The sequence below is a fragment of the Arthrobacter sp. MDT1-49-2 genome (genome assembly GCF_059090185.1).
In genome coordinates this window covers 1-228,953 of sequence record NZ_JBNHFK010000001.1, presented here as the reverse complement: position 1 = coordinate 228,953, position 228,953 = coordinate 1, and the positions used below count along the sequence as shown (strand labels likewise).

213 protein-coding genes, 1 tRNA gene and 2 pseudogenes (1 of these 216 running past the window's edge) are annotated in these 228,953 nt (G+C 66.3%); 92 read left to right on the top strand and 124 right to left on the bottom strand.

What is annotated here, in order from left to right; genetic code table 11:
* The 3 genes in view from AC5RTS_RS01080 to dhaK are tightly spaced (at most 60 nt apart) and all read left to right on the top strand, a layout consistent with a single transcriptional unit that may run on beyond the window.
* Positions 1-401 carry the 3' portion of an HAD-IA family hydrolase gene (locus AC5RTS_RS01080; protein ID WP_493990220.1) on the top strand. It extends 397 nt beyond the left edge of the window, so 401 of the gene's 798 nt are visible here — the last part of the coding sequence; the start codon falls outside the window, past its left edge; the stop codon is at positions 399-401.
* Positions 398-1,030, top strand: coding sequence for a dihydroxyacetone kinase subunit DhaL (gene dhaL / locus AC5RTS_RS01075; protein WP_493990219.1), 633 nt, complete (start codon positions 398-400; stop codon positions 1,028-1,030). The genes AC5RTS_RS01080 and dhaL overlap by 4 nt, the downstream gene beginning before the upstream one ends.
* Before the next feature lie 60 nt (positions 1,031-1,090).
* Complete coding sequence (dhaK, locus tag AC5RTS_RS01070; protein ID WP_493990218.1) at positions 1,091-2,086, top strand: dihydroxyacetone kinase subunit DhaK; 996 nt, start codon at positions 1,091-1,093, stop codon at positions 2,084-2,086.
* A 45-nt stretch (positions 2,087-2,131) separates the two neighbouring features.
* On the opposite strand, the gene AC5RTS_RS01065 is transcribed toward dhaK, so the two are convergent.
* Genes AC5RTS_RS01065 through AC5RTS_RS01055 form a run of 3 tightly spaced genes read right to left on the bottom strand, consistent with a single transcriptional unit; the run spans position 2,132 to position 3,678 of the window.
* On the bottom strand, positions 2,132-3,004 hold the full coding sequence (locus AC5RTS_RS01065) for an SURF1 family cytochrome oxidase biogenesis protein (protein ID WP_493990217.1): 873 nt from the start codon (positions 3,002-3,004) through the stop codon (positions 2,132-2,134).
* Positions 3,005-3,283 carry a hypothetical protein gene (locus AC5RTS_RS01060; protein ID WP_493990216.1) on the bottom strand — a complete coding sequence of 93 codons (279 nt, stop codon included), beginning with the start codon at positions 3,281-3,283 and terminating at the stop codon, positions 3,005-3,007. It lies immediately after the preceding gene.
* On the bottom strand, positions 3,280-3,678 hold the full coding sequence (locus AC5RTS_RS01055) for a DUF3099 domain-containing protein (protein ID WP_493990215.1): 399 nt from the start codon (positions 3,676-3,678) through the stop codon (positions 3,280-3,282). The genes AC5RTS_RS01060 and AC5RTS_RS01055 overlap by 4 nt, the downstream gene beginning before the upstream one ends.
* A 113-nt stretch (positions 3,679-3,791) precedes the next feature.
* Here AC5RTS_RS01055 and AC5RTS_RS01050 point away from each other — a divergent pair, with 113 nt between their 5' ends.
* The gene (locus AC5RTS_RS01050; protein ID WP_493990214.1) at positions 3,792-4,520 is read left to right on the top strand and encodes a beta-ketoacyl-ACP reductase; all 729 of its coding nucleotides are present in this window, start codon (positions 3,792-3,794) and stop codon (positions 4,518-4,520) included.
* Positions 4,521-4,641: 121 nt separating this feature from the next.
* A complete protein-coding gene (locus AC5RTS_RS01045; RefSeq protein ID WP_493990213.1) occupies positions 4,642-5,397 on the top strand; it encodes an SDR family oxidoreductase in 756 nt (251 codons plus the stop codon).
* On the opposite strand, the gene serB is transcribed toward AC5RTS_RS01045, so the two are convergent.
* A complete protein-coding gene (serB, locus tag AC5RTS_RS01040) occupies positions 5,394-6,299 on the bottom strand; it encodes a phosphoserine phosphatase SerB (protein WP_493990489.1) in 906 nt (301 codons plus the stop codon). The two genes, AC5RTS_RS01045 and serB, sit on opposite strands and share 4 nt — an antisense overlap.
* A 125-nt stretch (positions 6,300-6,424) precedes the next feature.
* Here serB and AC5RTS_RS01035 point away from each other — a divergent pair, with 125 nt between their 5' ends.
* The 6 genes from AC5RTS_RS01035 to AC5RTS_RS01010 all read left to right on the top strand — a co-directional run bounded on the left by AC5RTS_RS01035 (position 6,425) and on the right by AC5RTS_RS01010 (position 11,016).
* Entirely contained in the window at positions 6,425-7,213 is a 789-nt protein-coding gene (locus AC5RTS_RS01035) for an ABC transporter ATP-binding protein (RefSeq protein ID WP_493990212.1), read from the top strand.
* 13 nt (positions 7,214-7,226) lie between these two features.
* Positions 7,227-8,030, top strand: a complete 804-nt coding sequence (locus AC5RTS_RS01030) for a TrmH family RNA methyltransferase (RefSeq protein WP_493990211.1) — start codon at positions 7,227-7,229, stop codon at positions 8,028-8,030.
* A 90-nt stretch (positions 8,031-8,120) separates the two neighbouring features.
* Positions 8,121-9,017 (top strand): hypothetical protein, encoded by an 897-nt coding sequence (locus tag AC5RTS_RS01025; protein ID WP_493990210.1) that lies wholly within the window; start codon positions 8,121-8,123, stop codon positions 9,015-9,017.
* 132 nt (positions 9,018-9,149) lie between these two features.
* A complete protein-coding gene (locus AC5RTS_RS01020) occupies positions 9,150-9,407 on the top strand; it encodes a type B 50S ribosomal protein L31 (RefSeq protein WP_146361982.1) in 258 nt (85 codons plus the stop codon).
* 116 nt (positions 9,408-9,523) lie between these two features.
* Positions 9,524-10,603 (top strand): lipoate-protein ligase LplAB, encoded by a 1,080-nt coding sequence (lplAB, locus tag AC5RTS_RS01015; RefSeq protein ID WP_493990209.1) that lies wholly within the window; start codon positions 9,524-9,526, stop codon positions 10,601-10,603.
* Between the two features lie 74 nt (positions 10,604-10,677).
* A complete protein-coding gene (locus AC5RTS_RS01010; RefSeq protein ID WP_493990208.1) occupies positions 10,678-11,016 on the top strand; it encodes a cupin domain-containing protein in 339 nt (112 codons plus the stop codon).
* A gap of 66 nt (positions 11,017-11,082) precedes the next feature.
* Here the strand turns inward: AC5RTS_RS01010 and pepN are convergent, their stop codons facing one another.
* From pepN to AC5RTS_RS00995, 3 genes are all read right to left on the bottom strand, one after another.
* On the bottom strand, positions 11,083-13,692 hold the full coding sequence (gene pepN, locus AC5RTS_RS01005) for an aminopeptidase N (RefSeq protein WP_493990207.1): 2,610 nt from the start codon (positions 13,690-13,692) through the stop codon (positions 11,083-11,085).
* A gap of 8 nt (positions 13,693-13,700) precedes the next feature.
* Positions 13,701-15,368, bottom strand: coding sequence for a hypothetical protein (locus AC5RTS_RS01000; protein WP_493990206.1), 1,668 nt, complete (start codon positions 15,366-15,368; stop codon positions 13,701-13,703).
* Positions 15,369-15,772: 404 nt separating this feature from the next.
* On the bottom strand, positions 15,773-16,858 hold the full coding sequence (locus AC5RTS_RS00995; protein ID WP_493990205.1) for a YeiH family protein: 1,086 nt from the start codon (positions 16,856-16,858) through the stop codon (positions 15,773-15,775).
* Between the two features lie 137 nt (positions 16,859-16,995).
* Between AC5RTS_RS00995 and AC5RTS_RS00990 the strand changes: the two genes are divergently transcribed.
* The gene (locus AC5RTS_RS00990) at positions 16,996-19,791 is read left to right on the top strand and encodes a cation-translocating P-type ATPase (protein WP_493990204.1); all 2,796 of its coding nucleotides are present in this window, start codon (positions 16,996-16,998) and stop codon (positions 19,789-19,791) included.
* Here AC5RTS_RS00990 and AC5RTS_RS00985 read toward each other — a convergent pair.
* Positions 19,780-21,231 (bottom strand): SDR family NAD(P)-dependent oxidoreductase, encoded by a 1,452-nt coding sequence (locus AC5RTS_RS00985; protein WP_493990488.1) that lies wholly within the window; start codon positions 21,229-21,231, stop codon positions 19,780-19,782. The genes AC5RTS_RS00990 and AC5RTS_RS00985 overlap by 12 nt on opposite strands.
* A gap of 169 nt (positions 21,232-21,400) precedes the next feature.
* A complete protein-coding gene (gene glgC, locus AC5RTS_RS00980; RefSeq protein WP_493990203.1) occupies positions 21,401-22,663 on the bottom strand; it encodes a glucose-1-phosphate adenylyltransferase in 1,263 nt (420 codons plus the stop codon).
* Positions 22,664-22,742: 79 nt separating this feature from the next.
* Between glgC and glgA the strand changes: the two genes are divergently transcribed.
* Positions 22,743-23,939, top strand: a complete 1,197-nt coding sequence (glgA, locus tag AC5RTS_RS00975) for a glycogen synthase (RefSeq protein WP_493990202.1) — start codon at positions 22,743-22,745, stop codon at positions 23,937-23,939.
* 100 nt (positions 23,940-24,039) lie between these two features.
* Here the strand turns inward: glgA and AC5RTS_RS00970 are convergent, their stop codons facing one another.
* Together AC5RTS_RS00970 and AC5RTS_RS00965 are read right to left on the bottom strand one after the other, a co-directional pair.
* Positions 24,040-26,142: an acyl-CoA dehydrogenase family protein gene (locus tag AC5RTS_RS00970; protein ID WP_493990201.1), complete on the bottom strand. Its 2,103-nt coding sequence runs from the start codon at positions 26,140-26,142 to the stop codon at positions 24,040-24,042.
* Between the two features lie 30 nt (positions 26,143-26,172).
* Positions 26,173-26,874, bottom strand: a complete 702-nt coding sequence (locus AC5RTS_RS00965) for a TetR/AcrR family transcriptional regulator (RefSeq protein WP_493990200.1) — start codon at positions 26,872-26,874, stop codon at positions 26,173-26,175.
* Positions 26,875-26,967: 93 nt separating this feature from the next.
* Between AC5RTS_RS00965 and AC5RTS_RS00960 the strand changes: the two genes are divergently transcribed.
* The 4 genes from AC5RTS_RS00960 (at position 26,968) to AC5RTS_RS00945 (ending at position 31,947) form a co-directional block, all read left to right on the top strand.
* Positions 26,968-28,299, top strand: coding sequence for an acetyl-CoA C-acetyltransferase (locus tag AC5RTS_RS00960; protein ID WP_493990487.1), 1,332 nt, complete (start codon positions 26,968-26,970; stop codon positions 28,297-28,299).
* Between the two features lie 2 nt (positions 28,300-28,301).
* Positions 28,302-29,642 carry a 3-oxoacyl-ACP reductase gene (locus AC5RTS_RS00955; protein WP_493990199.1) on the top strand — a complete coding sequence of 447 codons (1,341 nt, stop codon included), beginning with the start codon at positions 28,302-28,304 and terminating at the stop codon, positions 29,640-29,642.
* Positions 29,639-30,583 carry a MaoC family dehydratase gene (locus AC5RTS_RS00950; protein ID WP_493990198.1) on the top strand — a complete coding sequence of 315 codons (945 nt, stop codon included), beginning with the start codon at positions 29,639-29,641 and terminating at the stop codon, positions 30,581-30,583. Before AC5RTS_RS00955 ends, AC5RTS_RS00950 begins: the two co-directional genes overlap by 4 nt.
* Positions 30,584-30,729: 146 nt before the next feature.
* Complete coding sequence (locus tag AC5RTS_RS00945) at positions 30,730-31,947, top strand: kynureninase (RefSeq protein WP_493990197.1); 1,218 nt, start codon at positions 30,730-30,732, stop codon at positions 31,945-31,947.
* On the opposite strand, the gene AC5RTS_RS00940 is transcribed toward AC5RTS_RS00945, so the two are convergent.
* The 4 genes from AC5RTS_RS00940 to AC5RTS_RS00925 all read right to left on the bottom strand — a co-directional run bounded on the left by AC5RTS_RS00940 (position 31,944) and on the right by AC5RTS_RS00925 (position 35,476).
* Positions 31,944-32,342: a universal stress protein gene (locus AC5RTS_RS00940; RefSeq protein WP_493990196.1), complete on the bottom strand. Its 399-nt coding sequence runs from the start codon at positions 32,340-32,342 to the stop codon at positions 31,944-31,946. The two genes, AC5RTS_RS00945 and AC5RTS_RS00940, sit on opposite strands and share 4 nt — an antisense overlap.
* Positions 32,343-32,387: 45 nt before the next feature.
* Positions 32,388-33,791, bottom strand: a complete 1,404-nt coding sequence (locus tag AC5RTS_RS00935) for an APC family permease (protein WP_493990195.1) — start codon at positions 33,789-33,791, stop codon at positions 32,388-32,390.
* 62 nt (positions 33,792-33,853) lie between these two features.
* Positions 33,854-35,197, bottom strand: a complete 1,344-nt coding sequence (locus AC5RTS_RS00930; protein WP_493990194.1) for a hemolysin family protein — start codon at positions 35,195-35,197, stop codon at positions 33,854-33,856.
* A 196-nt stretch (positions 35,198-35,393) separates the two neighbouring features.
* A tRNA-Leu gene (locus AC5RTS_RS00925) sits at positions 35,394-35,476 on the bottom strand.
* Between the two features lie 203 nt (positions 35,477-35,679).
* On the opposite strand from AC5RTS_RS00925, the gene AC5RTS_RS00920 reads away from it, so the two are divergent.
* On the top strand, positions 35,680-37,014 hold the full coding sequence (locus AC5RTS_RS00920; RefSeq protein WP_493990193.1) for a M20/M25/M40 family metallo-hydrolase: 1,335 nt from the start codon (positions 35,680-35,682) through the stop codon (positions 37,012-37,014).
* Positions 37,015-37,052: 38 nt separating this feature from the next.
* On the top strand, positions 37,053-38,207 hold the full coding sequence (locus AC5RTS_RS00915; protein WP_493990192.1) for an acyl-CoA dehydrogenase family protein: 1,155 nt from the start codon (positions 37,053-37,055) through the stop codon (positions 38,205-38,207).
* A gap of 7 nt (positions 38,208-38,214) precedes the next feature.
* Here AC5RTS_RS00915 and AC5RTS_RS00910 read toward each other — a convergent pair whose 3' ends face one another.
* Positions 38,215-38,448 (bottom strand): DUF5703 family protein, encoded by a 234-nt coding sequence (locus AC5RTS_RS00910; protein ID WP_493990191.1) that lies wholly within the window; start codon positions 38,446-38,448, stop codon positions 38,215-38,217.
* 41 nt (positions 38,449-38,489) lie between these two features.
* Here AC5RTS_RS00910 and AC5RTS_RS00905 point away from each other — a divergent pair.
* The 3 genes and pseudogenes from AC5RTS_RS00905 to mshC form a co-directional block, all read left to right on the top strand.
* Positions 38,490-38,720 (top strand): annotated as a pseudogene (locus tag AC5RTS_RS00905) (hypothetical protein); the annotation flags it as partial.
* A 226-nt stretch (positions 38,721-38,946) separates the two neighbouring features.
* The gene (locus AC5RTS_RS00900; protein WP_493990190.1) at positions 38,947-39,771 is read left to right on the top strand and encodes an undecaprenyl-diphosphate phosphatase; all 825 of its coding nucleotides are present in this window, start codon (positions 38,947-38,949) and stop codon (positions 39,769-39,771) included.
* A 23-nt stretch (positions 39,772-39,794) separates the two neighbouring features.
* Positions 39,795-41,075 carry a cysteine--1-D-myo-inosityl 2-amino-2-deoxy-alpha-D-glucopyranoside ligase gene (gene mshC / locus AC5RTS_RS00895; RefSeq protein WP_493990189.1) on the top strand — a complete coding sequence of 427 codons (1,281 nt, stop codon included), beginning with the start codon at positions 39,795-39,797 and terminating at the stop codon, positions 41,073-41,075.
* 112 nt (positions 41,076-41,187) lie between these two features.
* On the opposite strand, the gene AC5RTS_RS00890 is transcribed toward mshC, so the two are convergent.
* On the bottom strand, positions 41,188-41,991 hold the full coding sequence (locus AC5RTS_RS00890; protein WP_493990486.1) for a PAC2 family protein: 804 nt from the start codon (positions 41,989-41,991) through the stop codon (positions 41,188-41,190).
* 184 nt (positions 41,992-42,175) lie between these two features.
* Here AC5RTS_RS00890 and AC5RTS_RS00885 point away from each other — a divergent pair, with 184 nt between their 5' ends.
* The 18 genes from AC5RTS_RS00885 (at position 42,176) to AC5RTS_RS00800 (ending at position 62,904) form a co-directional block, all read left to right on the top strand.
* Positions 42,176-42,904: an HAD family hydrolase gene (locus AC5RTS_RS00885; RefSeq protein ID WP_493990188.1), complete on the top strand. Its 729-nt coding sequence runs from the start codon at positions 42,176-42,178 to the stop codon at positions 42,902-42,904.
* Positions 42,901-44,046, top strand: a complete 1,146-nt coding sequence (locus AC5RTS_RS00880) for a site-2 protease family protein (protein WP_493990187.1) — start codon at positions 42,901-42,903, stop codon at positions 44,044-44,046. The genes AC5RTS_RS00885 and AC5RTS_RS00880 overlap by 4 nt, the downstream gene beginning before the upstream one ends.
* Before the next feature lie 105 nt (positions 44,047-44,151).
* Positions 44,152-45,207, top strand: coding sequence for a tRNA (adenine-N1)-methyltransferase (locus AC5RTS_RS00875; RefSeq protein WP_493990186.1), 1,056 nt, complete (start codon positions 44,152-44,154; stop codon positions 45,205-45,207).
* 103 nt (positions 45,208-45,310) lie between these two features.
* Positions 45,311-47,068 carry a proteasome ATPase gene (gene arc, locus AC5RTS_RS00870; RefSeq protein ID WP_493990485.1) on the top strand — a complete coding sequence of 586 codons (1,758 nt, stop codon included), beginning with the start codon at positions 45,311-45,313 and terminating at the stop codon, positions 47,066-47,068.
* Positions 47,069-47,082: 14 nt separating this feature from the next.
* The gene (gene dop, locus AC5RTS_RS00865) at positions 47,083-48,678 is read left to right on the top strand and encodes a depupylase/deamidase Dop (protein WP_493990484.1); all 1,596 of its coding nucleotides are present in this window, start codon (positions 47,083-47,085) and stop codon (positions 48,676-48,678) included.
* Positions 48,679-48,718: 40 nt separating this feature from the next.
* On the top strand, positions 48,719-48,928 hold the full coding sequence (locus AC5RTS_RS00860; RefSeq protein ID WP_493990185.1) for a ubiquitin-like protein Pup: 210 nt from the start codon (positions 48,719-48,721) through the stop codon (positions 48,926-48,928).
* 3 nt (positions 48,929-48,931) lie between these two features.
* A complete protein-coding gene (prcB, locus tag AC5RTS_RS00855) occupies positions 48,932-49,756 on the top strand; it encodes a proteasome subunit beta (RefSeq protein ID WP_493990184.1) in 825 nt (274 codons plus the stop codon).
* Between the two features lie 2 nt (positions 49,757-49,758).
* Positions 49,759-50,499, top strand: coding sequence for a proteasome subunit alpha (gene prcA, locus AC5RTS_RS00850; RefSeq protein WP_493990183.1), 741 nt, complete (start codon positions 49,759-49,761; stop codon positions 50,497-50,499).
* Positions 50,499-51,860, top strand: a complete 1,362-nt coding sequence (gene pafA / locus AC5RTS_RS00845; RefSeq protein ID WP_493990182.1) for a Pup--protein ligase — start codon at positions 50,499-50,501, stop codon at positions 51,858-51,860. The genes prcA and pafA overlap by 1 nt, the downstream gene beginning before the upstream one ends.
* Positions 51,861-52,024: 164 nt before the next feature.
* Positions 52,025-52,978 carry an FKBP-type peptidyl-prolyl cis-trans isomerase gene (locus AC5RTS_RS00840; RefSeq protein ID WP_493990181.1) on the top strand — a complete coding sequence of 318 codons (954 nt, stop codon included), beginning with the start codon at positions 52,025-52,027 and terminating at the stop codon, positions 52,976-52,978.
* 51 nt (positions 52,979-53,029) lie between these two features.
* Positions 53,030-53,425: an FKBP-type peptidyl-prolyl cis-trans isomerase gene (locus AC5RTS_RS00835; protein WP_493990180.1), complete on the top strand. Its 396-nt coding sequence runs from the start codon at positions 53,030-53,032 to the stop codon at positions 53,423-53,425.
* A gap of 97 nt (positions 53,426-53,522) precedes the next feature.
* Entirely contained in the window at positions 53,523-55,493 is a 1,971-nt protein-coding gene (locus AC5RTS_RS00830; protein WP_493990179.1) for a helix-turn-helix transcriptional regulator, read from the top strand.
* 44 nt (positions 55,494-55,537) lie between these two features.
* On the top strand, positions 55,538-55,873 hold the full coding sequence (locus AC5RTS_RS00825; RefSeq protein WP_493990178.1) for a hypothetical protein: 336 nt from the start codon (positions 55,538-55,540) through the stop codon (positions 55,871-55,873).
* Between the two features lie 33 nt (positions 55,874-55,906).
* A complete protein-coding gene (gene tatA / locus AC5RTS_RS00820; protein WP_493990177.1) occupies positions 55,907-56,203 on the top strand; it encodes a Sec-independent protein translocase subunit TatA in 297 nt (98 codons plus the stop codon).
* A 47-nt stretch (positions 56,204-56,250) separates the two neighbouring features.
* Positions 56,251-57,036, top strand: a complete 786-nt coding sequence (gene tatC, locus AC5RTS_RS00815; RefSeq protein WP_493990176.1) for a twin-arginine translocase subunit TatC — start codon at positions 56,251-56,253, stop codon at positions 57,034-57,036.
* Positions 57,037-57,106: 70 nt separating this feature from the next.
* Entirely contained in the window at positions 57,107-59,959 is a 2,853-nt protein-coding gene (locus tag AC5RTS_RS00810; RefSeq protein WP_493990175.1) for a DEAD/DEAH box helicase, read from the top strand.
* Positions 59,960-60,010: 51 nt separating this feature from the next.
* Positions 60,011-61,660 (top strand): amidohydrolase, encoded by a 1,650-nt coding sequence (locus tag AC5RTS_RS00805; RefSeq protein WP_493990174.1) that lies wholly within the window; start codon positions 60,011-60,013, stop codon positions 61,658-61,660.
* Positions 61,661-62,175: 515 nt separating this feature from the next.
* A complete protein-coding gene (locus AC5RTS_RS00800; RefSeq protein ID WP_493990173.1) occupies positions 62,176-62,904 on the top strand; it encodes a polyprenol monophosphomannose synthase in 729 nt (242 codons plus the stop codon).
* Between the two features lie 95 nt (positions 62,905-62,999).
* Here the strand turns inward: AC5RTS_RS00800 and AC5RTS_RS00795 are convergent, their stop codons facing one another.
* From AC5RTS_RS00795 to AC5RTS_RS00780, 4 genes are all read right to left on the bottom strand, one after another.
* Positions 63,000-63,347 carry an RNA polymerase-binding protein RbpA gene (locus AC5RTS_RS00795; protein WP_493990172.1) on the bottom strand — a complete coding sequence of 116 codons (348 nt, stop codon included), beginning with the start codon at positions 63,345-63,347 and terminating at the stop codon, positions 63,000-63,002.
* 249 nt (positions 63,348-63,596) lie between these two features.
* Positions 63,597-64,571, bottom strand: coding sequence for an SPFH domain-containing protein (locus AC5RTS_RS00790; RefSeq protein ID WP_493990171.1), 975 nt, complete (start codon positions 64,569-64,571; stop codon positions 63,597-63,599).
* Positions 64,572-64,652: 81 nt separating this feature from the next.
* Entirely contained in the window at positions 64,653-65,162 is a 510-nt protein-coding gene (locus AC5RTS_RS00785; protein WP_493990170.1) for an NfeD family protein, read from the bottom strand.
* Between the two features lie 157 nt (positions 65,163-65,319).
* Positions 65,320-66,156, bottom strand: a complete 837-nt coding sequence (locus AC5RTS_RS00780; protein ID WP_493990169.1) for a methyltransferase domain-containing protein — start codon at positions 66,154-66,156, stop codon at positions 65,320-65,322.
* Between the two features lie 57 nt (positions 66,157-66,213).
* On the opposite strand from AC5RTS_RS00780, the gene AC5RTS_RS00775 reads away from it, so the two are divergent.
* Positions 66,214-68,289: a S9 family peptidase gene (locus tag AC5RTS_RS00775; protein WP_493990168.1), complete on the top strand. Its 2,076-nt coding sequence runs from the start codon at positions 66,214-66,216 to the stop codon at positions 68,287-68,289.
* Between the two features lie 3 nt (positions 68,290-68,292).
* On the opposite strand, the gene AC5RTS_RS00770 is transcribed toward AC5RTS_RS00775, so the two are convergent.
* On the bottom strand, positions 68,293-68,877 hold the full coding sequence (locus AC5RTS_RS00770) for a peptide deformylase (RefSeq protein WP_493990483.1): 585 nt from the start codon (positions 68,875-68,877) through the stop codon (positions 68,293-68,295).
* 85 nt (positions 68,878-68,962) lie between these two features.
* Here AC5RTS_RS00770 and AC5RTS_RS00765 point away from each other — a divergent pair, with 85 nt between their 5' ends.
* Positions 68,963-69,553, top strand: coding sequence for an SOUL family heme-binding protein (locus AC5RTS_RS00765; protein WP_493990167.1), 591 nt, complete (start codon positions 68,963-68,965; stop codon positions 69,551-69,553).
* Here the strand turns inward: AC5RTS_RS00765 and AC5RTS_RS00760 are convergent.
* From AC5RTS_RS00760 to AC5RTS_RS00750, 3 genes are all read right to left on the bottom strand, one after another.
* Positions 69,522-70,145, bottom strand: a complete 624-nt coding sequence (locus AC5RTS_RS00760; RefSeq protein ID WP_493990166.1) for a GNAT family N-acetyltransferase — start codon at positions 70,143-70,145, stop codon at positions 69,522-69,524. The two genes, AC5RTS_RS00765 and AC5RTS_RS00760, sit on opposite strands and share 32 nt — an antisense overlap.
* Positions 70,146-70,149: 4 nt before the next feature.
* Complete coding sequence (locus AC5RTS_RS00755) at positions 70,150-70,584, bottom strand: cytidine/deoxycytidylate deaminase family protein (protein ID WP_493990165.1); 435 nt, start codon at positions 70,582-70,584, stop codon at positions 70,150-70,152.
* Between the two features lie 115 nt (positions 70,585-70,699).
* Positions 70,700-71,005: a DUF4193 domain-containing protein gene (locus tag AC5RTS_RS00750; protein WP_493990164.1), complete on the bottom strand. Its 306-nt coding sequence runs from the start codon at positions 71,003-71,005 to the stop codon at positions 70,700-70,702.
* Between the two features lie 672 nt (positions 71,006-71,677).
* Between AC5RTS_RS00750 and AC5RTS_RS00745 the strand changes: the two genes are divergently transcribed.
* Both AC5RTS_RS00745 and AC5RTS_RS00740 read left to right on the top strand, forming a co-directional pair.
* A complete protein-coding gene (locus AC5RTS_RS00745; protein WP_493990163.1) occupies positions 71,678-72,007 on the top strand; it encodes a hypothetical protein in 330 nt (109 codons plus the stop codon).
* 200 nt (positions 72,008-72,207) lie between these two features.
* Entirely contained in the window at positions 72,208-72,771 is a 564-nt protein-coding gene (locus AC5RTS_RS00740) for a GNAT family N-acetyltransferase (RefSeq protein ID WP_493990162.1), read from the top strand.
* Between the two features lie 30 nt (positions 72,772-72,801).
* On the opposite strand, the gene AC5RTS_RS00735 is transcribed toward AC5RTS_RS00740, so the two are convergent.
* On the bottom strand, positions 72,802-73,638 hold the full coding sequence (locus tag AC5RTS_RS00735; protein ID WP_493990161.1) for a class I SAM-dependent methyltransferase: 837 nt from the start codon (positions 73,636-73,638) through the stop codon (positions 72,802-72,804).
* Positions 73,639-73,771: 133 nt separating this feature from the next.
* On the opposite strand from AC5RTS_RS00735, the pseudogene AC5RTS_RS00730 reads away from it, so the two are divergent.
* From AC5RTS_RS00730 to AC5RTS_RS00685, 10 genes and pseudogenes are all read left to right on the top strand, one after another.
* A pseudogene (locus tag AC5RTS_RS00730) lies at positions 73,772-74,207 on the top strand (YciI family protein).
* Complete coding sequence (locus tag AC5RTS_RS00725; RefSeq protein WP_493990160.1) at positions 74,165-74,404, top strand: hypothetical protein; 240 nt, start codon at positions 74,165-74,167, stop codon at positions 74,402-74,404. The pseudogene AC5RTS_RS00730 and the gene AC5RTS_RS00725 overlap by 43 nt, the downstream one beginning before the upstream one ends.
* A gap of 70 nt (positions 74,405-74,474) precedes the next feature.
* The gene (locus AC5RTS_RS00720) at positions 74,475-76,148 is read left to right on the top strand and encodes a glycoside hydrolase family 13 protein (protein WP_493990159.1); all 1,674 of its coding nucleotides are present in this window, start codon (positions 74,475-74,477) and stop codon (positions 76,146-76,148) included.
* 113 nt (positions 76,149-76,261) lie between these two features.
* Complete coding sequence (locus AC5RTS_RS00715; protein WP_493990158.1) at positions 76,262-76,609, top strand: UBP-type zinc finger domain-containing protein; 348 nt, start codon at positions 76,262-76,264, stop codon at positions 76,607-76,609.
* Between the two features lie 96 nt (positions 76,610-76,705).
* Positions 76,706-77,491: an SDR family oxidoreductase gene (locus AC5RTS_RS00710; protein WP_493990157.1), complete on the top strand. Its 786-nt coding sequence runs from the start codon at positions 76,706-76,708 to the stop codon at positions 77,489-77,491.
* A gap of 176 nt (positions 77,492-77,667) precedes the next feature.
* Complete coding sequence (locus tag AC5RTS_RS00705; RefSeq protein WP_493990156.1) at positions 77,668-78,813, top strand: ABC transporter permease; 1,146 nt, start codon at positions 77,668-77,670, stop codon at positions 78,811-78,813.
* Positions 78,810-79,511: an ABC transporter ATP-binding protein gene (locus AC5RTS_RS00700; protein ID WP_493990155.1), complete on the top strand. Its 702-nt coding sequence runs from the start codon at positions 78,810-78,812 to the stop codon at positions 79,509-79,511. Before AC5RTS_RS00705 ends, AC5RTS_RS00700 begins: the two co-directional genes overlap by 4 nt.
* 57 nt (positions 79,512-79,568) lie before the next feature.
* Positions 79,569-80,162 carry a TetR/AcrR family transcriptional regulator gene (locus AC5RTS_RS00695; RefSeq protein ID WP_493990154.1) on the top strand — a complete coding sequence of 198 codons (594 nt, stop codon included), beginning with the start codon at positions 79,569-79,571 and terminating at the stop codon, positions 80,160-80,162.
* On the top strand, positions 80,159-80,620 hold the full coding sequence (locus AC5RTS_RS00690) for a DUF3054 domain-containing protein (RefSeq protein ID WP_493990153.1): 462 nt from the start codon (positions 80,159-80,161) through the stop codon (positions 80,618-80,620). The genes AC5RTS_RS00695 and AC5RTS_RS00690 overlap by 4 nt, the downstream gene beginning before the upstream one ends.
* Positions 80,621-80,672: 52 nt before the next feature.
* A complete protein-coding gene (locus tag AC5RTS_RS00685) occupies positions 80,673-80,954 on the top strand; it encodes an Lrp/AsnC family transcriptional regulator (RefSeq protein ID WP_493990152.1) in 282 nt (93 codons plus the stop codon).
* Between the two features lie 80 nt (positions 80,955-81,034).
* Here the strand turns inward: AC5RTS_RS00685 and trpD are convergent, their stop codons facing one another.
* Positions 81,035-82,081 carry an anthranilate phosphoribosyltransferase gene (trpD, locus tag AC5RTS_RS00680; RefSeq protein ID WP_493990151.1) on the bottom strand — a complete coding sequence of 349 codons (1,047 nt, stop codon included), beginning with the start codon at positions 82,079-82,081 and terminating at the stop codon, positions 81,035-81,037.
* Positions 82,082-82,241: 160 nt separating this feature from the next.
* Between trpD and ctaE the strand changes: the two genes are divergently transcribed.
* The 4 genes from ctaE (at position 82,242) to qcrB (ending at position 86,565) form a co-directional block, all read left to right on the top strand.
* Positions 82,242-82,880 (top strand): aa3-type cytochrome oxidase subunit III, encoded by a 639-nt coding sequence (gene ctaE / locus AC5RTS_RS00675; RefSeq protein WP_227901822.1) that lies wholly within the window; start codon positions 82,242-82,244, stop codon positions 82,878-82,880.
* Positions 82,881-82,959: 79 nt separating this feature from the next.
* Positions 82,960-83,760 carry a cytochrome bc1 complex diheme cytochrome c subunit gene (gene qcrC, locus AC5RTS_RS00670; RefSeq protein WP_227927781.1) on the top strand — a complete coding sequence of 267 codons (801 nt, stop codon included), beginning with the start codon at positions 82,960-82,962 and terminating at the stop codon, positions 83,758-83,760.
* Positions 83,761-83,845: 85 nt separating this feature from the next.
* A complete protein-coding gene (gene qcrA / locus AC5RTS_RS00665; protein WP_493990150.1) occupies positions 83,846-84,877 on the top strand; it encodes a cytochrome bc1 complex Rieske iron-sulfur subunit in 1,032 nt (343 codons plus the stop codon).
* 2 nt (positions 84,878-84,879) lie between these two features.
* A complete protein-coding gene (gene qcrB, locus AC5RTS_RS00660; protein ID WP_493990149.1) occupies positions 84,880-86,565 on the top strand; it encodes a cytochrome bc1 complex cytochrome b subunit in 1,686 nt (561 codons plus the stop codon).
* 101 nt (positions 86,566-86,666) lie between these two features.
* Here qcrB and AC5RTS_RS00655 read toward each other — a convergent pair whose 3' ends face one another.
* The 8 genes from AC5RTS_RS00655 to AC5RTS_RS00620 form a co-directional block, all read right to left on the bottom strand.
* Positions 86,667-87,224, bottom strand: a complete 558-nt coding sequence (locus AC5RTS_RS00655) for a hypothetical protein (RefSeq protein WP_493990148.1) — start codon at positions 87,222-87,224, stop codon at positions 86,667-86,669.
* A 76-nt stretch (positions 87,225-87,300) separates the two neighbouring features.
* Positions 87,301-88,077: a GntR family transcriptional regulator gene (locus AC5RTS_RS00650; protein WP_493990482.1), complete on the bottom strand. Its 777-nt coding sequence runs from the start codon at positions 88,075-88,077 to the stop codon at positions 87,301-87,303.
* A gap of 167 nt (positions 88,078-88,244) precedes the next feature.
* On the bottom strand, positions 88,245-89,174 hold the full coding sequence (locus tag AC5RTS_RS00645) for a 5'-3' exonuclease (protein ID WP_493990147.1): 930 nt from the start codon (positions 89,172-89,174) through the stop codon (positions 88,245-88,247).
* Between the two features lie 194 nt (positions 89,175-89,368).
* Positions 89,369-89,770, bottom strand: coding sequence for a cytochrome c oxidase subunit 4 (locus AC5RTS_RS00640; protein WP_493990146.1), 402 nt, complete (start codon positions 89,768-89,770; stop codon positions 89,369-89,371).
* Positions 89,767-91,494: an aa3-type cytochrome oxidase subunit I gene (gene ctaD, locus AC5RTS_RS00635; protein ID WP_493990145.1), complete on the bottom strand. Its 1,728-nt coding sequence runs from the start codon at positions 91,492-91,494 to the stop codon at positions 89,767-89,769. The genes AC5RTS_RS00640 and ctaD overlap by 4 nt, the downstream gene beginning before the upstream one ends.
* A 9-nt stretch (positions 91,495-91,503) precedes the next feature.
* On the bottom strand, positions 91,504-92,361 hold the full coding sequence (ctaC, locus tag AC5RTS_RS00630; protein WP_493990144.1) for an aa3-type cytochrome oxidase subunit II: 858 nt from the start codon (positions 92,359-92,361) through the stop codon (positions 91,504-91,506).
* 184 nt (positions 92,362-92,545) lie between these two features.
* Positions 92,546-92,926 (bottom strand): HesB/IscA family protein, encoded by a 381-nt coding sequence (locus tag AC5RTS_RS00625; protein ID WP_227901813.1) that lies wholly within the window; start codon positions 92,924-92,926, stop codon positions 92,546-92,548.
* A gap of 158 nt (positions 92,927-93,084) precedes the next feature.
* The gene (locus AC5RTS_RS00620) at positions 93,085-94,497 is read right to left on the bottom strand and encodes a dipeptidase (protein WP_493990143.1); all 1,413 of its coding nucleotides are present in this window, start codon (positions 94,495-94,497) and stop codon (positions 93,085-93,087) included.
* Positions 94,498-94,636: 139 nt separating this feature from the next.
* On the opposite strand from AC5RTS_RS00620, the gene AC5RTS_RS00615 reads away from it, so the two are divergent.
* Positions 94,637-95,230: a DUF3043 domain-containing protein gene (locus tag AC5RTS_RS00615; RefSeq protein ID WP_493990142.1), complete on the top strand. Its 594-nt coding sequence runs from the start codon at positions 94,637-94,639 to the stop codon at positions 95,228-95,230.
* Positions 95,231-95,373: 143 nt separating this feature from the next.
* Here AC5RTS_RS00615 and AC5RTS_RS00610 read toward each other — a convergent pair whose 3' ends face one another.
* A complete protein-coding gene (locus tag AC5RTS_RS00610) occupies positions 95,374-96,441 on the bottom strand; it encodes a quinone-dependent dihydroorotate dehydrogenase (RefSeq protein WP_493990141.1) in 1,068 nt (355 codons plus the stop codon).
* Between the two features lie 79 nt (positions 96,442-96,520).
* Here AC5RTS_RS00610 and AC5RTS_RS00605 point away from each other — a divergent pair, with 79 nt between their 5' ends.
* The gene (locus AC5RTS_RS00605) at positions 96,521-97,534 is read left to right on the top strand and encodes an alpha/beta hydrolase (RefSeq protein WP_493990140.1); all 1,014 of its coding nucleotides are present in this window, start codon (positions 96,521-96,523) and stop codon (positions 97,532-97,534) included.
* On the opposite strand, the gene AC5RTS_RS00600 is transcribed toward AC5RTS_RS00605, so the two are convergent.
* The 8 genes from AC5RTS_RS00600 to AC5RTS_RS00565 all read right to left on the bottom strand — a co-directional run bounded on the left by AC5RTS_RS00600 (position 97,535) and on the right by AC5RTS_RS00565 (position 106,534).
* Positions 97,535-98,353, bottom strand: a complete 819-nt coding sequence (locus tag AC5RTS_RS00600; RefSeq protein WP_493990139.1) for an isoprenyl transferase — start codon at positions 98,351-98,353, stop codon at positions 97,535-97,537.
* A gap of 2 nt (positions 98,354-98,355) precedes the next feature.
* Positions 98,356-99,105, bottom strand: coding sequence for a DNA repair protein RecO (gene recO, locus AC5RTS_RS00595; RefSeq protein WP_493990138.1), 750 nt, complete (start codon positions 99,103-99,105; stop codon positions 98,356-98,358).
* 66 nt (positions 99,106-99,171) lie between these two features.
* Positions 99,172-100,914 carry a 2-isopropylmalate synthase gene (gene leuA / locus AC5RTS_RS00590; RefSeq protein ID WP_493990137.1) on the bottom strand — a complete coding sequence of 581 codons (1,743 nt, stop codon included), beginning with the start codon at positions 100,912-100,914 and terminating at the stop codon, positions 99,172-99,174.
* A 177-nt stretch (positions 100,915-101,091) separates the two neighbouring features.
* The gene (locus tag AC5RTS_RS00585) at positions 101,092-102,603 is read right to left on the bottom strand and encodes an LCP family protein (RefSeq protein ID WP_493990136.1); all 1,512 of its coding nucleotides are present in this window, start codon (positions 102,601-102,603) and stop codon (positions 101,092-101,094) included.
* A gap of 128 nt (positions 102,604-102,731) precedes the next feature.
* Positions 102,732-103,661 (bottom strand): GTPase Era, encoded by a 930-nt coding sequence (gene era / locus AC5RTS_RS00580; protein WP_493990135.1) that lies wholly within the window; start codon positions 103,659-103,661, stop codon positions 102,732-102,734.
* The gene (locus AC5RTS_RS00575; protein ID WP_493990481.1) at positions 103,654-104,970 is read right to left on the bottom strand and encodes a hemolysin family protein; all 1,317 of its coding nucleotides are present in this window, start codon (positions 104,968-104,970) and stop codon (positions 103,654-103,656) included. The genes era and AC5RTS_RS00575 overlap by 8 nt, the downstream gene beginning before the upstream one ends.
* A gap of 20 nt (positions 104,971-104,990) precedes the next feature.
* Complete coding sequence (gene ybeY, locus AC5RTS_RS00570) at positions 104,991-105,467, bottom strand: rRNA maturation RNase YbeY (RefSeq protein ID WP_493990134.1); 477 nt, start codon at positions 105,465-105,467, stop codon at positions 104,991-104,993.
* Entirely contained in the window at positions 105,464-106,534 is a 1,071-nt protein-coding gene (locus AC5RTS_RS00565; RefSeq protein WP_493990480.1) for a PhoH family protein, read from the bottom strand. The genes ybeY and AC5RTS_RS00565 overlap by 4 nt, the downstream gene beginning before the upstream one ends.
* 370 nt (positions 106,535-106,904) lie before the next feature.
* Between AC5RTS_RS00565 and AC5RTS_RS00560 the strand changes: the two genes are divergently transcribed.
* Positions 106,905-107,876 (top strand): GerMN domain-containing protein, encoded by a 972-nt coding sequence (locus tag AC5RTS_RS00560; protein WP_493990133.1) that lies wholly within the window; start codon positions 106,905-106,907, stop codon positions 107,874-107,876.
* A 26-nt stretch (positions 107,877-107,902) separates the two neighbouring features.
* On the opposite strand, the gene AC5RTS_RS00555 is transcribed toward AC5RTS_RS00560, so the two are convergent.
* From AC5RTS_RS00555 to hrcA, 3 genes are all read right to left on the bottom strand, one after another.
* The gene (locus AC5RTS_RS00555) at positions 107,903-108,685 is read right to left on the bottom strand and encodes a 16S rRNA (uracil(1498)-N(3))-methyltransferase (protein ID WP_493990132.1); all 783 of its coding nucleotides are present in this window, start codon (positions 108,683-108,685) and stop codon (positions 107,903-107,905) included.
* A gap of 1 nt (position 108,686) precedes the next feature.
* Positions 108,687-109,826, bottom strand: coding sequence for a molecular chaperone DnaJ (gene dnaJ, locus AC5RTS_RS00550; RefSeq protein WP_493990131.1), 1,140 nt, complete (start codon positions 109,824-109,826; stop codon positions 108,687-108,689).
* A 130-nt stretch (positions 109,827-109,956) separates the two neighbouring features.
* Positions 109,957-110,970 (bottom strand): heat-inducible transcriptional repressor HrcA, encoded by a 1,014-nt coding sequence (hrcA, locus tag AC5RTS_RS00545; protein ID WP_493990130.1) that lies wholly within the window; start codon positions 110,968-110,970, stop codon positions 109,957-109,959.
* A gap of 211 nt (positions 110,971-111,181) precedes the next feature.
* Here hrcA and AC5RTS_RS00540 point away from each other — a divergent pair, with 211 nt between their 5' ends.
* Together AC5RTS_RS00540 and AC5RTS_RS00535 are read left to right on the top strand one after the other, a co-directional pair.
* On the top strand, positions 111,182-112,030 hold the full coding sequence (locus AC5RTS_RS00540; protein WP_493990129.1) for a DUF3097 domain-containing protein: 849 nt from the start codon (positions 111,182-111,184) through the stop codon (positions 112,028-112,030).
* Positions 112,031-112,147: 117 nt separating this feature from the next.
* Positions 112,148-112,576, top strand: a complete 429-nt coding sequence (locus AC5RTS_RS00535; protein WP_493990128.1) for a DUF4870 domain-containing protein — start codon at positions 112,148-112,150, stop codon at positions 112,574-112,576.
* Positions 112,577-112,676: 100 nt separating this feature from the next.
* On the opposite strand, the gene hemW is transcribed toward AC5RTS_RS00535, so the two are convergent.
* The gene (hemW, locus tag AC5RTS_RS00530; RefSeq protein ID WP_493990127.1) at positions 112,677-113,909 is read right to left on the bottom strand and encodes a radical SAM family heme chaperone HemW; all 1,233 of its coding nucleotides are present in this window, start codon (positions 113,907-113,909) and stop codon (positions 112,677-112,679) included.
* Positions 113,906-115,759, bottom strand: coding sequence for a translation elongation factor 4 (lepA, locus tag AC5RTS_RS00525; protein WP_493990126.1), 1,854 nt, complete (start codon positions 115,757-115,759; stop codon positions 113,906-113,908). Before lepA ends, hemW begins: the two co-directional genes overlap by 4 nt.
* Before the next feature lie 215 nt (positions 115,760-115,974).
* On the opposite strand from lepA, the gene AC5RTS_RS00520 reads away from it, so the two are divergent.
* The gene (locus AC5RTS_RS00520) at positions 115,975-116,544 is read left to right on the top strand and encodes a type II toxin-antitoxin system PemK/MazF family toxin (RefSeq protein ID WP_493990125.1); all 570 of its coding nucleotides are present in this window, start codon (positions 115,975-115,977) and stop codon (positions 116,542-116,544) included.
* A 175-nt stretch (positions 116,545-116,719) separates the two neighbouring features.
* The gene (gene rpsT / locus AC5RTS_RS00515; protein ID WP_146361896.1) at positions 116,720-116,980 is read left to right on the top strand and encodes a 30S ribosomal protein S20; all 261 of its coding nucleotides are present in this window, start codon (positions 116,720-116,722) and stop codon (positions 116,978-116,980) included.
* Between the two features lie 271 nt (positions 116,981-117,251).
* Here rpsT and holA read toward each other — a convergent pair whose 3' ends face one another.
* The 6 genes from holA to leuS form a co-directional block, all read right to left on the bottom strand.
* Complete coding sequence (holA, locus tag AC5RTS_RS00510; protein ID WP_493990124.1) at positions 117,252-118,289, bottom strand: DNA polymerase III subunit delta; 1,038 nt, start codon at positions 118,287-118,289, stop codon at positions 117,252-117,254.
* Positions 118,290-118,543: 254 nt separating this feature from the next.
* Positions 118,544-120,949 carry a ComEC/Rec2 family competence protein gene (locus AC5RTS_RS00505; RefSeq protein WP_493990123.1) on the bottom strand — a complete coding sequence of 802 codons (2,406 nt, stop codon included), beginning with the start codon at positions 120,947-120,949 and terminating at the stop codon, positions 118,544-118,546.
* Between the two features lie 292 nt (positions 120,950-121,241).
* On the bottom strand, positions 121,242-122,036 hold the full coding sequence (locus tag AC5RTS_RS00500) for a ComEA family DNA-binding protein (protein ID WP_493990122.1): 795 nt from the start codon (positions 122,034-122,036) through the stop codon (positions 121,242-121,244).
* A gap of 179 nt (positions 122,037-122,215) precedes the next feature.
* Complete coding sequence (locus AC5RTS_RS00495) at positions 122,216-122,863, bottom strand: TerD family protein (protein ID WP_493990121.1); 648 nt, start codon at positions 122,861-122,863, stop codon at positions 122,216-122,218.
* A 53-nt stretch (positions 122,864-122,916) separates the two neighbouring features.
* Entirely contained in the window at positions 122,917-123,936 is a 1,020-nt protein-coding gene (locus AC5RTS_RS00490) for a DegV family protein (protein ID WP_493990120.1), read from the bottom strand.
* An 11-nt stretch (positions 123,937-123,947) separates the two neighbouring features.
* The gene (gene leuS, locus AC5RTS_RS00485; protein WP_493990479.1) at positions 123,948-126,449 is read right to left on the bottom strand and encodes a leucine--tRNA ligase; all 2,502 of its coding nucleotides are present in this window, start codon (positions 126,447-126,449) and stop codon (positions 123,948-123,950) included.
* A gap of 349 nt (positions 126,450-126,798) precedes the next feature.
* Between leuS and AC5RTS_RS00480 the strand changes: the two genes are divergently transcribed.
* On the top strand, positions 126,799-127,857 hold the full coding sequence (locus AC5RTS_RS00480; protein ID WP_493990119.1) for a sigma-70 family RNA polymerase sigma factor: 1,059 nt from the start codon (positions 126,799-126,801) through the stop codon (positions 127,855-127,857).
* A 70-nt stretch (positions 127,858-127,927) separates the two neighbouring features.
* Here the strand turns inward: AC5RTS_RS00480 and AC5RTS_RS00475 are convergent, their stop codons facing one another.
* From AC5RTS_RS00475 to AC5RTS_RS00455, 5 genes are all read right to left on the bottom strand, one after another.
* Positions 127,928-128,950 (bottom strand): SDR family oxidoreductase, encoded by a 1,023-nt coding sequence (locus tag AC5RTS_RS00475; protein ID WP_493990118.1) that lies wholly within the window; start codon positions 128,948-128,950, stop codon positions 127,928-127,930.
* Positions 128,947-129,927: a bile acid:sodium symporter family protein gene (locus AC5RTS_RS00470; protein WP_493990117.1), complete on the bottom strand. Its 981-nt coding sequence runs from the start codon at positions 129,925-129,927 to the stop codon at positions 128,947-128,949. The genes AC5RTS_RS00475 and AC5RTS_RS00470 overlap by 4 nt, the downstream gene beginning before the upstream one ends.
* Positions 129,927-131,279: a flavin-containing monooxygenase gene (locus AC5RTS_RS00465; protein ID WP_493990116.1), complete on the bottom strand. Its 1,353-nt coding sequence runs from the start codon at positions 131,277-131,279 to the stop codon at positions 129,927-129,929. Before AC5RTS_RS00465 ends, AC5RTS_RS00470 begins: the two co-directional genes overlap by 1 nt.
* 185 nt (positions 131,280-131,464) lie before the next feature.
* A complete protein-coding gene (gene glpK, locus AC5RTS_RS00460) occupies positions 131,465-132,988 on the bottom strand; it encodes a glycerol kinase GlpK (RefSeq protein WP_493990115.1) in 1,524 nt (507 codons plus the stop codon).
* 56 nt (positions 132,989-133,044) lie between these two features.
* Entirely contained in the window at positions 133,045-133,791 is a 747-nt protein-coding gene (locus AC5RTS_RS00455) for an MIP/aquaporin family protein (RefSeq protein WP_493990114.1), read from the bottom strand.
* 198 nt (positions 133,792-133,989) lie between these two features.
* Between AC5RTS_RS00455 and AC5RTS_RS00450 the strand changes: the two genes are divergently transcribed.
* The 3 genes from AC5RTS_RS00450 to AC5RTS_RS00440 are packed head-to-tail and all read left to right on the top strand — an operon-like array spanning position 133,990 to position 136,864.
* Positions 133,990-134,826 (top strand): aldo/keto reductase, encoded by an 837-nt coding sequence (locus tag AC5RTS_RS00450; RefSeq protein WP_493990113.1) that lies wholly within the window; start codon positions 133,990-133,992, stop codon positions 134,824-134,826.
* Positions 134,826-135,767 (top strand): alpha/beta fold hydrolase, encoded by a 942-nt coding sequence (locus AC5RTS_RS00445; protein ID WP_493990112.1) that lies wholly within the window; start codon positions 134,826-134,828, stop codon positions 135,765-135,767. The genes AC5RTS_RS00450 and AC5RTS_RS00445 overlap by 1 nt, the downstream gene beginning before the upstream one ends.
* 2 nt (positions 135,768-135,769) lie before the next feature.
* Entirely contained in the window at positions 135,770-136,864 is a 1,095-nt protein-coding gene (locus tag AC5RTS_RS00440) for a glycosyltransferase family 4 protein (protein ID WP_493990478.1), read from the top strand.
* Between the two features lie 23 nt (positions 136,865-136,887).
* Here the strand turns inward: AC5RTS_RS00440 and AC5RTS_RS00435 are convergent, their stop codons facing one another.
* Together AC5RTS_RS00435 and AC5RTS_RS00430 are read right to left on the bottom strand one after the other, a co-directional pair.
* Positions 136,888-137,904, bottom strand: coding sequence for an NADP-dependent oxidoreductase (locus AC5RTS_RS00435; protein WP_493990111.1), 1,017 nt, complete (start codon positions 137,902-137,904; stop codon positions 136,888-136,890).
* A 36-nt stretch (positions 137,905-137,940) separates the two neighbouring features.
* On the bottom strand, positions 137,941-138,384 hold the full coding sequence (locus AC5RTS_RS00430; RefSeq protein ID WP_493990110.1) for a MarR family winged helix-turn-helix transcriptional regulator: 444 nt from the start codon (positions 138,382-138,384) through the stop codon (positions 137,941-137,943).
* A gap of 100 nt (positions 138,385-138,484) precedes the next feature.
* Here AC5RTS_RS00430 and AC5RTS_RS00425 point away from each other — a divergent pair, with 100 nt between their 5' ends.
* The 4 genes from AC5RTS_RS00425 to AC5RTS_RS00410 all read left to right on the top strand — a co-directional run bounded on the left by AC5RTS_RS00425 (position 138,485) and on the right by AC5RTS_RS00410 (position 141,217).
* A complete protein-coding gene (locus tag AC5RTS_RS00425; RefSeq protein WP_493990109.1) occupies positions 138,485-139,498 on the top strand; it encodes a phosphotransferase family protein in 1,014 nt (337 codons plus the stop codon).
* A 74-nt stretch (positions 139,499-139,572) separates the two neighbouring features.
* Positions 139,573-140,307: an MBL fold metallo-hydrolase gene (locus AC5RTS_RS00420; protein ID WP_493990108.1), complete on the top strand. Its 735-nt coding sequence runs from the start codon at positions 139,573-139,575 to the stop codon at positions 140,305-140,307.
* A 122-nt stretch (positions 140,308-140,429) separates the two neighbouring features.
* Positions 140,430-140,885, top strand: a complete 456-nt coding sequence (locus tag AC5RTS_RS00415; protein WP_493990107.1) for an Hsp20/alpha crystallin family protein — start codon at positions 140,430-140,432, stop codon at positions 140,883-140,885.
* Positions 140,886-141,067: 182 nt separating this feature from the next.
* Entirely contained in the window at positions 141,068-141,217 is a 150-nt protein-coding gene (locus AC5RTS_RS00410) for a hypothetical protein (RefSeq protein ID WP_493990106.1), read from the top strand.
* Between the two features lie 14 nt (positions 141,218-141,231).
* On the opposite strand, the gene AC5RTS_RS00405 is transcribed toward AC5RTS_RS00410, so the two are convergent.
* The 13 genes from AC5RTS_RS00405 to pyrR all read right to left on the bottom strand — a co-directional run bounded on the left by AC5RTS_RS00405 (position 141,232) and on the right by pyrR (position 156,080).
* A complete protein-coding gene (locus AC5RTS_RS00405) occupies positions 141,232-143,403 on the bottom strand; it encodes a primosomal protein N' (RefSeq protein WP_493990105.1) in 2,172 nt (723 codons plus the stop codon).
* 7 nt (positions 143,404-143,410) lie between these two features.
* The gene (metK, locus tag AC5RTS_RS00400; protein ID WP_493990104.1) at positions 143,411-144,634 is read right to left on the bottom strand and encodes a methionine adenosyltransferase; all 1,224 of its coding nucleotides are present in this window, start codon (positions 144,632-144,634) and stop codon (positions 143,411-143,413) included.
* 62 nt (positions 144,635-144,696) lie between these two features.
* The gene (gene coaBC, locus AC5RTS_RS00395) at positions 144,697-145,983 is read right to left on the bottom strand and encodes a bifunctional phosphopantothenoylcysteine decarboxylase/phosphopantothenate--cysteine ligase CoaBC (RefSeq protein ID WP_493990477.1); all 1,287 of its coding nucleotides are present in this window, start codon (positions 145,981-145,983) and stop codon (positions 144,697-144,699) included.
* Positions 145,980-146,243 (bottom strand): DNA-directed RNA polymerase subunit omega, encoded by a 264-nt coding sequence (gene rpoZ / locus AC5RTS_RS00390; RefSeq protein ID WP_227911473.1) that lies wholly within the window; start codon positions 146,241-146,243, stop codon positions 145,980-145,982. Before rpoZ ends, coaBC begins: the two co-directional genes overlap by 4 nt.
* 26 nt (positions 146,244-146,269) lie before the next feature.
* Positions 146,270-146,854, bottom strand: coding sequence for a guanylate kinase (gmk, locus tag AC5RTS_RS00385; protein ID WP_493990103.1), 585 nt, complete (start codon positions 146,852-146,854; stop codon positions 146,270-146,272).
* A 27-nt stretch (positions 146,855-146,881) separates the two neighbouring features.
* The gene (gene mihF / locus AC5RTS_RS00380) at positions 146,882-147,199 is read right to left on the bottom strand and encodes an integration host factor, actinobacterial type (RefSeq protein WP_493990102.1); all 318 of its coding nucleotides are present in this window, start codon (positions 147,197-147,199) and stop codon (positions 146,882-146,884) included.
* Positions 147,200-147,321: 122 nt separating this feature from the next.
* Positions 147,322-148,191, bottom strand: a complete 870-nt coding sequence (gene pyrF / locus AC5RTS_RS00375; RefSeq protein WP_493990476.1) for an orotidine-5'-phosphate decarboxylase — start codon at positions 148,189-148,191, stop codon at positions 147,322-147,324.
* On the bottom strand, positions 148,178-151,474 hold the full coding sequence (gene carB / locus AC5RTS_RS00370; protein WP_493990101.1) for a carbamoyl-phosphate synthase large subunit: 3,297 nt from the start codon (positions 151,472-151,474) through the stop codon (positions 148,178-148,180). Before carB ends, pyrF begins: the two co-directional genes overlap by 14 nt.
* Positions 151,474-152,610, bottom strand: coding sequence for a glutamine-hydrolyzing carbamoyl-phosphate synthase small subunit (carA, locus tag AC5RTS_RS00365; protein ID WP_493990475.1), 1,137 nt, complete (start codon positions 152,608-152,610; stop codon positions 151,474-151,476). The genes carB and carA overlap by 1 nt, the downstream gene beginning before the upstream one ends.
* A gap of 38 nt (positions 152,611-152,648) precedes the next feature.
* Positions 152,649-153,164, bottom strand: a complete 516-nt coding sequence (locus tag AC5RTS_RS00360) for a PH-like domain-containing protein (RefSeq protein WP_493990100.1) — start codon at positions 153,162-153,164, stop codon at positions 152,649-152,651.
* Positions 153,164-154,516 (bottom strand): dihydroorotase, encoded by a 1,353-nt coding sequence (locus AC5RTS_RS00355; protein WP_493990099.1) that lies wholly within the window; start codon positions 154,514-154,516, stop codon positions 153,164-153,166. Before AC5RTS_RS00355 ends, AC5RTS_RS00360 begins: the two co-directional genes overlap by 1 nt.
* The gene (locus AC5RTS_RS00350; RefSeq protein WP_493990098.1) at positions 154,513-155,508 is read right to left on the bottom strand and encodes an aspartate carbamoyltransferase catalytic subunit; all 996 of its coding nucleotides are present in this window, start codon (positions 155,506-155,508) and stop codon (positions 154,513-154,515) included. Before AC5RTS_RS00350 ends, AC5RTS_RS00355 begins: the two co-directional genes overlap by 4 nt.
* Positions 155,505-156,080, bottom strand: coding sequence for a bifunctional pyr operon transcriptional regulator/uracil phosphoribosyltransferase PyrR (gene pyrR, locus AC5RTS_RS00345; RefSeq protein ID WP_493990097.1), 576 nt, complete (start codon positions 156,078-156,080; stop codon positions 155,505-155,507). The genes AC5RTS_RS00350 and pyrR overlap by 4 nt, the downstream gene beginning before the upstream one ends.
* A 130-nt stretch (positions 156,081-156,210) precedes the next feature.
* Between pyrR and AC5RTS_RS00340 the strand changes: the two genes are divergently transcribed.
* The gene (locus AC5RTS_RS00340) at positions 156,211-157,392 is read left to right on the top strand and encodes a PrsW family intramembrane metalloprotease (protein ID WP_493990096.1); all 1,182 of its coding nucleotides are present in this window, start codon (positions 156,211-156,213) and stop codon (positions 157,390-157,392) included.
* Positions 157,393-157,458: 66 nt separating this feature from the next.
* Here the strand turns inward: AC5RTS_RS00340 and nusB are convergent, their stop codons facing one another.
* The 13 genes from nusB to AC5RTS_RS00275 form a co-directional block, all read right to left on the bottom strand.
* The gene (gene nusB, locus AC5RTS_RS00335) at positions 157,459-157,869 is read right to left on the bottom strand and encodes a transcription antitermination factor NusB (protein ID WP_493990095.1); all 411 of its coding nucleotides are present in this window, start codon (positions 157,867-157,869) and stop codon (positions 157,459-157,461) included.
* Complete coding sequence (gene efp / locus AC5RTS_RS00330; protein WP_227911484.1) at positions 157,866-158,429, bottom strand: elongation factor P; 564 nt, start codon at positions 158,427-158,429, stop codon at positions 157,866-157,868. The genes nusB and efp overlap by 4 nt, the downstream gene beginning before the upstream one ends.
* An 86-nt stretch (positions 158,430-158,515) precedes the next feature.
* Positions 158,516-159,637 (bottom strand): 3-dehydroquinate synthase, encoded by a 1,122-nt coding sequence (gene aroB / locus AC5RTS_RS00325; RefSeq protein ID WP_493990094.1) that lies wholly within the window; start codon positions 159,635-159,637, stop codon positions 158,516-158,518.
* A complete protein-coding gene (locus AC5RTS_RS00320) occupies positions 159,638-160,225 on the bottom strand; it encodes a shikimate kinase (RefSeq protein WP_493990093.1) in 588 nt (195 codons plus the stop codon).
* The gene (gene aroC / locus AC5RTS_RS00315) at positions 160,209-161,423 is read right to left on the bottom strand and encodes a chorismate synthase (protein ID WP_493990092.1); all 1,215 of its coding nucleotides are present in this window, start codon (positions 161,421-161,423) and stop codon (positions 160,209-160,211) included. Before aroC ends, AC5RTS_RS00320 begins: the two co-directional genes overlap by 17 nt.
* A gap of 32 nt (positions 161,424-161,455) precedes the next feature.
* Positions 161,456-162,325, bottom strand: a complete 870-nt coding sequence (locus AC5RTS_RS00310; RefSeq protein WP_493990091.1) for a shikimate dehydrogenase family protein — start codon at positions 162,323-162,325, stop codon at positions 161,456-161,458.
* A complete protein-coding gene (gene mltG, locus AC5RTS_RS00305; RefSeq protein ID WP_493990090.1) occupies positions 162,326-163,510 on the bottom strand; it encodes an endolytic transglycosylase MltG in 1,185 nt (394 codons plus the stop codon).
* A 26-nt stretch (positions 163,511-163,536) separates the two neighbouring features.
* Positions 163,537-164,118 (bottom strand): Holliday junction resolvase RuvX, encoded by a 582-nt coding sequence (gene ruvX / locus AC5RTS_RS00300; protein WP_493990089.1) that lies wholly within the window; start codon positions 164,116-164,118, stop codon positions 163,537-163,539.
* Position 164,119: 1 nt separating this feature from the next.
* Positions 164,120-166,813 carry an alanine--tRNA ligase gene (gene alaS / locus AC5RTS_RS00295; RefSeq protein ID WP_493990088.1) on the bottom strand — a complete coding sequence of 898 codons (2,694 nt, stop codon included), beginning with the start codon at positions 166,811-166,813 and terminating at the stop codon, positions 164,120-164,122.
* 77 nt (positions 166,814-166,890) lie between these two features.
* Positions 166,891-167,142: a hypothetical protein gene (locus AC5RTS_RS00290; RefSeq protein WP_493990474.1), complete on the bottom strand. Its 252-nt coding sequence runs from the start codon at positions 167,140-167,142 to the stop codon at positions 166,891-166,893.
* A gap of 40 nt (positions 167,143-167,182) precedes the next feature.
* Positions 167,183-167,557 carry a DUF948 domain-containing protein gene (locus AC5RTS_RS00285; protein WP_493990087.1) on the bottom strand — a complete coding sequence of 125 codons (375 nt, stop codon included), beginning with the start codon at positions 167,555-167,557 and terminating at the stop codon, positions 167,183-167,185.
* Positions 167,558-167,745: 188 nt separating this feature from the next.
* On the bottom strand, positions 167,746-168,372 hold the full coding sequence (rpsD, locus tag AC5RTS_RS00280; protein WP_146361840.1) for a 30S ribosomal protein S4: 627 nt from the start codon (positions 168,370-168,372) through the stop codon (positions 167,746-167,748).
* 270 nt (positions 168,373-168,642) lie between these two features.
* The gene (locus AC5RTS_RS00275) at positions 168,643-170,055 is read right to left on the bottom strand and encodes a replication-associated recombination protein A (protein ID WP_493990086.1); all 1,413 of its coding nucleotides are present in this window, start codon (positions 170,053-170,055) and stop codon (positions 168,643-168,645) included.
* A gap of 66 nt (positions 170,056-170,121) precedes the next feature.
* On the opposite strand from AC5RTS_RS00275, the gene AC5RTS_RS00270 reads away from it, so the two are divergent.
* Positions 170,122-170,709, top strand: a complete 588-nt coding sequence (locus tag AC5RTS_RS00270; RefSeq protein WP_493990085.1) for a Vms1/Ankzf1 family peptidyl-tRNA hydrolase — start codon at positions 170,122-170,124, stop codon at positions 170,707-170,709.
* Here the strand turns inward: AC5RTS_RS00270 and AC5RTS_RS00265 are convergent.
* The 3 genes from AC5RTS_RS00265 to aspS all read right to left on the bottom strand — a co-directional run bounded on the left by AC5RTS_RS00265 (position 170,696) and on the right by aspS (position 174,592).
* The gene (locus AC5RTS_RS00265) at positions 170,696-171,760 is read right to left on the bottom strand and encodes an NAD(P)H-dependent flavin oxidoreductase (RefSeq protein ID WP_493990084.1); all 1,065 of its coding nucleotides are present in this window, start codon (positions 171,758-171,760) and stop codon (positions 170,696-170,698) included. The genes AC5RTS_RS00270 and AC5RTS_RS00265 overlap by 14 nt on opposite strands.
* A 6-nt stretch (positions 171,761-171,766) precedes the next feature.
* Positions 171,767-172,603 carry a PhzF family phenazine biosynthesis protein gene (locus AC5RTS_RS00260; RefSeq protein ID WP_493990083.1) on the bottom strand — a complete coding sequence of 279 codons (837 nt, stop codon included), beginning with the start codon at positions 172,601-172,603 and terminating at the stop codon, positions 171,767-171,769.
* 177 nt (positions 172,604-172,780) lie between these two features.
* Positions 172,781-174,592, bottom strand: a complete 1,812-nt coding sequence (gene aspS, locus AC5RTS_RS00255) for an aspartate--tRNA ligase (RefSeq protein ID WP_493990082.1) — start codon at positions 174,590-174,592, stop codon at positions 172,781-172,783.
* A 124-nt stretch (positions 174,593-174,716) separates the two neighbouring features.
* On the opposite strand from aspS, the gene AC5RTS_RS00250 reads away from it, so the two are divergent.
* Positions 174,717-176,021: an APC family permease gene (locus AC5RTS_RS00250; protein WP_493990081.1), complete on the top strand. Its 1,305-nt coding sequence runs from the start codon at positions 174,717-174,719 to the stop codon at positions 176,019-176,021.
* On the opposite strand, the gene AC5RTS_RS00245 is transcribed toward AC5RTS_RS00250, so the two are convergent.
* Positions 176,018-177,031, bottom strand: a complete 1,014-nt coding sequence (locus tag AC5RTS_RS00245) for an adenosine deaminase (RefSeq protein WP_493990080.1) — start codon at positions 177,029-177,031, stop codon at positions 176,018-176,020. The two genes, AC5RTS_RS00250 and AC5RTS_RS00245, sit on opposite strands and share 4 nt — an antisense overlap.
* Before the next feature lie 178 nt (positions 177,032-177,209).
* On the bottom strand, positions 177,210-178,550 hold the full coding sequence (hisS, locus tag AC5RTS_RS00240; RefSeq protein WP_493990079.1) for a histidine--tRNA ligase: 1,341 nt from the start codon (positions 178,548-178,550) through the stop codon (positions 177,210-177,212).
* Between the two features lie 179 nt (positions 178,551-178,729).
* Here hisS and AC5RTS_RS00235 point away from each other — a divergent pair, with 179 nt between their 5' ends.
* From AC5RTS_RS00235 to AC5RTS_RS00225, 3 genes are all read left to right on the top strand, one after another.
* Positions 178,730-179,488, top strand: coding sequence for a peptidylprolyl isomerase (locus AC5RTS_RS00235; RefSeq protein WP_493990078.1), 759 nt, complete (start codon positions 178,730-178,732; stop codon positions 179,486-179,488).
* A gap of 53 nt (positions 179,489-179,541) precedes the next feature.
* Entirely contained in the window at positions 179,542-180,969 is a 1,428-nt protein-coding gene (locus AC5RTS_RS00230) for a DUF349 domain-containing protein (protein WP_493990077.1), read from the top strand.
* Between the two features lie 95 nt (positions 180,970-181,064).
* Positions 181,065-181,682 carry a type IV toxin-antitoxin system AbiEi family antitoxin gene (locus tag AC5RTS_RS00225; RefSeq protein WP_493990076.1) on the top strand — a complete coding sequence of 206 codons (618 nt, stop codon included), beginning with the start codon at positions 181,065-181,067 and terminating at the stop codon, positions 181,680-181,682.
* 60 nt (positions 181,683-181,742) lie between these two features.
* On the opposite strand, the gene AC5RTS_RS00220 is transcribed toward AC5RTS_RS00225, so the two are convergent.
* From AC5RTS_RS00220 to pdxT, 9 genes are all read right to left on the bottom strand, one after another.
* On the bottom strand, positions 181,743-183,908 hold the full coding sequence (locus tag AC5RTS_RS00220) for a RelA/SpoT family protein (RefSeq protein ID WP_493990473.1): 2,166 nt from the start codon (positions 183,906-183,908) through the stop codon (positions 181,743-181,745).
* Positions 183,909-184,271: 363 nt separating this feature from the next.
* Entirely contained in the window at positions 184,272-185,285 is a 1,014-nt protein-coding gene (gene secF, locus AC5RTS_RS00215; protein WP_493990075.1) for a protein translocase subunit SecF, read from the bottom strand.
* A complete protein-coding gene (gene secD, locus AC5RTS_RS00210; RefSeq protein WP_493990074.1) occupies positions 185,285-187,012 on the bottom strand; it encodes a protein translocase subunit SecD in 1,728 nt (575 codons plus the stop codon). Before secD ends, secF begins: the two co-directional genes overlap by 1 nt.
* Before the next feature lie 93 nt (positions 187,013-187,105).
* Positions 187,106-187,543, bottom strand: coding sequence for a preprotein translocase subunit YajC (locus AC5RTS_RS00205; RefSeq protein WP_493990073.1), 438 nt, complete (start codon positions 187,541-187,543; stop codon positions 187,106-187,108).
* A 103-nt stretch (positions 187,544-187,646) separates the two neighbouring features.
* Positions 187,647-188,741 carry a Holliday junction branch migration DNA helicase RuvB gene (ruvB, locus tag AC5RTS_RS00200; protein WP_493990072.1) on the bottom strand — a complete coding sequence of 365 codons (1,095 nt, stop codon included), beginning with the start codon at positions 188,739-188,741 and terminating at the stop codon, positions 187,647-187,649.
* A 1-nt stretch (position 188,742) separates the two neighbouring features.
* Entirely contained in the window at positions 188,743-189,369 is a 627-nt protein-coding gene (ruvA, locus tag AC5RTS_RS00195; protein WP_493990071.1) for a Holliday junction branch migration protein RuvA, read from the bottom strand.
* 73 nt (positions 189,370-189,442) lie between these two features.
* The gene (ruvC, locus tag AC5RTS_RS00190; protein ID WP_493990070.1) at positions 189,443-190,042 is read right to left on the bottom strand and encodes a crossover junction endodeoxyribonuclease RuvC; all 600 of its coding nucleotides are present in this window, start codon (positions 190,040-190,042) and stop codon (positions 189,443-189,445) included.
* A gap of 12 nt (positions 190,043-190,054) precedes the next feature.
* Complete coding sequence (locus AC5RTS_RS00185; protein ID WP_493990069.1) at positions 190,055-190,813, bottom strand: YebC/PmpR family DNA-binding transcriptional regulator; 759 nt, start codon at positions 190,811-190,813, stop codon at positions 190,055-190,057.
* Positions 190,814-190,816: 3 nt separating this feature from the next.
* Positions 190,817-191,563 carry a pyridoxal 5'-phosphate synthase glutaminase subunit PdxT gene (gene pdxT, locus AC5RTS_RS00180; RefSeq protein ID WP_493990068.1) on the bottom strand — a complete coding sequence of 249 codons (747 nt, stop codon included), beginning with the start codon at positions 191,561-191,563 and terminating at the stop codon, positions 190,817-190,819.
* Between the two features lie 99 nt (positions 191,564-191,662).
* Here pdxT and AC5RTS_RS00175 point away from each other — a divergent pair, with 99 nt between their 5' ends.
* Together AC5RTS_RS00175 and AC5RTS_RS00170 are read left to right on the top strand one after the other, a co-directional pair.
* A complete protein-coding gene (locus tag AC5RTS_RS00175) occupies positions 191,663-192,934 on the top strand; it encodes a Mur ligase family protein (protein ID WP_493990067.1) in 1,272 nt (423 codons plus the stop codon).
* On the top strand, positions 192,931-193,677 hold the full coding sequence (locus AC5RTS_RS00170; protein ID WP_493990066.1) for a type 1 glutamine amidotransferase: 747 nt from the start codon (positions 192,931-192,933) through the stop codon (positions 193,675-193,677). Before AC5RTS_RS00175 ends, AC5RTS_RS00170 begins: the two co-directional genes overlap by 4 nt.
* 199 nt (positions 193,678-193,876) lie before the next feature.
* On the opposite strand, the gene AC5RTS_RS00165 is transcribed toward AC5RTS_RS00170, so the two are convergent.
* The 9 genes from AC5RTS_RS00165 to AC5RTS_RS00125 all read right to left on the bottom strand — a co-directional run bounded on the left by AC5RTS_RS00165 (position 193,877) and on the right by AC5RTS_RS00125 (position 201,196).
* Positions 193,877-194,086 (bottom strand): hypothetical protein, encoded by a 210-nt coding sequence (locus tag AC5RTS_RS00165; protein WP_493990065.1) that lies wholly within the window; start codon positions 194,084-194,086, stop codon positions 193,877-193,879.
* Between the two features lie 118 nt (positions 194,087-194,204).
* Complete coding sequence (locus tag AC5RTS_RS00160) at positions 194,205-194,693, bottom strand: hypothetical protein (protein WP_493990064.1); 489 nt, start codon at positions 194,691-194,693, stop codon at positions 194,205-194,207.
* Between the two features lie 90 nt (positions 194,694-194,783).
* Positions 194,784-195,383, bottom strand: a complete 600-nt coding sequence (locus AC5RTS_RS00155; RefSeq protein WP_493990063.1) for a class I SAM-dependent methyltransferase — start codon at positions 195,381-195,383, stop codon at positions 194,784-194,786.
* Between the two features lie 41 nt (positions 195,384-195,424).
* The gene (locus AC5RTS_RS00150) at positions 195,425-195,712 is read right to left on the bottom strand and encodes a DUF1905 domain-containing protein (protein WP_493990062.1); all 288 of its coding nucleotides are present in this window, start codon (positions 195,710-195,712) and stop codon (positions 195,425-195,427) included.
* Positions 195,713-195,834: 122 nt separating this feature from the next.
* Positions 195,835-196,584 carry a phosphotransferase gene (locus AC5RTS_RS00145; protein WP_493990061.1) on the bottom strand — a complete coding sequence of 250 codons (750 nt, stop codon included), beginning with the start codon at positions 196,582-196,584 and terminating at the stop codon, positions 195,835-195,837.
* Between the two features lie 55 nt (positions 196,585-196,639).
* Positions 196,640-197,122, bottom strand: coding sequence for an NUDIX hydrolase (locus AC5RTS_RS00140; protein ID WP_493990060.1), 483 nt, complete (start codon positions 197,120-197,122; stop codon positions 196,640-196,642).
* A gap of 70 nt (positions 197,123-197,192) precedes the next feature.
* Positions 197,193-197,834, bottom strand: coding sequence for a methyltransferase domain-containing protein (locus tag AC5RTS_RS00135; RefSeq protein WP_493990059.1), 642 nt, complete (start codon positions 197,832-197,834; stop codon positions 197,193-197,195).
* 5 nt (positions 197,835-197,839) lie between these two features.
* Positions 197,840-199,585 carry an HNH endonuclease gene (locus AC5RTS_RS00130; protein WP_493990058.1) on the bottom strand — a complete coding sequence of 582 codons (1,746 nt, stop codon included), beginning with the start codon at positions 199,583-199,585 and terminating at the stop codon, positions 197,840-197,842.
* A gap of 408 nt (positions 199,586-199,993) precedes the next feature.
* Positions 199,994-201,196, bottom strand: a complete 1,203-nt coding sequence (locus AC5RTS_RS00125; RefSeq protein WP_493990057.1) for a CapA family protein — start codon at positions 201,194-201,196, stop codon at positions 199,994-199,996.
* A 167-nt stretch (positions 201,197-201,363) separates the two neighbouring features.
* On the opposite strand from AC5RTS_RS00125, the gene AC5RTS_RS00120 reads away from it, so the two are divergent.
* Positions 201,364-203,388: a M3 family metallopeptidase gene (locus tag AC5RTS_RS00120; RefSeq protein WP_493990056.1), complete on the top strand. Its 2,025-nt coding sequence runs from the start codon at positions 201,364-201,366 to the stop codon at positions 203,386-203,388.
* A gap of 66 nt (positions 203,389-203,454) precedes the next feature.
* Here AC5RTS_RS00120 and pdxS read toward each other — a convergent pair whose 3' ends face one another.
* From pdxS to AC5RTS_RS00090, 6 genes are all read right to left on the bottom strand, one after another.
* Positions 203,455-204,372 (bottom strand): pyridoxal 5'-phosphate synthase lyase subunit PdxS, encoded by a 918-nt coding sequence (gene pdxS / locus AC5RTS_RS00115; RefSeq protein ID WP_493990055.1) that lies wholly within the window; start codon positions 204,370-204,372, stop codon positions 203,455-203,457.
* A 161-nt stretch (positions 204,373-204,533) separates the two neighbouring features.
* Positions 204,534-205,154: a phosphatidylinositol phosphate synthase gene (pgsA, locus tag AC5RTS_RS00110; RefSeq protein WP_493990054.1), complete on the bottom strand. Its 621-nt coding sequence runs from the start codon at positions 205,152-205,154 to the stop codon at positions 204,534-204,536.
* A 3-nt stretch (positions 205,155-205,157) separates the two neighbouring features.
* Complete coding sequence (locus tag AC5RTS_RS00105; RefSeq protein WP_493990053.1) at positions 205,158-205,736, bottom strand: HIT family protein; 579 nt, start codon at positions 205,734-205,736, stop codon at positions 205,158-205,160.
* Between the two features lie 16 nt (positions 205,737-205,752).
* Positions 205,753-207,765, bottom strand: a complete 2,013-nt coding sequence (gene thrS / locus AC5RTS_RS00100; RefSeq protein WP_493990052.1) for a threonine--tRNA ligase — start codon at positions 207,763-207,765, stop codon at positions 205,753-205,755.
* An 80-nt stretch (positions 207,766-207,845) separates the two neighbouring features.
* On the bottom strand, positions 207,846-211,325 hold the full coding sequence (locus AC5RTS_RS00095) for a DNA polymerase III subunit alpha (RefSeq protein ID WP_493990051.1): 3,480 nt from the start codon (positions 211,323-211,325) through the stop codon (positions 207,846-207,848).
* 6 nt (positions 211,326-211,331) lie between these two features.
* On the bottom strand, positions 211,332-211,643 hold the full coding sequence (locus tag AC5RTS_RS00090; protein ID WP_493990050.1) for a DUF6504 family protein: 312 nt from the start codon (positions 211,641-211,643) through the stop codon (positions 211,332-211,334).
* 290 nt (positions 211,644-211,933) lie between these two features.
* Here AC5RTS_RS00090 and AC5RTS_RS00085 point away from each other — a divergent pair, with 290 nt between their 5' ends.
* On the top strand, positions 211,934-212,338 hold the full coding sequence (locus AC5RTS_RS00085; RefSeq protein ID WP_493990049.1) for a hypothetical protein: 405 nt from the start codon (positions 211,934-211,936) through the stop codon (positions 212,336-212,338).
* On the opposite strand, the gene AC5RTS_RS00080 is transcribed toward AC5RTS_RS00085, so the two are convergent.
* Both AC5RTS_RS00080 and AC5RTS_RS00075 read right to left on the bottom strand, forming a co-directional pair.
* On the bottom strand, positions 212,335-213,939 hold the full coding sequence (locus AC5RTS_RS00080) for an MDR family MFS transporter (RefSeq protein WP_493990048.1): 1,605 nt from the start codon (positions 213,937-213,939) through the stop codon (positions 212,335-212,337). The two genes, AC5RTS_RS00085 and AC5RTS_RS00080, sit on opposite strands and share 4 nt — an antisense overlap.
* 31 nt (positions 213,940-213,970) lie before the next feature.
* Positions 213,971-215,728, bottom strand: a complete 1,758-nt coding sequence (locus AC5RTS_RS00075) for an MDR family MFS transporter (RefSeq protein WP_493990047.1) — start codon at positions 215,726-215,728, stop codon at positions 213,971-213,973.
* A gap of 251 nt (positions 215,729-215,979) precedes the next feature.
* On the opposite strand from AC5RTS_RS00075, the gene AC5RTS_RS00070 reads away from it, so the two are divergent.
* Entirely contained in the window at positions 215,980-217,023 is a 1,044-nt protein-coding gene (locus AC5RTS_RS00070; RefSeq protein WP_493990046.1) for a DUF2776 family protein, read from the top strand.
* Positions 217,024-217,048: 25 nt separating this feature from the next.
* Here the strand turns inward: AC5RTS_RS00070 and AC5RTS_RS00065 are convergent, their stop codons facing one another.
* The 3 genes from AC5RTS_RS00065 to AC5RTS_RS00055 form a co-directional block, all read right to left on the bottom strand.
* Complete coding sequence (locus AC5RTS_RS00065) at positions 217,049-217,882, bottom strand: tyrosine-protein phosphatase (RefSeq protein ID WP_493990045.1); 834 nt, start codon at positions 217,880-217,882, stop codon at positions 217,049-217,051.
* Positions 217,875-218,441, bottom strand: coding sequence for a DUF2087 domain-containing protein (locus AC5RTS_RS00060; RefSeq protein ID WP_493990044.1), 567 nt, complete (start codon positions 218,439-218,441; stop codon positions 217,875-217,877). Before AC5RTS_RS00060 ends, AC5RTS_RS00065 begins: the two co-directional genes overlap by 8 nt.
* Positions 218,442-218,510: 69 nt before the next feature.
* Entirely contained in the window at positions 218,511-218,849 is a 339-nt protein-coding gene (locus AC5RTS_RS00055; RefSeq protein ID WP_493990043.1) for a chorismate mutase, read from the bottom strand.
* 119 nt (positions 218,850-218,968) lie between these two features.
* Between AC5RTS_RS00055 and AC5RTS_RS00050 the strand changes: the two genes are divergently transcribed.
* A complete protein-coding gene (locus AC5RTS_RS00050) occupies positions 218,969-219,418 on the top strand; it encodes a VOC family protein (RefSeq protein ID WP_493990042.1) in 450 nt (149 codons plus the stop codon).
* Here AC5RTS_RS00050 and AC5RTS_RS00045 read toward each other — a convergent pair.
* Positions 219,415-220,185: an SOS response-associated peptidase gene (locus tag AC5RTS_RS00045; protein ID WP_493990041.1), complete on the bottom strand. Its 771-nt coding sequence runs from the start codon at positions 220,183-220,185 to the stop codon at positions 219,415-219,417. The genes AC5RTS_RS00050 and AC5RTS_RS00045 overlap by 4 nt on opposite strands.
* Positions 220,186-220,319: 134 nt before the next feature.
* Between AC5RTS_RS00045 and AC5RTS_RS00040 the strand changes: the two genes are divergently transcribed.
* A complete protein-coding gene (locus tag AC5RTS_RS00040; RefSeq protein ID WP_146361879.1) occupies positions 220,320-220,544 on the top strand; it encodes a mycoredoxin in 225 nt (74 codons plus the stop codon).
* On the opposite strand, the gene AC5RTS_RS00035 is transcribed toward AC5RTS_RS00040, so the two are convergent.
* Positions 220,541-222,769, bottom strand: a complete 2,229-nt coding sequence (locus tag AC5RTS_RS00035; protein WP_493990040.1) for an MMPL family transporter — start codon at positions 222,767-222,769, stop codon at positions 220,541-220,543. The genes AC5RTS_RS00040 and AC5RTS_RS00035 overlap by 4 nt on opposite strands.
* 237 nt (positions 222,770-223,006) lie before the next feature.
* On the opposite strand from AC5RTS_RS00035, the gene AC5RTS_RS00030 reads away from it, so the two are divergent.
* The 6 genes from AC5RTS_RS00030 (at position 223,007) to AC5RTS_RS00005 (ending at position 228,357) form a co-directional block, all read left to right on the top strand.
* Positions 223,007-224,092: an S-(hydroxymethyl)mycothiol dehydrogenase gene (locus AC5RTS_RS00030; protein ID WP_493990039.1), complete on the top strand. Its 1,086-nt coding sequence runs from the start codon at positions 223,007-223,009 to the stop codon at positions 224,090-224,092.
* Positions 224,092-224,733, top strand: coding sequence for an MBL fold metallo-hydrolase (locus tag AC5RTS_RS00025; RefSeq protein ID WP_493990038.1), 642 nt, complete (start codon positions 224,092-224,094; stop codon positions 224,731-224,733). Before AC5RTS_RS00030 ends, AC5RTS_RS00025 begins: the two co-directional genes overlap by 1 nt.
* 169 nt (positions 224,734-224,902) lie before the next feature.
* Complete coding sequence (locus AC5RTS_RS00020; RefSeq protein WP_493990037.1) at positions 224,903-225,733, top strand: SDR family oxidoreductase; 831 nt, start codon at positions 224,903-224,905, stop codon at positions 225,731-225,733.
* Positions 225,734-225,840: 107 nt separating this feature from the next.
* Positions 225,841-226,659: a DUF427 domain-containing protein gene (locus tag AC5RTS_RS00015; protein ID WP_493990036.1), complete on the top strand. Its 819-nt coding sequence runs from the start codon at positions 225,841-225,843 to the stop codon at positions 226,657-226,659.
* A gap of 502 nt (positions 226,660-227,161) precedes the next feature.
* The gene (locus tag AC5RTS_RS00010) at positions 227,162-227,977 is read left to right on the top strand and encodes a hypothetical protein (RefSeq protein WP_493990035.1); all 816 of its coding nucleotides are present in this window, start codon (positions 227,162-227,164) and stop codon (positions 227,975-227,977) included.
* Complete coding sequence (locus AC5RTS_RS00005; RefSeq protein WP_493990034.1) at positions 227,974-228,357, top strand: GntR family transcriptional regulator; 384 nt, start codon at positions 227,974-227,976, stop codon at positions 228,355-228,357. The genes AC5RTS_RS00010 and AC5RTS_RS00005 overlap by 4 nt, the downstream gene beginning before the upstream one ends.
* The last annotated feature ends 596 nt before the right edge of the window (positions 228,358-228,953 follow it).

Sequence of the window (228,953 nt, the reverse complement as noted above, 5' to 3'; positions counted from 1 at the left end):
TCCTTACACACGCCGTCGGGGACGATCTCGCGGCGCAGTTCTCCGTGTTCGCCGGAGACGTGGTCTCCGCGAAGAAACCTGCGCCGGACATTTACCTCCTCGCGTTGGAGCAGCTCGGCATCGGGCCGCAGGACGCGCTTGTCGTTGAGGACAGTGCCAACGGACTGCGAGCCGCCCTCGGAGCCGGGATTCGTACCGTGGTGACCGTCAGTGGCTTCACCCGCGGCGAGGACTTCGGCGGCGCAGCACTGGTGGTCTCCTCACTGGGTGATCCGGACGGAGAGCGGGCCGAAGTCCTCACCGATCCGTATGCCATCGGCCCGGGCGGCGCTGTCACCCTCGCCACCCTGCAGAAGCTGCTTGCGTTCCCTGCCACGACGCACGAAACGGAGACACCATGAGCACCTACGATCTGGCCGACGTCGAATTCGTCGTCCGTTCCCTGGCCCAGACGGCCGTCGACAAGGAGAAGCACTTCGGCGATCTTGACGCCGTGGTGGGCGACGGCGATCTCGGGTACTCCCTCGCCCGCGGCTTCGAGAAGGTCCTGGCCGACTGGGATACGTTCAAGCGCGACGACGTCGCCACCTTCCTGCAGCAGATAGCGCTCACCATCTCCAGCAGGATCGGCGGAACTTCGGGTCCGCTGTGGGGTACTGCCTTCCTGCGGGCATCCTCGGCTGCAAAGGCAACGGACACGATTGACGGCACCGCCGTCGTCGCCATGCTGCGCGGGGCCACCGACGGCATTAGGGCGCGCGGCAATGCCGAGCTGGGCGACAAGACCCTGCTGGATGCCCTGATACCCGCGACCGACGAACTTGAGCGCCAACTCGCCGCGGGCGCGTCACCGGTTGAGTGCCGTGCCGCATTCGCCGCCAAGACCCGCGAGTGCGCCGATGCAACCTCGGCATTGGAAGCCCGGCGGGGCCGGGCCAGCTACAGCGGAGAACGCAGCATCGGTTCCCCGGACGCAGGGGCGGCGGCGGTCGCCGTCATTGTCGAACGCATGGTCGCCGACTGGCCCTGACAACCTTCCGCCCGTTTTTTCCCTCTGTCCCTCCCATTACCCAAAGACGTGGAGCCCTTCATGAAAAAGTTTGTCAATGATCCCCAGCAGTTCGTCCCGGATATGCTTGAGGGACTTGCCCTCGCGAACCCGGACACCCTGAAGTACGTGCCGGAGTACAACCTGATTATGCGTGCCGACGCACCGAACCAGGACAAGGTGTCCATCATCCAGGGCTCGGGCTCAGGGCACGAGCCGGCGCACGTGATGATCGTCGGCAAGGGCATGCTCGACGCCGCCTGCCCCGGGGACGTGTTCGCAGCGCCGCCGCTGGACTACGTGTACGAAACCACCAAACTCATGGCTTCACCCAAGGGCGTGCTGCTGCTGGTCAATAACTACACGGGCGACAAAATGGTGTTCGAAATGGCGCAGGAGATGTCCGCCGCCGAGGGGATGGAGGTCAAGACGCTCTTCATCAACGATGACGTCTCCGTCGAGGACTCCACCTACACGATCGGCCGGCGCGGGGTTGCGGGCAACTTCTTCGTCATCAAGGCCGTGGCCGCTGCGGCCGAGCGCGGGGCGGACCTTGATGAAGTGATCCGCATCGGGGAGAAGGTCAATTCGGTGACCCGGACCATGGGTGTCGCCCTGACCGCCTGCACCCCTCCGGCGAAGGGCAGCCCGCTGTTCGAGCTGGGCGAAGACGAGATTGAAATGGGCGTCGGCATCCACGGCGAGCCCGGCCGGCGCAGGGCCCAAATGATGGACGCCAACGGGATTGTTGAGGAGCTTCTCGGCCCGGTGGTACGCGATCTGCCCTTCGTAGAGGGGGACCGCGTGGCGCTGATGGTCAATGGTCTTGGCGGTACTCCGATCAGCGAGCTGTACCTGCTGTACGGGCTGGCGCACAAGCGCCTTGCGGAGCTGGGCATCAGCGTGGGCCGCAGCTATGTGGGGGAGTACTGCACTTCCCTGGACATGGCCGGCGCATCCATCACGCTGGTGAAGCTCGACGATGAGATCGAGTCGCTGCTGACGGACCCGGCGGAGATCCCCATCCGGGTCTTTTAGCCCCCGGGTAAAACCGGGCTGGCGCCCTGGGTGCCAAACGGTCAGCTAGAACCCCTGGGCGTCCAGGATTGCGTCCTCTTCCTCTTCGCCGGTCGGGCGCCGCTTCCTGCGCGGGGGACGGCGCCGGGAAGGTGCCGGGTACGCCGAGATCGTTTCGTCGTCGTCGTCTTCCTCGTCCTCAATCCGCCCGTAGTACCGGTTCAGGGCTTCCTGCCGGGCAGCATAGCCCAGTCCGATAAACATCATCAGGCCGAAGGCGTACCACTGCAGGCCGTAGGAAAGGTGCAGACCCTCATTCACCTCGGGCCGCGGAGCGGCTTCGGGCACCACGGCCACCGAGGGGTCCTCACTGGCCATCAGGCCGTAGGACCCCTGGTGCAGCGGGTAGTCCAGCTGCGCGGCGTAGGCGGCCAGGTCAATGGAGGGAAGTTGTCCTTCCGGAGCGCTGCGGTCCAGTGCCGGTTCCGCCGGCTTCACCCGGGCCACCACGCTCACCCGTCCCTCCGGTGCCGCCGGAATGGTGTCCGGCCGGCCGGCCTCATCATTGCCGATAGGCAGCCAGCCGCGGTTGACGGCAATAGCCGTGCCATCATCGAGCTTCAGCGGCACCACCACCTCATACCCGGCGCGGCCGTTCAGCGGACGGTTGCGGATGATCCGCAGCTCGGCGGAGTCGTAGCTGCCTTCCAAGCGGACCGGCAGCCACTCGACTGATTCCTCAAAGCTGTCGAAATACCTCTCGGCCTCGGTATACGGGACGGGGTCGGCGTCGTAATTGGCCTCGATCCGGCCGGTGTCCGCCAGCGAGGCCGCACGGCGGTCCATCTGCCACGATCCCAGCCAGGCGCAGGCCGCGGCAAAAATGCAAACGAGAACAAACCAGCCGAGCCAGCGGCTGGAGAGAAGAAAACGGTACATCTACTCCTGCCCGCCTTTCCCGGATCCGGCCGGGCCAGGGCCGGCATCGGCGGCCAACGGGAGGGTTTGCTTCCAGAGCCCGCGGGTGCGCAGGTACTCTTCCAGCCAGCCGCGGTGGTCCTCGCAGGACAGCCACGTTTTCCTTCGCTCCGGGGTGTGAATCCGCGGGTTGTTCCACAGCAGCTGCCAGCGGGCGTCATTCCGGCAGGCCTTCCGCGAGCAGACCGGAGTCCCTTGATCGGGCGACGGCGAGCCGGAGAGTGAGTCTAGGAGGTTCATGCGGTGGGCGGAGCCTTGTCTTCGTCGTCGTTATCAATAATCTCGCCCTGCACCACGCTGGTTTCGGGAGTGTCAGTCCGGTCTGTAGCTGCCGGCGCCGCGGCTTCCACGGCCGCAGCCGGAGGCTGCGAGATCATGGCGTCGGAGGCGGTCATGTTCCTGGTATCCGAACCGCCGTTGGCGAGGATGACGGCAAAATACGGGATGACGACGGCGCCCGCAATCACCACCCACAGCAGCCATCCGTGCACAAAAAACAGCAGGAACAGGCAGACCACACGGATGCCCATGGATACGCCGTACTTGAGCATGCGGGCGTGCATGTCATCGGTGTGGGGGGTGGGTGCAGCCGTAATTCTGGGAACGCTGTCGCCGCGGTTTGTGTGCTTTGTCATCACTCTCCAAACAGGTTCGTCCATTCTCTCACTCCCAGCGGCGTTGTAGAAGTTGATTCAGCCCCGCGTAGGATCGAGGCACCCCTGCCGAACGTTGAAAGAAGGAATACCCGTTGCAGAACTCCCCAGAAAACGAGTCGGGCCGCAGCGTCCTGGTCACCGGCGGAAACCGCGGGATCGGACTGGCGATTGCCCAGGCCTTCCTCGCCGGCGGTGACCGCGTAGCGATCACGTACCGCAGCGGCGAGGTCCCCGAAGGCATGCTGGGAGTGAAGGCCGATGTGACGGACATGGCATCCGTGGACGCCGCCTTCACCGAAGTCGAAGCCGCCCACGGGCCGGTGGAGGTTCTGGTGGCCAACGCCGGGATCACCCGCGACACCCTGCTGCTGCGGATGAGCGAAGACGACTTCACCGACGTTGTGGATACCAACCTGACGGGCGCCTTCCGGGTCATCAAGCGAGCATCGAAGGGCATGCTGCGGATGAAGAAGGGACGGGTGGTCCTGATCTCCTCGGTGGTCGGGCTCTACGGCTCACCCGGCCAGATCAACTATGCCGCTTCCAAGGCCGGCCTGATCGGCATTGCGCGGTCCCTCACCCGGGAACTCGGTTCCCGCAACATCACGGCCAACGTTGTGGCACCGGGGTTCATCAACACCGATATGACCAAGGCCCTGCCGGAGGACACGCAGAAGAACTACCTTTCCTCCATTCCGGCGGGCCGGTTTGCCGAGCCCGAGGAAGTTGCCAACGTGGTGCGCTGGATTGCCGGCAGCGAAGCCGGCTACATTTCCGGTGCGGTCATCCCGGTCGACGGCGGCCTGGGCATGGGACATTAGCCGCAGGTAATGGCCGGTCCCGGATTCATTGGAGGTTTCCTCAACTGTTCCCGGGACCGGCGGCTGGCAGGATGGGCTTTGGAGCATCACACTTAGACACTTTCTACAAAAAGGAGTTCCCATGGGCCTGCTGGAGGGCAAAGCCGCCATTGTCACCGGATCCTCACGCGGTATCGGAGCCGAGGTGGCGAAGTTCCTCGCTGCTGAAGGTGCCGGCGTCGTCGTCAATTACCGGCAGAAGGCGCCCCGCGCCAACAAGGTGGTAGCGGCCATTGAGGCCGACGGCGGCCGCGCTGTCGCCGTGGGTGCGGACCTGACCGTCCCCGAAGGCCCCGCCGCCCTGGTCGCCGCGGCGCAGGAGAGCTTCGGCGGGCTCGACGTCCTGGTGCTGAACGCCTCCGGCGGCATGGAAACCGGCATGGGTGAGGATTACGCACTGAAGCTGAACCGCGATGCGCAGGTCAACATGCTCCGGGCGGCCCTGGACGTAATGCCCGCCGGTTCCCGCGTGGTCTTTGTTACCAGCCACCAGGCACACTTCATCAAGTCGGTACCCACCATGCCCGAATACGAGGCTGTGGCGCTGAGCAAGCGTGCCGGCGAGGACGCCCTGCGGGCCCTTCTGCCGGACCTGGAAAAGAAGGGCATCTCGCTGGTGGTGGTCTCCGGCGACATGATCGAGGGGACCGTCACGGCCACCCTGCTGGACCGCGCCAACCCCGGAGCCATCGAAGCCCGCCGCGAGGAGGCCGGCAAGCTGTACTCGGTGGCCGAGTTCGGTGCCGAAGTGGCCCGGATGGCCACCGCTGACGTGCCGTCGGGGCACACCGAGTACGTGGGCGGGGCTGACTACCTGAAAGCCGGCGAGAACGCCTAGAGCTTCACAAAGTGCTGCACCACGTCCAGGTTGGGCAGGTTCAGCACGGCATCCGCGGCGGCCTGCACAGCCGGTTTGGCGTTGAACGCCACACCCAGTGCGGCCGCCGCCAGCATGTCCAGGTCATTGGCGCCGTCACCCACGGCGACCGTGTGCTCCGGGGCGACACCCAGCTGATCAGACCATTCGGCCAGCGACCGTGCCTTGACCGCGCGGTCCACCACCGCACCGCTGACCCTGCCGGTCAGCACGCCGTCCTCAATGTCCAGCAGATTTGCGCGTGAGAACGTCAGCTGAAGACGGGCAGCCAGCGGATCCAGCACCTGGCTGAAGCCGCCGGAGACCACAGCCACCCCGTGGCCGGCGGCCAGGAATTCCTTGACCAGTACCTCCGCCCCGACGGAAAGCTCAATCCGGGCTCCGACCTCGTCGATGACGGACGCCGGGAGTCCGGCCAGGGTTTTCACGCGGGCATGCAGGCTCGCGGCAAAATCCAGTTCTCCGCGCATGGCGGCCTCGGTCACGGCAGCCACCTCCGCTTCGCGTCCCGCGTGCGCGGCCAGCAGTTCGATGACTTCCTGGCGGATCAGGGTGGAGTCGACATCCATGACCAGCAGCTTCCGCGCATCCTGAAGCAGGGAGGGCGGCACCACCGCACTCTGTTCCCCGCCCGCCCGGACGGGCACCGACGCCGCCGCAGTACTGACAGCCGCGCGCAGGCGGTCCAGGCCGCCGTCGTACGCGACATACAGCTTGGAGACCGTGTACCCGTCGCCGCCGGTGTTCTCCAGTTCAAGGATCCGGGCCCCAAGACCCGTGACCGCACCCTGGACGGCGCCCAGGTAGGCGTCGGAGATGTCTCGTCCGTAGCTGACGACACTGTATTCGGGGGCGTTCGGCATGGCATCCGTTCTGCTTGTCAAGGCGTGGCACCTGATGGGTACCGGACTCCCGGGCCGTCCTCGGAGCGGCCGCGGCGGCGTATCGTTTCGCCAATGTCCCTTTCTTTAGCCTAGTGTCTAGTGCTATGAGTGATGTTCTTGAATTTGCCGGCGTGAGCGTGGTTCGCGGCGGCAAGGCCCTGTTGGACGGCGTGAACTGGCAGGTCAAGGAGGGGGAGCGCTGGGTCATCATGGGACCCAACGGCGCAGGCAAAACCACGCTGCTGCAGGTTGCCGGCGGCCGGATGCACCCCACCCGCGGTGTTGCGGGGATCCTCGAGGAAGTGCTGGGAGCCGTCGACGTTTTCGAACTCCGCCCCCGCATCGGCCTCGCCTCGGCCGCCCTGGCCGGGCAGATTCCCGAGGATGAAACAGTTCTTAATGTCGTGCTCACCGCCTCGTACGGCATGACGGGCCGCTGGCGTGAAAAGTACGAGAAGCTCGACGAACGCCGCGCCTTCCGGCTGCTGCATGACTGGGGCATGTCCACCTTCATGAACCGCCGGTTCTCCTCGCTCAGCGAAGGCGAACGCAAGCGCGTACAGATTGCCCGCGCCCTGATGACGGATCCGGAACTGCTGCTGCTCGACGAGCCCGCAGCAGGCCTGGACCTGGCCGGCCGGGAAGACCTGCTCTACCGCCTTGGGGAACTGGCTCGGGACGAAGAAGCCCCCGCCATGGTGCTGGTCACGCATCACCTCGAGGAAGTGCCCACCGGCTTCACGCACGCGCTGCTGCTGCGCGAGGGCGGGGTAGTGGCCGCGGGTCCCATCGACGACGTGTTTAGCGAAGAGCACCTGAGCACCGCCTTTGACCTGCCGCTGGAGCTGCGCCGCGACGGCGGACGGTACTTCGCCACCGCCCGCCGCAGCTAGGACCGGTGCACGGGTGAGCCTTCAGTACCTGAGCTCCGCCGACGATCCGCGCGTCAGCGACTACACCTCCCTCACGGACACCTCGCTGCGGCGCCGCCGGGAACCCGTTGAAGGCATGTATATTGCCGAGTCCTCCAAAGTGCTGCGCCGGGCGGTCGACGCCGGGCACCGGCCGCGATCCTTCTTCCTGGCGGAGAAGTGGCTGCCGGACCTGCAGGACATCCTGGACCGTTTCCCGGACGTTCCGGCGTTCGTTGGCACGGCGGACATCCTGGAGGAAATCACCGGGTTCCATCTGCACCGCGGCGCCCTCGCCGCGATGGAACGGCCCGCCCCGCTGGATCTGGCGGCTCTGCTGGAGACGGCCCGGCGGGTTGCCGTCCTGGAAGACATTGTCGATCACACCAATATCGGAGCCATCTTCCGTTCCGCCGCGGCGCTCCAGGTCGACGCCGTGCTGGTGACGCCCCGCTGCGCGGATCCGCTGTACCGGCGCGCCATCCGGGTCAGCATGGGCACCGTGTTCCAGGTGCCGTGGGTACGCCTGACGGACTGGCCCGGCCAGCTTGAGCAGTTGCGGGACGCCGGTTTCGTCACTGCGGCGCTGGCCCTGCGCGAGGATTCCCTGACGCTGGACCAACTCAGCGCACGCCGCGACGAACGCCTGGCCCTGGTCCTGGGCACCGAAGGGGACGGACTCTCCGAGAGCACCCTCGCGGGCGTGGACCTGGCCGTGCGCATCCCGATGAGCGGCGGCGTCGACTCCCTGAACGTGGCGGCCGCCAGCGCCGTGGCCTTCTGGGAGTGCCGTCCGTAACGGACCGCCAGGCTCCCTGCTCTTACCCTACGGCGATCCAGGTGCCAGACTGTGCCCAGCCAGTCACGTGGAAATGCCAGTGGAGCCGCCATGGAAAGCCGTGCGATCAGAAGACCGGGCCTTGCCCTGGGCCTCGCCGCTGCCCTGCTCCTTCCACTCACGGCCTGCGGTCCGACGGCAGATCAGCTGCGCACCCGTGAAGAGTCCGCATCGGCCACGCCCCTGGCATCCCGTACGGCACCGGCCCGTACCGTTCCGCCGGGCCCGGCCAAGACTCCGACACCGGCCCCGCCAAGTCCTACGGCTCCGGCCCGCGTAGGCGTTACGGGCAGCCAGATCGGCATGCCCGAGCCCGTGCAGGACGCCTGCCAGTGGCTGCTGCGCCGCGAGGCGGAACCCATGCCTGCCGCCGAAGCCGGGGACTGCCTCGCTGCCGCCATGACTGCCGGCGGGGGAGCGGTGCAGGTGTTGGAAACGGAAACCAGCTGGCTTCCTACCGGCACCTACGCTGTGGCCTTCGCCACCGGCCCGGAGTTTGCCCTGGAACTGGAAAACAAGGAGCTGGACGTTCACGTCAGCATCCGCGAGGGCCGCCGGGAGTTGCGCGAAGCCGGCACCGCCATCACGGCGAACCCGGACGGCACGCCGGAAGAAGCCTACGCGGCCGTCATGGCAGACGCCGCCGAACTGACCGTCCGGCCGGAGCGGATGGCCGGAATGGTTGCCGCCGCCGGGCACGTGGAGGTGGCCTATGCCCAGCCGCTGGGCGGCGCGGTCCTCACCCGGATCAGCGGCAGCCTCGACGCCGCCGACCCTACGGCGGCCCCGGACTCTGCTTCCAGGGTGGAAATACCGGCCGGCTCCTTTACCGTCTACCTGGATGATTACTACCGGCCGGAACGGATTGAGATACTCGGACTGAACCAGGGAATTTCCTCGCGGATTACCGCCGTAAACTCCCAGTGGGGCACCCTGCCGGCTCCCTGACGCCGCACCCGTGGCCGTTTCCATGCGCAGGCACTGATGCGCTAGTATGGGTTGCTGGCCGAAAAGTCCGGCCGCTAAAGCTTTTAACCACCTGTGCCTGGCAAAATCCAGGCACCAAAAGAAGGTAAAACTGTGAAGTCTGATATCCACCCCAAGTATGCACCGGTTGTCTTCCGTGACCTGGCGTCCGACACCGCTTTCCTGACGGCCTCCACCGCCACCTCCTCCAAGACGATCGAGTGGGAAGACGGAAACACCTACCCGCTCATCGAGGTGGAAATCTCCTCCGCATCGCACCCGTTCTACACGGGCAAGCAGCGCATCATGGACTCCGCCGGCCGCGTGGAGCGCTTCAACGCCCGCTTCAAGGGCTTCGGCGCCAAGAAGTAACCCATTTGGGATAAAGAGCAGTACTTGGAGAAAGGTCCGTCGGCATTTGCCCGGCGGGCCTTTCCCCGTCACGGGGCCGTCCGGTTCCGAAACCGGTTCCAGCAGAGGAGTCCTTGATGGCAAGCGAAGAGCAGCACGGCACCCGGCGGCACGGCGAGTACAAAGTCCCCGGCGGAAAGCTGGTGGTGGTGGACCTGGACGTCCGCGACGGCCGGCTGGCAGACGTCTCCCTGGGCGGAGACTTCTTCCTGGAACCGGACGAAGCCCTGCTGGATATCAACGCGGCCCTTGAGGGTCTCCCGGCGGAAACTCCGTTCGGAGAGATAGCCGCCGCCGTGCGTTCGCGCCTTGCCCCCGACGCCGTAATGTTCGGCTTCTCTCCCGAGGCCGTTGCCACAGCGGTGCGCCGCGCCCTGGGAAAGGCCACCGGCTGGGGCGACCACCAGTGGGAAATCATTCCTCCCACGCCTCTGTCCACGCACATGCATGTGGCCATGGATGAGGTGCTTGCCGAGGAAGTCGGCACCGGACGCAGGAATCCCACGCTCCGCTTCTGGGAGTGGGAATCACCCTCCGTGGTGATCGGCAGCTTCCAGTCGTTGAAGAATGAAGTGGACCCGGAAGGAGCCCGGCGCCACGGCGTGACCGTGGTCCGGCGCATCACCGGCGGCGGGGCAATGTTCATGGAGCACGGCAACGCCATCACCTATTCCATCTATGTGCCGCAGTCTCTGGTGGACGGGCTCAGCTTCGCCGATTCCTACCCGTTCCTCGACGCGTGGGTGATGGAGTCCCTCCAGAAACTCGGCATCAAGGCCTGGTACGTGCCGCTGAATGATATGGCCACGGACCAGGGCAAGATCGGCGGAGCCGCCCAAAAGCGATTCAGCAGCGGCGGCATGCTGCACCACGTCACCATGTCCTACAACATCGATGCGGACAAGATGGTGGAGGTGCTGCGGATCGGCAAGGAAAAGCTGTCCGATAAGGGCACTACCAGCGCAAAGAAGCGCGTGGATCCCCTCAAACGCCAGACCGGACTCTCGCGCGAGGACATCATTGCAACCATGATGGACACCTTCACCACCCGGTACGGTGCGGTGCGGGCAGGAATCAGCCAGGAAGAAATGGCCCTCGCCGAAGAGAAGGTTCAGGAAAAGTTCAATACCCAGGAGTGGCTGAACCGGGTTCCCTGATCGGCGGTGCGGCCGCGGCACAGTGCGGGCGGGGTGCTACCCCGCCCGCAGGTGTCCGGCCTAGACTGCGGACCATGGAGAAAAAGTCACTCACCGCACTCGTCCGCCGGCAGATGGAAACTGCAAGCCAGGCGTCGAGCGGCCGCAGCGCCGCCACGGTCTACGGGGGCCACGAACATGTCCTGCGCCAGACAGTGATTGCCCTGCAGTCCGGGTTCGTGCTCGATGAGCATGAGAACCCGGGGGAGGCGACCATCCATGTGCTCAAGGGCAGGGTCAGCCTGACATCCGAAGGCATCACCTGGGACGGTTCCGCCGGGGACCTGCTGATTGTGCCTCAGGCGCGGCACTCACTGAAGGCCCTGGAGGATTCAGCCGTGCTGCTGACGGTCGCCAAGCTGGCGACGGCATAGCGCCGCCAGCCCGTTCGACGTCGACAGCCCCGTTAGCGTCACTGCCCCGTTAGCGTCACTGCCCCGTCACATCGCGGCGGCCTGGACCCGCAGCGACCTGAGCAGCTGGTCCTGCTGTTCGATGATGATCCGCCGGAGGGCCGCCGGGGCATCGCGATGCAGTTCCAGCCATTCGACCGACTTCTGCACCACCGGGTGGTCCGCCGGGACAGTGCCGGGCACCGCGTCCTGGTGGCCGGGATACAGACCGCCCACCACGCGCGAGGCCAGTTCAATGCTGCGGCCCGCCCACACTCCGGCGAGGGAGGAGAAATAGTCCTCCGTATAGCCGTCCAGCAGGTTGTGGCTGCCCAGCGTGAAGCCGGCGATGGTGGCAGAGAGCAGCTCATTGGACAGGGCATCCGAATGGACGGCAGCCTGCCAGGCAGCGTCCTTGACCGCAGGCTCAGGGAACGCTGCGGCAGCGGTGGTGTAGCCAACGCGGCCCGACGCCGTGTTGTCCCGTTCCAGCTCCGCGTCCAGCTCCGCGCGGGTCGCCGAGGCGGTGGCGGCCAGGGCCAGCCAGAGACGCCAGCGCAGATCCGAGTCCACCGTCAGCCCGGTGATCTCCGTGTTCCCGTCCAGCAGTCCGCGGAGCAGGTCATGATGGGTGGTGCTGCGCCGTCCTGCCGCCGCGGCGGCGCGGGCCCAGATTACCTGGCGGTCGCTGCCTGCCCCTGCATCATGCAGCGCATGGACGATGGCCGTGTAGAGCTCCTCGCGCAGCTCTGTCCGGAGGGACGCCGGTGCGTAGTACTCCACGGCGGTAAGCGCGTTGTCCAGCAGGACCTGCAGCACCCCTGCACCGGGCTCCTGCGGGGCCACCCGCTGGACCAGGCGGACATAGTCGCGGGCGCTGAGCACGCCGTCGCGGACACTGTTCCACAGGGCGGAGAGGCTGATGGCCCGGGCCAGGGGATCCGTGAGAAGGTGCAGGGATTCCATCAGCGTGAGCAGTGAGTGCTGATCGAAGCGGATCTTCGCGTACGTCAGGTCCTCATCATTGATCAGCAGCAGCGCCGGGCGGTTTCTCCCGGTCAGCTCGGGCACCTCGGTCCGTGCGCCGGCAACATCCACTTCAATGCTGTCGGTACGCGCCAGGAACCCTGCGTCGTCGAAGTCGTACAGTCCGATGCGAAGCCGGTGCGGGCGCGGAACCTGTTCCCCGCTCACCGGATCCGGCGCGTTCTGCCGAATCGCCACGGAGGTGTAGTTCCCGGCGTCGTCAGTCTCTGTCTCCGGCACGAGCACCGGCACCCCGGCGGTCTGCAGCCACTGCCGCGACCACTGGCCCATGTCCCGGCCGGAGGCAGCCTCGAGGGCCGCAAGGAGGTCCGCCAGTGTGGTGTTGCCGAAGGCATGGTCGCGGAAGTAGCCGCGTGCCGCTTCGATGAAGGTGTCGAACCCGACGTAGGCCACCAGCTGTTTGAGCACCGAGGCGCCCTTGGCGTAGGTGATGCCGTCGAAGTTCTGCTTCGCCGCTTCCAGGTTCGGGATGTCCGCGACAATGGGGTGCGTGGTGGGCAGCTGGTCCTGCACGTAGGCCCAGGCCTTGCGCCGGTTCGCGAAGCTCACCCAGGAATTGGTGAAGTCCGTGGCCCGGTCCACGGCGAGGGCTCCCATGTAGTCAGCGAAGGACTCTTTGAGCCACAGGTCGTCCCACCACTGCATGGTGACCAGGTCACCGAACCACATGTGGGCCATCTCGTGGAGGATGGTGTTGGCACGTGCCTCGTACTGGGCTTCCGTGGCGCGGGAGCGGAAAACATACGCCTCCGTGAAGGTCACCAGGCCGGGGTTTTCCATGGCCCCCAGGTTGTACTCGGGCACAAAGGCCTGGTCATATTTGCCGAACGGGTACGGGTAGGCAAAGAGGCGGTGGAAATAGTCCAGGCCGCGCTTCGTGACCGCAAAGATGTTCTCCGGATCGAAGTACTCCGCCAGTGAGGACCGGCAGTAGGCCGCCAGCGGCACGTGCAGCTCCGTGCCGTCCTCGAGGGTCAGGGACCACTGATCCTCGGCCCGATGGTACGGGCCAGCCAGGACGGTGGTGATGTAGGTGGAAATGCGCTGCGTGGGTGCGAACTCCCAGCGGCTCAGGGCGCCGTCGCCCGCCGGGGTGCGGGAGGTTTCAACCCCGTTCGAAGCTACCTGCCAGCCGGCAGGGGCGGTGACCGAAAAGGCAAAGGAAGCCTTCAGGTCCGGCTGTTCGAAATTGGCGAAGACCCGGCGTGCGTCGGCTGGTTCGTACTGGGTGTACAGGTACGTCTGCCCGTCGGCAGGGTCCAGGAACCGGTGCAGGCCTTCGCCGCTGCGGCTGTACAGAGCCGTACCGTCCACGGTGACGGTATTCTCGGCCTGCAGGTCGGGGAGGTGGATGCGCGACGAGTCAACGGCGGCGGCCAGGTCCAGTTCCCGGCCGTTCAGCACCACGGAGGAAATCCCGCCGTGGATGAAGTCGAGGAAGGTGGCGGCCCCCGGTTCGGAACAGCTGAACACGATAGTGCTCGTGGACCGGAACCCTGCGGCATCGGCGTCTTCGGCATTGCCAAGGTCCAGATGGACGTTGTAGGAGGTCACGGACAGCAGGCGGGAGCGCCGGGCGGCTTCGTCACGGCTCAGATTCTGGTTGGACACCTGTTTATTCAATCACTTCCGCGGCGTTTCCGGCGTCCGCCGTTCCGGCCGGGGCCGGCCGGGTGCCGGCCGGGTGCCGGTACGGGAGGCGGCACGGGAGGCGGTGTTCCGGAGCGCGGTGCGCCGGCCCGGCGCTGCAGGAATCTGTCGCCGAGGGCCTGAAAGGAGACGACGGCCAGAAGAATAAAGTACGGGGCATACAGGTACAGGAAACGTGCCCTCGCTTCGGAGAGCAGCAGGAACATCAGCAGGCCCAGCAGGGCTATCCGCAGGGCGGAGAGTTCGGGGCGGAGCAGGCCGGGGGTCCGGTACACCAGGGGCACCGCGGCCAGGGCAAGCACGGCGAACCAGGCGCCCTGCCAAAGGGACAGGCTCCAGCCAAAAGTGGGCCGGGTGTTGCCGAAGAAGTCCTGGACGGCCCGGTCCGCCGGACGGTCGGAGACAAAGTCATCGCCGTCCAGCGTTCCCTCACCCCAGGTGAAAAAGGACCCGTCGCCCATGATCCACAGCAGCTTATGGTTCAGGAACCCGGCGTAGCCTGCCAGCCCCATGGCGTCCACCCTGGCGGCATAGACCTCCAGGCCCTGCCGGAACCGGTCCTGCGGGTCCGCGATATTCACGGTGGCGACCGCATCGGCCTCGTTGTAGCTGCCGTAGTAAGGCCCGTGCGGACCCGGCGCCTGCTGGGCTCCCACCTTGAGGAAATGGGTGACCGGCAGAGCAGGGTCCCGGTCCGGCACTGCCGTGCTGTGCCGTTCAAAAGTGCTGATACCTGCGTACGCTGCGAGGAAACTGCCCGTGACAACGGCCAGTCCCGCCAGGAGACCGGAGGCGCGCTGCCTGTCCGACAGGAGGATGCAGAGCGCGGTGAGGCCGGCGGCCACCAGGCAGATGAGCACCGTCGGTTTGATCCCGTACCCCACTGCGCCGGCAGCCCCGGCAAAGATCCACAGCGGTATCCGGACCTGCCAGGCACGGCTTCGGCCGGCGGCGAGCACAAGGCAGAGGATCAGGACGGGGAACACCATTCCCACGGTGTCCGAATACAGCACGCCCGCCCACGGGGAATAGAGCACAAAGATGCCCAGCGGCAGCAGGGCCAGGATGGCCGCGCGGCTGCCGGCGAGCATCCGTGCCGCCCAGTACGTCAGTACCGTTGCGCTATACAGGACGACGGCGTTCAGGAACGCGGCCGCCATCGCCAGGTCCGTGACGCCCAGGGCCATGACAAAGCGGAAGTATGCGGAGAGCAGCAGCGCCAGCAGAGCGTTGTTCGGGTTGATGCCAAAGTAGGGCGGGAGGGAGGTTTGTGTTCCCTGTGCCAGCCCGGCAGCGGATTCAAAGACCGCATAGGAATCCCAGTTCGCGGGCAGCCAGACGGCAAACACCAGCCGGACCTGGAGCGCGAAAATCCCGGCCCAAAGGAAAACGCGCAGCAGGATCCGCAGGCCGGCGTGCCGGGAGAGCAGGCTGGCCGCACGCCGCTCCAGCAGGTACAGGCCGGTCATCAGGACCAGGACGGCGGCCGCGGCGGCCAGCGCCCAGCCCCGGGAGTACTGTGAAATTCCGTAGTGGGGGCTGATCAGGTTGCCGATCAGGGACCAGGCGGCAAGTCCGCAGAAGACCAGTCCGGCCACTGCCGGCAGGCGGCCTGCAAAGGTCGGCCGGCCCGCCATCCGGCGGCCGCGTCCGTCCCCGCGGGGTTCTGAGGCGTCACCTGATTCAGGTCCTTCGCTGGCGGGGCCTGTTCCGTCACCGCGGGGGCCTGCGCCGTCCTCGTTTTCAGGAAGGCCGCTGCGCCCTGCCCCCTCACTGCGGGATCCGGCGGCCTGGCCGGGTGGAAGTTCCGGCTTCATCCCCGGCGGGCGGGCATCCGAGGCCATGCAGGCTCCAATCCACGGCGCGCGGAAACCCGCCTTCCGTTCCTGGTGGGATGGCTATGCTCCTCCTCGTTGGACACTAAGGTGCGTGCCTGGCTGCCACAAGTGGAGGGACGGATTCCGGGCCCAGGACGGTGCTACCGGTGGTGTGCTGCGGACGCCAAAAGCAGTGGCAGCCCTGCGCCCAGCCGGTGATGCGCTCAGCCGGCGATTGCCAGTGCCACGCCCAGCCCCAGACCCGCCACCAGCACCCACGATGCCAGGGCAGCGGCGACGGCACGGATACCGGAGGCAAAGAGCGCCCGGACCCGCACCCCGGCCCCCAAGCCGAACAGGGCCGCGGCGAACAGCAGCTCCTGGAGCACCGACGCCGCTTCCAGTGCCGGAGCGGGCAGCAGCTCGAAGGTGCGTACAAGGATCAGCGCCAGGAAACCGAGCACAAACAGGGGGACCAGCGGTGGACGCGGGCCTGCCCCGGCACCCGAGCGCCGGGCGGACCGGCGGGCCTGCAGTCCGACGGCGGCCGTCATGGGCGCCAACAGCACTACCCGGGCCAGTTTCACCACCACCGCGGCGGCCAGAGCGGCGGTGCCGGCGGTCTGGGCCGTGGCCACCACCTGCCCGACGTCATGCACCGACGCGCCGGCCCACGTGCCGAAAACCAGCGGGTCGAGGTGCAGCAGTGTTCCTGCCATCGGAAGGGCAGCGATGGCAAGGGTCCCGCAGAGGGTCACCAGGGCAATCGGCACCACGGTGTCCTCGCTGCGGGTCCGGCGGGCGGCGGACACTGCACCGATCGCCGAGACCCCGCAGATGGAGAACCCGGCAGCAATCAGGATGGGTTCATCACCGGGCAGCCGGAATAACCGGCAGATGGCGTAGGTACCGGCAAACGCACCGAGGACCAGCAGCACCACCAGCACCAGCGCGCCGAACCCGAGGCCGGCAATGTCTACCAGCGACACTTTGAGGCCCAGCAGCACAATGCCGAGACGCAGGAACTTCCGTGCAGCCAGCGCCAGCCCCGGCTTGAGCGGGCCCGCCGCTGCGGCAGCCGTACCGGGCACATTCGCTGCCACCAGGCCCAGGACCACGGCGGCGGTGAGCACCGGAACAGCCGGTACCAGCAGATGCAGCAGGTACGCCAGGGCGACGGCGGCCGCCGCAGCCAGCAGCCCGGGCGCGGCGTTCCTGAGCCCGGCCCGATTAAGGACGGCGAAGCTTCGGGGCGGCCGCCGGCCTGCGGGGTCGCGCGGGCGGGGAGGGTCAGTGGGGGAATCGGGCACGTTTATACCCTGCCCCAGCCGGCACATATAACCAAAGCAGTTCGCTGCCGCGCACGCCGCAAGCCCGCGCAGCGTACTGTTGCGCTGCCCGGCGTTGTTACCATTGGTTACCATTCTCGAGCATCAGGGAAGCGCCCATGAGCACGCAAAACAACGGTCGCGCCGCCGAAAACGTCCCCTCCGAGCGGTCCCTTCCGGCGGAACGGCCGGTTCTCGCGGCCCCGTGGCTCTATCCCGCGGAAGAGGTAGCGGCCGAGCTCGGCACCGATCCGTCCGCAGGGCTCAATCAGGACGAGGTACGGGAGAGAACGGCGCGTTACGGGCCCAACCAGCTGGCAGCGGGCAAAAAGGTTCCGGCGTGGCGGAAAGTCCTCCGGCTGCTTTCGGACCGGCTGACCATCGTCCTGATCATTGCCGCCGTCGTCAGCGCCGTCGTGTCCCGGGAATGGGAAACCCCGGTGGTGATCCTGCTGGTGATCATCCTGAACACCACGCTGAACTACGTGCAGGAGCAGCGCGCTGAATCCAGTCTCGAAGCACTGCGCAAAGCCGCCGTGGATGAGTGCCGGGTCCTGCGCTCCGGCACGCAGACCACGGTGGAGCGGACCGCCCTGGTGCCCGGGGACGTGGTGCTGCTGGAGGCCGGAGACACCGTGCCCGCCGACGGGCGGCTCCTGGAAGCCGTCCGCCTGCAGGTGGCGGAGGCGGCGCTGACAGGGGAGTCCCGGCCCTCCAACAAGGTGGCAGCGGCTCTCTCGGACCCGAAGCTTCCCGTCGCGGACCGCACCAACCTGCTGTTTATGGACACCGACGTCACCCGCGGGCGGGCGGTGCTGCTGGTCACCGGCACCGGAATGAACACGCAGATCGGTACCATCGCGGACCTGTTGGGCAGTACTGCCGAGGAAAAGACCACGCTCCAGCGCAGCATTGACCAGCTCGCCCGCGTCCTGACCTACATTGCCCTGGCCGTCGTGACTTTGGTGTTCATTTTGGGGCTGCTGCGCGGGGACAGCTGGGAGGACCTGTTCCTGACCGCCGTTTCGCTGGCGGTGGCGACCATTCCGGAGGGGCTGACCGCCGTCGTTGCCTTCACCCTTGCCATGGGTGCCTCCCGCCTTGCGGCCCGCGGAGCCATCATCAAACAGCTAGCGGCCGTGGAAACCCTCGGCAGCACCTCGCAGATCTGTACCGACAAGACCGGAACCCTGACCCTCAATGAGATGACGGTCCGGCGGCTGTATTCCCCGACGGGCAGCCGTTTCCGAGTCACCGGATCCGGATACTCCACCGAGGGCAAGATCCTCAGCCCGGACGGGCAGTCCGTCCCGGCGTTCATCGAGGCGTACCTGACCATGGCACTGTGCAACGACGCCTCGGTGGAGGACGGGCGCCTCACCGGAGATCCCACTGAAGGGGCGCTGGTGGTCCTGGCGGAAAAGGGCGGCATTGACGTGGCGGGGGCCCGCGCTACGCACCGGCGCGTCGCCGAGGTCCCGTTCGATTCCGACTATAAGTTCATGGCCACCTTCAACCGCAGCGAGGCTCCGGACGCACCCGTGCACTGCAACGTCAAGGGCGCACCGGACGTGGTCCTGGAGCGCACCGCGTTCCTGATGGGCGCAAACGGTCCGGTGCCGCTGGACGCTTCCGAGCGCGCACGTATCCTGGGCGACGTCGACTCGCTCGCGAAGGCCGGGCTGCGGACCATGGCGGTGGCCGGGCGGGTTCTCGACGCGCCGCTGCCCGGGAGCCCCGAGGGTTTGTTTGCCGAGGCGGCGAACCTGGTCCTGTACGCCATCGTGGGCATCCTTGACCCGCCCCGGCAGGAAGCCGGCGAGGCGATTTCCCGTGCCCAGGCCGCGGGCATTGAGGTGCACATGATTACCGGGGACCATCTGGTGACGGCCTCGGCGATTGCCAGGGACCTGGGGATCGGCGGCAAGGCCCTGGCCGGTTCAGCGTTGGATGCCATGGACGATCAGCAGCTGCAGGCCGAGGCTCCCGAGGTGGGGGTCCTGGCCAGGGTCTCGCCCGAGCACAAGATCCGTGTGGTCAAGGCACTGCAGGCCGACGGTTACGTCGTGGCCATGACCGGCGACGGCGTGAACGACGCACCGGCACTGAAGCGCGCCGACATCGGCATTGCCATGGGCATCACCGGTACCGACGTGTCCAAGGGTGCGGCACGGATGATCCTGACGGACGACAACTTCGCCACCATTGTGGCGGCGGTCGAGGAAGGCCGGGGCATCTACGACAACATCGTGAAGTTTGTCCGCTTCCAGCTCACGACGGCCTGGGGGTTCGTGCTCATCTTCCTGGCGGCGGCAACCTTCGGTTTTGCCGGCGGGGCACCGTTCACGGCGCTGCAGATTCTGTGGGTGAACATCATCATGGACGGACCGCCGGCGTTGGCCCTCGGCGTGGACAAAACGGATCCGGGGGTGATGAACCGCCCGCCCCGGCGTGCCGGGGAGCCGCTGCTCACCGGGCGGCGGATTGCGGTACTGGCGATGCTGGGAGCAGTGATGGCCATCGGCACCTGTGCCGTGCTGGTCAGTGCGCCCAGGATGTTCCCCGAGAGCGCCGGCAGCGCAAACTTCGCCACCACAATGGCGTTTACCACCTTCGTTTTCTACCAGGTGTTTAATCTGCTCAATGTGCGCTCCGAAACCGGCTCCGTTTTTTCGCTGATCACCCTCACCAACCGGGCCATCTGGGGTTCGCTGGCGGCCGTAGTGGTACTTCAGGTCCTGGTGGTGCAGCTGAGCATCTTCCAGGGCTTCTTCGACACCGTGCCGCTGACCTCCGCGCAGTGGTTCCTGTGCCTCGCAGTGGGCGCCTCGGTGCTGGTGGTCTCCGAGATCGGCAAGGCACTGCAGCGGCTGGTGGCGCGCCGCGGTGCGCGCCGCTCCCTCCTACCAGGGTGAGGGTTTGTAGTCCTTCAGGAAGACGCCGTACTGGTCCTCACCGTTTTCGCCCATCACAATCGGGTCATACACCCGGGCCGCACCGTCCACCAGATCGAGCGGGGCGTGGAAGCCCTCTTCGGCCAGACGGACCTTGGTCGGGTGCGGACGCTCGTCGGTAATCCAGCCGGTATCCACCGCGGTCATCAGGATCCCGTCGGTGTCCAGCATTTCCTGGGCACTGGTGCGGGTGAGCATGTTCAGCGCCGCCTTGGCCATATTGGTGTGCGGGTGGCCGGGGCCCTTGTAGCGGCGGGAGAACTGTCCCTCCATGGCGGAGACGTTCACGATGTATTTCCGGCGGGCAGGGGAAGCCGCCATCGCCGGCCGGAGCCGGTTCACCAGCAGGAACGGTGCCGTAACGTTGCACAGCTGCACTTCGAGCATTTCGAGCGGATCCACCTGGTCCACCACCTGCGTCCAACTGTTGATCGGCGCGGTGTCCGGGACCAGCCCGCCGGCGTCAATCGCGGTGCCGGCTTCCATCCGGGCCAGCGAGGAGGAGCCGGCGGTCAGTGCCAGCGAGGTGACGGCGTCGGCGGCCAGCACAGGGTGCGCCGCAACCGAACCGGCCAGGGCCGTGGGGTGCGCGTCATACGTGTGGCCGAAGGTCACCAGCTCAGGCATGGGACCGTCCGGCAGCGGTGCCAGTTCGGCCTCGGTCAGCGGGCGGTAGGCGCCGGCGGACCGGCGGACGGTCTGGGCCGCATTGTTGATCAGGATGTCCAGCGGACCGGCTTCCGAAACGGACTCCGCCAGCGAGATGACCTGTGCCGGGTCGCGGAGGTCGATGCCGACAATGCGCAGCCGGTGCAGCCAGTCCGCGGAATCCTCCATGGCCGCAAAACGCCGGGCAGCGTCCTTGGGGAAACGGGTGGTGATGGTGGTGTGCGCACCGTCGCGCAGCAGGCGCAGGGCAATGTACATGCCGATCTTGGCGCGGCCGCCGGTCAGCAGTGCACGGCGGCCGGTCAGGTCCGTGCGGGCATCCCGCTTGGCATGGCTGAAGGCTGCGCATTCGGGGCAGAGCTGGTGATAGAAGGCGTCCACCACGGTGTAGGGCTGCTTGCAGATGTAGCAGTTGCGAGGCTTCAGCAGGGTCCCGGCGGACGGCCCGTGGGCGGCACTGGTCAGCTGGGCGCCGCGGGTCTCGTCGTCGATCCGGTCTGCCGCGCCGGTGGCAGTGAGGGCGACGACGGCGCGGTCCGCCTCGGCGACCGCGCTGCGCTTTTCGTTCTTCCGGTGCTTCTTCACTGACTTGAACATCTTGGCGGTTGCCCGCCGCACCGCGACGTAATCCGGGTTCTCCTCATCCAGGACGTGGATGGATGCCAGGACGCGCAGGGCGGTCTGGATTGCTTCCGGGTTCAGTTCTTCCGGGTTCAGTTCAGGGGTGCTCATCGGGGCCTTCTGCTCATCGACACCGGCGGATTCACGGCGCGGCGCAACTTGAGTGCGCACTTCGAGGATACCGGAGAAGCAGGACGGCACCCGTATCGGCGGCGGGGGCACGGCGGAATCTCACATCCGCTGCCCCCGCCGCCTGTCCGGCCCGGCGTACTGCGTGGGCCTATACGGTTTCGCGGGGGGCTTCCGCCGGGATCCGCTGGCCCTTGCTGAGCACCGTCAGCCCGGATTCCGTCACGGTGAACCCGCGGCTGAGGTCGAGTTCGCGGTCCACGCCAATGGTGGCGCCGGCCGGGATCCGCACGTTCTTGTCGATGATGGCCCGGCGGATGACGGCGCCCTCGCCGACGTGGACCTTATCCATTAGCACCGAGTCGGTGACTTCGGCGTGGGAGGACACGTAGACATCCTGGGCAAGCACCGAACCGGTCACCGTTCCGCCGGAGATAACAGTGCCGTCGGAGACAATCGAGTCGATGGCCGTACCCGGCTGGTCCGACGCGCTGCGGACAAACTTCGCGGGCGGAGAGATGCTCTGCCGGGTGTAGATGGGCCACTGCAGGTTGTACAGGTTGAACGCCGGCAGCGGGGAAATGAGGTCCATGTTGGCCTCGTAATAGGAGTCCAGGGTGCCGACGTCGCGCCAGTACTGGTGGTCGCTGCCGGTGGCACCGGGGATGACATTGGTGGTGAAGTCGTAAACGGCGGCGTCGTTGCGCTCCACGAAGTAGGGAATGATGTCCCCGCCCATGTCGTGCTTGGTGATCAGCCGTTCGGCGTCGGCCTGCAGCGCGGAGACCAGGGCGTCGGTGTTGAAGACATAGTTGCCCATGGAGGCCAGGAAGCTGTCCGGGTCATCGGGCAGGCCGGGCGTGGAATCGGGCTTCTCCACGAAGGCGCCAATCCTGCCGGGGTTTTCAGGGTCCGTTTCGATAACGCCGAACTGGTCCACCAGGTGCATCGGCTGGCGCACCGCGGCGACGCTGACCGAGGCGCCGGAGGCGATGTGCGCCTCCACCATCTGGGAGAAGTCCATCCGGTACACGTGGTCCGCGCCGATAACGACGACGATGTCCGGCTGGGCATCGTCAATCAGGTTCATGGACTGGTAGATCGCATTGGCGCTGCCAAGGAACCAGCTTTTGCCCACGCGCTGCTGGGCCGGCACGGACGCCACGTAGTTCTGCAGCTGGGTGGACAGCCGCCAGGTCTCGGAGATATGCCGGTCCAGGCTGTGGGATTTGTACTGTGTGAGGACCACTATCTGCAGGTACCCGGAGTTCACCAGGTTCGAGAGTGCGAAGTCGATGAGGCGGTAACGCCCCGCGAACGGGACCGCGGGTTTTGCCCGGTCTGCCGTCAGCGGCATCAGGCGTTTGCCCTCGCCCCCTGCAAGCACTACTGCCAGGACCTTCTTTGGCGCCATTTGTGTTGAACCTCTTCCGGAAGTAAGTCTGCTGACTTCACACTAGATCACAGGTTGCCCGGTGCACTACGTTGGTTTAGTGCGAGTAGATATTGTGTCGAAGGAATTCCCGCCGGAAATCTACGGGGGAGCAGGCGTTCATGTGGCCGAGCTCAGCCGTGTCCTGGCCGGAGAAGTTGATCTCCATGTTCATTGCTTCGGGGCCGAGCGCCCGGCTGATTTCCACGGAGCCGCGGTGCACAGCTACCGGGCCCCGGCGGAACTGGACGGAGCCAATCCGGCGGTGCAGACCCTGGGGACGGACCTGGAAATCCTGGGCGGCCTGGCAGGTGCGGACCTGGTCCACTCGCACACCTGGTACGCCAATATGGCTGGGCACCTTGGTTCGCTGCTGCACGGCATCCCCCACGTACTCAGCGCCCACAGCCTGGAACCGCTGCGCCCCTGGAAGGCCGAGCAGCTCGGCGGCGGTTACGCAGTATCCTCATGGGTCGAGAAAACCGCCTATGAGGCGGCCGCGGCCATCATCGCGGTTTCCGACGGCATGCGCCAGGACATCCTGCGCAGCTATCCGGACGTGGACCCGGAGAAGGTCAAAGTGGTCCACAACGGCATCGACGTGGTGCAGTGGCAGCCGGACGCCGACCCCGACGGCGTGCGTTCCTTCGGTATCGACCCGGACCGTCCCAGCGTGGTGTTCGTAGGCCGCAACACCCGCCAGAAGGGCGTGCCCTACCTGCTTCGGGCAGCGGCACTGCTGCCGCCGGAAGTGCAGCTGGTCCTGTGCCTGGGGGCTGCCGACACTCCCGAACTGGCAGCCGAAACAGCCGTGCTGATTGAGGACCTGCGGCGTACCCGGACCGGCGTAGTGGTCATCGAGAGGATGCTCCCGCGCGCCGAACTGATCAAAATCCTCTCCATCGCCACCGTGTTCGCCTGCCCCTCCGTGTACGAACCGCTGGGCATCGTCAACCTTGAGGCCATGGCCTGCGGCACCGCGGTGGTGGCCAGCGCCACCGGCGGGATACCCGAGGTAGTGGAGCACGGAGTCACCGGCCTGCTGGTACCCATCGACCAGGTCACGGACGGCACCGGCACCCCGCTGGACCCTGAGGCTTTTGTCCGCGACTTCGCGGCCGCTTTGACCGCCGTGGTCACCGACCCGGCCCTGGCCGAACAGATGGGCATGGCCGGCCGGCTCCGCGCCACCAAGGAGTTCTCCTGGGAGTCCATCGCCGAGGCCACCCTGGCCGTCTACCGGTCGGTCCTGCCGTAACCGGTGCCGGGGCAGCACCCCGGTACGCATAAGGCGCCGCCGTCCTGCATATTGCTGCAGTGCGGCGGCGCCTTTACGGTTTCCGGGCGGACCCGAAAGCCTACTTCTTGCCGGACTTCTTCTTGGCCGCCTTTTCGCGGGCAATCAGGACCTTTTCGTCCACCGGGGCGGCGCCGCTGGCACGGAGCAGCCGCTGGTATTCGAAGGCCTCGTCCTGGCGTGCCTTCTCAGCGCCGGAAGCGATATCGGCACGCAGGTGCTCCTGGCCGTAGCCGAACGCGTCCACCAGGTCCAGGGCGTGCGGGCGGATCTTGGCCAGCAGGCGGTTGATGTACGGGCCCAGGGTGCGTGCACGCTGGGCCGAGAGCCGGCCGTTCATCAGGTACCAGCCCAGGTTCTTTTCGACCAGGCACAGCCCGAACAGGTCCCGGACCCAGGTCATGACCTGGCGGGTGCCGGCGTCGTCAATGCGGTCCAGTGCCCGGGTAAAGCCTTCCCACTGCAGCAGTTCAGCGTGCGCGCGGGCGGCTTCGATGAGGGCGTGCTGGTTCTCGTTGAAGATGGCCGCACCCTTTTCCTTCGGCAGGCCGCGGGCCGCCTTTAGGGCTCCGGCAACCTCCGCCACCATGGTGTTCACCCGGTCAGCGAGCAGATCATGCTGGGCGCGCGGATCGCGGAGGGCAATCGCGGACTTCTTCTCCGAACCGGAGTCCGCCACCGTCTGCGCAATCCGCCGCAGGCCCGTGCGGTGCACGGTCACGTCGGCGGCCTGGCCCACCACGTAGCGTGCCAGCACGCCGAAGTCCGCGCCGGCGAATTCCTTGGCGTAGTCGGCCAGCAGGCGCTTGGCCACCAGCTGCAGCAGCACCGTGTTGTCGCCTTCGAAGGTGGCGTAGATATCCAGGTCCGCCCGCAGGGCGGTAAAGCGGTTCTCCGCCAGGAAACCGGCGCCGCCGGTGGCCTCGCGGCATTCCTGCAGGGTCTCCAGGGCGTGCCAGGTGGAGAGGGACTTCAGCGCGGCGGCAAGGGTCTCAAGGTCCTGGCGGTCCTCATCGGTGTCGTGCGCGCCGGAGAAGACGTCGTCGAACTTCTGCAGCAGCTCGTCGTGTGCGAAGGACGCAGCGAACGTGGTGGCCAGCAGCGGAAGCAAACGGCGCTGGTGCTGCTGGTAATCCATCAGCACCTCTTCGCGGATATCCGAGGCGCCGTTGAACTGGCGGCGTTCGGTGCCGTACTGGATGGCGGTCTTCAGGGCCAGCTTGCTGGCGGCCACCGCGGCGCCGTCCAGGGAGACGCGGCCCTGGACCAGGGTGCCGATCATGGTGAAGAAGCGCCGGCCGGGGCTGGAAATGGCGGAGGTGTAGGTACCGTCCGCGGCCACGTCGCCGTACTTGTTGAGCAGGTTGGTCCGGGGAATGCGGACATTGGAAAAGTGCAGCCGGCCGTTGTCGATGCCGTTCAGGCCGCCCTTGACCCCGTCATCCTCGCCGCCGACACCGGGCAGGAAGCCGTTGTCATCGCGGAGTTCAACGTAGAAGGCGTGGACGCCGTGGTCAACGCCCTTGGTGATGAGGTGGGCAAACACAACGGCCGCCTTGCCGTTGACTGCGCCGTTGCCGATGTAGTCCTTCCACGCCGCGCGGAACGGCGTGTTGATGATGAATTCTTCCGTTGCGACGTCGTACTCGGCCGTGGTGGCGATGCTGGCAACATCGGAACCGTGGCCGGTTTCCGTCATGGCGAAGCAGCCGGGAATCTCCAGGCTCATGATGCCCGGGAGCCACTTCTCGTGGTGCTCACGGTTGCCCAGGTGCAGTACGGCGGACCCGAAGAGTCCCCACTGAACGCCCGCCTTGATCTGCAGCGAGGGGTCGGCGGTGACCAGTTCCGCGAACCCGGCGACGTTTCCGCCATGGTTGTCCTCGCCGCCCACGTACTTGGGGAAGGCGCGGTGCACGGCACCGGCGTCCACCAGGATCTTCAGCTGGCCCATGACCCGTTCGCGGTGCTCGTGGTGGCTCAGCCCGGCCGGTGTATGCAGGGCATCCTGGCCTGCCAGGGCCCGTGCCTGCAGGCGGATATCCGCCCACTTGCCCAGCAGGGCACGGCTGAGGGATTCGGTGTCCACCACTGCGGCGTCGTTGTCGCTGATAGCGGCACTGGCCGGGAGCTGGCGTTCCGGGGTTGAAAGCGTTTGCGTCATTGCGTGTCCTTCGTGCTGGTTGGGGGCGTATCAGGAGGAAAAACGGGGGAGGGGCGAACGCCCCTGGTCATGACCGATCCCGTCGAACAGCCAGGCGGTGAGCTGATCGGTCATTTGCTCTTCCGTGGGCTTGTCGGGGCTGGGGGGTGCAGCGATCCAGCGTTCACCGGCGGCGCGAATCATGCCCAGGGCCGCGGAGGGCCAGTACTGGGCGGTGGCGGTGGTCTCCGGAGGGACCTCCCGGCCGGCCAGGTACTGCCGCATGGCCGAATCCATCATGGAGGTGATGGCTTCGAAGAAATGAGACAGCGGCGTCTCTGCCTGCTGCTCCGGCCCGCCCTCGGCCAGCCGGCCGGTGACAAACAGGTAGACGTTGGGAGAAGTCTCGGCCATCTGGAGATAGGCCGACACCATGGCGCGGAGGCCTGAACGCGGAGAGGTGGCGGTGCGGCCGGCGGCGAGGATCTTGTCCTGCATCCGTGCCACCGCCATTTCACCCATCGCCTGCTGCAGCCCGGCCTTATCACCGAAGTAGCGGTAAAAGACGGACTTGGACGTTCCCGAGGCTGCCGCAATCTCTTCCATGGACGCGGAATAACCCAGGGTGTGCACGGCTCCGCGCGCAGTCTTGATCAGGGTACGGCGGCGCTCAGCCCGGTGGGCTTCCCAACGGAGCGAGCGGCCGTCCCCGGCCGGGGGAGAAGAGGATGCATCCTCCAATGCTGTGTTCACGATACTCAGCGTATCAGGTACGCTGGGTAACAGTAACTACCGTCACACCGAACCGTTCCACCCACCCCCATGGATTCCAAGGAGAGCGACGACATGGCTGCACAGCCCGAACCCGCCCGAGCCACGCCGGCAAACAGCACCAACGCACCGCGCAAGGCAGTAGTGATCGGCGGCAACCGCATTCCCTTCGCCCGCTCCGGCGGCAAGTACACCTACAGCTCCAACCAGGACATGCTCACTGCAGCCCTCGACGGCCTGATTGCCCGCTTCGGCCTGCAGGGCGAACGGATCGGCGAAGTGGCCGGCGGTGCCGTCCTGAAGCATTCGCGCGACTTCAACCTCACCCGCGAAGCGGTCCTGGGTTCGGCACTGTCGCCGGAAACCCCCGCGTATGACGTGCAGCAGGCCTGCGCCACCGGCCTTGAAACCGTGGTCAGCCTGGCCAACAAGATCAAGCTGGGACAGCTGGAATCCGCCATTGCCGGCGGCGTGGATTCCGCCTCGGACGCCCCGATCGCGGTCAGCGAAGGTCTGCGCCGGGCACTGCTGGACCTCTCCCGTGCACGCACCACCAAGCAGAAGCTCGCCGCCGTCGCCAAGATCCGCCCGAAGGATCTCTCCCCGAACGCACCGTCCACCGGAGAGCCGCGCACCGGCCTGTCCATGGGCGAGCACCAGGCGCTGACCACCGCGCAGTGGAAGATCACCCGGGAGGCCCAGGACGAACTGGCCTTCAACAGCCACCGCAACATGGCCGCTGCCTATGACCGCGGTTTCTTTGATGACCTGGTCACCCCGTACCGCGGCCTGGCCAAGGATGCGAACCTGCGCCCGGACACCACCATGGAGAAGCTGGCCAAGCTCAAGCCCGTCTTCGGCAAGTCCCTCGGCGACGCGGCGACCATGACCGCCGGCAACTCCACCCCGCTGACCGACGGCGCCTCCGTGGTGCTGCTTGGTTCCGAAGACTACGCCCGCGAACACGACCTGCCGATGCTGGCCAACGTTGTGGACGCCGAAGCCGGCGCCGTGGACTTCGTTCATGGCAAGGACGGCCTGCTGATGGCTCCGGCCTTCGCCGTGCCCCGCCTGCTGGCCCGCAACAACCTCACCTTCGACGACTTCGATTTCTTCGAGATCCACGAGGCCTTCGCCGGCACCGTCCTTTCCACCCTGGCTGCCTGGGAGGACGAGGAGTTCTGCCGCACCCGCCTGGGACTGGATGCGCCGCTGGGAAGCATCGACCGCAGCAAGCTCAACGTCAACGGCTCCTCGCTGGCAGCCGGCCACCCGTTCGCTGCCACCGGCGGCCGCATCGTCGCCTCGCTGGCGAAGATGCTGCACGAAAAGGGTTCGGGCCGTGGCCTGATTTCCATCTGCGCTGCCGGCGGGCAGGGACTCGTCGCGATCCTGGAGGCGCGCTAACCATGACTGATACCTACCTCAAGCTCGTCAACACGGGCATCACCCGCGACCTCTCCAAGAAGCTTGGACTGCCCCGCCCCGCCATCCTGCGCCGCTTTGATCCGTCGAAGCCGCTGGTCCCCGGACCCGTGCTGGTACTGGGCAAGGGGGAGAGCGCCGACGATCTGGCCCAGCTGCTGCTGTCCTGGGACCAGGACGTCCGGCGGCACGCGATGCCGAAGGAGAAGCTCGGTGCCATCCTGATCGTGCTCGACGACGCCGCCGCACCCACGGACCTTGGCGAACCGGTACTGGCTGCCGGTTCCGCCCTGCGCGACCTCGCGCCGGGCGGCCGCGTCGTGACCGTTTCCCGCCCCGCTGCCGAAGCGCAGGATCCTGCCGCCGCCGCGGCGCGGCAGGGCGTTGACGGCACTCTGCGGTCGATCGCCCATGAGCTGCGCGGCGGTGCCACCGCCAACGGCATCGTCCTGGCCAACGGGACACAGGCCTCAGCTCCGTCCGTGGCGGCTGCCCTGCGCTTCCTGCTCTCGGGCAAGAGCGCCTATGTCAGCGGCCAGTTCATTACCGTCGGTTCCGACGCCGGAACCCTGCCGACGGACTGGAATGCGCCGCTGGCCGGCAAGGTGGCAGTGGTGACCGGAGCCGCCCGCGGCATCGGTGCCGCCATTGCCAAGGTCCTGCACCGCGACGGAGCGCAGGTCATTGTGGTGGACGTTCCGGCAGCCGGTGAACAGCTGGCGAAGGTGGCCAACGAAATCGGCGGCACTGCCCTGCAGGTGGACATCACCCGCGAGGACGCCGCTGACCGGATCCTGGCCCACGCTGCCGAACGCTACGGCCACCTGGACATCGTGATCCACAACGCCGGCATCACCCGCGACAAGCTGCTTGCCAACATGGACGAATCCCGCTGGGGCTCCGTCATCGCGGTGAACATCGCCTCGCAGCTGCGCATGAACGAAACCTTCCTGGCCTCGGACGGCTTCAGCCCGGAGGGCCGGATTGTGTCGCTGGCCTCCACAAGCGGCATCGCCGGCAACCGCGGCCAGACCAACTACGCCGCGTCCAAGGGCGGGGTGATCGGCATGGTCCGGGCCACGGCGCCGCTGCTGGCGCCGCGGGGCGGTTCCATCAATGCCGTTGCCCCGGGATTCATTGAAACGGACATGACCGCCGCCATCCCCGCACTGACCCGCCAGGTGGCGCGTCGGCTGTCCAGCCTGCAGCAGGGCGGGCTGCCGGTGGACGTGGCGGAAACCATTGCCTTCCTTGCCTCCGATGCGGCGGCCGGGGTCAACGGCCAGGTGGTCCGGGTGTGCGGCCAGAACATGGTGGGCGCATGAGCACCACCCAGCTCGCCGAAATCCCCGCACTGGGCAAACTGTATGCCGGTGCAGTCGGCAGCGCGGCGAAGTCGCGCCTGTCCCCGGCCAAGGGGACCGGGCTGCTCCCGGCCGACCGGCATGAAGTCCGCGGCGCCGTCGTCGACCTGGCCAAACTGACCGATTTCCAGCGCCTGGTCCTGCACAGCGCCACGGACTACCTGCCCACCGGATACGTGCATACATTCGCTTTCCCGGTGGCCATGAGCCTGATGGCCCGGGAGGACTTTCCGCTTCCGCTGCTGGGCATGGTGCATCTGCGCAACGTGGTCCAGCATTTCCGTCCCATTCACTACACGGAACCTCTGACGGTCACCGCGTGGGCGGAGAACCTGGACGGCCACCGTGCCGGCACCCAGGTGGAACTGGTCGCAGAAGTAACGTCCGACGGCGGTGAGCTGCTCTGGCGCGGCCGGTCCACCTACCTGGCCAAGGGCGTCTTCCTGCCCAAGATCGACCGGCCGGCCGCATCCGCTCCCCGTCCCGAGTTCATCCCGCCGCTGCCGACGGCGTCATGGCGCCTGGGAGCGGATGCCGGACGCAACTACGCCCGGGTTTCGGGGGACTTCAATCCCATCCACCTCAGCCGCCTGTCGGCCAAGGCCTTGGGCATGAAGCGTTCCCTGGCGCACGGCATGTACCTGGCCTCCCGTGTGGTGGCCGATGCCGTGCAGACGCATGAGGGACCCTTCGAATGGAGCATTGACTTCGAGTCGCCGGTGTTCCTGCCCGCCACGGTTGCCGTGGCGATCAGCGACGAAGAGCAGGGCACTGCCTGGTCCGGTTCCAGCTTCACCGGCTGGAACCCGCGCTCACAGCGCCGGCACTTCTCGGGGTCCGTCGTTCCGTTGGCCTCGGAGGACGCCTCGGCTGACGGGTTTGCCGCCGGCACCCGGGCCTGATCTCCCGCCCTGACCTTGGCCCGCCCGGTTCCGGATAATCCTCCGGCACCGGGCGGACCGGTTTAAGGCAGCCGGCCGTTCCTTTAAGGCAGCCTGCAGGTCGGCCACGGCCGTTCCCCGGGCCCGCCCGCTGCTAAGGTTTTCCCATGATTGATGCTGCCGCCCTGCTGCTCCGTGCCAAGGAACTGGATGCGGCTGATCCGCTGGCGGGCTACCGGGACCGGTTCCTGCCGGCGGAGGGAGTCCGTGCCTATCTGGACGGCAACTCGCTGGGCCGTCCGCTGCGCGCCACCGCCGAAAACCTGCAGGCATTCGTTGCCCGGCAGTGGGGCGGACGGCTGATCCGGGGCTGGGACGAGGAGTGGCTCGAGCTGCCCGCCCGCCTCGGTGACGAGCTGGGCGCGGTGGCCCTGGGCGCAGCGGCCGGCCAGTGCATCGTTGCCGATTCCACCACCGTGCTGCTGTACAAACTTGCCCGGGCCGCCGTCGCCGCCCGTCCGGACCGCACCGAAATCCTCCTGGATGCGGACAACTTCCCGACGGACCGGTACGTGCTGGAGGGCGTGGCACGCGAATGCGGCCTGACCCTTCGCTGGGTGGGCGCTGACTACGACGGCGGGGTAAGCGCCGACGCGGTGGCGGACGCCGTGGGCCCGCAGACCGCGCTGGCCGTGTTCAGCCACGTGGCCTACCGGTCCGGTTACCTGGCCGACGCCGCAGCCATCACCGACATTGTGCACCGGGCCGGCGGCCTTGTCCTGTGGGACCTTTGCCACTCCGCCGGGGCCGTTCCCGCGGAACTGGATGCCTGGGGCGTCGACTACGCCGTGGGCTGCAGCTACAAGTACCTTAACGGCGGTCCCGGTGCACCGGCCTGGGCCTACGTAGCAGCCCGCCACCAGCCGGAGTTTTCCCAGCCCATCCAGGGGTGGCTGGGCTCCAAGGATCCCTTTGGCATGGCCCAGGGCTACGTCCCGGCGGAGGGCATCCGCCGCCTGGTATCAGGAACACCGCCGATCCTGGGCATGCTCGCCATGCAGGACATGGTTGCCCTGATCCGGGAAGCAGGCATCGACGCCGTCCGGACGAAGTCCGCTGACCTGACTGCCTATGCCGTCACCGCCGTGGACGCGCTGCTGGCACCGCACGGCGTCGTGCTCGCCTCACCCCGCGATCCGAAGCGCAGGGGCAGCCACATCACCATTGACGGCCCGGACTTTAAGGCAGTGACTGCAAGGCTCTGGGAGCAGGGCATCATTCCCGACTACCGCAACCCGGACGGCATCCGGCTGGGGCTCTCGCCGCTGTCCACGTCCTTCGAAGAGACCTTCACCGGCATTGAGGCGGTACTGGCCGAGCTCTAGGCCTGCCCGGCCTTCACCGCGAGCACCGGACAGGCGGCCTCCAGCAGGACCCGCTGGGCGGTGCTGCCCATCAGCAGCTTCCCCACCGGGGTGCGGGGCCGCAGACCCAGCACGATCAGCCGCGCCTCATGGTTTTCCGCTGCTTTGAGGATTTCCTCGGCGGAATCGAAGTCCCCCACCGGATGCAGCACTTCGTGGGGCACCTTTGAGCCCTGCAGGACAGTCTCCAGCGCCTTGAGGTAGTCCCGCGGGGCACCGGAAACGGCCCGGGCGCCGCGGGTGCTCTCCACATTCACCAGCATCAGCCTGGTGCCCAGCTGCCGGGCCGCACGGATGCCCGCGCTCAGGGCGGATTCGCCCTCCGGTGTGGGGACGTATCCGACGACGACGCTCATGGTCTCCTTCTTCCTGACGTGTGCGGGCAGTGCATACGGTCGGTGCTAGCTCAACTCCGCAGGGTCGCTGAACCGTGTTCTGCGTGCCTTCACCGCGCGGTTCCAGAACCAGGTCAGTACCCACAGCACCAGCCCGAGGAGCAGGAGGATCCCGGCGATACGGTACTCGATGGGGTCCTGAGCCCAGGGACCGATGAGGAACGCACAGGTCAGGGCACCGATGAAGGGCATGATGCCGGGGGAGCGGAAGTGCGGCCGGTCCGTGGGCGTCCGCCGCAGCACAATGCACGCAATGTTCACCACGGTGAAGACGCCCAGCAGCAGCAGTGCCGTGGTTCCGCCCAAAGCCGTCACCGTGCCCCGGCCCATGAAGTTGGTGACCACTACGATCAGGCCGACGGCGATGGCCGTGGTGAAGACGATGGCCGACCACGGCGTGCGCCGGCCGGGCAATACCAGCGACAGGCCGCGGGGCAGCACATCCTGCCGCGCCATGCCGTACAGCAGCCGGCTGGCCATCAGCATGTTGATCAGGGCGGTATTGGCCACGGCAAAAATCGACAGGAAGGGATAGATGCGGTCCACCGGCAGGTTCGGGGCCCCTGCCCGCACCACTTCCAGCAGCGGTGTTGTGCTTTCCGAGAGCTGGCCCACCGGAACCACGGCCACCGCGGCGACGGATACCAGCAGATAGACGGACACGGTAATGCTCAGGCCGGTCAGCATGACTTTCGGAAAGATCCGCACCGGGTCGTGGGTTTCCTCCGCCATGTTGACGCTGTCTTCGAAACCGACCATGGAGAAAAAAGCAAGGGCCGTGGCGCCCGTGAGTGCGAGGAACACGCTCTTGCCCGCCTCGGTCTCGAACACCACCACCCGGGAGAAGTCCGCGTTCCCCTGGCCCATGGCCCAGAAACCGATGACGATCACAATCAGCAGTCCGGTCAGTTCAATGGCCGTCAGGACGATGTTGAAGCGCACGCTCTCCGCGGCACCGCGCAGGTTGATCGCTGCCAGCAGCAGCATAAAGGCCACCGCTATCCAGGTGACCCCGGTCTGCCCCCACTCCAGCCGGAATCCGACAATGAAGTTCTCGGCGAGGAACTTGGCGGCCGTGGACGCGGAGGTAATGCCCGAACAGAGCACCGCGAACGTGACCAGGAAGGTTAGGAAGTGCACCCCGAAAGCCTTGTGCGTGTACAGCGCCGCGCCGGCGGCCTGCGGATACTTGGTGACCAGCTCCAGGTACGACAGTGCCGTAATGGTGGCCACCGCGAAGGCCAGCAGGATCGGCGCCCACGCCGCTCCGCCGATTTCACCGGCCACCTGACCGGTCAGGGCATACACGCCGGTTCCGAGAATGTCGCCGACTATGAACAGCAGCAGCAGCTTGGTCCCCATGACCCGCTTGAGTTCGGTCTGACCGGTTTCCGCTTTGATGTCAGCCATGGCTGTCCTTCCGGACGTTCACCGATACCGCATTTGGTCGGTATTCTGCGCGGTGGACGGTGCTAAGGCAATGGCGGCGGACCACCCGGCTGTTCAGCGGTCTCGGGAATCACCCGGACCGCCCCGATCCGGCGCCGGCGCACACCCAGCACCTCCAACCGGCACCCCGGCGCCCGGACGCTGTCCCCGGGCCGGGCCATGCGGCCAAGCTGTTCAAGGATGTACCCCGCCACCGTTTCATACTGGCCCTCCGGCAGGCCGATCCCGGTCAGGCGTTCAAACTCCTGGAGGATCAGTGCCCCGTCCACTACCAGTTGGCCCTTTTCCTTACGGAACCGGTCTTCGGGGTCCCTCCCGGTGTCATACTCGTCGTAGATTTCACCGACGAGTTCCTCGACCAGATCCTCCAGGGTGACAATTCCGTCCGTTCCGCCGTATTCATCCACCACCACCGCGATATGGCTGTGCTCGGACCGCATCCGCGACAGGGAGGGCACTACGGTGGCCGTCCCGGGCAGGAACAGCAGCGGGCGGACAATATCCGCGAGGGTTCGCGCTCCGCCCGCGCCCGCGCCGCCGGCACCGCCGTCGTCGTCGCCCCGCAGCAGGTCGCGGACGTGGATGAAGCCGACGACGTCGTCCGGTGAATCCCGGATCACCGGGTACCGGGAATACGGCAGCGGATGGACCGCCGCCCGCGCCTGGTCCAGTGTCAGGTCTGCCTGCAGGAAACGCACTTCGGGCCGCGGGCGCATCACCTCCTGGAGCAGGCGCTGCCCGGCACCGAAGACATCGGAGAGGATCCGCCTGCTGTCCTCCGCCAGGACCGGACTGGCCGCGACCATGTCCCACAGTTCCTGGGAGGTAATGGGCGGCGTTTTGACCCGGGGATCACCACCCAGCAGGCGAACCACCGTATCCGTGGAGAAGGAGACCAGGCGGATGACGGGGCGCATCAATACCGCAAACAGGTTCAGGGCAGGGGAGAGCAGCCGCGCGAAGCGCACGGCATTCTGCATGGCCAGGCGCTTGGGCACCAGCTCGGAAAAGACCAGGGACAGGTAGGCGATGAACAGGGTCAGCACAATAAAGGCCGTGGCCTCCGCCGCGGAGGCCGAGAGGCCCCAGCGCCGCAGAAGCGGAACAATGGCGGGAGCAAGTGCGGATGCTCCGTAGGCGGCGGAGAAGAACCCGGTGAGTGTCACCCCGATCTGGATGGCGGAGAGGAAGAGATTGGGGTTGCGTGCCAGGCTTGCGGTGCGCCGCCCCTGGCGGCCGGTGCGCTCGATCCCGCTGATCTGGCTCTCGCGCAGGGACACCAGGGCCATTTCGGCTCCGGCGAAAACCCCGCCGATAAGGATAAAGAGCACTACCAGCAGGAAATTGAAGACAATACTGCCGTCCATGACTTTGAGGGTACCGGGGTGTGCTTCCGGTGGACACGCCCGGGGGCTGTCCCGGGCGTGCGGGCGGTGATGCCGGCGGCAGCGGCAGTACCGGGAAGGTCAACCGGTTGGCCCGTTTCCCGGGCGGCGCGGGATACGCGCGGCAGGGCACAAAAAAGTCCCCCGGGAATCCGTGGATTCCCGGGGGACTTCGCTGTGCGCGGAGGGGGACTTGAACCCCCACCCTCGTTAGAGGACTAGCACCTCAAGCTAGCGCGTCTGCCATTCCGCCACCCGCGCAGAGAGTGGTTTATCTGCCTTGTCCGCAGCGTTTCCGCTGTTTGAAAGCTTCAAAAGCAACGGAAAAAACTCTAACACGGTTTTGCCGATAACAACGAATCGGCCCAAGCCGGAGGGCGGTTGGGCACTTTCCGGGGTCGAAATGTGACCGCCCGCACCAACAGTCTGGCTAAGCTTGCTGGACAGCTACGAAGGAGAACCGCATGTCCGATGATGTCCGCCCCGAGCCCGCGTCCGGGCACCTCCGCGCCGAAGACGAGGTAGTGGAAATCTGCCGGGACCTGATCCGTTTCGACACCTCCAACTTCGGTGACAACTCCGGCCCGGGGGAACGGGCCGCAGCGGAATACACCGCCGGGTTGATCGAGGAAGCCGGGCTCACCGCCGACCTCTTCGAATCCGCTCCCGGCCGGGCATCGGTGGTCACCCGGATGGAAGGCAGCGACCCGTCGCTGCCCGCACTGGTGGTGCACGGGCATTTGGACGTGGTTCCCGCACAGAAACAGGACTGGAGTGTCGACCCCTTCAGCGGCGAGGAACGTGACGGCCTGATCTGGGGGCGCGGCGCCGTGGACATGAAGGACATGGACGCCATGATCCTGTCCGTCATGCGCTCCATGGCGGCCACCGGCACCCGGCCCCGCCGCGACATTGTCTTTGCCTTCTTCGCTGATGAAGAGGCCGGCGGGGACTACGGCGCGCGCTGGGCGGTGGAGCACCGTCCGGAACTGTTCGACGGCGCAACCGAGGCCATCTCCGAGGTCGGCGGTTTTTCGGCCACCATCGGCGGACGCCGCACCTATCTGCTGCAGACGGCCGAAAAGGGCATTTCATGGCTCCGGCTGGTCGCCCACGGCCGTGCCGGTCACGGCTCCCAGATCAACACGGACAATGCCGTCACGCGGCTGGCCCGCGCCGTCGCCACCATCGGCAGCCACCCCTGGCCCATCGAACTGACCGATACCACCAGGGCCTTCCTGGACGGCGTCACGGAGCTGACCGGCGTCGAGTTCGACCCGGACAACCCGGACAGGATCCTGGCCGAACTGGGAACCGTGGCCCGGTTTGTGGGTGCCACCCTGCAGAACACCTCCAACCCCACCGTGTTGAAGGCCGGTTACAAGCACAACGTCATCCCCGGGACCGCCGAGGCGCTGATCGATGCACGGACCCTTCCCGGCCAGGAGGAGGCCGTGCTTGCCACCATCCGGGAACTCGCCGGAGAGGGGATCGACGTCAGCTACGAGCACCGGGATGTCTCGCTGGAGGTCCCGTTCAGCGGCAACCTGGTGGATTCCATGATCTCCGCCCTGCATGCGGAGGATCCCGGCGCACCGGTGCTGCCCTACACTCTCTCGGGCGGAACGGATAACAAGTCGCTCAGCCGGCTGGGTATCACCGGCTACGGCTTCGCTCCGCTGCGGCTGCCCGAGGACCTGGACTTCACCGGCATGTTCCACGGCGTGGATGAGCGCGTGCCGGTGGACTCGCTCAAGTTCGGCACCCGGGTGCTCTCCCGGCTGCTGAAGGACTACTAGGCTCTGAACCAGACCGCCCCAACGGAAGGAGGGCCGCCGTGCCGGCCACTGATATCCTCAGCCCCGACCTGCTGGAGCGCCTGCGCGCCCGCGCGGCCGGCTACGACGAGGCCAATTCCTTCTTCACGGAGGACCTGGAGGATCTGCGCGCAGCCGGCTACCTCGCCCTTTTCACCCCGCCATCGGAGGGTGGTTCGGGCATGGGCGTGCCCGACGTCGTGGCCTGCCAGCAGCTGCTGGCCACTGCGGCACCTGCCACGGCCCTTGCGGTGAACATGCACCTGGTCTGGTGCGGGGTTGCCCATCTGCTGGCGCTGCGCGGAGACTACTCCCTGGGATTCATCCTCCGGGAGGCTGCGGCGGGGGAGCTGTTCGCCTTCGGAGTGTCCGAACCGGGCAACCCGGCGGTGCTTTTTGACTCGCACACCTCCGCCCGACCCCTGGGCGACGGCGGCTTTGCTTTCACCGGAACCAAAATCTTCACCAGCTTGTCACCGGCCTGGACGCGTCTGGGAATCTTCGGCAAGGATGCCACGGATCCCGGGGAATCCCGGCTGGTATTCGGATTCGCCGACCGCGGCACAGCAGGCATCAGCACTGCCGATGACTGGAACACCATGGGCATGCGCGCCAGCCAGTCCTGCACCACCCGATTGCAGGAGGCAGAAGTGCCGGCCGGCCGGATTGTCCGGACCACGCCTGTGGGCCCGCACGGGGACGCTTTTGTGTTCGGGATTTTCAGCATGTTCGAGACCCTGCTCTCCGCGGTCTATGCCGGGATAGGCGACCGCGCCGTCCAGCTGGCTGCTGAAGCCGCCCGGGGGCGCGTCTCACCCGACGGGGTTCCGGCCTCCGCCCATCCGGACACCCGGTGGAAGATTGCCGATGCGGCACTGCGCATGGACGGGGTGCATCTGCAGCTTGCCGCGGTTGCCCGGGACCTGGAAGAGGGCGCGGACCACGGGACCTACTGGTTCCCGCTGCTCTCGGGGCTCAAGTACCGGTCCACGGAGACTGCCCGCGGCGTTGTCGAGACCGCGGTGCGGGTAGCCGGCGGAAGGGCCTATTCCCGCGGCCAGGAATTGGAGCGGCTTTACCGTGATGTCCTCGCCGGCATGTTCCATCCCTCCAGCGAGGACTCGGTGCACGCAAGCGTGGCCAATGCGGTGCTGGGCCCGGCGGACAGTCAGTAACCGGCCCTCAGGCCGTCCGCTGTACCCGAAGGATCCGGCGCCGCAGCCAGAAGCGGCGGCCGCCGCCGCTGTAGATTCGGCTGCGATGCAGCTCCCATTTGCCGTATTCGGCGTGCTCGACGAGCCGGCGGCGCGCTTCGTGGAGCGGTTCAGTGGGGTCTACGGATACCACCAGATACTCATAGTCCCGGGCGTTTTCCGTCCGGCGGGAGACATCCGGTGCAAGAATTTGTTCGCGCATTTCCCTCCAATTTTGCCTACTTTACAGCTAACGTCTAGTGCATGAGCATAGATCCGCGCATCGCGCTCCAGTCCCTGATGACCGCCCTGGAGGAGCACCTTGCCGCCGCCGCGACCCGCCGCGGCGAGAAGGATCCGGTGGTGGAGAACGCGTACCTCGCAATCGCGGATGCCTTCGAAGTCTACGAGGAAGTCCTTTACGACGCCTATGGGGAAGTCACCCCGCTGGAGATCTATGAGGACGATGACGAGGACTATGAAACGGATGAGGACACGACCGGGAGCGAGAGCATCGACGGCATAGCGCCGGACGCTGCGGGGGAGGGGCAGTTGCCCGGGGCCGAAAGCCGCCGCGCCCGGGACGCCGAAGGCAACGGCAGCAGCCGCACCGCCGGCTGGTAATCCCGGGATTGCGCGGAGCGGTCCCCACCTCCGTCCCCAGTGCCGGCCGCGTGGCCCGCGTCCGCGGTGCATCGGGTTCGTGCCATAGAGTTCTTATGTGAATTGGTTTGAAGCGATCTTCCTTGGCCTGATCCAGGGCCTGACAGAATTCCTCCCCATCTCCTCCAGCGCCCACCTGCGCATTGTCGGTGAGCTGCTGCCGGGTGCACAGGATCCGGGTGCGGCGTTCACCGCCATTACCCAATTGGGCACTGAAACAGCGGTGGCCGTGTACTTCTGGAAGGACATAGTCCGGATTATCAAATCCTGGTTCGGTTCCCTGGTTGGCCGGGTGCCCCGCAGCGATCCGGATGCCCGGATGGGATGGCTGATCATTATCGGCACCCTGCCGATTGTGGTCCTGGGGCTCCTCTTCCAGGACCAGATCGAAAACACCTTCCGCAGCCTGTGGATCGTGGCCACCATGCTGATTGTCTTCGGCATTATCCTCGCGGTGGCCGATACCGTGGGGCGGCAGCAGCGGACCTTGGACAAGCTGACGTATAAGCACGGCATCCTGTATGGATTCGCTCAGGCGCTGGCACTGATCCCCGGCGTCTCGCGTTCCGGCGGCACGATTACTGCCGGCCTGCTCATGGGGTACACCCGTGAGGCGGCTGCCCGCTACGCCTTCCTGCTGGCCATACCCGCCGTCTTTGGCAGCGGACTGTTCCAACTGGTGAAGTCCATGGATGAGCCCATGCCGTACACCGCCCTGCAGACGGGCGCTGCCACCGTGGTTGCCTTTGTTGTGGGCTTCATCATCATCGGCTGGTTCCTGCGCTACGTTTCAACACGCAGTTACCGCCTGTTCGTCTGGTACCGCATCCTGCTGGGTGTGTGCATCTACCTGCTGCTGGGCTTCGGCGTCATCGCGGCCTAGCAGCGAGCAGTAGAGTTTATAAGGTGATTGCCTGGAAATCCCCCTCCCTGCCCTCCCTGCCCGGAACTTCGGATGACATCCGCCTGTATGACACGGCCGCCCAAAAGCAGGTGACGGTGCAGCCGGACGGTGCCGCGAGCATGTACGTCTGCGGAATCACTCCCTATGACGCAACGCATATGGGCCATGCCTCCACCTATGTGGCCTTTGACCTGCTCAACCGCCAGTGGCGGGACGCCGGACACGCCGTGACCTACGTGCAGAACGTCACCGACGTCGACGATCCGCTGCTGGAGCGTGCCACTGCCACGGGCGTGGACTGGCGCGAGCTCGCCAAGGAGCAGACACAGCTCTTCCGTGAGGACATGGAAGCCCTGAACGTCCTCGCCCCGGACCACTACATCGGTGCCGTGGAGTCCGTTGAGTGGATCGTGCCCGCAGTTGAAGCGCTCATGGACCGGGGGCTCGCCTACCGGGTGCCCGGCACTGCGGGCGAACCCGACGGCGATCTCTACTTCGACGTCGATGCCGCCTCGGCACTCGCCCCGTCAGACCCCGATGCCTGGTGGCTCGGCCAGGTCTCCCATATGAGCCGCGAGGAGATGCTGCCGGTCTTCGCCGAACGCGGCGGCGACCCTGAACGCCCGGGTAAGCGCAATGCACTGGATCCGCTGCTGTGGCGGCAGGCGCGGACCGGCGAGCCGTCCTGGGACGGGGGACGCCTCGGGCGCGGCCGTCCGGGCTGGCACATTGAGTGCTCGGTGATTGCCCAGCGCTTCCTTCCCCAGCCGTTTACCGTGCAGGCCGGCGGATCCGATCTGGTCTTCCCGCACCATGAGATGAGTGCCGGCCATGCCTACGCCTGCTCCGGCGCACCGCTGGCCTCCCACTACGCCCACGCGGGCATGGTGGGCCTTGACGGCGAGAAAATGAGCAAGTCGCTGGGCAACCTGGTGCTCGTTTCCCGGCTGCGTGCCGAGGGCGTCGAACCGGCAGCCATCCGACTGGTTCTCCTGGGCCACCATTACCGGAGCGACTGGTTCTGGACCGCCGACCAGTTGCAGCAGGCGGAACAGCGCCTCACCGACTGGCGCAGGGCCTTGCACCATGCCTCCGAGGACTCCGCCAAGGCGCTGCTGCAGCAGATCCGTGCAGCACTGGCTGATGATCTGGATGCCCCTGCCGCGCTGCGGGCGGTGGATGCCTGGGCATCCGCTGCCATGTCAGAAGGCAAAGCGGGCACCCAGGCCGGCGGGGAGTTGGTTTCCGCCGCGGTCAACGCACTGCTGGGAATCCGGCTCTAGCCGGTCGGCGGTGGGCGTCCCTCGGGACGCTGCCGGCCGGGGTCAGGCCAAGGAAACAGGGCCAAGGAAACAGGGCCCGGGAAACAGGGTCAGGGGACAGGTACGGCGCAGGTCAGTCCCGGCGCCGGCGCTTGAGGTAGCGCTCGAACTCCCGGGCAATCGATTCGCCGCTGGCCTCGGGCAGCTCGGCGGTGTCCTTCGCTTCCTCCAGCTGGCGCACGTAGGCGGCCACTTCCGGATCCTCGGTTGCCAGTTCATCCACGCCGCGCTCCCAGGCCTCGGCCTCTTCGGTCAGCAGCTGCGTGTCCAGCGGGACCTGGAGAAGCTCTTCCATGCGGTTGAGCAAGGCGAGCTGCGCCTTGGGGGACGGCGCCTGCCCTACGTAGTGCGGCACCGCGGCCCACAGCGAAACCGAGGGAATGTCCGCCAGTCCCGCCATGTGGGAGACCACTCCGACAATGCCGATCGGCCCCTCATAGGTCGAGGGCTCGAGACTCAGGGCATCCTGCACGTCCGGCTCTTCGCAGGTGGCCGTGACCGGGATGGGCCGCGAATGCGGCACGTCGGCCAGAAGTGCACCTGCCAGCACTATGCAGTCCACGTCCAGCTCCCGGGCCAGGGCAATAATCTCGGCGGTGTAGGCGCGCCATTTGTAGGACGGTTCCACCCCGGTGACGAAGATAATGTCCAGGTTGCTGTCCGGCACCTCCGCCCGGGAAATCCGCGTGGTCGGCCACTTGATCCGCTGGGCGCCGGAGGCCGTGCGCCTGATCGCGGGTCGGGTGAACTGGAAGTCGTAGTACTCGTCTGCGTCTATGCTGGCTATCTTTTCGCTGTCCCAGTGCCGGCTGAGGAACTTCAGGGCATCGGAGGCGGCTTCGCCGGCGTCGTTCCATCCTTCGAACGCAGCCAACATCACCGTCACGCGTCCCGAGGACGAATCGTCATCAAAAAGGTCCTGTAGGCCTGCAGCGCCAAAGCCATCGGTATTGCTCACACGACCACACTATGCCCCGGGCCACCCCGTGTCAGGACCGCGCAGCGGGGCTTCGCGCAGAGCAAAAGAAACACACTCCGCCACCGCCCCTTAGACTGAGGACATGCCCGAATACGCCTCAGCCACTTCCGTCCGCAGTTCCGCCGATCCATCCCTGCAGGCCGTTTTCTGGGACATGGACGGCACCATCGTGGACACCGAACCGTATTGGATCGCTGCCGAGAAGGACCTTGCCCTCAGTTTCGGAGTGGAATGGACCGAGGCGCAGGCGGAGGCCATGGTCGGCCAGGCCCTGGAATTCGGAGCAGGCATGCTCCGCGACGCCGGCGTTGACCTCCCCGTCCGCACGATTGTCGACCGTCTTATCAACCGCGTTGCGGAGCAGGTCCGGCAGGAGGTGCCCTGGCGTCCCGGTGCCCGCGAACTGCTGGCCGAGCTGAAGGCCGCCGGCATTCCGTGCGGCCTGGTCACTATGTCCGAACCGGTCCTGGCGAAAGTGATTGTCCAGTCCCTGCCGCCGGGCACCTTCGACCTGGTGGTCACCGGCGACATGGTCGATGCCGGCAAACCGCACCCTGAGGCCTACCTGCAGGCGTTTGAAACGCTCTCGCGGAGCGTTCCGGATCTCCGCCCGGACCGTGTGGTCGCCATCGAGGATTCACTGCCCGGGACGGCGTCCGCCCGTGCCGCGGGGCTGGTAACCCTCGGCATACCCAACTTCGTTCCGCTGCCGGCCGGGACGGTAGAGCACGAATGGGAGACACTCGCCGGCCGCGGTGTCGCCGACCTGACCCGCCTGCTCACCGCTGCCGTTCCGGAGCCTGCCCGGTGAGCAGCGCGGACCCGGCACGCCGGGAAGGCATACCGCTGGGCAGTATCGCCGGTGTGCCGATTGTCCTGGCCTATTCCTGGTTCATCATCGCCGCGCTGATCGTCGCCGTTTTCGGTCCCCAGGTGCGCGGGGTGTTCCCGTACTTCGGAATCGGCGCTTATGCCGTGGCGTTTGGTTATGCCCTGTTACTCCTGCTGTCCGTGCTTGCCCACGAGGTGGCGCACGCGCTCATCGCGCGGGCCTACCGCTGGCCCACCGCCAGGATTGTCCTCACGCTGTGGGGCGGGCACACCCAGTTCGGTGACCTGCGGTCAACGCCGGGGCGCTCCCTGATCGTCGCCCTCGCCGGGCCCGCAGCCAATTTCGTCCTGGCTGCCGTCGGTTTCGGCGTGCTGCAGCTGGTTCCGGCCGGCAGCGTGGGCCAGTTGGTCACCTTGATCTTTGTCTACGCGAATCTGCTGGTGGCAGTGTTCAACGTCCTGCCGGGCCTGCCGCTGGACGGGGGCCGGATCGTGGAGAGCGCCGTTTGGAAGGCTACGGGCTCGCAGGAGCGGGGAACCGTGGCGGCCGGCTGGGCAGGACGCATCATTGTGGTGCTGCTGCTGGCCGCGCTCTTCGTTCCTCCCTATCTCCGCGGTGAATCGCCGTCGCTGAGCCTCGTCCTGGTGGCCGCGCTGCTGTGCGGTTTCCTGTGGATGGGCGCCGGAGCCTCCATCGCTAATGCCAGGATGCGGCTGCGGCTGCCGCAGGTCGGTGCAGAGGCCCTGATGACCCCCGCCGTTTCGCTGCCCGCCGGGTCCACCGCCGCCGCCGCCGCGGCGCTGGTCCGGGACCACCCGGACGCCGGGGTGGTCGTCACCGCCGCTACGGGGCAGCCCGAGGCGGTGGTGGACCGCGGTGCCCTGGCACAGGTGCCGCCCGAACACCTGGCCACCGTCACGGTGGCTGCCGTCGCCAGGCCGCTGGCCCCTGGGGCCTACGTCCCCGACGCCGCCTCCGGACAGGAGCTGGTGCAGTACCTTTCGAAGCTGAACGGCGGTGAATACGCCGTGATCAACCGGGAAGGCAGGGTTGTCGGCCTGCTTCACCAGTCGGCGGTCATCGCCGCAGTAACTGGCAAGCCCTCCCGGCCCTCCCGGTAGCCGGCCGCTGGCCGGCCGTCCTTACCGCACATCCAACCCGCCCCCCCGCCCCTCACCGGTGCCGGCCGGGCAGTACAGACCCGCACAAGAACCAAAGGAAACACCATGAACTCCGATAACCAGGAGCAGGACACCAACGCAGCGCCGCACGGAGCTGAAATCCGCCGGGGGCCGCTGCGCCCCGGTGAGCGGGTCCAGCTCACCGATGAAAAGGGACGCCGGAACACCATCACCCTCACCGAGGGCGGCGCATTCCACACGCACCGCGGCTACCTCCAGCATGACTCCGTCATCGGGCTGCCCGAAGGTTCCGTCGTGACAAACACGGCCGGCCACCAGTACCAGATACTGCGTCCCCTGCTCTCCGACTTTGTTCTCTCCATGCCCCGCGGCGCCGCCGTGGTCTACCCCAAGGACGCCGCGCAGATCGTCACGATGGCGGACATCTACCCCGGCGCCCGGGTAGTCGAAGCCGGCGTCGGCTCCGGCGCCCTGAGCATTTCGCTGCTGCGTGCCGTCGGCGACCAGGGCAGCCTGCATTCCTACGAACGGCGTGAGGAATTCGCGCAGATTGCCCGCGGCAACGTGGAGACCTTCTTCGGCGGACCGCACCCGGCCTGGGAGATCAGCCTCGGCGACTTCCAGGACGAAGTGGTGAAGACGCAGGAACCGGGCAGCGTGGACCGGGTGGTCCTGGACATGCTCGCACCTTGGGAATGCACCGACGCCGTTGCCACCGTCCTGGCGCCTGGCGGTGTGTGGATCTCCTATGTGGCCACGGTTACCCAGCTCTCCCGCACGGCAGAGGCCATCCGGGCAGACGGCCGCTTCACCGAACCCGACGGCTGGGAATCCATGGTCCGGGGCTGGCACCTGGAGGGTCTCGCCGTCCGGCCGGATCACCGCATGGTGGCACACACCGGCTTCCTCCTGACCGCCCGGCGGCTGGCGGAAGGCGCCACCGGGCTTGTGGCCAAGCGCCGGGCCTCCAAGACCAACTTCAGCGAAGAGGACATGAACGCCTGGACTCCCGCCGCCGTCGGCGAGCGCGAGGTCTCCGCCCACAAGCTGCGACGGGCCGCCCGGGACGCCAGCTCGACCGTTCAGCGGGGTGCTTTGGAAAGCGCTGAGAAGTTCCAGCAGGAGACCGACACCCCATAACGGGTAACCGCGGAAACACAAGACGCCGGACCCCGTGTTTCTCACGGCGCCCTGGGTTACTGTCGTTGGACAGACCCAGAGCAATGTGAAGGCGGTCGGCATGATGGCTGAACCCGAGAACACCGGACCCGGAACCGGGGAAACCCGGCCCGTGTCCGCAGCGGCTGGAACCAGCACGGAAGCACGGCAGCTGAATATCCTGCGTGACAAACTACGGAATCTGGACCGGCAGCTTGCTGCCCTGACACACAACAACGCCCGGCTTGTGGCCATGCTCGAAACCGCGAAGTCGGAGATTATCCGGCTGAAGGACGCCCTCGAGAACGAGGGCGCCACACCGTTCAGCTTCGGCACCGTCATCGGAGTCAACCTGCGCCGCGATGCGGAGCCGGGCGTGACCACTGCGGCTGCCGTCCAGGAGAGCCTGGACATCATCCAGTCCGGCCGCAAACTGCGGGTAGCGGTTTCCCCCCTCCTGGACCTGGGACAGATAGTCCCGGGCCAGGAGGTACTGCTGAACGAGTCCCTTACCGTCATAGCAGCCCTCGGCTTTGAACGGGCCGGTGAGCTGTTCACGGTGAAGGAACTCCTGGAACCCGACCGGGTCCTGGTGATCGGCCGGGCCGACGACGAGCGCGTTGTCCGGCTGAACGGTCCCCTCGGCCGGGAGAAAGTGCGGGTGGGTGACGCGCTGACGGTGGACACCCGCATCGGCTACGCGCTGGAGAAAATCCCGCGCAGCGAAGTGGAGAACCTGGTCCTGGAAGAAGTACCGGACATCTCCTACGCCGACATCGGCGGGCTGGGGCCGCAGATCGAACAGATCCGCGACGCGGTGGAACTGCCCTTTATGCATCCGGACCTCTACCGCGAGCATGGACTGAAGCCGCCCAAGGGCATCCTGCTCTACGGCCCTCCCGGCTGCGGCAAGACCCTCATCGCCAAGGCCGTGGCCCACGCCCTGGCTGCCCGGGTGATGGAACAGACCGGCACACAGGGGGCACGCAGCTACTTCCTGAACATCAAGGGCCCCGAACTGCTGGACAAGTACGTGGGGGAGACCGAGCGGCACATCCGGCTGATCTTCGGCCGGGCCCGGGAGAAGGCCTCGGACGGAAGCCCGGTGGTCGTCTTCTTCGACGAAATGGATTCGCTCTTCCGCACCCGCGGTACCGGGGTGTCCTCCGACGTCGAAACCACCATTGTTCCGCAGCTGCTCAGCGAGATCGACGGCGTCGAAAAGCTGGAGAACGTCATCGTCATCGGCGCCTCGAACCGCGAAGACATGATCGATCCGGCCATCCTGCGGCCGGGACGGCTCGACGTAAAGATCAAGATCCAGCGGCCGGACGCCGAGGGCGCCGCCGAGATCTTCGCCAAGTACCTGACCCCGGATCTGCCCCTGCACCGGGAAGACCTGGCCGAGAACGGCTACGATCCGGTGGCCACGGTCCGCGAAATGATCCGGCGCACCGTGGAGAAGATGTATGCCGAGGACAAGGCCAACGAGTACTTGGAAGTCACCTACGCCAACGGCGACACCGAGATGCTGTACTTCAAGGATTTCAACTCCGGGGCCGTGATCCAGAACGTCGTGGACCGGGCCAAGAAGTACGCCATCAAGGACCTGCTGCAGCTGCACCAGCGCGGTCTGCGCATAGAACACCTGATGCGCGCGGTCGTGGACGAGTTCCGCGAGCATGAGGACATGCCCAACACCACCAACCCGGATGACTGGGCACGGATCTCGGGCAAGAAGGGTGAGCGGATCACGTACATCCGGACCATCGTCCAGGGCAAGGCCGGACAGGAACCGGGCCGCACCATTGAAACCGCCGCCAACCCGGGGCAGTATCTGTGACCGTGCGCCGCGTGATGGGGACCGAGACCGAGTACGGGATCCTGGCGCCGTCGCTGCCCTCTGCCAACGCCACCGTCCTCTCCAGCCAGATTGTCAACGCCTACGCGGCCAGCCTGCGTGCCGGGGCGGGCAACCTCTCCGGCACGCGCTGGGATTATACGGACGAGGCCCCGTTGAATGATGCACGCGGGTTTGCGGTGCCCCGGGCGGCGGCGGACCCCACCCAGCTCACCGATGATCCGCCGGTGCTGGATGCCGAGCAGATCGCCCTGGAGGGCGGGGGACCGGCCGCCCTTTACGGGGAGCAGGCCTCGGACAATCCGGTGCTGATGAACATGGTGCTGGGCAACGGGGCACGCCTGTACGTTGACCATGCCCATCCGGAGTATTCGTCCCCCGAGGTCACCCGGCCGCGGGACGCAGTGCTCTGGGACAAGGCCGGGGACGCAGTGGTGCTGGCGGCCATGCGGCACATTGCCCGCATGCCGGGCTTTGCCCCGGTGAACCTGTACAAGAACAACACCGACAACAAGGGCGCCTCCTACGGTTCCCACGAGAATTACCTGGTGCCGCGCAGCGTCCCGTTCGGCAGCCTGGTCAGCGGCCTGGTGCCGTTTTTTGTGTCGCGGCAGGTCATTGTCGGCTCGGGCCGGGTGGGCATTGGTACCAATAACCAGCGCCAGGGCTTCCAGCTGAGCCAGCGGGCGGATTTCTTCGAAACCGAAGTCGGACTGGAGACCACCATCCGGCGGCCGATCATCAACACCCGGGATGAGCCGCATGCAGTGGCGGAGAAATACCGCCGGCTGCACGTGATCATTGGCGACGCAAACCTGAGCGAGGTTTCCGCGCTGCTCAAAACGGGCACCACATCCATGGTCCTGTCCATGATCGAGGCCGGCACCGTGCCGGCCGTCGAGCTCCGGGATCCGGTGGGAGCGCTGCAGGCGATCAGCCATGACCCGACCCTGCAGCAGCTGGTTGAACTTGCCGACGGCCGGATGGTCACCGGGCTGGACCTGCAGGAGATGTATCTGGAGGCAGCAGCAGCCCATGCCCGGGCGGACGGCGGGACGGATGCGGACACCGAGGACATCCTCGCCCGCTGGACATCGCTGGTGGGAACCCTCAAACGGGACCCCCTGGAAGCTGCGGGCGCGGTGGACTGGGCGGCCAAGCTGAAGGTCCTGCAGGCCTACCGGGAACGGGACGGCCTGGCCTGGTCGGATGCGCGCCTGCATCTGGTGGACCTGCAGTACTCCGACATGCGGCCGGAAAAGGGGTTGTACTACCGGCTGGCCGCGCGCGGGCAAATGGACCGGGTGCTCACCGATGACGAAATTGCACGGGCCGTCACGCATCCGCCCGAGGACACCCGCGCCTATTTCCGCGGCAACTGCCTCCAGCGCTTCCCCCGCGAGGTGATCGGGGCGAGCTGGGATTCGATCATCTTCGAACTGCCGTCCCGCCGCCGGCTGCAGCGCATCCCCACCCGGGAGCCGCTGCGCGGAACCCGGGCGCTGACGGAGGAACTATTCAACGCTTCCGCCGATGCGGAAGATTTTGTGGCCAGACTCCTGACCGGTTCAGCAGCCACCGTGGCACCATAGGACTAGGATTCATCCCCCGGGCAAGAAAGGGCTTAGCATCATGGCAACCCAGGACCGCAAAACCACCGGAACGCATCCCGCCGAGCAAGAGGAAACCGAGGCAGTTCCGCCGCCCGTTGCCGAAACCGAGGCGCCCGCAGCCAGCGGAGAAACGGAAGGCGTGGACGACCTGCTCGATGAGATCGACGGTGTCCTCGAGAACAACGCGGAAGAGTTTGTCCGCGGCTTTATCCAAAAGGGCGGTCAGTGACGGATGGGTCCCCGGGACCCCGCTGCCGCCGTCCACCAAGCACCCTCGTCCTCCTTCACCGAGCACCTCACCCGGCATAACCCGGAACTGCTGCCCTCGGCGCGGACCCTGGGCCCGGTATCAGCCGGGTCCGGATCGGGACTGGCCCCGCAGGCCACCACGATTGTCTCGCTCACCTACGCGGGCGGTGTCCTGATGGCGGGGGACCGGCGGGCGACCATGGGCAACATGATTGCCAGCCGGCATATCAAAAAGGTGTTCCCGGCGGACAACTACTCGGTTCTGGGCATCGCCGGGACAGCCGGGCTCGCCCTGGACATGATCCGCCTGTTCCAGGTGGAGCTGGAGCATTACGAAAAGATCGAGGGAACGCCCATGAGCCTGGACGGCAAGTCCAACCGGCTTGCGGCGATGGTGCGGTCGAACTTGGCACTGGCGCTGCAGGGACTCGCCGTGGTTCCGCTGTTCGCCGGCTACGACATGCAGCGCCGGACCGGTCGGCTTTTCTCCTACGACGTCACCGGCGGCCGCTATGAGGAATACGAGCACCACACGGTCGGTTCCGGGTCCGTGTTTGCCAGGGGCGCCCTGAAGAAACTGTGGCGGCCGAATATGGATGAAGACGAAGCGGTGCGGGTGGCGGTGGAATCGCTCTACGATGCGGCCGACGACGATTCCGCCACCGGCGGGCCCGACGTAGTGCGGCGGCTTTGGCCCGTGATCTACGTGGTCAACAGCGCCGGGAACCGGGAAATCCCCGAACGCGAGCTGCAGATCCTGTCGACCGAACTGATCCAACGGCGTTCCGCTGCCGGACTGGAGGCCTGACCGTGACCCAGCAGTTCTATGTCTCGCCCGAACAGCTCATGAAGGACCGGGCGGACTTCGCCCGGAAAGGCATCGCCAGGGGACGGTCCGTGGTGGTCCTCACCTGCCGTGAGGGCATTGCCCTGGTGGCGGAAAACCCCTCGCCTTCACTGCACAAACTCAGTGAAATCTACGACCGCATCGGATTCGCGGCCGTCGGCAAGTACAACGAGTTCGAAAGCCTGCGGCAGGCGGGTATCCGGTTCGCCGATGTGCGCGGCTACTCCTATTCCCGCGATGACGTCTCCGCCCGCGGACTTGCCAGCGTTTATGCGCAGAGCCTGGGCTCGGTCTTTACCACCGAGGGAAAGCCGTTCGAGGTGGAGCTCGCCGTGGTGGAGGTCGGGCCCGACCCGTTCTCCGACCATCTGTACCGGCTGAATTTCGACGGTTCAATCGCCGATGAAAGCAACTACACGGTGATGGGTGGTCAGGCCGAGGTAGTCAATGAAGCGCTGGCCCGCACCTGGAACCAGGACGCGGATTTCCCGTCCGCGGTCCGGACCGCGGTGCGTGCCCTTGCAGCCACCCGGACGCCCGACGGCGCCGGATCCGGACAGCCGGCTGAACCGCTGGGTGCCGGACTGCTGGAAGTCGCCGTCCTGGACCGGGACCCGCTCTCCACACGGGGGACCGTCAGGGCCTTCCGCAGGATAAACACCGTTGAGCTGGACCGCTTGCTGTCCAGCGCGGAAGGAGACTGATGGACCGCAGGATCTTCGGCGTCGAAACGGAATTCGGCATTGCCTACTCAGGACCGGATTCCCGGCCGCTGTCCCCGGAGGAAGTGGCACGCTACCTCTTCCGCAAGGTGGTCAGCTGGGGACGGTCCTCCAACGTGTTCCTCACCAACGGTTCCCGCCTCTACCTCGACGTCGGATCCCACCCTGAGTACGCCACCGCGGAGTGCGACGACCTGGCGCAGCTGGTGGCCCATGACCGGGCCGGCGAACTGATCCTTGACGACCTCGTGGACGAGGCCGAGGACCGCCTGAAGGCCGAAGGCTTCAACGGGAGCGTCTACCTTTTCAAGAACAACACCGACTCTGCCGGAAACTCCTACGGCAGCCACGAGAACTACCTGATCCCGCGCCGGCTGGAGTTCTCCCGGCTTGCGGACGTGCTGATCCCGTTCCTGGTGACCCGCCAGCTGCTCGTCGGCGCCGGCAAGGTGCTCAAGACCCAATCCGGCTCCCTCTATGCCTTCTCCCAGCGGGCGGACCACATCTGGGAAGGCGTTTCCTCGGCTACAACCAGGTCACGGCCCATCATCAACACCCGTGATGAGCCGCACGCCGACGCCGAGCATTACCGCCGCCTGCATGTCATCGCCGGGGACTCGAACATGTCCGAAACGACGATGCTCCTCAAAGCCGGGTCCGTGGACCTGATGCTGCGGATGATCGAGGCCGGCGTGCTGATGCGTGACCTGCGGCTGGAAAATCCCATCCGCAGCATCCGCGAAACCTCCCACGACCTCTCGGGACGGCAGCCGCTGAAACTGGCCAACGGCTCCACCATTACACCGCTGGACCTGCAGCGCATCTACCTGCAGCGGGTCAAGGACTTCGTGGCCGTCAACGGTGAGCACAACCGGCATACCGGACGCGTGGTGGACCTTTGGGAACGGACCCTGGACGCGATCGAATCCGGGGACCATTCCGGTATCGATACCGAGATTGACTGGGCCATCAAGAAGAAGCTGGTGGACCGGGTCAGTGAACGGCACGGCTTGGAGATGTCCTCGGCACGCCTGTCCCAGGTGGACCTCACCTATCACGACATCTCACGGCGCCGGGGCCTGTTCTATCTCCTGCAGGCTCGCGGCGAAACGGCACGGGTGGTGGAAGACAGTGACATCAAGGAGGCCGTCGACCAGCCGCCCCAGACCACCCGGGCCAAGCTGCGCGGCGACTTTGTCCGCCGCGCCAAGGCCGCGAACCGTGATTTCACCGTGGATTGGGTGCACCTGAAGCTCAATGACCGGGCGCAGCAGACGGTCCTGTGCAAGGATCCCTTTGCCTCCGTTGACGAGCGGGTCGAGGCGCTTCTGTCCACCCTCTGACTCCGTGCCGCCGCGCCGCGCCTAGGATTCATTCAGGAGAACCCGTTAGGGTGGGCCTGTTGCGGTCCTGCGCGGCGTCCGGCTGTCGGCCGGGAACCGCCGCGCTTCCCGGCGCCCCCGTGCCCGTCCGCACCACAGCCCTGTCCACCACTGAAAGAAGTACTGTGCGCAAAGTACTAGCCATCCTCCTTCCCTTCCTGCTGTTCCTCACCGCCTGCTCCGGCGGCGAAAACGAAGGGAACGACGCCGGCCCGCTGTCCTCCGTCAAGATCGAACGGGGTGAGGACGGTGCAGCCCCCACCGTGGAGTTTGATAAGCCGCTGAGCGCCGAAGACCCCACATTGTCCCGCGTGAACAGCGGTGACGGTGCCGAGGTTGCAGCCGAACAGACGGCGATGATCCGCCTGGCCATTGTGAACCCCGAAGACGGTTCCATTACCCAGGAGACCTACACCGCGGAACAGGCCGAGGGCATTGCCGTGGATGAAAACCTGAAGACCAACAACTCGCAAATGTATGACGCCCTGCTGGGCGCGCCCGTGGGCTCCGATTTCGCGTACTACATCCCGGCTGACGAAGAGATGGGCCGTGAAGAGAACTTCCTCGTCTTCACTGTCACCGACGCCAAGGACACCGTGAAGCCGCTGACACAGGATGAAGCCGCCGCGCGGAACGCTGACGGCAGCCTGCTGATGCCCCAGGAGGAAGTCGAAGCCCTCAGTGCTGACGGCAAGCTGCCGGAAGTAACCTTCGCGGAGGACGGAACGCCGTCGGTCACCATCCCTGAAGGTGCCGAAGAGCCGGAGAAGCTGATTGTGAAGGTCCTTGAGGAAGGCGACGGCCCGGTGCTGGAAGCGTCCGGCACGGTTGTGGCTGACTACCTCGGCGTAGGACTGCGCGACGGCGCCACCTTCGACTCCAGCTACGAGCGGGGCGAACCCGCCGAGTTCCCGCTGAGCAACGTCATCTCGGGCTGGACCTATGGCCTGGCCGGCCAGAAGGCCGGGTCCAAGGTGCTCCTGGTCCTGCCGTCCGAGCTCTCCTACGGTGACCCGGCCTCCGGCAGCAGCCCGTCCGGTCCGCTGGTATTTGTCGTGGACATCCAGGAAGTCAAGTAGCCTTTAACACCTGATTCACCAGACACACCTGACTCAACCGCGAGGAGCACCATGTCATTCGGAAAGCGCGAATACGACCGTCAGAAGCCGGAGATTGATTTCCCGGCCCACGACGCACCCACTGAGCTCATTATTGAGGACATCGTTGAGGGTGACGGCCAGGAAGTTAAGGCCGGTGACACGGTGTCCACTCACTACGTGGGCGTCGCCTTCTCCACCGGCGAGGAATTCGATGCATCCTGGAACCGGGGCACGCCCCTGGACTTCCGGGTGGGAGTCGGCCAGGTTATCCAGGGCTGGGACCAGGGCCTGCTCGGCATGAAGGTCGGCGGCCGCCGCCGGCTGGAAATCCCGGCAGCCATGGCCTACGGCGACCGGGGCGCCGGTTCCGCAGTGGCTCCGGGCGAGTCCCTGATTTTCGTCGTGGACCTGCTCGGCGTCCGCTGATCCGACCCCTCCGCAAAGGGCGGAACCACCGTCATCCCCGACGGCGGTTCCGCTCTTTGTCGTTTGTCCGGGTCCGAAGGAAGGTAGATTAGCTCCCGTGTCCGCCAAGAGAACCGAACGCCTGCTGAACCTGGTCATTGCCCTGCTCTCCACCCGCAGGGGCTTCACCAAGCACGAGCTGTTCGAAGAGATCGAACTGTATGCCGAGGCTTCCTCGCCGGAAGCCCGGGAGAAGCTGTTCGACCGGGACAAGGCCTTCCTGCGCGAGCAGGGGATCCCCGTGGAGTCCTACAGCGAGGACCCGATGTTCGAGGACAACACCATCCAGCGCTACCGGATCCGGCAGGACGCGTACCGGCTCCCCGGGGTCCGGTTCACCCCGGAGGAATCTGCGGTCCTCGGGCTCGCCGCGCGCATGTGGGACCAGGCCTCACTGGGCTCCGCGGCGGCCCGCGCCCTGCGCAAACTCCAGGCCCGCGGCGTCCTGCCCGAAGACGCCGGCCGGATTCCACTCCAGCCGACCATCCGCACCAATGACCCGCACTTCGACGAAATCTGGCAGGCCACCACCACCCGCACCCCGGTCACGTTCAGCTACCGGCCGGCCGGCGCCCTGGAGAACTCAACGCGCCGCGTGCAGCCCTGGGGCATGGGCAGCCGCTTCGGCCACTGGTACCTGGCCGGATACGACCTTGACCGCGACGCCGAGCGGATCTTCCGGCTGTCGCGGATGGACGGTCCCGTCCGGCTGCGGCCGGGAACCTACACCGTGCCTGCGGACTTTGACATTGACGCGTCCCTGGCCTCGCTTGACAGCGTGTTTCCCCCCACCCCGGCAGTCGTGGACGTGCGCGCAGGATCCGGTACGGCACTGCGCCTGGAGGCCGACGCCGTGACCGAGGGCTGCGCGGGCCGGGACCGGCTGCACCTGCGGGTCCGTGACCTTGACGCACTGGCCGCCGACACGGCCGCGTTGGGGGCCGCCGCCGTCGCCGTCGAACCCGCGGAGTACGTGGACAGGGTCCGTGCCGCACTCACCGCGGCCCTTGACGCCCAGGACAAACCGCTGCCGGCATTCAAACTTCAGGAGCCCCCGGCTCCGGGGCACCGGCAGGCCTCCGGCGCACAGGACCACCTCACCAGGCTCCTGGACCTGGTGCCCTACGTCCTCGCCAACCAGGGCGCGGACATGGCGGAAACCGCCGCCGTGTTCGGAGTGAGCAAGGAGCAGCTGGCCAAGGACCTGAACCTGCTCTTCGTCAGCGGACCGCGGCATTACCCCAACGGCCTGATGGATGTCAGTTTCGATGATGACCGGATCTACATTGAGAACGCCGACAACCTCTCCGAACCGGTACGTTTCGGGATGGACGAAGCCGCGGCACTGATCGTCGGACTGGACACCCTGTCGGCGCTCCCCGGCATCGGCTCCTCCGCGTCCGTCGCCAGCGCCCTGGAGAAGCTGGCCGCGGCGGCGGGGGAGTCCGGCGCGGTGGGAACCGCCGTCGCGGCACGGCTGGATGACTCGGCTGCCGGTCCCGTGCTGGCACAGCTGCAGCACGCCATCGCCGGCGCCCGCCAGCTGGAACTGCGCTATCTGGTACCCAGCCGCGACGAACTGACCGACCGGACGGTGGATCCGCGGCGCCTGTTCTCGGTGGACAACACCTGGTATCTGGAGGCATGGTGCCACCGGGCCGAAGCAACCCGCCACTTCCGGCTGGACCGCATCCACGGCGTCCGGGACAACGGCCCGGCACTGACCCACGCCCCCGAAACGGATACAGCCTTCCCGACGAACCTTTTTACGCCCGGGCCGTTGGACAGCCTCGTGGTGCTGGTCCTGGACCCCTCGGCCCTCTGGGTCGCTGAAGCGTACGACGCCGAACGGCGCGCGGAGCTGCCCGACGGCAGGACGGCAGTTGAGTTGCGCACAGCCCATACCGGCTGGATCCCGGCGTTCATTGCCCGGCTGGGCGGTGCCGCGGCCCTGGCTTCGCCGCCGGAGCTGCGATCCGCAACGCAGGCGTGGCTGAGGGAGGCTGCGGCGAACTATCCGCCCGCCTAGGAACCGTTGCGTTTGCGCACAGCAGACTCCACTATGCTGGGGGTATGCCTTGGTGGTCCTGGATACTCATTTGGCTTGCCCTCGCGGCAGGCGCGGCGGCTTTCTACGCCCTGATCGGCTACCGGCTCTTCCAACGGTTCCTCGGCATCGTGCGCGAGTTCGAAACCGCTTCAGCCAAACTGTCCTTCAGCGTCCCTGAGACGGTGCCGTCAACGGTCGTGGCGGAGGACTCCGGCGGGATCTTCATGGATCCCGCGGCGGCACGCACCTCTTATGAGGCAGGCAAGGCCGCACGCCGCGAAACCCGCCGGCAGCGGCGGATCGAACGCCGCAGGGCCAAGGGACAACCGCGCGCATGGCGCGATCTCCCGGATCTCTGACATAGAATTATCGCTCAACGAAAGGACCCCGCCATGAGGCTTGAAGGCTGGCAAATCATCGTCATTGTTGTACTGGCTATCCTGCTGTTCGGCGCGCCGAAGCTTCCGGGCCTGGCAAGGAGCGTCGGTCAGTCCCTGCGCATCTTCAAGTCCGAGGTTCGCCAGATGAAGGACGAAGACCCCAAACCTTCCACCGACCCGGTGGAGGGACACGTGGTGAACCCTGAGCAGCAGGCACCGTCCCAGACGTTCTTCCCCGGCCAGACCCCGCCGTCCGGCACCCCCGGCGGGTCCCCGGATTCCGCGGGTAACCCGCCAACCAGCCGCTAGCAGCCGTGGCGCTGCGTAAAGGGCGCAAATCCAACCCTGAAGGGCGGATGGCCCTCAAGGAGCATCTGCGGGAGTTCCGCAACCGCCTGGTCAAGGCCGCCGTCGCCGTGGTCCTGGGCACCGTGGGCGGTTTCTTCCTGTACCTGCCCGTTTTTGAAGCCCTGACCAAGCCCCTCCTTGATGCGGGCAACAGCGACGGCCGCTTCACCACGATCAACTTCGAGGGTGTCGCAACACCCTTCGACCAAATGATCCAGGTGTCGGTCTTTATCGGCCTGCTGGTCTCCAGCCCGGTCTGGCTCTATCAGGCGTGGGCCTTTGTCACACCCGGACTTAAGTCCAAGGAACGCCGGGCGGCCCTGGGTTTCCTCGCGGCCGCGGTGCCGCTGTTCCTGGCCGGGGTTTACCTGGCCTGGCTCATCCTGCCCAATGCCGTCCGGGTGCTGACGGAGTTCACCCCCGAGGGCGGCTCCAACGTCATCACCGCATCCGTCTATCTGGCGTTCGTGCTGCGCCTGTTGCTGGCCTTCGGCATCGCCTTCCTGATCCCCGTGTTCCTTGTCGGACTGAACCTGGCAGGGCTGCTCGCCGGAAAAACCGTGTTGAAGTACTGGCGGATCACCGTATTCGTGATCTGCCTGTTTGCGGCCATGGCAGCCCCCGGCGCGGATGCCCTGAGCATGTTCTACCTCGCCGCGCCCCTGCTGGTGCTGTTCGCCCTGGCCGTGGGTATCTGCCTAATCAATGACAAGCGGCGGATCCGCCGGCAGGCGGCCCGGGAAGCCGAGGTGGCCGCCGGGGTCAACACCGCCACACCCGTGCACGAGCTCTGACCGGCCCGGTCCGCGTTCGCCCACCGATGATATGGCGCAGTGCCGGGCAGACACAGCATAGGCTGGGTTTATGACGTCTCCTTCGGAGCGGTATCTCGCCGCAAAACAACGTTCCGAACACAAGAAAACCTCTCTGGGGATCTTCGAACAGTCACTCGGCTTTGATCTGGACGACTTCCAGACCGAAGCCTGCCGTTCCCTCGAAGCCGGCCGCGGTGTCCTGGTTGCCGCCCCGACCGGGGCAGGCAAAACGGTGGTAGGGGAGTTCGCCGTCTACCTTGCCCTCGAAAAGGGTTTGAAGGCCTTCTACACCACTCCCATCAAGGCCCTGAGCAACCAGAAATACACCGAGCTGGCGGCAGCCTACGGCAGTGAACGCGTGGGCCTGCTCACCGGGGACACCAGCATCAATCCCGACGCCGACGTGGTGGTGATGACCACCGAAGTGCTGCGCAACATGCTGTACTCCGATTCCGATGCGCTCATGGACCTCGGCTACGTAGTGATGGATGAAGTGCATTATCTGGCGGACCGTTTCCGGGGTGCCGTGTGGGAGGAAGTGATCATTCACCTTCCGTCCGACGTACTGGTTGCCTCGCTCAGTGCCACTGTCTCGAACGCCGAGGAATTCGGTGCCTGGCTGGACACCGTGCGGGGGGACACCGATGTGGTGGTCTCCGAACACCGTCCGGTTCCCCTCTGGCAGCACGTGATGGTGGGCAGGGACATTTACGACCTGTTTGAGTCCGATGTCTCCTTCGACCAGGCTGCAGGTGAACAGCCCGGGATCAAGGAACGCTACCGGGTAAACCCCGAACTGACGGAACTGGCGCGGGCTGAATCCCGTGTGAGCCAGCGCGGGCACTGGGGCGGACCGCGCGGTTCCTCCCGCGGCGGCCGCAGCGACCGCCACCGCGGCAACCGTCCCGGCGGCCACGGACACGGCGGTCCGCAGATTGCCCGCATCCCGCGCGCGTCCCGTCCGCAGGTCATCGCGCAGCTGGACCGCAACGGCCTGCTGCCGGCGATCACCTTCATCTTTTCCCGCAACGGGTGCGAGGGCGCCGTCCGGCAGTGCGTGGACGCCGGCCTGTGGCTGACCACCGAGGAGGAACGCCGGGAGATAGCCCGCGTAGTGGACGAGGCCACCCAGGACATCCCGGAGGATGACCTGGAGGTGCTGGGCTTCTGGACCTGGCGCGAAGGCCTGGTCCGCGGATTCGCCGCCCACCACGCCGGCATGCTGCCGACCTTCAAAGAAGTGGTGGAACGCCTGTTCGCCGCCGGCCTGGTCCGGGCCGTCTTCGCCACCGAAACACTCGCCCTGGGCATCAACATGCCGGCGCGTTCCGTGGTCCTGGAAAAGCTGGACAAGTTCAACGGGGAAGCCCACGTGGACATCACCGCGGGGGAGTACACCCAGCTCACCGGCCGCGCCGGACGCCGCGGAATCGACGTCGAAGGCCATGCCGTGGTGCTCTGGCAGCCCGGTACGGATCCCGCGGCGGTAGCCGGCCTGGCGTCGCGGCGGACCTACCCGCTGAACTCCAGTTTCCGGCCTACCTACAACATGAGCATCAACCTCATTGCCCAGTTCGGGCGGGAACGGGCGCGCGAGATCCTTGAATCCTCTTTCGCCCAGTTCCAGGCCGACCGTTCGGTGGTGGGCCTGGCCAAGCAGGTACGTTCCCGTGAGGAATCGCTGGCCGGATACGAGAAGGCGATGACTTGCCATCTCGGTGACTTCAACGAGTACTCGGCGCTTCGCCGTGAACTCTCGGACCTGGAATCCGCAGCTTCCAAGACCCGTGCCCGGAACAGGCGCAGCTCCGCCGCCGCATCGCTGGAGAACCTGCGGCCGGGTGACATCATCCTCATTCCCGGCGGCCGCATCGGCGGGCATGCCGTGGTCCTGGACGTCGATGCCTCGGCGCACGAGGTGCGCCCCGCGGTCCTGACGGAAGACAAGCAGCTCCGGCGGATCAGCAGCATGGACCTGGACGGACCCGCGGAGGCCGTATCGCACATCCGGATTCCCAAGTCCTTTAACTCCCGCTCACCCAAGGACCGGCGCGACCTCGCGTCCTCGCTCCGGAACGCCCTGCACGACCACCGGCCGCCGCGGCCTGCCGCTGCACGCGCCAATACGCTGCACACGGCCGGAACCGAACGGCAGGAAAAGGCCATCGCCGAACTGCGCCGCAAGCTGCGTGCGCACCCCTGCCACGGCTGCAGCGAACGGGAGGACCATGCCCGCTGGGCAGAGCGTTGGTGGAAGCTTCGCCGGGAAACCGACAACCTCGTGGGGCAGATCCGCGGCCGGACCAACACGATTGCCAAGACTTTTGACCGGGTCTGTGACGTCCTCACCCGCTACGGCTATGTTGCCCCGGATTCCTCCGGCACGGACGCCGTAACACCGGCCGGTCAGAAACTGCGGCGGATCTACGGCGAAAAGGACCTGCTGGTCGCGCTGGCACTGGAACAGGGGGCCTTCGACGACCTTGACGCCGCCGAGCTCGCCTGCCTTGCCACGGCCCTGGTCTACCAAGCCAAGCGCGAGGAACGCGGCCTGCGGCCCAAGATGCCCAGCATCTCGCTGGAAGTCGCGGTGGACACCGTCATCCGGCAGTGGTCCGAGCTGACCGATGTGGAAGAGGCATCCCGCCTTCCGGAGACCGGGGAACCCGAACTGGGCCTGGTCTGGCCGATGTACAAGTGGGTCAAGGGCAAGCACCTGCAGGTGGCCCTGAACGGCACCGAGCTGGCGGCCGGGGACTTTGTCCGCTGGGCCAAGCAGGTGATTGACCTGCTGGACCAGCTGGCCAAGGTGCCTGACCTGCCGCCGGGAATGCGCCGCCGCTTCCTCGACGCCATTGCCCTGGTGCGGCGCGGCGTCGTCGCCTACTCCAACGTGGGCTAACCCGCGTCCCGTCTCGTTGTACCAATAGTTCTACAGAAAACAGGTGAGTCCTTGAACGGCAGTCCCATCCAGAGCGCCCCCACCCTGACGCTCTACCGCAACGGCTCGGTCTACAGTGCCGCTGACCCTTTCGCCACCGCGATGCTCGTCGACGGCGACACCGTGGCATGGGTGGGTTCCGAACATGCCGCCACCTCCATCCAGGACAGCAGGATGCGCGTGGTGGACCTGCACGGCGCACTGGTGGCACCCGGATTCGTGGACGCGCATGTCCACACCACCGAGCTGGGCATGTCGCTCGAAACCCTTGACCTCAGCGGATGCACTTCCCTGGCCGACCTGCTCGGGCGGGTCAGCCGCTACGCGAGGGACACCGCTGGACTGATCCTCGGCTCCGGCTGGGATGAATCGTCCTGGCCCGAACGCCGGGTCCCCACCGCCGCGGAACTGGATGCAGCCTCCGGCAACCGGCCGGTTTACCTCTCCCGCACCGATGTCCACTGCGCGGTGGTTTCAGGCACCCTCGCAGCCGACATGCAGCTCCAGGAGTACGACGGGTGGAATAACGGCTTTGTGGTCCGCGCCGCCCACGAAGCCGCACGGACCGTCTCCCGAGCCATCGGCCCGGACCAGCGTGCGGTTTTCCAAGTCGCAGCGCTGAAGCATGCAGCCTCCCGCGGCGTAGTGGCCGTGACGGAAATGGCCGCCCCGCACATCGCGCCCCCCGAGGATCTGCGCAGGCTCCTTGGACTCGACGGCCCTCTGTCCGACTCTGTGCTGCCGCAGGTGCTGCCGTACTGGGGCCAGCTGGTGGAGACCGAGGCGCAGGTCACCGGGCTGCTGGATTTCTTTGAGGGCAGGCTGCTCGGCCTGGCCGGAGACCTGAACATTGACGGTTCCATCGGTGCCAGGACGGCAGCCCTGCGTGAGCCCTATGCGGATGAACCGGGCAGCACCGGCACCGTGTACCTGACACCGGAACAGGTGGGCCGGCACCTGGAGCTGATGACCCGTGCCGGGCTGCAGGGCGGCTTCCACGTTATCGGCGACGCCGGCATGGACGTTGCCCTGGCGGGGCTGCGCATTGCCGCCGACGCAGTGGGGGAGGCAGCCATCCGCGCGGCCCATCACCGGCTCGAGCATGCCGAAATGACCGATGATGCGGCTATCGCCGAGCTGCTGCGGTTCGGGGTGGGCGTCAGTCTGCAACCGGGCTTTGACGCCGCCTGGGGTGCCCCGGGCGGGCTGTACGAGCAGCGGCTGGGGGACCGGAGCCGGGGAATGAACCGGATGGCTTCGCTGCTCTCCGCAGGTGTTCCCGTGGCCCTGGGCTCGGACACCCCGGTCCTGGCCGTGGATCCCTGGGCCGGGGTACGGGCAGCCGTCTTCCACTCGAACCCGCGGGAACGGGTTTCGGCCCGGGCGGCGTTCATCGGACACACCCGGGCAGGCTGGCGCGCGGCAGGTGAGAGCAACTTCATGCTCGGCCAACTCGCTCCCGGCGCGCCGGCATCTTTTGCCGTCTGGGAGGTGCAGGAACTAATGGTGCAGACCCCTGATGCCAATGTGTCGGCATGGAGCACGGATCCCCGGGCAGGCACGCCCCTGCTTCCGGCCCTTGATACCGGGGAGGACCCGCGCTGCCTGCAGACCGTCCATAACGGCACCGAGCTGTACCGTGTATCGGATCTGGACGCGTAGCGGCCGGAACCTCAAAAAACCCGGCCGATGAATGGACCGCAGAATGTGCTCCTGACCTGCACCAATGCAGGATAGGACCTAGTCAGCAGCCTTATTGACAGTTTTGGGTCAGCACGTAGGCTATGAGAACCGCAGTCGGAACCGTCCGTTTCGAAGGCGCACAGAGGCTTTGTCCGGCTACACCCGGCCGTCGTTTTTGTGTTGCCCGGATCGGCCGTGACCGCGCTGCAAGGGCCGCAGTAAAACGCGCCGGGGTCTCGTGTATGCCGCAGGCCGCCGGTCACCGGGTCCAGTATTAGCGCACTCGGGTGGGTTCAACCGTCAGTAGAAAACAGGCCCGGCATTGAGCCGGTACTGGCCCGAAGACGGCTGGACCCGCCCGGTTGTGCGCGACTCCGGGCTGCGGGGCGGAAGGACACCAACACGCACTCCCATATACTGGGTACTCTGCCGGGGGAGAGATCCCCGTGCCGGCCGCGAACAGCGGCGGCGTGTGTCCACGAAAGGCTTAGCGAGTGCGTGTCCTGACCATCATCCCTACTTACAACGAAATCGAGTCGCTTCCCATAACGCTCAAGCGTCTTCGGAATGCCGTCCCCGATTCGGATGTATTGATTGCGGACGATAACAGCCCGGATGGTACCGGCGCCTATGCCGACGAAATCGCCGCCACGGACCCCCAGGTGCACGTGCTGCACCGCCGGGGCAAGGAAGGCCTTGGCGCCGCCTACATCGCAGGCTTCCGGTGGGGACTGGAGCGCGGTTACGACATCCTCGTCGAGATGGATGCAGACGGGTCGCACCGCCCCGAGGAACTGCCGCGCCTGCTTGCCGCATCCAAGGCCGGTGCAGACCTGGTCATCGGCTCGCGCTGGGTGCCGGGTGGCACTGTGGTGAACTGGCCGCTGCGCCGGAAGCTGCTCTCCCGCGCCGGGAGTACCTACTCCCGTCTTATGCTCGGCATCCCGGTCCGGGATATCACCGCCGGCTACCGGGCCTTCCGCCGCGGCACCCTGGAGCAGCTGGATCTTGGCGCCGTGGAGTCCGTGGGCTACGGGTTCCAGGTGGATATGACCTTCCGGGTGGCCCGGATGGGTCTGCGGATCACCGAGGTGCCCATCACGTTCGTGGAGCGTGAACTCGGTGCCTCCAAAATGAGCGGCAACATTGTGGTGGAAGCCATCGCCAACGTCACCCGCTGGGGTCTCTCGGCCAGATGGCAAAAGCTGACCGGCCGCGGCTAGGTCTCCGGGCACAAAAAAAGCAGGGCGGCTGCCATAGAGGCGGCCGCCCTGCTTTTTTCTTTCCCGGGGCCGAGGCCCGGTGGAACGCAGGAAGACTAGGCGCTGGTACGCTCTCCGCGGCGTTCGCGCAGGATCGTCAGGCGGTCCTGGAGGATCTGCTCGAGTTCCTCGATGCTGCGGCGCTCCAACAGCATGTCCCAGTGCGTACGCACCGGCTTGTCATTGCTGGTGTCCGGCTTCTCGCCGTCGACCAGAAGCGCTTCCTTGCCGGTCTTGGAAATCCAGACCGGGGGAATGTCCGCTTCGGCAGCGAAAGTTACGAAAACACGCTCGCCGTCCTCACAGCGGTATTCCACCCGCTGGCGGGGAGCCGGCTCCACGCCGGATTCAGTCTCCATGCTCTGCGCGCCCAGGCGCATACCCCGCAGGCTACGATCGCTCATCTTTTCTCCCTCATCAATACGCTGGATCCGCTGGCGGACCCTCTGTCATGCCGGTGCCGTCGCCCTGTCATCCCGGGTGGGCGTCCGGCCGGCCACCCCTGGCCGCCTGTTGCCTTTGGAACAACGCCGACGACGCCGCCGCTGTTCCCGGTACTGTTGTTCCCGGTGCTTCCCGCCGCGTTTGGCGGCCGTTGCCCGGCAAACAGTCAATTATACCGGCTGTGAACTGCCACCGGCTACCACAGGGGCTTAGGCGTAGTCCGCCGGATCCGAGGCGCCGGACGGGGCTGTTCCGTTCTGTGCCGAAACGGAACCGTTGGCGGAATGCTGCTTGGGATCAGGCACAAAGTCGCCCAGCGCACTTCCGACACCCTTCAGGGCCTCACCGAGTTCACTGGGAATGATCCAGACCTTGTTCGAGCTGCCTTCGGCGAGCTTGGGCAGGGTCTGCAGGTACTGGTAGGCGAGCAGCTTCTGGTCCGGGTTCCCCTTGTGAATGGCACCGAAGACCTTCGCAATGGCCTGGGCCTCGCCGTCGGCGCGCAGGATCGCGGCCTTCGCGTCGCCTTCGGCGGCGAGGATGGCCGCCTGCCGGCGTCCTTCCGCGGTCAGGATCTGCGACTGCTTGGAGCCCTCGGCTGTCAGGACGGTGGCGCGGCGTTCCCGCTCGGCGCGCATCTGCTTTTCCATGGAATCCTGGATGGTCAGCGGGGGAGCGATGGTCTTCAGTTCCACCCGCGAAACGCGGATCCCCCAGCGGCCGGTGGCTTCATCGAGTACGCCACGCAGCTGGCCGTTGATCTGGTCCCGGGAGGTGAGCGCCTCTTCCAGGTTCAGTCCGCCCACAACGTTTCGCAGGGTCGTAATGGTCAGCTGCTCCACACCCTGGATGTAATTGGCAATCTCATAGGTCGCGGCCCGGGCGTCGGTCACCTGGAAATACACCACGGTGTCAATGGAGACAACCAGGCTGTCCTCGGTGATGACCTGCTGGGGCGGGAAGGACACCACCTGTTCGCGCAGGTCCAGCAGCGGCAGCATGCGGTCAACGAAAGGAATCAGGATGGTCAGGCCCGGGGTCAGGGTCCGCTGGTATTTGCCGAGGCGTTCCACCACTCCGGCCCGGGCCTGCGGCACGATCTTGACGGCCTTGACCAGGACCACCAGGACAAAAATCACCAGGACGGCTAGAACTACTATCAGGACGGCTGTTCCCGTTCCCATATTCCCCCTCGGGTTGGCGCGGGATCCACGGACCCTGCTGCTGTTGTCTTCCGGTGCGGCGGCGCCGTCCCGGCTGAGTCGTTAGTGCGCTTCGTTTTTGTTCGGGGCAGGATGCTGCGCGGCACCGCTGCTTTCGGCCGCTTCCACGACGGCGGTAGCGCCGTCGATCCGTGCAACGCTGACCTGCACGCCGGCCGGCAGCACGGTGGAGGAATCAGCGTTGCGTGCCGACCAGGTCTCCCCGCCGATCTTGACCGTTCCCGCCGTGCCCGAGACGGGTTCGAGGGTCAGTGCGGGACCGCCCACCAGGCGGTCGATGTTTGACAGCTGGTCCTTGGTGCTGTGCCTGAGGTGCCTTAGCGCCAGCGGACGCACCACGCCGATCATCAGGACGGAAACCAGCGCAAAGATCACCACCTGCAGGAAAAGCGGTGCGGCAAAGAGGGAGGCGATCATGGCGGCCAGTGCCCCGACCGACAGCATTGCGAAGAACAGGTCCAGGGTGAGCGCTTCAACAGCGGCAAAGCCCAGGAAGAGCACCAGCCAGAGCGCCCAGCCATAGCTGAGCATCCATTCGAAAACGTCCTGCATCGTGATATCCCCTCGGCTTCCCCGGTCCGCCGCCTGGGTCGTCATGCTGGGCGCCGGGCTCCGGTATGTTGCGGGCGTATTCGTTCATTCTGCCTGAATAACTGCCTTAGACCTAGGGCCGGGGGCACCGGATGGATAACGTTTTGTAAAGGTGTGCCTACTCTGCCCGGAACATCTGCAGGGTGAATGAGGCTGTGACCTGCATCGGGTCCGGCAGCGCGGCAACCGCAGCGCCAAGGGCCGCCTCGTCCAGGTGCCGGGCCGAAGGGCCCATGAGTGCCACGTTCCGAATGTCCAGCGCAGAAAGCTGCATCGGGTAGGTGCAGATGCCGGTGTGTACGGGGGTGAATCCCGGGGCGACGGCCGCCGCGACGTCCTCTTCCTTGTTGCCGGCAATGTCCAGCATCCCTGCCGCAGCGCGGATTTCCTGCAGGTGTTCGGGCCGGGGCGTCACCACCGCAAGAACCCCGCCAGGCGAGAGAACCCGGCGGAACTCCGCAGGGTTCCGGGGAGCGAAGACATTCAGCACCACATCCACGGACCCGTCCGGCAGCGGGAGCCGCCGCCACACATCCCACGCCAGGCAGTACGTGTCCGGCAGTGCACGGGCCGCCCGGCGCAACGCGTATTTGGAGATGTCCAGTGCCACCGCCGTTGCGGACGGCAGGGATGCGAGCACCTCGGCCAGGTAGTAGCCCGTGCCCGCGCCGGCGTCGAGCACTACTGCCGGTTCCGGCGCCGACTGCGCGGCCAGCCGCGCGAGTTCCGCCGCCAGCGGCAGGTAATGGCCGACGGCCAGGAAGTCGGTGCGGGCAGCCACCATTGCGGCGGTGTCCGCCTGGAATTTCGTGCCGCTGCCGGTAAGCAGATTGAAATAGCCCTGCTTTGCGGCGTCATAACGGTGTCCGGCCGGGCAGGTAAGCGTCCGGCGCGCCGGGTCCGGTTCAAGCCTTCCACCGCAGACGGGACAGGCGAGTTGCGGCTGGGAAGGCATATGTCCATCCTAAGGCGGCAGTTGGCCGGGAAGCCGGGCATGATTAGGCTTCGAAGCGTGAAACCATGTGACCTGCCTCTCCTCAATTCCCTTTCCGCCCCGGCCGTCCACCCGGACGCCCTGCACTGCGTGGTATCGGTGACCCGCCCCGATTTTGCCGCCGACGCCTACGCCGGGCAGTTGTGGCGGGTCCCCCTGGCCGGGGCCGGCCGCCCGCGACGGCTCACCCGCGGCTTCCGGGACAGCCTGCCGAAGTACAGTCCCGACGGCGCGTGCCTCGGCTTCCTGCGCGCCGATGCCGGCGAACCGCCCCAGTTATTCGTGCTGGGTGCGGGCAGCGGCGAACCGGTCCGGCTGACGGACGCGAAGCTGGGCGTCAGCTGGTTCTCCTTTTCCCCGGACGGGAAGCAGGTGGTTTTCTCCGCCCGCGTGCCTGAGGAAGGCCGGTACGGCACCGTCAAAGGCGTCCCCGCCGCTGCCGAGGACCCCCGTCTGGTCACTACGCTGAAGTACAGGATGAACGGAACCGGTTACACGGGGGACAAGCCCACGCAGGTCTTCCTGCTGGATCTGCCGGACCTGGACGCCGAGCCGTATGTTGCACCCCGGGGGCGCGCGGCCTCCGGGCAGGCGGCCGCCGGGCAGGCGGCCGCCGGGCAGGACACCGAGACGGGATCTGCCGGGGTGCCTGCCGCCCGGCAGCTCACCACCGCACCGGCCGATCATCTGCAGCCGGTCTTCTCGGCGGACGGGACCCGGGTCCTTTATACCCGGGACCGGGATGACACCTCGCTGGTCGCTGATGTTTACAGCATCACGACCGATGGTTCCGGACTGCGGAAGCTGACCAACCCGGTCGGCCGGATTCCGCTGTCCGTTTCGGATCCGGTGGAAAGCGCCAACGGGGTGTGGCTGTTCTACCTCGGCCAGGAGCTCACGGAAAGCGGCACGGACTTCGTGGCACGCAATACTGCCCTGTACGCAGCCCCGACCGCGGATCCGACCGACGTCCGGAGGCTCACTGATCCCGAAGGCACCGACCTCGCCGAGGGTACGGTCCTTCCCCATCGTGCAGCTGAGGTACTTGTCTTTAACCGGCACCGGGGCACGGGCGAACTCCTCTCCGTGGATCCGCGGGGCGGCGTGCAGACGCTGGTCTCCGGCCCGCAGGTGGTTACCGCCGCCGGTTCCGCTGAGGGCACCATTGTGGTGACGTACACGGATGCAGGCACCGCGGGCGACCTGGCCGTCGTCGAGGAAAGCGGCCTCCGGACGATCACGGATTTCTCCGCGACCCTGCGGGAACAGTGCCCGGCATCGCTGCCGCTGGAGGAAACCTATTCCTCCGCCGACGGCTACCCGGTGCACGGCTGGCTGGCGCTGCCCGAGGGCCCCGGCCCGCATCCGGTGCTGCTCAACATCCACGGCGGTCCCTTTGCCCAGTACGGGTGGGGTTACTTCGATGAAACCCAGATCTACACGCGCGCGGGCTATGCGGTGCTCATGTGCAATCCGCGCGGATCGGCCGGCTACGGCCAGGAACACGGCAGGGCCATCAAGGGTGCGATGGGAACCCATGACCTTGCCGATGTCCTGGCGTATGTCGACGGCGCCCTCGCCGCCCACCCGGAGCTGGACGGCAGCCGGCTGGGGATCATGGGCGGGTCCTACGGCGGCTACCTCACGGCGTGGACCATCGCCCACGACCACCGGTTCACTGCTGCGGTGGTGGAACGCGGCTTCCTGGACCCGCTGTCCTTCATCGGTTCCGCAGATATCGGCTGGTTCTTCAGCGCCGGGTACACCGGCACCGACCAGGCAGGGGTGCTGGCGCAGAGTCCGATGGCGTGCGTGGAGTCCGTCCGCACACCTACCTTCGTGGTGCACTCCGAAAATGACCTGCGCTGCCCGGTGGAACAGGCCCAGCGCTACTACACCGCGCTGAAACTCCGCTCCGTGCCCACGCAGATGCTGCTTTTCCCGGGGGAGAACCACGAACTCTCCCGCAGCGGTACGCCCTGGCACCGCCGGCAGCGTTTTGAGCACCTGCTGGACTGGTGGGCGCGGTGGCTACCGACGGCGCAGAATCCTGCCCGGGACCAGGCCCGGGACGCGGAGCCTGCGGCAGTGTAGGAGCTAGAACCCGAGCACGTGCCGGGCCTCACCGATATCCGGCGAGGCCCAGCGCCGGGCATATTCGGTATTGCTGCACAGGGAGCGGGTCAGCATCCGGTCCACGTAGACGGTCCCGTAGAGGTGGTCCGTTTCATGCTGGACAATGCGTGCCTGCCATCCGCTGAACCGCTCCATGTGCTGCCGGGACTGCGGGTCGGTGTAATCCAGCACCACTGACGTATGCCTGCGGACCACCCCCTGGTATCCCTCAAAGGACAGACAGCCTTCATAGAACTCCGCGGACTTCTCGCCGTCGGCCTCGTAGCGGGGGTTAATGATGGTGAAGAAGGGCAGGGGAGACCGCTTCCGGACTGCCGCCACCTCTTCGCCCACCTCGAAGGTGTCTTCAAGCACGGCGATCTGCAGCGGAATACCCAGCTGGGGTGCCGCGAGCCCCACGCCGGGAGCGGCATGCATAACCCTGCGCATCAGGCTGATCAGGGCCTGCAGTTCGGCTGCGTCCAGTTCGCCGTCGAACGGCAGCGCAGTACGCCGGAGGGCGGGGTGTCCGAGCTGGACAATCGGCACAAGATCCTGCTCCAGCATAGGAAGAACCAGGTCGCGCAGCAGGGCAGTGGATTCGGTGGGCACCGCTTTATCCTAGTGCTCTCCACGCTGTTCTCGTGCGCTCATGAAGCGTACCCTCAACCGCACCATGACCGAGCAGCAGCCGTATACGGTCCTGGGCCGATACCCCGGGTTCGAACTGCGCCATTATCCGGCGCACATCCTGGCCCAGGTAACCGTGAATGCCGGGTTCGAAGGCGCGGGCAATACCGGGTTCAGGCATCTTTTTGCCTACATCAGCGGGCAGAATTCCTCCCGGGGAGTACTGGAGCCGTATCCGCCCGGTGAGGTGCGGTTCGCGGAAACGCTGGCCATGACGGCTCCGGTGCTGTTGGAGCCCAGCCCCGTCCCAGGCGCCTACAGCGTGGCTTTTATCCTCCCTGCCGATCTCACCGCACATACAGCACCGGTGCCGGAGGACCCGGCGGTGAGCATCATCCCGGTGCCGGGGCAGACAGGCGCTGCCGCTTCCTTTACCGGCCGGTGGAGCGAGGCCAACTACCGGGGCCATTTGGCCGGGCTGCTGGGGGCGCTCTCCGCAGAGGGCTTCACGCCCGTGGGCAGTCCGCGCTTCGCCCGGTTCGATCCGCCGTACCGCCCCTGGTTCCTGCGCCGCAACGAAGTCATTCAGGACGTGGAGGGGCCGGGGGACTGACGTCCGGTTCCCGCCCGGTGCCGGGCAGGGCGGTCCAGGGCAGTTTGTCGGTCCAGGGCAGCGGAACCGCGTCAGGCCACGGATCGGTGGCCAGCCGGGAATGCGTTTCGACGTCGAACCGCCGGGACCCGTAGCGGAGTTTCGCCCGTTCGATTCCTTCCACCCGAAAGCCTGCCCGGATGGCGACCCGGCACGAGGCCGGATTGTTCGTCCGGTGGCCAAGCTCCAGCCTGAACAGCCCACCTTCCGTCAATGCCCACTCCACAGCGGCTGCCACTGCCCGCACGGCGAGGCCCCGGCCGCGCACCGCCGGGCCCAGCCAGTAGGAAACCCACGCCGTGCCGTGGCGGGCGTCGATGGCACTGATTCCGACGCTGCCGGCCGCGGTTCCGCCGACGTCGACGGCGAAGTCCTGCCGGCCCGCACCTTGGGCGCCAAGCAGGTACTCCAGATAGGCTGCGGCGCCCGGCGAGTCCGGCACCCCGGCCCCCAGCTGGCGTTGCAGGCCCGGGTCCGCCTCGACGGATTCGTGCAACGCAACCGCGTCGCCGGCCTCCCACGGACGCAGAAAGGCCGCCGGGGTTGCGGTCATGTCCCTACCCTGCCGGGGGAAGGAAGCCGAGCGGCAGGAGATCCCGGGCCTCGACGCTCACCGGGCCGTCCGGTGCCGGCACAATGACGCGGATGCCGGGATAGTAATCGCTGAACACCTGCCGGTCGCGGCCGCATGGACTCTGCACACCGCGGCCGTGGTTACCCACGGCCACAATATGGGTCGGCTGCCCTGCCCCGGCTGCCCGGGCCGCCGCCAGGGCAACCAGTTCAGCGCAGGGACCCCCGGTGAAGTGGTAGAGGTTCACGCCCGCATATGTACCGCCGTCGGCTGTCCGGACGGCGGCGCCCATCGTGTGGATACCGTCCTCGTCCGGGCCGGCGTCGGTGACTGCATCGATGGTCCGGCGGGCAAGCTCCACCAGGGCACGGTCTGCCGGAACAAGCTGCCGGGCTGAGGCGGGAAGTGGATTGCTCATCCCGAAATCCTAGCCCCGGACCGGGGGAGGACCGGCAGGCAGCGGGCGTTTCGGGCAACAAAAAACCGGGCCCCGCCTCGTGGACGGAACCCGGCTGATCCAAGCAGGGGAGAGCTTAGCCTTCGCAGTCCAGGCAGAAGGCCTCGCCGTTCTTCTTTTCGCGGGCAATCTGCGAACGGTGGCGGACCAGGAAGCAGGACATGCACGTGAATTCGTCGGCCTGCGGGGGAACAACCTTGATCAGGAGTTCCTCGCCGGAGAGGTCCGCACCCGGAAGGTCAAAACCGTCGATCGCGTCCGACTCTTCGACATCAATGACGGCAGTCATCGCTCCGCCGCGCTGCTGAGCTTTCAGTCCCTCCAGGGAGTCTGTCGGCTGGTCTTCTTCCTTGACGCGCGGGGCATCGTAATCGGTAGCCATTTTGTTGTGTATATCTCCTGATTTGGGGGGGTTTGAGCGTAGATCATATAGGCAATCAAAGTCGCTGCACCAAACGGTACAGCCGCGGCGGGCCCGTGGCGGCGAAATATAGCGTCAAAGTGACCAACATCCCGTTTTGGCGAACGCCGTGCCGGCCCGGATCCCGCCGCCGCCGGTGCCGTTCCCGGGGGACAGCGGATGCCGCCATCGACTCTGGGCGGTTATGTCAGCGGTTATGTCAACTGGCAAAAGCGCCTCCGGCAGCTTGCAGGGGACGTTATGTCAACTCACGCAGGAGCATGCTGCGGGACGTCCGGGGACGGAAATCTGCGTGACCAGGTCAGCCGTTTTTCAGGCCCTGACGCCGAGGCCGATCCACGGGCAGTTTGCGCAGCGGCGTCAGGAAGGCAAGGCCGCCGGACTGCCAGTACTGTCAATCCGGTGAATTCCGCTGAAAATCCGGGGGATCAGGCGCAAAAGCAGTCATATGTACCGAAGGCCGGATATAAGGCTCCAGGCCTCTTCCCCGGACCATATATAAACGCCGATAATCCACATTATGTCAACTAGCGCATTGGAAGGGCTCCCCCGGACCCCGCCGGAACCCCTGCTGGCCGCGACCGCTGGCAGGCATTAGGCTCACGGCAAACGTCCGTCCTCCAGGAAGGCGCCATGGTCATCCACCGCTGGTTTACCGCTGCCGCGGCATGCGGCGTCGTACTGGTCATGGCTGCATGCGGCTCCGGCGGAGTGGACAGCCCCGGCGGACGCCCGGACCGATGGGCCGTGGGCGTTGCCGGAACCCGGTCCGGCACCGATGAGGCATGCCTGGAGGATCCCTTCATTGAGGAAGCATTCCAGTCAGCGGACTATCCCTCCACATACCTGGGCCTCAGCCTAACGTCTGACGCCACCGCAGAAGATGCAGAGCGTATAGCCGAATGCCTGCGGCAGGCGGAGCCGGCTGCAGATGTTTCAGTCACCGGACCGGACACCGGCTAGCCGTCCACATCGGAGACGAACTCCCCCAGCGCCTGGTACAACGACACGGTTGCCCAAATCCATGGCCCGCGTATGCTGTTTTTCGTGAACCGGACCGGTGCTGACCTTGCCTTGGCGCAGCTCGAACAGGACCCGGGCGTGCTGGCATGGGTTTCTCCCATCCCACCCGTACGCCCAGGTCGGGCCGCAGGGGCCGGCGAATGACAGTGGCGTTTTCCTGGCTCGACTCCCCCGGCGGCCTTTCCCCCGCTGTGCGCCGTCAGCTGCTGCACTGCTGGACGGACGTCAGCAATGCCGGCGGCGCCGTCGGCTTCCCGATGCTGCCGGTGGATACCGGCGACGTCGAGCCGGCGCTGGCAGCGCTCGTTGACGCCCTCGCGCCCGAAGGCTCCCGGCTGCTGATTGCGGAGGAACACGGCGCACTGGCCGGCTGGCTGGTCCTGACCGTCAACCCGGGCACCCTCACCGGCCATTGGGCCCGCATCACCCGCGTACAGACTGCGCCGGCGGCACGCGGCCGGGGCATTGGGTCCGCGCTAATGCAGGAAGCCGCCCGATATGCCCACCGGGAACTGCTGCTGGACGAACTGATCCTGGAGCTCCGCGGCGGCATGGGGCTGGAGTCCTTTTACGCCCGCCTGGGCTGGACCGAGTACGGCCGCCGGCCCCGCGCCCTGCGGCTCAGTGCAGACGACTTCCGCGACGAGGTCCTAATGCGCCTGCCGCTGCCGACGGGAGAAGGCCCGGCCGCCGGCCACGCCTGAAACCCCTGCCTCTCCCCCGGGCGGCCATTGTCAGGACCGCGTGGCCGTCACCAGCAAATACTCCCAGTCCATGGCCATACCGCCGGCCTGGGTGCTGTATCTCCTCGCCAGGGACAGCAGTTCCCCATCCAGTGCCCGCGCCCGGTCCGGACCGGACCCCAGGTATTCGTAGACCGCCATGACGGGCCCGTAGTGGGCCTTGAGGAAGCCCAGGAAATCCTCCGGCGTTGCGAACCGGTCAATCAGCACGGTCCGTCGCTCGGCGCGGAAGTCCCGCACCTGTCCCTCCAGGAGGGACTCAACATGCTCCCGGTTGCCCCACAGCGGCGGTGACTGCGTTCCCGGCGGAGGCGGCGGCGAGTACGGCGTCAGGGCAGCGAACATGCTGCCAATGAACCCTTCGGGACTCCAGCTGAGCAGTCCGATGCGCCCGCCCGGCCGGCAGACGCGGACCAGTTCGGCGGCCGCCCGCCGGTGGTGGGGGGCGTACATCACGCCTACACAGGAGATCACCGCGTCATAGGACGCGTCTGCATAGGGAAGGTCCTCGGCATCCGCGATGGCCCACGTCAGCCGGACGGACCGGGCCAGTGCCAACCGCTTGCCGGCATTGAGCAAATCCGGCGCCAGGTCCGCAGCGGTCACATCCGCTCCGGTTTCCGCGGCCGGAACGGCGGCGTTTCCGGTCCCCGCGGCAACGTCCAGGACCCGGTCAGTGCCGCTGATGCCGGTGGCCCGGACGAGGACGGGTCCCAGGGCGGATATGGTTTCGGCGGCCACCAGCGCATAGTTTCCCAGCGACCAGATGGCCCTGAGACGTGCCTTGATCGCCCTGTCCGCTTCGGCATCGCCGGAGGGTTCGGCCATATCCTCACGTCCTTGGAAGACGGTACAGATTTTTCTTCGCGGCTGTCGGTATCCGGGCCGCCCGTTCGACGCCATAGTAGAAGACGCAACACCGCGTCCTCACAGTGGCAGCAGAGAACAGAAGGTGTCCACCATGAAGTACATGCTTATTATGCGGTCCACCGACGCGGGCGTGCAGGCCTACAAGGATTGAGGAAGTCATTAACCGGATGGGCGCTTACAACGAGTCGCTGATCAACGCCGGCGTACTGCTGGCCGGCGAAGGCCTGGCGGACATCTCCTCGGACAAAGGCTTCGTGGTGGACTTTTCCGAAGATTCGCCGCTGGTTACTGACGGCCCCTACGGGGATACCCGCGAGCTGTTTAACGGTTTCTGGATCATCTCCGCGGCTTCCCCCGAGGAAGCGGTGGAATGGGCCGCCCGCTGCCCGCTCGGGCCCGGATCGAAGCTGGAAGTGCGCCGGGTGACCGAGGCGGAGGACTTCGCGGATTTCGCTGACAACGAGTACATCCGGAAGGAAGAAAAATGGCGCAGGGACGAGGAGAAACTGCGCACCGAGCACCGGTAGCCGCCGGCCCGGAGCACGCAGCAGCAATCCGGCGCCGCATCGATGCGCTGTGGCGCATTGGAGGTGCCCGGAGCGTGCACGGGGAGCTGCTTTCCCGGCGGGGCAGGGACGCCGAGGCCCGGGCCGAGTTCCGGGCGGCGGACCTGGCGAAGAACCGGCACGAGCGCAGGCTGCTGCTGCTCCGGGGGCGGGAGTAGAGTCCAACCACGCCCGTTTCCCGCTTCCCGCTTCCCGCTTCCCGCTTCCCGCTTCCCGCAAAGGATCGCCTTGACTTCAACCCCGCAGCCCTTTCCTTCCGACGCCGATCCGCTTGCCGATCCGAACTGGTGGCGCCAGGCCGCGGTCTACCAGGTGTATCCGCGCAGTTTCTCGGATTCCGACGGAGACGGGCTGGGCGATCTCCGGGGCGTCACCGCCAAGGTGCCCTACCTTTCCGCCCTGGGCGTGGATGCCGTCTGGCTCAGTCCCTTCTATCCCTCCGCGCTCGCCGACGGCGGATACGACGTCGACCACTACCGCGACGTCGATCCGCGTCTGGGCACGCTGGCCGACTTCGACGAGATGGCCGCGGCCCTGCACGGGGCCGGGATCAGGCTGATTGTGGACATTGTCCCCAACCATTCCTCCAACCGGCACGCCTGGTTCCGTGAAGCACTGGACTCGCCCCGCGGCTCGGCGGCAAGGGAACGGTACATATTCCGCGACGGGACCGGCCCCGACGGCGCCTCCCCGCCCTCGGACTGGCAGTCGGTCTTCGGTGGCAGCGCCTGGGCCCAGGTGCCCGACGGGCAGTGGTATCTGCACCTTTTCGCCCCCGAACAGCCGGACTTCAACTGGGAGAACCGTGAAGTCCGCGATGATTTCCTGGCCACCCTGCGGTTCTGGTCCGACCGGGGCGTGGACGGCTTCCGGATCGACGTGGCCCATGCCCTGGCCAAGGACCTGAGCGAACCGCTCGCCGCCAGCGCGCTGCTGGATGCCGAAGGGGAGGGAACCGACGGCGGGCATCCGTTCTGGGACCGGAACGAGGTCCATGACATCTACACCGAATGGCGTGCACTGTTCAATGAATACACCCCGCCGCGCACCGCCGTGGCCGAAGCCTGGGTCCACGCTTCCCGCCGCGGACGGTATGCCAGCCCCGAGGGCCTGGGCCAGGCCTTCAACTTCGACCTGCTGCAGGCGGACTTCGACGCCACCCGCTTCCGCGCGGTCATTACGGAGAACCTGGACCAGGCGGCGCAAACCGGTGCCTCGTCCACCTGGGTCCTGTCCAACCACGACGTCGTCCGGCACGCGACCCGCTACGGGCTGCCGGCCGCCCCGGCCGGAAGTACCAAGGGGCAGGACGGCAAGGCCTGGGTTCTGGCCGGCGGCCCCGAGGAAGAACTGGACCGGGAACTGGGGCTGCGCCGGGCACGGGCGGCTACCCTGCTGATGCTTGCCCTGCCCGGTTCGGCCTATCTGTACCAGGGCGAGGAACTGGGCCTGCACGAGGTAGCCGGCATCCCGGACGCCGAACGCCAGGATCCCGCCTTCTTCCGCAATGCCGGAGTAGAGAAGGGCCGGGACGGCTGCCGGGTACCTCTGCCCTGGACTGCGGATGGGCCGTCCTTTGGCTTCAGCGCCGGTGCGGCCCATCTGCCCCAGCCGCAGGAGTTCGGCCGGGCGGCCGTCGCGCTGCAGGACACCGATGCCGGCTCCACGCTGAACTTCTACCGGCGCGCCTTGGAACTGCGCGGCAAACTGCAGGGCGCCGAGGAGTTTTCCTGGGTGCCCGGTGCTTCCTCCGTCCTGCATTTCATCCGGCCCGGCAACTGGCAGAGCATCACCAATTTCGGACCGGCGCCCGTTAAACTGCCCGCCGGAACCGTCCTGCATTCCAGTGCCCCGCTGCAGGACGGGCTGCTGCCTCCGGATACCACCGCCTGGCTGGGCTGAGCGGAGCCAAGGTTCCCGCCGCCTGGTCCGGGCGGCCGGGGGCCCTGTTGCGGAAGCCCGCGGCTGGTTAGCGTGGAAGCTACCGGCACCGCCTTTATGCAAGGAGCCCCGCCATGGAATCCGTCCCCGGTATCAATACGTCGGTTCCGCCCAGCGGCCCGGGCTGCGTGGAATGCACACAGCAGCAGGGCTGGTGGTATCACCTGCGACGCTGCGCGGAATGCGGCCACATCGGCTGTTGCGACAACTCCCCCGGCCGGCACGCCACCGCCCACGAGCAGAGCACCGGACACCCGATCATCCGCAGTTACGAGCCCGGTGAGGAATGGTTCTGGAACTATACCGATTCCTCCGTCTTCGCCGGTCCCCCGCTGGCGCCGCCGGAGCACCATCCGCTCAGCCAGTCAGTCCCCGGCCCGGCAGACCGGGTACCGCCTGACTGGCCGGACAGGCTGAGCTGACGCATCCGCCGGCACGCTGCCGGGCCCGGACCGGCAGCGGAAAGCGGCAAGGCGTAGGCCCGGACAGACACGGGCGGTCGGGTTTACACTGTAAACATGACTAGAACCTACATTGTGACCGGATCGGCTTCGGGCATCGGAGCAGCCACCGCCAACCTGCTGAAGGAGGCCGGCAACAACGTCATTGGAGTTGACCTGCGCAACGCCGACGTCGAAGCGGACCTGAGCACCCCGGAAGGCCGCTCCTCCGCCGTTGCCAAGGCCGTTGAGCTGGCCGGCGGCACCGTTGACGCCGTGATTGCGTGCGCCGGCATTTCCGCACCCGCCCCCATCACCGTGGCGGTGAACTTCTTCGGAGTCACCGACTTCCTGACCGCCCTGGCCCCCACGCTCGCCAAGAGCGACGCACCCCGCGCCGCCGTCGTCAGCTCCATGGCCAGCCTGCAGCCCAACTCCCCCGAGCTTGTCGAGGCGATGCTGGCCGGCAATGAGGAAGAGGCACTGCGGATCGGCAAGCAGATGGCGGACCAGGGTCCGCAGGTCGGCTACCTCAATTACCCTTCCAGCAAGCGTGCCCTGAGCCGCTGGGTCCGGCGCGAAAGCATCAGCCCGGCCTTCGCCGGAGCGGGCATCCCACTGAACGCCGTCGCCCCCGGGACCGTGCTCTCCCCGATGACCCGCGACCTGCTCGCCACTCCGGAAGGCCGGGCCATGGTGGACGACAACGTGCCGATGCCGCTGAACGGCCACTCCGAACCAGAGGTTATTGCCCGTCTGCTGATCTGGCTCACCTCCGAGGAGAACACGCACACCACCGGCCAGACCATCTACACCGACGGCGGCGCCGACGCGACGCTGCGCGGCGACGATATCTGGTCCTAGCTTCACCCCGGGGCACCGGCATCGGCAGGTTTTACTGCCCGGTGCCGGTGCCCTCTGCGTTGCAGAAAGGCGGGCCGCTCCCCCGGTTGTACCCGTGTGCTTCTTTCTGACATGATGTTGGTATGTTACCGACAAGCTGTTGGTAACACCTGCATACGATCCAGCAAGGGGTTCCGATGTTTTTAGCGCTGCGCGAGTTGCGTTTCGCACGGGCCAGGTTCGGACTGATGGGCGGCGTTGTCGCCCTGATCGCCGTGCTGATGGTCCTCCTGTCCGGCCTGTCCTCAGGCCTCGTCAATGACGGCGTGTCCGGACTGAAGTCCATGCCGGCCACCGCCTTCGCCTTCAACGAGGGCACCAAAACCGACAATGCGTTCTCCCGCAGCGTGGTGGATGAGGGCCAGGCCGACGCCTGGGCCGAACAGCCCGGCGTCGAGGATGCCGCCCTGATGGGCACTGCCATGATGAACGGCACCACCGGCAACGGCACCCAGGTTGACCTTGCGCTGTTCGGCATTGAGACGGATTCCTTCCTCGCCCCGCAGATCGGCGAGGGCCGCAGCATCAACGCCCCCGATGAGATTGTGGTCTCCGCCACCGCTGCCGACGAAGGCCTGGCGATTGGCGACGTCGTCACGCTCGAGCGCATCGGCGTCGAACTCACGGTGGTCGGTTACACCGAGGGGCAGGCGACGTTCGGCCACGTGGATCTGGCCTACCTTCCGCTGGACACCTGGCAGTACCTGGCCAGCGGCCAGAGTGCTCCCGGGACCCCGACACAGGACGCCATTGATGCAGTGGACTTCGCCACGGCCAGCACCGTGGCACTGAAGGCCGCCGACGGCGCGGACATCGACTTCGCTGCCGGTGACGCCGCCGCGGGAACGGTCACCTCCACTCTGGAGGAATCCTTCAATGCCTCCCCCGGCTACTCCGCCGAAACCATGACGCTGGAAATGATCCAGGTCTTCCTGTACGCCATCTGCGCCCTCGTGGTCGGCGCCTTCTTCACGGTCTGGACCATCCAGCGCCGTCATGAACTCGCCGTGCTGCGCGCCGTCGGCGCATCCACCGGCTACCTGCTCCGTGACGGCCTGCTCCAGGCCGCCATCATCCTGGTTCTCTCCACTGTGGTGGGCATCCTCGCCGGGCTCGGCATGGGTGCCGGCCTGAGCGGTACGGCCATGCCGTTCGCCCTGGAGGCAGCCCCGATCGCCACGGCAACCGTGCTGACGATCCTTCTGGGCCTGGTGGGCGCCGCCCTTGCCATCGTCCGGATTTCCCGCGTAGATCCCCTGGTGGCACTTGGAGGACAGCGATGAGCACCGCAACACAGGCATCCAACCCCGGCACACGCACCGGCGGGCTGATGATCGAGGCAGCAAACCTGGCACTGGGCGACGGCGACAGCACCGTCCAGGCGCTCGACAACGTCTCACTGTCCGTTTCGCCCGGGGAAATGGTGGCCGTTGTCGGCCCCTCAGGCGCCGGAAAATCCAGCCTGCTGGCGGTCGCCGGCGCCCTGACCACACCGGACTCGGGCACCGTCCGCGTCAACGGCACGGACCTGGGCGCCCTCGGCAAAGCGGACCGCGCCAAGTTCCGGTTGAAGGAAATCGGCTTCGTCTTCCAGTCCGGGAACCTGATCCCGGCCCTGAACGCCGCCGAACAGCTGCAGCTCATGCTGAAGCTGGCGGGCAACCGTGACGGGTTCGATCCCCTGGAACTGCTGGCGGCGGTGGGGATGGAGCACAAGGCCAAGAGCCGCCCCGACCAGCTCTCCGGCGGTGAGCGCCAGCGCGTGGGCATTGCCCGCTCGCTCGTGAACCGGCCCACTTTGCTGCTCGTGGACGAGCCGACGGCGGCACTGGACCGGGCCCGCAGCCAGGACGTGGTGGCGCTGCTGGCACGGGAAACCCATGAGCGCGGCGTTGCTACAGTTATGGTGACCCACGATCACGATGTCCTGCACCACTGCGACCGCGTGGTCGAGATGGTGGACGGTCAGCTGGCCGGCTAAGACACGCGCCTGTCCCCGGACAGTGCGAACGCTAGAACAGTACGAACAGGAGGGCACGTGCCCCGAATCAATGCCCCCACGGTGGCCGAGCACCGGGCGGCGCAGCAGCGGGCGCTGCTGGACGCGGCACGAACCCTCCTGGCCCGGACGGGCGAGGCCCCCAGCATGGCCGAAGTTGCCGCGCTGGCGGGCCTCGCCCGTCCGAGCGCCTACCAGTACTACAAGTCCCGCCAGGACCTGCTCCACGCCCTCGTGCAGGATGTGTTTCCCCGCTGGACGCGCAGGGTCCGTGAGGCCATGGATTCCGAGCCTGAACCTGCGGACCGCATCATGGCCTACGTCCTGACCAACATCGCCCTGGTGGCCGAAGGCGAACACGCCGTGGGGACGGCGCTGGCCGCGGTTGCCCCGGGCGAGGAGCTGGATAATCAAAGCACCATGATGCACCGCCAGCTGCTCACACCCCTGGTGGACACCCTCACCCTGCTCGGCGTTGCGGACCCCGAAGTCACAGCTGAACTGATCAACGCGATTGTGCATTCCTCCACCCGGCTGCTCGAATCCGGCACCGAGCGCGAATCCGTGGAGGCACGGGTCCGCGAACTGCTCGGCCCCTACGTCCGGGAAAACGCGGTAGGACAAAAGGCATGACCAGGGCAAAACACACCGAACCTTCCGGAGCCGCGCCGTCAGCGGGCGGCCCCGGGGCAGCCGCCCGTCCGGACCGACGCAGCTGGCCGGTGCTCCTGGGCGGCGACCTGGTCCTCATCACCGTCTTTGCGGCCCTCGGGCGGCAGAGCCATGAGCACGGGCTCGCCGTAACCGGAATCCTGCTCACCGCGCTGCCCTTCATCCTTGCCTGCCTGGCCGGCTGGGCCGCCACGCGGGCATGGCGGCGCCCCGCCCGGCTCTGGCCCGCCGGCGTCGTGATCTGGCTCGTCACCGTGGCCGCAGGCCTCGGTATCCGGTCACTGGCGGGCGGAGGCACCGCACTGAGCTTCCAGCTGGTGACCCTGCTGGTGCTGGGCGCCTTCCTGCTCGGCCACCGTCTGGTGTGGCACGCGGTGTCCCGGGGCGGGACAGCTCACCGGACGCGCCGGATCAACTAGGCTCAAAAGGAAACAGGCGCCACCGGCGCCATCCAGCAGCGAAAGGCACGCCATGATTACCGCTTTTGTACTCATCCAGACGGATTCGGCCCGGATTCCGGAATGTGCCGAAGAGATTTCAGAGATCGAGGGCATCAGCGAGGTCTACTCCGTCACCGGTGAGTGCGACCTCATCGCCATTGCGCGGGTCCGCCGCCACGAAGACCTGGCGGACGCCATCGCCAACCGGCTCTCCAAGGTCGACGGCGTCATCGGGACCACCACGCAGATTGCGTTCCGCGCGTACTCCCAGCACGATCTTGACGCCGCGTTCTCCCTCGGCTTCGACAGTTAGCGCAGGGTTCGACAGCTAGCGCAGGGTTGGACAGCTAGCGCAGGGTTCGACACCTAACGCGCGCCGCCGGCCCTCCGGGGCTAGCGGGTCACGTCCACCCAGCGGTCCAGGGCAGCCTGGGCCGCACCGCTGTCAATGGAGGCACAGGCCCGCTCCAGTCCCCGCGCCAGCCGCTCCGTCAGCGGGCCCTCAGCCTCCGGATCCAGGGCCACCAGGGCCGCAGCGGCGTTGAGCACCACGGCATCGCGTACCGGCCCCTTGTCCCCGGCCAGCACGCTCCGCACGACGGCGGCGTTGGCGGCCGCGTCTCCGCCCCTCAGATCCTCCAGCGTGGCCCTGCTGATCCCGAGATCCAGGGGATCCACTACTGACTCGCTCACGGCCCCGTTACGGACCTCCCAGACGGTGGACACACCGGTGGTGGTCATCTCGTCCAGCCCGTCATCCCCGCGGAAGACCAGGGCACGCACGCCGCGCTTTGCCAGCACGCCCGCCATCAGCGGCGCCAGGCGCGCATCCGCCACTCCAATAGCCGAAGCACTGGGCCGCGAAGGGTTGGTCAGCGGTCCCATGAAGTTAAAGGCGGTCGCTACGCCCATCTCGCGGCGGGGCACAGCCGCAAACCGCATGGACGGGTGGAAAACCTGTGCGAAGCAGAACGTGATTCCCGCCTCCACCGCGGCCCGTGCCACGCGGTCCACCGGAAGGTCCAGCCGGACGCCGAGCGCCTCGATCACGTCGGCTGAGCCCGAGGACGACGACGCCGCCCGGTTTCCGTGCTTCACTACCTTCGCCCCGGCGCCGGCACAGACCAGTGCCGCCATCGAGGAGATATTCACCGTGTTGTGCCGGTCTCCGCCGGTGCCCACAATGTCCAGGGTGTCTCCGGGGATATGGATGGGCCGTGCACTGGCAAGCATGGCCTCGACCAGTCCGGTGAGCTCGTCAACGGTCTCCCCCTTGGCCCGGAGCGCGACCAGGAAGCCCGCAATCTGCGAGTCCGTCGCCTCCCCGGCCATGATCGCGGCCATGGCCCAGCGGGTCTGCTCCGTCCCGAGGTTCTCCCCCTCAATCAGTGCAGTAATCAGGCTCGGCCAGGTGTCCGTTGAACTCGGAATGGTAGTCACACACCTTAGGTTATCTACGATTCGTAGAAATTGCTGGATTGTTTCTGGGGGCCCCATTTCCGCGCCAGTACAGGGATCCGGGGCTCCGGTCGCCTCCCCGGACGCGCCGAGCGCCTCCATCTGTTGGAGAACTGGGCTGTTTTACCGCCATAATGTCTATGTGACAACAGCGACCCATGCCCCCAGTACCCCGGCTCACCCTACGCTGAACCGCCCCAATATGGTTTCCGTTGGAACCGTGGTGTGGCTCTCCAGTGAACTGATGTTCTTTGCTGCCCTGTTCGCCATGTACTTCACCCTTCGCTCCACTTCGAGCGATCTGTGGGCCATGGAGACGGAGAAGCTGAACGTTCCGTTCGCTTTCGTTAACACGGTGATCCTTGTTTCCAGTTCCTTCACTTGCCAAGCTGGCGTTTTCGCCGCAGAACGGCTTCAGGCACGCCGCACCGGAGGGCTCCTGAAGCTTTCCCGCTGGGGCATGACTGAGTGGTTCCTGCTGACCTTCGTGCTCGGAGCGATCTTCGTCTCCGTCCAGGCCTACGAATACGCAATGCTCGTCTCCGAAGGCGTATCCCTTTCGTCGAACTCTTACGGTTCCGCGTTCTACCTCACCACCGGTTTCCACGGCCTGCACGTGGCCGGCGGACTGATCGCGTTCCTCTTCATCATCGGCCGTGCCTACGCCGCCAAGCGCTTCGGACACTTCGAAGCCACCTCGGCGATCGTTACCTCGTACTACTGGCACTTCGTTGATGTGGTCTGGATTGCCCTGTTCGTCATCATCTACTTCCTCAAGTAACACTGCTTGAGGACCGCACCCAAGAAATACCCAAAGTGGCACCTGTTTCCCAAAGACCACATAAGTTAGGAACTACGAAGTGAAGGCACTATCGCAAAGGCGGCGTCATCCCCTCGCAGCAGTCGCGCTGCTGCTGTTGGGACTCCTCGTTACGGGTGGTCTCTATGCCGTAGCCAACGGCACCAACCAGGCCCAGGCCGCGACCACCACGTACACTGCCGAAGACGTCAGCGAGGGGCAGAAGCTCTTCGTCGCCAACTGTGCAACGTGCCACGGCGTTGAAGCCACCGGCACCGAGAACGGTCCTTCGCTGGTAGGCGTCGGCGCCGCGTCTGTCGACTTCCAGGTGGGCACCGGCCGCATGCCGATGGCGATGCAGGGCCCGCAGGCCCAGCAGAAGCCCGTGCAGTTCGATGAGGAGCAGACCGCCCAGATGGCTGCCTTCGTTGCCAGCCTCGGCGCCGGTCCTGCTGTTCCGGATTCCGAATACCTCGAGCCGGACACCTCCGACGAGGAAGCTTCCGCCAACGGCGGCGAGCTGTTCCGCGTCAACTGCGCCATGTGCCACAACGCCGCCGCTGCCGGCGGTGCGCTGACCCGCGGCAAGTTCGCCCCGTCCCTGGACGGCGTCAGCGAGAAGCACATCTACGAGGCCATGGTCACCGGCCCGCAGAACATGCCTGTCTTCAACGACACCAACATCTCCCCCGAGGACAAGCAGGACATCATCACGTTCCTGAAGGACATCGAGACAAGCGGCTCCCCCGGTGGAGCGCAGCTCGGCTCGCTGGGCCCGGTCTCCGAGGGTCTCTTTATCTGGACCGCTGGTCTGGGAATCATCATCGCTTTCACCATTTGGTTGACCTCCCGGTCTTCCTAACCACCGCCGCGCTCACCCGCACGGGTGACATCACAGTTACACATAGGTCTATAAATGCAGTTTTCAGAGAAGGATGAGGGGGATCATGGGCGACCATAGTCACGGCAGTCCGAACACCTCGGGCACCGTCGCTACGGCTGGCCAGGGAGATGAGGAGAAGTTCCAGGATCCGGGACTTCCTCCGCACCGCCCTCGTCTAGCCGACGTTAATCCCCGCGCCGAAAAGCGGGCCGAACGGCAGGTGGCGCTTCTGTTCGTCATCTCCATCATCGGCACCATCGTGTTTTTCATCGGGTACTTCAGCATCCAACTGGATGATGCCAGCATCGCTACGCTGCGGCTGCAGAACATCCTCCTCGGCCTGGGTACCGCCTTTGCCATGCTCGGCATCGGCGTGGGCATTGTGCACTGGGCCAAGACCCTTATGCCGGACCACGAGATCGTGGAAGAACGCCACGAGATCCGGCCCGAAGAGGACCGCGTCATCGCTGAAAAGATGGTGGGCGACATCATCGAGGAGACCGGCATCAAGCGCCGTCCCCTGATCCGCAACACCCTCCTCGGCGCCATGATCCTGGCTCCCCTTCCCGCCATCGCCGTCTTCCGTGACCTGGGCCCCCTGCCCGGCAACACGCTGCGGCACACTATGTGGGAAAAGGGCCTGCGTCTGGCACGCGATCCCAGCGGTACGCCGATCAAGGCTTCCGATGTCACCATCGGTTCCGCCTTCCACGTGATTCCGGAAGGCCTGCAGGACCTGGAGGAGCACAAGCTCGAAGAAAAGGCCAAGGCAGTAGTTCTGCTGATGCGCCTGGACCCCTCCGAGCTGAACCCCTCCCCCGGCCGGGAAAACTGGGCCGTGGACGGCATTGTCGCCTACTCCAAGATCTGCACCCACGTCGGCTGCCCGGTGGCACTGTACGAACAGCACACGCACCACCTGCTGTGCCCGTGCCACCAGTCAACCTTCGATGTGACCCAGGAATGCAAGGTCATCTTCGGCCCGGCCGGCCACGCGCTGCCGCAGCTGCCGATCGGCGTTGACGATGAGGGTTACCTGATTGCTACTGACGACTTCCAAGAACCCGTTGGACCGAGCTACTGGGAGCGTGGCTAACCATGAGTGTTCCCTCTGCTACGCCGTACCAGGCCAAGACGCGTCTTGGCCGCATCACGAACTTCGTTGACTCCCGGGTCAGCGGTTCGGCCATGGTCAAGGAGTTCGGCCGCAAGGTCTTTCCCGACCACTGGTCCTTCATGTTCGGTGAAGTTGCACTGTACTGCTTCGTTATCCTGCTGCTCACCGGTACCTTCCTGACGTTCTTCTTCGATCCGTCCATGGCGGAGACGCACTACGCCGGAAGCTACGTACCGCTGCGGGGCGTGGAAATGTCCGTGGCGTATGAATCCTCCCTGAACATCTCCTTCGATGTTCGCGGCGGCCTCTTTATGCGCCAGGTACACCACTGGTCCGCACTGCTCTTCGTTGCTGCTGTGTCCGTGCACATGCTCCGCGTGTTCTTCACCGGCGCATTCCGCAAGCCCCGCGAACTGAACTGGGTGGTGGGCGGTACGCTGCTCATCCTCTCCCTCGCAGCCGGCTTCACCGGTTACTCCCTCCCCGATGACCTGCTCTCCGGCAACGGCCTGCGCATCATCGACGGCGTGATCAAGTCCATCCCTGTGGTGGGCACCTACATCAGCTTCTTCCTCTTCGGAGGAGAGTTCCCGGGTACCGCGATTATCGGACGACTCTACGTCCTGCACATCCTGCTGGTTCCCGCGCTGATCCTGCTGATGATCGCACTGCACCTGTTTATGGTCGTCATTCACAAGCACACCCAGTTCCGCGGCCCCGGCCGCACGAACAACAACGTGGTCGGTTACCCCGTTGGCCCGGTGTACGCAGCCAAGGCCGGTGGATTCTTCTTCATCGTCTTCGGCGTGATTGCCATCATTGCCGGCCTGTTCACGATCAACCCGATCTGGAACTACGGCCCGTATGACCCGTCGCCCGTTTCCGCCGGTACCCAGCCTGACTGGTACATCGGCTGGGTGGACGGTGCGCTGCGCCTGATGCCCGGGTTCCTGGGTGCATTCCCGTTCGAATGGGTTATCCCGTTCCCCTGGGGTGACAACACCCTGGTACTGAACGTGCTGCTCCCGGCACTGGTGCCGGCCGGCCTCGTCTTCACCCTGCTCTTCGCATGGCCGTGGATCGAAGCCTGGCTGACCAAGGACTACCGGACGCACAACCTGCTGGACCGCCCGCGCAACGCACCGTTCCGCACGGCAGTCGGCGTTGCCGGCATCACGTTCTACAGCGTTATGTGGGCTGCTGCCAGCTCCGACCTCATCGCTACGCACTTCCATGTTTCGCTCAACGATGTAACGTACTGGCTCCGTGTCCTGTTCTTCGTCGGTCCGGTACTGGCATTCGTCATTACCCGCCGCATCGCCCTGGCGCTGCAGCGCAAGGACCGCGAGATTGTGCTCCACGGTGTGGAAAGCGGCCGCATTGTCCGCCTGCCGCACGGTGAGTACATCGAGGTTCACGAGCCGCTGGACGAGTACAAGCGCTACCGCCTGGTGGACTTCGAGTCGTACAAGGCACTTCCGGCCCAGCCGGATGCCAACGGCAAGATCTCCCGCAAGGAAAAGCGCCGTGCGAAGATCTCCCGCTTCTTCTTCGAAGACCGTGTCGCCCCGGTGACGCCGTCCGAGCTGGAGAACGCACACCACCACGAGTCGCCCGCCGAGGTTGAGGCCAAGGCCGACGACCAGGCATCGATCGAACAGCGCTGATCCTGCCCTAAGGCAGACCAGCATCAAAGGGAAGGGCCCGACCGGATGATCCGGTCGGGCCCTTCCCTTGCCTGTTGCCGGCTCCGTAGCGGCATCGCTGGCTAGGCCAGGCTAAACGGCTGTTTCGCGGGAAGCGGGTGGCGCATGCGCAGGTCTGAAAGATCGGTCACCGGCGCGGAGCCGATGGACAGCTTAGTGAAGTCCAGGAGCGGATCGCGCAGCACGACTTTCAGGCCCGCTACTGCCAGCTTGACGTCCGGAACCAGGCAGTAGATGTTGAGTTTCCGCGGAGCGAACTCCGTGTGGTCCACTTCCCCGAGCCCGCGCCACAGGAAGTAGGAGGAAATGGCCTGTGTGGCCTTGTGCTCCAGGTAGCGGTCCCGCTGCGTCCCCGCTGCCGTCTTGAGGGCATATTGGGCGATGACCCAGTGCTGTTCATCCGGCCCGAGTTCGGCATAGCCGTCTTCCTCCGAGGCGACCGCAAAGGCATGGAGCAGCCCTTCCGCAGCCTCGGGGGCCACCTGCTGGACCTTCGCTGAGCCTTCGTGGCCCACCGGCCCCGAAGTCAGCATCAGCTGTCCCTCGTCCTCTTCATACAGGGCCTCGCGGAAGTGCAGCACCCCTGCGTCATCGCGCTTATACATCCGAATGGTGATCATGGTTCTCTGTCCTCTTTGTGCTGGGGGGGTGTGATGGGGGTGGATGGCGGTGCGGTCTGGCCGCAGCTGCCGGCGGCTAAGAGCCTGGGTGCCGGCGCGGGTGATATGAACGGGGCGTGCGGACGCCCGGGCGCTGGAGGGGCACCCATAGCTTGTACCGGTCCGCGCGGTAATAGGAGACGGAATAGTCCACCATCGCCCGTGAGACATAGGCATGCCGTTGGATCTTCAGAACAGGGGCACCGAGTTCCACGTTCAGGAGGCGCGCGATGGAGGCCGACGCCGCAGTGGCTTCGATCGTGTCCTCGCCCCACTCCATCACCAGGCCGTACCGTTCGCTCAGGACGTTGTACAACGAGGTCGGCGGCTCCTCCTCCAGGATCCCCGGCACGTAGTGCGCCGGAATGAAGTTCTCGTCAACGCTCATGGGCTCTCCGTCTGCGAGGAGCTGCCGGCGGAACCGGACCACGGCCTGTCCGGGCTCAATCTGCAGTTCCCTGGCGACCAGCTGTGACGCGCCCACCTGCTCAAAGCTGAGGACATGCGCATCGGGCACCATTCCGCGCCGGTGCATTTCCTCGGAGTAGGAGGTGAGCTGGACCTGAAGATCCATTTTGGGGCGTGCGACAAACGTGCCCAGGCCTACCACGCGTTCCAGGACCCCGTCAGCGACAAGGGCATCGACTGCCTGCCGAATGGTCATGCGGGCCACAGAGAAGTGTTCGGACAGTTCCCGTTCGGACGGGATGATATCGCCTGGACGGGAATGCGTTTCCACGAACCGGCGCAGGATGCCCTGTAGCTGGACATGCTTGGCAACGCCCGTGCCGGCCTCAATTTCTTCGGCCAGCAGCCGGAGGCGCCGGTTGCTCACAGGAAAACTCCTGCGCGGGCCCTGGTTCCGATTCTTCGCATTGTTCCGCTTCGTCCCTTCCGCCGGGAAAACTAGTGCCGTCTAAGAATACCGGTACGGACACGCTGCTTCCTGCCGGGACCGCCTGCCCGTTTGCGTGCTGCGCGTCAGCCTGCAGCACCTTCCAGCGCCTGTAAAAACCGCTTCATGGGGCCCTCGACGTTCCACTGTTCGGCCCGCGTCTCCAGCCGGGCCCTCGTCTCCCCCGCCGGTGCATGCAGCCGCGCACCGGCAAGAGGCGGTACGGACAGATCCTGTGCCACACGGACCACCCTCGGCGCCACGGAAAGATAGTCACGGGCTGCGCTGAGGCGTGCGCGGACGGGGGCCGACACTTCGCCCCCCGCGTCCGCGGCGGCGTCCAGAAGGCCCTGCAGCGTGCCGTACTCGCCCAGCAGGGAGGCAGCCGTCTTCTCGCCGATCCCGGACACGCCGGGAAGGCCGTCTGACGGGTCGCCGCGAAGTGTTGCGTAATCGGCATATTGGATGGGAAGGACCCGGTATTTGGCCACCACCGATTGCTCGTCCATCACCTCGAGGTTCTTCATCCCCCGTGCTGTATTCAGCACACGGATCTGCCGCTCGTCATCAATCAGTTGGAACAGGTCCCGGTCCCCCGTGACCACGTCCGTAGGCATCTGGGAGGTTTCGGCGTAAGTGCCGATGACGTCGTCAGCCTCGTATCCGTCGCAGCCCACGACGGCGATTCCGGCCTCGGTCAGGAGCTCCCGGATCAGTGGTACTTGTGCGTTCAAGCCCGGAGGGACCTCCTCGGTACCGGCAGGACCTGCAGCAGATAAGCGGTGCTGCTTGTAAGTGGGTACCAGCTCCACCCGCCAGCCGGGCCGCCAGTCGTTGTCCCAGCAGGCCACCATATGGGTGGGACGGAACTCGGCGACGAGGCGGGCAACCATGTCCAGCAGGCCACGGACAGCGTTTACCGGAGTGCCGTCCTCGCGCCGGATGGTCTCCGGAATGCCGTGGAAGGCGCGGAAGTAGAGGGAGGCGGTATCAAGGAGCATAAGGCGCTGGGGCATAGGAGCACCCTACACACAGTCCCGGGGCACGGTCATGCAGCAGGGGGGCGCCGGGCGGCAATACCGTGTGGGAGCACATAGCCGGACAAAAACACGCCGTAGCCGGATAAAAGCGCACCGTAGAAAAACAAAGAAGAAGGACCCGCAGTTACCTGCGGGTCCTTCTTCTTATGGGCTAAGCGTTGCCGCTGAACCTAGTGCGCGTGGTTTCCGCGGCTGTATTCGAAGACCCAGCCGACCAGGGCGACGATGGCAAGGCCTGCACCGATGTACAGGATCCACCAGCCCACTGCCATGCCGAGGAATCCGGTTGCTGCGGCAAGACCGAGCAGCAGCGGCCACCAGCTCCAGGGGCTGAAGAAGCCCTGTTCTCCGGAGCCTTCGTGGATTTCAGCATCCAGCCGGTCCTCGGGACGCGGCCCGACACGCTTGCCGGTGAAGCCGATGTAGTAGGCGATCATGCCGGACATGCCTGCGGTCAGGAAGAGCGCGAGGTAACCTACGGGCTCCGTCCATTCCACCAGGTAGCCGTAGACCACACCGACCACCAGGAAGAACGGCGCCATGTAAGCGAAGAGCTTAGTCTCTACTTTCATTTGACCTTTTCCTCCCGGTCGCCGGGGCCGAAGACCTTGGCCGCGGCTGATTCGTCAGTTACGTGCTGCTGCAGTTCGGGGTGGTGCAGGTCCAGTGCCGGACGCTCCGAACGGATGCGGGGCAGCGAGGTGAAGTTGTGGCGCGGCGGCGGGCAGGACGTGGCCCACTCAAGTGATCCGCCGAAGCCCCACGGGTCATCCACTTCCACCTTCTTGCCGTGGCGCCAGGTGATGTACACGTTCCAGAAGAACGGGATCATCGAGGCGGCCAGCACGAAGGAGGCGATGGTAGAGAACTGGTTCATGGCGGTGAAGTTATCCTCCACCAGGTAGTCCGCGTAGCGGCGCGGCATGCCGAGCACGCCCAGCCAGTGCTGGATCAGGAAGGTGCCGTGGAAGCCGACGAACAGGAGCCAGAAGTGGATCTTGCCGAGGCGTTCGTTGAGCATCTTGCCGGTCCACTTGGGCCACCAGAAGTAGAAGCCGGCGAACATTGCGAAGACCACGGTGCCGAAGATGACGTAGTGGAAGTGTGCCACCACGAAGTAAGTGTCCGAGACGTGGAAGTCCAGCGGCGGGGAGGAAAGGATGATGCCGGTCAGACCACCGAAGAGGAAGGTGATCAGGAAGCCGATGCTCCAGAGCATGGGGGTCTCAAACGTGATGGACCCCCGCCACATGGTGCCGATCCAGTTGAAGAACTTCACGCCGGTAGGCACGGCGATCAGCATGGTCATGAAGGCGAAGAACGGCAGCATAACCGCACCGGTGACGTACATGTGGTGGGCCCACACGGTCACGGAGAGGGCGGCAATGGCGATGGTGGCGTACACCAGGCCCTTGTAGCCGAAGATCGGCTTGCGGCTGAAGACCGGGAAGATTTCCGAAACGATGCCGAAGAACGGCAGCGCGATGATGTACACCTCGGGGTGGCCGAAGAACCAGAACAGGTGCTGCCACAGGATGGCACCGCCGCGCTCGGGGTCGAAGATCATTGCACCGAACCGGCGGTCCGCACCGAGCGCGAACAGTGCCGCTGCCAGGGGCGGGAAGGCCATGAGCACCAGGATGGCGGTGACCAGGGTGTTCCAGGTGAAGATCGGCATCCGCCACATGGTCATGCCCGGGGCACGCATGCAGATGATGGTGGTGATGAAGTTGACCGCACCCAGGATGGTGCCGAAGCCGGAGAGTGCCAGGCCGAAGACCCAGAGGTCACCGCCGACACCCGGGGAGAACGTCGTGTTCGACAGCGGCGCGTAAGCGAACCAGCCGAAGGACGCGGCACCCTGCGGGGTGATGAAGCCGGCCACCGCGATGGTGCTGCCAAAGAGGAAAAACCAGAAGGCCAGGGCGTTCAGGCGCGGGAAGGCAACGTCCGGTGCGCCGATCTGCAGGGGCATGATGACGTTGGCAAACCCGGAGAACAGCGGGGTGGCGAACATCAGCAGCATCACGGTGCCGTGCATCGTGAACAGCTGGTTGTACTGTTCCTTGGTCTGCAGGATCTGCATACCGGGTTCAAACAGCTCCGCGCGGATGACCAGGGCCATCACGCCTGCGAGGCAGAAGAAAATAAATGAGGCAATCAGGTACATGTACCCGATCGTCTTGTGGTCAGTGGAGGTGATCCAGTTGACGACAATGCGTCCCTTGGAGACGGGTACTACGCGTGGTGCAACCTTGGTGCCGGAATCTTCCGAAGTGTATTCGAGAGTAGTCATAGCGTCCTCCTACCTCCTTACTTCGCTTGATTCTGAGTTGTACATGCGGTCGTACTCGCCCGTGACCTGTCCGTCGGGCAGGCCGGCAACGTACTTGTTGTAATCGTCTTCCGAGACAACGTCGACGTTGAAGAGCATTTCGGAGTGGTACTCGCCGCAGAGCTCGGCGCACTTGCCGTCGAAGGTTCCGATCTTGCCGGTTTCGAGGGTGATGTAGTTGGTGCGGCCCGGGTAGACGTCCATCTTCTGCAGGAAGGCAGGCACCCAGAAGGAGTGCTGCACGTCGCGGGTGTTCAGCTGCAGTTCGATGGTCTTGTCGACCGGCAGCACCAGCGTCGGGAACTTATCCTGCGTGACTTCCTGGCCGTCGAGGTTTACCTGGACGCCCTGGCTGTACTTGTCTTCATTGACGTAGTTGAAGTCCCAGGACCACTGCTTGGCACGGACGTCGATGACGACCTTGTCCGGGTCATCGCTGCGCTCGTTAATGGCTTGGATGTCCTGGTTGGTGAAGTAGAACAGCACCAAAACCATGAACAGGGGGATCACCGTGTAGAAGATTTCCAGCGGCAGGTTGTAGCTGAGCTGGCGGGGGTAACCCGTCTCATTCTTCCGGCGGCGGTACGCCACCATGCACCACAGCAGAAGCGCCCAGGTGAGGACACCTACTGCCAGTGCGGCGATCCATGAGTTGACCCAAAGGTCCATGATGCGGCCGGTGTGGTTAGTGGTGTCGCGGTCCGTAGGCAGCCAGCCCTTCTGGACATCAGATGTACACCCCGATAAAAACAACGCGCCGGCCGACGTTACGGCTGAGATCTTTAAGATCCTGGCGCGTCGGCTGCTGGTTCGGTCCTGCGAACTCACAGACGGCCCTTCCTCTTGTTGCGTGCAAGTGCTGTCCGGCCGGAGACAAAAAAGTTCCCGGTGACGGACATTAGTTTTACTACTACGTGTAGAGCTTACCCGTACGGGCGGCGATCCAGTGACAGATCGCCGCCGCGCCGGGCAAAAAAAGCTCTGCTGTTACGGGCCGTCAGCCTTTTGCGTCTTAGTGGAAGGAATCTCCACAGGCGCATGAACCTCCGGCGTTGGGGTTGTCGATGGTGAACCCCTGCTTCGAAATGGTGTCTTCGAAGTCGATCGAAGCGCCGGAAAGGTACGGAACGCTCATCTTGTCCACAATGACCTCAACGCCGTCGAAGTCCCGGACGGCGTCGCCGTCAAGGACGCGCTCGTCAAAGTACAGCTGGTAGATGAGTCCCGAGCAGCCTCCGGGCTGCACCGCCACCCGGAGGCGGAGGTCGGTGCGGCCTTCCTGCTCCAGCAGGCTTCGGACCTTCTGGGCGGCCACATCCGAGAGCAGTACTTCGTGCGTGGGCAGTTCTGCCTCTGCCGCAGCGGTCTTGTTTTCGCTCGTGGAAACGCTCATAGTTTCTCTCTTTCCTCAGCTGGCCGTCCGTGCGGCAGGCCGTCGCGCCTGCCGCGGACCGCGGCCAGTGTCTCAATGGTACGTCCGGTGGTCCCCATCGATCTAACAGATGCCGGGCAGGAAACAATTCCCGCCCGGCATCTGTTCACAGGCAATTTCTAGCCCTGCCGTGAACCCAGGCGGGCGAGCAGCAGCGCTTCGGCCAGGATGGCATTGCGGAAGTCGTTCAGGTCCAGCGACTCATTGGCGCTGTGCGCCCGGGAATCCGGGTCTTCAACACCGGTGATCAGGATCTGCGCTGCAGGGAAAACCTCGACCAGGTCCGCAATGAACGGAATGGAGCCGCCCATTCCGGACTCCACCGGTTCCACGCCCCAGGCCCGCTCCAGTGCCCAGAGCGCGGTGCGCGCCGCGCTGGCGCTGGTATCGGTGGCGAAGGCATTGCCCTGCTCCCCCGGTGTGAACGTCACCTTGGCACCGAACGGCGCGTTGGCCTGCACGTGGGCCTCGACGGCCGCCATGGCAGCCTCGGGGCTCTGGCCGGGTGCGAGGCGGAGACTGAACTTGGCCCGTGCCTTCGGCTGGATGGTGTTGGAGGACATCGCCACGGTCGGGACGTCGATGCCGATGATGGAAAGGGCGGGCTTGGTCCACAGCCGGGAGGCAATCGACCCAGTGCCGGCCAGCCGGACGCCGTCCAGCACCGAGGAATCCGCTCGGAAATCTGCTTCCTGGTACTCCACTGCGGCGTCGTCGCCGGAGACCAGGCCCTCGATGGCGACGTCGCCGGCGTCGTTGTGGAACGTGGCGATCAGCCGGGCAAGCAGGGTGGGCGCATCGAGCACCGGACCGCCGAACATGCCCGAATGCACGGCGTGGTCCAGGACCTGGACCTCCACGGTGCCGTCCACCAGCCCGCGCAGGCTGGTGGTCAGGGCAGGAACACCCACCTTCCAGTTGCCTGAATCAGCGACCACGATGACATCCGCGCGCAGCAGGTCCTGGTAGGTCTCGAGGAAGGTGCGGAAAGTGGGTGATCCCGCTTCTTCCTCGCCCTCGATGAAGAGGGTGACGCCGACGGGCGAGTCCTCCCCCAGGACATCGGTCAGGGCCCGGAGGGCACCGATGTGGGCCATGATGCCGGCCTTGTCGTCCGCGGCGCCCCGCCCGTAGAGGCGCCCGTTGCGTTCCACTGCCGTGAAGGGATCGGACTCCCACAGGTCGGGGTCTCCGGGCGGCTGGACGTCATGGTGGGCGTACAGCAGGACGGTCGGTGCGCCGTCGCGGGCGGGGCGGCGGGCGACGACGGCGGGCCCGCCGGGAGTGCCGTTGTTATCCACGCGCAGCACCTGCACATCATCGATGCCGGCCTCCCTCACGAGGTCGGCAACCGCGGCGGCGCTGCGGTTGAGGTGCTCGGGGTCGAAGGAGTCCCAGGCAATGCCCGGGATGCTGACCAGCGACTTGAGCTGTTCAACGGTGCGGGGGAAGTCTGCCGCCACGCTGGCACGCAGGGAGTCCTCGTGCACGTCTGCTGACGAATCGTGTTCTGGAGCGGGGTTGGAAGTCATAGCCAAAACCCTACATCCGCCCTCTGTTCCGCTTGAAGCGGCCGGTCTTCCTTCCGCCGGGAGCGGGCCGGGCTTTTGCCCCGCTCCCGGCGGAAGACACAGGGAGTTTCCGGCGGATCATTCGCGGTATCCTTGGGGTGTGTTTGGACGAAAGAATGAAGCGCCCACCGCGCAGGAAACTGTGGACCAGGCAGCCGCCGCACAAGCCGGTGCAACGGAACGGGTCGGCAAGGGTGCGCCCACGCCCCGCCGCAAGGACCAGGAAGCCGCCCGCCGCCGCCCGCTGGTACCCGATGACCGGAAGGCCGCCAAGGCAGCCAACCGCGAGGCCCTGCGCGAGGAACGCCTGAAGACCCGCCGCGCACTGGACACCGGTGAGGAGCGCTACCTGCCGCTCCGTGACAAGGGGCCCAACCGCCGCTTCGTCCGCGACATCGTGGATGCCCGGTGGAACATTGGCGAGTTCATCATGATTGCCGCCCTGGTGTTCGTGCTGTTCAGCTTCATCCAGAACATCGATGTCCAGCTGTTTGTGATGGCGGCTTTCTGGGTCCTCATCCTGCTGGTCATCGCCGACAGTTTTATGCTGCGCCGCCAGATCCGGAAGCGCCTGACCGCCAAGTTCGGCGCCCCCAATCCCGGGGATGTCTGGTACGGCGTCTCCCGCTCCCTCCAGCTGCGCCGCTTCCGTTTGCCGAAGCCGCAGGTCGGCAGGGGCCAGTACCCGTCCTGATCCCGGCATAGCCCGGATCCTGACCGCGAAAAAGGGACCGCCGCCCGGCGGTCCCTTTTCTGTGCCGTTTTTGCCGCTGATGCGGCTTTTGCGGCCTCCCGTACCGAGTCCCTACGGGGGTCCTACCGGATGCCCTCCCCCGCTTACCGGGAGCGGGCCAGACCGCGGTTGATCCGCGCGGCCCAGAAGGGTCCTTCGTAGAGGAACGCCGTGTATCCCTGCACGAGGGTGGCCCCGGCATTGAGGCGCTCCCTCACGTCCGCGGCCGTCTCCACTCCCCCGACGGAGACGATGGCCGGGCCGTCGGCGCCCAGCCTGCTGTGCAGCCGGCGCAGGACGTCGAGTGAACGCTGTTTCAGCGGGGCGCCGCTGAGTCCGCCGACCCCGCAGGCAGTCACCGTTTCCGGATCCGTCACCAGGTTCTCCCGGGTGACGGTGGTGTTGGTGGCAATGACGCCGTCGAGCTGCAGGGACAGGGCCAGGCCGGCGACGTCGTCGATATCCTCATCGGTGAGGTCCGGGGCTATCTTAACCAGCAGGGGAACATGCCGGCCGGCTGCTTCATCCGCAGCTTCCCGTACCCGGGTCAGGAGCGGGCGCAGCGAGTCAATGTCCTGCAGCAGCCGCAGCCCGGGCGTGTTCGGAGAACTGACGTTGACCACAAGGTAGTCCGCCTGCGGTGCGAGCTGCCGGGCGCTGAGCAGATAATCCTCCACGGCATCCGCCAGGTCCACCTTCTTGGTTTTGCCAATGTTGACGCCGATCACCGGACGCCCCGGACCGTAGGTTCGTTCCAGGGCGGCCCGGGCTGAGGCGAGCCGGGGTGCCACCTTGGCCGCGCCGTCGTTGTTGAACCCCATCCGGTTGATCACGGCGCGGTCCTGGACCAGACGGAACAGCCGCGGTTTCGGGTTTCCCGGCTGGGCCTGGGCTGTCACGGTACCCACCTCAACATGCCCAAAACCCAGGTTGGAGAGCGCGGCGATGCCCGAACCCTCCTTGTCGAACCCGGCCGCCAGGCCGAACGGGGAGGGGAAGTCAATTCCGAAAGCCTGCGTCCGCAGTTTCGGGGACGGGCGCATCAGCCTCCGCATCACGGGTCCGGCGGGGGTTCGTGCGGCGGTGCGGATCAGCGTGAAACCAATCTTGTGGGCACGCTCGGGGTCCATCCCGGAGAATACGAGCCGGAAAAAGGCAGGATAAATGCGCATGTCTTAAAGATTCCAGACCCCGGACCCGCTGCCAAACCCCGCACCGTTTCTCCGACGCACGTCGACTATTCTCGAAACCATGGGTGAGACGAAGGCGGACTGGATTCCGGACATTCTCGGCGACGGATTCCGCAGCTTGACCCTGGATCTGGGCGAGGACGAGGAAGGACCGGTCGTAGCCACCCTCGTCTCCTATGTCCCGCCGGCCGAGCAGGCGGCCATCCTGCCTGTCCGCTCCGACGGCGGCGTGGATGCTGTGCTCTACCTCCACGGATGGAGCGACTATTTCTTCCAAGCGGAACTGGCCCGCTTCTGGGCGGTGCAGGGCGTGGCGTTCTACGCCGTAGACCTGCGCAAGTACGGCCGGAGCCTTCGCCCCGGGCAGTCCGAGGGTTATGTCGCAGACCTGCAGGAATATGACGCTGACCTGGAGGCTGCCCTGACCGCCATGGAAACAGATCTCAGGGACCGTTTCGGCCCGGACACCGGCGTGCGGACCACGCTGATGGCCCACTCAACGGGCGGGCTGGTGGCCGCACTGTGGGCCAACCGGCACCCGGGGCGGATCAGGGCCCTGATCCTGAACAGTCCATGGCTGGAAATCAGCGGCAGCGCCATGCTTCGCTTCGCGACGAATGGCCTGCTGGAACCCATGGCCCGCCGGCGCCCGCGGGCGCGGCTGAAAATTCCGGAGTTCGGCTTCTACTACCGGAGTATCAGCGCCGAGATGGAGGGTGAGTGGAACGTAAATCCAGCTTGGCGCCCGCCGTTCAGCTTTCCGGTCCGCGCCGGCTGGATCAAAGCGGTGCTGGCCGGGCATGCCCAAGTGGCCCGCGGCCTGGATATCCAGGTGCCGATCCTGCTGCTGGCATCCGCTGCCTCCACGATCGCGCCGGTCTGGAATCCCCTGATGCTCCGGACCGACAGCGTGCTGGACGTGACTCTGATGGTCCAGCGCGGACTGTTGCTGGGCCCGGAGGTCACCGTGTTCCGGTATGACGGCGCCCTGCATGACACGCTGCTTTCAGCTCTTCCGGTCCGCACCCGCGTGTATGCGGGACTGGCACGCTGGGCCGGCGCGTTTATGCGCTAGTCAGGATGCGCCGGTGGATGCTTTGTCCACCGCACCTCCGTACCGCCGGTCCCGCCTGGCGTAGATCTCCACGGCCTCCCACAGGGTACGGCGGTCCACATCCGGCCAGAGGGTGTCCATAAAAACCATTTCGGCGTACGCGGACTGCCACAGCATGAAGTTGGAAAAACGCTGCTCCCCCGAGGTCCGCAGGAACAGGTCAACATCCGGCAGGTCCGGCTCGTCCAGGTACTTCTGGATGGTTTTCTCGCTAATGGACCCCGGGCGCAGCCGGCCCTTCTGCACGTCAGCGGCGATCGCGGCCACGGCATCGGCAATCTCCGCCCGGCCCCCGTAGTTCACGCACATGTTCAGGGTGCACACGGTGTTCTCCCGAGTGACCTCTTCCGCGGTTTTCAGTTCCCTAACGACGCTCTGCCAGAGCCGCGGGCGGCGGCCGGACCAGCGGATCCGCACTCCCCATTCGTTCAGCTGGTCCCTCTGCCGGCGCAGCACGTCACGGCTGAAGCCCATGAGGAAGCGGACCTCTTCGGGTGAACGCTTCCAGTTCTCCGTGGAGAAGGCGTAGACGGACACGTGCCGGATGCCCATTTCGATGGCGCCGGCCATCACGTCCAGCAGGGCTGCTTCGCCCGCACGGTGCCCCTCGGTACGGGGCAGTCCCCGCTGGTTGGCCCAGCGGCCGTTGCCGTCCATCACAATGGCGACATGGGCCGGCACCAGTTCGGCCGGGACCTGCGGCGGGACGGCGCCGGACGGGTGGGGCGCGGGATAGCCGGGGGCGGCGGCCGGCACGCCGGCAGCGGATTTCGAACGCAAAGTCAGACACGCTCCACATGTTGAAGGGATCGCAGCACCCGTTCCAGGTGCCACTGAAGATAACCGGCCACCAGCCCGGCGGACTCGTGCCGCGGCTGCGGGCCCGAGGCGTCGGCAGTGCTCCAGTCTCCGCTGAGCAGCGCCGCCAGCAGGGTCATGGTTTCCGGTGACGGCGACGCCGAGCCGGGAGGACGGCAGGCTGCGCAGACGGCCCCGCCCAGCGGTGCCGAGAACGCCGTGTGCGGCCCGGGGGCACCGCAGCGGGCGCAGTCCGTGAAGCTCGGCGCCCAGCCGGCGGTGGCCAGGGCCCGCAGCAGGTAGGAGTCCAGGATCAGTTCCGGAGCGTGCGCGCCACGGCTGAGCGCGGCGAACGCTCCGATGACCAGCTGGTAGTGCGCCTTCGCGGAATCACCGTCAATGTCGGTGAGGCGTTCCGCTGTTTCGGCGACGGCGGCCGCGGCGGTATAGCGGGCATAGTCGGCCACGATCCCGTGTCCGTAGGCTCCCTTGGTCTGCGCCTGGGTGACGATGTCCAGGTTCCGGCCGTGCGAGAGCTGCAGCTCCGCCACCATAAAAGGTTCCAGCCGGGCACCGAACTTGCTGGAGGTCCGCCGCACGCCTTTTGCCACGGCGCGTACCTGACCGTGTTCCCGGGTCAGAAGGACCAGGATGCGGTCAGCCTCGCCCAGCTTGTGCGTGCGCAGGACCACTGCGTCATCCCGGTAGGTGCGGGATGCAAAGGATTTTGCCACGCTGCTATTTTCCCACGTCCGGGGCGCCCGGCGGACCGTTGCCGTCCGGGCGCGCCCCGATAGTGGTCAGGCCCGGTCGCGGATGGCCCGGTTGACTGCCGAAATGACCGCTTTCAGGGCGGACATGGTGGTGTTGGCGTCAATACCGACGCCCCACAGCACCCGCTCCCCCACTGCCAGTTCCACGTAGGCTGCGGCGTGTGCGTTTCCGCTGGCGGAGAGGGCGTGCTCGGTGTAATCCAGCAGCCGGACATCGATGCCGTCCTGGCCCAGGATTTCCAGCAGCGCCGCGATGGGGCCGGTACCGCTGGCCATCCGCCGCTGCGATACGCCGTTCGCACTCAGGGTTGCCGTCAGGTTGAAACGTCCGTCCGCGGGGGTATCGGCATTCACGGAGGTCAGTTCGTAGTGTCCCCACGCCTCGCCGTCGGAGTCCGGAGTGTGCGGCAGGTATTCGTCCTGGAAGACCTTCCACAGCTCCGCGCCGGTGATCTCGCCGCCTGCTGTGTCGGTGCGGCGCTGGATGACGCCGGAGAACTCGATCTGCGCGCGGCGGGGCAGGTCCAGGTTGTGTTCGTGCTTGAGCAGGTAGGCAACCCCGCCCTTGCCGGACTGCGAATTGACCCGGATCACGGCTTCGTAGCTGCGGCCGATGTCCTTCGGGTCGATGGGCAGGTACGGCACGGCCCACGGAATTTCGTCCACCGTCTTACCCTCGGCCGCGGCGTCCTTTTCCATGGCCTCGAAGCCCTTTTTGATGGCGTCCTGGTGCGAGCCGGAGAAAGCGGTGAAGACCAGGTCGCCGCCGTAGGGGGAACGTTCGGGAACGGGCAGCTGGTTGCAGTACTCCACCGTGCGGCGGATCTCGTCCATGTCGGAAAAGTCCAGCTGCGGATCAATGCCCTGGCTGAACATGTTCATGCCCAGGGTCACCAGGTCCACGTTGCCGGTCCGTTCCCCGTTGCCGAAGAGGCAGCCTTCAATGCGGTCGGCACCGGCCAGGTAGCCCAGCTCGGCGGCCGCCACCCCGGTTCCGCGGTCATTGTGCGGGTGCAGGGACAGGATGACCGAATCGCGGCTGACCAGGTTGCGGTGCATCCATTCAATGGAGTCGGCGTAGACGTTCGGGGTGGTCATCTCCACCGTCGCCGGCAGGTTCAGGATCATCTGCCGGTCCGGCGAAGCTTCCAGGACCTCGGCTACGGCGTCGGAAATACGGGCGGCGAAATCCAGCTCGGTGCCGGTGTAGGACTCGGGCGAGTATTCGTAGGTCAGGTCGATTCCACGCAGCTGCTCTTCATACTTCTTGCACAGCCGGGCGCCGGAGAGGGCGATGTCCACGATGCCGTCTCGGTCGGTGTTGAACACGACCCGCCGCTGCAGCACGGAAGTGGAGTTGTAGAGGTGGACGATCGCGCGGTCGGCGCCTTCGAGGGACTCGTAGGTGCGCTCGATCAAATGTTCCCGGGACTGGGTCAGGACCTGGATGGTGACGTCATCGGGGATCCTGTCCCCTTCGATCAGCTGGCGGACAAAGTCGAAGTCCAGCTGGGAGGCGGACGGGAACCCGACCTCAATTTCCTTGAAGCCCATTCTGACGAGCAGGTCAAACATCTTGTGCTTGCGCTCGGGGGTCATCGGGTCGATCAGCGCCTGGTTGCCGTCCCGCAGATCCACGGCGCACCAGCGCGGTGCCTTGGTGATGCGTTTGTCCGGCCAGGTCCGGTCCGGCAGATCGACGGCGATCTGCTCGTGGAACGGGGTGTACTTCGAGATCGGCATGCCTGATGCCTGCTGTGCGTTGCGCATGGTGTTGAGGGGGCCTTTTCTAATCGAACTTCGAAAGATAGTGGCCGGCAACACAAACTCCGCAGCGAGGGACCGGCCTAAGCAGATGCTTGTGTGGCCTCGCCGCGGCAGCTAAGGAGAAGGTTCATTGCGTGCACGTGATCACACTAACACGCACCCCTTAGGGCGCTTCAAACGCTAGTTCCCAAAGGCGGATTGGCACGTAACCTGGGCTGCGGTCTGCCCGCTCAGGTCACCCAGATCACCTAGATCCTTCATGGCCGAACCGGTGGCAAAGTCCGCGCCGATCTCCACTGACACGCCCGTTGCGGCCGGGCTCAGCACTACCTGCACATCGGGGATGTTCAGGACGCGTGCCACTTCCAGTGCCATCTCCTCATAGCCGTAGCCGTAGAACACCTGGGTTGCCGGACTCTGGGCAGCGGCCGTGCCGCCGGCCAGTGCCTGGACAAATCCCTGGGATACCAGCGCCTTCGTTACAGACGCATCGCGTCCGGCAGCGCCGGAGGCGTTGAGCAGGGTCACGGGAACCGTAGCCGGATCCACGGTGACGGCCGGTTCTTCCACCGGGGCCGCCGGGTCCGTCGCGGGATCCGTAGCCTCCGGGGTTTCCTCCGTTTTGTTGCTGATGCCCTTGTCCGCGACCAGTGCATCAAAGAGCGGCTGTGAGTTGGCTTCGTCGAGGACGAGGCGGTTCGGATCGTACTCGTACGGAACCACGGGCACGGTCACGAACGCGATGCTGCCCAGGTCGGTGTCCTTCAGCCGGGTGGCAAGGGACACCAGGTCAGGGATCTGCGCCAGGCCGTCGTCGACGGTGAGGTTCTTGGTGACGGTCTCGGCGATGGAGTACAGCTTGGGCAGGTTGTTCAGCGTGCCTTCATCCTTGACCTTGCGGACCATGGAGGCGAGGAAGCTCTGCTGGGCACGGATGCGGCCTTCATCGCCGCCGTTGCCGAAGCCGTGCCGGGTCCGCAGGAAGGCAAGGGCCTGTTCGCCCTGCACGCTGCTCACGCCGGCCGGAATGTTCAGCCCGGAGAGCGGGTCATCCACGGGTTGGTTGACGCAGACTTCCACGCCGCCCAGGGTGTTGGACAGTTCTTCCACGGCGTCGAAATCGGCCATCATGAAGTGGTCGATGGTCAGGCCGGTGAGCTCGTTGATGGCCGCCACGGTGCAGCCGGGACCGCCGTTGCCCAGGGCGCCGTTCAGTTGTCCGAGATCCATGGCCTCGTACACGAGGCCGGACTCCGGGTCCTTGCACTGCGGCAGCGGGACCAGCAGGTCACGCGGGAAGCTGACCACGGTCACATTGGAACGGTCGGCCGAGAGGTTGACCAGCATCATGACATCTGAGTTGTTCGAGTTCTGGCCGTCCCGCTGGTCAGTGCCAAGGACCAGGATCTGCATGGGATCAGTATTGGCATCCACCTGCTCCACCGAGTCGCCGGAGCCCAGGTTCAGGGGCTGCGTGTCAAAGTTTCCCTGCAGCCGCAGTACCTGTACGACGCCGAAGACCACTCCGGCAACGAGGACCAGGGAAAGGAAGGCTGCAATGCCCTTGAGGACCGGGTGGCCTGCGGACGCCCTGCGGGACAGGTGTCTGCCGCCGGGTACGACGGATGCGCCCGACCCTCCGGTGGATTTTCCCGAGGGGCCGCCGCCCGTTGCGGCACGGCGAGATGACATGGCCGGTCCCCTTCATGAATCGATATGCTCAAACGAATGTTCAAAGTGTACGGGTTGCTGCTGGGAACAGACCCCTGCAGGCGCTGTCCGCCCGGCACGCTGTCCCCGGGACAGCGTGCCGGCCGGACCTAGAAGCCCAGCTTGACGAGCTGCTTGGGATCCCGCTGCCAGTCCTTGGCAATTTTTACATGCAGGTCGAGGTAGACCCGGGTACCCAGCAGGGCTTCAATGCCGCGGCGGGCTGCGGTACCGACCTCGCGCAGCCTGGATCCGCCGCGGCCGATGATGATGGCCTTCTGCGAGGAACGCTCAACGTAGAGGTTCACCCGTACGTCCAGCAGTTGGTTGTCCTCGCTGCGTCCTTCCCGGGGAACGATTTCCTCCACCACGACAGCCAGGGAGTGAGGAAGTTCATCCCGGACGCCTTCCAGAGCGGCCTCGCGGACGAGTTCGGCAACCATCACGGCTTCGGGCTCATCGGTCAGCTCGCCGTCAGGGTAGAGCGGCGGCGAAGCGGGCATGTGGCCCACCAGGACGTCGGCAACGGTATCCACCTGGAACCCGTCTGCAGCGGAGACCGGCACTACATCGGCCCATCCCTGCTCGCCGAGGACCTCGTTGCCCAGGGCTGTCACGGACATAAGCTGCTTGGCCAGCGCCGCACGGTCCACCAGATCGGTCTTGGTGACCAGGGCGATGACCGGGGTGCGCTTCAGCGCCGCCAGCTGCGCCGCGATGTAGCGGTCGCCCGGGCCGATCGCCTCGTTGGCGGGCAGGCAGAAACCGATCGCGTCCACCTCGGCCAGGGTGTCCGCCACCAGCTCGTTCAGCCGCTTGCCCAGGAGGGTGCGGGGGCGGTGCAGGCCGGGAGTGTCCACCAGGATCAGCTGCGAGTCTTCGCGGTGCACGATGCCTCGGATGGTGTGCCTGGTGGTCTGCGGCTTGGCGGAGGTGATGGCCACCTTGGAACCGACCAGCGCATTGGTCAAAGTGGACTTGCCGGCGTTGGGCCGGCCCACCAGGGAAACAAATCCTGCGCGGAATTTCGGGTCAGTCATTTCGGGGTACCAATTCTGTAGAGCGGGAGCGCTGGGCAGGATTCCTGCCGTCGTCGCGGGATTCTTCGTTTTCTGCTGCGGGGGCGGATTTCCACGCCAGGACGTGCGAGACGCGGTTCCGCCGTCCCTCCAGCCGTTCGGCGTGCAGGGTGATGCCTTCCACCTCTACCTCGCTGCCGACTATGGGGACACGGCCGAGGACCTTCGCGAGCAAACCGCCCACGGTGTCCACTTCATCATCCTCCAGTTCGACGTCGAACAGCTCACCGAGGTCATCAATACCGGCTTTGGAGCTGACCCGGTAGCGGCCGCCGCCGAGGTTTTCAATCTCGGGGCGTTCCGAGTCGTACTCGTCGACGATTTCCCCGACGATCTCTTCGATCAGGTCCTCGAGGGTGACCAGTCCGGCGGTGCCGCCGTACTCGTCAATGACAATGGCCACGTGCGTGGACTCGCGCTGCAGTTCCTGGAGCAGTTCGCTGACGGCTTTGGATTCGGGCACGTAACGCACGCTGCGGGCAAAGTCCTCCACCTTCTGCACGTAGGCATGATCCGGGTCGCTGTGCACCTGCGCGGCGACGTCCTTCAGGTACAGGATGCCCACCAGATGGTCGGCACTGTCCTCGATCACCGGGACCCTTGAGTAACCCGAGCGCAGGAACAGGGACATGGCCTGGCGCAGGGTGCTGCCCGCGTCGATGCAGACCATGTCGGTGCGCGGGACCATCACGGACCTGACCTTGGTATCTCCGAGTTCGAAGACGGAATGGATCAGTTCCGCTTCGGTGTCCTCGATCATGTCCGCATCCGAGGCCCGGTCAAGGAGTTCGCGGAACTCCTCCTCGGTGAAGAACGCGGCGTCGGGTCCCTGGGTGCCGGGAGCCACGGCAGTACCCAGCCGCACGAGCCAGCCGGGAATCGGCCCCAGGACGGCGCGCAGTACCCGGACCAGTCCCGCAGTCATCACCACGACGGCGGTCACGTGCTTACGGCCGATCTGCCGGGGTGAGACGCCCACGAGGACGAAACCCACGGCTGCCATGGTGACCGTGGCCAGCAGTCCGGCAAGCCAGATGTTGTCCAGGACCAGCTGGAACAGGGTCGCCACGGACACGGCCATGGCCATTTCAAACCAGACCCGCCAGAACCTCAGGGCGTGCATGTGGGCCACGGGGTGCGCAAGGATGCGCCGCAGCGGGGCACCGGCCTTGCCGTTGAGCAATGCCTCGGCGTCCTGCCGGGGAAGGTAGCCGTAGGCGGATTCCGCAGCGGTCAGCAGACCTGCCAGGAACATAAATGCCATGGCCATAACGATCAGGACGCCAATACTCAACTGCGCGTCTCCTTGGGCGCCTCTTTGCCCGTGTAGGCGGAGAGCAGCCGGCGCTGGAGACCGAACATCTCCTTTTCCTCCTCCGGCTCGGCGTGGTCATAGCCCAGCAGGTGGAGGACGCCGTGCGTGGTCAGGAGCAGGAGTTCGTCCTGGGTCTCATGGCCGGCGTCCTGCGCCTGCCGGGCCGCGACCTGCGGGCACAGCACAATGTCGCCAAGTACCCCGGCGGGGGTTATGCGTCCGGCCGTGCCGGGACGCAGTTCGTCCATGGGGAAGGAAAGGACATCGGTGGGCCCGGGCAGGTCCATCCACTCGATATGCAGCTTCTCCATGGCATCCTCGTCCACCAGGATGATGGAGAGGTCCGCTTCAGGGTGCACGTAGAGGCTGTCGAGCAGGTACCGGCCCAGCCGGGCCAGTGCTTCCTCGTCGATCGCCGGGGCAGATGATTCGTTATTGACTTCGATGCTCATTTACGGGCCTCCCGCCCGTTGTGATTGGCTAATCCGCGGCCGCCGGCACGTCGGCCGTCGCCGTCGCCGTCGCCGTCGGTCCGGCTCAGCCGGCGGGTTTCATCCCACTCGCTGTAGGCAGTAACAATGTCGCTGACCAGCCGGTGCCGCACCACATCGACGGCCTGCAGCTCGGAGAACGCGACGTCGTCAATATCGCCGAGGATGTCATGGACGATACGGAGCCCGGAGGCCGTCCCGCCCGGCAGGTCCACCTGGGTGACATCGCCCGTGACCACCATCTTTGAGCCGAACCCGAGCCGGGTCAGGAACATCTTCATTTGTTCCGGCGTGGTGTTCTGCGCTTCGTCAAGAATGATGAACGCATCGTTGAGCGTACGGCCGCGCATGTAGGCCAGCGGCGCCACCTCAATGGTGCCGGCGGCCATCAGCCGGGGAATGGATTCCGGGTCCATCATGTCGTGCAGCGCGTCATACAGCGGACGCAGGTACGGATCGATCTTGTCGCTGAGCGTGCCCGGCAGGAACCCGAGCCGCTCCCCCGCTTCCACGGCGGGGCGGGTCAGGATGATCCGGTTGACTTCCTTCTGCTGCAGCGCCTGGACGGCCTTCGCCATGGCCAGGTAGGTCTTGCCCGTGCCGGCGGGGCCGATGCCGAAGACCACCGTGTTGCGGTCAATCGCATCCACATAGTTTTTCTGGTTCAGCGTCTTGGGCCGGATGGTCTTGCCGCGCGTGGACAGGATGTTTTGGGTCAGGACATCCGCGGGGCGGACGGCGGTCTGGTCCCGCAGCATGCTGATCAGCTGCTCCAGTACCTGGGGTGTGACCCGGGTGGAGTTGCGGGCCAGGATGCGGACTTCGTTGACCAGGCGCACCGTCTGTTCCACGTCCGCCGAGGGGCCGGATACGGAAAGCTCATTGCCGCGCACCAGCATGCTCACCTCGGGGTTGGCCGCCTCAATGATCCGCAGGGCCTCATCGTTGGCCCCCAGCGACTGGACCATGTGTTCCGTGGAATCGAAGACTATTGTCTGGGTGTCCCGCCGGATGGTGCCGATTTCCATTGAAGATTCGGTCATATAGTCGGCCCTCGCAGGCCTTTCATCGCCCCTTTTGGTGAGTCGCGTTAGGAATGTGGAATGGTGCAGTTGCCGGCGGAGCCGGCTGCCGCCTGCAGCACCCTGACATAGCAACACCGGCACCGCGCCGGATATTTCCGGTGCAGGACGGCGGCGGCGGGTCTGCCGGCTACCTAAATGTTACTTGATGTGCCCCGCCCCGGGCGGGAGTGGACCCGGATCATCTCGGCACCGCAACGGTGATGTCTCAATCGGGTTTCAGTCCTGACGGGAGCCGCAAACAGCGCCGGATGGCCGCAGAGCGTGTGTAAAGGTTGAAGACGTACATTTTGCCGCGACCACCCGAGGAGGATTGATGGTCAACCTGTTGCCGGGCAGAGCATCCGTCCCTGCCGGTGCCCGCGGCGGCCGCAGGCGGGTCGGGACCTGCGCCGCGCTGCTCATAGCCGTGCTGGCCGCCGGCGGCTGCGGAGTAGTGGCGGAATATCCCACCACCAGCATGCCCACCGCCTTTAGCGCGGACTCCCGCAGCGTGGCCCCGATGACCATTTCCCCTCCGGCCGAAGCCAGTTCCGGGACCCTGATGCCGGTCTATTGGCTCGGACTCAATGACACCACGGTGAGCCTTTACCGCGAGTTCCTGCAGTCCGACAACACCGGAGATCCCATCGGCGAAGCGGTCCACGCCATGACCGCGGGAAAACCGCTGGACCAGGACTACTTCACCCCGTGGCAGCCGGCGGACAAGGTGACAGCCTCCATTTCCAGCAAAAACGTCATCACGGTGGACATCCCTTCGAAGGCTTTCAAAGGGTCCCTGGACGCGGGAATGGCCCACCGTGCAGTACAGCAACTGGTCTACACCGCCACGGCCGCGGCGGTAAACGCCGGGCTGACCACCGTGGGGCGTGAGAGCACCGTAGTGGTGCTGGTGGACGGCAAGGCCGGCTACCGCGCCTTCGGCCACGAATCACTGGAAGAACCGCTGCGCCGTGATCCGTCCCTTGTGGCGCCCATCTGGATTATCGATCCGCAGGAATCCCAGGTCCGCTCCACCTCGCTCACCGTCAGCGGCACTGCTGCGTTGCAGCCGGAGGGGCTGTACTGGCGGGCCGAACCCGTTGTGGACGGCAGGCCGTCGTCGGACGCCGTCGCCTCCGGGCGGGTCGAAACCCTCGAAGACACGGGATCCACCCGGGAATTCACCTTCTCAGCCACCCTGGCCCCCGGAACCTACAGCCTCAAGGTGTACTACAAGGGCCATGAGGCTGCCGGCGACTCCAAACGCATCACGGTCACCGCAGCACCCGGCGAGCCGGAGAGCTGACGCGGAGCACGGACTCTGTGCAGCCCCTACCAGCGGGCGAGCAGCTGATTCAACACTGCCAGGGCTGCGGGACCGGCGGTGGAGGAACGGAGCACATGCGGCCCCAGCCGGACGGCGACAGCCCCGGCTCCGCGGAGCAGTTCCAGCTCCGCCTCACTGATCCCGCCCTCGGGACCCACCACTATGGCGATATCCGCGGCAGCAGCCGGCCCGTTAGCCGAGTCGGCACCCCGTGCCGGAAGGTTCCGCACCGCATCCGCCAGCGGCGCATCGGCTTCCTCATGCAGGACGAGCACCAGGTCGGTATCCGCCAGCCGCCGGGCCAGCGCACGGCTGTCCAGGACGGCCTCCACGTCCGGGATCCAGGCGCGCCGTGACTGTTTCGCGGCGGCCGTGGTGAGGGCCTGCCATTTGGCCTGCCCCTTGACCGCCTTTTCCGTTTTCCAGCGGACAATGCTTCGGTCCGACTGCCACGGGATGACACGGTCCACGCCCAGCTCGGTGGCGGCTTCCACGGCCTGTTCATCGCGGTCGCCCTTGGCGAGGGCCTGGACCAGGATGAACCGTTCAGCTGCCGGGGGTTCCTCTGCCGTCCGCTCCACGGCCAGTTCCAGCAGCGAGGGTCCGGTTCCGGTCACGGTACCGGTGAGCCGCCGGCCCGCGCCGTCGACAATATCCACGCTTTCGCCGGAGCCGATGCGCTTGACGGAGACGGCATGCCGGGCCTCAGGCCCCTCCAGGCGGAATGTGTCTCCCGGACGGGCCGAGGCCACCTGTGCCGAATCCCCGAAGAAGATGGGGTTGGTCATCTCAGAGGTTGCCCAGCCGGTCCCGCAGCTTGGCGAACACACCGGTGCCCGAGCTGTTCAGGCGGCCTTCGCTGTATTCCTCGCCTCGCAGCTTGGCGAGCCTGCGCAGCAGTTCCTCCTGCTCGGAGTCGAGTTTCTGCGGGGTTTCCACGTGCAGGTGGACGCGCAGGTCACCACGGCCGTGGCCGCGAAGGTGCGTGACGCCCAGCCCGTTGAGCACGGAGACCTCGCCTGACTGGGTGCCGGGCTTGACCGTCACCTCGCGTTCGCCGTCGAAGGTGTCCAGCGTGACGGTGGTGCCCAGCGCTGCGGCGGTCATCGGCACGGTCAGCGTGGCATGGAGGTCATCGCCTTCCCGCAGGAAGGTGGGGTCATTATTGACCCGGATCTCCACGTAGAGGTCACCGGCAGGGCCGCCGGCCAGACCGGCCTCGCCCTGCTGGCTCAGCTGGATCCGGGTGCCGGTGGCAACGCCGGCCGGAATCTTGATGTTCAGGGTGCGGCGGTTGCGGACGCGTCCCTCGCCGGAGCATTCGTGGCAGGGGTCCGGAATAACCGTACCGAAGCCGTTGCAGGTACCGCAGGGAGCCGACGTCATGACCTGGCCCAGGATGGAGCGGACCGCCCGCTGGACCTGGCCGGTGCCGTGGCAGATGTCGCAGGTGCGGGGGGAGGTGCCCGGCTGGCAGCAGGACCCGTCACACGTGGGGCATACCACGGCGGTGTCGACGTCGATCTTCTTGTTGATGCCGAACACGGCATCCTTGAGGTCGATCCGGACGGTGATCAGCGCATCCTGGCCGCGGCGGCTGCGTGAGGCCGGGCCCCGCCCGCCGCCCGGCGCGCCGCCGCCGAAGAAGGTATCGAAGATGTCCTGGAAGCCAAAGCCCTGGCCGCCGAAGCCGCCGCCGCCGAAGCCGTTGTCTGTTCCGTTTTCGTTGCCGGTGGTGTCGTAGATGCGGCGCTTCTCCGGATCGGAGAGGACCTCATAGGCGTGCGTTACGGCCTTGAATTCATCGGAGGCACCCGGAGCGTTGTTGACGTCCGGGTGCAGCTTGCGGGCAAGCTTCCGGTACGCCTTCTTGATTTCTTCACCGGTGGCATCTCGTCCGACGCCCAGAACCTGGTAGTGATCGCTCACTCGTGCACATCGCTTCCTGCATTGCCTGCATTACCTGCCTTCATGGCTGAAGGCGTTGTTTGGAGTCCGGCAGGTTTCCCGGCCGGCGGGCGGCCCGCCAGTGGCTGGCCGCTTGCTGGGTTCAATAAGCCTAGTTATTCAGTATCCGGGACAAGTATCGGGCTACGGCCCGAACTGCCGCCATGGTGTTCGGATAGTCCATTCGCGTGGGACCCAGGATGCCGACCTTGGCGGAGGCATCCGGCCCGTAACCGGTGGCCACCACCGATGCTTCGGAGAGTCCGCCGTACGGGTTTTCCCGGCCGATCCGGACGGCCACGCCCCGGGCGTCCTGCTCCATTTCGGAGAGCAGCCGGAGCATCACCACCTGTTCCTCCAGGGCTTCCAGCACCGGACCGATGGTCAGCGGGAAGTCTACCGTGGAGCGGGCAAGGTTGGCCGTTCCGGCCATCACCATGCGGTCCTCGCGGTTAATGCCGGCGAGCAGTTCCAGGCTGTGCCCGAGGGCGTCGGCAACGCGGCGGCGTGCCGCCGGAACGGTTGCCAGGGCCTCGGCAACGTGCCCGGTGATGCTACTCAGCGGGGTCCCTGCCAGGGAGGAAAGGAAGTGCTGGCGAAGGTCTGAAAGGTCGGGTTCGGTCACCGGTTCGGGAACCGTGATAACACGCTGCTCCACCCGTCCCGTGGTGGAAATGAGCACAACAAGCACCTGCACCGGAGCCAGGAGGACAAACTCGATATGCCGGATTTTCGCGTTCCCCAGGTGCGGGTACTGCACAACCGCCACCTGGTTTGTCAGCTGCGAGAGCAGCCGCACGGTCCGATCCATCACGTCATCAAGGTCGTCCGCACCCTCGAGCAGGGACTGGATGGCGCGTCGCTCAGGCGCCGAGAGCGGCTTGACATCGGAGATCCGGTCCACGAACAGGCGGTAGCCCTTGTCGGTGGGGATGCGGCCCGCGGAAGTGTGCGGGGCGGTGATCAGCCCCTCTTCCTCCAGGGCCGCCATGTCATTGCGGATGGTCGCTGAAGACACGCCCAGGTGGTGGCGTTCCACGAGGGCCTTGGAACCCACGGGCTCGCGCGAATGGACGTAGTCCTCAACTATGGCACGGAGGACCTCGAGTCGGCGTGGCTCGCTCATGGTTTTCCCTCCCTGTTAATCGGCGGGTGCATCAGGAGGGCGCGTCCTCCCGATACGGCGTGCGGAGTGCCTGCGCCCCGGGGGCGCCCTTTAGCACTCACAGTGTTCAAGTGCTAAGTCTAATACGGAACGGCAGCGTTGTTAGCATTGAGGGATCCGCGGCCCCGCTGCGGTCAGCTCCCCGATTCAGCAACCGTAGCGAGGCAATACCGTGTCCAACTTCTCTTGGGGCCCGCAGGATATTACTGCGCCGGCCCGGACCACCCTGCGCAAAGTCGGTGCCGAGTCCGGCCTGGTACTGGAAGACGTCGCCACCGGCTGGGTGGGGGCCGTGATCCGGGTGGAAAAGTCAGGCGGGCTGCATCTGATGGTGCTGGAGGACCGCCGCGGCAAGCGCAAATCCTTCGAACTCGGCTTCGGGTTCCTGCTGGAAGGCGAACCCGTGGAGGTGACTGCCCCTCAGCCCGCCGGCGCCAAGGCCGGGCCGGCACGCACCGCTTCGGGTTCGGTGAAGGTGGCCAACCAGCGGGCGCGGACTGCGCGTGCGAGCCGCATCTGGGTGGAGGGAAAGCACGACGCGGAGCTCGTGGAGAAGGTCTGGGGTGACGATCTCCGGGTGGAGGGAATTGTTGTCGAGCCCCTGCACGGTGTGGATGACCTCTACTCAGCAGTCAGGGATTTCGCACCCGGACCGGGACGCCGCCTCGGCATCCTGGTGGACCATCTGGTGCCCGGATCCAAGGAATCCCGGATCGCCGCCGAAGCCATGACCTGCCCGGGTGCGCCCGGGAACGTCCTGATTGTGGGCCACCCCTACGTGGATGTCTGGCAGGCCATCAAACCCTCGGTGATCGGCCTCAGCGCCTGGCCGGTGGTTCCGCGGCACCTGGATTGGAAGACCGGGATCCTGCAGGGACTCGGGTGGCCGCATGCTGACCACACGGACGTGGCCATGGGCTGGAAGAAACTGCTGGGACAGGTAAACACCTACGCCGATCTGGAGCCGTCACTGCTGGGCAGGGTGGAGGAAGTCATCGATTTCCTGACCGTGCCGGAGTGAGACACACGCCTCATCCGCCGTCGCCGTTCCGTTATAAAGCGGCCCAGCCAGTACTCTTATTCAATACGTAGTAGCGGACCGACCCTGTGTCAGCACGAGTCAGAAGGAAATTACGCCGTGTCCAACACACGCCAGAATCACCAGCCACGACCGGATGAACACGGCAGCGGACAACGCCCTGTCTATCAGGGAGCACCGGCCAACGCCCTGCCGCTGACCGCCTCCGAGGACCGGCAGTGGGCAACCATGGCGCACTTTGGCGGCATCCTGGCTTTTGTTCCGTCGCTGATTATTTACCTGGTTTTCCGCGACCGCGGACCCTTCACGGCCCAGGAATCAAAAGAGGCGCTGAACTTCACGCTTCCGCCCAGCATCGCGGCGCTGATTGTCTGGATCCTGTCCTTCATTCCGGTGATCGGCGGATTCTTCGCCGTGCTGAACGCCCTCATCTGGGTTTACGTTGCGGTGTCCTCCGTCATTGCGGGCATTGAATGCAACCGCGGAAAGCCGTACCGCTACCCGTTCAACCTGCGCCGCATCAAGTAGGGGCTTGGCCGCTGCCTTAGTCAGCAGGGGGCAGGTGCCCCCCGTCCGGCGGCAGGTACCCCGGTCCAGCAGCAAGTGCCCCCGTCCGGGAGCAGATGCCTTAGTCAGGCAGCAGGCGACGGACCACGGCGTCGGCCAGCAACCGTCCCCGGCCGGTCAGGATCACTCGCCCCGTCAGCGCGGCACGCGGATCAACCAGGCCGTCCGCCATCAGTCCTGCCACCGCCAGCCGGCCCGGTTCCCGGAGCCTGGCCAGGTCCAGCCCTTCGGCGAGCCGGGTGCGCAGCATGATGTCCTCCACGTACCGGGTGTCGGCGTCCAGCGTCTCCCGGCCGACGGCGGGCGACTCCCCCGCAGCAATCCGCTGCGCGTAGGCGGTGGGGTGCTTGGCGTTCCACCAGCGCACGCCGCCGGCATGGGAGTGCGCACCGGGGCCGATGCCCCACCAGTCGTCGCTGCGCCAGTAGGCCAGGTTGTGCCTGCACTGATCCTCAGGGGTCCGCGCCCAGTTGCTGACCTCGTACCAGGACAGGCCCGCGGCGGTCATCATCTCGTCGGCGAGGACGTATTTGTCCGCGTGGTCGTCGTCGTCAATCAGCGGCACTTCGCCGCGCCGCATGCGGGCGGCGAGCTTGGTGCCTTCTTCGATAATCAGCGCGTAGGCGGAAATGTGGTCCGGCTCGTAGCTCAGTGCTTCCTCGAGCGAGGTTTTCCAGTCCGCCATGGACTCCCCCGGCGTCCCGTAGATCAGGTCCACACTGACGTGCAGGCCTGCCTCGCGCGCCCACTTCACGGCCTGCGGCACCCGCGAGGGCGTATGGGTGCGGTCCAGGACCGCCAGCACGTGCGGCACCGCGGACTGCATGCCGAAGGACACGCGGGTGAAACCGGCGTCGGCCAGCAGCTGCAGGGACTCCGGGGTCACCGAATCCGGGTTGGCCTCGGTGGTGACCTCGGCCCCCGGGGCCAGGCCCCACTGGTCGACGGCGGTGCGCAGGATTGCGGCCAGGTCCGCGGCGGGCAGCAGGGTGGGCGTGCCGCCGCCGAAGAAGACCGTGCCCATCCGGCGCTCCGGCAGACCCGAGCGGCGCAGGGCATCCGCGGCAAAGACCACTTCGCGGGCAGCCGTGCCGGCATAGGCGTCCTGTGAGGCGCCGCTGCCGAGTTCCGTGGCGGTGTACGTATTGAAGTCGCAGTAGCCGCAGCGGACGGAGCAGAAGGGAATGTGGACGTAGAGTCCGAAGTTCCGTTCCGCTGCTCCGTCCGCGGCCTGTGCGGGCAGGAGACCGTCAGCGGGGGCCGGGTCTCCGAGGGGCAGTGCGCTGGGTGTCACTTTTTGGATTTGTCCTTGGATTCGTCCGAGGAAAGCGCGGCGACGAAGGCTTCCTGGGGCACTTCCACGCGCCCCACCATCTTCATGCGCTTCTTGCCTTCCTTCTGCTTTTCCAACAGCTTGCGCTTACGGCTGATATCGCCGCCGTAGCACTTGGCCAGCACATCCTTGCGGATGGCACGGATGGATTCACGGGCAATGATGCGCGAACCGATGGCGGCCTGGATGGGCACCTCGAACTGCTGGCGCGGAATGAGTTCGCGCAGCTTGCCGGTCATCATGACACCGTAGCTGTAGGCCTTGTCCTTGTGCGTGATGGAGCTGAAGGCATCGACCTGCTCGCCCTGGAGCAGGATGTCCACCTTGACCAGATCGGCCACCTGCTCGCCGTCGGCCTTCCAGTCCAGCGAGGCGTAACCACGGGTCTTCGATTTGAGGATGTCGAAGAAGTCGAACACGATCTCTGCCAGCGGCAGGCGGTACCGGATTTCCACCCGGTCCTCGGAGAGGTAGTCCATGCCGCCCAGGACACCGCGGCGGGCTTGGCACAGCTCCATGATCGCGCCGACAAATTCGCTCGGTGCCAGGATCGTGGCCGAGACCATCGGCTCGCGGACCTCTTTGATCTTGCCTTCGGGATATTCGCTGGGGTTGGTCACCTTGACGACCCTCTTGTCCTCCAGCGTGACCTCATATTCCACGTTGGGTGCGGTGGAAATAAGGTCCAGGTTGTATTCGCGCTCAAGCCGTTCGCGGGTGATTTCCAGGTGCAGCAGGCCCAGGAAACCCACGCGGAAGCCAAAGCCCAGCGCCGCCGACGTCTCGGGTTCATAGACCAGTGCGGCGTCGTTGAGCATCAGCTTTTCCAGTGCGTCGCGCAGTACCGGGTAGTCGGCGCCGTCGATGGGGTACAGCCCGGAGAAGACCATGGGTTTGGGATCGGCGTAACCGGGCAGCGATTCGGTGGCCGGCTTGGCGAGGTTGGTGACAGTGTCGCCGACCTTGGACAGCCGGACGTCCTTCACGCCGGTGATGAGATAGCCGACCTCACCGACACCCAGCCCCTTGGACGGGGTGGGTTCAGGTGAGCTGACACCGAGTTCCAGGAGTTCGTGGCTGGCACGCGTGGACATCATCTGAATGCGTTCGCGCGGGGAGAGTGAACCGTCGATCACGCGGACGTAGGTGACCACGCCGCGGTACGTGTCATACACGGAGTCAAAAATCATGGCACGTGCCGGGGCGTCCGGATCTCCGACCGGGGCCGGAATGTCGCGGACGATTTTATCCAGCAGGTCCTCGACGCCCACGCCTGTCTTGCCGGAGACCTTCAGGACATCCGCAGGGTCGCCGCCGATTAGGTTCGCGAGTTCCTCGGCGTACTTCTCCGGCTGCGCTGCCGGGAGGTCGATCTTGTTCAGGACCGGAATGATCGTCAGATCGTTTTCCATGGCCAGGTACAGGTTCGCGAGGGTCTGTGCCTCGATGCCCTGCGCCGCGTCCACCAGGAGGATTGCTCCCTCACAGGCGGCCAGGGACCGGGAAACCTCGTACGTGAAGTCCACGTGGCCCGGGGTGTCGATCATGTTCAGTGCATAGGACTGCCCATCGAGCTCCCACGGCATGCGCACGGCCTGGGACTTGATGGTGATGCCGCGCTCACGCTCGATATCCATTCGGTCCAGGTACTGGGCCTTCATGTTCCGATGCTCAACCACGCCGGTCGACTGGAGCATGCGGTCGGCCAGGGTGGACTTGCCGTGGTCGATGTGGGCGATGATGCAGAAGTTTCTGATGATCGCCGGATCCGTCGCGGCAGGCACCGGCGAGAAGCGGGCCATAGGTGACACTGTGGCGGTTCCTTTACTGTTCCCGGGACTCTCCGACGCATCACGCGGGTGCGCGGGTATTCGGTGTTGGAGTCCCGGAGGGCTGATGAGTGTTCTTTCGAATTAACAGTCTCCCACGTTTGCCCGGCCGGGCAGGAACTTTGGCGCCGGCCGGTTTACTGCGCCGGGCGCATAACGTAGTGCCATGCCTTTTAACGCCCGCTCTATTGTGTCCCTTGCCCGTTCGGCGGCCCGCCTGCTCCGCCAGGTTTCCGCCGCGGGCAACCCGCCGCAGGACTCGCGCCCGGGCTCCCGCCCCGGCTCCGGAGCCGGGGCACGGACGCCGTCGCCGCGGACGCCGTCGCCCTCCCCCCGGCCAGCGGGCCGGCCGGGCAGCCGCGAAAAACAACGGTGCCGGTGACTATCAGGGCCCGCTGACCCCCGTCTACGCTCCGCAGCCCGACGGCGATCCCGATCCGGGTGAGGTTGTCTGGGCCTGGGTGCCCTATGAGGATGACCCGTCGCAGGGAAAGGACCGCCCGGTCCTGCTGGTCGGCCGGAACCGGGGGCTGCTGCTGGGGCTGATGATGACCAGCCGGGACCGGAACAATTCCCGGAGCGCCGATCCGCGCTACCTCGACGTCGGAACCGGTCCCTGGGACAGCAAGGGCCGCCCGAGCGAGGTGAAACTGGACCGCGTGCTGCAGTTGGAGCCGGGGGCTGTCCGCCGCGAAGGCGCCGTCATGGACGAGAACGTGTTCCGGCGGGTGGCAGCTGCCCTGGCCAAGCAGCGCCCGGCACGCTGAGGGTTGCGTTGGCGTACTCGCGGCCAATCTCTGCTAACATTTATTGCTGTGTGTCCGCGCAGGTCGACGGGCACTTCAGCACAGGCGCCACAAACGGTATCCCCACGCCACTCAGTCAATGCCTGGGCTGAAATTCCCTCACCGACCAAGTCCGCAATACAAAGAGAGTTTATAAGTGGCCAATATTAAGTCCCAGAAGAAGCGCATCCTCACCAACGAGAAGGCGCGTCAGCGTAACAACTCGGTGAAGTCCGAGCTGAAGACCGTCATCAGCAAGGTTGATGCCGCAGTCAAGGCCAGCGACAAGGACGCAGCAGCCGAAGCGCTGAAGACCGCCAGCCGCAAGCTGGACAAGGCCGTCAGCAAGGGCGTTATCCACAAGAACAACGCTGCCAACCGCAAGTCGGCCATCTCCAAGAAGGTCAGCGCGCTCTAAGCAGCAGCCAGTACAGACTTACATTTTCGGCCGGCCCCTTCGGGGACCGGCCGTTTTTGTTTTAACCCCGATCGTGCTGCCGCACAACGCCCTACCCAGGACACGCGCGTGCGGGCAGGTGCAGCGGCTCCCGGCTGAGGCCAACCCGGGCACCGTGGCCGACCAGTAGCGTCCGACGGCGCCCGCCTTGCTGCACGCCTACGCCCGGGGCCAAACCCGGGGACCGTGCCAGCCCGCGGGGGCTACCCGGACCCCTCCCCGTTGCGCCGCCCTACCGTCCGGAGGCCGCCAGGGCAATCACGGTGACGGCGCGTTCCACGGCATACACGGGATCGCGGCCGGCACCCTTGACCTGGGCGTCGGCTTCGGCGAGGGCCTGGACGGCTTCGATGAGGGATTCCGAGGTCCACCGCTGGGCATCCCGCCGGGCCTGGTCCACCTGCCAGGGCGCCATGCCGAGCTCCTTGGCCATGGAAGCGGAGGAGCCGCGCAGATTGGCCACGCGTGCCACTGCGCGTACCTTCATGGCCAGGGCACCGACCAGCGGGACCGGATCCACCCCGGTATCCAGGGCATGCCGCAGCATGGACAGTGCCTGCGCTGCCCGGCCGGCGAGAGCGGCATCCGCGACTTTAAAGGCGGTGGCCTCCACCCGGCCGCCGTAGTAGCGTTCCACGAGTTCCTCGCTGACCTCCCCGGTGGAGTCGCTGATCAGCTGCTGGCAGGCGGCTGCGAGTTCGGACAGTTTGGAGCCAACGGCGTTCACCAGTGCCCGGGCGGCAGCAGGGTCGATGCGGCGCCGGGCGGTGCGGAATTCAGAGGTGACAAAGTCGAGTTTTTCGGCGTCCTTCTTGAACGGCTGGCATTCCACCACGGGGGCGCCGGTTGCCTTCACGGCGTCCAGCAGCTTTTTACCCCGGTTGCCGCCGCTGTGGTGCAGCACCAGGACTGCGTCCGGGGACGGGTCCTTGAGATAGCCGAGGGTTTCGGTGAGGAAATCCTCGTTCATGGAGGCCAGGTTGACCGCCTCGATGAGTTTGGCTTCACCGAACAGTGAGGGACTCGATTGCAAGGTCAGTTCGCCGGAGATGTAGGCCGCGGCATCAAAATGCACCAGTTCGGTGTCGGGCTGCTTTTCCCGCAGCAGCGCGCGGATCCGGTCCCGCGCACGGGAGGCAAGGTGGTCCTCCGGGCCGACCAGCAGCACCACGGGGGCGGGCTCGACATCGTGCCAGGAGGCCGTCGCGGATGTCTTACCGGCGGAGGCTTTGCTGCCGGAGCTGCGCTTGGATGGGACGGCCGGATTCACAGCTGGATCTCCTGGGATAGTGCCGGCGGGCCGAGGCGGCAGGCCGAAGCGGGTTGAGCGGGGCAGCGCGTATCCGCAGCGCGGACCGGCCTACTCCAAGATTGCCATGCCGGCCGGGCCCCGCCAATTTTGCACCTGCCCGTGTTTGCCTCCGGCGGGCCTTGTCCCCCAGGAAAGGCAAGCTCCAGGACTCTTCCGTTTTTGCCGGTTGACCCGTCCCGGGTCTTTGCCGGTTCCTCGGCAAGGTCAATTATTCACCGCAACCCGCTGATTCGCAGGGTGTCCTCTTCCCGGGCCACCACTATGGTTCCAAGCACATCGGTCCGCACCACCGCTGTCCCGGAGCGTTCCAGCCCTTCAAGAATCTGTGGAGCGGGATGTCCATAGTCATTGTCCGCACCGACAGATATGACCGCCAGCGACGGACTCGTGGCACGCAGCCAGGCGTCCCCGCCGTTGCGGGCACCATGGTGGGGCACCTTCAGCACGTCCACTCCGGACCGCAGTCCAGGATGGGATGCCAGCACCGCTGCCGCGGCGTCTGTTTCTGCGTCCCCGGTCAGGAGAATCTTCAAAGGCTGTCCGGCGTCCGTGCCGACACTCAGCAACAGCACGGCACTGGCATTGTTCTCAGCGTCCTCCCCTGCAGCGGCCGGCGTGCCCGCGGGCGTGCCTGGTGGCCAGAGAACTTCCCAGCTCACATCCCCTGCACTGCCCGTCATTCCCGCCGTCAGCCGCGTGCGTGGCGCCGTTGACCCGGAGAGGGCATCCTCCAGGTCCCGGGGCAGCCCGGACCCCGCCGTGGAGTAGCCCACCTCCCGCACGGTCCGCCCGGAGATAACACCGGCGGACCCGCCGTAGTGGTCCAGATGTGCATGCGTAAGCACCAGCAGATCCACCTCCTGCACAGCCAGCCGGTCCAAACAGGCACCCATGGCAGCGGGTTCCCCGCCGGTATCCACAACAACGGCGCTGCCCGGTCCGGTGCGGACGGCCAGCCCGTCTCCCTGCCCCACGTCGCAGGCGGCCAGCACCCACTCAAGATTCGGGCCGGGCGACCCCTCCCCCGCGCTTCGGTGGGCGAGCACGGCCCCTATCGGCAGGACGAACACGACGGCAGCCCCTGCCACCGTCCAGCGGCCAACCTTCCCGCGTCCGCCCTTTCCCCGTTCCGCCCTTCCCCATTCCGCCCTCCAGAAACCCGTCCTCCAGGAGCCTGACGTCCACGGGCCACCATTCCGGTCCGGACGGCCCCGGTGCGGACGGCCCCGGTGCGGACGGTCCCGGGACAGGCGTCGGTTGCGGGACAGGTACAGGATGAGGGCGGCCGCTCCGGCCGCCGCCGCCCCCATCAGCACGAATCCCGGTCCGCCGGCGGGCCAGGGCTGCAGTGCGCCGGGTGCGGATTCGAAGGTCCGTGCGGTGCCGGCTACCCACCAGGCGCCTGCAGCCGGGACCGCCAGCGGCACCCCGGCCAGTTCAGGGGCTACGCCCACCACGGCAACGGCCAGCATGCCGATGACGGTCACTACCGGGACGACGGGTGCAGCCACCAGATTCGCGGGCACCGAATACACCGGCAGTTGCGGCTGCAGAAGGACCAGTACCGGAGCGCAGAACAGCTGAGCGGCGACCGGTACAGCCAGGGATGCCGCGAACCAGAGCGGGAGCCTGCGGGACAGCACCAGCACCAGGTGCGGCCCGAGAACCACCAGGCCCAGCGTGGCGCAGACCGAGAGGATGAACGCGTAGCTGGTGCACAGCCACGGGTCGATGGCCAGCAGGACGGTGATGGACAGGAGCAGCAGCGCCACCGGCAGGCGGCCCCGTCCGGAGAGAACCGCCAGAGTGCCCAGTCCGCCCATGACCGCTGCCCGCAACACGCTGGGATCGGGCCGGACGAGCAGGACAAACGCCGCCAGCCCGGCCAGCGCCAGCAGCACGGCCGCCGCGCGCGGCACGCGCACCGCCCGGGCGGCAAGGAAGATGAAAGCCAGCAGATACGAGCAGTTGGCCCCGGAAACCGCAGTCAGGTGGGTCAGTCCGGTGGCCTTCATCGCCTGACCTAGGTCCGGGTCCAACGTGCTGCGGTCGCCCAGCACCATTCCGGCTAACAGTCCGTCCACGGACACGCCGCGGTCCGCCGCCGCCTGCGCGAAGTCCACCCTTAGCTGCGCAGTAGCACCGTACCAGCCTCCGGCGGGGCGGATGTCCGGGGCCGCCGCGGCGCGCAGGAGCGCCAGATTCCGGTCGCCGGGCGGAAGCTTTTGCAGTGCCCCGGCACTGCTGAACCGATCGCCCCAATGGATGCCGGCATAGCCATCTCCACCGACCACCAGAATGGGTGCGGAGCTGCCAAAGCGCTTCCCGTCCGCCGTGGCGCTCTCAGCGACGGCGTCCACCAGATAGCGGGGCTTGCCGGAAAAGCGGTCCGGTGTGGCTGCCCGGGCATCGGAGACGGCACGGAACTCTCCTCGTATCGATTGCTCCGCGGCAATCGCCTCGCCCATCGGACCGTTGCTGCGCTCCGCCAAGGCACCGGCGGCCCCTGCACACACCAGTGCCACAGCTGCCAGGGGCACTGCCGTCCCCCTCAGCAGACCGGCGGGACGGCGCTGCCCCCGGACCGCCCTCAGCAGCAGCAGCAAGCCGATACTCAACGCAGCTACGATGCCGGCTGTCCACCATCCGGCAACCGGTGGAAGCCGGACCGCAAGGAAAGCAGCCGCCCACGCCGCCGCAGCTGTCGGCAACAGCCGCAATTCCCGCAGCGGTACGGGCTCCGCCGCCCCGGGCGTGGACCGCCGCCGGCTTGCCTCCCGGCGTACCTTCCGTCGGGCAGCCGGCTCCGGTAGCGGCATCTCCGCTTCCGGTGCAGCTGCACCGGGCACGGCGCCCCGGGCCGAGGAGACGTACCGGGCCCAGTTCCCCTGCTGACTCATAACCAGGCAGCTATACCGTCACGAGAGGCAGGAGCGCGGCCATCATGGCTTCACCGATGCCCGGCACAGCGTCCAGATCTTCGGGCCGGCTGAAGCTTCCGTGGGCGGAACGCCATTCAATGATCCGCTCCGCCAGGACCGGCCCCACCCGGGGAAGCGTTTGCAACTCGGTTGAGTCGGCGGTGTTCAGGTTGACCCTGCCCGAACCGGCGTCGGACCCGGCGGCGGAAGCCCCTGAAGCAGGCGCTCCGCCGCCTTCCCCGCTGACTCCGGCGAGAGGCGGGGCATTCTCACCGATCCTGGGAACCAGTACCATCGCACCGTCCTGCGCCGGGGCGGCCAGGTTCACGGCGGCGAGGTCCGCGTCCGCGGCCGTTCCGCCGGCGGCATCAACGGCGTCGACAATCCGGCTGCCCGGCGGCAGCCGAACAATACCGGGACGCTGCACGGCACCGGCGATGTGCACCACCACCGTGGCGGGGCCTGCTTCCCCTTCCCCCGCTCCCGGCGACGGGGCCGGGGCCGGGGAAGCCGGCTGGGAGCTACCCGCTGCGCCGGTGCTGGGAGCTCCCTCCGCATCCGCCGGGGCAGCGGAGGCTGGCGCGGAGAGCTCCACGCTGGCCGCGGGCGCAGGATCTGTGCCGCGGAGCAGCACAGCAGCCGCCGCGCATCCCAGCAGCAGACACACTGCCAGTACTGCAGCGGGCAGCGAAAGCGCCCATCGTCGGCGAAACCCGGGACGATCCGGGGACTCATCCTGCCCGGTGTCTGCGGTGCCGGCGGTGTCCCAACGATGCTGTGCCATCCGCCGAACCTAGCTGCACGCCTGGCGGTCCCTTCCCATCGGCCTGCGCCTGGTGGAGCGTGACACCCGGAGCGCTGCCTCCCGCCGCCGTGTGGAGGACAAGACCTCCCCGTGGATAAGACCGGGTGCAGAAGTTAGGACCGCGCGGAGGGTAAGCCGGTACGGAACATCCCGCCTGCTTACTTGAAGATGTTCTTTGATCCGGCATCCATAACAACCCGGCCGTTCTGCCAGGCGGGGCGGAATTCGCTCAAGGACTTCGAGTAGGTTTCCAGCGACTCGATAACGACGCCTTCGGGATTATTGCGGATAACGCCAATGGCGACCGTGAATACGCTCATTCGTTTCGAGGCATTTGCGGAATCGATAGTGACGCTGGTTCCGGAACCATTATCGATTCCCAGGGATACCCCGTACTTCCTGAAGGATCCCATTCCGTTGGACTGGGCCGAGTAAGCGATCGGAACGACCGCTTCGATCTCGTCCGTCAGCTTGATTTCGATGGTTTCCTGGGCTTTGCCGTTCTGCCCGCGGCCAACGTCCCCAAGATGGCGGACGGCACCGTTCAGGAGTTGCGGCGTGGGCTCGGGCTGGGCTTCGGACCCGAAGGTGGAACACACCAGTTCCGTGCCGTCCCTGAGGATGACCAGGGCGTAAAGATCATAGTCCGTATTCGACGACCATTCGCAGCGTGCCGTGATGACAGGTGTCTTGGTAATAGTGACCCGGTTTCCCTTTTCCAGGGAAATGCTGCCGGTCTTCTTTCCGAGATCAACGGTCGGCCCGGCCGCAGCACCGTCATTGTTCCTTCCAAAACCAAATGCCATAGCAATTGCGCCTTTCACGGAGGAGAGATTCGCAACACTATAACACCCGTGATTTACTCCGCTTCGCCCTTTCCGGACTCACCAGAGACGGCCGCCGATCCGGTCCCGGCATCAGACCCCGGCCCGGCATCAGGCCCCGACCCGGCAGCACCCTCGCCGGCCACCGCGACGGCCAAAACCCCCAGCCCGGCATGTGCGGCCAGGACTGCGGGAAGCGGACAGATCAGGATTTCCACCTCCGGTGCAGCGGCACCGATGATCCCGGCAAGCCGCTCCGCTTCAGCCGCATTCCCGAAGTGGTGCACCGCGGCCCGGACCTTTCCGGTACGCCCGGCGATGTCCTCCTGCACCAGTTCGGCCAGCCGCGCCAGCGCTTTCGGTGCGGTGCGGACGCGTTCGAGCGGAACCACCCGCCCGTCCCGGACGACCAGGATCGGCTTGACCGCGAAGAGTGTGCCCAGCCAGCCGGCGGCCGCGCCGATCCGGCCACCGCGCCGCAGCTGCTCCAGGCTGGGAACATAAAACAGGACATTCGCTTCCGCGCTGACCGCACGGGCGCAGGCCGCCACACCCTCCGCCCGGCTGCCGGCCCGGGAGCTCTCCGCGGCCGCAGCCACGGCAAACCCCAGCGCCATGGCCGCCGTCGCACTGTCGATGACCTCCACCGGGATGGAGGCGGATCGGGCGGCCAACCGAGCCGAATCCACAGTGCCGGACAGCTGGCCGGAAAGGTGGACGGACACCACGGAAGTGCAACCGGCCGCCGCCAGCTCCGCGTAGGCTGCCTCGAACCGGCCCGGCGCCGGGCGTGAGGTACGCACCTCATGGCCCTGTGCCAGGGCCATCGCCAGTGCCGGGATCAGGTCTTCGGAGCCTTCCCCGTAGATCTGGTCACCGATCATCACCGGCATCGGAACAACCCGCACGAACGCCGACACCTTCGCTGCGTCGGCCCAGCCCGCGGGCAGGGAGGCGGCCGAGTCGGTAACAATGCCCACGACCGGCCCGGAGGCGGCGGCGCTTGTCCGCTGCCGCCCCCTGGCCCGCACTGCGAGCCGTTCCAGCCAGTCCATGGTTCCGGTGCCTAGGCCGGAACGATGTTCACGAGTTTCGGCGCCCGGACAATAACGGTGCGGATGCCGCGTCCGTCCAGGGTGCGCTGCACGGCCTCGGAGGCCAGCGCAGCCTCGCGCAGGTCGTCCTCGGAAATGTCCGCGGCGACCTCGAGCCGGTCACGGACCTTGCCCTGGACCTGCACCACGGCGGTGACCGTGTCCTGTACCAGCAGCGTTTCATCCACCGTGGGCCAGCCGGCGTTCACCACGGAGGCGTCGCAGCCCAGCAGGTTCCACAGATCTTCGGCCGTGTATGGGGCGAACAGGCTCAGGATCACGGCTACCGCCTCGGCGGCTTCGCGGACTGCCGGGTCGGCACCGCCCACGCCGGAGTCGATGGCCTTGCGGGTGGCGTTGACCAGCTCCATCAGCTTGGCCACCACCACGTTGAACTTGTTGTTCTCCAGCAGCTCGGTGGCGTCGGCAACGGTCCGGTGCGTCAGGGCGCGCAGCTTTTTGTCGCCGCCGGTGAACGCGATGCCGGGTTCGCTGCTGACGTCCTGTCCGAGGCGCCAGGCGCGGGCCAGGAACTTCGCGGAGCCCGACGGCGAAACGTCAGCCCAGTCGACGTCGTCCTCCGGCGGGGACGCGAAGATCATGGTCAGGCGCACGGCGTCGACGCCGTACTTATCCAGCTGCTGGCCCAGGTCCACGCCGTTGCCCAGGGACTTGGACATGGCCTTACCGCCGTTGAGCACCTGGCCCTGGTTCAGCAGCGAGCTGAAGGGCTCGCTGGCCGGTAGCAGGCCCATGTCGTGAACCACCTTGGTGAAGAACCGTGCGTAGAGCAGGTGCAGGATGGCGTGTTCGACGCCGCCCACGTACTGGCCGACGGGCATCCAGTTCTTCGCAGCCTCGGGATCAAACGGGCCGTCGGTGAAGTGCGGGGAGACGAAGCGCATGAAGTACCAGGACGAGTCCACGAAGGTGTCCATGGTGTCGGTGTCACGTTTCGCCGGGCCGGCGCACTTCGGGCAGGAAACGTTGACCCAGTCCTCGGCGGAGGCCAGGGGCGAGGTGCCCTTCGGCGCCAGCGCCTCGCCCTTCAGCCCGGTGGGCAGGGTGACGGGCAGCTGGTCATCCGGAACCGGAACTTCGCCGCATTCGGCGCAGTGGATGATGGGGATGGGCGTGCCCCAGAACCGCTGGCGGGAGAGCAGCCAGTCACGCAGGCGGAAGTTTACGAACTTCTCCCCCGTGCCCTGCTCTTCCAGCATGGCGATAGCGGCCGGGATGGCCTCGGACTTGGGCAGCCCGTCCAGTGCGCCGGAGTTGATGAGGGTACCTTCACCGGTGGTGGCGACGCCGCTGACGGCGGGATCCTCTTCGCCGGTGTCCAGGACGGCCTTCACGGGCAGGTCGAAGGTCCTGGCGAAGTCCAGGTCGCGCTGGTCATGGGCCGGGACCGCCATGATGGCGCCGGTGCCGTAGTCGGCCAGCACATAGTCGGCTGCCCAGACGGGCAGCTTTTCGCCGTTAAGCGGGTTGACCGCGTAGCGGCCGGTGAAGACGCCGGTCTTGGTGCGTTCGGTGGACTGGCGTTCGATGTCCGAGAGTGCCTTGACCCGTTCGCGGTAGTCGGTCAGGGCGTCGCGGTTCGCGTCGGTGACCAGGTCCACGGCCAGCGGGGCGTCTGCCGCAACGACGAAGAAGGTGGCACCGGCCAGGGTGTCCGGCCGGGTGGTGAAAACGGTGACCTGTTCCTCCGGCTTGCCGTCGGCAGCTTCAATGACGAAGCGGACGTGGGCGCCTTCGGAGCGGCCGATCCAGTTCTTCTGCATGGCCAGCACACGCTCGGGCCAGTGGCCTTTGAGCTGCTCCATGTCATCCAGCAGGCGGTCCGCGTACTCGGTGATCTTGAAGTACCACTGGTTCAGGGACTTCTTGGTGACCTGGGTGCCGCAGCGTTCGCAGGCGCCGTTGACTACCTGCTCATTGGCCAGCACGGTCTGGTCCTTCGGGCACCAGTTGACCGGGGAGTTCTTCCGGTAGGCCAGGCCGCGCTCGTAGAAGCGCGTGAACAGCCACTGGGTCCAGCGGTAGTACTCCGGATCCGAGGTGTGGATGCGGCGGGACCAGTCAACGCTGATGGCGTAGCGCTTGAAGGATTCCGCCTGGGTTTCAATGTTGCGGTAGGTCCAGTCGCTGGGGTGCGCGTTGTTCTTGATCGCGGCGTTTTCCGCGGGCAGGCCGAAGGAATCCCAGCCGATCGGGTGCAGCACGTCGTAGCCGAGCTGGCGCCAGTAGCGTGCCACGACGTCGCCCATGGCGAACGCTTCGGCGTGGCCCATGTGCAGATCACCCGAGGGGTAAGGGAACATGTCCAGGACGTAGCGGCGCTCGCGCGAGCCGTCGTCGGCAGGGGCGAATACGCCTAGGTCCTCCCAGACCTTCGGCCATTTCTGCTCGATGGCCGCGAAACTGTAGACGGCCTCTTCCTGCTGATCAGTCTGTGACTGCGTGCTCACTATGCTTCGCCTCTGTCCTGAAAGAAAAATGTTGATCCGCGCATTCGGGCCCGTGTTTCGCCGACTCCGGAAAACCGGGTCCTCCCCAGACACACAAAAGCCCCTCGACAAGCAAGGGGCGGCCGCGCACAGACGGTGCGCGGCTAGCTAAGGAGGAGTACTACGCTCATTTCTCCACTTTACAACAGAGCGTGGGCTCCGGGAGCAGTGTTCAGCGGTGTGCCGCAGAGGGGAGGTCCGCCCGGCGGCGTATCTTTTCACCGGCTCCGTGCGTCTACCGGTTAAAAGACTCTGGCGCAGTGCCATTGTTGGTTCAGCACCGCCGGGGCGGTTGCGGAAAAGGAGCGGAGAAATGACGGTTGAGACAAACCCTGCAGGGACATTCGCGGGTAGCAAAGGCGACGGCGCGCCGCTGGGCGGGATTCCACGGGAGCTGCGGCAGGTCCGGCGTGATTTCCTGCTCGCGCTGGAGCCGGTACGTCCTTCCGTTTACCGGTACTGCCGAAGCCTGACCGGGACCGTTTGGGATGCGGAGGACCTGCTCCAGGAAACCCTGACCAAGGCACTGGCCGAGGCGTCCCAGCGGCACGAACCGATCCGGAACCCGCAGGCCTGGCTGATCCGGATTGCCACCAACACCTGGCTGGACACCGTCCGGCGCCGTGCAGGCAACACTGTGGCGGACTTCAGCGCGCCTGAGATGGACCGTGCCGACGACGGCGCCGCGGATCCGCTGACCGCCGTGGCTGTGGAAGCCGCCCTGCGCCGACTGGTGGATGTGCTGCCGCCGAAAGAGCGTGCGTGCGTGGTCCTCAAGGACGTCTTCGGCTATTCCCTGGCCGAAACCGTGGATGTCCTCGACACGAGTCCCGGGGCGGTGAAATCGGCCCTTCACCGCGGCCGAAACACCCTTGCTGCCGCCCAGACAGATCCGGCCCGTAACGCCTGTACTGCCGGTCCTGCCGCTGCACCGGCGTCCCGCCCCGGGCATGCCGAACTGCTGCGCAGGCTGGCGGACGCGTTCAATTCCTACGACATTGAGGCCATGGTCAGCCTCTTTCTGGCAAACGGCCGGACCGAGGTGGTGGGCAACGTCAGCGAAACCGGTCACGAGGAGATCCGTACCGGCTCTCTGGACCACACCTTCGGCCCGGAAGCGGCCGAGACCTACCGGGCCACCGTGCACGCGTTCGACGGCGAGGAAGTCATCCTGCTCTGGGAACGGCCCCGGGACACCCCGGACGCAGCGGAAGTCGTGGCCGACGTCGTCCGAATGCGCGCCGCCCACGGCATGGGCGAAAACCCGCTGATCCGCGAGCTGAAGTGGTACTACTTCTGCCCGGAACTGCTGGCAGAAGTGGCCGGTGGCCTGGGACTTCCATTCAAGACCAACGGCCTGTCCTACTTCTGACCGGGGCAGCCGCAGTGCCGGGGTAGCGTTTGTTCCCCGGCACTGCGGCTTCGTCTACCGGGGAACCCGCCTACCGCGCAGCCGCGTTCCGGCGCCCCCGGGCCTCCCGGGCTCGGCCGGCTTTTTGGGCTCCGCCGGCGTCCTGGGCTTCGCGTGCCGCCCGGAACGCCAGGAACGCTTCCCTGCCCGTGCGGCCGGGGGTATACCCGAACTCCTCTTTGAGCGCCGTGTTGTCCAGCACGGGCCGGTAGCGCAGGAACCGTACCCGTTCCGGGCCGTGCACCGTCAGCCGGAGCCTGCTGCCCAGCCAGAGCGCCGCCGCCAGCACGGGCGCCGGAACCGTGATGGTGCCCCGTCCCTGAAGCTGCGCGATCTCCCGGACCGTCAGTGCGCCGTCGCCGGCCACGTTATAGATCCCGCTGCGTCCGGTGACAGCGGCCTGCACCATCACCCCTGCAACGTCTTCGTCCCAGACGAAGACGAACGGTGACTCGCTGCCTGCCACGCGCAGCAGCCGCGGGGCGTCCAGCAGGGCGGTGATCTGGTTACGGACCCGCTCCCCCAGGATGGTGCCGATCCGGAAAACAGTCTGCTTCAGTTCCGGATGCTCGGCGCGGACCCGGGCCAGTTCCTCCTCCACCAGGCGTTTGTGCTGCGAATAGGCAAACTCGTCGTTCCCGCGGATCGGATCGGCCTCGGTCAGCCAGGGGGAATTGTCCGGGTGGTAGCCGTAGGCGGCCCCGGAGGAGGAAATGATGACGTGTTGAACGCCGGCGGCAATGCAGGCGGCCAGGACGTTGCGTGACCCTTCGACGTCCACGCGGTATTCCTGTTCGCGGGTGGTGGTTTTTCCGGGGTTCACAATGGCCGCCAGATGCACCACGGTGTCTATCCGGTGTTCTTCCAGCAGCCGGGCAACCTCCGGTGAGCAGACGTCCGCCAGTGCGTAGTCGACGTCGTCGAGCCGCCGTTCCGGAGCCGGTTCGCGGATGTCGAGGCTGAGCACATGGGTGATGTCCGGGTGGCCTGCCAGCCGGCCCACCACGGCGCTGCCCAGGAAACCGTTGCCGCCCGTCACGCAGACGCGGGTCATCGGTCGGCTCCGTTCGTTGCCGCGGCAGGCGGTTCGGCTGCGGGCGGTTCGGCCGACGGCGGCCGGGCAGCGGATCTGCCTGCCCGGGCGTCCCGGCGCCGCCACCAGGCGGCCAGCAGGAGACCGGCCAGGATGTCCCAGATGCCCCACCACGCAGCAACCATGGCCATACCGCCCAGACCCGCGAAGAAGGTCAGGGTCAGGCCCAGCCCCAGGCCCGTATTCCGGGCACCGACTTCGAAGGCGAAGGCCCGTCGGCTGGGCTCGTCGAGCCGGACTGCCGCCGCGGTCCAATAGCCCACGGCCAAGGCTACGGCGTCGTGCAGCAGTACCACCAGGAAGATCGTGCCCAGGTGTTCGCGCAGCGGCCCGAGGTTGCTCGCCGTGCCCGAGACGATGAAGACCAGCAGGGCGATCAGGCCAATGCGCTGGACCCAGGGCCGCACCTTGTCGGTGAGGCGGGGGAAACGCCGGGCCAGCGGCATCCCGAGCGCGAAGGGAAGCCCGATGATCAGCAGGACCTGGATCAGCATTTCCCACCGGTCCAGCGAGAATTCCCGCATCAGGGATTCGGTGCCGGGGTTCAGCCGTGCCCACAGGGCTACGTTCAACGGCATCACCGCGATGGCCACCAGGTTGGACACGGCAGTCATGGATGCCGAGAGCGCCACGTTGCCGTGGGCCCGGTGCGTCAGGACGTTGGAGATTCCGCCGGGCGGGCAGCATGCCACCAGGATCATGCCCAGCGCGATCGACGCCGGCACGTTCAGCAGCAGCGCCAGCCCCACAGTGACGGCGGGCAGCACCAGGTACTGGGCGGCTATGCCCACGAGTACCGCCTTCGGGCTGCGCAGCACGGTCCGGAAATCGGCCGGCCGGACTTCCAGGGCGATGCCGAGGATGATGACCGCCAGGACCACGTTCAGGATCACCAGGGATCCCGGGGTGAAATTCAGAACGACGTCGTCAATGGACATCAGGCACTCACCGTCTCCCGTGCCGCGGCGTCCGACGGCGCAGCCAACTGCTGCAGGTGGGCGTCCAGCTCGGCCCGGTACGCGTCTTTGTTGACGTAGTAGCTCATCCGGTCAAGGCCGAGATAGCGGTACCCGCCGGTGACGTCCGGGCTTGGCCCGGCAATGCGTAGGGTGAACTGCTCCGCCGACGCCGGGGCGTCGCGTTGGGCGGCAAGATAGGCAGCGGCGAGCTGGGCCTGCCGGAACCGGCCTTCCCAGCCCAGGCCGGAGGCTTCCACCATGCCGATCACCAGCAGGTTGGGTGCCTGCCGGCTGAAGATGTTCAGGTACAGCGACGGTGACGGGCCGGTCCAGCCCAGCAGTTCAGGAGCAAGGAAGGGATAGTCCAGCACATACCCCGTGGACAGCAGGATCAGGTCGTACTCCCCCGACGTGCCGTCCTGGAAATGCACCGTGTGCCCGTCCAGCCGGTCTATGTCCGCCCGGACCCGGAGATCGCCGTGTCCCAGGTGGTGCAGCACCAGGGAGTTCACCACGGGGTGCGACTCGTAGATACGGTAGTCCGGCTTCGGGAATCCGAACCGCTGCGGGTCGCCGGTGAACATCCGCAGGAGCCGCTTGTCGAGGAACTGCTTCAACGGGCGCGGCAGCGGGCGGCCCTGGTTGAGGGTGTCCGTGGGGCGGCCGAAAACATACTTGGGCACAAAGTAGTACCCGCGGCGGACACTGATATCCACGGCCGCGGCATGATGCACGGCGTCCACGGCTATATCGCAGCCGCTGTTGCCCGCACCCACTATCAGGACGCGCTTGCCGGCCAGTTCCCGGGCGTTCTTGTAGCGGGCGGAGTGGCGGATTTCGCCGGCAAAATGTCCCTTGAAGGAGGGAACGAACGGCTCATGCAGGGTGCCGGAGGCGACCATCACAGCGCTGAAGGTGCCGGTTCCGGATCCTTCGGGGCCATTCCAGCTGACGGTCCAGGTTTCCCCTGACGGGACCGCCGACGTGACCGTGGTGGCGAACCGGATGCGGTGGGTCAGCCCGAAGTGCTTCGCATAGTCCGTGAAGTAGGCCTGGAGGTGACGGTGCCCGGGATAGTCCGGTGTCCCCTCCGGCATCGGGAACTCACTGAACTGCGTGGTGGACTTGGAGGAGATCAGGTGCGCTGACTCGTAGACGGTACTGGCCGGGTTGTCGATGTTCCACAGCCCGCCCACCTCGGTGTGCTGTTCAAAGCCCACGAAGTCCAGTCCCTGTTTTGCCAGTGCACGCATGGCTGCGAGCCCGCTGGGCCCGGCGCCGATAACGGCGACGGGAAGCGCCGTAGGTGTTGTATTTGATTCGGAAGACACTTCTACCTGTTTCTGTGATCTGCATCACCATTGATGCTGACCGAACGCTACCGAACCTGTCCCGGGGCCGCCAACCGACGCGCCGATTGTGACGGACCGCCCCTGGACGCAGAATGCCCCGGCGGATATCCGCCGGGGCATTCTGCGTCCGCCTGCCGCCGTCCGGCGCAGGCTAGGACCGTGCGTTACTGAACGTCCTCATCAACCCAGTCGAAGGTCTTGGTGACTGCCTTCTTCCACAGGCGCATCTGGCGCTCCTGTTCGGAGGCTTCCATCTGCGGGCTCCAGCGCTTGCCTTCATCCCAGTTCCGGGCCAGCTCATCGGTGTCATTCCAGAATCCGACAGCCAGGCCGGCAGCGTAGGCGGCACCCAGGGCGGTGGTCTCGATGACCTTCGGGCGGACAACGTCCACACCGAGGATGTCGGCCTGGAACTGCATGAGCTCGTCGTTGGCCACCATGCCGCCGTCAACGCGCAGCTCGGTCAGCGGCACGCCGGAGTCGGCGTTCACGGCATCAAGGACCTCGCGGGTCTGGAAGGCGGTGGCCTCCAGCGCAGCGCGTGCAATGTGGTTCTTGTTCACGTAACGGGTCAGGCCGACGATGGCACCGCGGGCGTCGGAACGCCAGTACGGCGCAAAGAGGCCGGAGAATGCCGGAACGATGTAAACGCCGCCGTTATCCTCCACCTTGCGGGCCAGCTCCTCGATTTCCGGGGCGCTGTCGATCATGCCCAGGTTGTCCCGCAGCCACTGGATCAGGGAACCGGTGACGGCAATGGAGCCTTCCAGGGCGTAGACCGGCTTGGCGTCACCCAGCTGGTAGGCAACGGTGGTGATCAGCCCGTTCTCGGAACGGACAATCTCCTCGCCGGTGTTGAAGATCAGGAAGCAGCCCGTGCCGTAGGTGTTCTTGGCGGCACCCTTGGCGAAGGCCGCCTGGCCGAAGGTCGCGGCCTGCTGGTCACCCAGGATGCCGGCGACCGGGGTTTCGCGCAGCAGCTGCGAACCGGCAACCTGGCCGTAAACCTCGGAGGAGGAACGGATTTCCGGCATCATGGACTTCGGAACACCGAATTCCTTGAGGATCTCGTCATCCCAGGTCAGCGTCTCGAGGTTCATGAACAGCGTGCGGGAAGCGTTGGTCACATCGGTGATGTGGACGCCGCCGTCGGGGCCGCCGGTCAGGTTCCAGACGATCCAGGAATCGGTGTTGCCGAAGATGAGGTCCCCCGCCTCGGCCCGCTCGCGGGCCCCTTCGACATTGTCCAGGATCCACTTGATCTTCGTGCCGGAGAAGTACGTTGCCAGCGGCAGGCCGACGGTGCCCTTGAAGCGGTCCAGGCCGCCTTCCTTGGCCAGTTCGTTGACGATCGGCTGCGTCCGCGTGTCCTGCCAGACGATCGCGTTGTAGACCGGCTCGCCCGTCTTGCGGTCCCAGACAACGGCGGTCTCGCGCTGGTTGGTGATGCCCACCGCTGCGATATCGTGCCGGGTCAGGTTGGCCTTGGACAGTGCGGTGCCGACGACCTCGCGCACGTTGGTCCAGATCTCCTGCGGATCGTGCTCGACCCATCCCGCATGCGGGAAGATCTGCTCGTGTTCCTTCTGCCCGGTGGAGACGATGCTTCCGTCGTGGTCGAACACGATAGCCCGGCTGCTGGTAGTGCCCTGGTCGATGGCGATGATGTACCTGGGATTGTCAGGCATTGGTTCTGCTCCTTGAATGGGGGTTTAGACGTGTGGCCGGGCTACGGCCGGGAGAGTTACAGCGGAAGGGCCGGAAGGGGAATCTGAGCCCCCAGCAGACCGCCCAGGGCGCCGCCGATGAGCGGACCGACAACCGGAACCCAGGAGTAGGACCAGTCGCTGTTGCCCTTGTTGCGGATGGGCAGCAGGGCGTGGACGATGCGGGGTCCGAGGTCACGTGCCGGGTTGATGGCGTAGCCGGTGGGGCCGCCGAGGGAGGCACCGATACCGAGAACGACCAGCGCAACGGCCAGCGGGCCCAGGCCCGACGGGGTACCGGCAAAGGCGACGATGGTGAAGACGAGGACAAAGGTGCCCACGACCTCGGTCACGACGTTCCAGCCGTAGGAACGGATGGCCGGACCGGTCGAGAAGACGCCCAGGATGTTGGCGGCGTCGGGTTCGTCGTCGAACTGCTTTTTGTAAGCGAGCCAGGCAACAAAGGCGCCGATCATCGCGCCGACCATCTGTCCGGCGAAGTACACCAGCGTTGCGGCGAAGGAAACTTCGACTCCGGGGGCATACTCATCGGCGCCGCTGGCCCACAGGCCCACGGTCACGGCGGGGTTGATGTGCGCGCCTGAAAGAGCGGCAGCGTAAACACCGGCAAACACACCGATTGCCCAGCCCCAGTTGACCATCAGGAAGCCGCCGCCGGCTCCCTTCGTCTTGGCCAGCGCCACGTTGGCAACAACGCCGCAGCCAAGAATGATGAGAATGGCGGTACCCGCCAACTCACTAATGAAAACTTCACCCAGAGTCACCATCGACTCCTCCGATCATTCGTATCTGTCAACAACCCAAGCGGGAGTGCGGACTCTTGGTTTCTATGCAACCAATCTTTTGCAAGAAGCGCCATCACCTTAGCCGACCTGTTTGTCGGGGCGCCAATCTTATGGGAATGAAACAGGTAGTCAGTGCGGGATTTCAGCGTGACGCCGGTACGTCGGTAAAGTCGTCCTATGCAGCCGGCACCCAAAATCCCGCTCAATAACGGCGTCCTCATGGACCAGGTCGGCTTCGGCACCTACAAAGTCCCCTCCCAGGACGCCGCCGGACTGTGCAGTGAGGCCCTCACCGCCGGGTACCGCCATGTGGACACGGCGGCGCTGTACGGCAACGAAGCAGGCGTGGGCGAGGCGGTCCGCGCGTTCGTCGCCGGCGGGGGTGCCGATCGGAGCGATGTTTTTGTCACCTCCAAGGTCTGGAATACGGACCAGGGCTACGACAGCACGCTGCGGGCCTTCGATGCTTCGATGTCCCTGCTGGGCCTGGACTACTTGGATCTCTACCTCATCCACTGGCCCTGCCCCCAGCGCGGCGAGTATGTGAACACGTACCGGGCCTTGGAGGAGCTCTATTCCTCCGGCCGGGTCCGCGCCATCGGCGTCTCCAACTTCCAGCCCGCCCACCTTGAGCAGCTGCTGGAGGCAACCGGTGTTGTTCCGGCGGTAAACCAGATTGAACTTCATCCCTGGCTGCAGCAGGACGAGCTGCGCAGCCTGCACCGGCGCCTGGGCATTCAGACGGTGGCGTGGAGCCCGCTGGGCCGCGGAGCCGTCCTTGAAGATCCGGTGGTTCTGCGGATCGCGGCGGAGTTGGGCCGCACCCCTGCCCAGGTGATCCTGCGCTGGCACGTGGATGCGGGAAACGTAGTGATCCCCAAGGCCAGCACGCCGGAGCGGATCGCGGGCAACCTGGATCTTTTCTCCTTCGAACTCTCCGATGACCAGCGAGCCGCCATTGACGGGCTGGACCGGGGGCAGCGCTCCGGATCCCACCCGGACGAGGTCAACTGATGCCGGGCACCATGGCGGACCCGGCGTCGTCCGCCGTGCCCGTGCCGCTCTCACGGACCGCTGTGGTCCGCTCCATCACGGTTGCGGGAACGGCGCAGCGGTGCTGGGACTTCGCTCCGGCGGAGACGCGCGCCGCGGACAGCACCGACGACGACGGACTTCCGGCGATCTTTATGGTCCACGGCTTCCGGGGGGACCACCACGGCCTGCTCCGTATCGTCGAGGCCCTCCCCCGCCACCGCGTGCTCGTGCCCGATCTGCCCGGCTTCGGCGAAGGCAGCCCGCTGCCGGGGCGGCATGATGTGCCTGCCTATGCCGGCTTTGTCCGCACGGCCATGGCCGAACTGGGCCTCGGCTCGGACACAGTCCTGCTGGGACACTCGTTCGGGTCCATCATTGCCTCCCGGGTTGCCGCTGAGTCCCCGGAACTGATCAGTGAGCTGGTACTGGTCAACCCCATCTGCGAGCCCGCCCTGGAAGGGCCGAAGGCCATTACCAGCAAGGCCGCGGAACTGTATTACCGGGCCGCTGCCGCGTTGCCGGAGAAACCCGGCATGGCTCTCCTGCGCAGTCCGCTGATTGTCCGCGGCATGAGCATGCTGATGGCCAAGACCAAAGACCCGCAGCTGCGCCGGTGGATCCACGGCCAGCACGACGCCTACTTCAGCGCCTTCGCCAACCGCACCGTGGTTCTTGACGCCTTCCGGGCATCCATCTCCGAGACGGTGCGGGACGTGGCAGCCCGGCTTTCCATGCCCGTTCTGCTGGTGGCCGCCGAACTGGATGACATCGGTTCGGTTCGGGGCCAGCAGCATCTGGCCCGGACTGTCCCGGATGCCGAACTGGTCATGCTCTCCGGTGTGGGGCACCTGGTGCATTACGAAAAGCCGGCCGAGGCGGCGGCAGCCATTGAGGATTTCCTGGACCGGAGGCATTCATGAGGATGCGGCTGGCAGTGGATGCCAGGTTCACCCGCACCGACCACCATGACGGCATCAGCCGGTATGGCGCCAGCCTGATCCAGGCGGTCAGTGAGCATGCCGACGTGCTGATGCTGATTTCGGACGAGCGCCAGCTCGCCCTGCTGCCGGACCTGCCGTGGGTGAAGATCAACAGCCCGCTCTCTCCAGCCGAGTTGTTCGTTGCCTTCCGGATTAACCGGCTGGCGGCCGACGCCGTTTTTTCACCGATGCAGACCATGGGCAGCTGGGGGCGCAGGTACCCGTTGATCCTCACCCTGCACGATCTGATCTACTACCAGAACCCCACACCGCCGGGGTTCCTGCCGCTGCCCGTGCGCGGTCTGTGGCGGCTGTACCACCTGGCGTACTGGCCGCAGCGGCTGCTGCTGAACCGTGCGGACGTGGTGGCCACTATCAGCGAAACCACCCGCGGGCTGATGGCCCGGCACCGGCTCACCCGGCGCCCGGTCCGGATGGTGGCCAACGCCCCGCAGGAGGGTTCGACGCCGAGGGAACCGGATGTTCCGGCGGAACCGTCCCTGTTGTACATGGGCTCCTTCATGCCGTACAAAAACGTAGAGACCGTGATTCGGGGGATGGAGCAGCTGCCCGGATTCACGCTGCACCTGCTCAGCCGGATCAGCGATGATCGGCGCGCTGAGCTGGAGGCACTTGTGCCGGACGGTGCCGCCGTCCGGTTCCACAACGGCGTCAGCGATGAGGAATACGACCGGTTGCTGCGGCGCGCAACGGCCCTGGTCACCCTGTCCAAGGCCGAGGGCTACGGGCTGCCGGTCATCGAAGCGATGGCGGTGGGCACCCCCGTGGTCGCCAGCGATATTCCGATTTTCCGCGAGGTTTCCGGCGGCGCTGCACTGCTGGTTGATCCGGACTCCCCCACCGAATTCGCCGACGCCGTGCGCGCCCTGGCTGAACCGGACCGGTGGCGGAAGGCCTCCGAGGCGGGGGTCCGCCGCGCGGCCGACTACGGCTGGGATGTCTCTGCCCGCCAGCTGATGGCAGCGGCCGGGGAGGCTGTGCGCCTGTTCCCCGGCCGCCGCCGTCGTCGTCCGTAGTTAGCCGCAGTACTACTGCTGCGTCAGCCCACGTTCACGATCATCTTGCCCTTGTTGGCGCCCTTCATCAGGTCGATGAAGGCCTGGGGGGCGTTTTCCAAGCCTTCGACGAAAGTCTCGTCATAGCTGACCGTGCCTTCGCGCAGCCACTGGGCCATCCGGGCATTGAACTCGTCCACATACTGGCTGTAGCTGCCGACGAGGAAGCCACGCAGGGTGATTTCCTTGCCGATGGCAAGGGCCAGATTGCGCGGGCCGGACGCGGCACCCTTGTCGTTGTAGACGGAAATGGCACCGCACATCGCGACCCGGCCGCCCCTGTTCATCACCGAAAGCGCCGCTTCCAGGTGCTCGCCTCCGACGTTGTCAAAGTAGACGTCGATGCCGTCCGCGCCGGCAGCCTTTTTCAGGGAGTCCTTCACCGGGCCATCGTGGTAGTTGAAGGCTTCGTCGAACCCGAGATCCAGCAGCCGCTGGACTTTCTCCGCCGATCCGGCACTGCCGATAACCTTCTTGGCGCCCATGACCTTGGCAATCTGGCCCACCAGTGAGCCCACGGCACCGGCCGCACCGGAGACGAACACCACGTCCCCTTCGCGGAACTCCGCAACCTTGATCAGGCCGCTGTAGGCCGTCTCCCCCGGCATGCCGAGCACGCCCAGGTACGCACTGGCCGGGGCCAGATCGGTATCAATCACACGTGCCCGGCGTCCATCCAGGACCGCGTACTCGCGCCAGCCAAGCCAGTGGACCACCTTGTCGCCCGGCTTGTGCGCGTCGGAGCGGGATTCCACCACTTCACCGACGGCGCCGCCTTCAAGCGCGGCATCGAGCTTGAAGGGCGGAACGTAGGACTTCACGTCATTCATGCGCCCGCGCATGTAGGGGTCCACGGACATGTGCAGGTTGCGGACCAGGACCTGGCCGTCCTGCAGTTCGGGTATCGGCACCTCCGCCAGCCGGAAGTTCTCCTCAGCCGGCCAGCCTTCGGGACGGGAAGCAAGCTGGATTTCGCGGCCGGTTTGGGGATGGTTGCTCATCAAAACACACCTATCTGTCGGGATCGATCGGGAAACTTACTGGTCGCCTTTGACCACGGACCCGCGCAGTGCCGCATTGACCTTGGCCAGGGTGTCCTGGAGGCTGCGCAGCTCCTCCGGGTCCAGGCCCGCGGACGCGGCCACACGGTCAGGGAGGTCACGGGATTTCTGCTCGAGGGCACGTCCGGTGTCCGTGAGGAAGACATGGACCCGCCGCTCGTCTTCGACGGCGCGGCGGCGCTGCAGCAGCTGCGCTGCTTCCAGGCGCTTAAGCAGCGGAGACAGCGTGCCGGAGTCGAGTTCCAGGGAGTGCCCCAGATCGCTCACACTCTGGCCGTCCTGTTCCCAGAGCAGCGTCATCACCAGGAACTGCGGGTAGGTCAGGTTCAGTTCCTCAAGCATCGGGCGGTACAACGCAGTGGCCGCCCGGGAGGCGGAGTACAGCGAAAAACACACCTGGCGCTGCAGCGATTCGTTCATCCGGCCACCCTAGGGCACGATTCAATTGTGCACAACCAAACCCGGATCGGGGCAGCGTGTCCTACGGTCCCCGCCAGGTCCCGCCACTAGGCTGGCCCCCATGTACGAAGACCCGGCTCCGCCCGATTACCGCCGCACCGCCCGCCGCCTCCCCTGGGACCGGCTGCCGGCCGCCGTCCGCGATGCCATTGCTGCGTCCCTGGGCGGCGCGGTATCACTCGTGGAACCGGCCGGGGGCGGATTCACGCCAGGCTTCGCCGCCGTGCTGGGAAACGGACACGGGGACCGCATCTTCGCCAAGGCCGCCGCGGCGACAGACAGCTTCATCTACCCCTCCTATCTCCGCGAATCCCAGGTGGTGCCGCTGATGCACCCCGGCATGCCCATGCCGGCCCTGCGCAGCGCCGAACGGCTGACGGTTGACGGCACGGACTGGCAGGTGCTGGTGTACGAGGCCGTCCCGGGGCGGATGCCCGGCCAGCCCTGGACCGAAGCCGATGTTGCCGCCGTGGAATCCGCCTGCGTCACGTCCGCAGCGCTGCTGGCGGACTTCCCCCGGGCCGAAGGCGGCACATCGGTGGCGGAGGATATGGCCCTGATACCGAGCCGGTTCGCACCGGTGGCCGACGGCGGTGAGCCCCCGTGGTTCCTGCCCGGGCTCAGCGCGGAGGAGGCCCGCGGCTTCCAGGCCGCACTGGAACTGTGCCCCGAGGCCCTGGCGGGTGACGCCGTCATCCACGGCGACCTGCGCGCCGACAACATCCTCATCAGCCGCGGCCAGGCACTGTTCTGCGACTGGAACTTCCTGGGGACCGGCGCGGCCTGGATCGATTGGGCGGGGGTGCTGCCCTACGTCCGGCCGGACGGCATCGACGCCGACGCCTGGCTGCGCCGGTCCGTCCTCACCCGGGACGTGCCGGACGCCTATATCGATGCCTTGCTGGCAGCACTGCTGAACTACATGATCCATTGGGGCAGCCAGCCCGACGTCGAAGCGAGCCCCGTCCTGCGGATCCACGGGCGGTACACGGCCCGGCTGGTGTACGACTGGCTGGCCCACCGGGCACGCCCGCTTCGCCGTTCCACCCTTACCTGCAGTACCTCCAACGCCTAACATGCCGAAGCAGCGGGAAATGCCGCCTGATCCGAAGCACGGCTGCACCCGCCACTTCAGCTGAGGGAGCCCCAGTGAGACTCGGACCGCATCTGCACCGCATCGGCAACGACATAGTGGCTGCCTATCTGGTGGACACGGAGGACGGCGTTACCGTCGTAGACAGCGGGCTGCCCGGGCACTGGCGTGATCTGCTTACCGAACTGCAGGCGATGGGCCGCTCCCTTGGCGATGTACGCGGTGCAGTCCTGACACACGGGGACAGCGACCATATCGGCTTCGCCGAAAGACTGTGCAGGGAGACCGGGGTGCCGGTCTACCTGCACTCGCTCGATGCGGCCCGGGCGCGCGGCAGCAGCAAGCCCAAAGTCGCCATGGGTTCCCTACAACCCCTCCCGCTGATGCAGTTCCTCCTTTACGGGCTCCGGAAGCGCGGCTGGCGCCCGGAATACCTCACAGAGGTTACCGAGGTCGCTGACGGAGACGTTCTCCCGCTGCCCGGGGCGCCCCGGGTCATCGCCCTGCCCGGCCACTCCCCGGGCAGCATTGCCGTCCACGTACCGCGCGCCAACGCCGTCTTCGTTGGGGATGCGCTGACCACGCGCAGCGTGCTGACCGGCCGGACGGGCATTCAGCCGGCACCGTTCACCGATGACCCCTCGGCGGCCCTTGAGTCCCTGGGCCGCCTGGCGGGAGTGGAGGCCGGCTGGGTGCTGCCGGGACACGGCGCCCCGTGGCGTGGAAATCCCGGAGATGTACAGGACCTTGTCCGCCGGGCAGGCGAACAACATCCACCGCGAAAAAAGTAGTTGGCACTCACCCACCGAGAGTGCTAATCTGCTGCCGGAAGTTGAGTGGTACCGACTCAACTTTGGAACAATCGCCACAACAACGCTTGTCACAAGCGATCGAATGGAGGAGTTGATACGACATGGCTATGAAGTTTGATCCGTTCCAGGAACTCGACCGGATGGCACAGGCCCTGCGGGGCGAAGGCACCCTGCGCGGTATGCCGATGGATCTCTACCGGCAGGGCGACCACTACATCCTGGCCGCCGACCTGCCGGGCATCGATCCCGGTTCCATCGATGTCGACATTGACGGCCAGCTGCTGACCATCCGCGCCCAGCGCACCCTGCACGGCGCCGAGGGCGTCAAGTGGCTCACCCGTGAACGGGAAAGCGGCTCCTTCCTGCGCCAGCTGAACCTGGGCCAGGGCCTCGACACCGAGAGGATCTCCGCCAGCTACGAGAACGGTGTCCTGAGCGTCACCATTCCGGTCAGCGAAAAAGCCAAGCCGCGGAAGATCGCGGTGCAGGCGGCGCCGGCAGACGGCTCGGCAATCACGCAGGACAGCCAGTCCGAGCGTGAGGCCGTGTCCGCGTAGCGAAACAAACGGACGTAGCGCAACAAGCGGCACCAACGGGGTCCGGGATGCTTCCCGGGCCCCGTTGGCGTCTGCGCGCATCAGGTGGTCAAGGTCACCGGCGGCGGATTCGGAGGCGGCAGCTTCCCGGCGCGATACTGGGGATTAACCGATTTTTTCTTCGCAGGAAAGAGGGATTACCGGTGCGAATTCCTACCATCAACCACCGCGGCTGGATGATCCACGGCGTGCCCCGCGGACTCCTGGGCAGGCTCTCCCGGCTGGGCAGCGTTGCACAGCTTTCACTGCTCTCCCTGCTGGGCGCTTCGGCGGTGCTGCTCGAGCTCCTGTAGCGCGCGCAGCGGACCTACAGCACGTCGGTCCCGTCCACCCGCACATAGACCGGATCTCCGGTACGCCGAGCCGATGCGGCCGCCTTCGTGGAACGCAGGGCAGCCGTGACGGCCGGTGCCGCGGCATAGGGAAAGAACAGCAGTGTCCGGAACCGCCCGCCGGCACCGCCTAACTGGCCGTCCCGGACCTCCTTGGCGCCTGCTCCCGCCGCTGCGGTTTCTTCCACCGGTGCCGGACCCACGGTGCGGGTACCTTCCGGCAGGTCCAGCCGGACAATAAAGGCATCCAGGCCTTCCCTGGAGCCTGTGAGCTCGGCATAACGCACGGCAGGCGGCAACCCGAGTTCTCGCCGCAGCTCCAACTCCCGCTCGGCTGCTCCTGCGGGGTCCCAGCGCAGCAGATGTCCCACGGTGGTGCTGTCATCTGCGGTGACCACCACCAGCCCCTTTTCAGTTGCCGGGCGCACAAGTGCCGCCGCGCTGAACCAGCGCCGCAGCGTATCCTCACCGGCCCGCAGGGATTCCCGGGACAGCATCGCATTGCCGTCCAGCAGGATGGCCGCCGCGTATCCTCCCGCCGCCACCGGCTCCGCACCTGGAGTGGCCACCACCAGTGCAGGGGCATCGGGAATCTCGGCACGGATGTGGTCCCCGGCGGACGAGATCACCGTGGTGGAGGGAAAGGCCCGGCCAAGTTCCTCGGCTGTGCGCCCGGCTCCGGCAGTGGAGCCGCGCAGGTGGACTCCCCCGCAGTTGCTGCAGTGCCACATCGGCTCGGGCCGGCCGCACCAGCGGCAGCCGGGGGTGCCGTTGCGGCTGGCCAGTCCGAGCGGACCCGAGCAGTTCCGGCACCGGGCGGGTTCCCGGCAGTCCTGACAGGACAGTGCCGGTGAGAATCCGGTGCGGGCCACCTGCACCAGTACCGGCCCGCGGGTCAGCCCGTCCTGGGCCGCCTTCCAAGCGGTGTGCGGTATCCGTGCCCTGGCCGCCAGCGGGTCCCGCTCCATGGTGAAGGAATCAGCGGTGCTCACCACCCGGGGCGCAGAAGCACGGACCGTGGAGCGTTCCGCGGCGATGCCCGCCGCCCATCCGCTCGCTACCAGCCGCTGCGCCTCCGTACTGCGCGAATGGGACGCCAGGAGCAGTGCCGCTGCTTCCAGTTCAGCCCGCAGCAACAGGACATCGCGGGCGTGCTGATACGGCGCCCGCTGTTCGGCGTGCAGGTCATCGGCATCATCCCAGATCACTGCCAGTCCCAGATCCGCCACCGGCGCGTACGCGGCCGATCGGGTGCCGATGGCCACGCGGACATCCCCGTGCAGCAGCTGCAGGAAATTCCGGTACCGCGGGGTAGGACCGTCTTCGGCAGTCAGGCGGACGAAAGCATCCGCGCCGATGCGGGCCGTGAGTGCTGCCTGCACCCGGGCGAGATCCTTGTTGTCGGGTACCACCACCACGGCACCCCGTCCTGAGATCAGGGTGGACCGGACTGCTTCGGCCACTTCCGCCGGCCAGTCGCGCGGTCCGTAGCCGCCCAGCGAAGACAACACAGCCCGAGGACTGTGGCCTGCGGCGAGATGGGTGAGGAAACGCGGCCCGTGCGGATACCGGGCGAACGGGTTCACGCCGGCGCCCTCCGGGCCGGGCGCGGCAGTTGCCGCCACGGCGGAAGCGTCGGTTCCGTCGGGGGTACCTGCCGCGGCGGTGCTTTTCGGAAGCTTTGCGGCAGCCCGCGCCTCGGCGGTGAACTCTTTGTCCACCCGGGCGGCACGCGGCGGGATGGCCACCCGCAGCACATCATGCACGGTGCCGGCGTAGCGGGCGGCAACGGCCTCGGCGAGGCGCAGGATCCGGGGCGTGAGCACCGGCTGGGGAGAGATCACCTTGCCCAGCGGCATCAGCCGGGCGGCGGTATCCGCCTCAGCGGTACGTTCGGTGATGAAGCCCGGCAGTTCCTGTCCGCCGAAACGGACTTTGACCCGGGCCCCCGGCACCGCGTCCCCGTCGAGTTCAGCAGGGACCAGATAGTCGAAGGGCCGGTCCAGGTGGGGCAGCGGCGAGTCCAGCAGCACCCGGGCAATCGGCAGTGCGGACGCCGGCTGGGTCTTGCCCACTGGCTTGGCGGACGGCGCGAAGCCGTGCAGCAGGGACAGCTGCACGGCTTCTTCGGAGCGATCCGCGGCCATGGCGGTGTTAGACGTTGAAGTAGCTGCGGAGGTCCTCGACCTTGTCCGTGCGCTCCCAGGTGAAGCCTTCATCCTCGCGGCCGAAGTGGCCGTGGGCGGCTGTGCGCTGGTAGATGGGACGCTTCAGGTCCAGTCCGTTGATGATGCCCAGCGGCCGCAGGTCAAAGACCTCCTGTACGGCGTCGGCAATCCGGGCCGGGTCCACTGTCTCGGTGCCGAAGGTCTCCACGTAGATACCCACGGGGCGGGCCATACCGATGGCGTAGGCAATCTGGATTTCCGCGCGCCGGGCCAGGCCCGCGGCGACCACGTTCTTCGCCACCCAGCGCATGGCGTAGGCAGCGGACCGGTCCACCTTGCTCGGGTCCTTGCCGCTGAATGCTCCGCCGCCGTGGCGGGCAAAGCCGCCGTACGTGTCCACGATGATCTTGCGTCCGGTCAGGCCGGCATCGCCCACAGGACCACCGATCACGAAGGGGCCGCCGGGGTTGATGATGTGCTGGACGTCGGAAACATCCAGGTCCGTGCCCGCCAGCACGGGGCTGATGACGTGGGTAGCCATGTCGGCGCGCAGCTGCTCGAGATCGAGCTCGGCGGCATGCTGGGTGGAGACCACCACGGAGTCCACCGATACGGGGCGGTCTCCGTCGTAGCCGATGGTGACCTGGGTTTTTCCGTCCGGGCGCAGGTAGGGCAGCGTTCCGTCCTTGCGGACGGCGGTGAGCCGTTCGGAGAGGCGGTGCGCCAGCCAGATAGGCGTGGGCATCAGGACGGAGGTCTCGTCACTGGCGTAGCCGAACATGATGCCCTGGTCCCCGGCGCCTTGGGCGTCGTACGGGTCCTCGACCTTGCCGGTGCGGTTCTCCAGCGAGTTGAACACACCGGAGGCAATTTCCGGGGACTGCTGGCCGATGGAGACGGACACGCCGCAGCGGGCGCCGTCGAAGCCGTTGGCCGAGGAATCATAGCCGATGTCCAGGATGGTGTCGCGGACCAGCTGCGGGATCTCGACGTATCCCTCGGTGGTCACTTCGCCGGCAACGTGGACCAGGCCGGTGGTTACGAGGGTTTCGACGGCTACCCGGGATTCGGGATCGACCTTGAGCAGGCCGTCGAGGATTGCGTCACTGATCTGGTCACAGATTTTGTCCGGGTGGCCTTCAGTGACGGATTCCGAGGTGAAAAGGCGCAGGTTGGACTGCGTCTTGGAAATGGCGGAAGTAGAAGTCACAGCATTTACTCTACCGGGCGGCTCGGACACTCCCGGAACCGCCGGATGCGTGCCCGGTCCCCTCAGGGCCGCCGGGCGGCGAGTTCGGCGGCAATCCTGGTGATGATGCGTACCGAAACCTCGGATTTGCTGCCTGTTGCGCTTTCACCGGCGGACCCGGCGGGTTCTGCCGGTGAGAGAATCCTCACTTCGGTCTGGTCCTGGCCGAAGACCAGTGATTTGCCGACCTGGTTGAGGACCAGCAGGTCGCAGCCTTTGCGGGCGAGTTTCCGGCGGCCGTATTCCAGCACATCCGTGGTGGCGTCGCCGGTTTCGGCAGCAAATCCGACGATGAGGGCCGGTGTGGTTCCGGTTCCCCGGGCCTGCACCAGCTCCTGGAGGATGTCCGGGTTCCGCACAAGGGTAATCACGGGGTCGGCGGCGTCGTCGCTCTTTTTGATCTTGGTCTCGACCACCTCTGCGGGGCGGAAGTCGGCGACGGCAGCGGCCATGATCACAACGTCGGAGTCGGCTGCAGCCTTGTGCGTGGCATCGCGCAGTTCCAAGGCTGTTTCCACCCGGACCAGTTCCGCGCCGTCGGGCGCCGGAACGTCCATGTGTGCAGCGATCAGGCGCACCCGCGCCCCCGCGGCCAGCGCCGCTTCGGCCAGTGCTGTGCCCTGCTTACCCGAGGAGCGGTTGCCCAGGAACCGGACCGGATCCAGGGGCTCACGGGTTCCGCCGGCCGTGACGGTGACCGTGCTGCCCGATAGCAGGCCCGACAGTTCTCCGGACGTACCTGCGGCGGCCTCATCCACGGCAGCGAGGGCCGCGGTGAAGATGGTTTCCGGCTCGGGCAGACGGCCCGGACCGGAATCCTTGCCGGTCAGCCGGCCCACCGCCGGATCGATCACGACGGCGCCGCGGCTGCGCAGCGTTGCCACGTTGGCGGCGGTGGCGGGATGGGCCCACATTTCGGTATGCATGGCCGGGGCGAACACCACCGGCCCGCGGGCCATCAGCAGGGTGTTGGTCAACAGGTCATTCGCGGAGCCTGTTGCGGCCCGGGCCAGCAGATCGGCGGTGGCGGGAGCCACCACGATCAGGTCTGCCTCGTGGCCCAGGCGCACATGGTTGACCTTGTCCACGTCGTCGAATACGGATGTGGACACGGGGTTGCCGGACAGCGCTTCCCAGGTGGCAACCCCGACAAACCGGGTGGAGGATTCGGTCGGAACAACAGTGACGTTGTGCCCGGCCTCGGTAAAAAGCCGCAGCAGCGACGCAGCCTTGTAGGCGGCGATTCCGCCGCCCACCCCCAGAACTATGCGCACGCTGCTGCCTTCCCCCGGTGAACTGCCGCTGCTTATTCGGCGGTCTCGCTCGGGCGGACCACCAGCATGCCGTCGTTGATCTCGCGCAGGGCGATGGACAGCGGCTTTTCGTTCAGCTTGGTTTCCACCAGCGGGCCGACGTACTCGAAGAGGCCCTCGTGCAGCTGGGAGTAGTAGGCGTTGATCTGGCGGGCACGCTTGGCACCGTAGATGACCAGCGCGTACTTGGAATCGGCTGCTTCGAGCAGGTCGTCGATCGGCGGGTTGATGATGCCTTCAGACACAGGGTTCTCCAAAATTCTTGAACGGGATTCGCGGTTTGTCAGCGCTGGCGCGGACTGATTCCCATGAGTGATACAAGCTCAGCTGCAGCCCGCTTGACGTCATCATTAATGACGGTGTGATCGAACTCGGACTCGGCAGCAAGTTCCAGTTTAGCTGTTTCCAGCCGTAGCTGCTGCTCTTCGGGCGTTTCCGTGCCGCGTCCGACCAGACGTCGGACCATTTCGTCCCACGTGGGCGGGGCCAGGAAGACGAAATTTGCCTCCGGCATGGATTTCTTTACCTGCCGGGCGCCCTGCAGGTCAATCTCCAGGAGGACGCTGCGGCCCTCGGCCATGGCGGCCTCAACGGTGCGGCGCAGAGTGCCGTAGCGGTTACGGCCGTGGACTACGGCCCATTCCAGCATCTGATCCTGTTCGATCATGGAATCGAACTCTTCGGCGCTGACGAAGAAGTAGTGCACACCGTCTTCCTCGCCGGGACGGGGAGCCCGGGTGGTGGCGGATACGGAAAGCCAGACTTCGGGATAGTTGTCCCGGATATAGGTGGATACAGTGCCCTTGCCAACTGCGGTTGGACCTGCCAGAACTGTCAGCCGCGGTTGCGACACGTAAACCTCATTCACTCGGTGTTTCTTTGAAGGTGCCGGGCCTCAATGCTGATCCAGGAGCTCAATCAGCGCCTTGCGCTGATGCACTCCCAGTCCCCGGACCCGGCGGGTAGGGGCTATACCTACCGTAGCCATTATTCCAGCTGCGCGGCGTTCCCCGACACCAGGCAGTGCGCGGAGCAGATCCATCACTTTCAGCCGGCTCACCGCTTCCTCGCGGGAACGCGAAAGGATGACTTCTTCAACGGAGAGGTCCCCGGATTTAATACGTGACTTGATGTCGGCGCGGACGGCCCGGGCCGCTGTGGCTTTTTCCCGGGCCAGGGTGCGCTCGGCTTCTGTCAGAGGCTTGAGGTTCAAAAGACACTCCCGAACGAAGACGTACCGCTGTCAGCGGCTCTGCTGGTAGCTCCGAACCTATCCGCATTCGAAGCCCAATTGCAATGGAGCCCTGTCAGCGGTCCGGGCCGCCCCGCCCGCGCTTACCCTGCCGCGGCCAGCTCCCGTCCGGTCTGCAGTGCGGCTTCGCGCAGCTTCCGATGATCCGGCCCGGCCCGCAGGATCCCGCGGCTGGAGGTGGCAAGCACGTTGGGATACGCCGGCCCGAAGGTTCGGGCCAGATCTGCCGCCGTGGCCCCCTGCGCGCCCAACCCCGGTGCCAGCAGCGGCGCGTGTGCGGCGGCGAGGTCCAGGCCCAGATCCGTGAGGGCGGATCCCACCGTGGCGCCCACCACCAGGCCTACGGATCCGAGGCCGCTGACGCTGCCGTTCTCCGCAGCCGCGGCATCCACGATGCGGGCCGCGACGGAGCGTCCGTCCCGGCCGGCGGATGCACGGCCGACGTGCTGCACGGACGCGCCTTCGGGGTTGGAGGTCAGGGCCAGCACGAAGACCCCGCGTCCGGTCTCCGCGGCAAGGTCCAGGGCCGGCCGCAGGGACCCAAAACCCAGGTAGGGGCTGAGCGTCACGGCATCGGCGGCCAGGGCAGAACCGTCCCGCAGCCAGGCATCGGCATACGCGGCCATGGTGGAGCCGATGTCGCCGCGCTTGGCGTCGGCAATGCTCAGCACTCCGGCAGCCGTACAGGCGGCCAGGAGCTTCTCCAGCACGGCCAGGCCGGCGGAGCCGTGGCGTTCATACAGGGCCACCTGCGGTTTCAGTGCTGCAGCGTGCTCCCCCACCGCCTCCAGGACGGTGAGGGAGAAGCGCTCCAGCCCGGCGGCGTCGTCGTTCAGTCCCCAGTCAGCCAGCAGCGCCGGGTGCGGATCGATCCCGACGCACAGCGCTCCGCGGCTGTCCATGGCGGCACGCAGGCGCGCGCCGAAGGACTGCAGGGCCTCAGGCACCGGCAGCGGCCTTCAGGTTCGCGGCGTGCTCCTGCAGCGAGGTGACATCCCATTCGTAGGAACGCATGGCCTCGATGGCCTGAACGGCGGCGCCGAATTCGGACACGGTGGTGACAACGGGGCAGCCGATGGAGGTGGCGGCGGCACGGATTTCGTAACCGTCTCCGCGGGCCTGGCCACCCGAGGGGGTGTTGACCACGAGGTTGATTTCCCCGGCGGTAATCAGGTCCGCCACGGTGCCTTCCCCGTTCGGTCCGACACCCTCACCCACCTTGCGCACCACGGTGGCCGTGATGCCGTTGCGGCGCAGCACGTCGGCCGTGCCGCCGGTGGAGAGGATCTCGAACCCGAGATCGCTCATCCGCTTCACGGCCATGATGATGGAACGCTTGTCCCGGTTGGCCACGGATACAAACACCTTGCCCGCTGTGGGAAGGGCACTGTTGGCGGCTGCCTGGGACTTGGCGAAGGCAGTGTCGAAGTACTTGTCAATGCCCATCACCTCGCCGGTGGAGCGCATTTCCGGGCCGAGCAGGGAATCCACCACGGTGCCTTCGGGCGTGCGGAACCGGCTGAACGGCAGCACGGCTTCCTTCACGGCGACCGGGGCGTCCAGGGGCAGGGAGGACCCGTCGCCGGTGGCGGAGAGGCGGCCCGCCGCACGCAGCTCCGCGATGGTGACGCCGGTGCCGATCAGGGCGGCGGCCTTGGCCAGCTGCACCCCGGTGGCCTTGGATACGAACGGCACGGTGCGGGAGGCACGCGGGTTGGCTTCGATGACGTAGAGGATGTCGGATGCGAGGGCGAACTGGATGTTGATCAGGCCGCGCACTCCGACACCGGAGGCAATGGCCCGGGTGGCTTCCCGGACCCGCTCGATCACGTCGGCGCCCAGCGTGATGGGCGGCAGCACGCAGGCGGAGTCACCCGAGTGGATGCCGGCTTCCTCGATGTGCTCCATGATGCCGCCCACGTACAGGTCGGTGCCGTCGAACAATGCGTCGACGTCGATCTCGATGGCGTCTTCCAGGAACCGGTCCACCAGCACGGGGTGGTCCGGGGTGATCTCGGTGGCGTTGGTGATGTAGCGGGAGAGGTTTTCCTCGTCGTAGACGATTTCCATGCCGCGGCCGCCGAGCACGTAGGAGGGCCGGACCAGCACCGGGTAGCCGATTTCGTCCGCGACCTTCTTAGCGTCCTCGAAGGACACGGCGGTGCCGTTCTTCGGGGCGGTCAGCCCGCCGGCGTCCAGGACCCGCTGGAAGGCGCCGCGGTGTTCGGCCAGGTCGATCGCCTCGGGTGAGGTGCCCAGGATGGGAACACCGGCGTCGGCCAGGGCCTGCGCCAGCTTCAGCGGGGTCTGCCCGCCAAGCTGGACGAAGACACCCAGCACACCGCCGGTGCGCTGCTCGGCGGCGATGACCTCCAGGACGTCCTCCAGGGTGAGCGGCTCGAAGTAGAGCCGGTCGGAGATGTCGTAGTCCGTGGAGACCGTTTCCGGGTTGCAGTTGATCATGACGGTCTCGTGGCCGGCTTCGCGCAGGGCCATGGTGGCGTGCACGCAGGAGTAGTCGAACTCGATGCCCTGCCCGATGCGGTTCGGCCCGGAGCCCAGGATGATGATGGACGGCTTGGCGTGTTCGGCCACCTCATCCTCCTCGTCGTAGGAGGAGTAGTGGTACGGGGTGTAGGCGGCGAATTCGGCGGCGCACGTGTCCACCGTCTTGTACACCGGGCGGATGTTCAGGGCGTGCCGGACGCCGCGGACCACGGCCTCCGGAGTGTTGGTCAGCGCCCCGATCTGCTCGTCGGAGAACCCGTGCCGCTTGGCCAGGCGCAGGATGTCCTCGTTGACCGACGGCGTGGCACGGATCTGCTCGGCGGTTTCATTGATCAGGGCCAGCTGGTCCAGATACCAGGGATCGATGCCGGTGGCTTCGTACAGTTCCTCCACGGAGGCACCGCCCAGCAGAGCCTGCTGGACCTGCTTCAGCCGGTCGGTGGTGGGCCGCTTCGCCGCCTCCACAAGGGCGGGCACGTCGGCGGCGTCCACCGGTTCGAAGGACAATGTGGCGCCCTTCTGTTCCAGGGAGCGCAGCGCCTTCTGCAGGGCTTCGGTGAAGTTGCGCCCGATGGCCATGGCCTCGCCCACGGACTTCATGGTGGTGGTCAGCGTCGGGTCCGCGGCCGGGAACTTCTCGAACGCGAAGCGCGGCACCTTGACCACTACGTAGTCCAGGGTCGGCTCGAAGGAGGCCGGGGTCTTCTTGGTGATGTCGTTGGGGATTTCGTCCAGCGTGTAGCCCAGTGACAGCTTGGTGGCGATCTTGGCGATGGCAAAGCCGGTGGCCTTGGACGCCAGCGCCGAGGACCGGGAGACGCGCGGGTTCATTTCGATGACCACAACGCGGCCGGTGTCCGGTTCGATGGCGAACTGGATGTTGCAGCCGCCGGTGTCCACCCCGACTTCGCGGATGACCGCGATCGCGATGTTGCGCAGTTTCTGGTACTCGCGGTCGGTCAGCGTCATGGCCGGTGCCACGGTGATGGAGTCACCGGTGTGCACACCCACCGGGTCGAAGTTTTCGATGGAGCAGACCACCACGACGTTGTCGTTCCGGTCCCGCATCATCTCCAGCTCGTATTCCTTCCAGCCGAGGATGCTCTCTTCAAGCAGCACCTCGGAGGTGGGGCTGTACTGGATGCCGGCACCGGCAATGCGGCGCAGGTCCTCGGCGTTGTAGGCCAGGCCGGAACCCAGCCCGCCCATGGTGAAGGAGGGGCGCACCACCATCGGGTAGCCCAGCTCCTCGGCGGCCGCGAAGGCTTCGTCCATGCTGTGCACAATGATGGACTTGGCGGATTCGGCGCCGCAGCGCTCGACGACGCCCTTGAACTTTTCGCGGTCCTCGCCCAGTTCGATGGCGGCGATGTTGGCGCCGATGAGCTCCACGTTGTACTTCTCCAGCACACCGTTTTTATCCAGTGCGATGGCGGTGTTCAGCGCGGTCTGTCCACCCAGGGTGGGCAGGACGGCGTCCGGGCGTTCCTTGGCGATGATCTTCTCGACCACCTCGGGCGTGATGGGTTCCACGTAGGTGGCGTCCGCAAATTCGGGGTCGGTCATGATGGTGGCCGGGTTGGAGTTCACGAGGATGACCCGCAGGCCCTCCTCCTTCAGGACCCGCAGGGCCTGCGTGCCGGAGTAGTCGAATTCCGCGGCCTGGCCGATGACGATGGGGCCGGAGCCGATGACCAGGACGGATTTGAGGTCGGTTCTGCGGGGCATTAGATGCTCTCCTTGTTCTTGCTGGAGGCCATAAGCTCCACGAAACGGTCAAAGAGGTAGGCGGAGTCGTGCGGTCCGGCAGCGGCTTCGGGGTGGTACTGCACGGAGAAGGCCGGGATATCCAGGCAGGCGAGGCCTTCCACCACGTTGTCGTTCAGGGACACGTGGCTCACCTCCACCCGCCCGTAGCGCTCTTCCGGTGCGGTGACGGGCCCGTCCAGCGGTGCGTCGACGGCGAAGCCGTGGTTCTGGCTGGTGATTTCCACCTTGCCGGTCCGGCGGTCCAGTACCGGCTGGTTGATGCCGCGGTGTCCGTAGCGCAGCTTGTAGGTGCCGAAGCCCAGGGCGCGTCCGAGGATCTGGTTGCCGAAGCAGATGCCGAAGAACGGGATGCGGTGATCCAGGACCTCGCGCAGCATGGCGACCTGCACGTCCGCGGTCGCCGGATCGCCGGGGCCGTTGGACATAAAGACGCCGTCCGGGTTCAGGGCCCGCAGGTCCTCGAAGGTGGTGGCGGCGGGCAGTACGTGGGTGCGGACGCCGCGCTCGGCGAGGCGTACCGGGGTCATGGATTTGATGCCCAGGTCGATGGCCGCCACGGTGCCCAGCGGCTCACCCTCCCAGCCGTGGTCGGCGGGGTCGATGACGTAGGCTTCGTCGACGCTGACCTCCTCGGCCAGGCGTGCGCCTGCCATGCCCTGCTGGGCGCGGACCTCGGCGAGCAGCTCGGCGTCCGGCCGAACCGCGTCGTCGCCGGAGAAGATGCCGGCCTTCATGGCCCCGCGTTCGCGCAGGTGCCGGGTGACGGCACGGGTGTCGACGCCGGAGATACCTACAACGCCCTGCTCAGCCAGCTGCTCATCCAGGGTCCGCTCGGACCGCCAGCTGGAGGGACGCCGCGCGGCATCACGCACTATGTAGCCGGCCACCCAGATGCGCCGGGACTCGGCGTCGTCGGCGTTCACCCCGGTGTTGCCGATGTGCGGTGCCGTCTGCACCACCAGCTGCCGGGCGTAGGAGGGATCCGTGATGGTTTCCTGGTAGCCGGTCATGCCGGTCGCGAAGACCGCTTCACCCAGGGCTGTCCCCTGCGCGCCGTAGGCACGGCCGCGGAAGGTGCGCCCGTCCTCCAGCATCAGGACGGCGGGTGTGGGGTTGATGGTCTCGTGCACTGTCACAGTTGTTCCTCGCTAGGGGTCGCCGATGCCGGCAGAAGTTTCGTAATTGCGTTTACCAGGGGTGTCTTCCCGTCGGCGGCACGGGTCCGGAAACCGGTGTCCACGCGCTTGGGGCCCAGCTGCCACGTCACGGTGACGAGTCCGTCTTTTTCGACGAATTTGCCGGCCATGCCGCGTTCCAGACGCACGCCGAGCAGGTCCTCACGCGGGATCCACAGATCCTCCGCGCCGGAGCGGGCGAAGAGCAGGCCTTCGTGGAAAACGGCGGCAGTGGCATTGGATTTCACGCCCAGTCCGTAGAGCGCCACGCGGTCCAGCCAGTCCCCCGCGCTGGTGGTCACCACGTACTGGCCCAGGGCCTGGAACGTCGGCTCCTCCAACTCCGCGGGCAGCCGCTTAGGCCGCGGAACATCCTGCTGCCGGCGTCGTCGCCCCCTCCAGCCCAGGGCGAACAGGCCCAGGATAAGGATGAGGAGGGCGGCCAGGCCCAGGAAGAAATACAGCAGTTCCATCAGGATTCCTTTGCGGCAACAGGGTGGGGCGTATTGAGTCTGCCGTCGCGGACGGTGGGGTGGCCGGCATAGAAGACGGTCTGCACCACTCCGGGCAATTCCAGCCCGGCGAACGGACTGTTGCGCCCCTTGCTTGCCATCTTAGAAGGGTCCACCGTCCGTGACGCAGTTGGGTCCACCAATATGACGTTTGCCGGTTCGCCTGCTGCGATTGGCCGCCCCTGGCCCTGGACGTCGCCGATCAGCGCCGGCGTAGCGGACATCACCCGGGCAAAGCCTGCCCAGTCCATCAGCCCGGTGTCGATCATGGTGTGCTGCACTACGGACAGGGCGGTTTCCAGTCCGGTCATGCCCATGGCCGCCTGCGCCCACTCACATTCCTTGTGCTCGCTGGGATGCGGGGCGTGGTCGGTGCCGACAATGTCGATGGTCCCGTCCGCCAGTCCGCGGCGGACGGCGTCGACGTCGTCGGCGGTGCGCAGCGGCGGGTTCACCTTGTAGACCGGGTCGTAGCTGCGCACCATTTCGTCCGTCAGGAGCAGGTGGTGCGGGGTGACTTCGGCGGTGACGCTGATGCCCTGTGCCTTGGCCCAGCGGAGGATTTCCACGGACCCTGCAGTGGAGACGTGGCAGACGTGCAGCCGGGAGCCGGTGTGGCGGGCCAGCAGTACGTCGCGGGCGATGATGGCTTCCTCCGCGACGGCGGGCCAGCCGGCCAGGCCGAGGACCGCACTGACTTCGCCCTCGTTCATCTGGGCGCCTTCGGTCAGCCGGGGCTCCTGCGCATGCTGGGCGATCACGCCGTCGAAGGCCTTGACGTATTCCAGTGCCCGGCGCATCAGGACCGGGTCCGAGACGCACATGCCGTCGTCGGAAAAGACCCGGACCCGTGCCCGGGAATCGGCCATCGCCCCGAGTTCGGCCAGGCGTTCGCCGGCCAGCCCGACGGTGACGGCGCCTACGGGGCGGACGTCCACCCAGCCCGCCCGCTCCCCCAGGCTCAGGACCTGTTCCACCACGCCGGCGGTGTCAGCAACAGGCATGCTGTTGGCCATGGCGTGCACGGCGGTGAAACCACCCAGGGCTGCGGCACGGCTGCCGGTTTCCACGGTTTCGGCGTCTTCCCGGCCGGGTTCGCGCAGGTGGGTGTGCAGATCCACCATGCCGGGCAGGGCGATCAGGCCGACGGCGTCGATTACCTCTGCGCCGTCCGGAGCGGATGCCTGCGCCTGCGGGCCGACGGCGGTGATGGTTCCGTTGTCCAGCAGGATGTCTGCTGCTTCGAGCCCGAGGATGCTGGCGCCGCGGATCAGGTAGGAACCGGTCGGGGTCGGGTTGCCGGGATTGCTCATCGCTTCTGCTCCTGCGGTGTACGTTCGGAGCCGCTCTCACCGGAGAGCAGCAGGTAGAGGGCGGCCATACGGACGGAGACGCCGTTGCTGACCTGGTCCAGGACGGTGGACCGCGGGGAATCGGCGGCGCGCGCGGAAATCTCCAGCCCACGGTTCATCGGGCCCGGGTGCATGATGATGGTGTCTTCCATGCCCAGGGCGTCCAGCCGGTCCAGGCGGACGTCGTCCAGGCCCCAGCGGCGGGAGTACTCGCGGACGGACGGGAAAAATGCTGAGTGCATGCGTTCGCCCTGCACGCGCAGCATCATCACCGCGTCCGGCCGGGAGGCCAGCGCTTCATCCAGGTCGTAGCTGACCGTGCAGGGCCAGCTCTCGACGCCGAACGGCAGCAGCGTGGGCGGGGCCACCAGCGTGACTTCCGCACCGAGCGTCCGGAGCAGCCACAGGTCCGAGCGGGCCACCCGGGAGTGCAGCACGTCGCCGACAATCACCACTTTCATGCCGGTCAGGTCGGTGCCGGTGGATTCGGTGCCGTGCAGCCGTGCCCAGTGCCGGCGCATGGTGAAGGCGTCCAGCAGGGCCTGGGTGGGGTGCTCGTGCGTGCCGTCCCCGGCGTTCAGCACGGCGGCGTCAATCCAGCCGGAGGTGGCCAGCCGCGCCGGGGCCCCGGAGGAACCGTGCCGGATCACCACGGCGTCCGCCCCGATGGCGGCGAGGGTCTGGGCAGTGTCCTTCAGCGACTCGCCCTTGGACACCGAGGAGCCCTTGGCGGAAAAGTTGATGACGTCGGCGGAGAGACGCTTGGCAGCGGCCTCGAAGGAAATCCGGGTGCGGGTGGAATCTTCGAAAAACAGGTTCACCACGGTGCGTCCGCGCAGGGCGGGGAGCTTCTTGATCTCGCGCTCCCCCACCGCTGCCATCTGCTCCGCTGTGTCCAGAATTGCCAGGGCATCGGCCCGGCTCAGGTCCAGGGTGGAGAGCAGATGCCTCATGCAGTGCCCTCGATAACCACTTCATCCACTGCGGGATCGTCGCTTTCCACCAGGCGGACGCGTACCTGTTCGCGGGAGGCCGTGGGCAGATTCTTGCCCACATGGTCGGCGCGGATGGGCAGCTCCCGGTGCCCGCGGTCCACCAGTACCGCCAGCCGGACAATCCGGGGGCGGCCGAGGTCCACCAGGGCGTCCAGTGCGGCACGGATGGTGCGCCCGGAGAACAGGACATCGTCCACCAGCACCACTACTTTGTCGTCAATCCCGGAGACCGGCTCGCGGGTGGCATAAGGGGGCCGGGTGGGGCGGCGGGAGAGGTCGTCACGGAACATCGTGACATCAAGCTGGCCGGTGATGGCTGCGGGGTCGATGCCCGGTGCGGCGCCGGCGATCTTCGCTGCCAGGCGCTGTGCCAGCGGATATCCGCGGCGGGGAATGCCCATCAGGACCAGGTCTTCGGGACCCTTGTTGGCCTCAAGGATTTCATGGGCAATGCGCGTCAGCGCGCGGTCAATGTCAGCTGAAGACAGAACGGTACGGCGGGGTACCTGGACGGCATCGATGCCAGTCATTTCCGCTTCCTCCTTCCCCGCCTCACAGGACGGAATTTAAAGGTTGAATGCGTGCAAGACGCTATCACAGGACGCGCGGCGGTTCTCGGCCGGCGCCTGTGTACGACGTTGTATGACTATTCTGGCTGCTATGCACAGCTCCCCTCCGCCGCCCGGCCAGCAGCATCCTGTTCCGCCAGGCTTCGCTGCACCGGACTGGGTCCGCCCGGCAACGCACCGGGAAAGCGGCCTGGCCGCCACGGTGCTGATGATTGTGCTGTCCTCCGCGGTGCTGGCCTGGGTTGGAATGTTCCTGCTCGAGCGGCTTGGGCCGCCGGCCTTTATTATCTGCGGGATCCTCGCCCTGGTGCCGCTGGGCATCTGTGTCCTGGGTATCTGGTGGGTGGACCGGTGGGAACCGGAACCGCGCAGCACCTTGGCGTTCTGCTTCCTGTGGGGCGCCGGAGTATCCGTGGCCATCGCCGTGCTGGTGGGCCCGTATTTCACGCTGGCGCTGCTGGAGCTGGTGCCCTCCGGTTCGGCGGATCTGCTGGGCATGGTGGTCCAGGCGCCGGTGGTGGAGGAGATTGCCAAGGGCGCGGGCATCCTGCTGCTCCTGCTGGTGCGCCGGCGGATTTTCGACGGGCCGGTGGACGGCATTGTCTTCGCCGCAGCGGTGGCCGCCGGGTTCGCCTTTACCGAGAACATCCTCTACTTCGGATCAGCGCTGCTGACCACGGGCGGGGGTACTGTCTATCAGCTGGGGTTTACCTTCATCCTGCGCGGGCTGCTCTCACCCTTTGCGCACGTGCTCTTTACTGCCTGCACGGGCCTGGCCCTGGGGCTGGCCGCCCGGCGTGCGGGTAACGCCTGGATCGGTCCGGCATTTGTCCTGGGACTGGTTCCCGCGATCTTGGGCCACATGCTGTGGAACGGGGGCCCGGCGTTGTTGTTCGGGGATTTCTTCGTTTTCTACTTCCTGCTCCAGGTGCCTTTCTTCGCACTGGCGGTCACCGGCGTCTGGTTCCTCCGCCGCAGCGAACAGCGTCTCACGCGGCGCCGGCTCGGAGAGTACGCCGGAGCAGGCTGGTTCAGCGACGCCGAGGTGGACATGCTGGCCACCGGCGCGGGCCGCCGCCGGGCCATGGCCTGGGCGCGGGCCCATCACGCGGCGGCGCCCATGAAGGAACTGATCCGGCGTTCCACCCGCCTGGCCCTGACCCGTCAGCAGATCGTGGCGGGACGCGACGTGGAGGCCAACCGGGACTACGAGAGGACCCTGTTGCGTGAAGTGTCCTCGCTCCGCTCCGCCATGTTCGCCGGGACAGGATAGTCCGCCGGAAAACACAAAGGACCGCCCCCGAAGGGGCGGTCCTTTCCATCTGCTGATGCCGAGGGATCAGGCCAGCAGGGAGGGCTTCAGTTCCTGCAGCCGTCCAAGCAGTCCGTTGATGAAGGCCGGGGACTCGTCCGTGGACAGGGTCTTGGCCATTTCCACGGCTTCGCTGATGGCGACCTTGTCCGGGACGTCGTCGTTGTAGAGGAGCTCCCAGGCGCCCAGGCGGAGGATGATGCGGTCCACCGAAGGCATGCGGTCAAGTGTCCAACCCTGCGAATACGTGCTCAGGAACTCATCGATCTGTTCCTGCATCGCAACCACGCCTTCCACCAAATCCATGGTGTACGGGTTGATGGTCTGGTCGGTCCGTTCGCGGCGGGCCCGGATGACATCGAAGGCTGAAGCCGAACGCTGTTCGGCTTCGAAAAGGACCTCCAGTGCGCGGGTCCGTGCTTTACTGCGTGCACTCACTCGTTAACGCGTCCCAGGTAGTCGCCGGTGCGGGTGTCAACCTTGACCTTGGTGCCCTGTTCCAGGAACAGCGGCACCTGGATCTCGTAGCCGGTCTCGATGGTGGCGGGCTTGGTGCCGCCGGTGGAGCGGTCACCCTGCAGGCCGGGCTCGGTGTAGGTGATTTCCATGGTGACGGACGGCGGCAGCTCGATGTACAGCGGGGAGCCTTCGTGGATCGCGATGGTGACCATCATCGACTCCATCATGAAGTTGGCGTTGTCGCCGACAATTTTGCCCGGGACCGTGAGCTGGTCGAAGTCGGAGGTATCCATGAAGACGTAGTCTTCGCCGTCCTGGTACAGGTACTGGTAGTCGCGGCGGTCCACCGTGGCGGTCTCGACCTTGATGCCGGCGTTGAACGTCTTGTCCACTACCTTGCCCGAGGTCACGTTGCGCATCTTGGTACGGACGAACGCACCACCCTTGCCCGGCTTCACGTGCTGGAACTCGATGATGCTCCAGAGGTTGCCTTCAAGCTTCAGCACGGTGCCGTTCTTGATGTCGTTGGTCGTCGCCACAGTTTCTCTTCCGTTGTCCGTCTATATGTCGTTCGTCAAAGTACGTTTAATTCAAGTCCGTCGACTATTCTACCCGCTCCGGAGAACTACAGGCTGAGCCGGATTCCGCCCTGCGGCTCGGAGGCGATCTCCTGGTAGGCGGCGAACAGCAGCGAGGTGTCCGGAACCTCCAGCATGGACGGCTTCGCCAGCCCGTCCAGCACCACGAAACGCAGCAGGTCGCCACGCGATTTCTTGTCCCGGCGCATCCCGTCCAGCAACGCGGACCAGCGGTCCTTGCGGTAGCTCACCGGCAGGCCCAGTGAGGCGAGGATCTCCTTGTGCCGGTCAGCTGTTGCGTCGTCGAGCCGGCCGACCATACGCCCCAGTTCGGCGGCAAAGACCAGCCCCACGGACACTGCCGCACCGTGGCGCCACTGGTATCGCTCCGCCAGTTCAATCGAGTGGCCCAGGGTGTGGCCGTAGTTCAGGAACTCCCGGCGGCCGGCTTCACGCAGGTCGGCGGAGACGATTTCGGCCTTGACCCCGATGGAGCGTTCAACGAGTTCGCGCACGACGTCGGAGCTGCCGTCCGCCACTGCCTCGGGATTGGCTTCCACCAGGTCGAGGATGGCCGGATCGGCAATGAAACCGCACTTGATGACTTCCGCCATACCGCTGAGCAGTTCGTTCTTCGGCAGCGTGCCCAGCGCATCCAGGTCGGCCAGCACGCCGGCCGGCGGGTGGAAGGCACCCACCAGGTTCTTGCCCTCAGCGGTGTTGATGCCGGTTTTGCCGCCCACTGCTGCATCCACCATGCCCAGCAGGCTTGTGGGGATGTGCACCACCTTGATGCCGCGCAGCCAGGTCGCGGCCACAAACCCGGCGACGTCGGTGACGGCGCCCCCGCCCACGGCCACAATGGCGTCGGAGCGGGTGAAGTCGTTCTGTCCGAGCACCTGCCAGCAGAACGAGGCCACCTGGATGTGCTTGCCTTCTTCGGCATCGGGAATCTCGGCGGTCACGGCGGTGAGGCCGGTGGCAGCGAGTTCATCGCGCACGGTGTCGCCGGTGGTGCGCAGGGCGCGGGGATGGATGACCAGGACGCGCCGAACGCGTTCCCCGAGCATTGCCGGCAGCCGGCCCAGCAGGCCGTGGCCCACCACGACGTCGTAGTTTTCTGCAGGGACGGAGCCGGTCACCGGGATGATCGTCGGTTCGGAGGGCATCTAGTCTTCTCCTTTGGTGAGGACGGAAGTCAGCCGGTCAATAATGGCCGGAACAGTGAGTCCCCTGGTGTCAATGGTGATGTCGGCCAGGGATTCGTAAACCGGACGGCGTGCCGTGGCCAGCTCCTGCCAGCGCCGGACGGGGTCCGGAGCAAGCATTGGACGGTGTCCGGAGCGGCTGATGCGTGGAAGCACGGTGGCAAGGTCCGTATCCAGAAACACTACAGTGGTCCCGGCGAGGAGTTGCTGTGTACCGGAGTCCAGCACCGCTCCCCCGCCCAGGGAGATGACTGCCGGAACGGGTGAGTCCAGGGCGGCCGCGACCGTCCGTGCTTCCACCTCGCGGAAATAGCGCTCACCCCGGGCGGTGAACAGATCCGCGATGGGCCCGTGGCGTTCCACCACCAGCTCGTCGGTGTCCACAAACGGCAGCCCTGCCCGGGCCGCGTAGCTGCGCCCGACGACGGATTTGCCGGCGGCCATGAAACCGATCAGGACCAGATGGCGCTTGTTGCCGGGCGGGGTGCCCGGCTTGGCCGGCCGGCGGCGGATGCTGCCCGGTTCGCGCGGCTCAGTACTGCGGGACATCGGTACCGGCGGATTCCAGCGACTCCGGGATGGCGTCCAGGTAGCCACGGAGGTTCCGGGCTGTTTCGGCCACCGAGTCGCCGCCGAACTTCTCGAGCACGGCTTCCGCCAGCACCAGGGCCACCATGGCTTCGGCGACCACACCGGCGGCGGGCACGGCACAGACGTCGGAGCGCTGGTGGTGGGCGCGGGCGGGCTGGGAGGTGCTGACGTCCACGGTGCGCAGGGCGCGGGGCACCGTGGCAATGGGCTTCATCGCCGCACGCACGCGCAGCAGCTCCCCGATGCTCATGCCGCCTTCGATGCCGCCGGCACGGTTGCCGGAACGGACCACGCGGCCCTGCGCGTCCTGCAGGATTTCGTCGTGGGCCGCAGACCCGCGGCGCGCAGCGGTGAGGAAGCCGTCTCCCACTTCCACGCCCTTGATCGCCTGGATGCCCATCAGTGCACCGGCAATCCGTGCATCGAGGCGGCGGTCCCAGTGCACGTAGCTGCCCAGTCCCGGCGGCAGTCCGTAGGCCAGCACCTCCACCACGCCGCCGAGGGTCTCGCCCTCCTTGTGCGCGGCGTCGACCTCTGCCACCATCGCCGCGGACACGCGGGGGTCGAAGCAGCGCATCGGATCGGCGTCGAGGGCGTCGACGTCGGAGGGCAGCGGCAGGGAGGCAGTCTCCGGGGCCATCACGCCGGCAATCCCGACGGTGTGGCTGACGAGTTCAATACCCAGCTGTTTCAGGAAAGCGGAGGCAACTGCGCCCAGGGCCACCCGGGTGGCTGTTTCCCGGGCGCTGGCACGCTCCAGCACGGGCCGGGCCTCATCGAATCCGTATTTCTGCATGCCGGTGAAATCGGCGTGGCCGGGCCGCGGCCGGGTCAGCGGAGCGTTACGGGCGGAGTCGGCCAGTGCAGCCTGGTCCACGGGATCGGCAGCCATCACCTGTTCCCATTTGGGCCATTCGGTGTTGCCGATTTCAATGGCTACCGGCCCGCCCTGGGTGACTCCGTGGCGGACTCCGCCGAGGATGCGCACGGCATCCTGTTCGAACTTCATCCGGGCACCGCGGCCATAACCGAGCCTGCGGCGGGCAAGGGCAGCCTGAATGGCACTGCTGTCCACTTCGATTCCGGCAGGGACACCTTCAACAATTCCAACCAGTGCAGGTCCATGGGACTCACCGGCGGTCAACCAACGCAACATGCTTTCAATACTGCCATGACCGGCACGGGCGTTCAGCGCCGCGGGATACCCACAGCGTCACACATCGCATTTGTGACGCCGGCTTCGTCATGGAAAGCCCCGCCGGTGAACAGTTTTACCTGCTCCACCGCCTGGTACAGGAGCATTTCGATGCCGGCTGCCACAATGCCTCCGGCGCCGGTCCAGGATCCGGCGATACGGCTGGGCCAGGGGTCGTAGGCAGCATCCAGAAGGACGCTGCCCGGCAGCACGTCCGTGAGGTCCGCGGCCAGCCCGTCGGCTGCGCGGGGCGGGAGGGTGGAGATCACGACGTCGGCTTTCGCGCAGGCGCGTGCTGCGTCTTCCCAGTGCCGCGACTGGACCCGGATGCCCGTGCGTTCCCCGGCCGCGTGGACGCCCGCGGTGCCGGGCGCGGGATCGGGGAACCGCCGGGCGCAGACCTCCACGCCGGCGGCACCGAGTTCGGCCAGGGCCGCCACCGCGGCGCACGCGGTGCCGCCGGCGCCGAGCACCACGGCCCGCGGCCGTTCACGGGCCCCGGCATGGCGGAGGGCACGGACAATCCCGTCGACGTCGGTATTGTGTCCGGTCAGGACGGTGCGGCCGTCCACACGGGAAAAGGTGACGGTGTTGAGCACGCCCAGCGCCCGGACCCGGTCATCCACCTGGTCCATTTCGCCGACCATAACTGCCTTCAGCGGCATGGTCACCGAGAGGCCGGCCCAGCCCCCGCCGTCGTGCAGCGAGGCTGCGAAGGCGGGGGCTTCGGCGGCGGTGAGATCGATCGCCGCGTAGTCGCAGGGAAACCCCAGATGGTCATACGCTGCCTGGTGCAGCAGCGGGGACCTCGAGTGGCTGATCGGGTGCCCCAGGACGGCTGCACGCAGCCGGGACCGCTCCACCTATCCGCACCGCCCCGGCTTCTGGGTGCCGCACCAGTCCTGGTACTCCTGCACGTACTTGGCGTGTTCGGCCAGGGTGGAGGAGAACTTGGTTTCGCCGCTGTCCAGGTTCACCGTCACCCAGTAGAAGTAGGGAACGTCCTCCGGGTTGGCCGCTGCGTCGATGGCTTCCCGGCTGGGTGAGCCGATCGGGCCGACGGGCAGTCCCGGGTTGGCGTACGTGTTGTACGGGTTGGACTTGTCCGCCTTCTCCTCCGGCGTCAGCTCATAGCTCTTCCGGTTCAGGCCGTAGGTCACCGTCGCATCGGACTGGATGAGTCCGTTGGTTTCGGTGTTGTTCGGGCCCAGCCGGTTCTCGATGGAACCGGCAACCTTGGCGTAGTCGGCCTCCCCTGCCTCGGCCTGGATGATGCTCGCCATGGTCAGGATCCGGTACTGCTCGGCCGGGTCGGTGATCCCGGCTTCCTCAAGCTGGGTGAAGGCGTTGGAGGTCATCTCCTTGATGATGTCCTCGGCCGTCATTTCCACGTCGAACCGGTATTCGCCGGGGAACAGGTACCCCTCCAGGGAAACTGCCTGCTCAGGCAGTCCGAACTGCTGCGGGTTTTCGGCCAGGGCCTGGAAATCCGAGAGCGGGATCCGCGTGGACGTGTTCAGGATCTCGAACACTTCGCTCTGGCGGAGGTCGCGTGCCACGGCAGCGTAATGCACCTGCCCGCTGCCGTCACCCAGCAGGGCATCGACCGCTGCGGAGGAGGACATCTGGTACTTCATCTCATATGTGCCCGGCTGGATCTCCCGGCCGTCCGACTGCGCAGTGAACGCGTTGACGAATTCCTTCGAGGTGGCGACGATGTCCTCGGCCTCGAGTTTGCCGCCGATGAGCAGCGGGCCGTCGCCTTCAGCGACAGTGAATGCCACCGAGCCGTTTCCGGCGCCTTCATAATCCTTGATTTCGTTCATGCCCAGCAGGTCCCGCAGGAACATGGTCAGTCCGAAGACGACGCCGGCGAAGAGTGCCAGCACCACCACCATCACGATGGTGCGGCGCCGGCGGCGGCGCTGCTTCTCCCGTGAGGGGCGTTGACTCCGGCGGGTGGGAGCTTCTGCGGGTTCGGTGAAGAACTGTCCTACGGGAAGCTCTTCTGCCTGGTGCTGCCCCGGTTTGTATTCCGGCTCAGCCATGGCAGGGTACTCGGGATACCTGTGGCTCATGGCGTGTTACCGCCGTCGCGCTCGATGTCCTGCGAAATTGTGAACTCCTCATTCGGGGCCGGCAGCGTCCCGCAGGTGCGGTGCGGCCGGCGCGGTGTAACCAGCTCCCCCACGTCCCTGTTCAGGGATCGTTGTGTGTCAATAGACTGCTGCAGGATAGCTACAGCTGCCGCTTGATCAACCACTGTACGGTGGTTTCGGCTGTTCATTCCAGCTTCGTGCAGGGAACGGTGCGCGGAAACCGTCGTGAGACGTTCATCCACGAGCCGTACCTGCTGGGTCTGCCCGGCATCTGCCAGGGCCTGGGCCAGCGCCTGCGCGTAGTCCCGCGCCATCTGCGTGGAAGCGGTCTCTCCCCCGCGCATGCTGCGCGGCAGGCCGACAAACACCTCCACGGCATCCCGCTCCGCGGCCTCACGGACCACCACACGGATGTCGCTGTTCTTCTTTGCGTCACGCTTCAGCGTCCTGACCGGCATGGCCAGGACGCTGTCGGGATCACTGGCTGCCAGGCCGACCCGTACCAGGCCGACATCGACACCCAATTTGACCCCGGCGGGGGCCGCAGACCCGGACAAGTCAGCTTCGTCCGGCCACGGCCCCGCGGATGGCCGTAAGGGCCTCCGCGATCTTGCCGGCGTCGGATCCGCCGCCCTGGGCGACGTCGTCCTTGCCGCCGCCGCCGCCGCCAAGCACGCCGGCGGCGGTCTTGACGAGGGCTCCGGCCTTCACGCCGGCTGCACGTGCGCCTTCGTTAGTGGCCACAATCACCACGGGGCGGTTGTTGGACACTCCGGCCACGGCTACGGCGGCGGGTTCGCTGCCTAGCCGGGAACGAAGATCCAGGGCAAGAGTCCGCAGGTCGTCGGCGCCGCCGACTTCACCGGCGTTGTGGGCCAGCAGGCGGACACCGTCCACGTCCACTGCCGTGCCGACCAGGGCTGCAGCCGAGGCGGCCAGCTGCTCACGGCGCAGCTTCTCGAGTTCCTTCTCCGTCGCCTTCAGCTTGGCCAGGGTGGCGGCCAGACGGTCAGGGAGCTGCACGGAGGGGACCTTGAGCATTTCGGAGAGCTCGTTGACCAGTGCCCGTTCGGCGGCCAGGTGGCGGAATGCGTCCATACCAACGAAGGCTTCCACGCGGCGGTTACCGGATCCCACTGACTGTTCGCCCAGCAGGGTGAGGCTGCCGATGCGGGAGGTGGATGCCACGTGTGTGCCGCCGCAGAGTTCGCGGGACCAGTCGCCGTTCATTTCCACCACGCGCACGGTGTCGCCGTAGGCTTCGCCGAACAGTGCCGTGGCGCCCAGGGCCTTGGCCTCGGCGAGGGACATGATCTTGGTCTCGACCTGGTAGTTGCTGCGGATGGCGAGGTTGGAGACCTCTTCGATCTCGGACTTCGCGGCGTCGGAAAGACCCTCGCCCCAGGAGAAGTCGAAGCGCAGGTAGCCGGCCTTGTTGAAGGAACCGCGCTGCAGGGCCTCCGGGCCGAGGATCTGGTGCAGGGCGGCGTGCACGATGTGCGTGCCGGAGTGCGCCTGCTCCGCCTCGTGCCGGCGCTGGGCGTCGACGGCGGCAAGCACATTGGCGCCGGCTGCGATTTCGCCTTCGCGGACAATGGCCTTGTGCACGCTCAGGCCCTTCACCGGGCGCTGGACGTCCTGCACTTCCAGAACAAAGCCGTCACCGGTGATCAGGCCGGTATCCGCCGCCTGGCCGCCGGCTTCGGCGTAGAACGGGGTCTCATCCAGGACCAGGGAGATTTCCGAGCCCTGGCCGGCATATTCCACGCGGGACCCGCCGGAGATGATGCCGCGCACCTTGGACTCGGTGCTCAACTCGTCGTAGCCGGTGAAGACAGTGTTTCCCGCCGCCAGCATTTCGTTGAAGACGGAGAGGTCGGCGTGGCCGTGCTTCTTGCCGCGGGCATCGGCCTGGGCGCGCTTGCGCTGCTCGGACATCAGGGACCGGAAGCCTGCCTCGTCCACCTTGAGTCCGGCTTCCTCGGCCATTTCAAGGGTGAGGTCGATCGGGAATCCGTAGGTGTCGTGCAGGGCGAAGGCCTCTTCGCCGCTGAGCGGTGTACCGGCGGCCTTGGAGACCTTGACGGCCTCTTCCAGCCGCTCGGTGCCGGAGGCGATGGTGCGCAGGAACGCTTTTTCCTCGGCGTAGGCAATGCGGCTGATCCGGGCGAAGTCCGCTTCCACCTCGGGGTAGACACCCTTCATGGCATCCCGGGAGACGGGCAGCAGTTCCGGCAGTACGGCCGTTTCGACACCCAGCAGGCGCATGGCGCGCACCGCACGGCGGATCAGGCGGCGCAGGACGTAGCCGCGGCCCTCGTTGGACGGGCTGACGCCGTCGGAGATGAGCATCAGGGCCGAACGGATGTGGTCGGCCACCACCCGCATGCGCACGTCATCGGTGTGGTGCGGATCCGAGGGATCCTCGGCGCTGGTGTAGGTCCTGCCGGAAAGCTCTGCTGCCTTGTCCAGCACCGGACGGACCTGGTCCGTCTCGTACATGTTCTCCACGCCCTGGAGGATCATGGCAAGGCGCTCGAGGCCGAGACCGGTATCGATGTTCTTCTGCGGCAGTTCACCGGCAACATCGAAGTCGGTCTTGGAGCGGACGGCGGAGAGCTGGTACTGCATAAAGACCAGGTTCCAGATTTCGATGTAGCGGGTCTCGTCGACGGCGGGGCCGCCTTCCAGCCCGTACGCCGGTCCGCGGTCGTAGTAGATTTCCGAGCAGGGGCCGCCGGGGCCGGCCTGGCCGGTGTTCCAGTAATTGTCAGCCTTGCCGGTGCCGATGATGCGCTCGTTCGGGACACCGATCTTGTCGCGCCAGATCGAACGTGCCTCGTCGTCGCGCTCGTCACCGTCTTCGTAAACGGTGACCCAGAGGCGGGCGGGGTCCAGGCCGAAGCCGCCCTTTTCGACGTCGGAGGTCAGCAGCTCCCACGCGTAGGTGATGGCTTCTTCCTTGAAGTAGTCACCGAAGGAGAAGTTGCCGGCCATCTGGAAGAACGTGCCGTGGCGGGCTGTCTTGCCCACCTCTTCGATGTCAGCGGTCCGGATGCATTTCTGCACGCTGGTGGCGCGGTTGTAGGGCGCCTTTTCCCGGGCCGTGAGGTAGGGAATGAAGGGCACCATGCCTGCCACGGTGAACAGCAGCGAGGGATCGTTGGAGACTAGTGACGCCGAGGGCACCACCGTATGCCCCTTGGAGCTGAAGTAATCCAGCCAGCGGCGTGCAATCTCGTGGGACTTCATGGTGCTTCTATACCCTTCCGGTAATTCTGGTTTCGCACGGCAGATGGGGCGTCGTGCGGTACTGCTGGTGCCGCGGCTTAGCGGCGGACGGTCCGCATGGTGTCAGCGGCGGAGTCCGGGGTGTCGAGGCCCAGGGCGGCGCGCAGGTCTCCCTCGCGCTGGCTCATGCCTTCCCGCAGGGCCTCGGCGAAGCTCTGCACCGCGTCCGCGGCGGTGTCTACGGCGCGGTTGATCCCGGCCTGCTTCAGGTTGGTTTTGGTTTCCGATACCCGGCGGACGGCAATCACGCCGATAGCGACGCCGATGGACATCCAGAATACGCGCTTCATCATGGCTGGCTCCTGATCTGTGGGGATGTGCTGGTGCGTGCTAGCGGCTGCGGCGGCCGCGGCCGCTGCTCCGCCGGGAGGCGAGGGCGGAACGCACGCCGTAGCTGAACGCCGAGACCTTGATCAGCGGCGATCCTACGGTGGCTGCCACCAACGAGGACAGGGCAGAGAGGTTTGCCGAGGCGTCGGAGACATTCGAAGAAATGCCGTCCACCTTCTGCAGCTGCAGATTGGTGGTGGAGACCGTAGTGGTGACCTCATCGATCAGCGGAGTGGTCTCCTCGCTGAGGGTGCGGATGGCACCGCGCATCTCATCGAAAACCTTCCCGAGTTTCCAGACGGGCACGGCCAGCAACGCCACCAGCACGGCGAACACGCCCGCTGCAATCAGACCGGCTATATCTCCACCCGACATGGGACTCCTTCGGAAAAAACTTTCATGATTTACAGAACTCGGCTGGTTCTGCCATAAGTACCTTACCTACTGCAGGGCCGCGGCACTTACTTTTGCCGCATGTGCCACGGCACGGCAGGGGCCCGGATAACGGAACAGCCCGCGGCACTGGGCCACGGGCTGTTCAGTAAACGGGAATAGTCCCGCTATTAGCGTGCGTAGTATTCCACCACGAGCTGCTCTTCGCAGGTCACGGGGACTTCCGAACGCTTCGGGCGACGCACGAGGCGTGCCTGCAGCTTGTCCAGGGAAACATCGAGGTAACCCGGAACGGCGGGCAGGACGTCGCGGTGGGCGCCGGCTGCGGCAACCTGGAACGGCGTCATGGTCTCGCTGCGCTGGTGCACGTGGATGAGCTGGCCTTCGGAAACGCGGAAGGACGGGCGGTCCACGCGGGCACCGTCAACCAGGATGTGGCGGTGCACAACCAGCTGGCGGGCCTGGGCGATCGTGCGGGCGAAGCCGGCACGCAGCACGAGTGCGTCGAGACGCATTTCGAGCAGTTCGATCAGGTTTTCACCGGTCAGGCCTGCGGTGCGGCGGGCTTCTTCGAAGACACGGGTCATCTGTGCTTCGCGGATGCCGTACTGGGCACGCAGACGCTGCTTTTCGCGCAGACGTACGGCGTAGTCGCTGTCCTGCTTGCGACGGGCGCGGCCGTGCTCACCCGGGGGGTAAGGCCGACGCTCGAAGTACTTTGCTGCCTTGGGGGTCAAAGCAATGCCGAGGGCGCGCGAAGCGCGGGCCTGACGGCGTGCACGTGTGTTGTTAGCCACGTTCACCTTTCACTGTTTGGCGGTTTGGCCACGGCGGTGATGCATGCCGTGACTGCTGCGAAATATGCTGGCCTCCATGTGGGAGAGCTCCGGCCAACCGCTGCCGTCTGCTACAGACCCGTACACCGGACACACCGCTGCCGCCATAATTTTCACTACGGGGAAGAGGGAGCCGGCGTTTGGGCTTGCCAGTCAACCATCAATGCTAACACGGTGCTGCCGCCGTCCTGCCCATGAAACCGGTCCGGCAAACGCCGTGCGAAACACCGGTCAGGACTTTTCGCCCCGGATGATTCCGCGCAGCCGGTCCAGCCGGGCTGAAATGTCCCGTTCCACGCCGTTGCCGGTGGGCTCGTAGTAGTTCCGCCCCACCAGGTCATCCGGAGCGTACTGCTGGCGTGCCACTCCGTGCGGGGCGTCGTGGGAGTATTTGTAGCCCTTGCCATGGCCCAGCTGCTTGGCGCCGGGATAGTGGGCGTCCCGCAGGTGCGGCGGAACTCCCTGTCCGCGTCCGGCCCGCACATCGGCGATTGCTGCGTTAATGCCGTTGTACGCGGCGTTGGATTTCGGCGCCGTGGCAATGTGCACCACGGCCTCTGCCAGGATGATCCTGCCTTCGGGCATGCCGATCAGCTGGACGGCCTGGGCCGCGGCAACCGCGGTCTGCAGCGCCGTCGGATCCGCCATGCCCACGTCCTCGGAGGCTGAGATGATCAGGCGCCGGGAAATGAACCGGGGGTCCTCCCCCGACTCCAGCATGCGGGCCAGGTAGTGCAGCGCGGCGTCGACGTCCGAGCCCCGCAGGGACTTGATGAACGCGCTGGTGATGTCATAGTGCTGGTCACCGGCACGGTCATAGCGCAATGCTGCGACATCCAGGGCCTCTTCCGCGTGCTTGAGGGTAACTTCGGGAACCTCTGTGTCCTCGTCACGCTCGGAGTAGGCGACGCCGGCCGCGGCCTCCAGCGCGGTCAGTCCCCGGCGGGCATCTCCCGCTGCCAGCCGGACCAGGTGCTCCAGGGCCTCGTCGCTGAGGGTCACGCGCCCCGCGAGCCCGCGTTCATCTTCCACGGCACGGAGAAGAAGGGCGGAAATATCCGCCTCGGTCAGCGGCTTCAGGGTCAACAGCAGGGACCGGGAGAGCAGCGGGGAGACCACGGAGAAGGACGGATTCTCAGTGGTGGCAGCCATCAGCACCACCCAGCGGTTTTCCACCGCCGGGAGCAACGCGTCCTGCTGCGCCTTGTTGAAGCGGTGAATCTCGTCCAGGAAGAGGATGGTGGTGACCCCGTGCAGGTCCCGGTCCGTCAGGGCCTGTTCCATCACCCGGCGCACGTCCTTGACACCTGCCGTGATGGCAGAGAGTTCAACGAACTTCCGCCCCGTGCCGCGCGCAACCACATGGGCCAGCGTGGTCTTTCCGGTTCCGGGCGGCCCCCAGAGCATCACCGAGGAGGGACCGGCCGGGTTGCGTTCATCCGCGGACTGCGCCAGTGTCCGCAGCGGCGAGCCGGGACCGAGCAGGTGCTGCTGTCCCACCACCTCGTCCACCGTGCGCGGGCGCATCCGCACGGCCAGCGGGCTGCGCAGCCGCAGCCTGGCAGCTCCCGGGGACCCGGCGTCGTCGTACTCTTCGTCGTCCCCGTCAGCGCTGAACAAATCATTCCCCGGCAAACCATTCACGGTTCAAGGCTACTCGTGCCGTAACCTGAGCTGGTCCACCCCCGCCGGCCGAAAGCAGACTCCGCCATGCCCGCCTCGCGCACCGTCCACGTCACCGCCGAGCGGCTGGCCGGATGGGTGCAGCGGTTCCAAGCTGCCCAGGGCGGGATCGAGCTGGTGCCCGAACATGACGGGCTCTCCCTGCAGGCCACCTCCGGCGCGCGGGCCCGGCTGTACGCGCCGTGGCCGGCGGACGGCCGGCCGGGGCGGGGAGCCGACGACGTCGAACGCCTTGCCTCCCTGGCCGGCCAGGCACGGACCCTGGGGCTCGTGCTGGTGCGCCGCGGCGGTTACGCCGTGGGCGTGGCACGGGAAGGCCGGCTAACTGCTTCGAGAACCGGTTCCCCCAACACCCGGCGCGGCAACGCGGCCGATGCCCTGGTGACGGCCGTCGCCGAACACGCGGCTGCGGCCTTCAGTGCTGCGGCTCCGGAGTATCTGGTCTTCGGCGGGGACCGGGTACTGGCCGAACTGGTGGCCGGGCACCGGGCGTTTTCCCGCTGGGCCGGTCTCCCCCGGCTGCGTCCCTTGGACGTTCCCGATCCGAAGGCCGCCGTCCTGGCACAGGCAGCCCGCGATGCCTGCTCGGTACTGGTCCGGATCACCCTGCCCTAGCGGCAGCCTTCGTGCTGAGCCGTTCAACCACCGCGGCAGCCGGTTCAACGCCGGCGGCCCGCCAGCCGGTTCCGGCCCACAGGCTGGTGCCGTGCGGATCGCCGGCGGCTGAGGCCCGCGCCCGGAGAGTCTTGGTGATCTGGTTGACCAGCGGATAGGCGGCCGGGGCATCCGGATGTTCGGCCATGAACCGATTGGCCAGGCCGCGCGCGGTGCGGCCGGAGAAGGCCCGGGTCAGGCCGGTGGCCGTGAACTGAGGATCCCGCAGGGCTGCCCGGTGCGCGGCGCTGGTTCCTGCTTCCGGGGCCAGCAGCAGGGCGGTGCCAATCTGGACGGCGTCCGCGCTGGCATTGCGCATGGCCTGCGCGTCCATAGCGGTGGAGATTCCGCCGGCAGCAATGAGTTCGACGTCGGAAGCCATACCCCGAGCTGCGGTGCGGACCGCACGCAGCAGCTCATCCAGCGGCTGAGCAGGGGGTTCGGCGTCGGCGTTGAAGGTTCCCCGGTGGCCGCCCGCATCCGGGCCCTGCAGGCACAGGATCCGGGCACCGGACCGAACGGCCGGCTCAGCTTCGTCAACTGCAGTGACCGTGACGGCGACGGCGGTGCCGGCCGTCCGGAGCGCCGCAATGACGTCCCCGCCCGGCAGGCCGAAGGTAAAGGACACCACCGGCACCTGCAGCCCGAGGACCAGGTCGAGCTTGGCCTCCCACCCGTCATCGTCCTGCGGGTCCGGCAGCGGAAGCAGATCCGCCGAATACTCCCCCGCCAGGTGTTCCCGGTACGCCAGGGCCTCAGCCACCCGGCCGGAAGTTCCGGAGCCGCCGGTGTTGGCAGCATCGGGAACGAAGAGGTTCACGCCGAACGGCAGACCGGTCAGCGCCCGGGTCCGGGTTATTTCTTCGGCGACGGCGCCGGCACTCTTGTACCCGGCGGCCAGGAAGCCCAGCCCGCCGGCGTTGCTCACCGCTGCCGCCAGTTCCGGGGTGGAGGGCCCGCCGGCCATGGGGGCGCCGACGACGGCATGACGCAGGGAAGAGAGCGTAAACATGCCCGGTTAGATCCTGACGGTGCCGTCGATGCAGGTGGCGGTTTCCCCGCCGATCCAGATCTTCCGGTCCCTCGAGAAGATCCGGACCAGCCCGTCGCGGCCCAGCACGGTTCCCTGGGTGACGGTGTACCGCTCCGGCGCCAGGTGCGCCCCCATGAGCCACTGCGCCAGTCCGGCATTCAGGCTTCCGGTGACCGGGTCCTCGGGAACCCCGTGGCCGGGGGCAAAGGCGCGGACTTCGAAGTCCGTTTCAGCACCGTCACGGTGCGGGCCGATTACTCCCACGGCAAGGCTGCCGAGGGCACCGGCGTCGGGTTTCAGGGACAGGACGGTGTCGGCGTCGCGGAGCAGCAGGCCGAGCCAGCCCGGTCCGTTGTCGATCCAGTTCGAGGCCTGCACCTGCTCGGGGCTCAGCCCCAGCGCTGCCGTGGCCTGTGCCAGCACGGCGTCCTCCAGCTCGCCGGAGCGGATCAGCGGGGGCGCGCCGAAGGCAGCCATCCCGGCGGAGGCATGCAGCGTCACCAGCCCTACGCCGCATTCCTGGATGACGACGCCGGGATAGTGCGGTGTATTGCCGGCCTCCAGCCAGGCGTGGCAGCTGCCCAGGGTGGGATGCCCGGCAAAGGGAATCTCCCCGCCGGGGGTGAAGATCCGCAGACGGTAGTCGGCTTCGGCCTGGGTGGGCGGCAGCAGGAACGTTGTCTCGGATAGATTGGTCCAGCGCGCAAACGCGGCCATGGCGGATTCGGAAAGCCCGTCCGCATCCAGCACCACGGCCACCGGGTTGCCCAGATAGGGCCGGGTTCCGAAGACATCCACCTGTTTGAACCAGCGCTCTCTCATGCTCAAACTCTAGCCTCTCCGTCTACCCGGCGCGGAAGACGAAGACGGCGGACGTTAACCGTGCCGGGCTCCGGCAAGGACCCGCTGGCCGCCTGCAGCGCCGCGTGCGGGATGACACGCAAAAAAGAACTGCCCGGACCGCCAATGGCGTTCCGGGCACGTACGCAGTGCTGCGTACTACTTCTTATCGTCGGCCTTTTTGGCGTCGTCCTTCTTGTCCTCAGCCTTCTTGGCCTCCGGCTTGAAGTCCACACCGGCCTCCTTGCGCTGCTGCGCGGTGATCGGCGCCGGAGCCGCGGTCAGCGGATCGTAGCCGCCGCCGGACTTCGGGAAGGCGATGACGTCGCGGATGGAGTCGGTGCCGGCCAGCAGGGCCACCACGCGGTCCCAGCCGAACGCGATGCCGCCGTGCGGCGGGGCGCCGTACTTGAAGCCCTCGAGCAGGAAGCCGAACTTCTCCTGGGCATCTTCCTGGCTCAGGCCCATCACCTTGAAAACGCGCTCCTGCACCTCGCGCTGGTGGATACGGATGGAACCGCCGCCGATTTCGTTGCCGTTGCAGACAATGTCGTAGGCGTAGGCCAGTGCCGACTCGGGGTCCGTGTCGAAGGTGTCCATGAACTCGGGCTTGGGCGAGGTGAAGGCGTGGTGCACGGCCGTCCAGGCGCCGCCGCCCACGGCGACGTCGCCGGCGGCCACTGCTGCCGACGCCGGCTCGAACATGGGCGCGTCGACAACCCACACGAAGGCCCAGTCCTTGGGATCGATCAGGCCGGTGCGGTGGCCGATCTCCACACGCGCGGCACCGAGCAGGGCACGGGCCTCGCTCTTGTCACCCGCGGCGAAGAAGATGCAGTCACCGGGGTTGGCGCCCACCTTTTCGGCCAGGTTCTCCCGCTCGAAGTCGGTGAGGTTCTTGGCCACCGGCCCGGTCAGCGTGCCGTCTTCCTGGACCAGCACGTAGGCCAGGCCCTTCGCGCCGCGCTGCTTGGCCCATTCCTGCCAGGCATCGAGCGTGCGGCGGGCCTGGGAGGCGCCGCCCGGCATCACCACGGCGCCCACGTACGGGGCCTGGAAGACGCGGAAGGTGGTGTCCTTGAAGAACTCGGTCAGTTCGGTCAGTTCCAGGCCGAACCGCAGGTCCGGCTTATCGGAGCCGTAACGGGCCATCGCATCGGCGTAGGTCATGCGCGGGATGGGCGTGGTGATGTCGACGCCGATCAGCTTCCACAGCGACTTCACGATCTGCTCGCCGAGGGCAATGATGTCGTCTTCCTCCACGAAGCTGGCCTCAATGTCCAGCTGCGTGAACTCCGGCTGGCGGTCCGCGCGGAAGTCCTCGTCACGGTAGCAGCGGGCGATCTGGTAGTACTTCTCGAAGCCGCCAACCTGCAGCAGCTGCTTGAACAGCTGCGGAGACTGCGGCAGGGCGTACCAGGAGCCCGGGGCCAGGCGTGCCGGGACTACGAAGTCGCGGGCGCCTTCGGGGGTGGAGCGCGTCAGCGTGGGGGTTTCGATTTCCACGAAGCCCTCGTCGTGCAGCAGTTCGCGGGCAACGCGGTTGGCTTCGGAGCGCAGGCGCATGGCCGCGGCCGGTGCGGGGCGGCGCAGGTCGAGGTAGCGGTGGCGCAGGCGCGCCTCTTCGCCAACTTCCACGTGCTCGTCAATCTGGAACGGCAGCGGGTCCGAGGTGTTCAGGATGACGGTCTTGTCCGCAATGACTTCAATCTCACCCGTGGCCAGGGCCGGGTTCTCGTTGCCCTCCGGCCGCTTCTGCACGGTGCCGGTGATCTGCAGGACGTACTCGTTGCGCAGTCCGTGGAAGACATCCTCTTCACGCACCACAACCTGGGCCACGCCGGAGGCGTCGCGCAGGTCGAGGAAGGCGACACCGCCGTGATCGCGCCGCCGGGCGACCCAGCCTGCAAGAGTAACGGTCTGTCCAATATGCTCGGCCCTCAGGGAACCAAGGGCATGAGTGCGCAGCACAGCTGTCCTTTCGAAAAACTTGCGGAAACCATTGTTTCCGCCCATTGTGAATACACTGTCTCCTTCAGAGTTTACCGGTGAACCACCCCCCACCCTGCCAAGTCCCTACCGATTGGAAGGTCATTTGTCCGGCAACACCCAGCCGCGCATTCCCCTCGGCGGCTTTGATGCCACCACTGCCGGCATTGGATCCATCGTAGGGGCAGGTGCATTCGTCGCTTTTTCGCCGGCAGCCGCCGCCGCGGGGCCTGCCCTGGCGCTTTCGCTTGGCATCGCCGCTTTTGTCGCGCTGCTGTGCGCGATGTCCACGTTCCAGCTCAGCCGCGCGGTGTCCCGCCGGCTCCCCGAAGACCGGGGCGGGGATGCAACCGCCCGCACGGCTGCGCGGATCCTGCTGGGCCCGTACAGCGGTTTCTTTTCCGGCTGGACCCTGTTGTGGGGGCTGCTGCTCTCCGCCGCCGTCCTTGCCCTCGCGTTCGGCGCCTATGTTGTTCCCGAGTATCCGGTCGCCGGGGCGGTGGGCGCCGTCGTCGTGATGTCCGCGGTGAACCTGGCGGGCGTGAACCGGGGCAACTGGGCCACCCGGTTTATCCTGGCGTTCGTTTTTGCCATTCTTGCCTTCACAGTGGTGGTCCTCTTCAACGAAGCGCCCAACCAGCCGGTCCGGGTCGGTGCCGATATTGAGCCGTCCGCGGCGGGAATGCTGCAGGGCGCGGGCCTGCTGTTCTTCATCTTCTCGGGCTACACCAAGCTCGCCACCCTGGGAAAGGGGATCCGCAACCCCTCGCGCAACCTTCCGCTGGCCATCCCGGCGGCCATAGCCGTGGCCTTTGTCCTCTACCTGCTGATGGGCCAGTCTTTGCTCGCCTACTACGGGGCTGCGGCGCTGGCCGCGGAACCGGCCCCGCTGCTTGATCCGATGCAGAGCGTGGGGGCAAACGTGGGAACCGGCGCCATTGTGCTGGCGGCGGCCGCCGCAGCGCTGGGCGGGATCTGGGTGCTGCTGGAATCGGCGGGCCGGACTGCAGCCGCGATGGCGGCAGACCGTGACCTGCCCGCGGTGCTCGGCCGCAGCCGGCCGGGCCGCGCCGGATCGGATGGCCGAACCCCGTGGGCGGCGGAAATCCTGGGCGCGGCCGTGGTGGTTGCCCTGGTGCTGATCGGGGACCTGGACGGCCTGATCGCGATGGCTTCCTTCGCCCTGCTTTTTTACGCCGCCATCACCACGGTGTGCGCCTTTATGCTCAAGGACCGCAGCCGGTACGCTCCGCGGGCCCTGAACGTTGCGGGCACCGTGGGAGCACTGTTGCTGGCGCTGGCGCTTCCGCCGCTGTCCATTTCCCTCATGCTGATCATCCTCGTGGCCGGCCTGGTGGTGCGTCTGAGCTTCCGCCGTCCGCGTAACACCAAGCCGGACCCGACCCTTTAGGCCCCCGCGGCCTCCCAGCGGCGCACCTCCAGCAGCAGTTCCTCCCGGCGTCCGGGCGGGGCGAAGGACGCCTCAATGGAGTTCGCCGCCAGCCGTGCCAGCTGCGCCCGGTTTAGTCCGAAGGCTTCCTGCACGGCTTGGAAGTTGTCATCCGCATAGCCGCCGAAGTACGCCGGATCATCGGAGTTCACGGAAATGTTCAGTCCGTGGTCAAGCATCTGCGCCAGGGGATGCTCCGCGAGCGTGTCCACCGCCTGCAGCCGGACATTGGACAGCGGGCAGATGGTCAGGGGGATTTTCTCGTCCACCAGGCGTTGCACGAGGTCCGGGTCGTCCAGGCAGCGTATGCCGTGGTCAATCCGGTCAACCAGCAGAAGGTCCAAGGCCTGCTCGATGTAATGGGACGGTCCTTCTTCCCCGGCATGGGCGACGGTCCGCAGCCCGGCTTCCCTGGCCCGCCGGTACAGCCCGATGAAGGCTTCAGGCGGGTTGCCCAGTTCCGCGGAGTCCAGCCCGATGCCGATGATGGGGGCCTCCATGGCCAGCAGGTCTTCCAGAACGTCCAGGGCCTCTTCTGCCGGGCGGTCCCGCAGGAACGCGGCGATCAGGGAGGAAGAGATGCCGAATTCCTCCTCGCTGGCCGCCAAAGCGGCACAGACGCCCCGCACGGAGGTTTCCAGCGGGACCCCGCGGATCAGGTGGGCCTGCGGGTCCATCATCATCTCCACGTGCCGCACACCGGCGGCGGCCGCCCGGCGAAGGTAGGCGCGGGTCATGTCCGTAAAGTCGGCCTCTGTGCGCAGTACGTCCATGTTGGCGTAGTACAGGTCCAGGAAGGATTGCAGGTCGGTGAACCGGTAGCGTGCCCGCAGCTCGTCCAGCGAGGCGTACGGAAGGCTGATGCCGTTGCGCCGGGCCAGCTCGAAAATCAGCTCCGGCTCGAGGGTTCCCTCAATGTGCAGGTGCAGCTCGGCGCAGGGCGGGGTGGAGGAAAGTGCGGTGGTAGGCATGCTTTAAGCCTAGGCGTCCCGCCGGTCCGCGGCTAAATGCGGCCGGCGGGAGCATCACGGCTGACAGCGCGCCGCCGACGTCGTGCTGATGAACGTCCGCATGCCGGGCATGAACGGACCCCTCCAGGGTGCGGGCCCCCATCGCCTGCCGTAAAAGCCCGCCCCTGGGCACCTGCCCCTATGCCGGGGCGACCGTCACGCTGAGGTCCTCTGCGGGCGGAGTCCACAGCGCGGGATCGGCCGGCACCTGCTCGCCGGAGCGGATGTCCTTGACCTCGTGGCTGCCGTCTTCCGCGGTGAACCAGACAAACGGGATGCCGCGGCGGTCCGCGTACTTAATCTGCTTGCCGAACTTCTCCGCCTTGGGCGCAACCTCCACGGAAATCCCCCGGCTGCGCAGCTGCGCGGCGGTGTCCTGCGCTGCGGACCAGGAATCATCGGTGGCCAGGGTCATCAGCACGGCGGTGGGGACGCTGCGGGAGGCCTGCGCGAAGTCCTGGCTGAGGATCCGCATGACCAGGCGGGTGACACCGATGGACAGCCCGACGCCGGGGAAGGTCCGGCTGCCCTTGCTGGCCAGCGCGTCATACCGCCCGCCGGAGCAGACGGATCCCAGCGCCTCGTGGCCCACCAGCACGGTCTCGTAGACGGTGCCCGTGTAGTAGTCCAGGCCCCGGGCGATGCTCAGGTCTGCCAGCACCCGGCCCGGCGCCCGCCGGGACGCTTCACTGATGACCTCCGCCAGTTCGGCCAGGCCCTCCTCGAGCAGCTCGTTGCTGACGCCGAGGGCACGGACCTCATCTACGAAGGAGATATCTTCGGCGCGGATGGAGGCCAGTTTCAGGGCGGCGGACGCCTGGTCCGGCGTGGCACCGAGTTCTTCCTGCAGCAGTTCGGCAACTCTTTCGGCGCCGATCTTCTCCAGCTTGTCGATGCTGCGCAGCACCCCGGCGGTGTCTTCCAGTCCGATGCCGCGGTAGAAGCCCTCGGCCAGCTTGCGGTTGTTGACCCGGATCTTGAAGTCCGGGATGGGCAGGGCGCCGAGCGCTTCGGCAATGACCAGCGCCAGCTCGACGTCGTACCGGAACGGCAGTGCGCCGTCGCCCACCACGTCAATATCCGCCTGGGTGAACTCGCGGGCCCGGCCCTCCTGCGGACGTTCGCCGCGCCAGACCTTCTGGATCTGGTAGCGGCGGAACGGGAAGGAGAGGTGGCCGGCGTTTTCCACCACGTACCGGGCAAAGGGCACGGTCAGGTCAAAGTGCAGGGCCAGCTGGTTGGGGTCCTCCTTGCCGGCGGCCTCCCCTTCCTCTGCCTGCAGCCGGCTCAGCGCGTAGACTTCCTTGTCGATTTCGCCCTTGCGCAGCAGCTGGCCCACTGTCTCCACGGCACGCGTTTCAATGTTGGAGAAGCCGTGCAGTTCAAACGTTCGGCGCAGCACGTCCAGGACATGGAGTTCAACCAGGCGCTCCTGCGGTAGCCATTCGGGGAAACCGGACAGTGAGGCCTTGCGTGCCATGGTGGCGAACTCCTTAGCTGGGCGATGGCACGGGCAGCAGCGCTCCCGGCCGAAACAGAAAAATGCACACGCTGACATGCGTAAACTATGTGCGGCACTCATTTTAGCCTCTTGGATGCAGACCGCGTTGCTGCCAGGGCGCGGACCCGGGAGGCCCGACCGCGCTCAAGGAGGCAACTGTGGCGGCAAACCGCACCAACCGCGAAGACAGGCGCCGGGTGGCCCGGATCCAGGCCCGCCGGGCGTTTGACGTGTCGCGCAGCCGGCGCCGCAAGCGGGACAACCTGTTCGCGGGTGCTGCTGCGGCCGTGGTCCTGGCACTGGCGGTGTCCCTGCAGATCAGCTGGTTCAGTTCCAATCCCACTGCTGAGGAACTGGCACTGGTGAAGGAACAGGCCGGCGCGGGGCTGCCCCGGGAAATCCCGGACAAGTCGCTCGCCGAGGGTAAAACCTTCACCGGTTCACTGGCGCTGGGCCAGGGCGAGGTGGGCGTGGAGCTGGACGGCAGTGCCGCACCGCAGGCTGCGGCAGTGTTCAAGACCCTCGCGGACGACGGCTACTTCAACGGCAAGGACTGCCACCGCCTGACCGCCACGGAGCAGATGGGTGTGCTGCAGTGCGGTTCCGAAAACGGCGACGGCAAGGCGGACCAGGAATTCCTCTGGGGTCCGGTGGAGAACACCCCGGAAGACGGTTTTTACCCGGCAGGAAGCATCGCCGTGGCCCGCGGGGCTGACGGCGACAGTCACGGCACACAGTTCTTCATCGTTTACAAGGATTCGGTGATAACGCAGGAAACCGGCGGCTACACGATAATGGGTAAGGTAACGTCAGGTCTTGACGTAGTGGAGTCCATTGCGTCCCGGGGGATTGCTTCCGGGGCAGCCGATGGGCAACCGAATGACCCGGTGACGATTAACTCGTTCACCCTGAATTAAGTGGCGGCGCGGGCTTCGCAAACTGCCATCCATCGAGTGAAAGACTTTTAGCGGTGACAGACAGTCAGAAATCCGACGAAACAGCAGCCCAGACCGCTCCGGAGACGAGCCGGCCTGCCGCTCCCAGCCCGGCAGCCCTCGCAGGCCGCCGCCCCTCCCCTGCCGCAGGCACCGGGCCCGCCGCTGCCGCGCAGCCGGTGGTAGCCGCTCCCGCAGCCCACTCCACGCCGCTGGAAGAAGCAGCCCGGTTCGCCCGCGTGGAAGAGGACGGCCATGTCTTCCTTCTGGTTGACGGCGAGGAATTCCCCGTCGGCCAGTTCCCCGACGCGTCCAAGGAAGAGGCGCTGGCCTACTTTGTGCGCAAGTACGACGACGCCGCCAGCCAGCTTTTGCTGTTGGAACAGCGGATCCAGGTCAAGGCCCCGGCCGCCGACATCCGCAAGACCCTGAAGCACCTGGCCCAGCAGATCGCCGAGCGCAAGATGGTTGGGGATGTGAAGGCGCTGGACGCCCGCGTCGAGTCGCTGGAGACCGCCCTGAAGGAAGCCGAGGCCGCCGAACGCGCCGAAGCGGAGGCCGTCAAGGCCCGCGAGCTTGCTGCCCGCGAAGCCATTGTGGCCGAGGCCGAGGAAATCGCTGCAAAGGACCCGGCAAGCATCCAGTGGAAAACCAGCAGCAACCGGATGAACGAGCTCTTCGACGCCTGGAAGTCTGCGCAGAAGAACGGCCCGCGGCTGGGCCGCAGTGCCGAAGATTCCCTCTGGAAGCGTTTCCGCTCCGCCCGTACCGTGTTCGACCGGCACCGCCGCGCCTACTTCTCCCAGCTGGACAGCGAAAATGCCTCGGCGAAGTCCGCGAAGGAAGCACTGATTGCCCGTGCGGAAGAGCTGTCCACGTCCACGGACTGGGGCAACACCGCCGCTGAATACCGGCAGCTGATGGACGAGTGGAAGGCTTCCAAGCGGGCCAGCCGCAAGGATGACGATGCCCTCTGGGCGCGCTTCCGTGCTGCCCAGGACAAGTTCTTCGCGGCGCGCCAGGCGGCCAATGAAGTCATCGACGAGGAGTTCGCCGCGAACCTGGTGGTCAAGGAAGAGCTCCTCGCCGAGGCCCAGGGCCTGCTGCCGGTCACTGACCTCGCAGCCGCCCGGAAGGCGCTGCAGTCCATCCGCGAACGCTGGGAGGACGCCGGCAAGGTACCGCGCGCCGACATGGGCCGCATGGAAGCCGGGATCCGGAAGGTGGAGGAAGCCGTCAAGGCCGCCGAAGACGAGCACTGGCAGCGCAGCAACCCGGAAACCAAGGCACGCACCAACTCGGCACTGTCCCAGCTTGAGGCCACCATCGCCTCCCTGGAAGAGGATCTTGCCGCGGCCGAGAAGGCCGGAAACGCCAAGAAGATCGCCGACGCACGAGAGGCCCTCGAGGCCCGCCAGCAGTGGCTGGCCATGCTGCAGAAGTCTGCACAGGACTTCGCCTAGCAGCAGCCCGCGGCATCCGGCCCCGCTGCTTCCGTTATCCACAACGGAAGCAGCGGGGCTTTCGCATTACGGGGCCGCGGAGCACGCTGGTATCCATGCCGGCCCAGCTTTTTCCCTCTCCGGGAGCACTCCCCCAGGTCACGTCCACGGGCGGTGCCCTGTTCACCGCGGACGTGCCGTTCGGCCACGCAGAACTGCAGGCCATGGCCATGGACGGACTGCTGCGGCATGTGTACGCGGAGACCTACCTTCGCTGGGATGTCCGGCCGGACCCCGTTATTCGGGCGTTGGCCGCGTCCCGGGTACTGCCCGCAGGCCTGCGGCCGCGGCTGACCATGGGCAGGATGACGGCGGCCTGGATTTACGGGTGTGCACCGCGGCCGCGGCGGCTGGACGTGATGGCGGACCGGCGCAGCCGCACCGGGGCCCTGCGCCCCTTCAGCACGGCGGTCCTGCATGAAGTGCTTCTCGGTCCGGCGGACCGTGTCCTGGTGGGTACGGTGCCGGTGACATCGCCGCTGCGTACCGCCGTCGATATAGCCCTGCATGCGCGCACAGCTGACGCCGTACCGGCCCTCCGGCGGCTGGCAGCCCATCCGGCGCTGGGCTGCCGGCTGGAACTTGTCCGGCGGGCGCTGGACGCGGGTCGGCGGGTGCCGGGCAAAGCCGCGGCCCTCGAACGCATCGACGCCGCGTCGGCGCCGGGCGGGTAACCAGGCGCCGGGCGGGTAACCAGGCGCCGGGCGGGTAACCCGGCGCCTGGTTACCGGCGGCTATACCCGCCGCTGCGAACCGGTGGTGCGGTAGACGTCGAACACGCCGTCGATCTTCCGCACGGCGCTGAGGATATGGCTGAGGTACTTCGGATCACCCATCTCGAACACAAACTTCGACATGGCCACCCGGTCACTGGACGTATTGACGCTGGCGGAAAGGATGTTCACGTGGTTCTCGGACAGGACCCGCGTGACGTCGGAGAGCAGGCTCTTGCGGTCCAGCGCTTCCACCTGGATTTCGACCAGGAAGACACTGGACTGGGTCGGAGCCCATTCCACCGGCACAATGCGGTCCGGCACGGCGCGGAGTTCCTGGACATTGCGGCAGTCGCTGCGGTGCACCGAGACACCGGAGCCGCGGGTCACGAAACCGATGATCGGATCCGGCGGCACCGGAGTACAGCAGCGGGCCAGCTTGATCCAGACGTCGCCGGTTCCGCGCACGGTGACGCCGGAATCGGTGAACTTGGGACGCCGGGCAGCGGTGGATACCGGCGTTTCGGCCAGGTCCTCTTCCGCCCCCTGGTGCCCGCCCATCAGGTTGACCAGGTGCTCGATGACGTTCTGCGCCGATGTGTGGCCGTCCCCGACCGCCGCATAGAGGGCGGAAATGTCCTGGTGGTGCAGCTCCTCCGCCACGGCCACCAGCGCATCGTGGGTCATGAGCCGCTGCAGCGGCAGGTTCTGCTTCCGCATCCCCCGGGTCAGCAGGTCCTTGCCCTTTTCAATCGCCTCTTCGCGGCGTTCCTTGGTGAACCACTGGCGGATTTTGTTCCGCGCCCGCGGACTCTTGACGAATCCCTGCCAGTCCTGGCTGGGACCCGCGCCTTCGGCCTTGGAGGTGAAGATCTCCACCCAGTCGCCGTGCTGGAGTTCGCTGTTCAGCGGTACGAGTTTGCCGTTGACCCGGGCGCCGATGGTCCGGTGCCCCACTTCGGTGTGCACGGCGTAGGCAAAATCCACCGGCGTCGAACCGGCCGGCAGCGCCATCACTTCGCCCTTGGGCGTAAAGACGAAGACTTCGCGGGCATTGATCTCGAACCGCAGCGAATCCAGGAACTCGTCGGGATCGGAGGTTTCCTGCTGCCAGTCCACCAGACTGCGCAGCCATCCCATGTCGTCCGGGGCCTCGGGACCCTTGCTGCCGTCTTTGTACTTCCAGTGCGCCGCAACGCCGTATTCGGCACGGCGGTGCATGTCATGGGTCCGGATCTGGATTTCCACCGGCTTGCCGCCGGGACCGATCACCGTGGTGTGCAGCGACTGGTACATGTTGAATTTTGGCATCGCGATGTAGTCCTTGAACCGCCCGGGCAGCGGATTCCACCGCGCGTGCAGGGCGCCCAGGGTCGCGTAACAGTCGCGTACCGAGTCCACGAGGACACGCACACCCATCAGGTCATGGATATCGTCGAAGTCCTTGCCCCGCACAATCATCTTTTGGTAGATGGAGTAATAGTGCTTGGGCCGGCCCGTAATGGTGGCCTTGATCTTCACCGCGTGCAGGTCATCGGCAATCTGGGACCGCACGGTGCCCAGGTACTTCTCCCGTTCGGGGGTCCGGTCACCGACCATCCGCACAATCTCGTCGTACACCTTCGGGTGCAGGGCGGCGAAGGAAAGATCCTCCAGCTCCCACTTGATGGTGTTCATGCCCAGGCGGTGTGCCAGCGGGGCGAAGATTTCCAGGGTTTCGCGGGCCTTCTTGGCGGAGGACTCCGGCGAAACGAAACGCCAGGTCCGGGCATTGTGCAGCCTGTCGGCCAGCTTGATGACCAAGACGCGGATGTCCTTGGCCATGGCGACCACCATTTTGCGCACGGTCTCGGACTGGGCCGCATCACCGAAGGTCACCTTGTCCAGCTTGGTCACACCGTCCACGAGCATGGCCACTTCGGGACCGAACTCGCGGCGAAGCTCCTCCAGCGTGTAGCTGGTGTCCTCCACGGTGTCATGCAGCAGGGCTGCCGCCAGCGTGGTGCCCGTCATGCCCAATTCGGCGAGGATGGTGGCCACGGCAACGGGATGGGTGATGTAGGGATCACCGCTCTTGCGTTTCTGGCCCTCGTGGCTGCGCTCGGCCACCACGTAGGCCCGCTGGATCAGGTCCAGGTCTTCCCGCGGGTTATTGACCCGGACAGTGCGCAGCAGCGGCTCCAGCATCGGCGAGTAGCCGGGGTTGCCGCGGCCGGCCAGCCGGGCAAGGCGCGCCCGGGTGGAGTGGCGCCGGCCCGATCCGGGCCTGGCGGCGGGCTCCACCGCTGCAGCATCAGTAGCTGCGGCGCTCTCCGTACCCCGGGCTATCCCGGTGGTACGGCCGTTTCCTGCCTCATTGGCAGGCGTTGCACTGTTGGCCACTGCCGACCTTTCTTCCGCGCTTCAAAAATCCGGTGCTCAACGTTCACATGGCGGCTGCACAAAAATGCCCTGTCCACCAGTCTAAGCCTGCCTGTGCCGCACTTAAACCGCAGGTTCCGTACTCCTTGGGCGGAGTACGGAACCTGCAGGGTGGATTACTGCTTCCGGCTAGGCGCTGACCAGAGCGGACTTCGCTTCCAGGGCCCGGCGTTCGGCCACCCGCTTGGCCTGCTTGCGGATATCCGGCTCGTTCCGGCGCAGCCACGCGTACATCGGCGCCGCAATGTAGATGGTGGCGATGGTGCCCAGGATGATCCCGACAAACAGCGCCAGGGACAGGTCCTTCAGGGTGCCGGCTCCCAGCAGCAGGGCGCCGATGAACAGGATCGAGGCGACCGGCAGCACCGCCACCACGGAGGTGTTGATGGACCGGACCAGGGTCTGGTTGACGGCCAGGTTCACCTCCTCGGCGAAGGTGCGCTTGGTGCGCTTGTCCAGGTCCTTGGTGTTTTCCCGGACCTTGTCGAAGACCACCACCGTGTCATAGAGCGAGTAGCTCAGCACGGTCAGGAAACCGATAATGGCCGACGGCGTGACTTCGAAGCCGATGAGCGCGTACACCCCGGCGGTCACCACCATCACCACCAGCAGACCGGTGACGGCTGCCAACGACATTTTCCAGGTCCGGAAGTACAGCGCCATCAGCACCGCAGCCAGGGCCACGAACACAACCAGGCCCACCAGCGCCTGCCGGCTGACATCACTTCCCCACGTGGGGCCGATAAAGGTGGAGGTCACCTCGTCCTGGCTGACCCCGTAGGTTTCCGCCAGCGAGTCCTTGACCTGGAGGGTCTGGTCCTCGCTGAGCTTCTCGGTCTGGATCCGCATGGTCCCCGGGGCGATGTTCGTGACTTTCGGGTCAGCGGTGCCTGCTACTTCGGCCACCGCTTCCTCACCGCCGCTGATGTCCGTGTTGCTGACGTTGGAGACGGTGAACTCGGAGCCGCCGCGGAATTCGATGCCGAGGTTGAATCCGCCCTTGGCCACCGGGATGAGGATGGAAAGCAGTACCGCGGCAGCCGCGATGAGGAACCATAGCTTCGCCTTGCCGACGAAGTTATAGGACCGCTTTCCGGTGTAGAGGTCGTTGCCGAATGCGGCGAAACTGGGGAGCTTACTCATTACTCGCCGTCCTTTTCGGAGCTGCGGCCGCTGGCCGCCATGGAGTTCTGCTTTTCGGCAAGCCGCCGCTCTGCGATGGTCAGACGCCGTTCAGCTTCCTTCGCGGCTGCCTTGTTCTTGCCGCGCAGGGCCGGAGAATCACCGGGCTCGCGCAGGCGTCCGGCACCCCGGTAGAGCGGGACCGCACCTAGCCTGGTGGTGTCCAGGCCGGAGAACCGGTGCCCTTCGCCGAAGAACTTGGTCCGGGCCAGCAGCACCATGGTCGGGTGGGTGAACATAAAGACCACGATGAGGTCCGCAATAGCGGTCAGCCCCAGGGTGAACGCAAACCCGCGGACGTTGCCTACGGCCACGAAGTAGAGGACGACGGCGGCGAGGATGTTCACTGCCTTGGAGGCCAGTACAGTGCGCTTGGCACGTTTCCACCCGTTGTCCACGGCGGATACCAGGCCGCGGCCGTCACGGAGCTCATCACGGATGCGTTCGAAGTAGACGATGAACGAGTCGGCCGTCTGGCCGATGGCCACAATGAGACCGGCCACGCCGGCCAGCGAGAGCCGGTAGTTATGGCTCCAGCCCAGGATGGCGATGGCCAGATAAGTCAGCACACCCGCGACCACCAGCGAGGCGATGGTCACCAGGCCCAGCGCCCGGTACTGGAACAGGGAGTACACGGCCACCAGGGCCAGGCCGATGAGGCCCGCGATGATGCCCATGCGCAGCTGGTCGGCGCCGAGCGTGGCGGAGACCTGCTGTTCGCTCTGGATTTCGAAGCTGATGGGCAATGCGCCGTATTTCAGCTGTTCGGACAGCGCTTCGGCGCTTTCCTGGGTGAAGTTGCCGGTAATCTGCGGCTTGCCGTCGGTGATGACGGCGTTGACCGTGGGGGCGGAGATGATCTGCCCGTCCAGGACAATCGCGAACTGGTTCCGCGGATCGCCCTGCGGGAAGGCAAACAGACGCTCGGTGACCTGGCGGAAAGTGTCGGTGCCTTCACCGTTGAATTCGATGTTGACGGCCCACTGGTTGGTGGAGATGCCGTTGTTTCCCTGTGCCATGCCGAAGCTGGCCGTCGAAATCTCGCTGCCGGGAACTTCCACCGGGCCCAGGATGTACTTGCCGGCGGTACCGGGCTCGCAGGCGACCATGGGCTGGTCTGCGGCGGCCTGTTCCGCGTTGGCGAGGGTGTCGGGGTTCAGGCAGTCCGTGGTTTCGAACTCGGTCTGCAGTTCCGGGGAAATCCAGTTGGGATCGGATCCGTCGGTCGGCTCCGCCGTGGGCGTGGGCAGCTGCTCCGCCGGTGTCGGATCGGTGACTGCCGCGCCCTGCCCGCCGCCGCCGGCGAGGACCGGGCGGAACTCCATCTGTGCGGAGGCCTGGATCAGCTCGCGTGTCTCGGCATCGGGAACGCCGGGCAGCGAGACCACCACGTTGCGGTTGGACTGCGTGCTGATCTCGGCTTCGGAGACACCGCTGCCGTCCACACGCTGGCGGATGATCTCCACCGCCTGCTCCAGCTGTTCGGCGTTGATATCGGAGCTGGCTCCCTGAACCTTGGGAGCAAGGATCATCTGGGTGCCGCCCTCGAGGTCAAGGGCAAGTTTGGGGGTCCAACTGGCGTTGCTCCACATGGAGCCGCCACCAAGCAGGAGGGCCAGGGCAGCAAAAATGACGCCCAGCCAAATGAGCGTCTTTTTCGCGGCCGAGCCGGGGCCGGTACGGGGCATAGGGAATTTTCCTTTGGGGCGAAGATCACCGGCGCCAAACGGGCTCCGGTGAGGCAAGCGGGGCGTCAATGCCCCGCTTAGCTCGTGGAGAGTCTAGTTCTCTTTTGTATCGTCGCGGCTCAGGCGCTTGAGTGTTTCTTCAGGCGTCTCGTTCCGGGCGGCGGCATCCTGACCGGAATCGGCATCCCGGGCCGCACCCTTGCCCAAGGTCAGGGAGGACGCGTCGTCAGGAACCTGCGGGGTTTCCTCGGCGTCTGCCTCTTCAGCCGGCTGCTGCATAACTACCTTGGTCAGGGCCTGCAGGTGCACGGTGGCGGTGTTTCCCGGGGAAAGTTCCAGGACTGCCTTGTTTTCTTCCTGGTCCACGGAAACGATCCGTCCGAAAAGCCCGAACTGGGTCATAACCTCAGTGCCCGGAACCATCTGGGCGCGCTGCTGGGCCACCGACTGCGTCGTCTTCTTCTGCTTGCGGAACATCATGATGACGAAGACCGCCAGGAGCAGGGGAATGAAGAGATCAGCGATATTCACGTGGGGAAATCCGTTTCTTTTGAGGAAGGTTGCGGCACATCCGGGCACCGGGCCGGGACCGTGCCATAGGGCCAGTCTAAGGGGAAAACGTGGAAGGACGCTGTTAAGTTTCCTGCGGCGCCCAGTCCCCGGCACCGGCCGCGGTGGCTGTGCCCGGTCCGGAGAACATGTTCGCCGGCATTGCTGCAGCAACGTGTTCGGGCATCTGCAGCCCCAGGTGCTCCCAGGCAGCGCGCGTGGCGATCCTTCCGCGCGGGGTCCTGCCCAACAGGCCTTCACGGACCAGGTAGGGTTCGGCAACGGTTTCCACTGTCTCCGGTTCCTCGCCGACGGCAATGGCCAGGGTGGACAGACCCACCGGTCCCCCGTTGAACTTGGTGATCAGCGCCGTCAGCACGGCCCGGTCCAGCCGGTCCAGGCCCAGCACATCCACTTCGTACATGTCCAGGGCGGCACCGGCGGATCGGGCATCGATCTGCTCGATCCCATGGACCAGAGCCCAGTCCCGGACGCGGCGCAGCAGCCGGTTCGCGATGCGGGGTGTTCCGCGGGAGCGGCCGGCTACTTCGGCGAAGCCGGCCGAGTTGACCTTCATGTCCATGAGCATGGCCGAGCGGCGCAGCACCAGTTCCAGCTCGTCGGTGGAGTAGAACTCGAGGTGTCCGGTGAAGCCGAAGCGGTCCCGCAGCGGGCCGGGCAGCAGTCCTGCCCGAGTGGTGGCACCGACCAGGGTGAACGGGGGAAGTTCCAGCGGGATGGCCGTGGCGCCGGCTCCCTTGCCCACCACAATGTCTACCCGGAAGTCCTCCATGGCCATGTAGAGCATTTCTTCCGCGGGACGGGACATCCGGTGGATCTCATCCAGGAACAGCACCTCCCCCTCGGTCAGCGAGGAGAGAATGGCGGCGAGGTCGCCGGCATGCTGGATCGCAGGGCCGGAACTGATCCGCAGCGGTGCGTTCATTTCCGCCGCAATGATCATGGAGAGGGTGGTTTTGCCCAGCCCGGGCGGGCCGGAGAGCAGGACGTGATCGGCGCTTCGGCCGCGCAGGCGGGATGCCTCCAGGACGAGGGAGAGCTGCTCGCGGACGCGTTTCTGCCCCACGAAGTCGTCGAGGTTCTTGGGCCGCAGGGCCGCTTCGATGGCTTTGTCGTCGGGGTCCGGGCCGGGGGCGACCAGGGAATCAGCGGTGGACACGTCAGCCGGCCTTCCGGCGCGAGGCAGTCCGGGCGCCGTCGGTACCCAGCCGGCGCAAGGTCAGCTTGAGGATTTCCCCGACGTTGCCGGCGGCGGCGATGTCCGGATACTCGGCGGCGGTGTCCTCAATGGCGGCGGTGGCGTCCTTTTCGGACCAGCCCAGGCCGGTCATGGCGGCAAGGACCTGTTCCTGCCAACGCGGAGCGGCGGGGTTCTCCGCGGTGCCGTGCGGCACCAGCTTGTCCGCCAGCTCCAGCACAATCCGCCGGGCACCCTTGGGGCCGATGCCGGAAACCTTGCTGAAGGCCTTGTCGTCTCCGCTGGAGGCCGCCACCCGGATGGCTTCGGGGGTGTGCACGGCCAGGACGGCCAGCGCGATCCGAGGGCCGACGCCGCTGACACCCAGCAGGATATCGAAGACCTCCCGCTGGTCCGCGTCGGTGAACCCGTAAAGCGTCATGGAGTCCTCGCGGACAATCATGGCGGTGTGGATGAAGGCTTCGGCGCCCGTGCGCAGGGTGGCCAGTGTCTGCGGGGTGGCCTGGATCAGCATCCCGAGCCCGTGCACATCAATGACGGCGGAGGTGAGGCCGACGTGCGAAACGACCCCGCGGAGGGAACTGATCATGAAGGAACTCCAGAGGCTGTATAGAACATATCTACGAATACCCTACTTGCTGGCGCCCGCTTTGCCGTGCTGATCAGTAGCTTCCGCGTTTTGCCCGGGCCTCCGCCTCGGCCCACAGCCGCTGGGCCGGGGTCTGTCCCGATGCCGGGGCGGTGCCCCGCGAGGCCGAACCTGCGGTGGGTCCGGGGCCGGCGACGCCGCGGCGCCAGGCATGCGTGATGGCCAGGGCCAGGGCGTCGGCGGCATCCGCGGGTTTGGGCACTTCATCCAGCCGTAGGATCTTTGTGACCATTTTCCCCACTGCGTCCTTGTTGGCCGAGCCGGAGCCTGTGACCGCCGCCTTGACCTCGGTGGGGGTGTGCAGTGCCACGGGGATTCCGCGCCGTGCCGCCGCGGCAATCACGACGCCGGAGGCCTGGGCGGTGCCCATGACTGTGCTGACGTTGAGCTGGCTGAATACCCGCTCCACCGCCAGGACGTCCGGCCGGTGGGTATCCAGCCACAGTTCAATGGCTTCGGAGATCACCAGCAGGCGGGCGTCCAGGGCGGTTCCGGCCACCGTGCCGACCACCCCCACGGCCACGAGGGTGGCCCGGCGGTTCCCTTCAACCTCAACTACTCCGAGGCCGCAGCGGGTCAGGCCGGGGTCCACCCCCAGGACGCGTAAAGACACTGAGCGGGCTGCTTAGTCGTCGTTTTCCAGCTCGGCCATCACGGCGGCCGGGATGTCTGCATTGGAGTAGACGTTCTGGACGTCGTCGAGGTCTTCCAGGGCGTCGACCAGCTTGAGGAACTTGCGGGCTGCATCGGCGTCCAGCTCCACGTGCATGGACGGAACGAATTCCGCTTCGTCCGTTTCGTAGTCGATGCCGGCTTCTTCCAGGGCTCCGACGACGGCGCGCAGGTCCTGCGGCTCGGAAATGATCTCGAAGTTCTCCCCGGATTCCTTGACCTCATCCGCTCCGGCGTCCAGGACGGCCATCAGCAGGTCATCCTCGGTCAGGCCGTTCTTGGGAAGGTTGACCACGCCCTTGCGGGTGAACATGTAGGCCACCGACCCCGGATCGCCCATGTTGCCGCCGTTGCGGGTGACCGCCAGGCGGACCTCGGACGCGGCGCGGTTCTTGTTGTCCGTGAGGCACTCGATCAGCAGGGCCGAGCCCTGGGGTCCGTAGCCTTCGTACATGATGGTCTGGTAGTCGACGGCCTCGCCGAGCAGGCCGGCGCCGCGCTTGACGGCACGGTTGATGTTGTCGATCGGCACAGAAGTCTTCTTGGCCTTGGACACGGCGAGTTCCAAGGCCGGGTTGCCGGCCAGGTCGGCGCCGCCGGCACGGGCTGCAACTTCGATGTTCTTGATCAGCTTGGCGAAGGACTTGGCGCGCTTGGCATCAATTACGGCCTTCTTGTGCTTGGTGGTTGCCCATTTAGAGTGGCCCGACATGCTCTACGCTTCTCCTCTGATCATCTGGATAAATAGTTCATGAATGCGGCGCTCCCCCGTAATTTCCGGATGGAAAGAGGTTGCCAGCAGATTCCTTGAACGCACTGCCACAATTCTAGCGACCGAATCAGCTTCCGGCGCCGAAACCATGCCCGGATCCGCAGACCGGTTCGCGGATGGGACGGGAACGGGAACCCCCGGTGGTTCCCGAACCTGCGCCAGGACGCGCACCGAGGCACCCGCTTTTTCCACTTCGGGTGCCCGGATGAACACTGCCTGCACCGGGGGCGGCACGGCTCCCGCGGGCAGTGACGGAAGGGATTCGAGGCCTTCGAAGACAAGCTCCGTTTCAAAGGACTCGCGTTGACGCCCGAATGCGTTGCGGCGGACCAGGATATCCAGCCCGCCCAGGGTTTCCTGTGGGCGCCCTTCCCTGTCAGTGGCCGGATCTACCAGACGGTCAGCCAGCAGGATCATGCCGGCACAGGACCCGTACACCGGGAAGCCTCCGGAGATGGCATCTTTCAGCGGCACTGCCAGGCCGTAGGTGTGCAGCAGCTTGCCCATGGTCGTGGATTCCCCGCCGGGCAGCACCAGACCGGACAGCCCGTCCAGATCTGCGGGACGGCGCACGGGAACCGCAGCGGCACCCGTCGCCGCAACGGCGGCCGCATGTTCACGGACTCCGCCCTGCAGTGCCAGGACCCCCACCCGCAGGCCTGCGCCATGGGAACCTGTGAAGTTGGTCATTGCCTTATTCTAGGCAGCCCGGGTGCGCACCGAAGGTTGCCCCTGCGTGCAGCTGCCCGCAGAGCCCCGGGACAAGGCCGTGCGCTATATTCAGTAACCATGAGTTCTTTCTCCATCCTGGTCGGAAAACTGGTCCGCAGTGCCTCCAAACTGCGTGGCGGCGGTTCCGCCCTGCCGGGCCTGGTGGTGGAGAAAATCGATCCCGACTTCATCCGCCGCACCCTCGCGGATCTGCCGCTCGGCGTCGCCGTGGTTTCCGGAACCAACGGCAAAACCACCACCACCAAGATGGTCGTGGAGCTGCTCGAAAGCCAGGGCCTGAAGGTCTTCACCAACCGAACCGGCAGCAACTTCACCCGCGGCGTGGCGGCAGCATTGCTGGGCGAAGTGAACCTTCGCGGCCGCCTGGATGCGGACATCGCCGTCCTGGAACTGGACGAGGCGCACGCGGTGCACTTCGTGAAGCTGATCCAGCCGCGCTACAGCCTGCTGCTGAACGTGCTGCGTGACCAGCTGGACCGGTTCGGCGAAATCGACAAGACCACCCGCCTGCTGGAGCAGATTGCCCGCGCCACCACCGAAACCGTGGTCCTGAACCGCGAAGATCCGCGGGTGGCCGGCATCGCGGAGTCCCTGAACGGTCAGCGTGCCGTGTACTTCGGCCTGGATGCCTCGCTGCGCAGCACCTTCCCGAACGATGACGAGATGCGCGGAAGCCTGGCCGAGGCTCTGGCCGCAACCCAGGAGGCCGACGTCGTCCTGGAGCGCGTGGGCGAGGCCGACGCAGATTTCCTCATCGACGGGCAGGTGCGCTCGGCGAACCTGAAGCTGCGCGGTGTCTACAACATCTTCAACGCGGCGGCGGCGCTGGCCTTCGCGCGAACCATCAAGGGCGCAGATCTGGACAACGAGGCGCTGTTTACCGCGCTGTCCAACGTGGAGCCGGCGTTCGGACGCGGCGAGTCGCTGACCGTCAACGGGCAGCCGCTGGAACTGGTGCTCGTGAAGAACCCCAGCGGGTTCCGCCTCGGCCTGAAATCCTTTGCCGCGCACGGCTACTCGACCATGATTGCCATCAATGACAATTACGCCGACGGCCGGGACATGTCCTGGCTCTGGGACGTGGACTTCGAGTCCCTTACCGACGGCGGCGTCGACGTCGTCAGTGGTGTGCGCGCCTATGACATGGCATTGCGCCTGAAGTACGACGACGTACCCGTGCGGACCGTCGAACCGGACATTACGGACGGCCTGAAGCGTTTCATCAAGGACTCCCCCGGGGTCCCCATGCGGATCTTCTGCACGTACACCGCCATGCTGGCGGTGCGCCGGGAGCTCTCCAAGATCACGAAGGTAGAGGTGGTCTCATGACCGAGGACCGCACAATCAGGATCCTGCAGCTGTACCCGCGGGAAATGAACATTTACGGGGACTGGGGCAACGTCCTGGTACTCAAGCAGCGCCTGAAGTGGTACGGCTACCGCCCTGTGGTGGAGGAGTACAACGCCGGGGATACCTTCCCGGAGGGCGTGGACATTATTGTGGGCGGCGGCGGCCAGGACAGCGGCCAGGTGGTCATCCAGCAGGACCTTCAGGAGCTTGCCCCCACGCTGCGGGCACTGGCCGACGACGGCCTGCCGATGCTGGTGATCTGCGGGCTCTACCAGCTGTTCGGAAAGTTCTTCAAAACGCATGAGGGGACGCTGATTCCCGGGATCGGCATTCTGGACCTGGAAACCCACGGCGGAGATGTCCGGCTGATCGGCAACGTGCTTTCGGTCAGCAGCGAGTTCGGCGAGATCCACGGATACGAGAACCACAGCGGCCAGACTTTCCTCGGCCCCGGCGTTCGGCCGCTCGCCGAAGTCCGCAAGGGCGAAGGCAATAACACCAAGGACAGCACCGAGGGTGCCCGCTATAAAAACGTGGTAGCCAGTTACCTGCACGGTTCCCTGCTGCCGAAGAACCCGGCCATTGCCGATTTCCTGATCGAGCAGGCCGCCATCCGGAAGTTCGGCAGCTTTGCTCCGGTGCCGCGGCCCGAAGAGGATCTTGCGGAACTGTCGAAGCTGTCCGAGATGGCAAGGCAGCACGCCGGGCAGCGTCCTCGGTAGCGACGGCGCGGCAGCGTCCGGGGTAGAGACTCCGGGCAGCGTCCGCGGTAGAGACTCCGGGCAGCGTCCGGGGGCGACTCCGGGACGGCATCCGGGGGCGACTCCGGGCAGCGTCCGGGACAGAGTTTGCGGTAGCCCCCTCCCCCCGGCGCATCCGTTTCAGCATCCGGGGCGCCCCCTAACCGGCGGCGCTGCTCCTCTAGTCCGTGCCGGAACCGGGGCCCATGCGCCGGCTCCGCGCGGCGGCGACCGCACAACAGAGTGCGCCGGCAGTCAGGGCCAGGACCGTCACGAGCCGGCCGGCCCCGAAGTTCTCGAACAGCCCCGGTGTCAGGATTACGGCCAGCGCTCCAAGGAACGCTGCACCGATAATGAGGAAAGCCGGGCGGTACTCGCGGGTCGTGTTCATGCCCGCAGCCTATCTGCTGCCGATGCAGCCGGTGCTCTTCCTGCCACGGCAAGGGTCTGGATCAGGCGCGGGACGCGCCCTCTGCTGTCGCCGTCCCGCTACCGCCGCTGCCGCCGAGTCAGTACCCCTCGGGAGATCTGCGTTTCAGGTACCTGCGGGCATAACCGGCCAGGAGCGCTGCCCCAATGCCGTTCAAAAGGACAAGTCCGATCCCGATGAAAAAGACTGCAGGAGCCGAGGCTCCGTCCGGAAGCACCAGGGCGGCTGCGACGGCTACTGCGGCTGCTGCGGCGATACCGGCTCCCATCCCGGCTGCCGGAGCGGGCGATCTTTGTGAACGGCCCGGATGCGCCGTCTCCTGGACCAGCAGGCCAGTGGCTGCGCCAAGAAAGCTGACCAGGCCGGCGCCCGCGCCCACGAAGGCTCCCGTGGCGGTGTGGAACATTAACATTGCCGGCCACGAGGTGCCGGAACTCCAGCTTGCGAAAGCCGGATCGGAACGTGCCTGGAACTCCGAGGCCAGGCTCACTGCTGCCCCCGCCAGGCCTGCTGTGACGGTGCCGAACAACATCATGAGAAAACAGAGCAGGCCCAAGAGCTTTCCCACCCTCATTTCTCCGTATTCCTCATACCGGCCAACGTTAGCCGAAGCATGTGCCGGCACTGCGCGGACCCGTTCAGGCAACTGTTCAGCTCCTCAGTCTCGAACAGCAGCGATAGCGGCATGGGCCCGTTTGCCGGGATCCCGGCGCGTCTGGACGTCGCAGACCTCGAACCCCGCTTCGGCAAGTAACTGCCCCATCGCCGCGGCGGACCAGTAGTACGCCGTGCTCACGGCATGCGGGAAAGGGGTCCCGGGAGGTCCGTCGAAGAATCCGATGAGGATCCGCCCGCCGCGGACCAGGGCACGGTTGAATTCCGCCAGCACCAAGGCAAGCTCGTCGGGCGGAACGTGAATGAGCGAATACCAGGCCAGCACGCCGTGCAGCGAGCCGTCAGGTACGTCCATGTGGCGGATTGAGGCGACGCGGAAAGGAGCACCGGGAAAGCGCAGACGGGCGCTGTCGATGAATGCGGGGACAAAGTCGATTCCCTCGACCGCTGCTCCGCGCCGGTGGAGGAAGCCGGTCCACTGGCCGGGTCCGCATCCGGCGTCCACTACGCGGCCCTCAATACCTGCCGCCCAGTCGCCGATGCACTGCCGATCCAGCTCATGTGTGTCCCCAATCGATCCCAGCAGGCGGGTGTATTCGGCCGCCCGCGCCCCGTACGCCGATCGGGTGGCTTCATCCTCCATGCTCATGAGACTAGCGGGCAGCTGACAGGGTGTCCCGGAACTCAGGAGAGCCGCTCCGAAACCGAGATGACGACGTCGTCGCCTATGTCCTTGCCGATCTTTTTCCGCAGCTTCGCGCTGACCGAGAGCATGTGGCCTCCGGCGCCGGTGGGCATCAGGGCCGCGCGTACCGGTTCTCCGTCCACCGTTGCAGCGACCTTGACGGCTTTGCCCGTGCCGAAGAGAGTCTTCGAGTCCGGGACTTCAATGCAGGACCAGACATCTCCCTTGATGTCCACGCCGATCGGAGCAGAGAAGTGCAGATCCATCGGTCCGGCCTCGGTGCTCATGAGTCTCCCTGCAGTTAGGGCCGCCCCCTTGGAATCGCCGTGGCGGCGCCCCGGCTTTGGGCGGACACTTTGATGTGCACGCCCCAGCATCAACCATCCGGGAGCGTACTGCCAGCGAATCACTAGGCAAGCAATGCTGCTGTCCAGGTTTCCTGATGGCCCCGAACATAGTGGGTTACTGCCCGCCAATGCTCCCCGTGGCCCTGAATGTACATGGATCCCCAGGGCTCGCGGCCCGTAGTGTGCGAAGACTCCAGCAGGCGGTACATGGCCGCCGCGCGCTGGTGCATTGCTTCCGGCAGCTGCTCCCGCAGGCCGCGTTCCGCACCGTACCCGTCAACGAACGCAGCGAGATTTACCGCCGCCTGCTCCGGTGCCAACGTCGTGTCCGAGAGCGTAAACGCCTGGGCAGCATAGGCAAGGTCCCACAGCCGTGTGCTGGGAGCGGCAGCGTCCCAGTCAATGAAGACCCAGCGGTCACCGATCAGGAGGTTCCAAGGAGCCAGGTCGTTATGGCAGACAAGGTCGTTTCCCGGGGCCGGGATGGCACCGGCCCATGTCGCATCCTGGGAGGGCACGAACGTTTCGCTCACATCATGGATGGCGCGGACCATTGCTCCCACCCGGCGAAGCTCCGTGTGCGTAAGCGGAGGCGATTCGAGGGCAAGCCGTCCGGGTATGAATTCGGTGATTTGCCGGTCCTGCTCATCCCTGCCCAGGACCGCGGGGACGTCGACGCCGGTCTTCCGGACTGCGGTCATGAATTCGTGAACGTATGGCGTTGATTCTGTCCACGGCTTTCGGACCGTCTGCCCGATCCGTACGACGGTGTCGGCGACATTGCCGCCGTCGAGTAGTTGCTCCCCATCCATCACCCGATGCTAGCCGTCCCGCTCAAGGATCAGGGAATGCCCCGGCGGCACAGCTTCAGCAGCCTGCGCCTGGCAGGGACATAGCCATGCGCCGCACGTATTCCAGGCGTTCGTGGAATCCTTTCGGAAGCCGGGCGGGCAATTCGCTGACCGGGAACCACCGGACGGCCTCGCTCTCCTCGCTCACAGTGGTTACGGCTTCCGGGCTAACGACGGCTGCGAACCCCACGTCCCAATGCGCTGAGCAGGAGAAACCGCCCTGCAGGTCATGCCGGTCCAAATCCATGATTGCCGGGGAAAGCAGAGCAAGGTCGCCAAGTCCCGATTCCTCGCGCGCCTCTCTTTGTGCCGTTTCCGCCACCGATGCATCCCCTGGTTCGACGTGGCCGCCGAACTGCACCCAGAACTGCCCCTTCCGGTGGAAACACAGGAGCACGTGATCGAATCCGGGCGAAAAGACGAAGCAGGACCCGGTGATATGTTCCGGGCCGCCGTCCTTGCGTAGGCCGGCTGTTCCCGCTGCGTTCAGGAAGCGCAAATATGCTTCTTTCGGTTTTGAATCGGGAAGTGTCCGGAGACGGGTCAGTAAATCTTCGAGGGGCATACTGTCATTTCGCCGGATGCTCCAGGATGAAAATGCCGTCGGGACCGGTGCGGGGGTGAAGTGTCCCCGGTTTGCTGTACACGCTAACTGACCAGCCTGAGTCCTTATCGAAAGCGCCGAGGTGCCAATCCGAAAACCTGTGTAACAACGCCAACCCTGCGAAATCTGCTGCCATGTCCAGGGACTTCGGTCCGCCCCGTGTGGCGACAGTAGTACCAACCACAAACAGGCCGCCCTCAATCAGCAGCCCGCGGACTATCCCGAAAGCATCCTCCAAAGCTTCGGCGGAAAGGAATGCGGGCACGTTTCCGCACATGGAAATGAGTTCATATCGGTCGGGAAGACCTTCTCTGCGCAGGCGGTCCCCCGTGAGTTCTTCTACAGCCAGTTGTCGGTACCAGCCCGCATCGAAAGTGTCAGCGGCGACATCCAGCACGGCAGGGGCCGGATCGATGCCGTACGCCTGATGCCCACGATGACGGAGCGCATTAACGGCCGAGCCGATACCGCACCCGATATCGAGAATCCGGCTTTTGCGGGCGGCAAGCATGTCGATAAACCGGGCGTCTGCCTCGAGGTCTATTCCGTTGTCCAAGAGCCGGCGCATCTTCTGTGCGTAGGCGTCCAGGTCAGCAGTTGGGATCATGACCATCAGACTAATCGTCGGCGCGGAATGCTCGAGCCTAGCCCTGTCCGTAAAAACGCTGGGGCACCCGGCAGCGGCGGTGCCGTGGACTGATAGGTGTGTCCGGTGGGTGTGGTGATTGCGACTGTGTGCCGGCCGGTTTCCTCTGCGTTTACAGCCCGCCAGCCCGGTGCTTCCTTCGCCTGGTTGCAGGCTTCACACAGGCCCTGCAGGTTGCCGACGTCGGTGCTTCCGCCGGTCCGGTGCGGCTGGATGTGGTCGCGGTGTCGGATCGGGGCGTTACACCATGGCGTCCGGCAGGTTTGATCCCGCACGGAAATGAACCTTGCCAAGGATTCGGGAACGAACCGTGCCTTCGAATCCATGCCGATGAGTTCGCCGGAGGCCGGTGCGGTGTAGAGGCGCCGAAGCCAAAGCTCCGGAGCAACGGGATCGCCGTTTCGAGCCGCCGGGCCTTCCAGTGCAGCGTCGGGCGCCGGCCCGCGTGTGATGCTTCCACGTTCGGCCCTTCCGACACTTCGGCTTCCGGCGTTTCCAATACTGCCGCATCCGGCGGGCGTTCCGAGGTTTCCGTTTCCGGCCTTCGTTCCGAGGTTTCCGTTTCCGGCGGGCGTTCCGAGGTTTCCGTTTCCGACCCCCGTTCCGATGTTTCCGTTTCCGGGCACATCGCCGCCGCCGCTTCGGGTTTTACGCACCGCGTCTCGTGCCCACATGGCCGGCACCATGCCGTATCCCTGAAGGTAGGCCGGCTCATCCGAACCCGCAAGCAGCGTGCGGTCCGTCATCACCAGCTGGACCTCCAGCGGCACACGGTCCGCCTGGCTCAGTCCGGTGACCCTTTGAACCAGCGTGTCAGCCATAATCTGGCCCCGTCCCCGCTCATCGCCGCGGGCCCGGAGAGAATCCGCTTCACGGCTGAGGGCGGCAAATACGGCGACGCCCTGAGCCACCGGCAACAGGCCGGTCAGGTACGTCATGGTGTCCGGCGCTGGCCGGCAGGAAACGTAGCGGTCCGCTACGGCTTTCGCCGCCCGCCGGACCAGTGCCTCCTGATCAATGCGCTGGGTGATCCTGCGAATGCGGCCGATGAGCCGACCGTCGCCCAGACCCTCCAACCCTGCCGGATCGCCGGCAACCTCCCGGTCCACCAGCCTGCGGTCTTCCTTGGAAAGGCACGCGGTCTCCCGCACCAGCAGCGTGGCCCGCCATTCGCTGATCCGGCCTTCCGACAAAGCCCGCAACGTCCATGGCATCTCCGTATCCAGGGCCTTGGCAAAGCCAAGAATCCGGTTTCCCCGGGCCGGAGATTCACGCCTGGCGAGGGCAACCTGGGCTGCCACTCCCCTGCCCTGGTGTTCCCGTGGAAGTCCTGCCCGCGCATGGGCACGCCGGACTGAAAGGTCCAAGGCTGCGGCCGCACGGGCTTGTGCCGCACTGGCTGCAGCCTTTAGTTCCTCCAACACGCGCAGACGGTCGACCAGCCCGGCATCCGATTCACCGGTCAGAGCAGCGAAGGTTGCGGCAGAAGAAAGTCGGAGAATCCAGCCTCGCACGGTGTCCACCTCAACTGCCGCCGGCCCTTCGGAACCACCACCATCGGTGTATTCGGGCGGCACAGGTGCCGCCACGTCAATGCGCGGAACGGATGCCCGGGCAGACATCCAAAGGCCCCCGGGTACTTCCGGGAGGAGGCCCGAGGTTTCCCCGCGGCCGCCCGGCGCCTCTCCGGTGCGCATTCCATATTCGAACATGTATTCGATTTTAGAAGTCAGGCGGCCCCGCTAGGTCGCAGTTTCCCCGCCTGTGGGTAAGCCACGGCTAACGTCGGCATGTGGAGGACAGGTCCTCAAACCATGTACTCCGATGGTCCCGACGAGCGGACAATCCAGCACACCCCTGCCCACCGGAGGTGTGGCCCGGCGGCTCCGCAAGCGTCCGGCGCAAGGCCTACGGCGGCACACGGCAGCGGCGCGCGGCACCCCGTTGTCCGGGGGCGCCCGGCACCTGGGCCAGCCCAGCCACGGTGGTCACCGCCGGCCTGTGGAGGACGGGTCCGCACCCCACGCGCCCCGACGGTCCCCCGGCGACCAGACCACCCAACGCACCCTCAGCCCGGTAGCGATCTACGCAGCCCCGCGAGCCACACACCGCACCCGCCCCTACTTCGGATCCCTGGTCACCAGCCATTCGTGCGCCCCGGCGCCGGCAGCGCCCATCGACTCGACAACCGGAATGGTCCGTGCCCGCACCGCCTCCCGCTGGGACACCGGCGCGCACTCGCCCTGCGGGAGGTCGGCGGCAACAGAGCACCACCGGTACGGGTCGCGGACAATGACCGACGGCGCCCACGCCAGATCGCTTACGGACCACTCGCCGTCGTCGTCGCGGGCGAACTGTGCCCGCACCATCAGGCCCTCATTATTCACGTCGTACCAAGGCGAAAGCTCGGTCACGGCGTTGCCCAGCCCGTAGACAATCCAGGTCCCGTTGTAGTTCTCGATGGGCAGCACCGAGTGCGTGTGGTGGCCGTAAAGGAAGTCGAACTCCCCGCTGTCAGCCAGGGCATGCGCCGTCTCCACCTGCTGGCTGTTCGGCGCGGATGCGTATTCGTCGCCGGCATGGATGGCTCCCACGACGACGTCGGCCCCCTCCGCCCGGGCCTGCCGCGCCTTGGCGATCATCGCCTCGGCATCGAGCAAATCCACCTGCCACGGATACTCGGTTTCCAATCCGTTCAGTCCGTAGGTCGCTTCGATGACCGCCACCTGGCCGGCGGGGGCGGGCAGGACCATCGGCCGGCCGGCAGCGTCTTCGGACGCGTAGGAGCCGGTATGCGCAAGTCCAAGCGAATCCAGCACCCCCAGCGTCCGGTTCAGTCCCACCGTGCCGGCATCCATGGTGTGGTTGCTCGCCGTAGTGCAGGCCTGGTACCCCACTGCGGCGGCAGCGGTTAGGATCTGCGGAGGCACGTTGAACATGGGATAACCGGCATACGGGCCGTCGAGCTCGGCCACCGGAGTCTCCATGTGGCACACGGCTACGTCGGACGACGCAATATACGCCCGCTGCCCGGCCAGCAGCGGCTCAAAATCCAGCGGCCCCTTGCCGGTCACCGCGGCATCCGCCGCCGCCTGGTCCCACAGCTGCGGATGAACCAGCAGATCCCCGGCCAGCATCAGCGAAAAACAGTTCTCCGTGGGACATTCCGGTCCCTTGCCGGGAATGGACGGGGTGGTGGGAGAGGCCGAGGGCGAAGCAGGCGACGACGACGGCGCCCCGGCGGACGGCTGCCCCGCGCCGTCGGGCTCGGGCGCACCCGTGCAGCCTGCCAGCACCAGCGCAAGCAGCAGCGTTCCTGCCACCGTTGACCTGACCGAACGGCCCGGCACACGCCTATCCACCCTGAGTTTCACATCTTCCCCCACGGAATCGGCCCCAGGCCAGCGGACTGCGGGCGGCGGGGAATCGGACTGATCCTACGGCAGGTCACATTGGTTTGGGATAGGCCGGTGTGCCAGTCTTGGGCCTTATGGACAACCCTTTCCTCACGCCCAGCTCCCTCCCGTATCAGCTGCCGCCGTTCGCGCAGATCAGCGAGGACACGTTCGCGCCCGCTTTTGATGCCGGCATTCGGGAACACGCCGCGCAGATCGAAGCCATTGCGAACAGCACTGCGGCTCCGGATTTCAAGAACACCATTGGAGCGCTGGAATTGTCCGGGCAAATACTCGGACGCACCGCCGTCGCCTTCTTCACCCTGTGTGCGGCCCATGCCACCGAGGGGGTGCAGCGCATCCAGCAGGAAATCAGCCCGAAGCTCGCCGCCCACGAAGATGCCATCTACCTCAACCGCGCGCTCTTCAACCGGGTCGACGCGGTCGCAAAGGACGTTGCCGGGCTGGACGCCGAGCAGACGCGGCTGGTCTCCGAGTACCGCCGCCGCTTCGTCCGCGCCGGGGCGGAGCTCGACGACGCCGGACAGGCACGCATGCGCGAGCTGAACGCCAGGTTGTCGGAGCTGTCCACGGACTTTTCCCAGCGGCTGCTCCGGGACACCAACGATTCGGCCCTGGTGGTGGAAACCGCCGCCGATCTGGACGGCCTGCCCGACGACGACATTGCCGCAGCAGCGGCCGCCGCCGACGCCGCCGGGCACCCGGGCAAGTACCTCTTGTCCCTGGTCCTCCCCACCCCGCAGCCGGCGCTCTCCTCCCTGGCCAACCGGGAAACCCGCCGCCGCCTGCACACCGCCTCACTGCACCGCGGCTTTCGGGACAACGGCAACAACACATTGTCCATCGCCGCCGAAATGGCAGCCCTTCGGGCGGAAAAGGCGGCCCTGCTCGGGTTTGCCAACCATGCCGAGTACGCCACTGATGACCAGACCGCACCGTCCCTCGCCGCCATCCACGGGATGCTGGAAAAGCTGGCGCCGGCCGCCGTGCGCAACGCAAAGGCCGAGGCGGAGGAGCTGCGCGAAGCGGCCCGCCGCGACGGACATGAGCTGGAGGCCTGGGACTGGGCGTACTACTCCGGGCAGGTCAGGAAGGAGAAGTACGACGTCGACCTCGCCGCCCTGCGCCCGTACTTCGAGCTGGAGCGCGTCCTGAGCGACGGCGTCTTCTACGCCGCCAACCGGCTGTACGGCCTGACCTTCACGGAACGCACCGACCTGGCGGGCTACCATCCCGACGTCCGGGTCTGGGAAGTGAAGGACGCCGACGGCACGGGGCTGGGTTTGTTCCTGGGCGACTACTACACACGGGACACCAAAAACGGCGGCGCGTGGATGAATTCCCTCGTGCACCAGTCACGTCTGCTGGATGAGCCGCCGGTGGTCATCAACAACCTGAACATCCCCCGTCCGTCCGCCGGCGAGCCCACCCTGCTCACCTTCGACGAGGTGGTCACCGCATTCCACGAGTTCGGGCACGCACTGCACGGACTCTTCTCCAATGTCACCTACCCGCAGTTCTCCGGCACCGCCGTGCCGCGGGACTTTGTGGAATACCCCTCACAGGTCAACGAGATGTGGATGCTCTGGCCGGAAGTCGTTGCCAACTTCGCCCGCCACCACCTCACCGGCGAGCCGCTGCCGCAGGAAGTCATCGACAAGGTCCTGGCCGCCGCCGTGTGGGGCGAGGGCTTCTCCACCACCGAGTACCTTGGTGCCACTCTGCTTGACCTGGCCTGGCATGAACTGGCGCCGGGGGAAACCGTTGCGGACCCCGAGGCGTTCGAGGCCCGGGCCCTTGCCGACGCCGGCGTGGACCTGGAACTGGTGCCCCCGCGCTACCGGACCGGCTACTTCAAGCACATTTTCGCCGGCGGTTACGCAGCGGCGTACTACGCCTACATCTGGAGCGAAGTGCTCGACGCCGACACGGTGGAGTGGTTCAAGGAGCACGGCGGACTCACCCGGGAGAACGGGGACCGCTTCCGGACCGAGCTGCTCTCCAAAGGCAACAGCATTGACCCCCTGCAGGCCTTCCGGAACTTCCGCGGCCGGGACGCCGACATCCAGCCGCTGCTTGAACGGCGCGGACTGGCCTAGCACAGAGGAAGGGCGGGAACCGGTTGATCACCGGCTCCCGCCCTTCCGCCACTTCAGGGGCGGCTGCTACCAGCCGCGCTCGGCCAGACGGTGGGGCTGCGCCAGCTCGTCCACGTTGATGCCCACCATGGCTTCGCCCAGTCCCCGCGACGCCTTGGCTATTTCATCCGGATCGTCGTAGAAGGTGGTGGCCTTCACGATAGCGGCGGCCCGCTGTTCCGGGTTTCCGGATTTGAAGATGCCCGACCCCACGAACACCCCGTCAGCGCCAAGCTGCATCATCATGGCAGCATCGGCAGGCGTGGCGATTCCGCCAGCGGTGAAGAGCACCACGGGAAGCTTGCCGGCGGCGGCTACTTCCTTCACCAGTTCGTAGGGTGCCGCCAGTTCCTTGGCGGCCACGTACAGTTCGTCCTGGGGCAGCGAGGAGAGCCGGGCAATCTCCGAGCGGATGGTGCGCATGTGCATCGTGGCGTTGGAAACATCTCCGGTGCCGGCTTCACCCTTGGAACGGATCATCGCGGCGCCCTCGTTGATGCGCCGGAGTGCCTCGCCCAGGTTGGTGGCACCGCAGACGAAGGGGACGGTGAAGTTCCACTTGTCGATGTGGTTGGCGTAGTCCGCCGGGGACAGGACCTCGGACTCGTCAATGTAGTCGACGCCCAGTGACTGCAGCACCTGCGCCTCCACGAAATGCCCGATCCGGGCCTTGGCCATCACCGGAATGCTGACGGCACTGATGATGCTGTCAATCATGTCCGGATCGCTCATCCGGGATACCCCGCCCTGGGCCCGGATGTCCGCCGGTACCCGTTCGAGCGCCATCACGGCCACGGCACCGGCGTCTTCGGCAATCCGGGCCTGCTCGGCAGTGACGACGTCCATAATGACGCCGCCCTTCAGCATTTCGGCCATGCCGCGTTTGACGCGGGTGCTGCCGGTGACGGTCGTGGACGTTAGTCCGGTGACGGCTTCGTTAGGCATGAGGTCTCTTCACATTCGCTGCGGGATCCGACAGATCATCTGACAGGGGTATACGCTACGCCCGGCAGCATCCGCGTTCCTTTTCAAGACTTCCCGTGACGTACCCCTTAAAACAAAAGGTGCCGCGGCTTTTGAGCCACGGCACCTCCAGCGTGTTTTCCTCAGGCCGCCGGATTGCCCAGGGTTGCCTGCTTGCGCACCGCATGCATGCGCTGCCCGATGGTCACGCAACTGGCCAGCGTCAGCAGGACCAGGACCACCAGCAGCAGGACCTCGGGCACACCCAGGCCCACCAGACCGGTGGCTACGAGCAGCGACACCAGCCGTTCGGCGCGCTCGGCGATACCGACATTGGCGTTGAAGCCCAGCGACTCGGCCTTCGCCCGGATATAGGAGACCAGCATGCCGACGACCAGGCAGAGGACGGCGGCAATGCCGATCGCGTCATTCTCGCCGCCGGTGAAGAACCAGATGGCCACGCCGGCAAACAGCGCGCCGTCGGCAAACCGGTCCAGCGTGGAGTCAAGGAACCCGCCCCAACTGCCCTTGCGCTGCTGCTGCCGGGCCATGATGCCGTCAATGACGTCGGAGAAAATGAACACCGTAATGAAGATGGTGCCCCAGAACAGTTCACCCAGCGGGTAGAACACCAGCCCGCCGATCATCACCCCGAGCGTGCCGGCAATGGTGACCATGTCCGGGGTGACCCGGTGCCGGAGCAGCCAGGCGGCCAGCGGGGTGAAAACGGCAGTAAAGAATCCCCGTGCGTATTTGTTCAGCACGGCTCAGTCCTCGCTGTCCCGGCCGGAGCCGTCCGGCCATGCCTCGGCCACCTGGCGGCGAACGTCGTCCAGGGTCTGGGTGATGGCCTTGGTCTGCGCGATGATCGGCAGGAAGTTCCCGTCCCCGCCCCACCGCGGCACAATGTGCTGGTGCAGGTGCGCGGCAATCCCGGCTCCGCCGGTCTCTCCCTGGTTCATGCCCAGATTGAACCCGGAGGGACCGGAAACCTTCCGCAGGACCCGCATGGCGGTCTGTGTCAGTGCGGCAATTTCCGCGGTTTCCTCCGGGTCGATGTCCGTATAGTCCGGCACGTGCCGGTACGGGCAGACCAGCAGGTGGCCGGCGTTGTATGGAAAGAGATTCAGGATAACGAAGGCATGTTTGCCGCGGTGGACAATCAGCGATTCCTCGTCCGTCCGCCCGGGTGCGGCGCAGAACGGGCAGGTCTCCTCCGAGGACACCTGCTTCTGCCCGCCCTTGATGTAGGCCAGGCGGTGCGGCGTCCAGAGACGCTGGAAGGCGTCGGGAACACCGGGAAGTTCAAACGTGTCCGTTATGTCCGTGTCGTCTGTTTCTGCCATGGTGTTCCCGCTGCCCCTACTTGTCCCGGTTCCGGACGGCTTCGACAATCCGCTTCACGGCTTCTTCAACGGGCACGCCGTTGTCCTGGCTGCCGTCGCGGAAGCGGAAGGACACGGCGCCGGCCTCGGCGTCGTCGCCGCCGGCGATCAGGACAAACGGGATCTTGTCCTTGGAGGCGGTGCGGATCTTCTTCGGGAAGCGGTCGGTGCCGGTATCCACCTGGGCACGGATGCCGTGCGCCTTGAGCTTGTCGACGACGTCGAACATGTAGTCGTTGAACGCTTCGGCCACGGGGATGCCGACCACCTGGACCGGTGCCAGCCAGGCCGGGAACGCACCGGCGTAGTGCTCGGTGAGCACGGCCATAAAGCGTTCCACGGAGCCGAACAGGGCGCGGTGGATCATCACCGGGCGCTGGCGGGTGCCGTCGGCGGCCTGGTACTCGAGTTCGAAGCGTTCGGGCAGGTTGAAGTCCAGCTGGATGGTGGACATCTGCCAGGTGCGGCCGATGGCGTCGCGGGCCTGGACGGAAATCTTGGGGCCGTAGAACGCGGCTCCGCCCGGATCCGGGACCAGGTCCAGGCCGGAGGCTTCGGCTACCTCGGCGAGGGTGCGGGTGGCTTCCTCCCAGACCTCGTCGGAGCCGACGTACTTCTCCGGATCCTTGGTGGAGAGCTCCAGGTAGAAGTCATCCAGGCCGTAGTCCTTGAGCAGGTCCAGCACGAACTTCAGGGTGCTGGTCAGCTCGTCCTTCATCTGCTCGCGGGTGCAGTAGATGTGGGCGTCGTCCTGGGTCATGCCCCGCACACGGGTCAGGCCGTGGATCACGCCGGACTTCTCGTAGCGGTACACGGAGCCGAATTCGAACAGGCGCAGCGGCAGTTCACGGTAGGACCGTCCGCGGGAGCGGAAGATCAGGTTATGCATGGGGCAGTTCATCGGCTTCAGGTAGTAATCCTGGCCGGGCTTGGTGACCTCGCCGGTTTCCGGGTCGGTGACTTCATCCACGTGCATGGGAGGGAACATGCCGTCGCGGTACCAGTCCAGGTGGCCGGAGACCTCGTACAGGTGGCCCTTGGTGATGTGCGGGGTGTAGACAAACTCGTAGCCGGCCTCGGTGTGGCGCTGGCGGGAGTAGTCCTCCATGGCCTTGCGGATGATGCCACCCTTGGGGTGGAACACCGGCAGGCCGGAACCCAGCTCATCCGGAAAGGAGAACAGGTCCAGTTCGGTGCCCAGCTTGCGGTGGTCGCGGCGCTCGGCCTCGGCCAGACGCTCCTGGTAGGCCTTCAGCGCGTCCTTGGTGGGCCAGGCGGTGCCGTAAATGCGCTGCAGCTGCTGGTTGTTCTGGTTGCCCAGCCAGTAGGCGGCGGCGGAACGGGTCAGCGCGAAGGCGTTGGAGATCAGCTTGGTGTTGGGCAGGTGCGGGCCGCGGCAGAGATCGCACCAGACGGTCTCGCCGGACTTGCGGTCCACGTTGTCGTAAATGGTGATCTCGCCGGCACCGACCTCGATGTTCGCGCCCTCGCCGGCTTCCTCGGCGCCGTCCTTCGTGCCCAGGAGCTCGAGCTTGTACGGCTCGTTGGCCATGGCCTCGCGGGCTTCTTCTTCAGTGACCACGCGGCGGACGAACTTCTGGTTCGAGTTGACGATCTTCTGCATCATCTTCTCGAGGGTCTTCAGGTCTTCGGGGGTGAACGGCTCGGCGACGTCGAAGTCGAAGTAGAAGCCGTCCTTGATGTAGGGGCCGATGCCCAGCTTGGCGTCGGGGCGCAGCTGCTGCACGGCCTGGGCCATCACGTGTGCGGTGGAGTGGCGCAGGACGTTCAGCCCGTCTTCGGACTCAATGGTGACGGATTCCACGGTGTCGCCCTGCTCCAGCGGGGTGTCCAGGTCCTTGAGCACGGAGTTCACGCGCATCACGACGACGTCGCGGCGTTCGAAGAAGAGCTGCGCACCGGTGGTGCCAGTATCCACCGTGGTCTCTTCGCCGTCGACGATGAGGGTGAACTTCTCTGGCACTGACACGGTTGTCTCCTAGATTTCGTTGTACGGCGTCTTCTGCACGGCCGAACCCGGCCGGCTCCTTCTTTGCGCCCGTACCGATGTTATCCGCTGCGCTTGTGCCCCACCAACATGCCGCGCTGACTGTCCGGCAGGGGAAGCGAGGCTGTGTCCGCCAAATTCCAGGCTTCGAGGGCCTGCAGGCTGATGCCGCGGGGTCCGGTGCGGCGGGTCAGCCCGCGGACCAGCAGCAGCTCGGTGCCGAAGAGCAGCGGACCGGACTTCTCCTGCGCCTCGTGGAAGAACGTGCAGTCCACACAGCCGGTGCCGTCATCAAGGCTGATGAACACCACCCGGCGGCCGCCGCGCATGGGCGGGGTCTGGGTGGCCACCCGGATCCCGGCCACCAGCACCTCGGAGCCGTTGCGCAGGTCCATCAGCGCTTCGGCAGGTGTCACTCCCAGTCCGCGCAGCAGCGGCGTGTAGCTTTCCATCAGGTGTGCGCTCACGTCCACGGAGAGCAGGTCCAGTTCGGTGCGGACCTTTTCCCGCATCCCCGGTTCGGGCAGCTCGCGGTGCAGGTTCGCCAGCTCGGTATCCCCCAGCGGCAGTGCCAGCTGCCCGGGGATCGGCTCGTACTTCCGGGACGAAGACCGGGCCGGAGCGGCGTCGAGGTAGGAGATCAGGTCCGCCCGACTGCCTTCGGATCCGGTTTTTTGGCTCAGCGAATCGAAAGCACCAAGCTGTGCCAGGCGGCGCAGCGTGGGCCGGGAAACCCGTGCCCGGGCGCGCAGATCAGCCAGTGAGTCATAGGGCTGCCCGGCGGCAATGCGCCGGAGTTCAACGGCGGACAGCCCGTAGATCCCGGCCAGGGACAACCGGATGCCCAGTTTTCCGGGCTGCCCGGGCTCTTCGGAGGGGATCCGCTCCACCCGGTACTGCTCCCCGCTGCGGTTGATGTCCAGGGGCAGGATGGGAATGCCCATCCGCCGGGCCTCGGCGACCAGCAGCCGGCGCGGATACATGCCAGGATCGTGTTCGAAAATCCCGGCCAGGAACGCTTCGGGATGGTGCGCCTTCAGCCAGGCCGACTGATAGGTGGGCACGGCAAAGGCCGCCCCGTGGGCCTTGCAGAAGCCGAAGCTGCCAAAGGCCTTCAGCGTGTCCCAGACCTTGTTGATGGTCTCCGGCGTGTAGCCGCGCTCCGCGGCCTTGCTGCGGAAGTATTCCTCCACCCCCGGCTCCGCTGCCTCGTTGCCCAGCAGACGGCGCAGTTCATCAGCCTTCGCCAGTCCGCAGCCGGTAAACACGTTCAGGGTCCGCAGCACCTGTTCGTGGAAGACGGTGACGCCGTGCGTTTCCGCCAGCACCGGGCGCAGTGCCTCGTGCGGGTAGACCTCGGGCGAGAACCCGTGCCGGTATTCCAGGAACGGCCGGACCATGTCGGATTTCATCGGTCCGGGCCGGAACAGGGAAATGTCGATAATCAGGTCGTTGAATTCCCGCGGGGCCATCTTGCCCACCAGCTCCCGCTGGCCCGGGGATTCGATCTGGAAGCAGCCCAGGGTATGCGTGCTGCGGATGAGCTCATAGGTGGGTTCGTCGTCGAACGGCACCGCGTCCAGGTTGATCCGGCCGTCGGCTTCGATGAACTCAGGATCCGGGCTGCCGGGATCTTCCCGGTGGCCGCCGGCGGCAATGACTTCCTCCCGGGAGGAATGCACCCGGACCACTTCGCGGACGGCGAAGGCCATGGCGCTCTGCATCCGCACCCCGAGGACGTCCAGCTTGAGCATGCCCATCGGGTCCATGTCGTGCTTGTCGAACTGGGACATGGGCAGGCCCAGCCCGCTGGGCTGCACGGGGGTGCGGTCCAGCAGGGACTTATCCCCCAGGATCACCCCGCACGGGTGCATGGAGATGTGCCGGGGAAGACGGTCCAGGCGTTCGGTGAGGTCCACCAGCAGGTCCAGCTGCTTGTTCTTTTCCACCTGGCCGGAAAACTCGCGCAGTTCCGGCTTTTCGGCGAGCGCCTCACGGAAGTTGCGCGCCGAGAAGCGCCACAGCTGCTTGGCCACGGCACCGATGTCCTCTTCGTGCATGCCCAGGGCCAGTCCGGCGTCGCGTACCGCACCGCGTGCCCGGTAACCGTTCTGCATGCTCATCAGCGTGACCCGTTCGGAGCCGAAGCGTTCGAAGATGCGGTGATACACGTTGTGCCGTTCGGCGCTTTCCACGTCAATGTCGATGTCCGGCAGCGTGGAGCGGTCCCGGGAAAGGAACCGCTCGAAGATCAGGTCATGGTCCAGCGGATTCACGTGGCTGACCCCCAGCAGATAATTCACCAGCGAGGATGCCCCCGACCCGCGTGCCGCCGCGCGTACCCCCATTCCCGTGATCATGGCCGAGACTTCGGCAACCGTCAGGAAGTAGGAGGCGAAGCCCAGCCGTTCGATAATCCCCAGCTCATGGTCAAGCCGGTGCCGGATTTCCGCTTCGGCAACCGAGTCCCGTGACCGCAGCCGGCGGGTAATCCCGGCTTCGCAGCGGCGCCGCAGTTCCAGCATGGGTTCAATGTCTATGCCGATCACCGAGGCTTCGGGCACTACGGGCTGCTTCCAGCCCATATCCCCTACCGGGTCCATCCGGCAGCGGTCCGCGAGCGCCGCAGTGTCGGCCAGCATCCGGGCGGCTGAGCCGCAGCCGGCCTCGGAGCTGATCTCCCGGGCCAGCGCGGTCATCTCCCGTGTCCCCTTGAGCCAGCCCTGCCCGTTGGGCTGGCGGTCCGGCAGCCGGGACAGGGAAGTCAGCGAGCGCGCGGCGTCGAGCACGTCCGCAGTGGCGGCGCCGTCCTCATCGACGTAGCGCACGGCATTGGTCAGGATGGTCGGTACGCGCATCTCGTCAGCCAGGCGGAACATCCGCACCGCGTGGGCGAGGCTGAGGTTCTCCCCGGGCGGAGCCAGGTGCGTGACCACTTCCACGGCGAGCGCCCCGGCAGGGATGACGGAACGCCAGCGGCCGAACAGGGTGCGGGCGACGGCGTAGCTGCGGCTGCGCATGGCCTGGCCGACGTCGGACTGCGGGCCGACCAGGATGGTCAGGACCGGTTCTTCCTCCTCCCAGGGAACGGCACCCGCCTTCGGACCCGTCAGGGCGGGGTTCCCCTCTCCCCCTGCATGGTCCAGGCCGCCCCGCGCATACCGGGCCAACTGCTCCATGGTGACGCCCACGGGCTTGCCGGTCCGTGCCCGGGAAGCCGAGGTGGAGGCATGGGCGGCGGAAATCAGCCGGCACAGGGCGCTGTAGCCCGCTCCCCCGGTATGTCCGCGGGCCAGGACGACCACCCTGCCCGTGACGGTGTTCTCCTTGTCCAGGACCGCGAGATCCACGCCGACGATGGGATCTATGCCTGCCTCCATGCAGGCACGCAGATGCTTGACCGTTCCGTACAGCCCGTCCCTGTCCGTGCAGGCAAGGGCATCGGCGCCGTCCGCGGCCGCGGCGGCTGCCATCTCCTCGGGCCAGGAGACCCCGTAATGCGCGCTGAAGGCCGTGGCGGCGTGCAGGTGGATAAAGCTCATGGGGTCTCAGGCACTGTCCTTCAAAGCGTCATGGATCCGGATCAGGCGCCAGCGGTCAGTGTTGACATGGTGCGAGAGGTCCAGGGTGCGCAGGTCAGAGCGGTCGCTGACCCTCGCCTGGACGCGCCAGATCTCGGTATCCACCAGGCCGGCACCGTGGCCGCGCTCTGCCCGTGCTTCCTCTTCCCACCAGTTGCGGCGTTCATACCAGCGCACGGGATCGGCCCCCACCTTGTAGGTGCGGCCGCCCCATACCAGCCGCAGCGGCTTTCCCGCAGGCGAGCACACCACCTCTATGCCTTCGCTGAAGACACCCATTTCAGCTTCCTTCCCCGCCGGACCCGTGCACACCGCAGGTGGATCCTCGCCCGCAGCCTCCCTCAGGGGGCCAACTGGTTATTAATTGCCAACTAATTCGAACATATGTTCGAACGCTTCCTCTTCAGTGTACGACCGGCGGCTGACAATCGGCACCGCGTCCTGCCGGATCCGGTGTCCGGCCCGCACACACACGCTGCTTCAGCCGAGTCGGGCGGAGAGGCTCCGACAGAACCGCGCCGCTCTGGTGCACACTGGTTCCAGATTCCCGCCCACCGATGGAGTACCTTTTGGATCCCGAAATCCCGTACCGGAACCCGTATGCCGGCACCGAAGAAACAGATACCCCCGACCAGCCCGAGCCCCGGGCGGCACGGCAGCGGTTCAGCAAAGCGGGCATCACCGGCATGGTCATCGTCACCCTCGGCTGGGCCCTGGCACTGTTCCCCTTCTACTTCTGGATCCGCAGCTTAGGCAGTGTCGGCGCCGGCGTGGGAGGCGTTCTTAATCTCATCGGCTTCCTCGGTATTGCCGCCCTGATTGCCTCCGTCGCGGGCTTCACTGCCGCGCTCCGGGCCGGCAATAAGAAGCTGGCCGCCCGGCTGTACATCATTCCCTCCCTGCTGTGGCAGCTCCCCCTGGCTGCGCTGATCGGCTGGACCCTCTTCCTCCTGTCCACTTACGAAGCGACCTAGGCTTCCTCTGCTGCTTCGCGGCGCACCGTGGTGGACAGCGGTACTTCCCGGATAAACAGGCACAGCACCAGGGCGGCTGCCACCACGGGCACGCTCAGCAGGAAAATCGGCGGCAGGGCGTTGCCGAAAGCAGCGGCAATGAAGTCCTGCGCGGGTGCGGGCAGGCCGCGCAGCATCGCCGGACTGAGCGAGTTGATGTCCCCGCCCACCGCAGCTCCGGCCCCCGCAGGCGCCCCGGCCAGCTCGTTGCCCAGCCGGTGGATGAAAATCGAGCCGAACAGGGCAATACCGAAGGACGCACCGATCTGGCGGAAATAGTTCGCCGCGGAGATCGCCGCCCCCATATCCCTGCCGGGCACACTGTTCTGCACAATCAGCACCAGGTTCTGCATCAGCATGCCGATTCCCAGCCCCATCACCAGCATGCCCAGCGCCGTAAAGCTGTAGGGGGTGGTGTCCGAAATCCGCGAGAGCAGCACCAGTCCGGCAATAATCACCGCGCAGCCAAGCACGGGGTAGATCTTGTACTTCCCGGTCCGGGAGATCAGCTGGCCGGTGCCGATGGAGGTGAGCAGCAGCCCGCCCATCATCGGCAGCATCATCAGCCCGGACTGTGTGGCGGTGGCCCGGTTGACCATCTGCAGGAAGGTGGGCAGGTAGGAGATGGTGGAGAACATGGCGATTCCGACGGCGATGCCCACCAGCACGGGCAGCAGGAAGTTCCGGCGCCGGAACAGGGCCAGCGGGAGGAGAGGTTCGGCAGCCCGCCGCTCCACCGGGATAAATGCCCCGGCGGCCGCCAGGGTCACGGCAGCCAGGGCAAGGATCTGCGGGCTGGACCAGGCATACGTGGTGCCGGCCCAGGTGGTCAGCATGATCAGCGCAGCGCTCGCGAGCGCCAGCAGGCCTGCGCCGGCGTAGTCCAGCTTCGGGCGCCTTCCCTTGGGCTTGGGCAGGTGGAGCGAGGTGATGACGACGGCGAGCGCCACCGCTCCGATGGGCAGGTTGATGTAGAACACCCAGCGCCAGGACCAGGCATCGGTGATCCACCCGCCCAGCAGCGGCCCGCCCACGGAGGCCAGCCCGAAGGCGGCACCGATCAGCCCCATGTATTTGCCGCGTTCCCGCGGAGAGACCAGATCCCCCAGAATGGCCTGCGCACCGATCATCAGTCCGCCGCCGCCGATGCCCTGCAGCGCGCGGAAGCCGATCAGCTGGCCCATGTTCTGCGCCAGCCCGGACAGGACGGATCCGGTGAGGAACACCGCAATGGCAAAAATGAAGATGCTCTTGCGGCCAAACAGGTCACCGAGTTTGCCGTAGATCGGCAGGCCTATCGTCGCCGCCAGGATATAGGCCGTGACGACCCAGGACAGGTGTTCCAGCCCGTTGAGATCGCCCACAATGGTGGGCAGTGCCGTGGCCACAATGGTTTGGTCCAACGCTGCCAGCAGCACTGACAGCAGCAGACCGGTGAGGACAAGGGGCAGGTTCCGCTTCGGCACCTCGGCCTCGGCGGTCTCCCCGCGGTGTCTGGGCATGGCGGGAACGGACCGGGGCGGGGCAGCCGCAATACGCGGCGTCAGTGCTTTGTGGGACATAAAAGGACTACTTCCTTGGCTGGATTGCCGCCTACTCCGTCTGCGCCTCCAGGTGGGCGGTTTTGGACAGCGGCTGCTGCACGATGAACAACGTGAGGACAAACGCCACCGCAAGGATGGGCACTCCCAGCAGGAAGATGGGCGGCAGCGCTTCGCCGAAGGCGGACTTGATGAAGTCCTGCGCGGGGGCGGGAAGCCGCCGGATCATCTCAGGGCTGATCGAGTTGGCACCGCCGGACGCAGGGTCCCCTGCCCCGGCGGGCGCGGAAGCCAACCGGTCATTGAGCCGGTGGATGAACAGTGAACCAAACACGGCGATACCCAGCGACGCGCCGAGCTGCCGGAAATAGTTGGCCGTGGACACGCCGGTGCCCATGTCACGGGGCGGGACGCTGTTCTGGACAATCAGCACCACGTTCTGCATCAGTGCCCCGATGCCCAGTCCCAGCACCAGCATGCCCAGGGCTGTGAACGAATACGGCGTCGTGCTGGAAATCCGCGAGAGCAGGAGCAGCCCGATCATCATGACTGCCGAGCCCAGGATGGGATAGATCTTGTATTTGCCGGTGCGGGAGATCAGCTGGCCGGTGCCGATGGAACTGATCAGCATGCCGGCCACCATGGGCAGCATCATCAGCCCGGACAAGGTGGGAGACGCCCCGTTGACAATCTGCAGGAAGGTGGGCAGATAGCCGATGGCACCGAACATCGCCAGCCCTACGGCCGCGCCTACCAGGGTGCAGATCAGGAAGTTGCGGATGCGGAACAGCCGCAGCGGCAGCAGGGGCTCCTTTGCCCTCAGTTCCACGGGGATGAACAGTGCGACGGCTGCCACGGCCACGGCAGCCAGCGTCAGGATGGTCGGGGAGGTCCAGGCGTAGTTGTTGCCGCCCCAGCTGGTCAGCAGCACCAGTGCAGCGGTGCCGATGGCCAGCAGCGCGGCCCCCGCATAGTCCAGGGGGATGCCCGTTGCACTGTTCCGCGGCAGGTGGAGCGCTGTGATGATGATGGCCAGGGCAATGATGCCCACGGGCAGGTTGATGTAGAAGACCCACCGCCAGGACCAGTAATCCGTGAGGTACCCGCCCAGCAGAGGACCACCGACGGAGGCGATACCGTAGGCAGCTCCGATCAGGCCCATGTATTTGCCGCGCTCCCGGGCGGAAACAATGTCGCCGATAATGGCCTGCGCACCGATCATCAGCCCGCCGCCGCCAACGCCCTGGATGGCCCGGTAGGTGATCAGCTCGGCCATGCTGTGCGACTGGCCGGACAGTGCGGAGCCGGCCAGGAACACCACGATGGCGAAGATGAAGATGTTTTTGCGTCCCAGCAGGTCACCTAGCTTGCCGTAGATGGGCAGCCCGATGGTGGCCGTCAGCAGATAGGCGGTGATCACCCAGGACAGGTGGTCCAGCCCGTGCAGGTCCCCCACAATGGTGGGCAGCGCCGTGGAGACGATGGTCTGGTCCAGGGCCGCAACCAGCACCGAGAGCATCAGGCCGGTGAAGATGACGGCGACGCGCCGGCTGGAGTGCGGCGGTGCCGGTTGCCGGCCCGAGGGAAGGTCTGGGGCGGCGGCCGCTGCCGCCGTTGCCGCCGTTGCCCCGCGTGCCCCGCGTGCCGGTGCTGCGGCGCCCGCCGGGGAGGCACTTCCCGGGACAGCAGCCGCCGGGGCACCCGAATGGGCCGCCAAGGAGACGGTGCTGACCGGGGCGCCCATGGCACCGGTCATCCCTGCGGCGGGGTGGGCTGCTGTTGTGCCACGGGCGGTGAATTGCTCTGCCATGCGCATCTCCTTGGAAATTTCCGCCGGATGATGGCAGTGAAGGATTGCACTTCCCATTCGACGCCCGACGTCCGGCCAAGTCAAAGGTCGGGCTGCGGCGGCAAGGACCGCTAAGTCGCATCCGCAGGGGGCTGCTCCCCGCCCCGCCGTTGTTCCATGGGTGGGACAGTCGCACACTGGCACTGAACGCGGACCGGCCGGATGCCGATGCCGATGCCGCACGGGATCCACGATTTCTTTCGGGGTAGGCCATGAACCGCACCATCAGTATCATTTTCCGCGCGATACCGCTTCTGATGGGCGCAGTCTGTCTGTCCTACGGCCTCTACATCCTGGCCGGCCCCGACGATGCCGGCCATTTTGTCGCCGGGCACGTTAACGTGGGGCTGACCGCCATCTGTTATGCACTGTTCACGACGGCGGCAACCATCATCCGGCAGCTCATCAACCGTTACGGGCGCGTGTGGGGGATCATCCTGCCGCTCTCCGGCTACGTTGCTGCTGCCGCCGCCATCATCTGGGGCATCGTCCTGGCCAACCGGGAGAACACCGCCGCAAACCTGACGGCGGGCTTTGTGGTCATCGGTGTCGGCTTCGTCGCCTCGTGTGTCAGCACCGTCGCGGCCGCATCCACAAAATTCACGCTGATCCAGTCGGCGCAGTTGCTCGATCCGCTGGGCGGACCGCCGGAGGGTGCCCATTCGCGCACCGCCGGCGCAGTGTTGATCGCCGTTCCGGTGGCCGCAGCCATTGCCGGTTTCTCCCTTGCGGCCGGCCTGCTGGCGCGCGGAGACACCCCGGGATTCGTGGCCGGTCACGTCATGATCGGGTTGTCCGTCATCTGCACCTCCCTGATCGCCCTGGTCGCGAGCATCGTGCGCCAAATACGCAATGCCTTCAGCGACAGCGAGCGGCTGGTCTGGCCCTGGCTCGTTGCAGCCGCGGGCGCCGTCAACCTGCTGCTCGGATTCTTCGTCCTGTTCAGCTCGGACGAGTCCTACCGGCTGGCCCCGGGATGTGTGCTGCTTGGCCTCGGACTGATCTGCTTCAGCATCCTGTCCAAGGTGCTGTTGCTCGCGCTCGTCTGGCGCCGCGGGTTTGCCCTGGCCAACCGCATCCCCCTGATGCCCATCGGAACTGCGCTCACCTGCCTGTTCTTCGCGGCGTTCCTTTTTGAAGCTGCTGGCACGGACCCGGCGTTCCTTGTTCCCTCGCACGTGCTGGTGGGTCTCGGCGCCGTCTGCTTTACGCTGTTCTCCATCGTCTCGATCCTCGAAGCGGGAACGTCGGAGTAGCCGCACTGTTCCACGGGCAGCCGGGTCACCGGTCCTCGGCCGCCGCCTGCCCTGCCGGGCTCAGGCTTCCCCGCCAGGTGCGGATGGAAGTGCGGACGGTGTCCGGCAGCCCGGCGTCGTCGAACAGCCGCTGCAGGGAAAAGCCGTCCAGCACCGCGCGGAAGGCTCCGTCCATGCTGGTGCCGTACTCTGCGCAGAGCTCCTCGGACGCCGCTTCCGGATTGGGCCGTCCCGATGCTGCCGCGAAGGCGTCGGCATTGCTGGCGGTTTCGAAGTAGTCCTCCCGGATCTCCGCCGGTTCCGCCCGGGCGGCGGTGAGCAGCACCATGGCGGTCATCCCGGTGCGGTCCCGTCCCGCCATGCAGTGGAACAGCACCCCGCCCTCGGGAGCATTGGCCAGGGCGGTCAGGACGGCTCCCATCCGCTCCGGAAGCCGGGTGAGGTGCGGAAGGTAGTACAGCGGTGTGCCCATCAGCCCGTTCTCCCAGTATCCCGCCCAGAAGTCCGGATTGTCCTGCAATCCGTCCAGGTCCACCGGCACCGTGGTGAGCCAGTCCGGGCGGCCCGCGGTGTCCCGCGCGCGCTCGCCGGGCTGGCGGAGGTCGACGACGGTGCGGACGCCCAGCGCGTGGAGCTGGTCCCAGCCTTCGGGACGGACCCAGTCGACGCACTCGGACCGGTAGAACACTCCGTGCGGGGTGCGTGAGCCGTCGCTGCGGCGGCGTCCGCCGAGATCACGGAAATTCACCAGGCCGCTGACGGCCGGGGCTGTCTCAGGTGTAGTTCCGGGTGTTGTCCCGGCTGCCCGGGGGCCGGCAACTGCGGGGCCGGGAACGTCAGGCCCGGGAACGTCAGGCAAAGTCCATTCCTTCCGCCGGGCGGGGACGGGTGAGCCAGTATTGTGTGCCGGCGGGATCCCTGTCCACAATGCCTTCATCCACCAGGTAGCGGCGGATGGCGGCCGGATCGGCGGTGAAGGCCGCCAGCCGTGCGGTCAGCTCCTTTTCCGTCAGCACAGGCCGCAGTCCCGGTTCCGGAGGCCGGGCATGCTCAAAGACCTCTCCGGCCAGGAAATGGAGAAGCTCCAGCCGGTCCGAACGTTTGCGCGGGTAGTTCACGACCTTGCCGTTGACCAGGAAGCGGCGGGCGGAGGTTTCCGGCGGGCGGACCCCGGCGGCCAGCAGATCGGCGAAGACCGACGGCGCGGCTTCCACCCCGCGCTCGCCGACACGGACCAGGCCGGCGTCCTTTAGCACCGCGAGTGATTTGGACTCCGCAGAGGTGAGGTCCGCCGGGTCCAGCGGGACGCCGTTGTCGGCCGCCAGCACGGCGCGGGCGTAGAGATGCAGCCGGCGCGGGTCCGCGAGCGCCGCGGCCACGGGACGCCAGGCATTGCCGGGCTTAGGAGTCGGGGTCATGCGGCACAACATACCCCACCCCGCCGCAGCCGGTGCGGCCCCGGCCCCGGCGGAGACCAGGGCGCGCCGCTAGCTGCGGCTGAAGGCGTCCAGCCTGCGCTGGGTTTCCATCTGCTGGCGTACCTTGAGTTCGTAGTCCACGAACGCCTCGATCATGGCCTTGTACGTGCGTTCCACCACGTTGCAGTCGCTGTCCTGGTCTTCGGCTGCCTGCCGGACGTGGGCAATCACTTCCTCCATGCGTTTGGGTGACCGCACGGCGTCGTCGTTTTCCTTCAATCCCCCGGCAAGACGGACCAGCCGTTCCCGCCGCCAGATCAGCGCAACGATTTCCTCATCGATTTCGTCAATTGCTGTCCGGACATCATCTAGCTGTCCCGAAACGGATTTCTGCTCAGCTGTTTCCATGGTTTAAGAGTATCCAGTACCCGCCGGCAACACCGCTGCAATTGCCGCCCCGCGGCGGGGCTCCCCCGTCTTCCGCGCCACAATACGCATTTCTCCGCATTCGGTGGCAGGATCAAAACGTGAACCCCCATGTATCCGTGGTCACCGTAGGCGTACGGGACCTCGAAGTGACTTACGCGTTTTATGCTGCCCGGCTGGGCTGGACGCCGCTGCAGTATGTTCCGGAGGAAGTGCTGTTTTTCCAGGTGAACCACGGCCTGGTGCTGTCTTTCTTCCGTGCCGACCATCTGGCCGCGGAGGCCGGGCCGCTGGGCGATATCCGTGATGCCCCGTTCACCCTGGGCCACAACGTGGAATCGCCGGCCGAGGTGGATGCCGTGCTGGGCAAGGCTGCCGGCGCCGGCGGGCAGATCACCGCACCGGGAAGCCAGATGAGCTGGGGCGGGTACTCCGGCTACTTCACCGACCCGGACGGCGTGCGCTGGGAAGTCTGCTTTAACCCCGGGCTGGCCGTGGATGCCTCGGGTCACGTGACCCTGGCCGTCGTGGGCCAGGATCTGCCCGGCTAGAAGAGCGCCCCATCCTCGGTAAGCGCCGCCTCCCCGGGATGCAGCAGGTACTCGCCGTCGTTGCGGACATTGCCAACGGCCGGATGGGCCGGACACAGGATCCAGTCCGACGCCGCCGCATACGCCTGTGACACGGCCGCGCCCACCAGCGCCTGGGCGTCCCGGCGGGCGGGATCCAGCCAGGCGGCCATTGCCGCCGGCGACAGCGGCAGCGGCAGCCGGTCATGCAGGTCCGCCAGCTCGCGCAGCGCCGGCTCCGCGGACTCCGCAGGCGGTGAGGCCACGGTCAGGATCGAGGTGGAAAGCAGCCACCGGTCCGGATCGGCCGGCCCCTTGGCCGGATCACGCCACCACTCATACAGCCCTGCGAAGAAGATCGGACCCCCGTCCGGCCGCGAGACATAAAACGGACGCCGGGTTTTGCCGGGACCGGCCTTCCACTCGTAGTACCCGTCCACCGGGACGGCGCAGCGGCGGGCAGCGACGGCGTCGCGGAACGTCGGTTTTTCCAGCACTGTCTCGGTCCGTGCGTTGAATGCCCGCACCCCCACCGACGCGTCTTTCGCCCACCCCGGCACCAGGCCCCACCTCGCCACGTGCACCTCACGGATGTGCCGGCCGTCCACGAACCGTTCAAGCACCACCGGCACGTCCGACGTTGGCGCGACGTTCCAGGAGGCGCGCAGCTCAAGGTTCGCATCGGCTTCGGCCTCCGCCTCGGCTATCAGGTCCGCTGTGGCCCGGGCCATCACGTATCGTCCGCACATGCCTTCAGTCTGCCACCGGGAATGGAGCCGCCCCGAATACTGTTGATACGGGCAATCAGCCATTTACCTTGAGAAGGAGCACCGCCGTGGCAGCCACAGCCGAAGCCTTTACCCCCGCCGCCGGAACCATCACCATGTTCTCCACCTCCTGGTGCGGCTACTGCCGCCGCCTGAAGTCCCAGCTGGACAGCCAGGGCATCGGCTACACCGAGGTGAACATCGAGGACGTCGAGGGCACCGCGGATCTGGTGGAGGCCCTGAACGGCGGCAACCAGACGGTCCCCACCGTCATCTTCCCGGACGGCTCCTCCGCCACCAACCCGTCCGCCTCCGAAGTGAAGTCCCGCCTGGGCCTCTAGCGCCCCGCCGTCGCGGGCGGCCCGGCATCGCGCCGGGCCAGCCGCGACGGCCACCAGATCCGCCGCCCAATGTCATAGGACAGTGCCGGCACCAGCAGCGAGCGCACCACCAGGGTGTCCAGCAGTACGCCGAAGGCCACGATGAAGGCCAGCTGCGCCAGGAACAGCACCGGGATCACGCCCAGGGCGGCGAAGGTTGCCGACAGCACAATGCCGGCGCTGGTAATCACACTGCCGGTGATCATCAGCCCGCGGATCACCCCTTCACGGGTGCCGTGGCCGATGCTTTCCTCCCGCACCCGGGTCATCAGGAAGATGTTGTAGTCCACGCCCAGGGCCACCAGGAAAATGAACCCGTACAGGGGCACCGCCGGATCCGCTCCCGGGAACCGGAAGACGTGGTTGAACACCACGGCAGAGACGCCCATGGTTGCCCCGAAGGACAGCAGCACCGTCAGGATCAACAGGAACGGTGCCAGCAGCGAGCGCAGCAGCAGCATCAGCAGGAACAGGATCACCACCAGGACCACCGGGATGATGAGGTTCCGGTCATGGGCGGCCGCCGCGTTGGTGTCGATGGTGGTTGCGGTGACCCCGCCGATCAGGACCTCCCCGGTGTCGGCCGTTTTCTCCCGTATTTGGGTCACCGTCTGCTCGGCGGAATCCGACTCCGCCGATTCTGTCAGTGTCGCCTCCAGCAGGACCTTCCCGTCCACGACCTTCGGCGCTCCCGAGGTACCCGGCACGGGCGAGGCCTGCACGCCGTCGGCCGTCACCGGCAGTGTTCCGGCCGGAGTGCCCGTGGCATTCACCGCAAGAGCGTCCACGCCGGGCACCGAAAGGACGGTCCGGGCCACCTCGTCCAATTCACCTTCCGGAGCGACAATCAGCGCCGGACTGCCGGAGCCCGAGGGGAAGTGCTCCCCCAGGACCTGCTGGCCTTCCTTGGCTGCGGTCTGTCCCAGCACGAAGTCGCTCTGCGGCACGCCGGAGGCCCGCAGCTGCAGCAGGCCCGCGCAGGCAATCAACAGCACCAGGGTCGGCACCACCCAGACCCGGCGCGGATGGGCTTTGACGGTGCGTGCCACCCGCGGCCAGAACCCCTTGGCGGTATTGCCGTCCCGGTCCGGGTGTTCCGAACCGAACGCCGGCCGCCGCGGCCAGAACGCTGCCCTGCCGGTGAGCATCAGCAGCGCCGGGAGCAGCGTCATGGCGGCAAGGAAGGAGAATCCGATGCCGATGGCGGCCACCGGGCCCAGTGCCTTGTTGGAATTGAGGTCGCTGAGCAGCAGGCACAGCAGCCCGGCCACGACCGTGGCAGCGGAGGCGAGCACCGGCTCAATGGTGCCCTTCAGGGCTGCCTTGGTCGCATCCCAGCGCCCCTCATGGTCACGCAGCGATTCCCGGTACCGGGAGACATACAGCAGCGAATAGTCCGTGGCGGCACCGATCCCCAGGATGAACAGGATCCCCTGCACCTGGCCGTTCAGGGTCAGCGCCCCGGCCTTGGCGAGGTAGAACACCACCAGGATGGCCGCCGAGAGGGCAAGGATCGAAGTCAGCAGGACCAGGAAGGGCAGCAGCGGGGAACGGTAGACCACTACCAGGATCACCAGCACCGCCAGTGCGGCCACCAGCACCAGGGAGGTGTCGATGCCGCCGAAGGCTTCGGTAATGTCCGCCAGCTGGCCGGCCGGTCCGGTGACATAGCCGTCCAGCCCCGGCGGGATGCCGTCCTTCGCCACACTGTTCAGGTTCTCCACTGTGGCCGCCGCGCCGTCGTTGTCCTCCACGGGCACAAAGAGCTCTGCCGCCCTGCCGTCCGTGGAAAACTGCGGCGGGGACACCTGGCCGGCGACGCCGTCAACGTCCGCGAGGGCCGAAGCCCGCCCGGTGACGAACGTCCGGTCCGCCTCCGTCAGGCCGCCGTCGTTCACGAACACCACCACCGCGGGGATTGCGTCGCTGTCCGTGAACTTCTCCTGCAGCTGTGCCACCTGGGTGGATTCCGAGCTGGCCGGCAGGTAGGAGGTCTGGTTGTTGTCCGCCACTTCGCTGATCTTGCCGAAATACGGGCCCCCGACCCCGCCGACAGCCAGCCAGGCCAAAACCAGCAGCACCGGCAGCAGGAAGATGCGCCAGCCGGTGCGCGGTCCTTTTCCGGGAGAGTGGCGTGTACTGCCGGACGCTGCCGGCATACCGCTGCCGGATGCTGAGGCGTTCATGGGCCGTCCTGGGGTAGGTGGCACTCCGGAAATATCCGCCGCGGCATGGACACGCTGCAGACCCTTTTCCGCCTTCCATCGTAGGGCGGCACCGGCGCTGGCGGCAGTCCCTGCACGGTTGCGCCGGAAGCGGAAGGGTAATTCCCGGCTTCGCTCCCGGCCGACACCCTTCATAGGATGGAACCCGGGACGCCGGACGTCGGCGCCCCGCCCGAACATCGCAGGAGGCAGCACCCCATGGTCCATAAGGTTCAGGCCGTAGTCGTCAAGGAAAAGAACGCACCCGTTTCGCTGGAAACCATCCTGGTTCCGGACCCGGGACCAGGCGAGGCGCTGGTGGATATCCTCACCTGCGGCGTCTGCCATACCGACCTGCACTACAAGCAGGGCGCCATCAATGACGACTATCCGTTCCTGCTCGGCCACGAAGCCACCGGTGTGGTCTCCGCCGTCGGCCCCGATGTCACCGAGGTGGCTCCCGGTGACCGCGTGGTGCTGAACTGGCGCGCCGTGTGCGGCGAATGCCGTGCCTGCCGCAAGGGCGAGCCGCAGTACTGCTTCAACACCGCCAACGCCACCCAGAAGATGACCCTGGAGGACGGCACCGAACTGACGCCGGCCCTGGGCATCGGCGCGTTCGCCGAGAAGACGCTCGTGGCTGCCGGCCAGTGCACCAAGGTGGACGACGACGTCGATCCCGCCGCCGTGGGCCTGCTCGGCTGCGGCGTGATGGCCGGCATCGGTGCCGCCATCAACACCGGCGCCGTGCAGCGCGGGGAGTCCGTGGCCGTGATCGGCTGCGGCGGCGTAGGCATTGCCGCCGTCGCCGGCGCGAAGCTGGCCGGAGCCACGACCATCATCGCGGTCGATATCGATTCCGCCAAGGTGGAGCTGGCCAAGGCCCAGGGCGCCACGCACGGCATCAATTCCAAGGAAGAGGACCCGGTCGAAGCGATCCGCGCCCTCACCGGCGGCTTCGGTGCCGACGTCGTGATCGACGCCGTGGGACGCCCGGAAACCTACGAGCAGGCCTTCTACGCCCGCGACCTCGCAGGCCGCGTGGTCCTGGTGGGCGTGCCGAACCCGGACATGAAGATCGAACTGCCGCTGGCTGAGGTCTTTGGCCGAGGCGGCTCGCTGAAATCCTCCTGGTACGGCGACTGCCTGCCGTCGCGTGACTTCCCCATGCTGGTGGAGCAGTACAAGCTCGGCCGGCTGGACCTGGACGCGTTCGTCACCGAGCGCATCGGCCTGGGCGACATCGAAGAGGCCTTCACCAAGATGCATGACGGCAAGGTCCTGCGTTCGGTGGTGGAACTGTAATGTTTCGCATCGACAACGTAGTCACCTCGGGGACGTTTTCGCTCGACGGCGGCACCTGGGATGTGGACAACAACGTCTGGATCGTCGGCGACGACGCACAGGTGATCGTCATCGACCCGGCCCACAACGTTGACGCGATTGCCGACGCCGTGGGCGACCGTGAGGTCATGGCCATCCTGCTCACGCACGGCCATGACGACCACATCCGCGCGGTGGAACAGGCCCGGGACCGCTTCAGCGCCCCGGTATTCCTGCACGCCGCGGACCGGATGCTCTGGGACGCGGTGTTCCCGGATGAGGGACCTGATGACGTGATCGAGGACGGGGACACTTTCGAGGTGGCCGGGCACACCCTGCGCGCCCTGCACACCCCGGGCCACTCCCCCGGATCGGTCTGCTTCTCGCTGGCCGCCGGCGAAGACGTTCCGGAGCCGGTGGTGTTCAGCGGGGACACGCTGTTCAACGGCGGCCCCGGCGCCACCGGCCGTTCCTACAGCGACTTCCCCACCATCATCGAGTCCATCCGGGAACGCCTGCTGACGCTCCCGGCCGAAACCAAGGTGCTCACCGGACACGGCGACGCGACGTCGATCGCCGCCGAAGGTCCGCACCTGGACGAGTGGATCGCCCGCGGGCACTAAGCCCCTGGCCAAACCCTGCCCCAAGGAAAAGGGCATGCCCGGCTGGAAGGCCGGGCATGCCCTTTTTTACGCGTGTCCTGACTCTTCGTGTATGCCTCGGAATTATCCGGCGGCCTAACCGGTTCCCTCCAGCACACCCTTCTCCACGACACTTAGCAGGGAGCACAGCATGAGCAAGGTCTGGTTCATTACGGGAACATCGCGCGGCTTCGGCCGCGAATGGGCGGAAGCGGCCTTGGAACGCGGAGATTCCGTTGCCGCCACCGCCCGCAGCACGGACAGCCTCACGGAGCTGGTGGACACCTACGGTGACCGGGTGCTGCCGTTGCCCCTCGACGTCACGGACCGCGCCGCGGTCTTCGCCGCCGTCCGGCAGGCACAGGAGCACTTCGGCCGGCTCGACGTCGTCATCAACAACGCCGGGTACGGGCAGTTCGGCATGGTCGAGGAACTTTCCGAGGCCGAAGCACGCGATCAGATTGAGACCAATCTGTTCGGAGCGCTATGGGTGACCCAGGCCGCGCTGCCGTACCTGCGCGAGCAGGGCAGCGGCCACATCATCCAGGTCTCCTCCATCGGCGGCATCTCCGCCTTCCCCTCCGTGGGCATTTACCACGCCTCGAAGTGGGCCCTGGAAGGACTGAGCCAGGCACTGGCGCAGGAGGTTGCCGGCTTCGGGATCAAGGTCACCATGATCGAGCCCGGCGGGTTCTCCACCGACTGGGGCGGCAGCTCCGCGAAGCATGCGCAGCCCATTGCCGCCTACGACGTCGTCCGTGAGCAGTCTGCGAACCGGCCCAGCCGCCGGGGCATGCCCGGTGATCCGCGTGCCACCCGCGGGCCGATCCTCAAGATTGTCGACGCCGAAAACCCGCCCCTGCGGGCGTTCTTCGGCGAGGGGCCGCTGGCCATAGCCAAGGCCGACTATGAGTCCCGGCTGGCGAACTGGGAAGAGTGGCAGCCGGTGGCACTCGAAGCCCACGGCGGCGGCAGCAACTAGCCGATCCCGCTTCCGGAAGGCCGGTCCCCGGACCGGCCTTCCGCCGCCGGCACATCCCGAATCCCCAGCCCCTTGAATCGGGTTTCATCCCGCAAGACACTGGGCACATGGCACTGCAAATCAGCCCCTCCATGTGGAAACTTCTGCCCGAGCTGCGCTACGAGCCCACGCCGCGGCGCATCCGTGCACAGCTGGGCGACAACACCGTGGTGGATTCCACGCACGCGGTGCTGGCCTATGAGCCTCGACGGGTTACACCCCTTTATGCCGTCCCGGCCCGGGATATTGCCGCAGAGCTGATCGCCGCTGACAGCCCGGAGCAGGACCCGCTGGCACACGTGCCGCCGGATGCGCTCATGGACCCGCGTTACCCCTTCGCCGCGCACACCGCCCCGGGGCAGCGGTTGGATCTGCGTGCCGGTTCCCACGATCTGCCCGGCGCGGGCTTCCGTCCGGATGATCCGGATCTCGCCGGCTACGTGCTGCTGGACTTCGGCGCGTTTGACCGCTGGCTGGAAGAGGACGAGGAGATCAAGGGCCACCCCCGGGACCCCTTCCACCGCGTTGACGCACGGCAGTCCTCCCGGAGTGTCCGGGTGCACCTGGGTGGACAGTTGCTGGCGGAAACCCGCGAACCTCTGCTCGTGTATGAAACGATGCTGCCGCCGCGGACCTACTTTCCCCGTGGCGACGTGGACTGGGATGTCCTTCAGCCGTCTCTCAAGCAATCGGTCTGCCCCTATAAGGGAACCGCGACCTACTGGTCAGTGGCCGGGCAGCCGAAGGGCACGGACCTGGCCTGGTCCTACGAGACCGTGCTGCCGGATTCGGGGCAGCTCAAGGACCGGGTCTCGTTCTTCGACGAGCGCACCGAGGTCTACGTCGATGACGTTCAACAGGAAATCAACTCCCTGTTCCGCTTCTGAGGTGCGTGCTGCTCCGGTATCAGGCTGCCGTCCAATGCGAATTCCTGAACCCACCAACAAGCAGTGAATTTCTATACCAATGCAGCCTGACTGTGCGGAGACAGTGCCGTTGGGGTTCACCCACATACGGCCAAAGGATCCCGTATAACGGGCACCCCACCACAGAGGAAAAGTTAGACCGTCCAGACATCCCAAGAAGTACTGTGTTCTTAGGCCGTCTTACTTGTGCTACTTTGGCAGCACAACACGTGGTGACAATCATCACGTTCCAACGCCTATGGGGGCACAGATGGACACCAACCTGGCCAGTACCTTCTTGCATGAGCTTCCTTGGGAAGTGGCAATCGTTCCTGGGCTTGCGCTATTCGCAGCGTCTTGGCTCTTTCCCCGGCGAATCGTTTCACTCCCAGCCGAAGGCTCCCGTAGAAGGACACTGTTTTTGACGGGGACCCTCGGACCGTGCGCGGTGGTCGTAGCCGCGAGCATCACGAGCACAATGAACATGCTCATATTCGACGCGTCGGGATTCGACGGCTGGTGGCGGCGTCCTGCCCCGCTGGTTGCAGCGATCCTGGCATTGATTGTCACAGCGCGGATGTTGGGCAAGGAACCCGTTCCCGCACCGGGTCAACGTGCCATCGCCCCACTACGTCGCTGGTTCGCCTACACATCCGCATCCCTGCTTTGGGGCATCGGACTCACAGGCACCCTATTGGTGGTCACTACTATGTGGCAGATCATGATCGCCACAAGCGCACCAGAAAGCGGTCCGTTCGTTGGCCGCATACTGGAGTACACATCGCTTCCGATTTTCATGAGTTTCAACGGAGGTAACGGCTATGCCCCTGGCGCGGGTTGGCCCAACCACCTGGCCACCCTCCTCACCGTCGTCCTTGCTTGCGTCGTACTCTTAGTAATCAGCCGGACGGATGCCAACCGCCCAATACCGGTGCAGGTCTCTGTGCAGAGTGTCAGGGCGCAGCGGGAACCCGTGGCACGCCTCATGGGCCTTATCGTGTTCGCCGGGTTGATCATTACCCTCGGGGCGGTTTGGATGCACACCGGCTTGTCCGGTCAGACATCCGCCGCTTACGAACAAGTCACTGCGTCTTCTCCGATTATGTTTGTTGAGGGCAGCTACAGCGGGATTGCTAAGGAAATGAATCTCACGGGCCATCTGATCCAGGGGGCCGGGGTCGCGCTGGCGCTAAGGACAGCCGTTGATACCGCTCGGGCCTACCTTAGGGGGACAGCCAAGAGTTCCTCACCTGAACGAGCGACTGAGGGCAGCACCGGGATTTCGGGGGCATCTCGGTGAATGTTCCCACACCGAGCTCAGCCGATGAGATAGCTGAACTCTTCAGGGGCGCGATCCGTTCCGGGCAACTCGGGGACGGCGAACGCCTGCCCACCGTCCGCCAAACAGCACGCGATTTTGCCGTAGCGCAGGCAACTGTTGCCAAGGCGTACAAAGTTCTCGAGCGTGACGGACTCGTCATCAGTCGTACTGCCGCCGGCACCCGGGTCGCTCCCGGCGCATCCAAGGCCCCGCAAACGGTCATAGAAACCATCCGTACACTCGTCGAAGCCAGTGACACTGCAGGAGTATCTCTGGATGATGTCATTGCGATACTGCGCAACGTCTGGAATGGATCTTCTGAAACCAACAAGGGTGACGATGAAATGCAGTCTCCTTAGCCCCAAGCGTTGGATGCCGCTGATTAGTAACCAGCTTTCGCAGTGATTCCCGTCCTAAAGTGCGCTCACCACCCCATTTCCCCCGCGAGAAGGTTACCTATAAGGCGTTTGGAGATCCTCCGCACACGCTGACTTTACGACCACCTAAAATAAGGGCGTGCGAACGCTCGTCGCACCGGGAATCATCGGACTGAATAGACCTGGACATGTCAGAATAAACCCGCCATGAAGCTCGCAGGGACTCGACGCGTTACGGATTCTGTTGTGGAGGAATAGGTTATAAATCGCCGTAGGGTAAGTTCGCGAGGCGAGGTCATAATCACTAACTATTGGAGAGAAGTCGATGAGGGCAACCAAGACTCTGAAGCAAACCAGTGCGGTGGGCTTCGTATCAGCTCTGACTTTCTCAGTGTTCTTATTAAGCGGTTGTGGTAGCAGCAACTCGGAAGCGCCGAGCGCGACCCCCAGTCCGACGGCGAGTCAGAGTTCGACAGCTAGTTGTAACTCTTACGGACGTTGTGAACGCGTTCGATAGGTGAGAGGCCCCCGATCCCGGTATGGGCTCGGTGATGATTGTAGTGATGAAGCCAGGCATC

Bases quoted from the DNA above. Each gene is read 5' to 3' on its own strand.
- dhaL (WP_493990219.1), top strand. From the start codon at position 398: ATGAGCACCTACGATCTGGCCGACGTCGAATTCGTCGTCCGTTCCCTG.
- dhaK (WP_493990218.1), top strand. From the start codon at position 1,091: ATGAAAAAGTTTGTCAATGATCCCCAGCAGTTCGTCCCGGATATGCTT.
- AC5RTS_RS01065 (WP_493990217.1), bottom strand. From the start codon at position 3,004: ATGTACCGTTTTCTTCTCTCCAGCCGCTGGCTCGGCTGGTTTGTTCTC.
- AC5RTS_RS01060 (WP_493990216.1), bottom strand. From the start codon at position 3,283: ATGAACCTCCTAGACTCACTCTCCGGCTCGCCGTCGCCCGATCAAGGG.
- AC5RTS_RS01055 (WP_493990215.1), bottom strand. From the start codon at position 3,678: ATGACAAAGCACACAAACCGCGGCGACAGCGTTCCCAGAATTACGGCT.
- AC5RTS_RS01045 (WP_493990213.1), top strand. From the start codon at position 4,642: ATGGGCCTGCTGGAGGGCAAAGCCGCCATTGTCACCGGATCCTCACGC.
- serB (WP_493990489.1), bottom strand. From the start codon at position 6,299: ATGCCGAACGCCCCCGAATACAGTGTCGTCAGCTACGGACGAGACATC.
- AC5RTS_RS01035 (WP_493990212.1), top strand. From the start codon at position 6,425: ATGAGTGATGTTCTTGAATTTGCCGGCGTGAGCGTGGTTCGCGGCGGC.
- AC5RTS_RS01025 (WP_493990210.1), top strand. From the start codon at position 8,121: ATGGAAAGCCGTGCGATCAGAAGACCGGGCCTTGCCCTGGGCCTCGCC.
- lplAB (WP_493990209.1), top strand. From the start codon at position 9,524: ATGGCAAGCGAAGAGCAGCACGGCACCCGGCGGCACGGCGAGTACAAA.
- AC5RTS_RS01010 (WP_493990208.1), top strand. From the start codon at position 10,678: ATGGAGAAAAAGTCACTCACCGCACTCGTCCGCCGGCAGATGGAAACT.
- AC5RTS_RS01000 (WP_493990206.1), bottom strand. From the start codon at position 15,368: ATGGCGGGCCGGCCGACCTTTGCAGGCCGCCTGCCGGCAGTGGCCGGA.
- AC5RTS_RS00990 (WP_493990204.1), top strand. From the start codon at position 16,996: ATGAGCACGCAAAACAACGGTCGCGCCGCCGAAAACGTCCCCTCCGAG.
- AC5RTS_RS00985 (WP_493990488.1), bottom strand. From the start codon at position 21,231: ATGAGCACCCCTGAACTGAACCCGGAAGAACTGAACCCGGAAGCAATC.
- glgC (WP_493990203.1), bottom strand. From the start codon at position 22,663: ATGGCGCCAAAGAAGGTCCTGGCAGTAGTGCTTGCAGGGGGCGAGGGC.
- AC5RTS_RS00970 (WP_493990201.1), bottom strand. From the start codon at position 26,142: ATGACGCAAACGCTTTCAACCCCGGAACGCCAGCTCCCGGCCAGTGCC.
- AC5RTS_RS00960 (WP_493990487.1), top strand. From the start codon at position 26,968: ATGGCTGCACAGCCCGAACCCGCCCGAGCCACGCCGGCAAACAGCACC.
- AC5RTS_RS00955 (WP_493990199.1), top strand. From the start codon at position 28,302: ATGACTGATACCTACCTCAAGCTCGTCAACACGGGCATCACCCGCGAC.
- AC5RTS_RS00950 (WP_493990198.1), top strand. From the start codon at position 29,639: ATGAGCACCACCCAGCTCGCCGAAATCCCCGCACTGGGCAAACTGTAT.
- AC5RTS_RS00945 (WP_493990197.1), top strand. From the start codon at position 30,730: ATGATTGATGCTGCCGCCCTGCTGCTCCGTGCCAAGGAACTGGATGCG.
- AC5RTS_RS00940 (WP_493990196.1), bottom strand. From the start codon at position 32,342: ATGAGCGTCGTCGTCGGATACGTCCCCACACCGGAGGGCGAATCCGCC.
- AC5RTS_RS00935 (WP_493990195.1), bottom strand. From the start codon at position 33,791: ATGGCTGACATCAAAGCGGAAACCGGTCAGACCGAACTCAAGCGGGTC.
- AC5RTS_RS00930 (WP_493990194.1), bottom strand. From the start codon at position 35,197: ATGGACGGCAGTATTGTCTTCAATTTCCTGCTGGTAGTGCTCTTTATC.
- AC5RTS_RS00920 (WP_493990193.1), top strand. From the start codon at position 35,680: ATGTCCGATGATGTCCGCCCCGAGCCCGCGTCCGGGCACCTCCGCGCC.
- AC5RTS_RS00910 (WP_493990191.1), bottom strand. From the start codon at position 38,448: ATGCGCGAACAAATTCTTGCACCGGATGTCTCCCGCCGGACGGAAAAC.
- AC5RTS_RS00890 (WP_493990486.1), bottom strand. From the start codon at position 41,991: ATGTTGGCTGCGTTCGAAGGATGGAACGACGCCGGCGAAGCCGCCTCC.
- AC5RTS_RS00885 (WP_493990188.1), top strand. From the start codon at position 42,176: ATGCCCGAATACGCCTCAGCCACTTCCGTCCGCAGTTCCGCCGATCCA.
- AC5RTS_RS00875 (WP_493990186.1), top strand. From the start codon at position 44,152: ATGAACTCCGATAACCAGGAGCAGGACACCAACGCAGCGCCGCACGGA.
- arc (WP_493990485.1), top strand. From the start codon at position 45,311: ATGGCTGAACCCGAGAACACCGGACCCGGAACCGGGGAAACCCGGCCC.
- dop (WP_493990484.1), top strand. From the start codon at position 47,083: ATGGGGACCGAGACCGAGTACGGGATCCTGGCGCCGTCGCTGCCCTCT.
- AC5RTS_RS00860 (WP_493990185.1), top strand. From the start codon at position 48,719: ATGGCAACCCAGGACCGCAAAACCACCGGAACGCATCCCGCCGAGCAA.
- prcB (WP_493990184.1), top strand. From the start codon at position 48,932: ATGGGTCCCCGGGACCCCGCTGCCGCCGTCCACCAAGCACCCTCGTCC.
- pafA (WP_493990182.1), top strand. From the start codon at position 50,499: ATGGACCGCAGGATCTTCGGCGTCGAAACGGAATTCGGCATTGCCTAC.
- AC5RTS_RS00835 (WP_493990180.1), top strand. From the start codon at position 53,030: ATGTCATTCGGAAAGCGCGAATACGACCGTCAGAAGCCGGAGATTGAT.
- AC5RTS_RS00825 (WP_493990178.1), top strand. From the start codon at position 55,538: ATGCCTTGGTGGTCCTGGATACTCATTTGGCTTGCCCTCGCGGCAGGC.
- tatA (WP_493990177.1), top strand. From the start codon at position 55,907: ATGAGGCTTGAAGGCTGGCAAATCATCGTCATTGTTGTACTGGCTATC.
- tatC (WP_493990176.1), top strand. From the start codon at position 56,251: ATGGCCCTCAAGGAGCATCTGCGGGAGTTCCGCAACCGCCTGGTCAAG.
- AC5RTS_RS00810 (WP_493990175.1), top strand. From the start codon at position 57,107: ATGACGTCTCCTTCGGAGCGGTATCTCGCCGCAAAACAACGTTCCGAA.
- AC5RTS_RS00795 (WP_493990172.1), bottom strand. From the start codon at position 63,347: ATGAGCGATCGTAGCCTGCGGGGTATGCGCCTGGGCGCGCAGAGCATG.
- AC5RTS_RS00790 (WP_493990171.1), bottom strand. From the start codon at position 64,571: ATGGGAACGGGAACAGCCGTCCTGATAGTAGTTCTAGCCGTCCTGGTG.
- AC5RTS_RS00785 (WP_493990170.1), bottom strand. From the start codon at position 65,162: ATGCAGGACGTTTTCGAATGGATGCTCAGCTATGGCTGGGCGCTCTGG.
- AC5RTS_RS00780 (WP_493990169.1), bottom strand. From the start codon at position 66,156: ATGCCTTCCCAGCCGCAACTCGCCTGTCCCGTCTGCGGTGGAAGGCTT.
- AC5RTS_RS00770 (WP_493990483.1), bottom strand. From the start codon at position 68,877: ATGCTGGAGCAGGATCTTGTGCCGATTGTCCAGCTCGGACACCCCGCC.
- AC5RTS_RS00765 (WP_493990167.1), top strand. From the start codon at position 68,963: ATGAAGCGTACCCTCAACCGCACCATGACCGAGCAGCAGCCGTATACG.
- AC5RTS_RS00760 (WP_493990166.1), bottom strand. From the start codon at position 70,145: ATGACCGCAACCCCGGCGGCCTTTCTGCGTCCGTGGGAGGCCGGCGAC.
- AC5RTS_RS00755 (WP_493990165.1), bottom strand. From the start codon at position 70,584: ATGAGCAATCCACTTCCCGCCTCAGCCCGGCAGCTTGTTCCGGCAGAC.
- AC5RTS_RS00750 (WP_493990164.1), bottom strand. From the start codon at position 71,005: ATGGCTACCGATTACGATGCCCCGCGCGTCAAGGAAGAAGACCAGCCG.
- AC5RTS_RS00745 (WP_493990163.1), top strand. From the start codon at position 71,678: ATGGTCATCCACCGCTGGTTTACCGCTGCCGCGGCATGCGGCGTCGTA.
- AC5RTS_RS00740 (WP_493990162.1), top strand. From the start codon at position 72,208: ATGACAGTGGCGTTTTCCTGGCTCGACTCCCCCGGCGGCCTTTCCCCC.
- AC5RTS_RS00735 (WP_493990161.1), bottom strand. From the start codon at position 73,638: ATGGCCGAACCCTCCGGCGATGCCGAAGCGGACAGGGCGATCAAGGCA.
- AC5RTS_RS00725 (WP_493990160.1), top strand. From the start codon at position 74,165: ATGGCGCAGGGACGAGGAGAAACTGCGCACCGAGCACCGGTAGCCGCC.
- AC5RTS_RS00715 (WP_493990158.1), top strand. From the start codon at position 76,262: ATGGAATCCGTCCCCGGTATCAATACGTCGGTTCCGCCCAGCGGCCCG.
- AC5RTS_RS00710 (WP_493990157.1), top strand. From the start codon at position 76,706: ATGACTAGAACCTACATTGTGACCGGATCGGCTTCGGGCATCGGAGCA.
- AC5RTS_RS00705 (WP_493990156.1), top strand. From the start codon at position 77,668: ATGTTTTTAGCGCTGCGCGAGTTGCGTTTCGCACGGGCCAGGTTCGGA.
- AC5RTS_RS00700 (WP_493990155.1), top strand. From the start codon at position 78,810: ATGAGCACCGCAACACAGGCATCCAACCCCGGCACACGCACCGGCGGG.
- AC5RTS_RS00690 (WP_493990153.1), top strand. From the start codon at position 80,159: ATGACCAGGGCAAAACACACCGAACCTTCCGGAGCCGCGCCGTCAGCG.
- AC5RTS_RS00685 (WP_493990152.1), top strand. From the start codon at position 80,673: ATGATTACCGCTTTTGTACTCATCCAGACGGATTCGGCCCGGATTCCG.
- qcrA (WP_493990150.1), top strand. From the start codon at position 83,846: ATGGGCGACCATAGTCACGGCAGTCCGAACACCTCGGGCACCGTCGCT.
- qcrB (WP_493990149.1), top strand. From the start codon at position 84,880: ATGAGTGTTCCCTCTGCTACGCCGTACCAGGCCAAGACGCGTCTTGGC.
- AC5RTS_RS00655 (WP_493990148.1), bottom strand. From the start codon at position 87,224: ATGATCACCATTCGGATGTATAAGCGCGATGACGCAGGGGTGCTGCAC.
- AC5RTS_RS00645 (WP_493990147.1), bottom strand. From the start codon at position 89,174: ATGCCCCAGCGCCTTATGCTCCTTGATACCGCCTCCCTCTACTTCCGC.
- AC5RTS_RS00640 (WP_493990146.1), bottom strand. From the start codon at position 89,770: ATGAAAGTAGAGACTAAGCTCTTCGCTTACATGGCGCCGTTCTTCCTG.
- ctaD (WP_493990145.1), bottom strand. From the start codon at position 91,494: ATGACTACTCTCGAATACACTTCGGAAGATTCCGGCACCAAGGTTGCA.
- AC5RTS_RS00625 (WP_227901813.1), bottom strand. From the start codon at position 92,926: ATGAGCGTTTCCACGAGCGAAAACAAGACCGCTGCGGCAGAGGCAGAA.
- AC5RTS_RS00620 (WP_493990143.1), bottom strand. From the start codon at position 94,497: ATGACTTCCAACCCCGCTCCAGAACACGATTCGTCAGCAGACGTGCAC.
- AC5RTS_RS00610 (WP_493990141.1), bottom strand. From the start codon at position 96,441: ATGCGCATTTATCCTGCCTTTTTCCGGCTCGTATTCTCCGGGATGGAC.
- AC5RTS_RS00605 (WP_493990140.1), top strand. From the start codon at position 96,521: ATGGGTGAGACGAAGGCGGACTGGATTCCGGACATTCTCGGCGACGGA.
- leuA (WP_493990137.1), bottom strand. From the start codon at position 100,914: ATGCGCAACGCACAGCAGGCATCAGGCATGCCGATCTCGAAGTACACC.
- AC5RTS_RS00585 (WP_493990136.1), bottom strand. From the start codon at position 102,603: ATGTCATCTCGCCGTGCCGCAACGGGCGGCGGCCCCTCGGGAAAATCC.
- era (WP_493990135.1), bottom strand. From the start codon at position 103,661: ATGACTGACCCGAAATTCCGCGCAGGATTTGTTTCCCTGGTGGGCCGG.
- AC5RTS_RS00575 (WP_493990481.1), bottom strand. From the start codon at position 104,970: ATGGCCATGGCATTTATGTTCCTGGCAGGTCTGCTGACCGCTGCGGAA.
- ybeY (WP_493990134.1), bottom strand. From the start codon at position 105,467: ATGAGCATCGAAGTCAATAACGAATCATCTGCCCCGGCGATCGACGAG.
- AC5RTS_RS00565 (WP_493990480.1), bottom strand. From the start codon at position 106,534: ATGGAAATCGGCACCATCCGGCGGGACACCCAGACAATAGTCTTCGAT.
- AC5RTS_RS00560 (WP_493990133.1), top strand. From the start codon at position 106,905: ATGGTCAACCTGTTGCCGGGCAGAGCATCCGTCCCTGCCGGTGCCCGC.
- AC5RTS_RS00555 (WP_493990132.1), bottom strand. From the start codon at position 108,685: ATGACCAACCCCATCTTCTTCGGGGATTCGGCACAGGTGGCCTCGGCC.
- hrcA (WP_493990130.1), bottom strand. From the start codon at position 110,970: ATGAGCGAGCCACGCCGACTCGAGGTCCTCCGTGCCATAGTTGAGGAC.
- AC5RTS_RS00500 (WP_493990122.1), bottom strand. From the start codon at position 122,036: ATGGCACAGCATCGTTGGGACACCGCCGGCACCGCAGACACCGGGCAG.
- AC5RTS_RS00495 (WP_493990121.1), bottom strand. From the start codon at position 122,863: ATGGCATTTGGTTTTGGAAGGAACAATGACGGTGCTGCGGCCGGGCCG.
- AC5RTS_RS00490 (WP_493990120.1), bottom strand. From the start codon at position 123,936: ATGGACTGGCTGGAACGGCTCGCAGTGCGGGCCAGGGGGCGGCAGCGG.
- AC5RTS_RS00480 (WP_493990119.1), top strand. From the start codon at position 126,799: ATGACGGTTGAGACAAACCCTGCAGGGACATTCGCGGGTAGCAAAGGC.
- AC5RTS_RS00475 (WP_493990118.1), bottom strand. From the start codon at position 128,950: ATGACCCGCGTCTGCGTGACGGGCGGCAACGGTTTCCTGGGCAGCGCC.
- AC5RTS_RS00470 (WP_493990117.1), bottom strand. From the start codon at position 129,927: ATGTCCATTGACGACGTCGTTCTGAATTTCACCCCGGGATCCCTGGTG.
- glpK (WP_493990115.1), bottom strand. From the start codon at position 132,988: ATGCCTGACAATCCCAGGTACATCATCGCCATCGACCAGGGCACTACC.
- AC5RTS_RS00450 (WP_493990113.1), top strand. From the start codon at position 133,990: ATGCAGCCGGCACCCAAAATCCCGCTCAATAACGGCGTCCTCATGGAC.
- AC5RTS_RS00445 (WP_493990112.1), top strand. From the start codon at position 134,826: ATGCCGGGCACCATGGCGGACCCGGCGTCGTCCGCCGTGCCCGTGCCG.
- AC5RTS_RS00440 (WP_493990478.1), top strand. From the start codon at position 135,770: ATGCGGCTGGCAGTGGATGCCAGGTTCACCCGCACCGACCACCATGAC.
- AC5RTS_RS00435 (WP_493990111.1), bottom strand. From the start codon at position 137,904: ATGAGCAACCATCCCCAAACCGGCCGCGAAATCCAGCTTGCTTCCCGT.
- AC5RTS_RS00430 (WP_493990110.1), bottom strand. From the start codon at position 138,384: ATGAACGAATCGCTGCAGCGCCAGGTGTGTTTTTCGCTGTACTCCGCC.
- AC5RTS_RS00425 (WP_493990109.1), top strand. From the start codon at position 138,485: ATGTACGAAGACCCGGCTCCGCCCGATTACCGCCGCACCGCCCGCCGC.
- AC5RTS_RS00415 (WP_493990107.1), top strand. From the start codon at position 140,430: ATGGCTATGAAGTTTGATCCGTTCCAGGAACTCGACCGGATGGCACAG.
- AC5RTS_RS00405 (WP_493990105.1), bottom strand. From the start codon at position 143,403: ATGGCCGCGGATCGCTCCGAAGAAGCCGTGCAGCTGTCCCTGCTGCAC.
- carB (WP_493990101.1), bottom strand. From the start codon at position 151,474: ATGCCCCGCAGAACCGACCTCAAATCCGTCCTGGTCATCGGCTCCGGC.
- carA (WP_493990475.1), bottom strand. From the start codon at position 152,610: ATGCTGGAGGACGGGCGCACCTTCCGCGGCCGTGCCTACGGCGCGCAG.
- AC5RTS_RS00360 (WP_493990100.1), bottom strand. From the start codon at position 153,164: ATGGAACTGCTGTATTTCTTCCTGGGCCTGGCCGCCCTCCTCATCCTT.
- AC5RTS_RS00355 (WP_493990099.1), bottom strand. From the start codon at position 154,516: ATGAGCAATCCCGGCAACCCGACCCCGACCGGTTCCTACCTGATCCGC.
- AC5RTS_RS00350 (WP_493990098.1), bottom strand. From the start codon at position 155,508: ATGAGGCATCTGCTCTCCACCCTGGACCTGAGCCGGGCCGATGCCCTG.
- pyrR (WP_493990097.1), bottom strand. From the start codon at position 156,080: ATGACTGGCATCGATGCCGTCCAGGTACCCCGCCGTACCGTTCTGTCT.
- AC5RTS_RS00340 (WP_493990096.1), top strand. From the start codon at position 156,211: ATGCACAGCTCCCCTCCGCCGCCCGGCCAGCAGCATCCTGTTCCGCCA.
- aroB (WP_493990094.1), bottom strand. From the start codon at position 159,637: ATGCCCTCCGAACCGACGATCATCCCGGTGACCGGCTCCGTCCCTGCA.
- AC5RTS_RS00320 (WP_493990093.1), bottom strand. From the start codon at position 160,225: ATGTCCCGCAGTACTGAGCCGCGCGAACCGGGCAGCATCCGCCGCCGG.
- aroC (WP_493990092.1), bottom strand. From the start codon at position 161,423: ATGTTGCGTTGGTTGACCGCCGGTGAGTCCCATGGACCTGCACTGGTT.
- mltG (WP_493990090.1), bottom strand. From the start codon at position 163,510: ATGGCTGAGCCGGAATACAAACCGGGGCAGCACCAGGCAGAAGAGCTT.
- alaS (WP_493990088.1), bottom strand. From the start codon at position 166,813: ATGAAGTCCCACGAGATTGCACGCCGCTGGCTGGATTACTTCAGCTCC.
- AC5RTS_RS00290 (WP_493990474.1), bottom strand. From the start codon at position 167,142: ATGAAGCGCGTATTCTGGATGTCCATCGGCGTCGCTATCGGCGTGATT.
- AC5RTS_RS00285 (WP_493990087.1), bottom strand. From the start codon at position 167,557: ATGTCGGGTGGAGATATAGCCGGTCTGATTGCAGCGGGCGTGTTCGCC.
- AC5RTS_RS00270 (WP_493990085.1), top strand. From the start codon at position 170,122: ATGCCCGCCTCGCGCACCGTCCACGTCACCGCCGAGCGGCTGGCCGGA.
- AC5RTS_RS00265 (WP_493990084.1), bottom strand. From the start codon at position 171,760: ATGTTTACGCTCTCTTCCCTGCGTCATGCCGTCGTCGGCGCCCCCATG.
- AC5RTS_RS00260 (WP_493990083.1), bottom strand. From the start codon at position 172,603: ATGAGAGAGCGCTGGTTCAAACAGGTGGATGTCTTCGGAACCCGGCCC.
- AC5RTS_RS00245 (WP_493990080.1), bottom strand. From the start codon at position 177,031: ATGCCTACCACCGCACTTTCCTCCACCCCGCCCTGCGCCGAGCTGCAC.
- hisS (WP_493990079.1), bottom strand. From the start codon at position 178,550: ATGGCACGCAAGGCCTCACTGTCCGGTTTCCCCGAATGGCTACCGCAG.
- AC5RTS_RS00225 (WP_493990076.1), top strand. From the start codon at position 181,065: ATGCCGGCCCAGCTTTTTCCCTCTCCGGGAGCACTCCCCCAGGTCACG.
- AC5RTS_RS00220 (WP_493990473.1), bottom strand. From the start codon at position 183,908: ATGCTGGAGCCGCTGCTGCGCACTGTCCGGGTCAATAACCCGCGGGAA.
- secF (WP_493990075.1), bottom strand. From the start codon at position 185,285: ATGAGTAAGCTCCCCAGTTTCGCCGCATTCGGCAACGACCTCTACACC.
- secD (WP_493990074.1), bottom strand. From the start codon at position 187,012: ATGCCCCGTACCGGCCCCGGCTCGGCCGCGAAAAAGACGCTCATTTGG.
- ruvA (WP_493990071.1), bottom strand. From the start codon at position 189,369: ATGATCAGTTCCCTCCGCGGGGTCGTTTCGCACGTCGGCCTCACCTCC.
- AC5RTS_RS00185 (WP_493990069.1), bottom strand. From the start codon at position 190,813: ATGTCGGGCCACTCTAAATGGGCAACCACCAAGCACAAGAAGGCCGTA.
- pdxT (WP_493990068.1), bottom strand. From the start codon at position 191,563: ATGACCAACTTCACAGGTTCCCATGGCGCAGGCCTGCGGGTGGGGGTC.
- AC5RTS_RS00175 (WP_493990067.1), top strand. From the start codon at position 191,663: ATGAGTTCTTTCTCCATCCTGGTCGGAAAACTGGTCCGCAGTGCCTCC.
- AC5RTS_RS00170 (WP_493990066.1), top strand. From the start codon at position 192,931: ATGACCGAGGACCGCACAATCAGGATCCTGCAGCTGTACCCGCGGGAA.
- AC5RTS_RS00165 (WP_493990065.1), bottom strand. From the start codon at position 194,086: ATGAACACGACCCGCGAGTACCGCCCGGCTTTCCTCATTATCGGTGCA.
- AC5RTS_RS00155 (WP_493990063.1), bottom strand. From the start codon at position 195,383: ATGGAGGATGAAGCCACCCGATCGGCGTACGGGGCGCGGGCGGCCGAA.
- AC5RTS_RS00150 (WP_493990062.1), bottom strand. From the start codon at position 195,712: ATGAGCACCGAGGCCGGACCGATGGATCTGCACTTCTCTGCTCCGATC.
- AC5RTS_RS00145 (WP_493990061.1), bottom strand. From the start codon at position 196,584: ATGGATGGGGAGCAACTACTCGACGGCGGCAATGTCGCCGACACCGTC.
- AC5RTS_RS00135 (WP_493990059.1), bottom strand. From the start codon at position 197,834: ATGATCCCAACTGCTGACCTGGACGCCTACGCACAGAAGATGCGCCGG.
- AC5RTS_RS00130 (WP_493990058.1), bottom strand. From the start codon at position 199,585: ATGTTCGAATATGGAATGCGCACCGGAGAGGCGCCGGGCGGCCGCGGG.
- AC5RTS_RS00120 (WP_493990056.1), top strand. From the start codon at position 201,364: ATGGACAACCCTTTCCTCACGCCCAGCTCCCTCCCGTATCAGCTGCCG.
- pdxS (WP_493990055.1), bottom strand. From the start codon at position 204,372: ATGCCTAACGAAGCCGTCACCGGACTAACGTCCACGACCGTCACCGGC.
- AC5RTS_RS00105 (WP_493990053.1), bottom strand. From the start codon at position 205,736: ATGGCAGAAACAGACGACACGGACATAACGGACACGTTTGAACTTCCC.
- AC5RTS_RS00095 (WP_493990051.1), bottom strand. From the start codon at position 211,325: ATGAGCTTTATCCACCTGCACGCCGCCACGGCCTTCAGCGCGCATTAC.
- AC5RTS_RS00090 (WP_493990050.1), bottom strand. From the start codon at position 211,643: ATGGGTGTCTTCAGCGAAGGCATAGAGGTGGTGTGCTCGCCTGCGGGA.
- AC5RTS_RS00080 (WP_493990048.1), bottom strand. From the start codon at position 213,939: ATGTCCCACAAAGCACTGACGCCGCGTATTGCGGCTGCCCCGCCCCGG.
- AC5RTS_RS00075 (WP_493990047.1), bottom strand. From the start codon at position 215,728: ATGGCAGAGCAATTCACCGCCCGTGGCACAACAGCAGCCCACCCCGCC.
- AC5RTS_RS00070 (WP_493990046.1), top strand. From the start codon at position 215,980: ATGAACCGCACCATCAGTATCATTTTCCGCGCGATACCGCTTCTGATG.
- AC5RTS_RS00060 (WP_493990044.1), bottom strand. From the start codon at position 218,441: ATGACCCCGACTCCTAAGCCCGGCAATGCCTGGCGTCCCGTGGCCGCG.
- AC5RTS_RS00055 (WP_493990043.1), bottom strand. From the start codon at position 218,849: ATGGAAACAGCTGAGCAGAAATCCGTTTCGGGACAGCTAGATGATGTC.
- AC5RTS_RS00045 (WP_493990041.1), bottom strand. From the start codon at position 220,185: ATGTGCGGACGATACGTGATGGCCCGGGCCACAGCGGACCTGATAGCC.
- AC5RTS_RS00040 (WP_146361879.1), top strand. From the start codon at position 220,320: ATGTTCTCCACCTCCTGGTGCGGCTACTGCCGCCGCCTGAAGTCCCAG.
- AC5RTS_RS00035 (WP_493990040.1), bottom strand. From the start codon at position 222,769: ATGAACGCCTCAGCATCCGGCAGCGGTATGCCGGCAGCGTCCGGCAGT.
- AC5RTS_RS00030 (WP_493990039.1), top strand. From the start codon at position 223,007: ATGGTCCATAAGGTTCAGGCCGTAGTCGTCAAGGAAAAGAACGCACCC.
- AC5RTS_RS00025 (WP_493990038.1), top strand. From the start codon at position 224,092: ATGTTTCGCATCGACAACGTAGTCACCTCGGGGACGTTTTCGCTCGAC.
- AC5RTS_RS00020 (WP_493990037.1), top strand. From the start codon at position 224,903: ATGAGCAAGGTCTGGTTCATTACGGGAACATCGCGCGGCTTCGGCCGC.
- AC5RTS_RS00015 (WP_493990036.1), top strand. From the start codon at position 225,841: ATGGCACTGCAAATCAGCCCCTCCATGTGGAAACTTCTGCCCGAGCTG.
- AC5RTS_RS00010 (WP_493990035.1), top strand. From the start codon at position 227,162: ATGCTCATATTCGACGCGTCGGGATTCGACGGCTGGTGGCGGCGTCCT.